This is a genomic window from Xanthomonas sp. MLO165 (genome assembly GCF_018831305.1).
GTDB lineage: Bacteria > Pseudomonadota > Gammaproteobacteria > Xanthomonadales > Xanthomonadaceae > Xanthomonas > Xanthomonas arboricola.
Window position 1 is genome coordinate 1089325 of the sequence record NZ_CP029263.1, and the last position, 227825, is coordinate 1317149.

202 protein-coding genes, 11 tRNA genes, 1 other RNA gene and 3 pseudogenes (2 of these 217 only partly in view) are annotated in these 227825 nt (G+C 65.5%); 160 read left to right on the forward strand and 57 right to left on the reverse strand.

Translation table 11 applies throughout. The features are described from left to right. The 35 genes from rpoC to DGN21_RS04830 all read left to right on the forward strand — a co-directional run. Positions 1–1641: the end of a DNA-directed RNA polymerase subunit beta' gene (gene rpoC, locus DGN21_RS04660; protein ID WP_126966317.1), read on the forward strand. It extends 2574 nt beyond the left edge of the window; the window shows 1641 of its 4215 coding nt (coding positions 2575–4215); its start codon lies beyond the left edge, outside the window; its stop codon occupies positions 1639–1641. Positions 1642–1862: 221 nt separating this feature from the next. After that, a complete protein-coding gene (gene rpsL, locus DGN21_RS04665) occupies positions 1863–2237 on the forward strand; it encodes a 30S ribosomal protein S12 (protein ID WP_002811712.1) in 375 nt (124 codons plus the stop codon). A 12-nt stretch (positions 2238–2249) separates the two neighbouring features. Continuing rightward, entirely contained in the window at positions 2250–2717 is a 468-nt protein-coding gene (gene rpsG / locus DGN21_RS04670; protein ID WP_005993356.1) for a 30S ribosomal protein S7, read from the forward strand. A gap of 137 nt (positions 2718–2854) precedes the next feature. Beyond that, positions 2855–4972, forward strand: coding sequence for an elongation factor G (gene fusA / locus DGN21_RS04675; protein WP_024938568.1), 2118 nt, complete (start codon positions 2855–2857; stop codon positions 4970–4972). 48 nt (positions 4973–5020) lie between these two features. Further along, entirely contained in the window at positions 5021–6211 is a 1191-nt protein-coding gene (gene tuf, locus DGN21_RS04680) for an elongation factor Tu (protein WP_215825135.1), read from the forward strand. Between the two features lie 466 nt (positions 6212–6677). Continuing rightward, entirely contained in the window at positions 6678–6989 is a 312-nt protein-coding gene (gene rpsJ, locus DGN21_RS04685; RefSeq protein WP_003486723.1) for a 30S ribosomal protein S10, read from the forward strand. A gap of 11 nt (positions 6990–7000) precedes the next feature. Continuing rightward, a complete protein-coding gene (rplC, locus tag DGN21_RS04690; RefSeq protein WP_005993363.1) occupies positions 7001–7651 on the forward strand; it encodes a 50S ribosomal protein L3 in 651 nt (216 codons plus the stop codon). Between the two features lie 12 nt (positions 7652–7663). Continuing rightward, a complete protein-coding gene (rplD, locus tag DGN21_RS04695) occupies positions 7664–8269 on the forward strand; it encodes a 50S ribosomal protein L4 (RefSeq protein WP_024938567.1) in 606 nt (201 codons plus the stop codon). Then, positions 8266–8565: a 50S ribosomal protein L23 gene (rplW, locus tag DGN21_RS04700; RefSeq protein WP_002811694.1), complete on the forward strand. Its 300-nt coding sequence runs from the start codon at positions 8266–8268 to the stop codon at positions 8563–8565. Before rplD ends, rplW begins: the two co-directional genes overlap by 4 nt. Positions 8566–8575: 10 nt before the next feature. Beyond that, complete coding sequence (rplB, locus tag DGN21_RS04705; RefSeq protein WP_003486715.1) at positions 8576–9403, forward strand: 50S ribosomal protein L2; 828 nt, start codon at positions 8576–8578, stop codon at positions 9401–9403. A 6-nt stretch (positions 9404–9409) separates the two neighbouring features. Then, on the forward strand, positions 9410–9679 hold the full coding sequence (gene rpsS, locus DGN21_RS04710) for a 30S ribosomal protein S19 (protein WP_005993369.1): 270 nt from the start codon (positions 9410–9412) through the stop codon (positions 9677–9679). A gap of 12 nt (positions 9680–9691) precedes the next feature. Then, the gene (rplV, locus tag DGN21_RS04715; RefSeq protein WP_002811686.1) at positions 9692–10027 is read left to right on the forward strand and encodes a 50S ribosomal protein L22; all 336 of its coding nucleotides are present in this window, start codon (positions 9692–9694) and stop codon (positions 10025–10027) included. 17 nt (positions 10028–10044) lie between these two features. Then, entirely contained in the window at positions 10045–10779 is a 735-nt protein-coding gene (gene rpsC / locus DGN21_RS04720) for a 30S ribosomal protein S3 (RefSeq protein WP_024938565.1), read from the forward strand. Between the two features lie 5 nt (positions 10780–10784). Continuing rightward, positions 10785–11198, forward strand: a complete 414-nt coding sequence (gene rplP, locus DGN21_RS04725; RefSeq protein ID WP_011036127.1) for a 50S ribosomal protein L16 — start codon at positions 10785–10787, stop codon at positions 11196–11198. After that, the gene (rpmC, locus tag DGN21_RS04730; RefSeq protein ID WP_006450638.1) at positions 11198–11383 is read left to right on the forward strand and encodes a 50S ribosomal protein L29; all 186 of its coding nucleotides are present in this window, start codon (positions 11198–11200) and stop codon (positions 11381–11383) included. The genes rplP and rpmC overlap by 1 nt, the downstream gene beginning before the upstream one ends. A gap of 11 nt (positions 11384–11394) precedes the next feature. After that, on the forward strand, positions 11395–11664 hold the full coding sequence (rpsQ, locus tag DGN21_RS04735) for a 30S ribosomal protein S17 (protein WP_016900663.1): 270 nt from the start codon (positions 11395–11397) through the stop codon (positions 11662–11664). Between the two features lie 14 nt (positions 11665–11678). Continuing rightward, a complete protein-coding gene (gene rplN / locus DGN21_RS04740) occupies positions 11679–12047 on the forward strand; it encodes a 50S ribosomal protein L14 (protein WP_003486699.1) in 369 nt (122 codons plus the stop codon). Between the two features lie 15 nt (positions 12048–12062). Then, positions 12063–12380: a 50S ribosomal protein L24 gene (rplX, locus tag DGN21_RS04745; protein ID WP_215825136.1), complete on the forward strand. Its 318-nt coding sequence runs from the start codon at positions 12063–12065 to the stop codon at positions 12378–12380. Positions 12381–12391: 11 nt separating this feature from the next. Then, the gene (gene rplE / locus DGN21_RS04750; RefSeq protein WP_010371090.1) at positions 12392–12934 is read left to right on the forward strand and encodes a 50S ribosomal protein L5; all 543 of its coding nucleotides are present in this window, start codon (positions 12392–12394) and stop codon (positions 12932–12934) included. A gap of 18 nt (positions 12935–12952) precedes the next feature. Beyond that, entirely contained in the window at positions 12953–13258 is a 306-nt protein-coding gene (gene rpsN, locus DGN21_RS04755) for a 30S ribosomal protein S14 (protein WP_005917137.1), read from the forward strand. A gap of 205 nt (positions 13259–13463) precedes the next feature. Beyond that, positions 13464–13862, forward strand: a complete 399-nt coding sequence (rpsH, locus tag DGN21_RS04760) for a 30S ribosomal protein S8 (RefSeq protein WP_010371096.1) — start codon at positions 13464–13466, stop codon at positions 13860–13862. Positions 13863–13877: 15 nt separating this feature from the next. Continuing rightward, positions 13878–14405 (forward strand): 50S ribosomal protein L6, encoded by a 528-nt coding sequence (rplF, locus tag DGN21_RS04765; RefSeq protein ID WP_024938564.1) that lies wholly within the window; start codon positions 13878–13880, stop codon positions 14403–14405. 88 nt (positions 14406–14493) lie between these two features. Continuing rightward, positions 14494–14853: a 50S ribosomal protein L18 gene (rplR, locus tag DGN21_RS04770; RefSeq protein WP_016900655.1), complete on the forward strand. Its 360-nt coding sequence runs from the start codon at positions 14494–14496 to the stop codon at positions 14851–14853. A 159-nt stretch (positions 14854–15012) separates the two neighbouring features. After that, the gene (gene rpsE / locus DGN21_RS04775) at positions 15013–15555 is read left to right on the forward strand and encodes a 30S ribosomal protein S5 (RefSeq protein WP_003486682.1); all 543 of its coding nucleotides are present in this window, start codon (positions 15013–15015) and stop codon (positions 15553–15555) included. After that, on the forward strand, positions 15548–15739 hold the full coding sequence (gene rpmD, locus DGN21_RS04780) for a 50S ribosomal protein L30 (RefSeq protein WP_024938563.1): 192 nt from the start codon (positions 15548–15550) through the stop codon (positions 15737–15739). The genes rpsE and rpmD overlap by 8 nt, the downstream gene beginning before the upstream one ends. Before the next feature lie 4 nt (positions 15740–15743). After that, on the forward strand, positions 15744–16187 hold the full coding sequence (rplO, locus tag DGN21_RS04785; RefSeq protein ID WP_016900650.1) for a 50S ribosomal protein L15: 444 nt from the start codon (positions 15744–15746) through the stop codon (positions 16185–16187). Between the two features lie 7 nt (positions 16188–16194). Continuing rightward, complete coding sequence (gene secY / locus DGN21_RS04790; RefSeq protein WP_160954698.1) at positions 16195–17562, forward strand: preprotein translocase subunit SecY; 1368 nt, start codon at positions 16195–16197, stop codon at positions 17560–17562. A gap of 332 nt (positions 17563–17894) precedes the next feature. Beyond that, complete coding sequence (rpsM, locus tag DGN21_RS04795; RefSeq protein ID WP_003486672.1) at positions 17895–18251, forward strand: 30S ribosomal protein S13; 357 nt, start codon at positions 17895–17897, stop codon at positions 18249–18251. 10 nt (positions 18252–18261) lie between these two features. Continuing rightward, positions 18262–18654: a 30S ribosomal protein S11 gene (gene rpsK, locus DGN21_RS04800; RefSeq protein ID WP_003486671.1), complete on the forward strand. Its 393-nt coding sequence runs from the start codon at positions 18262–18264 to the stop codon at positions 18652–18654. A gap of 15 nt (positions 18655–18669) precedes the next feature. Beyond that, positions 18670–19296 (forward strand): 30S ribosomal protein S4, encoded by a 627-nt coding sequence (rpsD, locus tag DGN21_RS04805; protein WP_024938562.1) that lies wholly within the window; start codon positions 18670–18672, stop codon positions 19294–19296. 53 nt (positions 19297–19349) lie between these two features. Next, positions 19350–20348: a DNA-directed RNA polymerase subunit alpha gene (gene rpoA, locus DGN21_RS04810; RefSeq protein WP_002811635.1), complete on the forward strand. Its 999-nt coding sequence runs from the start codon at positions 19350–19352 to the stop codon at positions 20346–20348. 180 nt (positions 20349–20528) lie between these two features. Then, complete coding sequence (gene rplQ / locus DGN21_RS04815; protein WP_003486665.1) at positions 20529–20912, forward strand: 50S ribosomal protein L17; 384 nt, start codon at positions 20529–20531, stop codon at positions 20910–20912. Between the two features lie 323 nt (positions 20913–21235). Next, complete coding sequence (locus DGN21_RS04820; protein WP_024938561.1) at positions 21236–21754, forward strand: disulfide bond formation protein B; 519 nt, start codon at positions 21236–21238, stop codon at positions 21752–21754. 48 nt (positions 21755–21802) lie between these two features. Beyond that, positions 21803–23194 carry a 3-deoxy-7-phosphoheptulonate synthase class II gene (locus DGN21_RS04825; protein WP_046345812.1) on the forward strand — a complete coding sequence of 464 codons (1392 nt, stop codon included), beginning with the start codon at positions 21803–21805 and terminating at the stop codon, positions 23192–23194. 85 nt (positions 23195–23279) lie between these two features. Continuing rightward, positions 23280–24407 carry a mechanosensitive ion channel family protein gene (locus DGN21_RS04830; RefSeq protein WP_039523792.1) on the forward strand — a complete coding sequence of 376 codons (1128 nt, stop codon included), beginning with the start codon at positions 23280–23282 and terminating at the stop codon, positions 24405–24407. Here the strand turns inward: DGN21_RS04830 and DGN21_RS04835 are convergent. The 3 genes from DGN21_RS04835 to typA form a co-directional block, all read right to left on the reverse strand. Continuing rightward, positions 24397–26001, reverse strand: coding sequence for an amidase (locus DGN21_RS04835; protein WP_184429026.1), 1605 nt, complete (start codon positions 25999–26001; stop codon positions 24397–24399). The genes DGN21_RS04830 and DGN21_RS04835 overlap by 11 nt on opposite strands. A 105-nt stretch (positions 26002–26106) precedes the next feature. Next, positions 26107–26526: a DUF2127 domain-containing protein gene (locus tag DGN21_RS04840; RefSeq protein ID WP_215825229.1), complete on the reverse strand. Its 420-nt coding sequence runs from the start codon at positions 26524–26526 to the stop codon at positions 26107–26109. Positions 26527–26596: 70 nt separating this feature from the next. After that, entirely contained in the window at positions 26597–28426 is a 1830-nt protein-coding gene (gene typA / locus DGN21_RS04845; protein ID WP_016904579.1) for a translational GTPase TypA, read from the reverse strand. A 217-nt stretch (positions 28427–28643) separates the two neighbouring features. Here typA and DGN21_RS04850 point away from each other — a divergent pair, with 217 nt between their 5' ends. Beyond that, entirely contained in the window at positions 28644–29138 is a 495-nt protein-coding gene (locus DGN21_RS04850; RefSeq protein WP_016904578.1) for a peptidylprolyl isomerase, read from the forward strand. A 117-nt stretch (positions 29139–29255) separates the two neighbouring features. Beyond that, positions 29256–30242, forward strand: a complete 987-nt coding sequence (locus DGN21_RS04855) for a malate dehydrogenase (protein ID WP_024938556.1) — start codon at positions 29256–29258, stop codon at positions 30240–30242. A gap of 80 nt (positions 30243–30322) precedes the next feature. On the opposite strand, the gene DGN21_RS04860 is transcribed toward DGN21_RS04855, so the two are convergent. From DGN21_RS04860 to DGN21_RS04885, 6 genes are all read right to left on the reverse strand, one after another. Then, complete coding sequence (locus tag DGN21_RS04860) at positions 30323–30937, reverse strand: glutathione binding-like protein (RefSeq protein WP_160954696.1); 615 nt, start codon at positions 30935–30937, stop codon at positions 30323–30325. 63 nt (positions 30938–31000) lie between these two features. Beyond that, a complete protein-coding gene (locus DGN21_RS04865) occupies positions 31001–31462 on the reverse strand; it encodes a cell wall hydrolase (protein ID WP_016905076.1) in 462 nt (153 codons plus the stop codon). Positions 31463–32204: 742 nt separating this feature from the next. Next, a complete protein-coding gene (locus DGN21_RS04870) occupies positions 32205–32672 on the reverse strand; it encodes a hypothetical protein (RefSeq protein ID WP_215825137.1) in 468 nt (155 codons plus the stop codon). Positions 32673–32684: 12 nt separating this feature from the next. Next, entirely contained in the window at positions 32685–33080 is a 396-nt protein-coding gene (locus tag DGN21_RS04875; protein WP_160954695.1) for a hypothetical protein, read from the reverse strand. Positions 33081–33245: 165 nt separating this feature from the next. Then, positions 33246–35285, reverse strand: coding sequence for an NADPH-dependent 2,4-dienoyl-CoA reductase (locus DGN21_RS04880; protein WP_160954694.1), 2040 nt, complete (start codon positions 35283–35285; stop codon positions 33246–33248). A gap of 544 nt (positions 35286–35829) precedes the next feature. Next, positions 35830–36852 (reverse strand): zinc-binding alcohol dehydrogenase family protein, encoded by a 1023-nt coding sequence (locus tag DGN21_RS04885; RefSeq protein WP_026064741.1) that lies wholly within the window; start codon positions 36850–36852, stop codon positions 35830–35832. 416 nt (positions 36853–37268) lie between these two features. On the opposite strand from DGN21_RS04885, the gene DGN21_RS04890 reads away from it, so the two are divergent. From DGN21_RS04890 to DGN21_RS04900, 3 genes are all read left to right on the forward strand, one after another. After that, positions 37269–38366 (forward strand): OmpA family protein, encoded by a 1098-nt coding sequence (locus DGN21_RS04890; protein WP_024938552.1) that lies wholly within the window; start codon positions 37269–37271, stop codon positions 38364–38366. A gap of 191 nt (positions 38367–38557) precedes the next feature. Further along, complete coding sequence (locus DGN21_RS04895) at positions 38558–39073, forward strand: hypothetical protein (RefSeq protein ID WP_024938551.1); 516 nt, start codon at positions 38558–38560, stop codon at positions 39071–39073. Positions 39074–39092: 19 nt separating this feature from the next. Next, on the forward strand, positions 39093–39944 hold the full coding sequence (locus DGN21_RS04900) for a pseudouridine synthase (protein WP_126965186.1): 852 nt from the start codon (positions 39093–39095) through the stop codon (positions 39942–39944). Here the strand turns inward: DGN21_RS04900 and DGN21_RS04905 are convergent. Further along, on the reverse strand, positions 39898–40287 hold the full coding sequence (locus DGN21_RS04905; RefSeq protein WP_024938549.1) for a hypothetical protein: 390 nt from the start codon (positions 40285–40287) through the stop codon (positions 39898–39900). The two genes, DGN21_RS04900 and DGN21_RS04905, sit on opposite strands and share 47 nt — an antisense overlap. Next, entirely contained in the window at positions 40287–41495 is a 1209-nt protein-coding gene (kbl, locus tag DGN21_RS04910) for a glycine C-acetyltransferase (protein WP_024938548.1), read from the reverse strand. Before kbl ends, DGN21_RS04905 begins: the two co-directional genes overlap by 1 nt. A gap of 89 nt (positions 41496–41584) precedes the next feature. Between kbl and DGN21_RS04915 the strand changes: the two genes are divergently transcribed. From DGN21_RS04915 to DGN21_RS04935, 5 genes are all read left to right on the forward strand, one after another. Next, on the forward strand, positions 41585–42685 hold the full coding sequence (locus DGN21_RS04915) for a sulfate ABC transporter substrate-binding protein (RefSeq protein ID WP_065031986.1): 1101 nt from the start codon (positions 41585–41587) through the stop codon (positions 42683–42685). A gap of 3 nt (positions 42686–42688) precedes the next feature. Beyond that, complete coding sequence (gene cysT / locus DGN21_RS04920; protein WP_046345821.1) at positions 42689–43549, forward strand: sulfate ABC transporter permease subunit CysT; 861 nt, start codon at positions 42689–42691, stop codon at positions 43547–43549. After that, a complete protein-coding gene (cysW, locus tag DGN21_RS04925; RefSeq protein WP_126965184.1) occupies positions 43546–44499 on the forward strand; it encodes a sulfate ABC transporter permease subunit CysW in 954 nt (317 codons plus the stop codon). The genes cysT and cysW overlap by 4 nt, the downstream gene beginning before the upstream one ends. A 7-nt stretch (positions 44500–44506) precedes the next feature. Then, positions 44507–45538, forward strand: coding sequence for a sulfate/molybdate ABC transporter ATP-binding protein (locus DGN21_RS04930; RefSeq protein WP_016902217.1), 1032 nt, complete (start codon positions 44507–44509; stop codon positions 45536–45538). Between the two features lie 300 nt (positions 45539–45838). Further along, a complete protein-coding gene (locus DGN21_RS04935; protein ID WP_184577006.1) occupies positions 45839–46555 on the forward strand; it encodes a TorF family putative porin in 717 nt (238 codons plus the stop codon). Positions 46556–47396: 841 nt separating this feature from the next. On the opposite strand, the gene tdh is transcribed toward DGN21_RS04935, so the two are convergent. After that, positions 47397–48431: an L-threonine 3-dehydrogenase gene (gene tdh, locus DGN21_RS04940; RefSeq protein WP_172454311.1), complete on the reverse strand. Its 1035-nt coding sequence runs from the start codon at positions 48429–48431 to the stop codon at positions 47397–47399. A 577-nt stretch (positions 48432–49008) separates the two neighbouring features. After that, on the reverse strand, positions 49009–51354 hold the full coding sequence (locus DGN21_RS04945) for a TonB-dependent receptor (protein ID WP_160954693.1): 2346 nt from the start codon (positions 51352–51354) through the stop codon (positions 49009–49011). A gap of 194 nt (positions 51355–51548) precedes the next feature. Between DGN21_RS04945 and DGN21_RS04950 the strand changes: the two genes are divergently transcribed. The 12 genes and pseudogenes from DGN21_RS04950 to DGN21_RS05005 all read left to right on the forward strand — a co-directional run bounded on the left by DGN21_RS04950 (position 51549) and on the right by DGN21_RS05005 (position 64290). Then, a complete protein-coding gene (locus DGN21_RS04950) occupies positions 51549–53630 on the forward strand; it encodes a phospholipase C, phosphocholine-specific (protein WP_126965181.1) in 2082 nt (693 codons plus the stop codon). A gap of 12 nt (positions 53631–53642) precedes the next feature. Continuing rightward, positions 53643–53791 (forward strand): annotated as a pseudogene (locus DGN21_RS04955) (S46 family peptidase); the annotation flags it as partial. A 134-nt stretch (positions 53792–53925) separates the two neighbouring features. Then, on the forward strand, positions 53926–54570 hold the full coding sequence (locus DGN21_RS04960; RefSeq protein WP_126965180.1) for a histidine phosphatase family protein: 645 nt from the start codon (positions 53926–53928) through the stop codon (positions 54568–54570). Positions 54571–54634: 64 nt separating this feature from the next. Beyond that, positions 54635–55195: a hypothetical protein gene (locus DGN21_RS04965; protein WP_126965179.1), complete on the forward strand. Its 561-nt coding sequence runs from the start codon at positions 54635–54637 to the stop codon at positions 55193–55195. A gap of 134 nt (positions 55196–55329) precedes the next feature. Then, positions 55330–55878, forward strand: coding sequence for a hypothetical protein (locus tag DGN21_RS04970; protein WP_126965178.1), 549 nt, complete (start codon positions 55330–55332; stop codon positions 55876–55878). Positions 55879–56130: 252 nt separating this feature from the next. Next, on the forward strand, positions 56131–57354 hold the full coding sequence (folC, locus tag DGN21_RS04975; protein WP_252374707.1) for a bifunctional tetrahydrofolate synthase/dihydrofolate synthase: 1224 nt from the start codon (positions 56131–56133) through the stop codon (positions 57352–57354). Positions 57355–57413: 59 nt separating this feature from the next. Then, complete coding sequence (locus DGN21_RS04980; RefSeq protein ID WP_126965176.1) at positions 57414–58487, forward strand: SPOR domain-containing protein; 1074 nt, start codon at positions 57414–57416, stop codon at positions 58485–58487. 224 nt (positions 58488–58711) lie between these two features. Further along, the gene (locus tag DGN21_RS04985; protein ID WP_016902227.1) at positions 58712–59458 is read left to right on the forward strand and encodes a CvpA family protein; all 747 of its coding nucleotides are present in this window, start codon (positions 58712–58714) and stop codon (positions 59456–59458) included. A 30-nt stretch (positions 59459–59488) separates the two neighbouring features. Then, positions 59489–60955, forward strand: coding sequence for an amidophosphoribosyltransferase (gene purF, locus DGN21_RS04990; RefSeq protein ID WP_016902228.1), 1467 nt, complete (start codon positions 59489–59491; stop codon positions 60953–60955). Positions 60956–61211: 256 nt separating this feature from the next. After that, a complete protein-coding gene (locus DGN21_RS04995; RefSeq protein WP_184428966.1) occupies positions 61212–62024 on the forward strand; it encodes a ferritin-like domain-containing protein in 813 nt (270 codons plus the stop codon). Positions 62025–62481: 457 nt separating this feature from the next. Next, entirely contained in the window at positions 62482–63735 is a 1254-nt protein-coding gene (locus tag DGN21_RS05000) for a zinc-dependent metalloprotease (RefSeq protein WP_184551507.1), read from the forward strand. 135 nt (positions 63736–63870) lie between these two features. After that, a complete protein-coding gene (locus DGN21_RS05005) occupies positions 63871–64290 on the forward strand; it encodes a hypothetical protein (RefSeq protein WP_024938411.1) in 420 nt (139 codons plus the stop codon). 248 nt (positions 64291–64538) lie between these two features. Here DGN21_RS05005 and lpxH read toward each other — a convergent pair whose 3' ends face one another. The 8 genes from lpxH to DGN21_RS05045 form a co-directional block, all read right to left on the reverse strand. Continuing rightward, entirely contained in the window at positions 64539–65282 is a 744-nt protein-coding gene (gene lpxH, locus DGN21_RS05010) for a UDP-2,3-diacylglucosamine diphosphatase (protein WP_016902232.1), read from the reverse strand. A gap of 170 nt (positions 65283–65452) precedes the next feature. After that, complete coding sequence (locus tag DGN21_RS05015; RefSeq protein WP_024938413.1) at positions 65453–65995, reverse strand: phosphatase PAP2 family protein; 543 nt, start codon at positions 65993–65995, stop codon at positions 65453–65455. Then, positions 65976–67112, reverse strand: a complete 1137-nt coding sequence (locus DGN21_RS05020; protein ID WP_184551508.1) for a glycosyltransferase family 1 protein — start codon at positions 67110–67112, stop codon at positions 65976–65978. The genes DGN21_RS05015 and DGN21_RS05020 overlap by 20 nt, the downstream gene beginning before the upstream one ends. Positions 67113–67328: 216 nt before the next feature. Further along, positions 67329–68849 (reverse strand): exopolyphosphatase, encoded by a 1521-nt coding sequence (ppx, locus tag DGN21_RS05025; protein WP_184551687.1) that lies wholly within the window; start codon positions 68847–68849, stop codon positions 67329–67331. 63 nt (positions 68850–68912) lie between these two features. Then, positions 68913–71015 carry a polyphosphate kinase 1 gene (ppk1, locus tag DGN21_RS05030; RefSeq protein WP_104590471.1) on the reverse strand — a complete coding sequence of 701 codons (2103 nt, stop codon included), beginning with the start codon at positions 71013–71015 and terminating at the stop codon, positions 68913–68915. Between the two features lie 122 nt (positions 71016–71137). Next, positions 71138–72466: a phosphate regulon sensor histidine kinase PhoR gene (phoR, locus tag DGN21_RS05035; protein ID WP_167762983.1), complete on the reverse strand. Its 1329-nt coding sequence runs from the start codon at positions 72464–72466 to the stop codon at positions 71138–71140. Between the two features lie 77 nt (positions 72467–72543). Next, positions 72544–73233: a phosphate regulon transcriptional regulator PhoB gene (gene phoB, locus DGN21_RS05040; protein ID WP_002806631.1), complete on the reverse strand. Its 690-nt coding sequence runs from the start codon at positions 73231–73233 to the stop codon at positions 72544–72546. 173 nt (positions 73234–73406) lie between these two features. Beyond that, positions 73407–75113 (reverse strand): M48 family metalloprotease, encoded by a 1707-nt coding sequence (locus tag DGN21_RS05045; RefSeq protein ID WP_081008497.1) that lies wholly within the window; start codon positions 75111–75113, stop codon positions 73407–73409. Between the two features lie 88 nt (positions 75114–75201). On the opposite strand from DGN21_RS05045, the gene grxC reads away from it, so the two are divergent. From grxC to DGN21_RS05060, 3 genes are all read left to right on the forward strand, one after another. Further along, positions 75202–75510: a glutaredoxin 3 gene (gene grxC, locus DGN21_RS05050; protein ID WP_016902239.1), complete on the forward strand. Its 309-nt coding sequence runs from the start codon at positions 75202–75204 to the stop codon at positions 75508–75510. After that, entirely contained in the window at positions 75507–75902 is a 396-nt protein-coding gene (locus DGN21_RS05055; protein WP_046345833.1) for a carboxymuconolactone decarboxylase family protein, read from the forward strand. The genes grxC and DGN21_RS05055 overlap by 4 nt, the downstream gene beginning before the upstream one ends. A gap of 348 nt (positions 75903–76250) precedes the next feature. Continuing rightward, positions 76251–77258, forward strand: coding sequence for an isocitrate dehydrogenase (locus tag DGN21_RS05060; protein ID WP_005998180.1), 1008 nt, complete (start codon positions 76251–76253; stop codon positions 77256–77258). Between the two features lie 114 nt (positions 77259–77372). Here the strand turns inward: DGN21_RS05060 and DGN21_RS05065 are convergent, their stop codons facing one another. Next, complete coding sequence (locus DGN21_RS05065) at positions 77373–78134, reverse strand: Bax inhibitor-1/YccA family protein (RefSeq protein ID WP_016902241.1); 762 nt, start codon at positions 78132–78134, stop codon at positions 77373–77375. 152 nt (positions 78135–78286) lie between these two features. Between DGN21_RS05065 and DGN21_RS05070 the strand changes: the two genes are divergently transcribed. The 5 genes from DGN21_RS05070 (at position 78287) to DGN21_RS05090 (ending at position 79410) form a co-directional block, all read left to right on the forward strand. Further along, positions 78287–78363 (forward strand) — tRNA-Pro (locus DGN21_RS05070). Between the two features lie 42 nt (positions 78364–78405). Next, positions 78406–78482, forward strand: a tRNA-Arg gene (locus DGN21_RS05075). A gap of 31 nt (positions 78483–78513) precedes the next feature. After that, positions 78514–78590: transfer RNA gene (locus tag DGN21_RS05080), tRNA-His, on the forward strand. 84 nt (positions 78591–78674) lie between these two features. Continuing rightward, positions 78675–78750, forward strand: a tRNA-Lys gene (locus DGN21_RS05085). Between the two features lie 213 nt (positions 78751–78963). Next, positions 78964–79410 (forward strand): hypothetical protein, encoded by a 447-nt coding sequence (locus DGN21_RS05090; protein WP_252374688.1) that lies wholly within the window; start codon positions 78964–78966, stop codon positions 79408–79410. A 124-nt stretch (positions 79411–79534) separates the two neighbouring features. On the opposite strand, the gene DGN21_RS05095 is transcribed toward DGN21_RS05090, so the two are convergent. Further along, entirely contained in the window at positions 79535–80830 is a 1296-nt protein-coding gene (locus DGN21_RS05095) for a PAS domain-containing sensor histidine kinase (RefSeq protein ID WP_184379674.1), read from the reverse strand. A 266-nt stretch (positions 80831–81096) separates the two neighbouring features. Here DGN21_RS05095 and DGN21_RS05100 point away from each other — a divergent pair. From DGN21_RS05100 to DGN21_RS05145, 10 genes are all read left to right on the forward strand, one after another. Next, a tRNA-Leu gene (locus tag DGN21_RS05100) sits at positions 81097–81181 on the forward strand. 201 nt (positions 81182–81382) lie between these two features. Beyond that, complete coding sequence (gene tig / locus DGN21_RS05105) at positions 81383–82675, forward strand: trigger factor (protein ID WP_184551510.1); 1293 nt, start codon at positions 81383–81385, stop codon at positions 82673–82675. A gap of 99 nt (positions 82676–82774) precedes the next feature. After that, entirely contained in the window at positions 82775–83401 is a 627-nt protein-coding gene (gene clpP, locus DGN21_RS05110; protein ID WP_002806026.1) for an ATP-dependent Clp endopeptidase proteolytic subunit ClpP, read from the forward strand. Between the two features lie 125 nt (positions 83402–83526). Further along, entirely contained in the window at positions 83527–84813 is a 1287-nt protein-coding gene (gene clpX / locus DGN21_RS05115) for an ATP-dependent Clp protease ATP-binding subunit ClpX (RefSeq protein ID WP_184551511.1), read from the forward strand. Between the two features lie 145 nt (positions 84814–84958). Further along, the gene (lon, locus tag DGN21_RS05120; protein WP_104553644.1) at positions 84959–87430 is read left to right on the forward strand and encodes an endopeptidase La; all 2472 of its coding nucleotides are present in this window, start codon (positions 84959–84961) and stop codon (positions 87428–87430) included. 214 nt (positions 87431–87644) lie between these two features. Further along, positions 87645–87917 (forward strand): HU family DNA-binding protein, encoded by a 273-nt coding sequence (locus DGN21_RS05125; RefSeq protein WP_024938423.1) that lies wholly within the window; start codon positions 87645–87647, stop codon positions 87915–87917. Positions 87918–87928: 11 nt separating this feature from the next. Further along, positions 87929–88003 (forward strand) — tRNA-Val (locus DGN21_RS05130). 28 nt (positions 88004–88031) lie between these two features. Further along, positions 88032–88108, forward strand: a tRNA-Asp gene (locus tag DGN21_RS05135). A 95-nt stretch (positions 88109–88203) separates the two neighbouring features. Further along, positions 88204–88280, forward strand: a tRNA-Asp gene (locus DGN21_RS05140). 165 nt (positions 88281–88445) lie between these two features. Then, a complete protein-coding gene (locus tag DGN21_RS05145) occupies positions 88446–90416 on the forward strand; it encodes a peptidyl-prolyl cis-trans isomerase (protein WP_104541544.1) in 1971 nt (656 codons plus the stop codon). A 644-nt stretch (positions 90417–91060) separates the two neighbouring features. Here DGN21_RS05145 and DGN21_RS05150 read toward each other — a convergent pair. Both DGN21_RS05150 and gloB read right to left on the reverse strand, forming a co-directional pair. Next, positions 91061–92245, reverse strand: a complete 1185-nt coding sequence (locus DGN21_RS05150; protein ID WP_104553645.1) for a lytic transglycosylase domain-containing protein — start codon at positions 92243–92245, stop codon at positions 91061–91063. Then, positions 92242–93009, reverse strand: a complete 768-nt coding sequence (gene gloB, locus DGN21_RS05155) for a hydroxyacylglutathione hydrolase (protein ID WP_102581886.1) — start codon at positions 93007–93009, stop codon at positions 92242–92244. The genes DGN21_RS05150 and gloB overlap by 4 nt, the downstream gene beginning before the upstream one ends. Positions 93010–93021: 12 nt before the next feature. Between gloB and DGN21_RS05160 the strand changes: the two genes are divergently transcribed. From DGN21_RS05160 to dnaQ, 3 genes are read left to right on the forward strand one after another with little or no spacing between them, the layout of a single operon-like run. Continuing rightward, complete coding sequence (locus DGN21_RS05160; RefSeq protein WP_024938427.1) at positions 93022–93678, forward strand: hypothetical protein; 657 nt, start codon at positions 93022–93024, stop codon at positions 93676–93678. A gap of 31 nt (positions 93679–93709) precedes the next feature. Continuing rightward, the gene (gene rnhA / locus DGN21_RS05165) at positions 93710–94162 is read left to right on the forward strand and encodes a ribonuclease HI (protein WP_024938428.1); all 453 of its coding nucleotides are present in this window, start codon (positions 93710–93712) and stop codon (positions 94160–94162) included. A 19-nt stretch (positions 94163–94181) separates the two neighbouring features. Further along, positions 94182–94916 carry a DNA polymerase III subunit epsilon gene (gene dnaQ / locus DGN21_RS05170; protein WP_024938429.1) on the forward strand — a complete coding sequence of 245 codons (735 nt, stop codon included), beginning with the start codon at positions 94182–94184 and terminating at the stop codon, positions 94914–94916. A gap of 597 nt (positions 94917–95513) precedes the next feature. Here dnaQ and DGN21_RS05175 read toward each other — a convergent pair. Beyond that, positions 95514–96218, reverse strand: a complete 705-nt coding sequence (locus DGN21_RS05175; RefSeq protein ID WP_024938430.1) for a PP2C family serine/threonine-protein phosphatase — start codon at positions 96216–96218, stop codon at positions 95514–95516. A 197-nt stretch (positions 96219–96415) separates the two neighbouring features. On the opposite strand from DGN21_RS05175, the gene DGN21_RS05180 reads away from it, so the two are divergent. Further along, positions 96416–96506 (forward strand) — tRNA-Ser (locus tag DGN21_RS05180). A 257-nt stretch (positions 96507–96763) separates the two neighbouring features. Then, positions 96764–97168 (forward strand): DUF6165 family protein, encoded by a 405-nt coding sequence (locus tag DGN21_RS05185; RefSeq protein WP_102252645.1) that lies wholly within the window; start codon positions 96764–96766, stop codon positions 97166–97168. Between the two features lie 237 nt (positions 97169–97405). On the opposite strand, the gene DGN21_RS05190 is transcribed toward DGN21_RS05185, so the two are convergent. Then, entirely contained in the window at positions 97406–98455 is a 1050-nt protein-coding gene (locus DGN21_RS05190) for a glycosyltransferase family 9 protein (protein WP_126965173.1), read from the reverse strand. Between the two features lie 20 nt (positions 98456–98475). Here DGN21_RS05190 and DGN21_RS05195 point away from each other — a divergent pair, with 20 nt between their 5' ends. The 6 genes from DGN21_RS05195 to DGN21_RS05220 all read left to right on the forward strand — a co-directional run bounded on the left by DGN21_RS05195 (position 98476) and on the right by DGN21_RS05220 (position 102267). Beyond that, the gene (locus tag DGN21_RS05195) at positions 98476–99225 is read left to right on the forward strand and encodes a 3-deoxy-D-manno-octulosonic acid kinase (RefSeq protein WP_024938433.1); all 750 of its coding nucleotides are present in this window, start codon (positions 98476–98478) and stop codon (positions 99223–99225) included. Then, positions 99225–99974 carry an MBL fold metallo-hydrolase gene (locus DGN21_RS05200; RefSeq protein WP_115043147.1) on the forward strand — a complete coding sequence of 250 codons (750 nt, stop codon included), beginning with the start codon at positions 99225–99227 and terminating at the stop codon, positions 99972–99974. The genes DGN21_RS05195 and DGN21_RS05200 overlap by 1 nt, the downstream gene beginning before the upstream one ends. After that, the gene (gene moaA / locus DGN21_RS05205; RefSeq protein ID WP_104568858.1) at positions 99974–101005 is read left to right on the forward strand and encodes a GTP 3',8-cyclase MoaA; all 1032 of its coding nucleotides are present in this window, start codon (positions 99974–99976) and stop codon (positions 101003–101005) included. Before DGN21_RS05200 ends, moaA begins: the two co-directional genes overlap by 1 nt. A 76-nt stretch (positions 101006–101081) precedes the next feature. Continuing rightward, the gene (gene moaC / locus DGN21_RS05210) at positions 101082–101579 is read left to right on the forward strand and encodes a cyclic pyranopterin monophosphate synthase MoaC (protein ID WP_024938436.1); all 498 of its coding nucleotides are present in this window, start codon (positions 101082–101084) and stop codon (positions 101577–101579) included. Continuing rightward, positions 101576–101821: a MoaD/ThiS family protein gene (locus tag DGN21_RS05215; protein ID WP_024938437.1), complete on the forward strand. Its 246-nt coding sequence runs from the start codon at positions 101576–101578 to the stop codon at positions 101819–101821. Before moaC ends, DGN21_RS05215 begins: the two co-directional genes overlap by 4 nt. Next, positions 101818–102267 carry a molybdenum cofactor biosynthesis protein MoaE gene (locus DGN21_RS05220; protein ID WP_160954650.1) on the forward strand — a complete coding sequence of 150 codons (450 nt, stop codon included), beginning with the start codon at positions 101818–101820 and terminating at the stop codon, positions 102265–102267. The genes DGN21_RS05215 and DGN21_RS05220 overlap by 4 nt, the downstream gene beginning before the upstream one ends. A 247-nt stretch (positions 102268–102514) precedes the next feature. On the opposite strand, the gene ffs is transcribed toward DGN21_RS05220, so the two are convergent. Both ffs and DGN21_RS05230 read right to left on the reverse strand, forming a co-directional pair. After that, an RNA gene (gene ffs, locus DGN21_RS05225) (signal recognition particle sRNA small type) lies at positions 102515–102611 on the reverse strand. Positions 102612–102680: 69 nt separating this feature from the next. Beyond that, a tRNA-Ser gene (locus DGN21_RS05230) sits at positions 102681–102773 on the reverse strand. 236 nt (positions 102774–103009) lie between these two features. Here DGN21_RS05230 and dnaX point away from each other — a divergent pair. The 4 genes from dnaX (at position 103010) to DGN21_RS05250 (ending at position 106524) form a co-directional block, all read left to right on the forward strand. Beyond that, positions 103010–105046: a DNA polymerase III subunit gamma/tau gene (dnaX, locus tag DGN21_RS05235; RefSeq protein ID WP_126965171.1), complete on the forward strand. Its 2037-nt coding sequence runs from the start codon at positions 103010–103012 to the stop codon at positions 105044–105046. A gap of 6 nt (positions 105047–105052) precedes the next feature. Continuing rightward, positions 105053–105373: a YbaB/EbfC family nucleoid-associated protein gene (locus DGN21_RS05240; RefSeq protein ID WP_005913896.1), complete on the forward strand. Its 321-nt coding sequence runs from the start codon at positions 105053–105055 to the stop codon at positions 105371–105373. Positions 105374–105473: 100 nt separating this feature from the next. Further along, positions 105474–106067 (forward strand): recombination mediator RecR, encoded by a 594-nt coding sequence (gene recR, locus DGN21_RS05245; protein ID WP_016902529.1) that lies wholly within the window; start codon positions 105474–105476, stop codon positions 106065–106067. Positions 106068–106173: 106 nt separating this feature from the next. Beyond that, positions 106174–106524 (forward strand): histidine triad nucleotide-binding protein, encoded by a 351-nt coding sequence (locus tag DGN21_RS05250; RefSeq protein WP_016902528.1) that lies wholly within the window; start codon positions 106174–106176, stop codon positions 106522–106524. 111 nt (positions 106525–106635) lie between these two features. Here the strand turns inward: DGN21_RS05250 and DGN21_RS05255 are convergent, their stop codons facing one another. The 4 genes from DGN21_RS05255 to DGN21_RS05270 are packed head-to-tail and all read right to left on the reverse strand — an operon-like array spanning position 106636 to position 111026. After that, positions 106636–107169, reverse strand: coding sequence for a Slp family lipoprotein (locus DGN21_RS05255; protein WP_016902527.1), 534 nt, complete (start codon positions 107167–107169; stop codon positions 106636–106638). Further along, positions 107166–109118 (reverse strand): DUF3488 and transglutaminase-like domain-containing protein, encoded by a 1953-nt coding sequence (locus tag DGN21_RS05260; RefSeq protein WP_126965170.1) that lies wholly within the window; start codon positions 109116–109118, stop codon positions 107166–107168. Before DGN21_RS05260 ends, DGN21_RS05255 begins: the two co-directional genes overlap by 4 nt. Then, positions 109111–110067, reverse strand: coding sequence for a DUF58 domain-containing protein (locus DGN21_RS05265; RefSeq protein WP_039515942.1), 957 nt, complete (start codon positions 110065–110067; stop codon positions 109111–109113). The genes DGN21_RS05260 and DGN21_RS05265 overlap by 8 nt, the downstream gene beginning before the upstream one ends. Positions 110068–110072: 5 nt before the next feature. Continuing rightward, the gene (locus tag DGN21_RS05270; protein WP_016902524.1) at positions 110073–111026 is read right to left on the reverse strand and encodes a MoxR family ATPase; all 954 of its coding nucleotides are present in this window, start codon (positions 111024–111026) and stop codon (positions 110073–110075) included. A 36-nt stretch (positions 111027–111062) separates the two neighbouring features. On the opposite strand from DGN21_RS05270, the gene DGN21_RS05275 reads away from it, so the two are divergent. The 3 genes from DGN21_RS05275 to DGN21_RS05285 are packed head-to-tail and all read left to right on the forward strand — an operon-like array spanning position 111063 to position 115740. Continuing rightward, positions 111063–112904: a glycosyltransferase family 39 protein gene (locus tag DGN21_RS05275; protein WP_160954649.1), complete on the forward strand. Its 1842-nt coding sequence runs from the start codon at positions 111063–111065 to the stop codon at positions 112902–112904. A gap of 8 nt (positions 112905–112912) precedes the next feature. Then, positions 112913–113908, forward strand: coding sequence for a glycosyltransferase (locus DGN21_RS05280; protein ID WP_160954648.1), 996 nt, complete (start codon positions 112913–112915; stop codon positions 113906–113908). Further along, complete coding sequence (locus DGN21_RS05285) at positions 113908–115740, forward strand: hypothetical protein (RefSeq protein ID WP_160954647.1); 1833 nt, start codon at positions 113908–113910, stop codon at positions 115738–115740. The genes DGN21_RS05280 and DGN21_RS05285 overlap by 1 nt, the downstream gene beginning before the upstream one ends. 122 nt (positions 115741–115862) lie before the next feature. Here the strand turns inward: DGN21_RS05285 and DGN21_RS05290 are convergent, their stop codons facing one another. After that, a complete protein-coding gene (locus DGN21_RS05290) occupies positions 115863–116438 on the reverse strand; it encodes a Maf family nucleotide pyrophosphatase (protein ID WP_054590838.1) in 576 nt (191 codons plus the stop codon). A gap of 110 nt (positions 116439–116548) precedes the next feature. Here DGN21_RS05290 and DGN21_RS05295 point away from each other — a divergent pair, with 110 nt between their 5' ends. The 14 genes from DGN21_RS05295 (at position 116549) to DGN21_RS05360 (ending at position 127822) form a co-directional block, all read left to right on the forward strand. Further along, complete coding sequence (locus tag DGN21_RS05295) at positions 116549–117058, forward strand: YceD family protein (protein WP_046341941.1); 510 nt, start codon at positions 116549–116551, stop codon at positions 117056–117058. Positions 117059–117155: 97 nt separating this feature from the next. Then, positions 117156–117350, forward strand: a complete 195-nt coding sequence (gene rpmF, locus DGN21_RS05300) for a 50S ribosomal protein L32 (protein WP_003483870.1) — start codon at positions 117156–117158, stop codon at positions 117348–117350. Positions 117351–117440: 90 nt separating this feature from the next. Further along, on the forward strand, positions 117441–118418 hold the full coding sequence (locus DGN21_RS05305) for a beta-ketoacyl-ACP synthase III (protein WP_024938452.1): 978 nt from the start codon (positions 117441–117443) through the stop codon (positions 118416–118418). Positions 118419–118478: 60 nt separating this feature from the next. After that, positions 118479–119261, forward strand: a complete 783-nt coding sequence (locus DGN21_RS05310; protein ID WP_160954646.1) for a serine/threonine protein phosphatase — start codon at positions 118479–118481, stop codon at positions 119259–119261. 104 nt (positions 119262–119365) lie between these two features. Next, positions 119366–120310, forward strand: a complete 945-nt coding sequence (gene fabD, locus DGN21_RS05315) for an ACP S-malonyltransferase (protein ID WP_126965167.1) — start codon at positions 119366–119368, stop codon at positions 120308–120310. Between the two features lie 82 nt (positions 120311–120392). Then, positions 120393–121136 carry a 3-oxoacyl-ACP reductase FabG gene (gene fabG, locus DGN21_RS05320; protein ID WP_016902515.1) on the forward strand — a complete coding sequence of 248 codons (744 nt, stop codon included), beginning with the start codon at positions 120393–120395 and terminating at the stop codon, positions 121134–121136. Positions 121137–121291: 155 nt separating this feature from the next. Continuing rightward, the gene (acpP, locus tag DGN21_RS05325; RefSeq protein ID WP_002814322.1) at positions 121292–121531 is read left to right on the forward strand and encodes an acyl carrier protein; all 240 of its coding nucleotides are present in this window, start codon (positions 121292–121294) and stop codon (positions 121529–121531) included. 141 nt (positions 121532–121672) lie between these two features. Continuing rightward, a complete protein-coding gene (fabF, locus tag DGN21_RS05330; RefSeq protein WP_024938455.1) occupies positions 121673–122908 on the forward strand; it encodes a beta-ketoacyl-ACP synthase II in 1236 nt (411 codons plus the stop codon). A 181-nt stretch (positions 122909–123089) separates the two neighbouring features. Beyond that, positions 123090–124445, forward strand: coding sequence for an aminodeoxychorismate synthase component I (locus tag DGN21_RS05335; protein ID WP_126965166.1), 1356 nt, complete (start codon positions 123090–123092; stop codon positions 124443–124445). A gap of 60 nt (positions 124446–124505) precedes the next feature. Next, on the forward strand, positions 124506–125570 hold the full coding sequence (mltG, locus tag DGN21_RS05340; RefSeq protein WP_039530796.1) for an endolytic transglycosylase MltG: 1065 nt from the start codon (positions 124506–124508) through the stop codon (positions 125568–125570). Then, complete coding sequence (locus DGN21_RS05345) at positions 125567–126526, forward strand: DNA polymerase III subunit delta' (protein WP_039523908.1); 960 nt, start codon at positions 125567–125569, stop codon at positions 126524–126526. The genes mltG and DGN21_RS05345 overlap by 4 nt, the downstream gene beginning before the upstream one ends. Beyond that, complete coding sequence (locus DGN21_RS05350) at positions 126523–126876, forward strand: PilZ domain-containing protein (protein WP_024938459.1); 354 nt, start codon at positions 126523–126525, stop codon at positions 126874–126876. The genes DGN21_RS05345 and DGN21_RS05350 overlap by 4 nt, the downstream gene beginning before the upstream one ends. 238 nt (positions 126877–127114) lie before the next feature. Beyond that, a tRNA-Val gene (locus tag DGN21_RS05355) sits at positions 127115–127189 on the forward strand. Between the two features lie 306 nt (positions 127190–127495). Next, positions 127496–127822 (forward strand): hypothetical protein, encoded by a 327-nt coding sequence (locus tag DGN21_RS05360; RefSeq protein WP_054590844.1) that lies wholly within the window; start codon positions 127496–127498, stop codon positions 127820–127822. Positions 127823–127850: 28 nt separating this feature from the next. Here DGN21_RS05360 and prpR read toward each other — a convergent pair whose 3' ends face one another. After that, positions 127851–129452, reverse strand: a complete 1602-nt coding sequence (prpR, locus tag DGN21_RS05365; protein ID WP_126965165.1) for a propionate catabolism operon regulatory protein PrpR — start codon at positions 129450–129452, stop codon at positions 127851–127853. 146 nt (positions 129453–129598) lie between these two features. Here prpR and prpB point away from each other — a divergent pair, with 146 nt between their 5' ends. From prpB to DGN21_RS05410, 9 genes are all read left to right on the forward strand, one after another. Next, positions 129599–130495 carry a methylisocitrate lyase gene (gene prpB, locus DGN21_RS05370; protein WP_126965164.1) on the forward strand — a complete coding sequence of 299 codons (897 nt, stop codon included), beginning with the start codon at positions 129599–129601 and terminating at the stop codon, positions 130493–130495. A 75-nt stretch (positions 130496–130570) separates the two neighbouring features. Continuing rightward, a complete protein-coding gene (gene prpC, locus DGN21_RS05375) occupies positions 130571–131725 on the forward strand; it encodes a 2-methylcitrate synthase (protein WP_102256895.1) in 1155 nt (384 codons plus the stop codon). Between the two features lie 201 nt (positions 131726–131926). Next, on the forward strand, positions 131927–134518 hold the full coding sequence (acnD, locus tag DGN21_RS05380) for a Fe/S-dependent 2-methylisocitrate dehydratase AcnD (RefSeq protein WP_126965162.1): 2592 nt from the start codon (positions 131927–131929) through the stop codon (positions 134516–134518). Positions 134519–134609: 91 nt separating this feature from the next. After that, the gene (locus DGN21_RS05385; protein ID WP_029220676.1) at positions 134610–134852 is read left to right on the forward strand and encodes a type II toxin-antitoxin system ParD family antitoxin; all 243 of its coding nucleotides are present in this window, start codon (positions 134610–134612) and stop codon (positions 134850–134852) included. Beyond that, entirely contained in the window at positions 134849–135166 is a 318-nt protein-coding gene (locus tag DGN21_RS05390) for a type II toxin-antitoxin system RelE/ParE family toxin (protein WP_016903136.1), read from the forward strand. Before DGN21_RS05385 ends, DGN21_RS05390 begins: the two co-directional genes overlap by 4 nt. Positions 135167–135259: 93 nt before the next feature. Beyond that, positions 135260–136459, forward strand: coding sequence for a 2-methylaconitate cis-trans isomerase PrpF (gene prpF, locus DGN21_RS05395; protein ID WP_102256898.1), 1200 nt, complete (start codon positions 135260–135262; stop codon positions 136457–136459). Between the two features lie 188 nt (positions 136460–136647). Beyond that, the gene (locus tag DGN21_RS05400; RefSeq protein ID WP_126965161.1) at positions 136648–138864 is read left to right on the forward strand and encodes a TonB-dependent receptor; all 2217 of its coding nucleotides are present in this window, start codon (positions 136648–136650) and stop codon (positions 138862–138864) included. A 106-nt stretch (positions 138865–138970) separates the two neighbouring features. After that, entirely contained in the window at positions 138971–139948 is a 978-nt protein-coding gene (locus DGN21_RS05405) for a nucleoside hydrolase (RefSeq protein ID WP_160954700.1), read from the forward strand. Between the two features lie 678 nt (positions 139949–140626). Continuing rightward, positions 140627–145528: an alpha-2-macroglobulin gene (locus DGN21_RS05410; RefSeq protein WP_184578366.1), complete on the forward strand. Its 4902-nt coding sequence runs from the start codon at positions 140627–140629 to the stop codon at positions 145526–145528. A gap of 306 nt (positions 145529–145834) precedes the next feature. On the opposite strand, the gene DGN21_RS20150 is transcribed toward DGN21_RS05410, so the two are convergent. Continuing rightward, positions 145835–146137 (reverse strand): hypothetical protein, encoded by a 303-nt coding sequence (locus DGN21_RS20150; protein ID WP_252374689.1) that lies wholly within the window; start codon positions 146135–146137, stop codon positions 145835–145837. On the opposite strand from DGN21_RS20150, the gene DGN21_RS05415 reads away from it, so the two are divergent. The 4 genes from DGN21_RS05415 to pbpC all read left to right on the forward strand — a co-directional run bounded on the left by DGN21_RS05415 (position 146019) and on the right by pbpC (position 153375). Further along, positions 146019–148829, forward strand: coding sequence for a TonB-dependent receptor (locus DGN21_RS05415; protein WP_345776756.1), 2811 nt, complete (start codon positions 146019–146021; stop codon positions 148827–148829). The genes DGN21_RS20150 and DGN21_RS05415 overlap by 119 nt on opposite strands. 158 nt (positions 148830–148987) lie before the next feature. Further along, positions 148988–149935 carry a glycerophosphodiester phosphodiesterase family protein gene (locus DGN21_RS05420; RefSeq protein WP_215825139.1) on the forward strand — a complete coding sequence of 316 codons (948 nt, stop codon included), beginning with the start codon at positions 148988–148990 and terminating at the stop codon, positions 149933–149935. A gap of 131 nt (positions 149936–150066) precedes the next feature. Next, a complete protein-coding gene (locus DGN21_RS05425; RefSeq protein WP_215825140.1) occupies positions 150067–150843 on the forward strand; it encodes a CPBP family glutamic-type intramembrane protease in 777 nt (258 codons plus the stop codon). Between the two features lie 111 nt (positions 150844–150954). Next, on the forward strand, positions 150955–153375 hold the full coding sequence (pbpC, locus tag DGN21_RS05430; RefSeq protein WP_252374690.1) for a penicillin-binding protein 1C: 2421 nt from the start codon (positions 150955–150957) through the stop codon (positions 153373–153375). Between the two features lie 266 nt (positions 153376–153641). On the opposite strand, the gene DGN21_RS05435 is transcribed toward pbpC, so the two are convergent. Continuing rightward, positions 153642–154202 (reverse strand): ferritin-like domain-containing protein, encoded by a 561-nt coding sequence (locus DGN21_RS05435; protein WP_024938597.1) that lies wholly within the window; start codon positions 154200–154202, stop codon positions 153642–153644. Positions 154203–154245: 43 nt separating this feature from the next. Then, on the reverse strand, positions 154246–154728 hold the full coding sequence (locus DGN21_RS05440; protein ID WP_016903926.1) for a peroxiredoxin: 483 nt from the start codon (positions 154726–154728) through the stop codon (positions 154246–154248). A 161-nt stretch (positions 154729–154889) separates the two neighbouring features. Between DGN21_RS05440 and DGN21_RS05445 the strand changes: the two genes are divergently transcribed. From DGN21_RS05445 to DGN21_RS05485, 9 genes are all read left to right on the forward strand, one after another. After that, positions 154890–155366 (forward strand): Hsp20/alpha crystallin family protein, encoded by a 477-nt coding sequence (locus tag DGN21_RS05445; protein ID WP_016903925.1) that lies wholly within the window; start codon positions 154890–154892, stop codon positions 155364–155366. A gap of 140 nt (positions 155367–155506) precedes the next feature. Beyond that, on the forward strand, positions 155507–156403 hold the full coding sequence (locus DGN21_RS05450) for a DnaJ C-terminal domain-containing protein (RefSeq protein ID WP_054590856.1): 897 nt from the start codon (positions 155507–155509) through the stop codon (positions 156401–156403). Between the two features lie 524 nt (positions 156404–156927). After that, a complete protein-coding gene (gene pilH / locus DGN21_RS05455; RefSeq protein WP_024938599.1) occupies positions 156928–157314 on the forward strand; it encodes a twitching motility response regulator PilH in 387 nt (128 codons plus the stop codon). A gap of 790 nt (positions 157315–158104) precedes the next feature. Further along, positions 158105–159244, forward strand: coding sequence for an FtsH protease activity modulator HflK (gene hflK / locus DGN21_RS05460; RefSeq protein WP_024938600.1), 1140 nt, complete (start codon positions 158105–158107; stop codon positions 159242–159244). After that, positions 159244–160107: a protease modulator HflC gene (locus DGN21_RS05465; protein WP_039523939.1), complete on the forward strand. Its 864-nt coding sequence runs from the start codon at positions 159244–159246 to the stop codon at positions 160105–160107. Before hflK ends, DGN21_RS05465 begins: the two co-directional genes overlap by 1 nt. Before the next feature lie 409 nt (positions 160108–160516). Further along, positions 160517–160981, forward strand: coding sequence for a transposase (locus tag DGN21_RS05470; protein ID WP_184578361.1), 465 nt, complete (start codon positions 160517–160519; stop codon positions 160979–160981). A gap of 338 nt (positions 160982–161319) precedes the next feature. Next, complete coding sequence (locus DGN21_RS05475) at positions 161320–161505, forward strand: DUF2065 family protein (protein WP_065046715.1); 186 nt, start codon at positions 161320–161322, stop codon at positions 161503–161505. Positions 161506–161931: 426 nt separating this feature from the next. Next, positions 161932–163224 carry an adenylosuccinate synthase gene (locus DGN21_RS05480; protein WP_024938603.1) on the forward strand — a complete coding sequence of 431 codons (1293 nt, stop codon included), beginning with the start codon at positions 161932–161934 and terminating at the stop codon, positions 163222–163224. Positions 163225–163399: 175 nt separating this feature from the next. Further along, positions 163400–166063 (forward strand): M1 family metallopeptidase, encoded by a 2664-nt coding sequence (locus DGN21_RS05485; RefSeq protein ID WP_126965154.1) that lies wholly within the window; start codon positions 163400–163402, stop codon positions 166061–166063. 9 nt (positions 166064–166072) lie between these two features. Here DGN21_RS05485 and DGN21_RS05490 read toward each other — a convergent pair whose 3' ends face one another. Beyond that, positions 166073–166225 (reverse strand): hypothetical protein, encoded by a 153-nt coding sequence (locus tag DGN21_RS05490; RefSeq protein ID WP_164738844.1) that lies wholly within the window; start codon positions 166223–166225, stop codon positions 166073–166075. A 64-nt stretch (positions 166226–166289) separates the two neighbouring features. On the opposite strand from DGN21_RS05490, the pseudogene DGN21_RS05495 reads away from it, so the two are divergent. After that, a pseudogene (locus DGN21_RS05495) lies at positions 166290–166581 on the forward strand (type II toxin-antitoxin system RelE/ParE family toxin). Between the two features lie 29 nt (positions 166582–166610). Continuing rightward, on the forward strand, positions 166611–166751 hold the full coding sequence (locus DGN21_RS05500; RefSeq protein WP_160954643.1) for a hypothetical protein: 141 nt from the start codon (positions 166611–166613) through the stop codon (positions 166749–166751). A gap of 5 nt (positions 166752–166756) precedes the next feature. Here the strand turns inward: DGN21_RS05500 and DGN21_RS05505 are convergent, their stop codons facing one another. The 3 genes from DGN21_RS05505 to bdcA form a co-directional block, all read right to left on the reverse strand. Further along, positions 166757–168082: an XVIPCD domain-containing protein gene (locus DGN21_RS05505; RefSeq protein ID WP_160954642.1), complete on the reverse strand. Its 1326-nt coding sequence runs from the start codon at positions 168080–168082 to the stop codon at positions 166757–166759. Between the two features lie 23 nt (positions 168083–168105). Further along, positions 168106–168969: a hypothetical protein gene (locus DGN21_RS05510; protein WP_126965152.1), complete on the reverse strand. Its 864-nt coding sequence runs from the start codon at positions 168967–168969 to the stop codon at positions 168106–168108. Positions 168970–169227: 258 nt separating this feature from the next. Beyond that, the gene (gene bdcA / locus DGN21_RS05515) at positions 169228–169941 is read right to left on the reverse strand and encodes an SDR family oxidoreductase (protein WP_014506929.1); all 714 of its coding nucleotides are present in this window, start codon (positions 169939–169941) and stop codon (positions 169228–169230) included. 70 nt (positions 169942–170011) lie between these two features. Between bdcA and DGN21_RS05520 the strand changes: the two genes are divergently transcribed. From DGN21_RS05520 to DGN21_RS05555, 8 genes and pseudogenes are all read left to right on the forward strand, one after another. Then, entirely contained in the window at positions 170012–170602 is a 591-nt protein-coding gene (locus DGN21_RS05520; protein WP_126965151.1) for a TetR/AcrR family transcriptional regulator, read from the forward strand. A 34-nt stretch (positions 170603–170636) separates the two neighbouring features. After that, a pseudogene (locus tag DGN21_RS05525) lies at positions 170637–170790 on the forward strand (type II toxin-antitoxin system RelE/ParE family toxin); the annotation flags it as partial. Between the two features lie 79 nt (positions 170791–170869). After that, a complete protein-coding gene (locus DGN21_RS05530; protein ID WP_126965150.1) occupies positions 170870–173251 on the forward strand; it encodes a DEAD/DEAH box helicase family protein in 2382 nt (793 codons plus the stop codon). Positions 173252–173314: 63 nt separating this feature from the next. Further along, complete coding sequence (locus tag DGN21_RS05535; RefSeq protein ID WP_184576915.1) at positions 173315–173950, forward strand: transcriptional regulator; 636 nt, start codon at positions 173315–173317, stop codon at positions 173948–173950. Beyond that, complete coding sequence (locus DGN21_RS05540) at positions 173950–174672, forward strand: hypothetical protein (RefSeq protein WP_215825232.1); 723 nt, start codon at positions 173950–173952, stop codon at positions 174670–174672. The genes DGN21_RS05535 and DGN21_RS05540 overlap by 1 nt, the downstream gene beginning before the upstream one ends. Positions 174673–174676: 4 nt before the next feature. Next, positions 174677–176146, forward strand: a complete 1470-nt coding sequence (locus tag DGN21_RS05545) for a class I SAM-dependent DNA methyltransferase (protein ID WP_215825141.1) — start codon at positions 174677–174679, stop codon at positions 176144–176146. Beyond that, positions 176143–178464: a restriction endonuclease subunit S gene (locus DGN21_RS05550; protein ID WP_215825142.1), complete on the forward strand. Its 2322-nt coding sequence runs from the start codon at positions 176143–176145 to the stop codon at positions 178462–178464. The genes DGN21_RS05545 and DGN21_RS05550 overlap by 4 nt, the downstream gene beginning before the upstream one ends. Positions 178465–178852: 388 nt before the next feature. Next, complete coding sequence (locus DGN21_RS05555; protein WP_215825143.1) at positions 178853–179119, forward strand: hypothetical protein; 267 nt, start codon at positions 178853–178855, stop codon at positions 179117–179119. A gap of 5 nt (positions 179120–179124) precedes the next feature. On the opposite strand, the gene DGN21_RS05560 is transcribed toward DGN21_RS05555, so the two are convergent. Continuing rightward, positions 179125–179754, reverse strand: coding sequence for a TetR/AcrR family transcriptional regulator (locus DGN21_RS05560; protein ID WP_005920554.1), 630 nt, complete (start codon positions 179752–179754; stop codon positions 179125–179127). A 173-nt stretch (positions 179755–179927) separates the two neighbouring features. On the opposite strand from DGN21_RS05560, the gene DGN21_RS05565 reads away from it, so the two are divergent. The 3 genes from DGN21_RS05565 to DGN21_RS05575 all read left to right on the forward strand — a co-directional run bounded on the left by DGN21_RS05565 (position 179928) and on the right by DGN21_RS05575 (position 183474). Continuing rightward, positions 179928–180716: a histidine phosphatase family protein gene (locus tag DGN21_RS05565; RefSeq protein ID WP_026064525.1), complete on the forward strand. Its 789-nt coding sequence runs from the start codon at positions 179928–179930 to the stop codon at positions 180714–180716. Further along, a complete protein-coding gene (locus DGN21_RS05570; RefSeq protein ID WP_184231232.1) occupies positions 180716–181585 on the forward strand; it encodes an NAD(P)H-hydrate dehydratase in 870 nt (289 codons plus the stop codon). The genes DGN21_RS05565 and DGN21_RS05570 overlap by 1 nt, the downstream gene beginning before the upstream one ends. 569 nt (positions 181586–182154) lie before the next feature. Beyond that, the gene (locus DGN21_RS05575) at positions 182155–183474 is read left to right on the forward strand and encodes a glycoside hydrolase family 30 protein (protein ID WP_252374691.1); all 1320 of its coding nucleotides are present in this window, start codon (positions 182155–182157) and stop codon (positions 183472–183474) included. Positions 183475–183749: 275 nt separating this feature from the next. On the opposite strand, the gene DGN21_RS05580 is transcribed toward DGN21_RS05575, so the two are convergent. Beyond that, on the reverse strand, positions 183750–184652 hold the full coding sequence (locus tag DGN21_RS05580) for an SDR family oxidoreductase (protein WP_215825144.1): 903 nt from the start codon (positions 184650–184652) through the stop codon (positions 183750–183752). A gap of 184 nt (positions 184653–184836) precedes the next feature. On the opposite strand from DGN21_RS05580, the gene DGN21_RS05585 reads away from it, so the two are divergent. Beyond that, positions 184837–185544 (forward strand): DUF429 domain-containing protein, encoded by a 708-nt coding sequence (locus tag DGN21_RS05585; protein ID WP_126965140.1) that lies wholly within the window; start codon positions 184837–184839, stop codon positions 185542–185544. Between the two features lies 1 nt (position 185545). On the opposite strand, the gene DGN21_RS05590 is transcribed toward DGN21_RS05585, so the two are convergent. Next, a complete protein-coding gene (locus DGN21_RS05590; RefSeq protein ID WP_215825145.1) occupies positions 185546–187900 on the reverse strand; it encodes a GH92 family glycosyl hydrolase in 2355 nt (784 codons plus the stop codon). Positions 187901–188210: 310 nt separating this feature from the next. On the opposite strand from DGN21_RS05590, the gene DGN21_RS05595 reads away from it, so the two are divergent. The 3 genes from DGN21_RS05595 to DGN21_RS05605 all read left to right on the forward strand — a co-directional run bounded on the left by DGN21_RS05595 (position 188211) and on the right by DGN21_RS05605 (position 191238). Further along, positions 188211–188849, forward strand: coding sequence for an alpha-ketoglutarate-dependent dioxygenase AlkB (locus tag DGN21_RS05595; protein WP_126965138.1), 639 nt, complete (start codon positions 188211–188213; stop codon positions 188847–188849). A 377-nt stretch (positions 188850–189226) separates the two neighbouring features. Beyond that, the gene (locus DGN21_RS05600; protein ID WP_039815453.1) at positions 189227–190936 is read left to right on the forward strand and encodes an FAD-dependent oxidoreductase; all 1710 of its coding nucleotides are present in this window, start codon (positions 189227–189229) and stop codon (positions 190934–190936) included. After that, complete coding sequence (locus DGN21_RS05605; protein ID WP_016904212.1) at positions 190933–191238, forward strand: UBP-type zinc finger domain-containing protein; 306 nt, start codon at positions 190933–190935, stop codon at positions 191236–191238. The genes DGN21_RS05600 and DGN21_RS05605 overlap by 4 nt, the downstream gene beginning before the upstream one ends. A 178-nt stretch (positions 191239–191416) precedes the next feature. On the opposite strand, the gene DGN21_RS05610 is transcribed toward DGN21_RS05605, so the two are convergent. After that, the gene (locus DGN21_RS05610) at positions 191417–192163 is read right to left on the reverse strand and encodes an EAL domain-containing protein (protein ID WP_024938629.1); all 747 of its coding nucleotides are present in this window, start codon (positions 192161–192163) and stop codon (positions 191417–191419) included. A gap of 148 nt (positions 192164–192311) precedes the next feature. On the opposite strand from DGN21_RS05610, the gene DGN21_RS05615 reads away from it, so the two are divergent. Both DGN21_RS05615 and DGN21_RS05620 read left to right on the forward strand, forming a co-directional pair. Then, complete coding sequence (locus tag DGN21_RS05615) at positions 192312–192950, forward strand: HD domain-containing protein (protein ID WP_016904210.1); 639 nt, start codon at positions 192312–192314, stop codon at positions 192948–192950. Between the two features lie 644 nt (positions 192951–193594). After that, the gene (locus DGN21_RS05620; RefSeq protein ID WP_184576893.1) at positions 193595–196147 is read left to right on the forward strand and encodes an excinuclease ABC subunit UvrA; all 2553 of its coding nucleotides are present in this window, start codon (positions 193595–193597) and stop codon (positions 196145–196147) included. A 519-nt stretch (positions 196148–196666) separates the two neighbouring features. Here the strand turns inward: DGN21_RS05620 and DGN21_RS05625 are convergent. Then, entirely contained in the window at positions 196667–198949 is a 2283-nt protein-coding gene (locus tag DGN21_RS05625; protein ID WP_215825146.1) for a glycoside hydrolase family 3 N-terminal domain-containing protein, read from the reverse strand. 173 nt (positions 198950–199122) lie between these two features. Between DGN21_RS05625 and DGN21_RS05630 the strand changes: the two genes are divergently transcribed. After that, complete coding sequence (locus DGN21_RS05630; protein WP_016904665.1) at positions 199123–199623, forward strand: YetF domain-containing protein; 501 nt, start codon at positions 199123–199125, stop codon at positions 199621–199623. Positions 199624–199717: 94 nt separating this feature from the next. On the opposite strand, the gene DGN21_RS05635 is transcribed toward DGN21_RS05630, so the two are convergent. From DGN21_RS05635 to DGN21_RS05655, 5 genes are read right to left on the reverse strand one after another with little or no spacing between them, the layout of a single operon-like run. After that, positions 199718–200881 (reverse strand): SGNH/GDSL hydrolase family protein, encoded by a 1164-nt coding sequence (locus DGN21_RS05635; protein WP_080995323.1) that lies wholly within the window; start codon positions 200879–200881, stop codon positions 199718–199720. 35 nt (positions 200882–200916) lie between these two features. Next, positions 200917–201669, reverse strand: a complete 753-nt coding sequence (locus DGN21_RS05640) for a glucose 1-dehydrogenase (RefSeq protein WP_024938633.1) — start codon at positions 201667–201669, stop codon at positions 200917–200919. Positions 201670–201719: 50 nt separating this feature from the next. Continuing rightward, complete coding sequence (locus tag DGN21_RS05645; protein WP_102254658.1) at positions 201720–203015, reverse strand: MFS transporter; 1296 nt, start codon at positions 203013–203015, stop codon at positions 201720–201722. Next, positions 203012–205255, reverse strand: coding sequence for an oligoalginate lyase (locus DGN21_RS05650; RefSeq protein WP_215825147.1), 2244 nt, complete (start codon positions 205253–205255; stop codon positions 203012–203014). The genes DGN21_RS05645 and DGN21_RS05650 overlap by 4 nt, the downstream gene beginning before the upstream one ends. Beyond that, a complete protein-coding gene (locus DGN21_RS05655) occupies positions 205252–207444 on the reverse strand; it encodes a polysaccharide lyase 6 family protein (RefSeq protein WP_252374692.1) in 2193 nt (730 codons plus the stop codon). Before DGN21_RS05655 ends, DGN21_RS05650 begins: the two co-directional genes overlap by 4 nt. 313 nt (positions 207445–207757) lie before the next feature. Between DGN21_RS05655 and DGN21_RS05660 the strand changes: the two genes are divergently transcribed. Both DGN21_RS05660 and DGN21_RS05665 read left to right on the forward strand, forming a co-directional pair. Then, positions 207758–210592, forward strand: a complete 2835-nt coding sequence (locus DGN21_RS05660) for a TonB-dependent receptor (protein WP_252374693.1) — start codon at positions 207758–207760, stop codon at positions 210590–210592. 61 nt (positions 210593–210653) lie between these two features. Beyond that, on the forward strand, positions 210654–211397 hold the full coding sequence (locus DGN21_RS05665) for an FCD domain-containing protein (protein WP_215825148.1): 744 nt from the start codon (positions 210654–210656) through the stop codon (positions 211395–211397). Positions 211398–211658: 261 nt separating this feature from the next. Here the strand turns inward: DGN21_RS05665 and DGN21_RS05670 are convergent, their stop codons facing one another. From DGN21_RS05670 to DGN21_RS05680, 3 genes are read right to left on the reverse strand one after another with little or no spacing between them, the layout of a single operon-like run. Further along, on the reverse strand, positions 211659–213956 hold the full coding sequence (locus DGN21_RS05670; protein WP_160955124.1) for a xanthine dehydrogenase family protein molybdopterin-binding subunit: 2298 nt from the start codon (positions 213954–213956) through the stop codon (positions 211659–211661). Continuing rightward, positions 213953–215041, reverse strand: coding sequence for a xanthine dehydrogenase family protein subunit M (locus DGN21_RS05675; RefSeq protein ID WP_024938640.1), 1089 nt, complete (start codon positions 215039–215041; stop codon positions 213953–213955). Before DGN21_RS05675 ends, DGN21_RS05670 begins: the two co-directional genes overlap by 4 nt. Beyond that, positions 215014–215589 carry a (2Fe-2S)-binding protein gene (locus tag DGN21_RS05680; RefSeq protein WP_024938641.1) on the reverse strand — a complete coding sequence of 192 codons (576 nt, stop codon included), beginning with the start codon at positions 215587–215589 and terminating at the stop codon, positions 215014–215016. The genes DGN21_RS05675 and DGN21_RS05680 overlap by 28 nt, the downstream gene beginning before the upstream one ends. Positions 215590–215837: 248 nt before the next feature. Here DGN21_RS05680 and DGN21_RS05685 point away from each other — a divergent pair, with 248 nt between their 5' ends. From DGN21_RS05685 to DGN21_RS05705, 5 genes are all read left to right on the forward strand, one after another. Then, positions 215838–216362, forward strand: a complete 525-nt coding sequence (locus DGN21_RS05685) for an RNA polymerase sigma factor (protein WP_024938642.1) — start codon at positions 215838–215840, stop codon at positions 216360–216362. 65 nt (positions 216363–216427) lie between these two features. After that, entirely contained in the window at positions 216428–217450 is a 1023-nt protein-coding gene (locus tag DGN21_RS05690) for a FecR domain-containing protein (RefSeq protein ID WP_237474998.1), read from the forward strand. 373 nt (positions 217451–217823) lie between these two features. Then, on the forward strand, positions 217824–220721 hold the full coding sequence (locus tag DGN21_RS05695) for a TonB-dependent receptor (RefSeq protein WP_065031905.1): 2898 nt from the start codon (positions 217824–217826) through the stop codon (positions 220719–220721). Positions 220722–220996: 275 nt separating this feature from the next. Beyond that, a complete protein-coding gene (locus DGN21_RS05700) occupies positions 220997–222313 on the forward strand; it encodes a histidine-type phosphatase (RefSeq protein WP_160955126.1) in 1317 nt (438 codons plus the stop codon). 109 nt (positions 222314–222422) lie between these two features. Continuing rightward, a complete protein-coding gene (locus DGN21_RS05705) occupies positions 222423–223727 on the forward strand; it encodes a jacalin-like lectin (protein WP_215825149.1) in 1305 nt (434 codons plus the stop codon). 87 nt (positions 223728–223814) lie between these two features. Here DGN21_RS05705 and DGN21_RS05710 read toward each other — a convergent pair whose 3' ends face one another. Both DGN21_RS05710 and DGN21_RS05715 read right to left on the reverse strand, forming a co-directional pair. Further along, positions 223815–224240, reverse strand: a complete 426-nt coding sequence (locus DGN21_RS05710) for a type II toxin-antitoxin system death-on-curing family toxin (RefSeq protein ID WP_065031903.1) — start codon at positions 224238–224240, stop codon at positions 223815–223817. A 9-nt stretch (positions 224241–224249) separates the two neighbouring features. Beyond that, positions 224250–224471, reverse strand: coding sequence for an AbrB/MazE/SpoVT family DNA-binding domain-containing protein (locus tag DGN21_RS05715; RefSeq protein ID WP_016903820.1), 222 nt, complete (start codon positions 224469–224471; stop codon positions 224250–224252). A 161-nt stretch (positions 224472–224632) separates the two neighbouring features. On the opposite strand from DGN21_RS05715, the gene lexA reads away from it, so the two are divergent. The 4 genes from lexA to DGN21_RS05735 all read left to right on the forward strand — a co-directional run. Continuing rightward, the gene (lexA, locus tag DGN21_RS05720; RefSeq protein ID WP_046341994.1) at positions 224633–225238 is read left to right on the forward strand and encodes a transcriptional repressor LexA; all 606 of its coding nucleotides are present in this window, start codon (positions 224633–224635) and stop codon (positions 225236–225238) included. 1 nt (position 225239) lies between these two features. Continuing rightward, positions 225240–225893: a translesion DNA synthesis-associated protein ImuA gene (gene imuA / locus DGN21_RS05725; RefSeq protein ID WP_024938648.1), complete on the forward strand. Its 654-nt coding sequence runs from the start codon at positions 225240–225242 to the stop codon at positions 225891–225893. 9 nt (positions 225894–225902) lie between these two features. After that, a complete protein-coding gene (locus tag DGN21_RS05730) occupies positions 225903–227321 on the forward strand; it encodes a DNA polymerase Y family protein (protein ID WP_215825150.1) in 1419 nt (472 codons plus the stop codon). A 156-nt stretch (positions 227322–227477) separates the two neighbouring features. Next, positions 227478–227825 carry the 5' end (the start) of an error-prone DNA polymerase gene (locus DGN21_RS05735; protein WP_215825151.1) on the forward strand. Its footprint extends 2904 nt past the window's final position, so 348 of the gene's 3252 nt are visible here — the first part of the coding sequence; it begins with the start codon at positions 227478–227480; the stop codon falls past the right edge of the window.

The window sequence follows — 227825 nt, forward strand, 5'->3', positions numbered from 1 at the left end:
GTCACCCGCAACACGCTGCTGGACGAAGCCTGGGTTGCCAAGCTGGAAGACGCCAGCGTGCAGTCGGTGAAGGTGCGTTCGACCATCAGCTGCGAGTCCTCGTTCGGCGTGTGCGCACGTTGCTACGGTCGCGATCTTGCACGCGGTCACCAGGTCAACATCGGTGAAGCGGTCGGCGTCATCGCCGCCCAGTCGATCGGCGAGCCGGGTACCCAGCTGACCATGCGTACGTTCCACATCGGTGGTGCGGCATCGCGTGCGGCGGCAGTGGACAACATCACCGTCAAGACCACCGGTTCGGTGAAGTTCAACAACCTCAAGTCGGTGGCGCACGCCAGCGGCGCGTTGGTCGCTGTCTCGCGTTCGGGCGAACTGTCCGTGCTCGACGGCCACGGCCGCGAGCGCGAGCGTTACAAGCTGCCGTACGGCGCCACCATCACCGCCAAGGACGGTGATGCGGTCAAGGCCGGACAGAGCGTGGCGAACTGGGATCCGCATAACCACCCGATCGTGTCGGAAGTGGCCGGCTTCATCCGCTTCATCGACTTCGTCGACGGCGTCACCGTCATCGAGAAGACCGACGAACTGACCGGTCTGGCCTCGCGCGAAATCACCGACCCGAAGCGTCGCGGTGCACATGCCAAGGAACTGCGCCCGATCGTGCGCATCGTCGATGGCAAGGGCAACGACCTGACGATCCCGAATACGGATCTGCCGGCCCAGTACCTGTTGCCGCCGCGCTCCATTGTCAACCTGCAGGACGGCGCCGCCGTCGGCGTGGGCGACGTGGTTGCCAAGATCCCGCAGGAAGCGTCCAAGACCCGCGACATCACCGGTGGTCTGCCGCGCGTTGCCGACCTGTTCGAAGCACGCAAGCCGAAGGATCCTGCGATCCTGGCCGAGCGCTCGGGCATCATCAGCTTCGGTAAGGACACCAAGGGCAAGCAGCGCCTGATCATCAAGGACACCGATGGGTCGGAACACGAAGAGCTGATCCCGAAGTACCGCCAGATCATCGTGTTCGAAGGCGAGCATGTGACCAAGGGCGAGACCGTGGTGGACGGCGAGCCGAGCCCGCAGGACATCCTGCGTCTGCTGGGTGTCGAGCCGCTGGCTGCGTACCTGGTCAAGGAAATCCAGGACGTGTACCGCCTGCAGGGCGTGAAGATCAACGACAAGCACATCGAGGTGATCACGCGCCAGATGCTGCGCAAGGTCGAGATCGTCGACCAGGGCACCAGCAAGTTCCTCAACGGCGAGCAGGTCGAGCGCCAGCGCGTCATCGAGGAAAATGTCCGCCTGGTCAAGCGCAACGAGCTGCCGGCCAAGTACGATCCGGTGCTGCTGGGTATCACCAAGGCCTCGCTGGCCACCGAGTCGTTCATCTCGGCGGCCTCGTTCCAGGAGACCACCCGCGTGTTGACCGAGGCTGCCGTGCGCGGCACCCGCGACAACCTGCGCGGTCTGAAGGAAAACGTGATCGTGGGTCGTCTGATCCCGGCCGGTACCGGCCTGGCGTATCACGCCGGACGTCGCAAGTCGTCGGGTCTGACCGACTCGGAAATGGAAACGCTGTCGGGCAAGCCGGCGGTGGCCGAACCGGTCGCAGCCGTGGCCGACGCTGGCGCGGACGAGGAGTAAGCGCTCCGACGGCGGTCGCAAGACCGCCGTAAGCCAAGCGAAAAGGAGGGCAGGAGGCCCTCCGTTTTCCGGCCTTGGATGGGCCAGCAGGGTTAGAATTCCGTGAAGTTGACGGAGTTTCGTCCTGCCAGCTATACTTCCCTGTCTCGGCGGGCCGTTTTTCGGCCTGCCTTTGTTTTCGTGCAAGGCCGTCTCGGCCTCTCAATCAGAAGAATCAACTGATGACGACGATCAATCAGCTGGTCCGCAAGCCTCGGCAAGCGACCACCTACAAGAGTGCCTCCCCGGCACTGGACAAGTGTCCGCAGCGCCGTGGCGTCTGCACACGCGTCTACACCACTACCCCGAAGAAGCCGAACTCGGCCCTGCGTAAGGTTGCCAAAGTGCGCCTGACGAACCAGGAAGAGGTCATCAGCTACATCGGTGGTGAAGGCCACAACCTGCAGGAGCACTCCGTGGTCCTGATTCGTGGTGGCCGCGTCAAGGATCTTCCCGGTGTGCGTTATCACACCGTCCGTGGTTCGCTGGACGCCGCCGGCGTCGCAAAGCGCCGTCAAGGTCGTTCCAAGTACGGCGCCAAGCGCCCGAAGAGCTAAGGAAACACTCCAATGTCCCGTAAAGGTTCTACTCCGCAGCGCACCGTCCTGCCTGATCCAAAGCATGGCAGCGAAACCATTGCCCGCTTCATCAATATGGTGATGCAAAGTGGCAAGAAGTCGGTTGCTGAGAAAATTGTCTATGGCGCGATGGACGTCATTGGCGAAAAGAATCCGAATGCCGTCGAGCTGGTGCAGAAAGCACTGGACAACGTGGCCCCGGCTGTCGAAGTTAAATCGCGTCGCGTCGGTGGTGCTACCTATCAGGTGCCCGTCGAAGTGCGCTCCTCCCGTCGCATGGCGCTGGCAATGCGCTGGTTGATCGACTCCGCGCGCAAGCGTGGCGAGAACACCATGCCGCGCAAGCTGGCTGCAGAACTGCTGGACGCCTCGGAAAGCCGCGGCGGCGCGATCAAGAAGCGCGAAGAGACGCACCGTATGGCGGAGGCGAACAAGGCGTTCGCACATTACCGCTGGTGACCTCGTGGGCCTTGGTAACGGGGCCCTTCAGCACCATCTGAGTGCTGTTTGCGACGCGTTACGCGTCGCATCCAATCCGAAGGCCGCCGAAAGGCGGCGTTCGGCCATCCGAAATCCAAGAAATTGAGAGGCTCCCCGTGGCCCGCACCACCCCTATCGAGCGTTACCGCAACTTCGGCATCATGGCCCACATCGATGCCGGCAAGACCACCACTTCCGAGCGCATCCTGTTCTACACCGGTGTCAGTCACAAGATCGGCGAAGTCCATGACGGCGCTGCAGTGATGGACTGGATGGAGCAGGAGCAGGAGCGTGGTATCACCATCACCTCCGCTGCGACCACCGCGTTCTGGTCGGGCATGGACAAGTCCATGCCGCAGCACCGCTTCAACATCATCGACACCCCCGGGCACGTTGACTTCACCATCGAAGTGGAGCGCTCCTTGCGCGTGCTCGACGGTGCGGTGTTCGTGTTGTGCGCCGTCGGTGGCGTGCAGCCGCAGTCCGAGACCGTGTGGCGTCAGGCCAACAAGTACTCGGTGCCGCGCATGGCCTTCGTCAACAAGATGGACCGTACCGGTGCCAACTTCGACAAGGTCGTCGAGCAGCTGAAGGCCCGTCTGGGTGCCTACGCTGTGCCGATGCAGGTGCCGATCGGCGCTGAAGACGGCTTCGAGGGCGTGGTCGACCTGCTCAAGATGAAGGCGATCCATTGGGATACCGCATCGCAGGGCACCACCTTCGAATACCGCGACATCCCGGCCGATCTGGTCGAGATCGCGACCGAGGCGCGTTCGTTCATGGTCGAGGCGGCTGCAGAAGCCAGCGAAGACCTGATGGACAAGTACCTCAACGAGGGCGACCTGAGCGAAGAAGAGATCCTGGTGGGTCTGCGCGAGCGCACCCTGAAGGTCGAAATCGTGCCGGTGTTCTGCGGTTCGGCGTTCAAGAACAAGGGCGTGCAGGCCATGCTCGACGGCGTCGTGCACCTGTTGCCGTCGCCGGCCGACCGTCCGCCGGTCCAGGGTATCGATGAGGACGAGAAGGAAGACACCCGTCCGGCCACCGATACCGCGCCGTTCTCGGCGTTGGCGTTCAAGATCATGACCGACCCGTTCGTGGGCTCGCTGACGTTCTTCCGTGTCTACTCGGGCACGTTGAACTCCGGCGACCAGGTCTACAACCCGGTCAAGTCGAAGAAAGAGCGCGTGGGCCGCATCCTGCAGATGCACTCCAACAATCGCGAAGAGATCAAGGAAGTGCGCGCTGGTGACATCGCCGCTGCCGTGGGTCTGAAGGACGTCACCACCGGCGACACGCTGTGTGCGCAGGACAAGGTCATCACCCTGGAGCGCATGGTGTTCCCGGAGCCGGTGATCTCGATGGCGGTGGAGCCCAAGACCAAGTCGGACCAGGAAAAGATGGGCATGGCCCTGGGCCGTCTGGCGCAGGAAGATCCCTCGTTCCGCGTCAAGACCGACGAGGAATCCGGCCAGACCATCATCTCGGGCATGGGCGAGTTGCACCTGGACATCATCGTTGACCGTATGCGTCGCGAGTTCAATGTCGAGGCCAACGTCGGCAAGCCGCAGGTGGCCTACCGCGAAACCATCCGCAAGTCCGACGTCAAGTCCGACTACAAGCACGCCAAGCAGTCCGGTGGTAAGGGTCAGTACGGTCACGTGGTGATCGAGCTGTCGCCGATGACCGAGGACGATCGCAAGAGCGACAACGTCAAGGACGATTTCCTCTTCATCAACGACATCACCGGCGGCATCATTCCGAAGGAATTCATCCCCTCGGTCGAAAAAGGTCTGCGCGAGACGATCACCAGTGGTCCGATCGCTGGCTTCCCGGTGGTGGGCGTGAAGGTCAAGCTGGTGTTCGGCTCGTACCACGACGTCGACTCCTCGGAAATGGCGTTCAAGCTGGCCGCGTCGATGGCGTTCAAGCAGGGCTTTGCGAAAGCCAGCCCGGTGTTGCTGGAGCCGATCATGAAGGTCGAAATCGTCAGCCCGGAGGATTACCTGGGTGACGTGATGGGCGACGTGAGCCGCCGTCGTGGCGTGTTGCAGGGTCAGGACGACAGCCCGTCGGGCAAGATCATCAACGCGATGATTCCGCTCGGTGAAATGTTCGGCTACGCGACCTCGCTGCGCTCGATGAGCCAGGGCCGCGCGACGTTCTCGATGGAATTCGACCACTACGAAGAGGCACCGGCCAACATCGCCGACGCCGTCACCAAGAAGGGCTGAGTTCGCTCAGCCGCTTCTCACAAATTTTTCAATTAGAGGTAGTTAGTCATGGCAAAAGCTAAATTTGAGCGCACCAAGCCGCACGTGAACGTCGGCACCATCGGTCACGTTGACCATGGCAAGACCACGTTGACAGCCGCGCTGACCAAGATCGGTGCTGAGCGTTTCGGTGGCGAGTTCAAGGCGTATGACGCGATCGACGCGGCGCCGGAAGAGAAGGCGCGCGGCATCACGATTTCGACCGCCCACGTCGAATACGAGTCCCCGACCCGTCACTACGCGCACGTCGATTGCCCCGGCCACGCCGACTACGTCAAGAACATGATCACCGGTGCGGCGCAGATGGACGGCGCGATCCTGGTGTGTTCGGCTGCTGACGGCCCGATGCCGCAGACCCGCGAGCACATCCTGCTCTCGCGTCAGGTTGGCGTGCCGCACATCGTGGTTTTCCTGAACAAGGCCGACATGGTCGACGACGCCGAGCTGCTCGAGCTGGTCGAGATGGAAGTGCGCGAGCTGCTCAGCAAGTACGACTTCCCGGGCGATGACACCCCGATCATCCACGGTTCGGCGCGTCTGGCGCTGGACGGCGACCAGAGCGAAATCGGCGTGCCGGCGATCCTGAAGCTGGTCGAGGCGCTGGATTCGTTCATTCCGGAGCCGACCCGCGACGTCGACCGTCCGTTCCTGATGCCGGTCGAAGACGTGTTCTCGATCTCCGGCCGCGGCACCGTGGTGACCGGTCGTATCGAGCGCGGCATCATCAAGGTTGGCGACGAAATCGAAATCGTCGGCATCCGCGACACCCAGAAGACCACCGTCACCGGCGTGGAAATGTTCCGCAAGCTGCTGGACCAGGGCCAGGCAGGCGACAACGCCGGTCTGCTGCTGCGCGGCACCAAGCGTGACGACGTCGAGCGCGGCCAGGTGCTGTGCAAGCCGGGTTCGATCAAGCCGCACACCGAGTTCGAAGCCGAAGTCTACGTGCTGTCCAAGGACGAGGGTGGTCGTCATACCCCGTTCTTCAAGGGCTACCGTCCGCAGTTCTACTTCCGCACCACCGACATCACTGGCGCCTGCCAGCTGCCGGAAGGCGTGGAGATGGTGATGCCGGGCGACAACGTGAAGATGGTCGTGACCCTGATCAACCCGGTCGCGATGGACGAAGGTCTGCGCTTCGCCATCCGTGAAGGCGGTCGTACCGTCGGCGCCGGCGTGGTTGCCAAGATCATCAAGTAAGTGTCTGCAATCCAGCGGCTTTAGTCGCTGGATCTGCAAGAAGGAGGGTCGGCGCAAGCCGGCCCTTTTTTTGTTCGCCAGGTCGGGTGGATGTGCTTGCGGGGGCGTATTGACAGACCAGGGCGCTTGCACAGGTAAAAGTCCATCGCTATAATGCGCGGCTCGGTGTCCCTGGGTAGGGCGCTGAGTTACAGCGAAAAGAACGGCAGGATGCCGCTCGTGTTCGCCAGACCGGGAAGGTCGCGTTGCATGGAGCACTCAACAACTCACATGTTGTTGACCGTGCTCTTGTTGCGCACTATACTTTTCCGTCTGGGCGGGCCGGTTTACCGGTCTGCCTCAGTTTTTGGGCGGAGGAAATGCCCTCGCCAGCAGGATGCGCGGCGATTTCATCTACGTCAGGAATATCGGGGCAGGTATCCCAGAGGCCTTGCCCGTCGCTCTTTTAACGAAGGAAGCTTCCGTCATGTCGGAACAAAAGATCCGGATTCGGTTGAAGGCGTTCGATCATCGTTTGATCGACCGTTCGGCCAGCGAGATCGTCGAAACGGCTAAGCGGACCGGCGCGCAAGTGCGTGGCCCGATCCCGTTGCCGACCAAGATCGAACGTTACACCATCCTCGTATCCCCGCATGCCGACAAGGATGCGCGTGACCAGTACGAAACCCGCACGCACAAGCGTGTGCTCGATATCGTCGACCCGAACGACAAGACCGTGGACGCGCTGATGAAGCTCGAACTCGCGGCTGGCGTCGACGTACAGATCAAGTTGACCTGAGGACTACGACCATGACGAAGAAATATTCGTTGGGCTTCGTGGGCCGCAAGGCTGGCATGAGCCGCGTCTTCACTGAAGACGGCCGCTCGGTGCCGGTTACGCTGATCGAAGCAACTCCGAACCGCATCGCGCAGATCAAGACCGTTGAAACCGACGGTTACAGCGCAGTGCAGATTACCGTTGGCGCGCGTCGCGCCGCACTGGTCAACAAGCCGGCCGCTGGTCACTTCGCCAAGGCGAAGGTGGAAGCGGGTCGCGGCTTGTGGGAATTCCGCGTTGAAGATGCGCAGCTCGGCGATTTCGCCGTCGGCGGCGAAATCAAGGCGGACATCTTCGAGGTCGGCCAGAAGGTCGACGTCCAGGGCGTCACCAAGGGTAAGGGTTTCCAGGGCACCATCAAGCGCTACAACTTCCGTATGGGCGATGCAACTCACGGTAACTCGCTGTCGCATCGCGCGCCGGGTTCGTTGGGTCAGCGCCAGACCCCGGGTCGCGTTTTCCCGGGTAAGAAGATGTCGGGCCACATGGGCGCCGTGCAGCAAAGCACGCAGAACCTGGAAGTGGTCAAGGTCGACGTCGAGCGTGGTCTGATTGCTATCCGCGGCGCCGTGCCTGGCGCAGCTGGTGGCGACGTGATCGTCCGTCCGGCGAGCAAGGCATAAGGAGAGATGACGATGGAACTCGTTATCACGGGTAGCAACAACAAGGTCTCGGTCTCCGATGCCGTGTTCGGTCGCGAATTCAGCGAAGATCTGGTTCACCAGGTCGTCGTCGCTTATCGCAATGCCGGCCGCGCTGGTACCAAGGCTCAGAAGACGCGTTCGGAAGTTGCGGGCACGACCAAGAAGTCGAAGAAGCAGAAGGGCGGCGGTGCGCGTCATGGCGCGCTGACGGCTCCGATCTTCATCGGCGGCGGCGTGACCTTTGCGGCCAAGCCGCGCAGCTTCGAACAGAAAGTCAACCGCAAGATGTACCGTGCGGCCATCTGCGCGATCTTCTCTGAGCTTAATCGCCAGGGTCGCCTGATGATCGTCGATGCGTTCGACGTCGAAACCACCAAGACCCAGGGTCTGATCGAGAAGCTGAAGGGACTGGACGTGGGCAAGCGCCCGCTGATCGTCACCGAGGAAGCGTCCGAGCACCTGTATCTGTCCGCCCGCAATCTGCCTTATGTGCAGGTGCGTGATGTGCAGGGTCTGGATCCGGTCGCTCTGGTCGGGGCCGATACGGTCGTGATCACCGCCGATGCGGTCAAGAAGGTCGAGGAGTGGCTGGCATGAGCAGCAACGAAAAAATCTTCAGCGTGCTGCGTGCTCCGCGAGTCTCCGAAAAGACCGCGCGCCTGCAGGAAATCTCCAACCAGTATGTCTTCGAAGTTTCGAACGAAGCCACCAAGGCCGATGTAAAGGCCGCGGTTGAGCAGCTGTTCGACGTCAAGGTCAAAGCAGTCAACGTGGTCAACGTCAAGGGCAAGAGCAAGTCCTTCCGTAACCGTGCTGGCAGCCGTGGCAATTGGCGCAAGGCGTACGTCCGCCTGGTTGATGGTCAGTCCATCGACGTAACGGCCAAGGCCTGAGGTCCATCCCATGCCATTGATGAAGTTCAAACCCACCTCTCCCGGCCGTCGTTCCGCCGTGCGCGTGGTCACCCCCGATCTGCACAAGGGCGCACCGCACGCGGCGCTGCTCGACTCGCAGAGCAAGTCCGGTGGTCGTAACCACCATGGCCGCATCACCGTGCGTCACGTCGGTGGTGGCCACAAGCAGCACTACCGCATCATCGACTTCAAGCGCAACAAGGAAGGTATTCCGGCGCGTGTGGAGCGGATCGAATACGATCCGAACCGTACCGCTCATATCGCCCTGCTGTGCTACGTCGACGGCGAGCGTCGCTACATCATCGCCCCCAAGGGCTTGAAGGCTGGCGATCAGGTCATTGCCGGTGCCAACGCACCGATCAAGACCGGCAATACGCTGCCGCTGCGCAACATCCCGGTCGGTACGACGGTTCACGGTATCGAGCTGAAGCCGGGTAAGGGCGCTCAGATCGCACGTGCTGCCGGTGCAGCCGTCCAGCTGGTCGCTCGCGAAGGCATCTATGCCACGCTGCGTCTGCGCTCGGGCGAAATGCGCAAGGTGCCGGTCGAGTGCCGCGCCACCATCGGCGAAGTCGGCAACGACGAGCACAACCTCGAGAAGCTGGGCAAGGCTGGCGCCAAGCGCTGGCGCGGTGTTCGTCCGACCGTTCGCGGTGCGGCCATGAACCCGGTCGATCACCCGCACGGTGGTGGTGAGGCCAAGGCTGGCCAGGGTAATCCGCATCCGGTCACCCCGTGGGGTGTTCCGACCAAGGGTTACAAGACGCGCAAGAACAAGCGCACCCAGCAATTCATCGTCCGCGATCGTAGGGGCTAATCGACCATGGCACGTTCACTTAAGAAGGGCCCGTTCGTCGATCACCACCTTGCAAAGAAGGTGGAGTCCGCTGCGGGTAGCAAGAAGCCGATCAAGACCTGGTCGCGCCGTTCGATGATCCTGCCGGAAATGGTAGGCATCACCATCGCCGTGCATAACGGCAAGAACCACATTCCGGTGCTCGTCAACGAGAATATGGTCGGCCACAAGCTCGGCGAATTTGCCGTCACCCGGACCTTCAAGGGTCACGGTGGCGACAAGAAGTCGAGCAGGTAAGGAGAGATGACGATGGAAGCGAAAGCAATCCTGCGCACCGCGCGCATCTCCCCGCAGAAGGCCCGTCTGGTCGCTGACCAGGTGCGTGGACTGTCCGCCGAACGTGCGGTCAATCTGCTGAAGTTCTCGGACAAGAAGGCTGCGCACCTGATCAAGAAGGTTGTGGAGTCGGCTATTGCCAATGCCGAGAACAATCAGGGCGCGGATGTCGACGAGCTGAAGGTCAAGACCATCATGGTTGATGAAGGTCCCTCCCTGAAGCGTTTCATGGCGCGGGCGAAAGGCCGCGGTACCCGCATCCTCAAGCGCACCAGTCACATCACTGTGATTGTCGGCGCCGCCAAGTAAGCGGAAAGGAAAAGACCATGGGTCATAAAGTTCATCCGACTGGAATTCGCCTTGGCATCGCCAAGGACTGGAATTCCAAGTGGTACGCAAGCAAGGCCGACTTCGCCGCCTACCTGGCAGCCGACCTGAAAGTGCGTGAAATGCTGCGCAAGAAGCTCGCGCAGGCAGGTATCAGCAAGATCTTGATCGAGCGCCCTGCCAAAACCGCCCGCGTGACGATCCACACCGCCCGTCCGGGCGTGGTGATCGGCAAGCGTGGCGAGGACATCGAAAAGCTGCGTAAGGAAGTGAGCGCGATGATGGGTGTTCCTGCCCACATCAACGTCACCGAAGTGCGCAAGCCGGAGCTGGATGCGCAGCTGGTCGCCGAGTCGATCGCGCAGCAGCTTGAGCGTCGCATCATGTTCCGCCGCGCAATGAAGCGCTCGGTCGGCAACGCGATGCGCTTGGGTGCCCTGGGCATCAAGGTCAATGTGGCTGGCCGCCTCAACGGTGCAGAAATCGCCCGTTCGGAGTGGTACCGCGAAGGCCGCGTGCCGCTGCACACGCTACGTGCCGACATCGATTACGGTTTTGCCGAGGCGTCCACGACGTACGGCATCATCGGCATCAAGGTCTGGATCTATAAGGGTGAGGTCTTCGACTTCTCCCAGGTTGGCCAGGAGAAGCAGGACGACAGCCCGCGCAACGATCGTAACGATCGCGGCGACCGTGGTGACCGTCCTTCGCGCCCGGCTCGTGAAGCGAGGTAACGGCAATGTTGCAACCCAAGCGAACCAAATATCGCAAGATGCACAAGGGCCGTAACGACGGCCTGGCATGGAGCGGAAACGCCGTCAGCTTCGGCGAGTACGGCCTCAAGGCAACCGCGCACGGTCAGCTGACCGCGCGTCAGATTGAAGCAGCACGTCGTACGATCAGCCGCCACGTCAAGAAGGGAGGCAAGATGTGGATTCGTGTGTTCCCCGACAAGCCGATCACCAAGAAGCCGATCGAAGTCCGCATGGGCTCCGGTAAGGGCAACGTGGAGTACTGGGTCGCGCAGATTCAGCCGGGCCGCATGATCTATGAAATCGAGGGTATTCCCGAGGATATCGCACGTGAGGCGTTCCGCCTTGCCGCCGCGAAATTGTCGGTGACCACCACTTTCGTGACCCGGACGGTGCGCTGATGGATATCAAACAACTCCGCGAGAAGTCGGCTGACGAACTGAAGGCCCACCTGACCGATCTGCGTAAGGAGCAGTTCTCGCTCCGTATGCAGCAGGTCACCGGCCAGCTGCCGAAGACCCACGATACCCGCCGGGTGCGCCGCGAGATTGCTCGCGTCAAGTACCTGCTCGGCAGCACCAAGTAAGGACGGCCGCGATGAGCGACAACAACGAAAAGCAAGCGCTGCGCACGGTCGAAGGCCGTGTCGTCAGCAACAAGATGGACAAGACGGTCACCGTGTTGGTGGAGCGCCAGGTCAAGCACCCGTTGTACGGTAAGTACATCAAGCGCTCGTCCAAGCTCCACGCACACGACGCCGACAATGCCTGCAACGAAGGCGATGTCGTGCGTGTGACCGAGATTGCTCCAATGTCCAAGACCAAGAACTGGCGGGTGGTCGAAATCGTCACCCGTTCGGCCGAATAAGGGAGATCTGAATCATGATCCAGATGCAGAGCTACCTCGATGTCGCCGACAATTCGGGTGCCAAGGAAGTGATGTGCATCAAGGTGCTGGGCGGCTCCAAGCGCCGTTACGCACACATTGGCGACATCATCAAGGTGACCGTCAAGGACGCCATTCCGCGCGGTAAGGTCAAGAAGGGCGAAGTCTACGACGCCGTCGTGGTGCGTACCCGCAAGGGTGTGCGCCGTCCCGACGGTTCGCTGATCCGCTTCGATGGCAACGCCGCTGTGCTGTTGAACAATAAGCAGGAGCCGATCGGGACCCGCATCTTCGGGCCGGTGACGCGCGAGCTGCGTTCCGAGAAGTTCATGAAGATCGTCTCGCTCGCTCCCGAAGTGCTGTGAGCGGAGGACATATACATGGCTAACCGTATCAAGAAGGGCGACCAGGTCGTCATCAACACCGGCAAGGACAAGGGTAAGCAGGGTGAAGTTGTGCGTGTGGATGGCGATCGCGTGATCGTCTCCAATGCCAACGTCATCAAGCGCCACACCAAGCCGAACCCGCAGGCGGGTATCGCCGGCGGCGTGGTCGAGCGTGAAGCGTCGATCCATATCTCCAACGTCAATATCGTCAACCCGGCAACGGGCAAGGGCGAGCGCGTTGGCTTCAAGGTGCTGGAGGATGGACGCAAATTGCGTGTGTTCCGCTCCAGCGGTGAGGCGCTCGACGCCTGAGGAATGCGATCATGAACACTCGTCTCGAAAAGTTTTACAAGGAAAACGTGGTTCCGGCCCTGATGAAGGAATTCGGCTACACCAATCCGATGGAAGTGCCGAAGCTGGTCAAGGTCACGCTCAACATGGGCGTGGGCGAGGCGGCTACCAACAAGAAGATTCTGGAAAATGCGGTCGCCGACATGTCCAAGATCTCCGGTCAGAAGCCGGTGGTCACCAAGTCGCGCGTTTCGGTCGCATCGTTCAAGATTCGTGACGGTTGGCCGATCGGCTGCAAGACCACGTTGCGTCGCGCCAAGATGTACGAGTTTCTGGATCGTCTGATCAACATCTCACTGCCGCGCGTGCGCGACTTCCGTGGTGTTTCGGGTCGCTCCTTTGACGGTCGTGGCAACTTCAACATGGGTGTGAAGGAACAGATCATCTTCCCGGAAATCGACTTCGACGCCGTCGACGCGATCCGCGGTATGGATATCGCCATCACCACCACCGCCAAGACGGATGCGGAAGCGAAGGCGCTGCTGGCAGCGTTCAAGTTCCCGTTCCGTAACTGACCGTCGAGGACATCCGAAATGGCAAAGACCTCCATGATCCACCGCGACATCAAGCGTGCAAAGCTGGCGAAGAAATTCGCCGGCAAGCGTGATGCGCTGAAGAAGATCCTCTCCAGCCAGGATGCGTCCTACGAAGAGAAGATCGACGCGTCGACCAAGTTGCAGAAGCTGCCGCGCGATTCGTCGCCGAGCCGCCACCGCAACCGTTGCGAGTTGTCCGGTCGTCCGCGCGGTGTCTACCGCAAGTTCGGTCTGGGTCGCAACATGCTGCGCAAAGCCACCATGAACGGCGACGTTCCGGGCCTGCGCAAGGCAAGTTGGTAACAGCATTGCCGGTCGCTCGCGGCCGGCTTGAGCAGGATGGTTCTGTTCAACATGGGAGTCCGACGCAAGTCGGGCTCTTTTGTCGTATACTTCCGCTTCTGTCTTGCCCGCACGGGCCTGGCATGGCGTAAAGGGTCCTGGCCCATCCCCAGGAAAACACAAGATTTTCGCGAAAGCGGATATCGGTGCACTCAAAGGTACTCATATGAGCATGACTGATCCCATCGCCGACCTGCTGGTACGCATCAAGAATGCGGCCGCGGTTGGTAAGCAGACGGTGAAATTGCCGTCGTCCAAGATCAAGGTCGCGATCGCCCAAGTCCTGAAGGACGAGGGTTACATCACCGACCTGCGCGTGACAGCGACCGAGAACAACAAGTCGGAGCTGGAAATCGTGCTGAAGTATTTCGAAGGCCGTCCGGTCATCGAGACCCTGAAGCGTTTCTCGCGCTCGGGTCTGCGCCAGTACCGCGGCAAGACCGAGCTGCCCAAGGTCCTGGGTGGCCTGGGTATCGCCATCATTTCCACGTCGAAGGGCATCATGACCGATGCGCAGGCTCGCGAAGCCGGCGTTGGTGGTGAAGTCCTGTGCTTCGTGGCCTAAGGGAAGGAATCGATCATGTCCCGTGTAGCCAAGAAGCCTGTCTCCCTTCCGAAGGGTGTTGAACTCAAGGTCCAGCCCGAGCTGGTCAGCGTCAAGGGCCCGAAGGGCACCCTGACCCTGCCGAAGCCGGTTGGCGTCGAAATCGCCGTTGACGGCGACGTTGCCACGCTGTCGGCCAACGAGCCGTCGCAGATCGCCATCACCGGCACCGTGCGCGCCATCCTTGCCAATATGGTCAAGGGCGTGTCCGAAGGCTTCGAGCGCAAGCTCGAGCTGGTGGGCGTCGGTTACCGTGCCGCCATGCAGGGCAAGGACCTGAGCCTGGCGCTCGGCTTCTCGCACCCGCTGGTGTTCGTGGCGCCGGAAGGCATCACGCTGTCGACCCCGACCCAGACCGAAATCGTGGTCCAGGGCGCCGACAAGCAGCGCGTCGGCGAAGTTGCCGCCAAGATTCGCGGTTTCCGTCCGCCGGAGCCCTACAAGGGCAAGGGTGTGAAGTACGCCGGTGAAGTCATCATTCGCAAGGAAGCCAAGAAGGCTTAATGGCGAGTCCCTCGCAAGAGCCCGCACATCCCTGTGCGGACTTTTGATAGGAGCGCGCTTTCCCTTCAGCTTCCGTAGGATAAATATCATGAGCATCAACAAGAACATCGCCCGTCTGCGTCGCGCAAAGTCCACCCGTTCGCACATCCGTGAACTGGGCGTCGCTCGCCTGTCGGTGCTGCGCACCGGCCAGCATCTGTATGCGCAGGTCTTCACCGCCGACGGCTCCAAGGTGATCGCTGCGGCGAACACCCTGCAGGCCGACGTCAAGGAAGGCCTGAAGAACGGCAAGAACAGCGATGCGGCCGTCAAGGTCGGCAAGCTGATCGCCGAGCGCGCCAAGGCTGCGGGCATCGAGAAGGTCGCATTCGACCGCTCGGGCTATCGCTACCATGGCCGTATCAAGGCGCTGGCCGACGCAGCTCGCGAAGGCGGCCTGCAGTTCTAAGCACTGCTGCGGATGTGGCCATCGGCCACATCCGCGTTACCGCCGGCAGGGGAGATGCCGGACCGTCCCGTTCTTTTGCAACGGTGCCGGGAACACAGCGTGACTTCACAACCATAAGCGGCTTCGAGCCGTACATACCCAATCAATCAAGGAATCAAGATGGCAGAAGAACGTGCACCGCGGGGTCGTGATCGCGACCGTAACCGCGAAGAGAAAGTCGACGATGGCATGATCGAAAAGCTGGTCGCGGTCAATCGCGTCAGCAAGACGGTCAAGGGCGGTCGCCAGTTCACCTTCACCGCGTTGACCGTGGTCGGCGATGGTCTGGGCAAGGTCGGTTTCGGTTATGGCAAGGCGCGCGAAGTACCGGTCGCCATCCAGAAGTCGATGGAGCAGGCGCGCAAGAACCTGGCCACTGTGGATCTGAACAACGGTACCTTGTGGCACGCCGTCAAGTCCGGCCACGGCGCAGCACGCGTCTACATGCAGCCGGCGTCGGAAGGTACGGGCGTCATCGCCGGCGGCGCCATGCGCGCCGTGCTGGAAGCGGTCGGCGTCAAGAACGTGCTGGCCAAGGCGGTTGGTTCGCGTAATCCGATCAACCTGGTCCGTGCAACCCTGAAGGGTCTGTCGGAAGTGCAGTCGCCGGCCCGTGTTGCGGCCAAGCGCGGCAAGAAGGTGGAGGAGCTCAACCATGGCTAAGGACACCAACAAGACCGTGAAGGTGCGCCTGGTGCGTGGCCTGCGTGGAACCCAATCGCGTCACCGCCTGTCGGTGCGTGCGTTGGGCCTGAATAAGCTCAACGATGTGCGTGAACTGAAGGACAGCCCGCAGGTTCGCGGTCTGATCAATACCGTTCACTACCTCGTCAAGGTTGAGGACTAATCCCATGACTTTGCATCTCAATGACCTCAAGCCCGCCGACGGCGCCCGTACCGAGCGCACCCGCGTCGGTCGCGGCATCGGTTCCGGTCTCGGCAAGACCTGCGGCCGCGGCCACAAGGGTTCGTTCGCTCGCAAGGGCGGCGGCAAGATCAAGGCCGGCTTCGAAGGCGGCCAGACGCCGATGCAGCGCCGTCTGCCGAAGATCGGCTTCCGTTCCAAGATGGCGCGTGACAGTGCCGAAGTGTTGTCCTACCAGCTGGACAAGCTGGAAGCCGGTGAGATCGACTTTGCAGCGCTGCGTGCGGCCAATCTGGTCCCGAGCCGCGCCAAGAAGGCGAAGATCGTGCTGAAGGGCGAGCTGAGCAAGAAGTTCGTGCTGAAGGGTGTCGCCGCAAGTGCGGGCGCCAAGGCAGCAATCGAAGCTGCCGGCGGCAGCGTAGAGGAGTAATCGGCAGATGGCGCAGGCTGGCATTGGTAACCTCGGTGGCGGGCTCGGCAGGTTCACGGAACTTCGCCAGCGGCTACTGTTCGTCCTCGGGGCATTGATCGTCTATCGCATCGGCTGCTATGTGCCGGTGCCTGGCGTGAATCCCGATGCCATGCTTTCGTTGATGCAGGCGCAGGGCGGCGGCATCGTGGACATGTTCAACATGTTCTCGGGCGGCGCCCTGCACCGTTTCAGTATTTTTGCGTTGAACGTGATGCCGTATATCTCGGCATCGATCGTGATCCAGTTGGCCACGCACATCTTTCCCGCCCTCAAGGCGATGCAGAAGGAAGGCGAATCCGGCCGACGCAAGATCACCCAGTATTCGCGCATCGGTGCGGTGTTGCTGGCGGTGGTGCAGGGCGGCAGTATCGCGCTGGCACTGCAGAACCAGACCGCACCTGGTGGCGCTCCGGTGGTGTACGCGCCGGGCATGGGCTTTGTGCTCACCGCAGTGATTGCGCTGACTGCCGGCACCATCTTCCTGATGTGGGTGGGCGAGCAGGTCACCGAGCGTGGCATCGGTAACGGCGTGTCGCTGATCATCTTTGCCGGCATCGTTGCAGGCCTTCCGTCGGCGGCGATCCAGACCGTCGAGGCCTTCCGCGAAGGCAATCTGAGCTTCATCTCGCTGCTGCTGATCGTCATCACCATTCTGGCGTTCACGCTGTTCGTGGTGTTCGTCGAGCGCGGGCAGCGGCGTATCACAGTCAATTACGCACGCCGCCAGGGCGGCCGCAATGCGTACATGAACCAGACCTCGTTCCTGCCGTTGAAGCTCAACATGGCAGGCGTGATTCCGCCGATCTTCGCCTCTAGCATCCTGGCCTTCCCGGCCACGCTGTCGATGTGGTCGGGTCAGGCGGCGTCTGGCAGCGGTGTGGGTTCGTGGCTGCAGAAGATCGCCAATGCGCTCGGGCCCGGCGAGCCGGTGCACATGCTGGTGTTCGCCGCACTGATCATCGGTTTCGCGTTCTTCTATACCGCGCTGGTGTTCAACTCGCAGGAAACCGCTGACAACCTCAAGAAGTCGGGCGCACTGATTCCCGGTATCCGTCCGGGCAAGGCGACGGCTGACTATGTGGACGGCGTGCTGACGCGCCTGACCGCAGCGGGTTCGTTGTACCTGGTGATCGTCTGCCTGCTGCCGGAAATCATGCGCACCCAGCTGGGCACCTCGTTCCACTTCGGTGGTACGTCGTTGCTGATCGCCGTGGTGGTGGTGATGGACTTCATCGCGCAGATCCAGGCCCATCTGATGTCGCATCAGTATGAGAGCCTGCTGAAGAAGGCCAACCTCAAGGGTGGCTCGCGCGGCGGTCTGGCGCGCAGTTAAGTGGTACACTAGATCTTCATTGCGTGAAGACGGCCTGGTTCCCGGGCCACGATCTTCCGATCAGAAGGGCGGCTCGCGCGACGTCTCGCGCGCGGGTGTGACGAGGTGGTCCTGTGCGGGAGTAGCACAGGCGATTCGGAGAAATTTTCTGGATCAACATCGTCCGGCGCCGGAGCGAGGGCACACTCCCCACGCCGGGTCCATGGAACTTTTGGTTCCACGGGCTTCAAAGCAATCCGAGGCCTTGCTACAATTCCGAGTTCACTTTTGATCCATCCTGCCGGATGGCGCCTGGGCGCTGTCGGGCCATCACTCAGTTGGAGAATCGCGTCATGGCGCGTATTGCAGGCGTCAACCTGCCAGCCCAGAAGCACGTCTGGGTCGGGTTGCAAAGCATCTACGGCATCGGCCGTACCCGTTCGAAGAAGCTCTGCGAATCCGCAGGCGTTACCTCGACCACGAAGATTCGTGATCTGTCCGAACCCGAAATCGAGCGCCTGCGCGCCGAGGTCGGCAAGTATGTCGTCGAAGGCGACCTGCGCCGCGAAATCGGTATCGCGATCAAGCGACTGATGGACCTGGGCTGCTATCGCGGTCTGCGTCATCGCCGTGGTCTCCCGCTGCGTGGTCAGCGCACCCGTACCAACGCCCGCACCCGCAAGGGTCCGCGCAAGGCGATCAGGAAGTAAGGGATAGATCATGGCAAAGCCAGCAGAAAAGAAAACGAAGAAGAAGATCAAGCGCGTCATCACTGACGGCGTCGCTCACGTCCACGCTTCGTTCAACAACACCATCGTCACCATCACCGATCGCCAGGGCAATGCACTGTCGTGGGCCACGTCCGGCGGCGCCGGCTTCCGTGGTTCGCGCAAGTCGACCCCGTTCGCTGCTCAGGTTGCCGCCGAAAAGGCTGGCCGCGCTGCGCTCGACTACGGCGTGAAGTCGCTGGAAGTGCGTATCAAGGGTCCGGGTCCGGGCCGTGAGTCGGCCGTGCGTTCGTTGAACAACGTGGGCTACAAGATCACCAACATCATCGACGTGACGCCAATCCCGCACAACGGGTGCCGTCCGCCGAAGAAGCGTCGCGTCTAAAGGGAGCGATAAGAAATGGCTCGTTATATCGGTCCTACCTGTAAGCTCGCCCGCCGCGAAGGCGTCGATCTTTCCCTCAAGAGCCCGGCGCGCGCGCTGGACTCCAAGTGCAAGCTTGAGCAGAAGCCCGGCCAACACGGCGCGGCTCGCAAAGGCAAGCTCTCCGACTATGCCACCCAGCTGCGCGAAAAGCAGAAGGTCAAGCGCATCTACGGTTTGCTGGAGCGTCAGTTCCGCAACTACTACAAGAAGGCCTCGACCAAGAAGGGCAACACCGGCGAGAACCTGCTGCAGTTGCTGGAAACCCGTCTGGACAACGTCTGCTACCGCATGGGCTTTGCCGTCACCCGTCCGGCCGCGCGCCAGCTGGTGTCGCACCGTGGCGTGTTGGTCAATGGCAAGTCGGTGAATCTGGCTTCGTACCAGATCAAGGCTGGCGATGCGATCACGCTGTCGGAAAAGGCACAGAAGCAGCTTCGCGTGCAGGAAGCCCTGACCGTGGCTGAGCAGCACGACATGACGCCGTCGTGGGTCGAAGTCGATTCGAAGAAGTTCAGCGGCGTGTTCAAGGCCGTTCCGGATCGCGCTGACCTGCCTTCGGATATCAACGAAGCGCTGATCGTCGAGTTGTATTCGAAGTAATTCACATTGGAGAGCCTCCGGCACCGCCGGAGGTTCGCAGGAGACCCCGCAACATGACGGTTACCGCCAACCAGGTTCTGCGCCCCCGTGGTCCGCAGATCGAACGTCTTACCGACAATCGCGCAAAGGTCGTGATCGAGCCCTTGGAGCGCGGTTACGGGCACACGCTGGGCAATGCCCTGCGTCGTGTGCTGTTGTCGTCGATCCCGGGTTTTGCGATCACCGAGGTCGAGATCGACGGCGTGCTGCACGAGTACACCACGGTCGAAGGGCTGCAGGAAGACGTGCTTGACGTCCTGCTCAACCTGAAAGACGTGGCGATTCGTATGCATAGTGGCGACAGCGCGACGCTGTCGTTGTCCAAGCAGGGTCCGGGCACGGTCACTGCGGCCGACATCAGGACCGATCACAACGTCGAGATCATCAACGGCGACCACGTGATCTGCCACCTGACCAAGGACACGGCGCTGAACATGCGCCTGAAGATCGAGCGTGGTTTCGGCTATCAGCCGGCTGCCGCGCGTCGTCGTCCGGACGAAGAGACCCGCACCATCGGTCGTCTGATGCTGGATGCGTCGTTCTCGCCGGTGCGTCGCGTTGCCTATGCCGTGGAAGCTGCGCGCGTTGAACAGCGCACCGACCTCGACAAGCTGGTGATCGATATCGAAACAAACGGCACGATCGATGCCGAGGAAGCCGTGCGCACCGCCGCCGACATCCTCAGCGATCAGCTGTCGGTGTTCGGCGATTTCACCCACCGCGATCGCGGTGCGGCCAAGCCGGCTGCCAGCGGCGTGGATCCGGTGCTGCTGCGCCCGATCGACGACCTCGAGCTGACCGTGCGTTCGGCCAACTGCCTGAAGGCCGAGAGCATCTACTACATCGGTGATCTGATCCAGAAGACCGAAGTGGAGCTGCTCAAGACCCCGAACCTCGGCAAGAAGTCGCTGACCGAAATCAAGGAAGTGCTGGCACAGCGCGGCCTTGCACTGGGCATGAAGCTGGAGAACTGGCCGCCGGCCGGTGTCGCCCAGCACGGCATGCTTGGTTAATGCATCACCGCATGGGCGTCTTCGGGCGCCCATGCTGTTTTTTTACATCGACGGGCCAAAGCCCGCGGTGACATCCGGTCAAAGGACGGCCGGCTCGGACCAACCGCAGTCCATTCAACAGCGCCAGGATGGCGACAGCGTCTCTCAAGCAGTCTCAACATTCCTTAGGAAATCACACTCATGCGTCACCAGAAATCCGGTCGTAAATTCAACCGCACCAGCGCGCACCGCGAAGCCATGTTCCGCAATATGGCCGCGTCGCTGTTCAAGCACGAGCTGATCAAGACCACCTTGCCGAAGGCCAAGGAACTGCGTCGCGTCGCCGAGCCGCTGATCACCATCGGCAAGGTCGATGGCGTTGCCAATCGTCGTCTGGCGTTCGCTCGCCTGCGCGACAAGGAAGCGGTGGGCAAGCTGTTCGTCGAACTGGGCCCGCGTTACGCGACCCGTCCCGGCGGCTACCTGCGCATCCTGAAGGCCGGCTTCCGTGCCGGTGACAATGCGCCGATGGCGTATGTCGAGCTGGTCGACCGTCCGGTCGTCGCCGAGGAAGTGGCCGAGTAATCGGTTCGCCCTTCGCAAAGATTCTCGAAAAGCCCGGCTAGCGCCGGGCTTTTTTATTGCCTGTGCCGGACCATGGCGGTCGGTCTTGGTATGGGTGTTTCGGCAACAGCGCAGCGATGTGCATGGCTCAACCAGGATCAAGCTCGCCGCCGCAAAGGCGGCCGTCTCCGGGCGGTGTCGAGGTCTGCAGACCGACACATGACTGGCGACATGCATGGCTGCACCGGGCCTGCTGCCAGGCGACCTGCCCGATGCAGGCATCCGTGGTCACCGCGGCAGCGATGGCTGATAATCGGGCATTCGATCCTAGGCAAGCGGTAGCGATGAATCCATTTCGTTGGGGTTTCCGGGCGCAGTTCTTGCTGGGCTTTCTTGCCTGCGCAGGATTGCTTGCCTATGCGATCTACGTACAGCTGCATCTTGGGCTGGAGCCATGCCCGCTATGCATCTTCCAGCGGATCGCGTTTGCGGCGCTGGCGCTGTTGTTTCTGCTGGGCGCGTTGCATGGGCCGCGCGCAGCGGGCACGCGCAAGCTCTATGGCGTGCTCAGCTTCATCGCTGCCGGCGTCGGCATGGGCATCGCGGCGCGGCATGTCTGGGTGCAGATCCGGCCCAAGGACATGATGTCCTCGTGCGGGCCGCCGTTGAGCTTCCTGAGCGAGACGATGGGGCCGTTCGAAGTGTTCCGCACCGTGCTGACCGGCACCGGCGACTGCGGCAATATCGATTGGCGCTTTCTGGGCCTGAGCATGCCGATGTGGAGCATGCTGTGGTTCGTGGGCCTGGCGCTGTGGGCGCTGTACGCCGGCTTCAGGCAGCGTGGTCCGCGCAAACTGTTCTGATCGTTTCGTTCCGGCGCTGGCCGGCGCCCGAGATTTCTGGAGTTCACGATGTCCGCTTCCCCTCATTCGTCCGTCAACCAGGCAGAGCAGTGGTCGCCGCAGAGCTGGCGGCAGCGTCCGGCGTTGCAGATGCCGGTCTACCCGGACGCCGTTGCGCTGGAACACACGCTGGGCGAGTTGCGGCAGCTGCCGCCGCTGGTGACCTCCTGGGAAATCTTTGCGCTCAAGCGCCAGCTGGCAGAAGCGCAGGAAGGCAAGCGCTTCCTGCTGCAGGGCGGCGATTGCGCCGAGAACTTCAGCGATTGCGAATCGGGCACGATCTCCAATCGCCTGAAGGTGCTGCTGCAAATGAGCCTGGTGCTGGTGCATGGCCTGCACCTGCCGGTGGTGCGGGTAGGGCGCTTTGCCGGGCAGTACGCCAAGCCGCGCTCGGCCGATACCGAAACCCGCGACGGGGTGACCTTGCCGAGCTACCGCGGCGATGTGATCAACGCGCCAGCCTTCACTGAAGCGGCGCGCGTGCCGGATCCGCAGCGCATGATCACCGCGCATTCGCGCTCGGCGATGACGATGAATTTCGTGCGCGCTCTGATCGACGGCGGCTTTGCCGACCTGCACCATCCCGAATACTGGAATCTGGACTGGGTGGGGTATTCGCCGCTGGCGGCGGACTACCAGAAGATGGTGGCATCGATCGGCGATGCGGTGCGCTTCATGGAGACCCTGTCCGGCGCGGAGGTCTACAACCTCAATCGCATCGACTTCTACACCTCGCACGAGGCGCTGTTGCTGCCGTACGAGGAAGGCCTGACCCGGCAGGTGCCGCGCCAGTGGGGCTGGTTCAACCTGAGCACCCATTACCCGTGGATCGGCATGCGCACCGCCGCGCTGGATGGCGCGCATGTGGAATACCTGCGTGGCGTGCGTAACCCGATCGCGATCAAGGTGGGGCCATCGGTGCAGCCGGATCAGCTGTTGCGTCTGATCGACGTGCTCAATCCCGAAGACGAACCCGGCCGCCTGAGCTTCATCCATCGCATGGGTGCGGCGCAGATCGCCGAGAAGTTGCCGCCGCTGCTGGAGGCGGTCAAGCGCGATGGACGTCGGGTGTTGTGGGTGTGCGATGCGATGCACGGCAATACCGAAAGCACCGGAAATGGCTATAAGACACGGCGTTTCGACAATATCCGCAGCGAGGTCGAGTTGTCCTTCGATCTGCATGCGGCCGCCGGGACGCGGCTGGGCGGGGTGCATCTGGAACTGACCGGCGAAGACGTCACCGAATGCACCGGTGGCGCGCGCGAGTTGACCGAGCGCGATCTGGAACGCGCTTACCGCTCCAGCGTGGATCCGCGCCTGAACTACGAGCAGTCGCTGGAAATCGCAATGGCGATCGTGCGCAAGCAACAGCAGGTGGCGTCGCAGCCGCTGGGCGCGTGATGTCACCGTACGCATGACGTGATGCTCATGCCGCGTGCGGCATGATGCTGCAGCCATCCCTCTTTCCCCCCACAGGAGGAACGGTTTGACTGCCGATTGGAACGTCATCCGCGAATACGCAATCCCGCTTGGTGCCGCGCTGCTGGCGGGCATCGTCACCTGGTCGCTGATGCTGTGGCTGTTTCGCCGCATGCAGGGCCGCGACTATCGCCGTGCACGCATCATTCGCGTGGTCACGCTGCCGGCTGCCTTCATCCTGCCGCTGCTGTTCTTGCGTATCGCCACGGAAGCAACGCCGCTGGAGGGCAAGGGACTCGCGGCACTGCAAAGTTTGCTACACGTGGGGATCGTCGGCTGCATCACCTGGCTGCTTGTACGCGCGGTAGCAGCCGGCGAGGCGGCAATTCTGCGCAGCAACCCGATCGAGGTGTCCGACAACCTCACCGCACGGCGCATCCAGACCCAGACACGCGTGCTGAGCCGGGTGGTCATGGGCGCGGTGATCCTGCTCGGCATCTCGGTGGTGCTGCTTGGCTTCGAGCAGGTACGCCAGATCGGCAAGACGCTGCTGGCCTCGGCCGGCATCATCGGCCTGGTGGCCGGCATCGCGGCCAAGCCGGTGTTCGGCAACCTGATCGCCGGTCTGCAGATCGCCCTGACCCAGCCGATCCGGCTGGACGATGTGGTGATCGTGGAAGGCGAATGGGGCCGCATCGAGGAGATCGGTAGCTCGTATGTGGTGGTGCGGATTTGGGACGAGCGGCGGATGGTGGTGCCGTTGACCTGGTGGATCGAGCACCCGTTCCAGAACTGGACGCGCAGCAGCGCCGACCTGCTCGGTACCGCATTCCTGTGGCTGGACTACCGCACCCCGATCGCGGCGGTGCGCGCCGAGCTGGAGCGCATTTGCAAGAGCGAGCCGCTGTGGGATGGACGCGTGTGCGTGACCCAGGTGACCGAAACCAGCGAGAGCACGATCCAGGTACGCCTGCTGGTGAGCGCGCGCAACTCCGGCGATGCGTTCGATCTGCGCTGCATCAGCCGCGAGCGCATGATCGACTTCCTGACCCGCGAGCACCCGTACGCACTGCCCAGGATTCGCGCCGAAATCGCCGCGCAGGAAAAGCCACCCCTGCGCGCCGCCGCGCCAATCGCCCAGGAGAGCGTGCGCTCGCCCGGTGCCGAAGACGGTGAGCCTGCGACTACGGTATAGCTGCAGGCGCGGCCGCCGGTGCGCTGGGCGCAGTCGGCGAGTAGCGGGGCGCAACACGCGCCTTGCTGCGTTGTTCGTAGGCGTAGGCCAGTTCGATCAGGCGCGGCTCGCTCCAGGCGCTGCCCATGAACAACAAGCCCAGCGGCAGGCCCTGGGTCTGTCCCATCGGCACGCTCAGGCTGGGATAACCGGCCACCGCGGCCGCACCATAGCCGGCTCCGGGAAAGGTGTCGCCCTTGACCAGGTCGGTGACCCAGGCAGCACCGGTGGTCGGCACGATCAGTGCGTCCAGGCGATTGGCCTGCAGCGCGGCGTCGATGCCGTCCGGCCCGGCCAGCCGTTTGGCAGTGGCGCGGGCTGTGAGATAGGCGGCATCGTTCAGTCCGGCCGCGGCCTGCGCTTGCTCGAACAGCTCCTGCCCGAAGTAGGGCATCTCGCGCTGCGCGTGGCTGCGATTGAAGGCGATCAATTGCTCCAGGCTCGACACCGGCGCGGCGTGGCTGCGCAGATACGCGTTCAGGCCGGCCTTGAATTCGACCAACAAGACCGTTTGCTCGGCGGCGTCCCACTGGCCCTCGGTCGCCAGGCTGGTTTCGATCACGGTGGCGCCAGCGGCGCGCAGGGTCTGCACCGCGCGTTGCAGCGTGGCGGCAATCGCCGGATCTTCGCGCAAGGGATTGCGCAGCAGGCCCAGGCGGGCGCCGCGCAGGCCATCGGGCCTGAGATGCGCCAGATAGTCCGGTGTGGACGTCGGTGCAGTGCGCGCCGCCGGATCCTGCGGGTCGGGTGCGGCAATCGCCTGCAGCACCGCCGCCGCATCGGCGACGCTGCGCGTCATCGGGCCGGCGGTGTCCTGGGAGGCCGAGATCGGAATGATGCCGTCGCGGCTGACCAGGCCCACGGTCGGTTTGAGCCCGACCAGGCCGTTCACCGAGGCCGGGCAGGTGATGCTGCCGTCGGTTTCGGTGCCGATGCCGACCGTGGCCAGGCTGGCGGCGATCGCCGCGCCGGTGCCGGCACTGGAGCCGCAGGGATTACGATCCAGGGCGTACGGATTGCGGGTCAGCCCGCCGCGTGCGCTCCAGCCGGAGCTGGACTTGGTGGAGCGGAAGTTGGCCCACTCGCTCAGGTTGGTCTTGCCCAGGATCACCGCGCCAGCGGCGCGCAGGCGCTGCACCAGAAACGCATCGCGGCCGGGCCTGAAATCGGCCAGTGCCAGCGAGCCGGCGCTGTTGACCATCGGCAGCGCATCGATGTTGTCCTTAAGCAGTACCGGAATGCCATGCAGGGGGCCGCGCACATGGCCGGCGCGGCGTTCGGCGTCCAATGCACGTGCGTCGGCTTCGGCCTGCGGGTTGAGTTCGATCACCGAATTGAGAGTGGGCCCGGCGCGATCGATGGTGGCGACACGCTGCAGGTATGCGCGGGTCAGATCCAGGCTGCTGGTCGTGCCGGATGCCATGCGTGCCTGCAGGCCGACGATGTCGGCGTCGATCAGATCGTCTTGCCTGGCAGTGGCTGCGTTGGCACCGGCCGGGGTCAGGCTTTCGGTATGCGCACAGCCGCACAGCGCAAGCAGCAGCGCGAAGGACAAGGTGGTGGATCGCATTGGCGGTGTTCCCCGGGGACTGTTCGCAGGCTAACGGCGCTGCGGCGGGGTGACAATGTGTATGACATGCCCGCAGACGGGCAGGGGGCCTCAGCGGCGCCGGCGTTTGATCAGATCGCGTGCCAGCACGCCGACCACGATCAGATTGATCGCCAGTACGCCCCAGGCGGTCCAGCCGGGATGGCGGACGATGGCGTAGATATCGAAAGGCAGGTAGATGGCCGCCGACAGGCAGCCCAGCAGCGACGCCCAGGCCTTGGCACGCCACAGACCCCATGCTTCCACCACGTGCAACAGGCCATAGGCCAGCATTGCGGCAGCGGCCAGATGGACGGCGTCGGGACTGATGGTCTTGAGCAACGACGGCAGTGCGCCGTGGTCGGGATCCAGGTTGAAGCGGCGGATCAGTGTGCCGACCGCGTTCTGCAGCGGGAGCGGGCCCAGAATTTCCAGGCCCGTCGCCGCCAACAGCGCAAGCGTCCCCTTGACCGCCTCTAGCAAGGCGATCACATGCAGCCCCGGATGCGCGCGCGGATCCGGGCTGTAGGGCGTGTTGCTCACGAAGATGGACGTCCCGTGTTTAGCCGGAACGGCCAGCGCGCTTGCGGTCGCTTTCGGTGAGGAACTTCTTGCGCAGGCGGATTTCCTTCGGGGTGACTTCGACCAGCTCGTCGTCCTCGATGAAATCCAGTGCCTGCTCCAGCGTGTACTTGATCGCCGGGGTCAGCTTGATCGCATCGTCCTTGCCCGAGGCGCGCATGTTGGTCAGCGGCTTGGTCTTGATCGCGTTGACGGTCAGGTCGTTGTCCTTGGAGTGGATACCGACCAGCTGACCTTCATACACGTTGTCGCCTTCGGCAGCGAACAGACGGCCACGCTCTTCCAACGGCCCCAGTGCATAGGCCGGGGTGGCGCCCGCTGCGTTGGCAATCATCACGCCGTTCTGGCGCTTGGCGATCGCGCCCTGTTCCTTCGGACCGTAATGGTCAAACACGTGGAACAGCAGGCCCGAGCCCTGGGTCAGGGTGCGGAACTCGTTCTGGAAGCCGATCAGGCCACGCGCCGGGATCATGTAATCCAGGCGCACGCGGCCCTTGCCGTCCGGCTCCATGTTCTTCAGCTGGCCCTTGCGGGTGCCCAGCTTTTCCATCACGCCGCCCTGGTGCTGTTCTTCGATGTCCACCACCAGCTGTTCGATCGGCTCCATCTGCTTGCCGTCGATTTCCTTGATGATGACTTCCGGGCGCGACACGGCCAGCTCGTAGCCTTCACGACGCATGTTCTCGATCAGCACCGACAGGTGCAGTTCGCCACGGCCGGAGACCAGGAACTTGTCGGCGTCGGAGCCTTCCTCGACCTTCAGTGCCACGTTGTGCACCTTCTCGCGGTCCAGACGGTCGCGCAGCTGGCGGCTGGTCAGGAACTTGCCACCGGACAGGTCCTTGTTGCCGGCGAACGGCGAGTTGTTGACCTGGAAGGTCATCGAGATGGTGGGCTCGTCCACGGTCAGCGCCGGCAGCGCTTCCGGTGCGTCGAGCGCACACACGGTGTCGGAAATGGTCAGCTCGGCCACGCCGGAGATGGCGACGATGTCGCCGGCCTCGGCGGTGTCCTGCTCGATGCGCTCCAGGCCGAGGAAGCCCAGCACCTGCAGCACCTTGCCCTGGCGCTTCTTGCCTTCGCGGTCGATCACGCTGACCGGCATGTTCTTCTTCAGCACGCCGCGCTGGATGCGGCCGATGCCGATCACGCCGACGAAGTTGTTGTAGTCCAGCTGGCTGATGCGCATCTGGAACGGGCCGTCCGGATCCACGTCCGGTGCCGACACATGCTGCATGATCGCTTCGTACAGCGGGGTCATGTCGCCGTCGCGCACGCTCGAATCCAGGCTGGCGTAGCCGTTCAGGGCGGAGGTGTAGACGATCGGGAAGTCCAGCTGCTCGTCGGTTGCGCCGAGCTTGTCGAACAGGTCAAACACCTGGTCGATGACCCAGTCCGGGCGTGCGCCGGGACGGTCGATCTTGTTGACCACCACGATCGGCTTGAAGCCCATCGCGAACGCCTTCTGGGTGACGAAGCGGGTCTGCGGCATCGGGCCGTCCATCGCATCGACCAGGATCAGCACCGAGTCCACCATCGACAGCACGCGCTCGACTTCGCCACCGAAGTCGGCGTGTCCCGGGGTGTCGACGATGTTGATGCGGTTGCCGTTCCAGGTGATGGCCGTGTTCTTGGCCAGGATCGTGATGCCACGCTCCTTTTCCTGATCGTTGCTGTCCATCACGCGCTCAGCCAGCACGGTGCGTTCGGACAGGGTGCCGGACTGCTTCAGCAGGCAGTCGACGAGGGTGGTCTTGCCATGGTCAACGTGCGCGACGATGGCGATATTGCGGAGTTTTTCGATAGACATGCGGAAAGGGCCCCTGTCTGGCGCCAGTCTTGAGATGAGGTAAGCCCGACATTATAGCGGTTTCGTTGCCGCACCGTTGCGTTCGGCCGCTGAGCGGTCCAAAACGCCCATTCAGCTAGCCCGGACACCCCGACGATGGTCCAACCTGCACGGCCGCCTGCACGGCCGGGTGTATTCTAATGGGCTGTCATACACCCTGAAACCTGCAAGGATTTCCATGTCCCTGATTGCCCATTTCGACACCACTCGCGGCCCGATCGTGGTCGAGCTGTTCGCCGACAAGGCCCCGCTGACCGTTGCCAACTTCGTCAACCTGGTCCAGCGCGGCTTCTACGATGGCCTGAGCTTCCACCGCGTCATCGCCGACTTCATGATCCAGGGCGGCTGCCCGGAAGGCTCCGGCCGCGGCGGCCCGGGCTACCGTTTCGAGGATGAAGCCAACAACGGCGTCGGCCACGAGCGCGGCGTGCTGTCCATGGCCAATGCCGGCCCCAACACCAACGGCAGCCAGTTCTTCATCACCCACACTGCCACCCCGTGGCTGGACGGCAAGCACACCGTGTTCGGCAAGGTCACCCAGGGCCTGGACGTGGTCGATGCCGTCGCCCAGGGCGATGTAATCAACAAGGTGACGATCGAAGGCGATACCGACGCCGTGTTGGCCGCCAAGGCCGACCGTGTCGCGGAGTGGAACAAGATCCTCGCCGCCTGATGTCTTTCCCCCGAACGGCCGCCCGGTGCGGCCGTTCGTCTGTCACTGCGCGCCGCCAGGCCCTGCGCCACGCCAGCGTGCACCTCCACCCATGTTTTTTAGCAGAGGAAACTCCCCATGAAAGCACCTGTTCGTGTTGCCGTGACCGGCGCTGCCGGCCAGATCGGCTATGCCCTGCTGTTCCGCATCGCCTCCGGCGAAATGCTGGGCAAGGATCAGCCGGTGATCCTGCAATTGCTGGAACTGTCCAATGAAAAGGCCCAGGCCGCGCTCAAGGGCGTGATCATGGAGCTGGAAGATTGCGCATTCCCGCTGCTGGCCGGCGTGGTCGGCACCGACGACGCCGAAGTGGCGTTCAAGGACATCGACGTCGCCCTGCTGGTCGGTGCGCGTCCGCGCGGCCCGGGCATGGAGCGCAAGGACCTGCTGCTGGAAAACGCCAAGATCTTCACCGCGCAGGGCGCGGCGTTGAACAAGGTCGCCAAGCGTGACGTCAAGGTGCTGGTGGTCGGTAACCCGGCTAACACCAATGCCTACATCGCGATGAAGTCGGCGCCGGATCTGAACCCGAAGAATTTCACCGCCATGCTGCGTCTGGACCACAACCGTGCGCTCAGCCAGCTGTCGCAGAAGCTCGGCAAGCCGGTCGGCGGCATCGAGAAGCTGGTGGTCTGGGGCAACCACAGCCCGACCATGTACCCGGACTACCGTTTCGCCACCGCCGATGGTGCGTCCATCGGCGATGCGATCAACGACCAGGAATGGAACGCGTCCACCTTCATCCCGACCGTGGGCAAGCGCGGCGCGGCGATCATCGAAGCGCGCGGCCTGTCCTCGGCTGCGTCGGCCGCCAATGCCGCCATCGATCACGTGCGTGACTGGGTGCTGGGCAGCAACGGCAAGTGGGTGACGATGGGCGTGCCGTCCGACGGCTCCTACGGCATTCCGGAAGGCGTGATCTTCGGCTTCCCGGTGACCACCGCCAACGGCGAGTACACCCTGGTCAAGGATCTTCCGATCGACGACTTCAGCCAGAAGTACATCGACAAGACCCTGGCCGAGCTGGAAGAAGAGCGCAGCGGCGTGTCGCATCTGCTGGGCTGAGTTTCTCGCCTTGCTGTTGTAACGAAAACGCCGGGCAATGCCCGGCGTTTTTTTATGTGGCGCTTGTGCGATGCCCCGGCTCAGGCCAGGCCTTCGGCCTGCAATGCGGCCTGCACATCGGCATCGTCCAGCATGCGCTGCACGAATGCATCTACCGCGCTCAGGCCACTGAGGTCCACGCCCACCTTCTGCGCCCATCGCAGCGTCACGAACAGATACGCATCGGCGCCGGTGTGGGTGTCGCCTGCCAGCCAGTTGCGTCCCTGCAGATGCGTGTCGACACGTTCGTACAAGCTGCGCAGCTTGCTGCGTGCGTCGTCATGGCTGCGCGCGATCAGCGCGTCGTCCTGCAGATAGGCGGTGCTGCCGAAGATCGGCTTGAAGGCCGGATGCACATCCGCATTGGCGAAGGCGATCCAGCGATTGATCTCTGCACGGCTGCGCGCGCTGCCATCGCCGGACAGACCGGTGAGCGGCGCGATGTCGGCGATGTAGTTGAGGATGGCGGCGTTCTGGGTCAGTGCCCAGTCGTCGACGACCAACAGCGGCACAGCACCGGCCGGGTTGAGGCGCAGATATTCGGGGGACTTCATCGTGGCGGCGTCAACCACCTGCAGATCAAAGGGCAGCCCCGACCAGCGCAGCACGATGTGATCTGCCAGCGAACATGCGCCCGGCTTGGTGTACAGCTTCATGAGAATTTCCGCACAAGAACGAAGACGCAAGCTTAGCGGCAACGCGTGAGTGCGTGGGCAGCGTCAGGATGCGGTGCGCGGGCGCAGCTTCTGTACGCGATAGAACGTGTGGTCGCCGATGGTGGCCACCTGGTAGGCATTACGCCAGCTCGGGCTTGCGATCGCGCTTGCGGCAAAGTGACTGGCGCCCGGCACGATTTCCTTGCGTTGCCCCACCGGCAGCGCCCAGTTGCGCTCTGCAGCCAGTGCCACATCCAGCGCCTTGTTCCAGGCATCGTCGTTTTTCAGCTGCGTTCCCGGAGCCACGATGGTGGGCGCGAACTGCTTGCGTGCAGTGACCACCTGACACATCGAGTCGCCCCACAAGCCGCTGTCCAGCCGACGCAACGCAACTTCGGCGACGGCTTGCTGGCCGCGCAAGGTCTGATCACGCGCTTCCAGGTACACGGTAGTGCTCAAGCACAACGAATCTGCAGCCGGCTGCGGCAACAACTGCGACAGCCAAAGTATCCAAACCAGTTTCATATAACTCCTTGCTCCGTATGGGCCGATCCGCAGAGCATCCAAGGTGGATGCACCAGTACAGAGGGCTTGGCGTCATGGGGAGGCGACCTGCCACGGGTCGCCAGGTCTCCGGCGAAAGAAGATCTACCGGAGGTGCCCGCCAAATGCGGCGGGTCAAAAAGTTGGCGCAAGGTAGGCGTCGATCACAGAATCGCGGCTGAATAGGCGGGGTTGACGGGTGTGATTGCTTGCTGCGTCTGCGGCTTGGTTCGATGACACCAGCGCGACGCATCCGTCGTGTGCGTCGCATCGCGCTGGCGACAGCGGATGCCGCAACGGATCTCGATACGGTGCGCGTGCGCTGTTGCGCCTGCGCAATGGCTCGAGACGTGCAATGCGTTGCACTTAGGCTACGCATGCAATGCCATCTGCAGTCTGCGCTACACGTCATCGTCACTGAGGGATGTGCTTGCGTATCGCCGCTTTCTACTGCAGCGGGGCTGTGTCGAGATGCGAACGCGGGGTGCATAAAGGAGCTTTCAGTGCATGGTGCTTGATGCTGTCCGGATCATGCATCGAGCGCTCGCATGTGCATCGTAGAACGCGGTGTTGTAATCACTACAGGAGGCGTCCGAAGTGCTCGATGCGCGTTGATGGTGGCGAGTGAACACGAAGCGCCACGACGGTATTGGCCCTCGCATCGCAGCACCAAGTCGCGCGCCAGGCTTGCATATCCATCGTGCACAAATGCGTCAGCGGAATTTTAGATGGCTTGTAGTGGCTGCGACGATATGCAGCCGAGATCGTCAAAATCATCGATCACGATTCCTTCGACGGTATCGGTGGCACAGCGGCGTTGGCCATGCGGCAATCGCAGTGCGCGCTTGCTAACGCTGTTGCTATTCGCAGTGCACATGTTCGAACGCATCAGGCGTGTTGAATCACACGCATCAAGTTCAACATGGTGCGAAACAATCTCATGCAGACATGCAGACATGCAGACATGCAGACGAGCAGACGAGCCGGTACGCAACTGCGCCGGATACGGTGCCAATTTGGTGAGCGTCAGCAATGCCAGGGCCAGTGCTGCGATGACCGCCAAGGGCAGCAACTGATCGCGCCGCCACTTCAGCGCAGCTAGTGGCGATGCAGTCGTGGCAGCCGTATGCGCGTAAGGCTGCAATGCATTGCGTAACCACCATGCCGACAGCACGGCAATACTGCTGACCAAAGCGACTACCCATCAACGCAGTCGACGCGGCGGCAGGCGTGCCGCCTTCAGAACCAGGCCGATCGCGGCGCTGACCAAGAGCGCGGACAGCCCGCTGCCGATCGGACGCAGCGCACTGACGCCGCGCGTGCCACGCCAGGACCAGTGGCCCAATCCCATCAAGGTGTTCTGTGCGACGTCGCCGACTGCATGAGCGGCGCGGAAGGGCAGGCTGAGCAGCGATACGCTGATCAGGCGGACATCGGCGGGATGTGGATGCGATGCAGCGATGTAGTCGGCATCGCGGGCATCCCGGTTTATCGCCGCGCTGCAGGAAAAAGAATGGACTGCGCTGCACCGATCAGCGGCGCTCACGGGGTTGGGCGCCAGGTCGATGGCAGCGTCAGCGCCTGCATCGATCCGGCGCATATGGATTCCGGCGCCGGCATCTCATGGGTGAACCGGTCATCGCTTCATCACCGCCACCACCGGCGTTGACGTTGCGCCAGCCCCGCTCCATGACGCTCGCAAAGAGGTTGGTGCGGGTGTCGCGCTCAGGCTGCTGTGGCGTTCAGCGCATTGCGGCAACGCGTGTTACAACTTCGCCGCCAGTCGGCAGGCCTGATCGATCGCACGCTTGGCGTCCAGTTCGGCGGCGACATCCGCACCGCCGATCAGATGCGGTTGCTGCCCGTTGGCCTGCAGCGCAGCCAGCAGGTCGCGGCGCGGCTCCTGCCCGGCGCAGACCACCACCGTGCCGACATCGAGCACTTGTTCGGCGCCGTCCACGCGGATCCGCAGCCCGGCGTCGTTCACGCCCAGATATTCCACGCCGCCCAGCATCTTGACGCCCTTGGCCTTGAGTGTGGCGCGGTGGATCCAGCCGGTGGTCTTGCCCAGGCGCGCGCCGGGTCTGCCGGGGCTGCGCTGCAGCAGCCAGACCTGGCGGGCCGGGCGCGCGGGTTGCGGCCTGGCCAATGCCCCAGCCGTTTCGAAGCTGGGGTCCACGCCCCATTCGGCCATCCAGCGTGCAGGGTCCAGCGACGGCGATGGCCCCGTGTGCACGAGAAATTCGCCGACATCGAAGCCAATCCCGCCGGCCCCGATGATCGCGACCTTGTCGGCAGCGACATGGCGGCCCAGCACCACGTCCAGATAGCTCACGACCATCGGGTGATCGGCGCCGGGGAAGTCCACCTTGCGCGGCTCGATGCCGGTGGCCAGCACAATCTCGTCGAAGTCTTTCAGGTCTGCCGCTTCGACCCGGGTATTCAGGCGCAGCTGCACCCCGGTCGCATCGATGCGGTGGCCGAAGTAGCGCAGCGTCTCGTTGAATTCTTCCTTGCCCGGGATGCGCCTGGCGACATTGAATTGCCCACCAATTGCATCGCCCGCATCGAACAAGGTGACGCGATGACCGCGCTCGGCGGCGACTGTCGCGCAAGCCAGACCGGCCGGGCCGGCACCGACCACCGCAATGCGCCTGGGGTTGGGGGTCGGTGCGTAGATCAGTTCGGTTTCGTGCGCTGCGCGCGGGTTGACCAGGCAGCTCGCCAGCTTGTTGTCGAACACATGATCCAGGCAGGCCTGATTGCAGGCGATGCAGGTATTGATGGCGTGCGACTGGCCGGTGCGTGCCTTGTTGGCCCACTGCGGGTCGGCCAGCAGCGGGCGCGCCAGCGACACCATGTCGGCGGCGCCGTCGGCCAGGATGCGCTCGGCCACTTCGGGCATGTTGATGCGGTTGGTGGCCACCACCGGAATACGCAGGTGCGGCTTGAGCTTGGCGGTCACACCGGCAAATGCGGCGCGCGGTACCGAGGTGGCGATGGTCGGGATGCGTGCCTCGTGCCAGCCGATACCGGAATTGATGATGGTCGCGCCCGCCGCTTCGATCGCCTGCGCCTGCGTCAGGATGTCCTGCCACTGGTTGCCGCCTTCGACCAGGTCCACCAGCGACAGCCGGTAGATGATGATGAAGTCTGGCCCGCACGCCTCGCGGATGCGTCGCACGATCTCCACCGCAAAGCGCATGCGCTTGGTCGCATCGCCACCCCAGGCATCGTTGCGCTGGTTGGTGCGCGCAGCGGTGAATTCGTTGATCAGATAGCCTTCCGATCCCATCACCTCCACGCCGTCGTAGCCGGCGTCGCGCGCCAGCCGCGCCGCACGCGCGTAAGCGGCGACCTGACGATCCACCGCACGTGCCGATAGCGCGCGTGGGGTGAACGGGTTGATCGGCGCCTTGAGCCTGGACGGTGCCACCGACAGGGGGTGATAGGCGTAGCGCCCGGCATGCAGCAGCTGCAGGCAGATCTTGGCGCCGTGCGCATGCACCGCCCGGGTGACCTGACGATGCGGGCGCACCTCCCACGGCCACGACAGCTTGCCGCCGAACGGCTTGAGCCAGCCCACCACGTTCGGCGAAAAGCCGCCGGTGACGATCAAGCCGACCCCGCCGGCAGCGCGCTCGGCGAAATACGCGGCCAGTTTGGGGAAATCGCGCGCCCGGTCTTCCAGACCGGTGTGCATCGAGCCCATCAGGACGCGGTTGCGCAATTTCGTGAAGCCCAGATCGAGCGGTGCGAACAGGTGCGGGTAGGACGAGACGGACGGGCCGGTGGCGGGCGACATGGTGTGGATACGCTGGCGTACGGAGTGCGCACGATGCAGGCAAACGGGCCTGGCGGCAAGTCTTGACCCGCCTGTACGGCGCAATCGGCGGTTTTGGAGGGGAGGGCGGTACGGTTGGCCTGCACATCGGGCCGTATCTCAGTGGAGGCGCCCATGTCTGCCAAGCGCAACCAATGGCGCGAAGAAGAAGCCCCTGCTGGCCCGCTGGCTGGCTGAGACTCGAGCCGCACTTGCCGACTTCTTGATCAGTGCTGTCAGCTGGGCGGCCGCGCTCCAGCGCCGCGCGGGTCGCGGGGGCGAGTCTCTGTCGAGCGGGGCCGATCCGCCCGCGCCGCTGCCGCGGAACAGATCGCCTCGCATTACAGGAAACGGCTCTGCGATCGGGCCTGCGCCCCAGCAGCGAGGCGGACCGCACGATCAGGGTGCCCTCCCGCCTTGCCGCTGGGTCACGTGCGCGCGCTGGGGCCGTGCTGCCTTCTTCCTCTCCGAGCCAACGGCCCGTGCCCGCTGCGGAAGCCGGACTCAAGCGGTAACGGCGATCACCTCACCAACCCGCCAGTACCAGCTTGCCGATCGTGCTGCCGCTTTCCAGCCGTCGGTGCGCCTCGCGCAATTGCTGCGCATTGATCGGCGACAGCGTTTCGGTATGGGTGGTGCGCAATTCGCCCGCATCGATCAAGCTGGCGGCACGGTTGAGGATGCGGTGTTGCTCGACCATGTCCTCGGTTGCGTAGCGGGCACGGGTGAACATCAGCTCCCAGTGGATGCCGATGCATTTGGCTTTGTAGGGATCGCCGATCGACAGCGGGCCGCGCGGCTCCACGATCAAGCCCACATGCCCCTGCGGTGCCAGGATCTCGCCCAGTTGCTCCCAGTAGCGGTCGGTGTCGGCCAGGTTGAGCGCGGCGTCCACGCTCTGCATTCCCAAGGCCTGCAACTGCGGCTGCAGCGGCTGGTGATGGTCGATCACATGCTGGGCGCCCATCTGCCGCACCCATTCGATGGTTTCCGGCCGCGAGGCGGTGGCGATCACGCTGAAACCGGCATGCCGCGCCAGCTGGATCGCGATCGAGCCCACGCCGCCCGCGCCACCGATGATCAACACGTGCTTGCCGCGATTGCGCGCGCCGTCGAAAGAGAACGGCATGCGCTGGAACAGCAGCTCCCAGGCGGTCAACGTGGTCAGCGGCAGGGCCGCGGCCTGGGCGAAGCTGAGTGAGGTGGGCTTGCAGCCGGCGATGCGCGCATCGACCAGCTGATATTGCGCATTGCTGCCCGGACGGCCGATGTCGCCCGCGTAATACACCTCGTCGCCGACCGCGAACGCGGTGACCTCGGGGCCTACCGCTTCGACGACGCCAGCCGCGTCGTAGCCCAGGATCTTCGGCGCATCCAGCGTCTGTGGCTTGGGTGCACGCACCTTGGTGTCGACCGGATTGACCGAGATCGCCTCGACGCGGACCAATAAGTCATACCCCGAAGGGGCCGACGGGGCCGGAAGTTCCATGTCAAGCAGTGCGGCGGGATCGTCGATCGGAAGATGACGGGTGATGACGACAGCTTTCATCGGGTCGCTCCATGTGGGGAGTTCAGGGTGCGTTGTGAAGCTGTCGCGCCGCAACCACCGACCCCACAATTCAGCTCGGACGGGGCCTGGCGTTCACCAATGTGGTTTTCGCATCACCGTGCAGCCCGCCGGAAAGGTGGATCCGCCAGCGTATTCAACTGGCTTAATTGGGCTGCGGTTCATGCAGGTCGGATGTGCAAACTGAGTGCGCGGTCCTTCCCTTCATGAAACTGTATACGTAGTATTGAAAGGGATCGCCGGCCCTGGTGATTGCTTTCACATGTTATATGACCGTTAACGCGATCTTCACTGAAGCCGGCTTAATCTGCGCCCCGATGGCTCTGGATGTGACGAGCATCTTTACCAAGAACAACGCCTCTATCGGTTTTATCTCCCAAAGAAGGAGCTGTATACACATGAACAAGAAAATTCTCACTGCCGCGTTGCTCGGCGGTCTGGCGGTTGCCCAGGCTGCTTCCGCGCAGGAGTTCGATGACCGTTGGTACCTGACCGGTAGCGCTGGCTTCAACTTCCAGGACAGCGATCGTCTGACCAATGATGCCCCGTTCGTCACCCTGGGTCTGGGCAAGTTCGTCAGCCCGAACTGGTCGATCGACGGCGAGCTGAACTATCAGAACCCGAACTTCGATGCCAACCAGGATCAGAACTGGAGCCAGTACGGCATCTCGTTCGACCTGCGTCGCCACTTCATCCAGGAAGGCCGCGGCTGGAACCCCTACCTGCTGTTCGGTCTGGGCTACCAGCGTTCGGAAGAAGAATTCGACGCGACCCCGAACCCGGTTTCGCCGGGCCAGCAGAAGGACGGCAACTTTGCCGCCAAGGCTGGTGTCGGTCTGCAGACCACCTTCGACAAGCGCGTCGCCGTGCGTGCCGAGTTGGCCTACCGCGCTGACTTCAACGACCAGAGCGTTGCTGCTCCGCAGGAAGACTGGTTCGGCGACGTGCTGGCTTCGGTCGGCGTCGTGATCCCGTTGGGACCGGCTCCGTCGACCGCTCCGCCGCCGGCTCCGGCTCCGGTTGCTCCGAGCTGCGCAGACCTGGATGACGACGGTGACGGCGTCAACAACTGCGACGACAAGTGCCCGGCCTCGCAGCCTGGCCAGACCATCGGTCCGGACGGTTGCCCGGTGCCTGTGTCGATCGATCTGAAGGGCGTGAACTTCGACTTCAACAAGTCGACCCTGCGTCCGGACGCCGTCTCGATCCTGAGCGAAGCGACCGAGATCCTGAAGCGTTACCCCGACCTGAAGGTTGAGGTTGCTGGTCACACCGACTCGAAGGGTACCGACGAGTACAACCAGAAGCTGTCCGAGCGTCGTGCGACCACCGTGTACGACTACCTGACCAAGAACGGCGTCGATGCGTCGCGTCTGGTTGGTCCGATCGGCTACGGCGAGAGCCGTCCGATTGCTCCGAACACCAACCCGGATGGTTCCGACAATCCGGAAGGCCGTGCGAAGAACCGTCGTACCGAGCTGAACGTCCAGAACTAATTGGACCGCTAGCTGTTGCATACAAAACCCGGCCTTGCGCCGGGTTTTGTCTTTGTGGGGACCGCAAAACCTGCGCCTGGACGGTGCAAATCCTGTCTGCGTTGCCATCCAGGCACGTTTCCGGTTGAAACGGCGTTCATCGCTGCCTACACTCGCCGCGTCAACACCACACTCATAATTGGAAGAACCCGATGCTGCGTACCGCTACGGCTGGATTGCTCTGTCTCGCCTTGATTCCCGCCGCCTACGCCGCTCCGAACTGCGCCGGCAGCACGGTGTCCCAGCCGCTGCCGTTGCCCGCCACCGTCATCGCGCCGGCGGCCGCCGAGTTCTACACCCGTAGCGTGCAGCTGGGCATGCCCACCGGCGTGCTGGCACAGCCTTACACCACCGAGCAGTCGGTGGACCGCGTGCTGCTGCGTCTGCGCGTGGAAGGCTGCCAGGATCTGGCCAAGGTCATTCCGCCCGGCGGCACCGTCAATCCGAACGATCCGGCCGCCTACAAGGCCACCACCGCGTTCGACAACACGCCGTGGCGCTTTGACATGAGCCAGAACGGCAAGCGCATGACCGCCGAAGAATTCGATGCCTGGATGAAGGCGCGCGGCGTGCGCGTGGTCAAGGCACGCCCGGTGGCTGCGCCGGCTCCGGCTGCTGCCGCAACCGCAACGCCTGCGGCCGACGCCAAGTCGGTCGAAAACAAGTAAGCAGCGCGGTCGGGACGGCATGACCCGGCGGCCTGCGCCGGCGACGTCCCGGCAGCGCACGCGTGGTCCGGCGGGCGCATCGCGCGCCTCCGGTACGACCACGGCGACCAGCGCGCCACGCCACGGGCTGGCGCGCGTGCTGTCCAAACTGGGCGTGTGTTCGCGTACCGAAGCGGCGCGCTGGGTCGCCGACGGGCGGGTCAGCGTGGCCGCGCGCGTAATACGCGATCCCGAATATCCGATCCGCGCTGATCAGCACTCCACCATCTGCGTCGACGGACAGCCATTGGCCGGCCCGGCGCGGTGCTACCTGATGCTCAACAAGCCGCGCGGCGTGGTCACCACCGCACGCGACGAGCAGGGCAGGGACACGGTGTATCGTTGCTTCGATGGCGCCGGCTTGCCGTGGATCGCCCCGGTCGGGCGCCTGGACAAGGCCAGCGAAGGCCTGCTGCTCTTCAGCAACGATCCGCAATGGGCCGCCACGGTGACCGACCCGATGACCGGGCCGGACAAGACCTATCACGTGCAGATTGATTGCCGCCCGAGCGCTGCGCAACTGGCGCAACTGCAGGCCGGCGTGGTCGATCCCGATCCGGACGGCGAGGGCGTACTGCTGCGCGCCAAGCGGGTCGGCGTGCTGCGCGAAGGCGAGCGCAATGCGTGGCTGGAGATCGTGCTGGACGAAGGCCGCAATCGGCAGATTCGCCGCTTGCTGGGCGCGGTGGAGATCGGCGTGCTGCGGCTGGTGCGGGTGGCGATCGGCTCGCTGGCGATGGGCGAGCTGGGCAAGGGTGCGTGGCGGATGCTCAGCCCAGCGGAAGTCAGTGCGCTGACGGCGGCTCCCGCCAGCGCGCCAGACGCGCGCTGAGCAAGGCGCTCACCACCTCGACGGCGCGGGCGTCGCCGGCACCGTTGGCATCGTGGCGTCGGCCCTTGGCATGATTGCAGCCGGCACAGGCCAGGGCGAGATTGCGCGCTGCATTGGCATCGTCGCCGACCAGCGCACACAGGGCCGCCGCCGCGCGACGGCCGAACCAGGCCTGCGGGACCACGTGTTCCAGCGTGGTGTGGCCGAGCGGTTCGCCATCGGCACGCAGTTGCAGGCGCCGACGGCAATGCAGGCAACGGGTTTCCCAGTTGCCATCCAACAGCTGCGCCTGGGTATCGGTCTGCGCCGCGAGCAGCAGCCGTTGGCGCAGCACCGAGCGCATCAGTGCTGGATGACGTCCAGTTCGCGGCCGATCTTGATGAACGCGTCGATCGCCTGATCCAGCTGCTCGCGGGTGTGCGCGGCGCTGATCTGGGTGCGGATACGCGCCTGGCCCTTGGGCACTACCGGGAAGAAGAAGCCGATCGCGTAGATGCCTTCTTCCAGCAGCCGCTCGGCGAATTTTTGCGCCAGCGGTGCGTCGTAGAGCATTACCGGGCTGATCGGGTGCACGCCGGGCTTGAGGTCGAAGCCGGCAGCGGTCATGCGCTCGCGGAAGTAGCGGGTGTTGTCGACCAGTTGCGTGCGCAGCTCGCCGGCGGCTTCCAGCATCTGGAAGGCCTTGATGCCGGCAGCCACTACATGCGGCGGCAGCGAGTTGGAAAACAGGTATGGGCGCGAGCGCTGGCGCAGCAGTTCGATGACTTCGCGCTTGGCGGTGGTGAAGCCGCCCAGGGCGCCGCCCATCGCCTTGCCCAGCGTGCCGGTGATGATGTCGATCCGGTCCAGCACGCCCTTGACCTCGGCCGAGCCGCGGCCGCTGGCGCCGAGAAAGCCGGTGGCATGGCATTCGTCGATATGCACCAGCGCGTTGTATTTGCGGGCGAGGGCGGTGATCTCGTCCAGCGGGGCGATGAAGCCGTCCATCGAGAACACGCCGTCGCTGGTGATCAGCTTGGTCTTGCAGCCGGCCGCATCGGCGGCCTGCAGCTGCGCTTCCAGATCGGCCATGTCGCAGTTGGCGTAGCGGAAGCGCTTGGCCTTGCACAGGCGCACGCCGTCGATGATGGAGGCGTGGTTGAGCGCATCGGAAATGATCGCGTCCGCTTCGCCGAGCAGCGGTTCGAACAGGCCGCCGTTGGCATCGAAACAGGCGGCGTAGAGGATGGTGTCCTCGGTGCCGAAGAAATCGGCGATGGTGCGCTCGAGCTGCTTGTGCAGGTCCTGGGTGCCACAGATGAAGCGCACCGAGGCCATGCCGAAGCCGTGCGTATCCAGCGCGTCCTTGGCGGCCTGGATGATGTCCGGGTGGTCGGCCAGGCCCAGATAGTTGTTGGCGCAGAAGTTGAGCACGCTGCGGCCATCGGCCAGGGTGATCCGCGCCGACTGCGGGCCGGTGATGATGCGCTCGGACTTGAACAGGCCCTGGGACTGGATGGTTTCCAGTTCGGCGGCGTAATGGGCAGTCAGCGCAGCGGGAGCGTTGGTCATGGCGGTCGCAGTGGCAAGAGACGCATGATTTTAACGATCACGGTGGCATACCACTACGTCATGCAAAATCGGCATAAGGTGCGGCCTTGATGTCATTTCACCGCCTGCGTGCCGCTGCGCAGCATGGCATGCTTGCTGTTCAGCTGCGCCCCAACGGTTTGGAGATTGCTGTGACCCACCCCCGCTTCCGTCTTATGGCGACCGTGTTGTGCAGCCTGCTGGTCCTGGCCGGCCCGGCAGGCGCGCGCGATATCGGCCTGCTCAATGTCAGTTACGACCCCACCCGCGAGTTCTATCGCGACTACAACAGCGCCTTCGCCGCGAACTGGAAGCAGCAGCATCCGCAGGACACCGTCACGGTGGAGACCTCGCATGGCGGCTCCGGCAAACAGGCAAGGGCGGTGATCGACGGCATCGAGGCCGATGTGGTCACGCTGGCGCTGGCCTACGACGTCGATGCGATCGCCGAGAAGGCCAAGCTGATTGACAGCGACTGGGAAAAGCGCCTGCCCGACAACAGCGCGCCGTACACCTCGACGATCGTGTTCCTGGTGCGCAAGGGTAACCCGAAGAACATCCACGATTGGCCGGACCTGCTGCGCTCCGGCGTGGCGGTGGTGACGCCCAACCCCAAGACCTCCGGTGGCGCGCGCTGGAATTACCTGGCCGCCTGGGCCTACGCCGACCATATCTTCAAGGGCGACCGCGAGCGCATCTTGCGCTACATGCAGGCGCTGTTCCGCAACGTGCCGGTGCTCGACACCGGTGCGCGCGGCGCCACCACCACGTTCGTGCAGCGTGGCATCGGCGATGTGCTGCTGGCCTGGGAAAATGAGGCGCTGCTGGCGCGCGAAGAATTGGGCAAGGACAAGTTCGAGATCGTGGTGCCCAAGCTGTCGATCCTGGCCGAGCCGTCGGTGGCGCTGGTCGACAAGAATGTCGACAAGCATGGCACCCGCGAGGTGGCCGAGGCCTATCTGCGTTACCTGTATGCGCCGGAAGGTCAGAAGTTGGCAGCCAAGCATTTCTATCGGCCGCGCCATCCGGAATTTGCCGACCCTGCCGACCTGGCACGGTTCCCGGACATCAAGCTGGTGACCATCCAGGACGCGTTCGGGTCGTGGGACAAGGCGCAGCAGGAACACTTCGCCGACGGTGGCGTGTTCGATCAGATCCAGGCAAAAAAGTAGGCGATGCCGATGTCGGTTGCACCCCACCCAGCGCCGTCACCGCGCAGACGCGTGATGCCGGGGCTGGGCTTGAGTCTTGGAATCACGCTGACCTGGCTGGGATTGATCGTGCTGATCCCGCTGCTGGGCATCTTCATCAAAACCAGCGGGTTGGGTTGGGACGGCCTGTGGCGGGTGTGGAGCGAGCCGCGCGTGCTGTCGGCGCTGCGGGTGAGCTTCGGCACCGCGTTCGCGGCCGGCGCCTTCAATGCGGTGATGGGCACCTGGGTGGCCTGGGTGTTCGTGCGCTACAACTTTCCAGGCAAGCGCCTGTTCGATGCGGTGATCGACCTGCCGTTCGCATTGCCGACCGCGGTGGCCGGCATCGCGCTGACCGCGTTGTACGGCGGCAACGGCTGGGTCGGGCGCTGGCTGGAGGCGATCGGCATCAAGGTGGCCTACACGCAGTTGGGCATCGTGCTGGCGCTGGTGTTCGTCGGGTTGCCGTTCGTGGTACGGGTGGTGCAGCCGGTGCTGGCCGAGAGCGAGCGCGAGCTGGAAGCGGCCGCGGCCACGCTGGGCGCATCGCGCTGGCAGACAGTGTGGCGGGTGGTGCTGCCTGGGCTCTGGCCGGCAGTCCTGACCGGGTTTGCGCTGGCCTTCGCGCGTGGTGTGGGTGAGTACGGCTCGGTGATCTTCATTGCCGGCAACCTGCCCAATTCGACCGAGATCGCGCCGCTGCTGATCACCATCCGGCTGGAGGAATTCGACTATGCCGGCGCCACCGCGATTGCCGCGGCGATGCTGCTGCTGTCGTTCGTGATCCTGCTGGTGGTCAATACGCTGCAGGCACGCCTGCTGCGCTATCAACGGAGGACTGCATGAACGATGCTGTTTCGCCGCTGCCTGCCATGTTGCACACCCGCCAGATGACCGAACAGGCCCGCCGCATCACCGACTCGGCCACCAACGAGCCGCGTTGGGTGCAGTGGTTGATGATTGCGGGGGCGCTGCTGTTCCTGCTGGCGTTCCTGCTGCTGCCGCTGGTGCTGGTGTTTGCCGAGGCGCTGCGCGGCGGCTGGGGGACCTTCCTGCGCGCGATCGTCGACCCGGATGCGTTGTCGGCGATCAAGCTGACCCTGATCGTCACTGCCGTCGTGCTGCCGCTGAACCTGGTGTTCGGCGTGGCGGCGGCGTGGGCGGTCAGCAAGCACCAATTCCCCGGCAAGCGCTTGCTGATCAGCCTGATCGACCTGCCGTTCTCGGTGTCGCCGGTGGTGGCGGGCCTGATCTTCGTACTCATTTTCGGCCGCAGCGGCTGGGCGTGGCCGTTGATCGACGAAGGCTGGCGACTGCAGTTGCCGTTTTTTGGCGAGTTGCTGATCCAGTTGCCGCGCATCGTGTTTGCGTTGCCCGGCATCGTGCTGGCGACGACCTTCGTCACCTTTCCTTTCATCGCGCGCGAGCTGATGCCGCTGATGGAGCAGCAGGGCAGCGATGAAGAACTGGCCGCCTTGAGCCTGGGCGCGAACGGCTGGCAGATGTTCTGGCGGGTGACCCTGCCGAACATCCGCTGGGGCCTGCTGTACGGCGTGTTGCTGTGCGCAGCGCGTGCGATGGGCGAATTTGGCGCGGTGTCGGTGGTGTCCGGGCATATCCGCGGGCGTACCAACACGCTGCCCCTGCATGTGGAAATTCTCTACAACGAATACGCCTACAGCGCCGCGTTCGCGTGTGCCTCGTTGCTGGCACTGACCGCGCTGCTGACGCTGGCGCTGAAGACGTACCTGGAATGGCGGCACGGCGATTCGCTCGCCGCCAACCACCGACATTGAGGTGAACATGGGCATCCGCATCCACCGCCTGCGCAAGCAGTTCGATACGTTCACCGCGCTGGACGACATCACCCTGGACGTGCGTCAGGGCGAGTTGCTGGCCTTGCTGGGGCCGTCCGGTTCGGGCAAGACCACCTTGCTGCGGATCATGGCCGGGCTGGAGCATGCCGATGGCGGGCAGGTGCTGTTCGGCGACGAAGACGCCACCCGCATGAGCGTGCAGTCGCGCCGGGTCGGCTTCGTGTTCCAGCACTACGCGCTGTTCAAGCATATGGACGTGTTCGAGAACATCGCGTTCGGCCTGCGGGTGCGACGCGGCAACGAGCGCTGGGCCGAAGCGCGTATCCGCGCACGGGTGGAGGAGCTGCTGGCGCTGGTGCAGTTGCAGGGCCTGGAGCAGCGCTATCCCACCCAGCTGTCCGGCGGCCAGCGGCAGCGTGTGGCCTTGGCGCGTGCATTGGCGATCGAGCCGCGCGTACTGTTGCTGGACGAGCCGTTCGGTGCGCTGGATGCGCAGGTGCGCCGCGATCTGCGCCGCTGGCTGCGCGAACTGCACGAGCGGACCGGCCTGACCACGGTGTTCGTCACCCATGACCAGGAAGAAGCGCTGGAGCTGGCCGACCGGGTGGCGATCCTCAACCGTGGCCGCATCGAGCAGCTCGACACGCCGGCGATGATCTACGACAAGCCGGCTTCGCCGTTCGTGTATTCGTTCGTGGGGGCGGTGAACCGTATTCCCGGCGTGCTGGCGCAAGGCCAGATCCAGGTTGCCGGGCATGCCTTGCCGGCAGCCAATGCCGCGCTGGCGGCCGGCCCGGTCGAGGTTTACGTGCGGCCGGAAGATCTGGTGCCGGACGACGCTGGCTGGCCGGCCACGGTGGCCTGGTCGCAGCGTAGCGGGGCGCGTCTGCGCCTGCGTGCAACGCTGGAGCCGGCAGGCAATGAGGTGGAGGTGGAGCTGCCGGCATCGGCGGGCAGCTTTCAGCCCGGGCAGCAGTTGCGGCTGGCCGCGCGGCATTACGGTGTGTTTCCGGTCTGATTTGGGCTGGCTGGCGCCAGCCGGGAATGGTGAATCGGGAATAGGGAATTGGAATTAGCGGTCGGCAGCGCTGCGCATTGCTGTTGCGAATCTCTAATCCCGAATCTCCACTCCCGGCCATCAAGATTCCGCGCGGGCGGTCGATGAGACAGAACGCTGATCAGCGTCGTCTGCGCTCAAGCGTGTGCGCTGGGTCAAGCGAGCGCGACGTGTATGTTGCGCTGCAATGACGGTTGGACTAAGAAGTCATGGCAGTCCCGCCTTGCGCAATCCGACCGCCCATCGTTCCAGGAGATGTCCATGAACCCGTCCTCGCTCGCGTGTTGTCTGTCGTTGCTGCTGCTCGGTGTGGTGCCGTTGGCACAGGCGCAGGATGAAGAAGCCCCCGCTTCTCCCTTCAGCGGCACCTTTGCGGTGACCAGCGACTATCTGTTCCGCGGTATTTCACAGACCAATGAAGAGCCCGCCTTCCAGGCCGGACTCACCTACAAGACGCCGTTCGGCCTGTACATCGGCACCTGGACGTCCAACGTCGACTACGGTGCCGGCGATCCGGATTGGGAAGTGGATGGCTTTGTCGGCTACAACACCGATCTGGGCACCAATTTCAATTTCGATGTGATGGTCAATCGTTACCAGTACCTGGGAGCGGGTGCGTCCAATTACGCCGAGTTGATCACCAAGACCACGTTTCTGAAAACCTATAGCCTCACCGTTGCCTACACCAACGATCTCTACGGCACCAAGACCGATGGCTACTACTACGCGCTGGATGCCAACTGGTCGCTGCCCTACGACTTCACCTTCGGCGCGCATGCGGGGCACAGTGTCTATACCTCCTCGCTGAGCCAGGTGGATCACGACTACAACGACTTTGGCGTGAATGTCGGCAAGGCCTTCGGTCCGCTGGGCCTGAGCGTTGGCTACTACGACACCAGCGAGGCGGCGGAATTCGGCTTCGGTCGGCAGAATTCGCAGAACCATCTGGTCGCGACTGCCACGGTCACCTGGCCGTGATGCCGTGATGGCAATCGCTTGAACAGCGGCTCTAACGACTCGGCCGTGCAGTGGTAGTGGTGAGGCGGTAACAAGAGTTGATGCCTGGGTTCTTCAGTGTCTAAATTTGAAGGACACCGAGGCTCAAATATCGTTTGTTTTGTCTTTGAGTGATGCATCGTGCGGATAGATCACTTGCGGAGCGGTTGATCTGCTGCCTGGCTGCAGGGCCCTTGCCCACCCACCATCGCGGGACACGCCGCAAGTACGTCCCTGTAGGCTCTTACGCGGCATCCATGCCGCGTAGGGTCCCGCGATGGTGAGCGGGCAAGGACCAGTCGAGATGGTCGGTCGTTGAAGCAGTCGCCGATGCGATAGCTCAATCGTAGAGCGGTTGATCTGCTGCCTGGCTGCAGGGCCCTTGCCCACCCACCATCGCGGGACACGCCGCAAGTACGTCCCTGTAGGCTCTTACGCGGCATCCATGCCGCGTAAGGTCCCGCGACGGTGAGCGGGCAAGGACCAGTCGAGATGGTCGGTGTGCACGGTAGGAGCAGTGCTTGGTGCGCGCTGTTCGACAATGGTGTGCAGGCTCAATATCCAATGTAGGTTGGGCGAAGCTTTTTCTCATGCGGTCACAGACTATTTCTCTGGTGCGGTGTCCTTGCCGGTTGCGGAACCCTTGGCGCCATGGATGGATGCCGCCAAGGCGCCTGCAGGGATGGATTCACCGCGTGTCCCGCGAGCGGCAAAGGCGCCGCGCCCTCAACCAGTGAGTTTGCCTGCTGCGTTGCCAGTGCTCTGAAGATGGACATGCAAAAGGCGCCTTGCGGCGCCTTTTGCGTTGAAGCGTATTGGCCGATCAGTTCCAGCTCAACACGACCTTGCCGGCCTTGCCTTCTTCCATCAGGTCGAAGCCCTTCTGGAAATCGTCGATCGGCAATTGGTGGGTCAGCACCTTGTGTAGCGGGAAACCCGACAACACCAGTTGCGTCATCTTGTACCAGGTCTCGTACATCTTGCGGCCGTAGATGCCCTGCACGGTGAGGCCCTTGAAGATGATCTTGTCCCAGTCGCAACCGGCGCCGCGCGGCATGATGCCGAGCATGGCGATCTTGCCGCCGTGGTACATGCAGTCGAGCATGTCGTTGAAGGCGCGCGGGTTGCCGCTCATTTCCAGGCCCACGTCGAAGCCTTCCATGTGCAGGTCGGCCATGACCTCCTTGAGCGAGGTCTTGGACACGTTGACCACGCGCGTGGCGCCCATGTCGGCCGCCAGCTTGAGGCGGAAGTCGTTGACGTCGGTGACCACCACGTTGCGCGCACCAATGTGCTTGCAGATGCCGGCGGCAATGATGCCGATCGGGCCGGCGCCGGTGATCAGCACGTCCTCGCCGATCACATCGAACTCCAGCGCACAGTGCGCAGCATTGCCGTAAGGATCAAAGAATGCGGCCAGCTCCGAGGGAATCTGGTCGGGGATCGGCCACAGGTTGCTGGCCGGCATCACCATGTACTCGGCGAAGGCGCCGTTGACATTGACGCCGATGCCGACCGTGTTGGGGCACAGGTGCGGGCGGCCGCCACGGCAGTTGCGGCAATGCCCACAGACGATGTGGCCTTCGGCCGACACGCGTTGGCCGACCTGGTAGCCGGTCACCGCCGAACCGAGCTCGGCCACGCGGCCGACGAACTCATGGCCGATGGTCAGGCCGGGCTTGATGGTGCGCTGGCTCCACTCGTCCCACAGGTAGATATGCAGGTCGGTGCCGCAGATCGCGGTCTTTTCCAGCTTGATCAGCACCTCGTTGGGGCCGGGGCTGGGGATGGCGACCTGTTCCAGCCAGATGCCCTTGTTTGCTTCGCGCTTGACCAGCGCCTTCATCGTCTGCGCCATCTGGCGGGACCTGCTGAGTGAAAGTAAGGCGGCGATTATATGCGGCGCGAGGTCGGAGCCATGCGGCGGTGCGGGAAGTGAGTGATGTCGGCTGACCCGGTTCATGGCGGGGTAGGGCCGGTGCCGCGCTTCTCCCCTCGGGAGAAGGTGCCCGGTAGGGGCGGATGATGGGGCGCCTCAGAGAGTTACAGTACATGCAATGACAAACGCGTCGCCACAGCCTTCAGTCGCCACAGCCTTCAGAAGTGACGCGCCGGGTGCTTCGCAGCGTACCCTCACCCCAACCCCTCTCCAGGCGGGAGAGGGGCTTTGATCTTGCTTCTCCCGTCGGGACATTGGCTTCTTTACGAGGCGAAGGTGGCGCAAAGCGCAGGATGAAGGGGCGCCTCAGAGATCTGTCGCCGCCTGCGATGGCAGGCGCGTCGCCACGCGTCGCCAGGGTGAATGATCGGCGTCACCCTCACCCTCAACGCTCCAGCTCCGCGCCCCTGCCCGCACCCGCGGCGGGACGCTCCAAAGCACGCGCGCCTGGGTGCGCAAGCCGTGTCTTCTCGCCCGAGGGGAAGGGCGAGAAGACTCAGAACTTCACATCCAGACTCATGAAGTACTGCCGCGGTGCGCCGACCACCATGGTCTGGTTGTAGCCATCGGGATCGGAGGCGACATAGCCGTTGGTGCCGGTGCTGGCGAAATAGCGCTTGTCGGTGAGGTTGGTGATGTTGAGCGCCAACGCCACATCGGCCACCCCGCCCATGCGACCGAAGTCGTAGCGCGCGCCGGCATTGAACAGCCAGTACGAGGGCACCTGCGAATCGTTGAGGAAGGTGATGTAGCGCTTGTCGACGTACTTGCCGTCCAGATCCAGGCGCAGGTTGCCGAGCTGGTAGCTGGCGCTGGAGGAGAACATCAACGCGGGGATACCGACCACGTCCTTGCCGGAGGTGGCGACCACGCCGTTGTTGAGGTAATCGTCCTGGTAGCGCGAGCGGTTCCACGACAGCGAGTTCAACCAGCTCAGGCCCTCCACCGGGCGCCACATCAAGGCCAGATCGGCACCCGCGCTATGCACGGCGCCGACGTTGCTCAGGATCGCCGCGCAGGTCTGCACGGCGGTACACGGCGAGGTGGTCAACAAGCGGTTGGAGAACTTGGTGAAATAGGCATCGGCCGACAGCTGGAACTGCGCATCCTGCACGCGGTAACCCACCTGCACGGTCTGTGATTCTTCCGGTTCCAGCGTGGAACGGCTGCGGTCGAACGCCGCCTGCGAGGTGCCGAACGGAGTGAAGCCGAACGCGGCGATGTTCTTGCTGTAGGAGGCGTACAGGTCCTGGCGCTCGTCCAGCTTGTAGTTCACGCCGACCTGCGGCAGGAAGTTGTCTTCGGCACGGATGCGGCCCTGTGCCAGTGCGGTGGTCGGCACCAGCGATTGCGCGCGCGTGGTGGTGCTGAGCGCCTTCGCGCCGTAGTTGAGGGTCAGCCGATCGTCGAGCAGGCGCACGGTGTCCTGCAGGTACAGCATGCGGGTCTGGGTGGTGTAGCGCTGCAGGAAATCGCGACGGAACGGGGTCTGCGCTTCATACACGTTGTACAGCGAGGTATAGCCTTCATTGCCGAGCGCGAAGTAGTTGCGCTGCTGCGTGGTGCGTGCGTTTTCCGCCCACAGGCCCACTTCCAGATCGTGGTTGCCCCACGCCCATTTCAAGGCGCTGGTGCCGCCGAAACGATCCAGCCCGTAGTCGGTGGTGCGCATTGACAGCGGCACCTGCGCAGAGGTGCGTACATACGGCGTCACCCACTGGCCTTCGCCACGATTGCCGTGGTAGTAGCCGGTGGCATCCAGGGTGGCGCCACCGAACACGAACGTGCCCGATAAACCGGCCAGGTTGTCGCGGCGCAGGCCGCCGCCGGCGTAGTAGCTAGCATCGAGCCAGCTGTAATCGTCGGGCAGCCCGGCCAGCGATTGCGGATAGCCGTTGGCCACGCCACTGGTGGCGCCGGTGTTCTGATACGCACGCGCCATCTGCACGGCGGTGGCCCAATCGGGCTGCAGGTAGTCGTAGTCCCAGCCCAGTGCGCGCTGGCTGGTCAACGACAGGTCCATGTAGTCGTATTCCTTGCGCCGCGAGGTGTCCAAGAACAGGCTCAGACGGTTGCCGTCGCCCCACTGGTAGACGGTCTTGAGGTTGGCCTGCTCGGACTGCTGGTCGCCGAAGCCCTTCCATTTGTCGGTGCTGGCATTGGCATAGGACAGGTATGCCGACAAGCCGTTGCGATCGCCGGTGTCGCCGCGCACGAAGGTGCGGCGCGTGGCATCGCTACCGACCGTCTGCACCAGGCGCAGGCCCGGCGTGCTCTGCGGGTCGGCCGAGTAAAACTGCATGGTGCCGCCAAGGTTGGTGTTGGACGCAGTGCCCAGCGCACCGGCGCCTTGCGCGATTTCCACCGAGCCGAGGTTTTCCGAAATGATGGCGCGGGTGATGTGCAGGCCGTTGGTGACGCCGTAGCTCATGTTGCCGAGCGGGATGCCATCGAGCGTGTAACCCAGCCGGCTCTGATCGAAGCCGTGCAGGGTGACCTGCGAGGACCACTCGTAGGTGCCGAACGGATCGGCCGACTGGAACTGCACGCCCGGCAGTTTTTCCACTGCCTTGAAGGCGCTGCTGCCCGGGGTCAGCTGCTCGATGTCCTGCCGACTGATGCGCTGGACCTGGCGGGTGCTGCCTTGCGACACCACGTTGATCGCATCCAGCTGGGTGGCGTTGGTGGCGGCATCGGCAACGCTGGCCGGGGCATCGGCTACCGGCGCATCTGCACCGGCAACCGGATCGGCCGCCGGTGTGGCAGCAGAGGCGATGGCGGGGAGCAGCGCGGCCAGGGCAAGCGCCAGCGGAGTGACATGAAAACGGCGAGCGGAAGTCATGGGGGAATCCTGTTCGAGCACGGCTGAGGGCAACGCGCGGTGCACGACCGGCGTTTCGCGACGCAGGGTGTCAACGACGTATGAAACATTGATGACGGTGGCTGTCGCAAAACTGTCGTGCTTGCCCGCTATACGTGTCGTACCCAGTCGCACTGTGCGGCGATGTGCACGTATTTCCTGCAGGTTCCGTAGCCATGACGTCCTCCCCCTCGCGCCGCGATTTCCTCAAGCGCGTCGCCGCGCTGACCGCCGCCGGCGCCATGCCGTCCTCGATCGGCCGCGCACTCGCGCTGCCGGCCAACACGCGCACCGGCACGCTGCGCGACATCGAACACGTGGTGATCCTGATGCAGGAAAACCGCTCCTTCGATCATTACTTCGGTGCGCTGCGCGGCGTGCGCGGCTTCGGCGATCCGCGTCCGTTGCAGCTACGCGACGGTCACCCGGTATGGAGCCAGCCGGCCGCCGATGGTCGTCGCCTGCTGCCGTTCGCCTTCGATTCGCAAGACACCTGCGCACCGTTGATCAAGAGCCTGGATCACTCGTGGAAAGCCGGCCACGGGCAGGACCCGGCGCGCTGGGCCGAGTACGACGCCTGGGTGCCGTACAAGGGCGAATTGACGATGGGATATTTCCAGCGTCACGACATCCCGTACTACCACGCACTGGCCGATGCGTTCACCATTTGCGATGGCTATTTCTGTTCGTTGCACGGGCCGACCAATCCCAATCGCATGTACCTGTTCACCGGCACCAGCGGCCCGAGCGTGGGCAATCTCGGCGCGCAGGCGGTGACCAATGCCGACGACGGCAACTGGACTGCCGACATGGCGCGCGACAAGCCCGGTTATGCGGCAATGGACTGGACCACCTATGCGCAGCGCCTGCAGGCCGCAGGCGTGGACTGGCGCGTGTACCAGGAGTACGACAACTTCGGCTGCAACTCGCTGGCGTATTTTTCGCACTACCGCGATCTGCACCCCGGCGACGAACGCTATCGACGTGCACGTGCCTACGTGCCCGGGTCCACTGCAGACAATGCCGCCACCACGCAGGCCGATCATCTGATCGCTGCAATCGCCGCCGACGTGCAGGCCGATCGCTTGCCGCAGGTGTCCTGGATCGTGCCGCCCACCGCGTACTGCGAGCATCCGGAAGCGCCGCCGGCCTATGGCGAATCGCTGGTGGCGCGCCTGATCGATGCGCTCACCGCCAATCCGCAGGTGTGGGCGAAGACCGCGCTGATCATCAACTACGACGAGAACGATGGCTTCTTCGATCACGTTCCCGCAGCGCTGCCGGCACTAGATGCGCGCATGGGGCGCAGCAATGTCGATACGCGCGGGGAGGTCTACGAAGGTGTGCCGATGGGGCTGGGCATCCGCGTGCCGATGCTGGTGATCTCGCCCTGGACGCGTGGCGGCTGGGTCAATTCGCAGGTGTTCGATCACACCTCGGTGCTGCGCTTGCTGGAACGCCGCTTCGGTGTGGCCGAACCCAACATCAGCCCGTGGCGTCGCGCGGTCAGTGGCGATCTGACCAGCGTGTTCGATTTCCGCAAGCCGGACGATTCGGCACTGCGCGCATTGCCGTCGGTCGACGACTACCGCGCGCGCACCGCCGCGGTGCGCAACAAGCCGCTACCGGTGCCGCCGGCCAAGGGCAGCATGCCGCGGCAGGAGCCGGGACAACGTCCGGCGCGCGCGTTGCCGTATGCCTTGCAGGTGCATGCGCGCGAGCAGGGCGACGGCGGCGTGCAGCTGCAGTTCGTCAACAGCGGCGCTGCGGCAGCCGCGTTCAACGTCTACACCAGCGCTGCGAGTGGCGGCCCGTGGTACTACACCGTGTTGCCCGGCACCCGCCTCGACGATGTGCCGGTCGGCGCTGCGCACAACGGTGCCTATGCGCTGAGCGTGCATGGACCCAATGGCTTCCTGCGCGAATTCGCCGGCGACCTCGCTGCGGCCGGGACGCAATCGGCTGCGCCATGGTTGGAGGCGCGGCAGGACGGCGAGGCGCTGGTGCTGGACATCGGCAATGCCGGGCAGCAGCCGTGCACGCTGCAACTGCGCGCGCTGGACTACGCAGACCCGACCGCGCGCTCGCTGCACCTGGCTGCAGGTCAGCGCCAGACCGTGCGTCTGGCGCTTGCTGCCAGCGATCACTGGTACGACGTGGTGCTGGAACAGCCGGGCGCGGCATTCCGCCGCCGCCTGGCCGGGCATCTGGAGACCGGCAGGCCCAGCCGCAGCGATCCGGCATTCGGGCGCGCCTGAGCTGGCGCCGGGGGCGCACCGGTGATGGACGCGCAGGGGAGGCGGGTTGTTCTGGCCTCGACGGCAACCCAGCGTCGGTGGGCTGCAACGGGATCTTCGATCCGGCGATGACCCGCACGGTCGCCGTGGATAGCCGGTATTTGCGCTGGGTCATGCCGGAGTCGCCCGGCATCGCAGCTGTTGCCGGAATTCGGCGTGTGCCGACGCGGGCGGCCGGCGCCGCAGCGGGAGGGGTTATCATGCGCTCCCGTTTCGCTGCGGCGAGCCGGCCCCTTCCCCAAGGAATCCCTCGCGCATGCGCATCCTGCTTGCCCGTCACGGCGAGACGCCGTGGAACGCCGAAGGCCGTTACCAGGGCCAGATCGATATCCCGCTGTCGCCGGTCGGCGAAGGCCAGGCCGCCGCCCTCGGCGCGCGTCTGCAATCGTTGGAGATCACCCGCGCGGTGGCATCGCCGCTGTCGCGTGCGCAGGCCACCGCCAGGCTGGCGCTGGGCAGCAACCGCGAAACCCTGCTGCAGACCGATGCAGACCTGCAGGAAATCGCCCACGGCGAATGGGAAGGCCTGCTGGCCAGCGAGATCAACGACAAGGATCCGGCACGTCTGCGCGCCTGGCGCGACGAGCCCGATACCGTGCTGATGCCCGGCGGCGAGTCCCTGCGGCAGGTGCTGGACCGCAGCTGGCGCGGCCTGGCGCGCGCGGCCGAAGGCCTGGGCGCGGCCGATACCTTGCTGGTGGTCGCGCACGATGCGGTCAACCGCGTGATCCTGTGCAAGATCCTGGGCCTGCCGCTGTCCCGGCTGTGGACCTTTCGCCAGGCACCGACCACGCTCAACCTGCTCGAAGGCGAGGACGTGGATCACCTGGAAGTGGTGCGGCTCAACGACTGCGCGCACCACACGCCGTTTTTTGGTGAAGCCAAGCATCGGGCGCTTTAGCAACACCAGGGTCAGTGTGTTGCTCAAGGATGGCGGCTAAGTCACTTACTCCGGTGTCTCAAGCATGAGAGATTTTGGTAATCGTTTTCGTGTTTTATTACTGTTTGTGACGCCGGTGGCGTTGCTTTTCTTCGCTAATTCTTTCAAGTTCCTTCCGCCGGCCAACGCCTTGATCGACCTCACCCTCGTGGTGTTAGGTTTCGCCGCGTTAACCCTGTTTGGCGTGCTGCTCTGGGCCAATGCCAGTGGCAGGCTCCAGCGTCAGTTGCAGCGAATCGGTATCGAACGCTGTATCTTTCGCTGGCTAATGTCCACGATGGTGATCGGGCTGGTGGTATGGGCGCTGGTCGTCAGGATTGTGCCGTGGGCATGGACCGAGGCATTCGGCAGCATGTATTCGGAACAAGTGCTCATACGCCCTGCGCATAAAAGCATGATGTGCCCTTACGGGCTCATGATCTACCCATTGCCTCATGGCGCACCAACGCGGCTTTGCACACGCGAGCACGATTTGATGAGCTTCCCGAATGGCGCGTTGAGTGTGGTCATTCAAGGCAAACGCTCATCTTTGGGTTCCACCGTGCACGGTTACTTTATCGTCGCACCGCAGGCAACGGCACCTTAGCCATGGCGAAGTGCTGCCTGTAACTGCGCTGCGTGCGATGAATTCGTCGCTTTTTATCGCGGATGAAGCTAGGGCTTGGCTATCATTGCGCTTTATTTGGCGCGCGGTCTAACGAGAAACTTGGGGGTGGTCCAGTGAAATCAAAGCTGTTTGCCTTGATGAAGGTGGCCTCTGCATTTCTTGTGATGGGCCTGATTCTGCTTGGCTTATTTGTCGATTTTGCCCCGTCAGAGTTCCTGCAAGGACGCTATTTGAAATGGCCATTTTTGATGGTCGGTATCGTGCTAACGGTATTGCTGCGCAAGCACAATCGGCGTCTTGGTCGACCAACAGATATCGAGGGGCAGGGACGCATTGCAAATGTCTTTATGTTCTTAGGGACACCAGTAATGCTGGGTTTCTTAACTTGGCTGCTGCTCGCAAAAACGGTGCCTTGGTTGCTGACGTTGGCCATTGGTAGGTCGTTTGAAGAAGCGTACGTCATGCAAACGTACTCTCAATCGAGCCGGCAATCTTGCGAGTATCGGTTGCGCGGTGGACCGATCGAGCATGCGTTTCCGGATTACCTCTGCATCAGTGAAAGCCTGTATCGTCGATATCCCGAGCAACGGATCGCAGTGACATTGAAAGGGCGGCGTTCAGTGCTGGGTTCACAGATAGCTGAGATCTACGGGCCGCAGTAAAGGACTCACTGCTATCCTTCATGCAGCGCCGCTGCTTACTGGTTCGGTCCACGCCCCAATACCCGGTCGATGACAGAGAGCAGACGTCAACGCTTACGATTCAGGAATGAAGTTCCGGCTCTATTGGTCCAAGACTTCATCAAGCGTGATAATGCTTGTCGCACGCAAGATTTCAGGTAGCAAGTGACAATTCCCGCCACCCTCTCCGACTGGCTCGCCTACATCGAGCAGCAGCATCCGCAGAACATCGCCATGGGCCTGGAGCGCGTGCGCGAGGTCGCTGCGCGGTTGCAGATTGAAGCGCCAGCCAGGCATGTCATTGTCGTAGGCGGCACCAATGGCAAAGGCTCCACCGTGGCCTTTATCGAGGCGATCGCGCAGGCCGCCGGCTGGAAGGTGGGCAGCTACACCTCGCCGCATCTGCTGCGCTACAACGAGCGCGTGCGCATCGACGGCAACGAGGCCGGCGACGCGCAACTGGTGGACGCCTTTGCCGCCGTCGAAGCGGCACGTGGCCAGACCGCACTGACGTATTTCGAATACGGCACGCTGGCGGCGCTGTGGCTGCTGCAGCGCTCCGGGCTGGACCTGGCGGTGCTGGAAATCGGCCTGGGCGGGCGCCTGGACGCGGTCAACATCATTGATTCGGATGTGGCGGTGATCACCACCGTGGATATCGACCACACCGATTGGCTGGGCGAGGACCGCGAGGCGATCGGCACCGAGAAGGCCGGCATCATCCGCGCCTGGAAGCCGGTGGTGCTGGGCGAAATCGACCCGCCATCGAGCGTGTTGCGGCGGGCCTACCAGTTGGGCGCCAATGCGATCCGCGCCGGCAGCGATTATTTCTTCGAGCCGATCGAGGCGCAGCACTCCGACGCGCCGCAGTGGCGCTGGCGCGATGTCGCGGTGACCCTGGAGCTGCCGATGCCGGCCTTGCAGGCGCCGGTGCAACTGGCCAACGCCGCTGCGGCGATCGCCGCGTTGCAGGCCTTGCCGGTGGAACTGCCCGATGCCGCCTGGGCGCAGGGCATTGCCAATGCACGGGTGGCCGGGCGCCTGCAGCGCAGCGACATCGATGGCGTGCAGGTGCTGCTGGATGTCGGCCACAACCCGCAGGCCGCGCGCGCGCTGGCCGATGCGCTGGGCGCGCAGGCGCACACCGGCACCACCCATGCGATCTACGCCGCATTGGCGGACAAGGATGTGCTGGGCGTGGTGGAGGCGGTGGGCGCGCAGGTCGACCATTGGGCCCTGGCCGGGCTGGACGGTGCGCGGGGGCAGTCGGCGCAGGCCTTGCAGGCCCGTCTGCAGGGCAGTGCCGCAGCGCAGGCGGCCTGCCACGGCGATGTGGCGGGCGCACTGCGCGCGGTCCTGGCGCAGGCCTCACCGGGCGATCGGGTGCTGGTGTTCGGCTCGTTTCATACCGTTGCCGACGCCCTAAGCGCACTTCGTTCAGTCCACCCGGGTCGGTAGCCCGGCTGCGGCCTTATAATCGCCGCGGCACCCCGCCACGCCGCCTCTCGTCTCTCTACGTGGATACTGCTCTGAAACAGCGACTGATTGGCGCCATCGTTCTGGTGGCGCTTGCCGTGATCTTCCTGCCGATGCTGGTCAAGGGCCCTGCGCCGTCGAGCGGCGTGGCCGATGTGCCGCTGGAGGCGCCTGCCGCACCGGCCAATGGCGAGTTCGAAACCCGCGAATTGCCGCTGGTCACCCCGGGCGATGCGCCTGCCGGTGGCGCGCTGGGCATGCGCGGCGCCGGCTCGGCGCCGGCTGCGGTGCAGGACAACCCGGACGCGGCCGATCTGGCCAACCCGTCCAGCGCGCCGTCGGCGCCTGAGGTGGCGGCCGGCAACTACGCGGTCAACTTCGGCGCCTACGCCACCAGCGCCGACGCCGACGCGGTGCTGGCGCGGCTCAAGCAGGCGCAGCTGCCCGGCTTCAGCGAAAAGACCCAGATCAACGGCCGCCCGGCCTGGCGCGTGCGCGTGGGGCCGTATGTCGACCAGGCGCAGGCCGAATCGGCGCGCCTGCAGGCGGTAAAGGTGCGCAGCGACGTCAACGCCCAGGTGGTGACGCTGGATGCCAACGCCGCCGCGCCAGCGCCTGCAGCCAGCACACCGACGCCGGCACCGGCCCCGGCCGCAAAACCCAGCAGCAGCGTGGCCGCCGCCAGCACCGCCGCACCGACCAAGACCGAAAGCCTGCCGCCAGAGCCGGCCAAGCCGGTGGCCGCCGCGCCCAAGCCGGCCGAAGCGCCCAAGCCCGCTCCGGCCAAGCCGGAGGTGGCGAAAACGGAGCCGGCCAAGCCCGAGCCGACCAAGCCGGTCGTCGCGGCGCCCGCCGCGCCGGCAGCGCCTGCGGCCAGTTCGGTCGGCTTTGCGGTGCAGCTGGGCGCCTTCGGGCGCGCCGAAGACGCCGACGCCTTGCGCGACCGCGTGCGCGCCGCCGGTTTCAGTGCCTTCGTCGAACAGGTGCGGACCGACAAGGGCGCGCTCAACCGCGTGCGGGTCGGCCCGGTGGCCAACCGTGGCGATGCCGAGCAGTTGCGTGCGCAGGTGGCGGCCAAGGTCGGCATTTCCGGCATGGTGCGTCCGCATCCGTAAACGACTGCGCCGCCAACCGGCGGGCGCGGTACATGCCGGAGATCGGCATGACGGTTGGTTCGCTACGCGCAGTGCGGCTCGTCCGCAGCCCGCCCGATCGCCGCTTGCGTGGTATCGCCAGCGGCGAGCGGATTTCCTGATCGCCTCACACCCATGGAGGGGAGCGCAATGAACACCGAGCCAGGTTGGACCAGCGGCGCACGCGCCGCGCGGAGAAGTGGGCAATGATCGACATGGTGCTGGGCGTCATCATCCTGGTGTCGGCCCTGTTGGGCCTGCTGCGCGGGTTTGTCGCCATCGTGGTCGGCACGCTGTCGTGGTTGCTGGCCGGCTGGGCGACATTCCAGTTCGGCGGCCCGGCTGCACGCTGGATCGCCGACGGCAAGCATCCGTCGGCCACCGAATCGTTTGGCGGCTACGCGATGGTGTTCGTCGGCGTGCTGATCACCGTGGCGGTGATCGGCATGGTGATCCGTGCCGGGGTGGATGCGGTGCGCCTGGGCGGGATGGACCGCATGCTCGGGTTCGGCCTGGGGCTGGTGCGCGGCGGTTTTCTGGCCAGCGTGCTGGTGCTGCTGATGAGCTTCACGCCGCTGCCGCGCGAGCCGTCCTGGCGCCAGTCGATGCTGATGCCGATGCTGTCGCCGGGCGCGAGCTGGATGCGGGCGCAACTGCCGGCCTGGCGGATGCCGTCGATGGACATGCCATCAATGGAACTCGGCAACTTGCCAACGGAGTTGGGGAAGTTGCCCTCGGCAGGCGATAATACGGACCTGGGCAAGGCGCTGTCCGGGTCCGGTCTGAGCGACACCATCACGCGTGCGCTTGGGCAACCCGGCAAAGCCGCCAGCGACGGACGCGATCCGGCGCAGGCGATGCCGGCCAATATCGATCCGGCGCAGGTTCGCGGCGGAGAAAGCGACCCGGCTCGGGTCGAGTCCCAAGGCCAGGCACGGCCCCCTTCACAGTAACGGCGCAAGCCGTAGCGGAGAACGCGCACCATGTGTGGCATCGTCGGTATTGTCGGCAACCAGAACGTCGCCGGGCAGCTCTATGACGGCCTGACCGTCCTGCAGCATCGTGGGCAGGACGCCGCAGGCATCGCCACCGCAGACGGCACGCGCCTGCGTGTGCAAAAGGCCAACGGGCTGGTACGCGACGTCTTCGACGAAAAGAAGATGGCAGTGCTGGAAGGCCGGGTCGGCATCGCGCATTGCCGCTACCCGACCGCAGGCTCGGAAGGCATGGACGAGGCGCAGCCGTTCTACGTCAACTCGCCCTACGGTATCGCGCTGGCGCACAACGGCAACCTGATCAACACCGAGGCCTTGCGCCAGCAGGTGTTCGAAGCCGACCGCCGCAACATCAACACCGATTCGGACAGCGAAGTGCTGCTGAACGTGTTCGCCTACGAGCTGGACGCGCAGCGCATGCTGACCCCGGAAGCGGCGATCCGCGCGGTGGCCGGCGTGCATCGCCGTTGCAAGGGCGGCTATGCGGTGGTCAGCGTGGTGCTGGGCCTGGGCCTGGTGGCCTTCCGCGACCCGCATGGCATCCGTCCGCTGGTGCTGGGCAAGCGCGAGCATGCCGAAGGCACCGAATACATCGTTTCCTCCGAATCGGCCGCGCTGGACATCCTCGGCTACCAGCGCGTGCGCGACGTGCGCCCCGGCGAGGCGATGGTGATCACCGCGCGCGGCGAGCTGTTTTCGGAAGTCTGCGCTGCGCCAACCGTCAACGCGCCGTGCATCTTCGAGTACGTGTACTTCGCGCGTCCCGACTCGATGATCGACAACATCTCGGTGCACAAGGCGCGCATGCGCATGGGCCTGAAGCTGGGCGAGAAGATCCTGCGGCTGCGCCCGGACCACGATATCGACACCATCATCCCGATCCCGGACACCTCGCGCGATGTGGCGCTGGAGATGTCCAACGTGCTCGGGGTGAAGTACCGCGAGGGCTTCGTCAAGAATCGCTACGTGGGCCGGACCTTCATCATGCCGGGGCAGGGCGAGCGGCAGAAATCGGTGCGGCGCAAGCTCAATCCGATCCACCTGGAGTTCCGCAACCGCGTGGTGCTGCTGGTCGACGATTCGATCGTGCGCGGCACCACCAGCCGGCAGATCGTGCAGATGGCGCGCGATGCCGGTGCGCGCAAGGTGTATCTGGCCTCGGCCGCGCCGCCGGTGCGTTACCCCAATATCTACGGCATCGACATGCCGGCGGCCGAAGAACTCATCGCGCATGGCCGCAGCGAGCTGGAAATCCAGGAATTTTTGGGCTGCGACTGGCTGATCTACCAGGATCTGGAAGACCTGGAAGTGGCCGTGCGCGAAGGCAACCCTGACATCCAGCAGTTCGATTCCTCGTGCTTCAACGGCGAGTACATCACCGGCATCGAACCGGGCTATTTCGAACGCATCCAGCAATTGCGCTCGGACGATGCCAAGAAGCGTCGCCGCGCGTGAGGCAGTGCGGTAGCGCTGCAGCTCGGCACTACCCAGACATGGCCTAGAACCGCTGTGCCTCGCAGGAGTACCTGCGTGGCGATCGCGTGATTTGGCTACTGCCGATCGACAGGCGGGTGCGCTGAGCAGGTTCGGCAGTGGCGCCAGCTGCTGGTTGCTCCCAGACCGCACCTGCGACGGCTGCGTAGGGGTCTCGATCGCCGCTGCAGATCGAAGCGCCAGTTGTCGATCTGGCGGCTACCGCAACGACGGAGTGATGGACACGATGGATCTTCTGCAAGCCGCACATGCCTGCCTGCAAGCGGCCGATCCGCTGGAGAAGGTCGCGTTGACGCAGCGACATGCGGCCGCGTTCCGCGCCGGTGCGTTGCCGTTGCCACCGCCGCAGGCGGCGCCTCCGGAGCCGATCCGCATGCCTGGCCGACCTGCAAGGCCGGTGCTGGTGCATCCGCGCGAGGTGCCGCGGCGCGGGCTGGGCAACCCGGAAGGCCGCGCCGCCTTTATCCACGCCATCGCGCATATCGAGCTCAACGCCATCGACCTGGCCTGGGATGCGGTGTATCGCTTCCGTGGGTTGCCGGCGGCGTTCTATGCCGACTGGGTTGGCGTGGCCGACGACGAATCGCGCCACTTCATGCTGCTGCGCGCGCGATTGCATGCGCACGACCACGACTACGGCGACTTCGCCGCGCACAACGGCCTGTGGGAAATGTGCGAGAAAACCGCACATGACGGCCTGGCACGCATGGCGCTGGTGCCGCGCGTGCTGGAAGCGCGCGGGCTGGATGTGACACCGGCGATGATCGTCAAGCTGCGCTCGCTCGGCGATACCGCCACTGCCGAGGTGCTGGACACCATCCTGCGCGAAGAGGTGGCGCATGTGGCGGCCGGCTCGCGCTGGTACCGCTGGTATTGCGCGCAGGCCGGCATCGAGCCGCGCGCGCGCTTCAAGGCGCTGCTGCACGAGTACGCCGGTGGTTACCTGCATGGCCCGTTCAATCTGCAGGCGCGGCTGCTTGCCGGCTTCGATGAGGACGAACTGGCCGATCTGGTGGAGCAGGCCGGCTGAGCGGCCGGTGGTGAATGCGTGGGCGGGCTGCAGTGCGCGATCTGTTGATCGCCATTTGCGGAGCAGATATCGAGTTGGCTCGCACCGACGCCACGCTGGGTGAGGCGCCTTGCAGCCTCGCTCATGAAGTACCGAGCGCATTGCGCGGCAGAGCGATCGCAGCGCACTGGGGCGATGCGCATCGCATCCCTTCGTCGTGACGTCGTGCCCCGCGCCGGCTACCGCCAAACGCGACAGGCCACCTGCGCGGTAACGCGCCTTCGATCACCGGACTGTGCGCTGCGTCCTGCCGCGCAGCTGCCGGAATCGCATCCATTCAACGGCAGACATCACAAAACCGTAATTTTCTTTTGTAACAACTTGCAATCGGCACGGCCCGGCGCGCCTTAATGGCGTCCCGGGGGCAGGGGCCCGGTGTTTCACATCCGTTGCTTCCATGTCTAAGGAGAGAGAGACGATGAAGTCGAAGTCGATGTGCACCACGGTGGGTCTGATCGCCATGTGTCTGGCCGGTTCGGCCGCCGCTGCCGGCAAGCCGCTGTATCAATCCGGCCCTGCGCTGAGCCGCAGCGCGAGCGCCACCGCCACTGCCGAACCCTCGTTGCAGCGCCTGCTCAGCGCACCGTCCACCGCCAACGCGCAGGTGGTCCAGCTCAACGCCGGTGCCGTCACCGCCTCGGAAAAACTGCTGGAACTGCAGCTGGACGGCCAGACCGTCACCGCCACCCAGGCCAAGGTCGATGCGTTGGAAGGCGGCGATAGCGTGTGGTACGGCAATCTCGGCCCGCGCGCCGGCACCCGTGCCCGCACGCTGTCGGGTGTGGATCCGCTGAACTCGGCCATCCTGGTACGCAGCGGCGATACCGTCACCGGCACCATCCGCTACGCCGGCAAGCTGTATCGGCTGCGGCCGCTCGCCGATGGCCGCCACGTGCTGGTGCAGGTGGAAGAAAGCCGCCTGCCGCAGGAACACCCTGCCGAATACAGCCTGCTGCCGAAGATCGACATGCCCAGCGACGGGCGCGTCACTGCGGCCGCCGCATCGTCGGGCAGCCCGGCGACCATCCGCGTGCTGGTAGTGGCCACCAATCAGGCGGTGACCGCCTACGGCGGCAACATGCAGTCGCTGGTGCAACTGGCAGTGGCCGAGGCCAACCAGGGCTACATCAACAGCAATGTCGGCATCACCTTGCAACTGGCGCGTTACGAGACCACCAGCTACAGCGAAACCGGCAATTTCACCACCGACCTGCAGCGCTTCCGCGTAACCAACGACGGTTACATGGACAGCATCCACACCAGCCGCAACACCTACACCGCCGATGTGGGCGTGATCGTGTTGAACAACAGCAGCTACTGCGGCCTGGCATCGGGCATCGGCTCCACCGCAGCGACCGCGTTTGCCTCGGTGTACTGGGATTGCGCCACCGGCTATTACAGCTTCGCGCATGAAATCGGCCATCTGCAGAGCGCCCGGCACGACGCCACCAATGACCCGAGCACCTCGCCGTATGCCTACGGGCACGGTTATCGCTACGGCAACACCTGGCGCACCATCATGGCCTACGACTGCAGCAGCAGCTGCCCGCGCCTGAACTACTGGTCCAACCCCAACATCAGCTACAACGGCGTGCCCATGGGCAACGCCAGCACCGCCGACAATCAGCGCGTGCTGGTCAACACCAAGGCCACCATCGCCGGCTTCCGCTGAGTATCAAGCCGATCGTTCCGTCGTCGCGCCCGGCACGCAGGTGCCGGGCCTTTGCCGCTACTCGCAGGCGCAGTGATCGCGCAGACTAGAGGCACTGCCGGCAGCTGCCGGCCTGTCCTGCGGAGCGGAGCACCCATGTCCAAGTCCCTGCGTTATGCGGCGCTGTGCCTGGTCGCGCTGGCAGTTGCCGGCTGCAAACAGCAACCTGCCGACCCGGCCCCTGCGCCACCCAAACCGGCGGTGTCCGCGCCGGCAGCCACGACCGGCAACGATGCCCGCGCCCGCGCGCTGGATGTGCTGGAAACCCGCCTGCAGAACGACCATTTCTATCCGGACAACTGCATCAGCATCGTCGACGAAGACGACGCTGAGCCCGCAGCGGATGCGTTCGACTTTGCAGTGCGCGAGCGGCATGGCAACGAGTGCCCCGGCGACCCGCAGACCAACCCGGTGCGCGATCGTTTCCGCGTGCAGGCCGATGGCACGGTGCTCTGGTACGACATAGTCAACGCCGACTTTGTCGACTACGCCGAACACGCGCGCAGCATGCAGTGATGCGTCTGGAGACTGCATGGACCGTGCGGTTGCGTATCAGCAGGCTGGCGCGATCAGGCGTGCCGACAGCGCGTCGACGCATCTATCTGCATTCCAGTACGGATGAGCAGCACACCGAGCGTGCGCAGGCCTGAGTTCGAAACCACGGCGCTCGCCTCCATGTGCCCATCGCGGTCTGTCGCTTGCAAAAGGGTTCCGGGCGAGCGGCCTGCGCCGAGCTGGCCGCTCGCTACTTGCTGTCAGCCACGTTAAAGCGGCAACTGCTCCAGCGACACGCCGTCGGCATCCACATGCAACACCGAGCCTTGTTCGTACCAGTCGCCCAGCACGATGCGCGTGCAGGTCTGGCCGCCGGCCTGCAGGGTGTGGATTGCAGGGCGATGGGTGTGACCATGGATCAGGCGATCCAGGCCATACCGCACGAAGGTGGCCTCCACCTCGGCCGGGGTGACATCGGTGACGGTCTCGAAGCGCGATTGGTCGCCCTGCTTGAGTTCTGCATGACGCGCCTGGCTGGCAGCGCGTGCCTGCTGCGCGAAGGCCACCCGCGCGGCCAGCGGCTGCGCCAGGAACTGCGCCTGAAAGACCGGATCGCGCGTCTGCGCACGGAACGCCTGGTAGGCGGTGTCGTCGGTGCACAGCAGATCGCCATGCATCAGCAAGGTCGGGTGTCCGTACAAATCGACCACGGTGGGGTCGGGCAGGATGCGGAAGCCCGCACGTTGCGCGTACGCCTCGCCAACCAGGAAGTCGCGGTTGCCCGGCATGAAGAACACCGGCACGCCGCTATCGGCCACCGCATGCAGCGCCACGGCCACCGCATCGGCAGCGGTCGATGGCGTGTCATCGCCGATCCAGGCTTCGAACAGATCGCCAAGGATGTAGAGCGCGTCGCTACCGGGCACCTGCGTGCGCAGGAAGTCCAGAAACAGCTCGGTGATCGCCGGCCGGGCCGGATCCAGATGCAGGTCGGAAATGAACAGGGTCGTCATCGCGCCATTGTACGGCGGGAGCGCGGGACGGGAATCGGGAATCGGGAATCGGGAATCGGGAATCGGTGGAGCGTTGCATCGCGGAGCGAGTGCCGGGTGAACGGCTGGCTGCGGCAACGAGAGGATCGCTGGCCTGGTCGGGCCAACGCAGCGATGACAGGGCTTGCTCCTTACCCCAACAACACCGGCAATCCCCACAGCGACAGGCTGGCCAGCAGCACGCCGATCGCAGTGGCAGCGAGGACATCGCTGGGATAGTGCAGGCCCAGCACCACGCGCGACAGCGCCACGCCGGCCGAGAACGGCACCAGCAGGGGCGCCAGCCATGGGTAGTAGGCCAGTGCCACGATGCTGAAGGACACCGCATGCAAGGTGTGGCCGGACGGAAAACTGAACTCGTCCAGCGGCGCCACCCAGGCGCGGATGCGCACGTCGGCCGCGTACGGGCGTGGCCGACGCGTCCAGCGCTTGAGCGATTTGTACAAGGTCAGCGCGAGCACGCCGGTGGCGGCCATGTGCGCAGATGCGCGCACGCCGTCCATGCCGTCGAGCAGCACCAGCAAACCCATCAGGCTGTACCAGAACACCCCATCGCCGAGCCGGCTGATGGTGGCGAATGCGCGCCGCACCGGGTGGCGCCGGCACCAGTGGTTGGCGCGCCGGCACCAGCGCGCTTCGTGACCGCGCAGAAGTTCAAGCCGCGTTGCCGACATAACGCCCCCGTGCCGCAGTGATGCTCATCAGCAAGGCCTCGAAGTCGGAGACCACGTTGTCCGGATGCAGTTTCTTCATCGCCTGTGCGGCCGCCGCACCCTGGCGCTGGCGCATCGCATCGTCGTCGGTGAGTGCGACGGCCGCCTGGATGAACGCCTCGTCGTTCTCCACTGCCGCACCGCTGTGGCCGCTGCGCAGATACTCGCGTGCGGCGCCGTAGTCGAAGGCCACGGTGGCCACACCACTGGCCATCGCCTCCAGGGTCACGTTGCCGAAGGTCTCGCTGCGGCTAGGGAACAGGAACAGATCGCCGCTGGCGAAGTGGCGCGCCAGCGCCTCGCCGCGCTGGATGCCGCAGAAGATGAAGTCCGGATTCTCGTGCGCGATTTTTTCGCGTGCCGGGCCATCGCCCACCCAGACGAAGCGCGCCTTCGGGCGGATCTGCTGCAGCTTGCGGAAGGCGCGAATCGCCAGCGGCAGATTCTTTTCGTTGGCGATGCGTCCGACATAGATCGCGGCGAAGCCTTCGCCCTCGATGCCCCATTCGGCACGCAGGGCCGGATCGCGCCGGGCCGGATCGAACTGCTGGCTGTCCACCGCGCGTGCCAGCAACTGCACGCGCTGGAAGCCGCCGTCGCGCAGGAACTGCTGCAGCTCGCGCGTGGGTACCAGGGTGGCCTCGGCCTGATTGTGGAAGCGGCGCATCCAGCGCAGCGCAGTGCCCTGCAGCCAGGCGGCACCGTAGTCGGGCAGGTACTCGTCAAAGCGGGTATGGAAGCCGGTGGCGACCGGAATGCCGAGCCGGCGTGCGGCACGCATCGCCGACCAGCCCAACGGGCCTTCCGTGGCCACATAGACCGCATCCGGTTGCGTGATTTGCCAATGACGAACGAGACGTTGGGTTGCCGGCAGCCCGAATTTCAGGCCCGGGTAGCGCGGCAGCGATGCGCCGCGCACCAGCAGGGCGGTGGCCGCATCGGTATCGCCGCTCTGCCGTGGACGCACCACGTCCACCTGGTGTCCGCGTGCGCGCAGGCCGGTTTCCAGCCCGTGCACGGTCAGCGCAACACCGTTGACTTCGGGGGGATAGGTTTCGGTAACGATCGCGTAGCGCATGCCCGTTCTCCGGTTTTCGCTAGCTTCCGGGAGGGCGATGGCATGGATGTTGCGCGCATAAGTCGCGGCGGTGACAAGTGCGACGGGATTAGGAATTCGGGATTAGAGATTCGCAAAAGCGGTCTTCACGCATCTGGGCGAACACGCGATACATCACGTGCCGCGGTCAACGAATCCCGAATCCCGAATCCCAAATCCCGCCTGAGGCCGCAGGCCTCAGGTCACAAACGGTTTGAACGCGATCCCCAGCCCGGCCATGCTCTCGACTTCGCCGATCAGGTCGGCGCGCAGCAGCGGGCGCGAGTCGATCCAGCTTTGCGACAGGATCAATGACAGGCGGGTGTCATCGGCGGTGAGTTCCAGGGTCGGAATCGGGTCCGATTCGTGTGCGCGGTGCAGCAGTACCGCCAGCCGCAGCAGCGCGGCCTTGCGCCGGGTTGGCAGCAGCAGGCGGTCCGGCAGCGCATCGAACGCGGTCTTGGGCACGTTGCGCCGGTGCGTGCGCACCAGCGATGCCAACACCTGCTGCTCCTGCCGCGAGAAACCGGCGATGTCCGAGTGCTCCAGGATGTAGCTGCCGTGCACGTGATACTGGCTGTGCGCGATGATCAGGCCCAGCTCGTGCAGGCGCGCAGCACGGCGCAACACCTGCGCGTCGTCGCCATCCAGCTGCCAGGATTCGCAGACCTGGTCGAACAGCCGGCAGGCCGTGGCTTCCACGCGCTGCGCCTGCACTTCGTCGATGCCGTAGCGTTGCACCAGCGAGGCCACCGAGCTGTCGCGCGGGTCGTTCTCGCCGCCGCGGCCGAGCATGTCGTAGAGGATGCCTTCGCGCATCGCCGCCTTGCTGACCATCAGCTTCTCCAGCCCCAGGGCCTGGAACGCCGCTTCCAGCACCAGGATGCCGCCAGCGATGATCGGCCGGCGTTCGGTGGCCAGGCCGGGCAACTGGATGTCCTCGATACGCTTGGCCTTGAGCAGTTCATCGCGCAGCGCCGGCAGCGCCTCGGCGGTGATTGCGCCCTTGGTGAGCTTCATCGCCGCACAGATCTCGCCGATGGCCTTGTGCGTGCCGGACGAGCCGATCGCCTCGTGCCAGCCCAGCGCCTTGTACTGATTGGCGAACTGCTGGAATTCGGCGCCGATCTCGGTCAGCGCATCCTTCCATTTCTTCTTCGACAGCTTGCCGCCGGGAAAGAAGCGGCGCGTGCTGGCGATGCAGCCGGCCTGCAGCGATTCGCGTTCCAGGGTCTGGAACCCGCGGCCGATGATGAACTCGGTCGAGCCGCCGCCGATGTCGATCACCAGCCGGCGTTGATCGGGTTTGGGCGGCTGCGCATGCGCAACGCCGAGATAGATCAGGCGCGCTTCCTCGCGTCCGCTGACGACTTCGATCGCATGCCCGAGCGCGGTTTCGGCCGGCATCAGGAACGCCTGCGGCGAGCGCAGCTGACGCACCGTGTTGGTGGCCAGCGCGCGTACGCGCAACGACGGCACTTCCCGGATGCGCTGGCCAAAGCGCGCCAGGCATTCGAGCGCGCGCTGGCGCGCTTCGTTGGAGATGCCACCCTTGCCATCCAGGCCGTCGGCCATGCGCACGGTTTCGCGCAGGCGATCGACCACGCGCAGCTGACCCATCAGGTAGCGCGCAATGACCATGTGGAAGCTGTTGGATCCTAAGTCGATGGCGGCGAGGAAATCGCCATCGCGCAGGGGCGGGATCGTGGGGGAGGGCATTGGCATGGGCGCATGGTAGCCGATGGGCCGTTGGCCCCGTGAGGGGCCAAGCCCGCGCCGCTTTCAGATCCGCTCGAGCAAGGTCATCTGCGCCGAATGGGCAGGCTCGCCAGGGCCCGGGATGCGCTTGTGATAGACGCCGTCAGCATCCAGTTCCCAGGCGTTGACGTTGTCGTCCAGGTAGTTCTGCAGCACTTCGCGGTAGACGCGCTTGGCCAGATCCGGGTCCAGGATCGGGAAGCAGGTCTCCACGCGCCGCAGCAGGTTGCGCTCCAGCCAATCGGCGCTGGCGCAATACAACTCTGCCGCGCCATCGTTGCCGAACCAGTACACGCGGCTATGTTCCAGAAAACGCCCCACGATCGAGCGCACGCGGATATTGTCGGACACGCCGGGCACGCCCGGGCGCAGCGTGCAGGCGCCGCGCACGATCAGGTCGATCTGCACACCGGCTTGCGAGGCGGTATACAGCGCACGCACGACCTGCGGCTCGTTGAGGGCATTCATCTTGGCGATGATGCGGCCCGGGCGGCCGTTGCGGGCCAGCCGCGTTTCGCGCTCGATCCGCTTCAGCACGCCGGCGTGCAGGGTGAAGGGCGACTGCAGCAACTGCTCCAGCTTCATGCGCGGGGCCAGCCCGGACAACTGCTGGAACAGCATGTGCACGTCGTTGCCGATTTCCACATCCGCGGTGATCAGGCTGATGTCGGTGTACAGGCGTGCGGTACCGCTGTGGTAGTTGCCGGTGCCCAGATGCACATAGCGTTTGAGCTTGCGTCCCTCGCGGCGCACGATCAGCAGCATCTTGGCGTGCGTCTTGAAGCCGACCACGCCGTACACCACCTGCACACCGGCTTCCTGCAGCTTGTCGGCCAGGCCCAGGTTGGCCTCTTCGTCGAAGCGCGCGCGCAGCTCCACCACCACGGTGACGTCCTTGCCGTTGCGCGCGGCCAGGATCAGCGCATCGACGATCAGCGAGTCCTTGCCGGTGCGGTACAGCGTCTGCTTGATCGCCAGCACGTTCGGGTCGACCGCGGCCTGGCGGATCACGTCCAGCACCGCGGTGAACGCATCGAAGGGGTGATGCAGCAGCACATCGCCCTTGCTGACGATCTCGAAGATGCCGTCGTTGTCGCGCAGGGTGCGCGGATTGAACAACGGATACTTCAGTTCGGGGCGCTGCACCAGATCGTAGACCTGGGTAACGCGGCTCAGGTTGACCGGCCCGACGATGCGGTACACCGCGTTTTCGTTCAGGCCGAAGTTCTGCAGCAGGGTGCGCATGATCGGCGCCGGGCAGTCGTGCGCGATCTCCAGGCGCACCGCCGGGCGATAGCCACGGGTGACCAGCTCGTCGCGCAAGGCCAGCGCCAGGTTCTCGACCTCTTCCTCGTCCACCACCAGCTCGGAGTTGCGGGTGACGCGGAACTGATACGAGCCCTTGACCTGCATGCCGGGGAACAGCTCGTCGACGAACTCGGACAGCACCGAGGACAGGAACACGAAGCTCTGCGCGCCCTCCGGCGACAGGCTCGCCGGCAGCTGGATGATGCGCGGCAACGAGCGCGGCGCACGCACGATGGCCAGATGACCGGCGCGCCCGAATGCGTCCTGGCCCTCCAGCACCACCACGATGTTCAAGGTCTTGTTGAGGATCTTCGGAAACGGATGCGCCGGGTCCAGCCCCAGCGGCGACAGCACCGGCATGATCTCGTTGCGGAAGTACGCCCGCAGCCAGCGCTTCTGACGCGAGGTCCAGGCCGTGCGGCTGAGCACGGCCACGCCGGCATCTTCCATCGCCGGGCGCAGCACTTCATTCCACGCGTGGTACTGCTGTTCGACCAGCTTGGCGGCGCGGTCGTGCACCGCGTTGAGGATGGCGGTCGGGCTCAGGCCATCCGGCGCCGGCGGCAGGCCGAACTCCTGCGCATGCCGCACGGTGGCGGCGCGGATCTCGAAGAATTCATCCAGGTTGGTGCAGGAAATGCACAGGAACCGCAGCCGTTCCAGCAATGGCACCTGCTCGTCCAACGCCTGTGCCAGCACCCGGAAATTGAAGTCCAGTTGCGACAGTTCCCGGTTGATGTACAGCGCCGGATCGCGCAACGGATCGGTGGCGATGTCCTCGGAAGGTGTGACGTCGTGCAGTTCTTTGGCGTGGCCCATTGGAATCGGTCATCAAGACGGAGATGGTGTGCGGCGTGGCAGCGCGCCAGAGGCAGCGCAGGCGATGTAGCGCGTCGTGCGCGCGTGCATCGCACCGCGGTGCGGCGCGCACCTCTTACATATCACGCCGAACGTGACAGTGGCAGGGACTGATCGCGCTGCACGACGCGCGCAGCGACAAAATGGCATGAGAATTCGCTCCCGCGTCCGACTTCGCTTTCGATTTCCAGACGCGCCTGGTGCAGTCCCAGGATGTGCTTGACGATCGACAGTCCCAGCCCGGTGCCGCCACTCTCGCGCGAGCGGCTGCTGGAGACGCGATAGAAGCGCTCGGTGATGCGCGGCAGATGCGAGGCGGGAATGCCGTAGCCGGTGTCGCGCACCGCCAGGGCCGCGCCATCGCCTTCGCGCACGAAGCGGATCGTCACCGTGCCGCCGCCGGGCGTGTAGCGCACCGCGTTGGTGACCAGGTTGGAGAAGGCGCTATGCAGTTCCTTGTTGGAGCCGAGCAGGTCCACGCCGGCCTCGTCGAACACCTCCACGGTGTGGCGGCCCTGGCTGTGCGCTTCGGCCTCGCGCCGCAGCGTCGACAGCATCGGCGCCATCGCCACGTGTTCCTCGCCGAGTTCTTCCTGCGATTCCAGCCGCGACAGCGTCAGCAGGTCTTCGACCAGTTGCGCCATGCGCTGCGACTGCTTGCGCATCTCGGCCAGCATCGGGCCCGAATCGGGAAAGTCTTCCGGGTCGAGCATGTCCAGATAGCCGTGCACCACCGTCAATGGCGTACGCAGCTCGTGCGAGACGTTGGCCACGAAGTCGCGGCGCACCTGCTCCAGCCGCAGCAGCTTGCTGACATCGCGCGCCACCAGCAGCCAGTAATCGTCCGAGTAGGGGATCAGGCGCAGATTCAGGCGCAGGTCCGGATCCACCGGCGAGGCGGCGTCGAGCATGGGCTCGGCGTTGCGGCCGGCGGCCAGCCAGTGCGCCAGCGGCAACGGCTGCAACCGCTCCACCACCGACACGCCCATGTCGCCCGGATGATGCAGCCCCAGCAGTCCGCCCGCGGCCCGGTTGAACCACTGCACGCGCTGGCTGTTGCGATCCACCACCACCACCGCATCCGGCAGCGCCTGCGCGGCGGCGCGGTAGGTGCGCAGCATCTCGATCAGGCGACGCTTGCGCGCGCGCATTTCGGCCTGGCTGCGATAGAGCAGGCGATCCAGCTCGTTCCAGGCGCCGATCCCGGCGGCGGGCTCGGCACGCTGGCGCGCGGTCAGGCGCTGCAGCACCTGGCGCAGCCGCCAGTAATGCCAGGCCAGCACCCCCAGCGCGGTCAGCGTCAACGCCATCCACACATGCTCGATCAGCACGCCGACCAGCACGGCAGCGCCCAGAAACAGCGCGAGAGTGCCGAGCGTCTTGAGCCAGGCGGAACGGATATGTTGAGGCATGGAAGGCGTTACCACGGAGCGTCAGGTGGGCGTGCGAGCCAGCCCAGCGGCAGGGCCGGCCGGCTGTGCGGCAAGCACTAGGTTGCCGAAGAGAAACGGTAGCCCGAGCCACGCACGGTCTGCACCATGTTTTCCAGGCCGAACGGTTCCAGCGTCTTGCGCAGGCGGCGGATATGCACGTCGATGGTGCGCTCTTCCACATACACGCTGCCGCCCCAGACATGATCCAGCAGCTGGGTGCGGGTATACACGCGCTCGGGATGTGTCATGAAAAAGTGCAGCAGGCGGTATTCGGTCGGGCCGATCGGCACCGGCGCATCGCCGGCGAACACCCGGTGCGCGGCGCCGTCGATGCGCAGGCGGCCCACCGCCACGCTGCCGTCCTCGTCGTCCTCGCGGGTGCGGCGCATCACCGCGCGGATGCGCGCCAGCAGCTCGCGCGCCGAGAACGGCTTGACCACGTAATCGTCGACCCCGGCTTCCAGGCCACCGACGCGGTCGTTCTCTTCGCCGCGCGCGGTTAGCATGATGATCGGAATCTCGCGGGTCAGCTGTTCCTTGCGCCAGCGCCGTGCCAGATCCAGCCCGCTGGTGCCTGGCAACATCCAGTCCAGCAGGATCAGGTCCGGTACGCGGTCGGCGATGGCGGTCTGCGCCTCGCGGGCATCGCCGGCATGGATGGGTTCGAACTCGCCTTTGCGCAGCGCGAACGCCACCATGTCGCGGATCGCGGGTTCGTCGTCGACGATCAGAATGCGTTTTTGCACGCGGGGCTTACCGTCTGGCTTTGGTTGATCGCCAGTAGACTACGGTTTTGTGACTCTAATGTGACATGCCTGACGACAGCCGCCGCGGCCGAAGCGGCCTGTGCCGCTGGCAGGCGCGGTGCTGAACCCGTCGACCCACGCCCGAATGACCATTGTGCCAACCGTCACATGCGCTAGCGCGTCGACAGATCCGGGTCGCGGATGCCTTGCCGGCGCAGCTCCAGCACGGTCGGCGTGATCGCTGCGATGCGTGCATCCACCCGCGCCCGTGTCACATAGTCGAGATCTTTCTTCTTCAGCGCTTCCAGCTGGATCAGCGCCTGTTCCGGGCGTCCGTTCAAGTACGCAGCTTCGGCATAGGCCTCGCTGGCGCGCAGGTGGTCGCCGGACAGCTCGCAGGCGCGCGCGTAGGTCTGTTGCAACAGGGGATCTTCGCTGCTGCGATGCAGGAGCGGCTCCAGCACCTGACGCGCGCGCTGGCCGGACTCCTTGCTGGCCTGCTCGTTGAGCGCGCCGGCATAGGTCAGCGCCACCGCGCGGTTGTTCGGCAGTTGCTTGAGCAGCGCGTCGAAACGCGCATTGGCCACCTCGCGCTGGCCCACCCGCGCCTGCGCCTCGCTCAGCCCCAGCGTCAGCCACAGGTTGTCGGGGTGCGTTTCCAGCAGACTGGTCAGTTCGGCCACCGGTTCACTGGGCCGGCCGCCGCTGTTGCGCAGGCGTGCCAGCGCCAGCCCGTAGCGCTGCGCATCGGTCAGGCCGTGCTTGGCACTGCGGCGCAGGGTCTCGTATTCGCGGATAGCCGCATCCGGCGTGGTGGCGCTGAGCACGCGCAGGCGTTCCTTGGCCCAGTCGAAGTTTTGCTGGTCGCCGCTGCGGCTCAGCGCATCCACCGGCAGCCGCAGCGCATATGGCAGCAGCGCGTTGCCGTTGCGGCTCAGCGGTTCGGACAGCGACGGGTCGGCCGGGTCCACCCGTTCCTGGCGCGTGCCGCCCGGCACCGAGGTGGTCAGCACCACGGTGTTCTTCTTCATCTGCTCGGCGCGCGCCTTGGCCTCGCTGATGCGGGTGACCGTGACCGGGTGGGTTTGCAGAAAGTCCGGTGCGCTGTAGCCGCCTTCGTTGGCGCGCATCGCCACCGACATGCGCTCGAAGAAGCCGGCCATTGCATCCACGTCGTAGCCGCTGCGCACCAGCGTGCGGATGCCTAGCCGGTCGGCCTCGGATTCGTTGGAGCGGGTGTAGTCGATCTGGCGCTGCTGCATCAGCCCCATCGCACTGGTGATGCCGGCCATGGTGGCATCGCCCTTGGAATTGCCGCCGGCCTGTTGCGCGGCGACCACCGCTGCCAGCATGCCGAGCAGGATCGGGATCTGGTCGCGCTGCGCCCGTTCCACCCCGCGCAGCACATGCTGCTGGGTGACGTGGGCGATTTCGTGCGACAGCACCGCGGCCACCTCGTCCTCGCGCTCGGCGGTCAACACCAGCCCGGCATTGACCGCGATATAGCCGCCCAGCGTGGCGAAGGCGTTGATCTGGCGGTCGCGCAGCATGAAAAACGTAAACGGCTGCTGCGGCTGGTCGCTGTTGGCGCCGAGCCGGGTGCCCATGGTCTGCAGCCAGTCGGTGATCAGCGGGTCGTCCAGCACGTAGTCGTAATTGCGCAACTCGGCCAGCATCATCTTGCCGTACTCGGCCTGGCGCGCCGGGGTCAGCAGCTCGCCGGCAGACGAGCCGATGTCGGGCAGGCGGTTTTCCTGCGCGGGTGCCACCCCGATGGCAACGGCCAGCGTGAGGGCGGTGGCGAGCGGTAGCAGGCGCAAGTGGAACTCCCAGGTGGTGCGCGGAGCATGCGGGCAGCACGGCGCGATGGCGTGAATCATCGGTTAATCCACAGTGTTGCGGTGACGACATGGAAATTCCAGTCGCCCGGTACCATTGTCAGACCTCAGACCAACCACGGAGTTTCCCGTGAGCCAAGACACCAACGTGCAGGATGCGGCCAGCGGCCCGCAGATCACCCTGTATTCCTCCGCGATCTGCCCGTACTGCGTGGCGGCCAAGAACTTCCTCAAGAGCAAGGGCCGGACCTGGACCGAGGTGCGCATCGACCTGGACCCGGCCGAGCGCAACAAGATGGTTGCGCTGGCCAAGCGCACCAGCGTGCCGCAGATCTTCGTCGGCGACGTCCATGTGGGCGGCTACGACGACATGATGGCGATGCACCGGGCCGGCAAGCTCGAGCCCTTGCTGGCCGGCAACACAGGCGGCCAGGCATGAGCGAGACCGGCAGCGGCAGCGACGATCGGCTGCGCGAGTTCACCGAATTCCGCCAGCGCATGAACCAGCGCATCCTGGCCGAGCCGAACCAGGTGGTGCGCCGGTTCTTCGCGCTGGACACCCAGACCTACCAGGCGGGCGCGCTGGACGTGAAGACCAAGGAACTGCTCGGCCTGGTCGCATCGATGGTGCTGCGCTGCGACGACTGCATCAGCTACCACGTCGCCCAGTGCAAGGAGGCTGGTGTGACCCGCGAGGAATTCTTCGAAACCTTCTCGGTCGGCCTGGTGGTCGGCGGCTCCATCGTCATCCCGCATCTGCGGCGCGCGGTGGACTTCCTCGACCAGCTCGACGGCGGCGCCCCGGCACCGGAGCAGCACGCGCACGGGTGATTGGGGTGGGAGTGGGGAGTGGTAATTCGGGATTCGTAACGGCGGGCGAGGGCACGTGCCGCCTGTTGTTGGCGGCTTTGCGTTGGGGTGGTCCGATTTGGGCACCGGCCGCTGGCTGGGACGGCAGGTGCTTTCAGGCAGCTGCACCGAGGTTGTGCCTGCAGGCGGTGGTACGCGCGGCCATTCGCTGCACGGAATGGCCGCCGTGCGCATCTGGGGGCTCTTAGACCAAGGTCGGTTTGGGCGCCTTCACCGGCATCGGGCATAATTGCCTGTGAAACCTCCTTGCGCCGCTCTGCCGGATATTGCGGCTGGCGCTCCCCCCTTCAAGTTCGGAAACCCAACGTTATGACGCAGACAATCACGGTCATCCGCGGCGACGGTATCGGCCCGGAGATCATGGATGCCACGCTGTTCGTGCTCGACGCGCTGCAGGCTGGCCTGACCTACGAGTACGCCGACGCTGGCCTGGTCGCGCTGGAAAAGCACGGCGATCTGCTGCCCGAGTCCACCCTGGCCTCGATCACCAAGAACAAGGTGGCCCTGAAAAGCCCGCTGACCACCCCGGTCGGCGAGGGCTTCAGCTCGATCAACGTCGCCATGCGTCGCAAGTTCGACCTGTACGCCAACGTGCGTCCGGCCAAGTCGTTCCCCAACACCAAGTCGCGTTTCGCCGATGGCGTGGACCTGATCACGGTGCGTGAGAACACCGAAGGCGCCTACCTGAGCGAAGGCCAGACCGTGTCCGAGGACGGCGAGACCGCGTTCTCCGGCGCCCGCGTCACCCGCAAGGGCTCCGAGCGCATTGTGCGCTACGCCTTCGACCTGGCGCGCGCCACCGGCCGCAAGAAGGTCACCGCGGTGCACAAGGCCAACATCATCAAGTCGACCTCGGGCCTGTTCCTGAAGGTGGCACGCGATGTGGCCACGCAGTACCCGGAAATCGAATTCCAGGAAATGATCGTCGACAACACCTGCATGCAGCTGGTGATGCGTCCTGAGCAGTTCGACATCATCGTGACCACCAACCTGTTCGGCGACATCATCTCCGACCTGTGCGCCGGTCTGGTCGGCGGCCTGGGCCTGGCCCCGGGCGCCAACATCGGTGTGGACGCGGCGATCTTCGAAGCCGTGCACGGCTCGGCGCCGGACATCGCAGGGCAGGGCAAGGCCAACCCGTGCGCGCTGCTGCTGGGTGCTGCGCAGATGCTGGACCACATCGGTCAGCCGCAGAACGCCGAGCGCCTGCGCGAAGCGATCGTGGCCACCCTGGAAGCCAAGGATTCGCTGACCCCCGACCTGGGCGGCACCGGCAACACCATGGGCTTCGCCAAGGCCATCGCCAGCCGCCTCTGAGCGACACGGCGACAGCAAAAAAAAGGGCGCCCAGGCGCCCTTTTTTTTGCGTTGAGTCCAGGGATTTGGGGGGTCGCTCTTACGAATCCCCAATCCCGACGCTCGATTCCCCGCTCAATTCCGCGACTGCAACTTCGACAGCAAGCGCAGGAACTCGATGTACAGCCACACCAGCGTCACCATCAGGCCGAACGCGCCATACCACTCCATGTGCTTGGGAGCGCCCTGTTCGACACCGCTTTCGATGAAGTCGAAGTCCAGCACCAGGTTCAGTGCAGCCACCACCACCACGAACAGGCTGAAGCCGATGCCGATCAGGCCAGAGTCGTGGATGAAAGGGATGCGCACGCCGAACAGGCCCAGCACGATGGTCGCCAGATACACCAGCGCAATGCCGCCGGTGGCTGCCACCACGCCCAGCTTGAAGTTCTCGGTGGCCTTGATCATGCCGCTGCGATAGGCAAACAGCAGCGCGAACATGGTGCCGAAGGTCAGCAGGACCGCCTGGAACACGATGCCGTTGAAACGCGCCTCGTAGACTGCCGAGATCGCGCCCAGGAAGAAGCCTTCCACCAGCGCGTACAGCGGCGCGGTGACCGGGGCCCAGGTCGGCTTGAAGCTGGTCGCCAGCGCGAACACCAGCCCGCCGATCGCGCCGGCGATCATGTACAGCCGCGCGGCAGGCAACGGAGCGCCATCGGCCCCGATCGACTGCGACCAGGCGAAGGCGGCGGTGACCACCGCCATCAGCAACAGCAGGCCGGTCTTGTTGACGGTGCCGTTGAGCGTCATCGCCTGACCATCGCGGGTGACTACCGAGCCGGAGCCGAGGTCGAGGAAGGTGGATTCCCGAAGGGCGGGATTGCCGCTACGCATGCGTGTTCTCCATGAAATGTAGATGCCTGCCGACTTGGCGAGCGATGCCGCGAGGATACCGGATCGTCCGATTTACACAGAGTGATTGACAGCAAGGCCAATCATTCCCAAAATAGCCGACCTTTCCAGCCTTCGGGATTGAAAGGTCCCGCCGGGGTATAGCGCAGTCTGGTAGCGCGCCTGCTTTGGGAGCAGGATGTCGGGGGTTCGAATCCCTCTACCCCGACCATTCCGAGCTCTTGACGGCGTGGGAATGCGAAGTTCGGTCCGGGCGCCCGTAGCTCAACCGGATAGAGCACCGGCCTTCTAAGCCGGCGGTTACAGGTTCGAGTCCTGTCGGGCGCGCCATCGGCGGTGCGGTAGGAAGTAGGTTTCAGTGGTGGCTGTAGCTCAGCTGGTTAGAGTACTGGATTGTGATTCCAGATGTCGGGGGTTCGAGTCCCCTCAGCCACCCCACTGATTGCAGGAAAAGTTGGACCCGATGCATCGCGGGGTGTTGCAACGACGCAAAAACGCGCATACAATGTGCGACCAGTTTCAGGGCCGTTAGCTCAGTTGGTAGAGCAGTTGACTCTTAATCAATAGGTCCAAGGTTCGAATCCTTGACGGCCCACCAAACAAAAGCACTTAGGCATCCGCCTAGGTGCTTTTCTTTTTGTGCTGAGGAAAAGATGACGCAAGGAATCGGCTGCAGCTTCGCTGTCGTCTCGGTCGGCGGCCGCAGCAGCGCAGTGCCGATCTCGGCCGGGCACGATGTCTGGCCTGCGTCAGGTGCGCAATCGCCACCGGTCGTCGCCGCCCGGTCGAGCGAGCGCACATGAGGGCTGCTGTGTCCGGAGCATTGCGGCATTCGATCCTGGGCCAGGTTGGCGTCTTCGCGATCGTCGGTCCTCCGCTCGGCGGGCTGCTGGGCCTGGTGCTGTTGACCCGGTTCGACCTGCTGACCGCGTTGTTGATCGTTGCCTGGTCCTACGGCCTGGTGTTGCCGGTCATTGCCTGCGCCGCGGCGGGATGGCTGTGTGCGCGCATCTGTGCCTGGCGGTACCGTGGGCGCCGGCCCAACCTGCTGGTCCACGTTGGCATCGGTGCGTTGAGCGGTCTGCTCTCGACCGGGGTGATCGTGCTGCTGCTGGCGATCATCGGCGGCTGGTCGATGATGTCCGACCGCACGGTCATGCTGACGCTGCTGCAGTGTGGTCTGGCGGCAGGTGGCGCCTGCGCCGTGCTTGTCTGGCTGATGTGGTCGCGCCTGGCAGTGTCGCCTCGCGCGAGGTGACGGGCCGCCAGGCAACGTCCATCGGCACACGCAGGAAGAGGTTCTTTGCTGCCCTGGATGGCGCTGACGCCCCGAAGCGATGCGCTACGCCGGATCGGCGATGGGCAACTGCAGCCGTGGTCGCTTACGGCGCTGCGGCGGGCGCGGGCGCCGCGCTCTGCTGCATGCGTGGGAACGCCAGCGTAAAGCATGCGCCCTGGCCGGGGGCCGATGTCACTTCGACAAAGCCACCTGCCTGACGGACCGCGCTGTACACCTGCGCCAGCCCCAGGCCCGCGCCTTTGTCGGCATCCTTGGTGGTGAAATACGCTTCGAACAGGTGCGCCTGCACGTGCGCATCCATGCCATGCCCGTTGTCGGCCACGGCGATGGTGACGTAGCGCCCGGCCGGCCTGGCCAGGCTGGCCTGTTCTTCAGCGACCACGGCGTCGCCGGTCTCCACGCGAATGACGCCGCCACCCTGGCAGGCATCGCGGGAGTTGATCACCAGGTTCAAGATGGCGCGTTCCACCGTATGGCGATCGACCATTGCGCAGCATCCACCTTCGGTGGTGCGCAGCTGCAATTGCAGATCCGCGCCGACCACCTGTTCGAGCAGGGGGCCGAGCTGTTCGGTCAAGGCAGCCAGGTCCACCGATTCCGGGCTGTACGGATATTGCCGCGAAAACCCGACCAGGCGCTGTGCCATGACCGAGCCATGTTGAAGCGCCGCGTCAGCAACGCTCAACAGCTTGGCATCGTGCGCATCGATCCTGGCGCGCTGTACCACCAGTTCGATGGCCGAGGTTGCCGCCTGCAGCACGTTGTTCAAATCGTGCACCACGCCGGCCAGTAGTTGTCCTACCGCTTCGCCCTTTTGCGCCTGCTCGGAAATCTTTTCGGCAGCGCTCTGTGCGGCGCGCGCAATGTCCAGATCGCCTTCGATGCGCTCTTGCAGGTCGCGCAGGTTGTGCAGTTCGCTCGACAGCGAATGTTCGCGCGCGCGCGCCAGGCGCAGCACGCCGCTGGAAAACGCGCGCTCTGCGGCCAGGGTCGAATCCAGTGTGCGAAACGCGGTCTCCAGCGCGCGGCGGTCGGAAATGTTCCTGCTCACCGCCAGGATTGCTTCGACCTTGCCAAGCGCATCGAACAGCGGGCTGGTGACGACCTGCCAGATCTGGCGCACGCCGGCGAAGTTCACGCCGGCGGCCTCGAATTCCTGGATCGAACCGGCACGGGAGCCGGCGATGGCCGCATCCACCAGCCCGGCTGCCTCCGCTGGCCACAGGTCGCGCCACTTCCGCGCGATCAGTTGATCCTGATGACTGGCGCCAAGCTCGGTCAGGCCATTGACGTTGATGGCCGTAATCCGCCCATCGAGGTCGATCTCCTTGATGCAGTCGCGGGACAGGGCCACGATCTGCCGATACCGATCTCTCATCGCGATGACTGCCTCTACTGGTGTTAACGAAATTTTAGCGAACCTAGGCTTTACCCAGCGCTAGCGGGGCGGAAGGTACGCCGCCAGGGCGGGTGGCATGATGAATGCATTTACCTTTAGTGTGTCGGATTCAGGGCCTCCTTGCATCGTGCTGCCCGTGCGGGCGGCAGGGACGCAAGCCGGCTCCTGTTTCTACCAGCCGCATCGCCCTCGCGATGCTTTTTCTTTCCCGGCATCCCTGCAACAATGGCCGGGCTGGCAGCATCGCGAAAGTGGCGGAATTGGTAGACGCACCAGATTTAGGTTCTGACGCCGCAAGGCGTGGGGGTTCGAGTCCCCCCTTTCGCACCAATGCAGTGCGGCCGTGCGTGTTCCGGCCGCTTCCCGCCGCAGGCCTGGGGGCGTTCCATTGCGCGGCGCAGTGACGCGTATTCCGCTGGCAGCGGCCGCCGTTATCGGCGAAACTACAAGGCTCGGCGGCTTTCTCGCCATCCGTCAACCCGCATCTTCCATCTCGTGCCGACGCTTGTGCAGTCGGTGGCAGGAGTCAACATGCAAGCATCGATCGAATCCACCGGCAATCTGGAACGCCGCCTGACCTTCACCCTGCCGCAGGAGCGCCTGGAGACGCATGTCGGTGGCCGCCTGCGCGAACTTGCGCGGACCACGCGCATCAAGGGTTTCCGCCCGGGCAAGGTACCCACCAAGGTCATCGAGCAGCGCTTCGGTCAGCAGGTGCGTGCCGAGGCGATGGAAGGCCTGCTGCGTGAGACCTTCGATTCGGCAGTGCGCGAGCATTCGCTGCGTCTGGCCGGCAACCCGCGTATCGATCAGGGCGAGAGCGATTTCGACTTCGTCGCCACCTTCGAAGTGGTGCCGGATTTCGGCGATATCGACGTGGCCAAGCTGTCGGTGGTGCGTCATACCGCCGAAGTGACCGATGCCGACATCGATCAGATGATTGAGAACCTGCGTCTGCAGCGCCGCACCTGGAACCCGGTCGAGCGCGGCGCGCAGGTCGGTGATCTGGTAGCGCTGGAGACCTGGTCGCAGGCCGGCGACGAGCGTCTGCCCGCCGAAGGCGTGGAAACCGGCAGCAGCGTGCTGGGCTCGGGCGTGATGTTCGACCAGATCGAAAAGGGCCTGGAAGGCCTGGCCAAGGGCGAAGACAAGACCCTGACCATCGACTTCCCGGCCGAGTGGCGCGTGCCGCAGCTGGCCGGCAAGACCGTGCAGGTGCACGTCAAGGCGGTCGAGGTCTCCGAGCCGGTGCTGCCGGTGGTGGACAAGGAGTTCATCAAGAGCTTCGGCGTGAAGAGTGGCGATGTCGAGCAGTTCCGCGCCGACATCCGCACCAACCTGGAGCGCGAGCTCAAGGGCGCGCTGATGAACCGCCTGCGTCGCGAAGTGGGCGAGCAGCTGATCGCCGCCTATGCGCACGTGGAAATGCCGCCGCGCCTGGTCGAGAACGAAGCCCGTTCGATGCTGGCGCAGCAGGTCGAGCAGGTCCGCCGCAGCGGCCGCAACCCGGGCGAGATTCCGGCCGATGCCCACCAGGGTTTCATGGACGCGGCTGCCAAGCGCGTGCTGGTCGGTCTGCTGGTAGGCGAGGTGGCCCGTCGCAACGAGCTGCGCCTGGAATCCAAGCGCGTCAGCGAAACGCTGCGTCTGATCGCCTCGACCTACGAAGAGCCGGAGCAGGTCATTGAGATGTACCGCAACGACCCCCAACTGATGAGTGGACTGCAGAGCCGTGTCATGGAAGAGCAGGTGATCGACTGGATCGCCGAGCGCGCCCAGCACACCGAGCAGTCGCTGTCGTTCCAGGACGCCATTCGGGTCTAAGGTAAGCGACCGCGTGACACCAACCCGCATCCCCGATGGCTGGGATGCGGATGTCAAACCCGGGCATCGGCGCAAGCCGCTGCCACTACAGGAAGACTGATGAGCATTGTGACCAAAGCCCTGAACCTGGTGCCGATGGTGGTCGAACAGACCAGCCGCGGCGAGCGTGCGTATGACATCTACTCGCGTCTGCTGAAGGAGCGTCTGATCTTCCTGGTCGGTCCGATCGACGACCACATGGCCAACGTGATCGTGGCCCAGCTGCTGTTCCTGGAAGCGGACAACCCGGAAAAGGACATCAGCATCTACATCAATTCGCCCGGCGGCGTGGTCACCGCCGGCATGGCGATCTACGACACCATGCAGTACATCAAGCCGGACGTGAGCACCATCTGCGTCGGCCAGGCCGCCTCGATGGGCGCGCTGTTGCTGGCATCGGGTGCGGCCGGCAAGCGCTATGCGCTGCCGAACTCGCGCGTGATGATCCACCAGCCGCTGGGCGGCTTCCAGGGCCAGGCCACTGATATCGACATCCATGCGCGTGAGATCCTGACCCTGCGTTCGCGTCTGAATGAGATCCTGGCCAAGCACACCGGCCAATCCCTGGAGACGATTGCGCGCGATACCGAGCGCGACAACTTCAAGAGTGCGGTCGATGCGCAGGCCTATGGCCTGGTTGACCAGGTGCTGGAACGCCGTCCGGAAGAGTCGATCCAGCCGTCTTGATCGCCAGATTGCTGAAATTGCAGGAAAAACCGGCAGGGTCGGGCTGGGCGGATGTCCTCCCGACCCTGTGCTATTCTCGAAATCGAACCCCCGTGCATCGGGTGGGGTAACTGGGTAACAGAAGCATGAGCGAAGACCGCCAAGGTCGTTCCGGCGACAGCAACAAGATTCTCTACTGCTCGTTCTGCGGTAAGAGTCAGCATGAAGTCCGCAAGCTGATTGCCGGTCCCAGCGTATTCATCTGCGATGAGTGCGTTGAGCTGTGCAACGACATCATCCGCGAGGAACTCGAAGAGAAGGCGCAGTCGGCACGCTCCAGTCTGCCCAAGCCGCGCGAGATTCTCGAGGTGCTGGATCAATACGTGATCGGGCAGTTGCGCGCCAAGCGCACGCTCGCCGTGGCGGTGTACAACCACTACAAGCGTATCGAGAGCCGCAGCAAGAACGATGACGTCGAGCTGGCGAAATCCAACATCCTGCTGGTCGGTCCGACCGGCTCGGGCAAGACGCTGCTGGCCGAAACGCTGGCGCGCCTGCTCAATGTGCCGTTCACGATCGCCGATGCCACCACGCTGACCGAAGCCGGCTATGTCGGTGAGGACGTGGAAAACATCATCCAGAAGCTGCTGCAGAAGTGCGATTACGACGTCGAGAAGGCCCAGCAGGGCATCGTCTACATCGACGAAATCGACAAGATCTCGCGCAAGAGCGAGAACCCGTCGATTACCCGCGACGTGTCCGGCGAAGGCGTTCAGCAGGCGCTGCTGAAGCTGATCGAAGGCACGGTGGCTTCGGTGCCGCCGCAGGGCGGTCGCAAGCATCCGCAGCAGGAATTCCTGCAGGTCGACACCAAGAACATCCTGTTCATCTGCGGCGGCGCGTTCGCCGGGCTGGACAAGGTGATCCAGCAGCGTTCCAACGATGCCGGCGGCATCGGCTTCGGTGCCAAGGTCAAGAGCAGTGAGCGCAAGCAGGAAGTCGGCAAGATCCTTGCCGAGGTCGAGCCGGAAGATCTGATCAAGTTTGGCCTGATCCCCGAGTTCGTCGGCCGCCTGCCGGTGGTCGCCACGCTCGAGGAACTGGACGAGCCGGCACTGATCAAGATCCTGACCGAGCCCAAGAACGCCATCACCAAGCAGTTCAAGAAGCTGTTCGACATGGAAGGTGTGGAGCTGGAATTCCGCCCCGATGCGCTGTCGGCGATCGCCAAGAAGGCGCTCAAGCGCAAGACCGGCGCGCGTGGTCTGCGCACCATCGTCGAATCGGTGCTGCTGGACACGATGTACGAGCTGCCCTCGCAGGAAAATGTCAGCAAGGTGGTGGTGGACGAGTCGGTGATCGAGCACAAATCCGACCCGTATCTGATCTACCAGGCGCAACCGGCGCCGGCCAAGGCCGCGTCCGGCGACTGAGGCCTGGATGCCGTCGCGCCGGGCCCCGGCCTCGCTCGCGGATAAAGGGTTTCCGAACGCTACTTGCAACACCTGGCCGATGGCCCCATAACGGGGCCATCGGCTTTTTTTACGCCCCAAAACCCCCATTCCTGCGGAGCGCCCCATGGCCCAGTCCCAACCAGAAGTTCTCGATCTGCCGGTGTTGCCGCTGCGCGACGTGGTGGTGTTTCCGCACATGGTGATTCCACTGTTCGTCGGCCGTGACAAGTCGATGCGCGCGCTGGAAAAAGCCATGGAGGCGGACAAGCGCATCCTGCTGGTTGCGCAGAAGTCGGCCGAAACCGACGACCCGACCGCCAGCGACCTCTATACCGTCGGCACGCTCGCGCAGGTGCTGCAGCTGCTCAAGTTGCCCGACGGCACCATCAAGGTGCTGGTCGAAGGTCTGTCGCGGGTCACCGTCGACAAGGTCGTCGAGCTGGATGGCGCACTGCAGGGCCAGGGCATCGAGATCGAAGCCAGCGACGCGCGTGAGCCGCGCGAGGTGGAGGCCATCGCACGTTCGCTGATGTCGCTGTTCGAGCAGTACGTCAAGACCAACCGCAAGCTGCCGCCGGAGCTGCTGCAGACCCTGGCCGGCATCGACGAGCCGGGCCGTCTGGCCGACACCATCGCCGCGCACATTGGCGTGCGCCTTGCCGACAAGCAGCGCCTGCTGGAAATCACCGAGATCGGTGAGCGGCTGGAGCTGCTGGTCGGGCTGGTGGACGGCGAAATCGACGTGCAGCAGCTGGAAAAGCGCATCCGCGGCCGCGTCAAGTCGCAGATGGAAAAGAGCCAGCGCGAGTACTACCTCAACGAGCAGATGAAGGCGATCCAGAAGGAGCTGGGCGATTTGGACGATGCGCCGGGCGAGCTGGAGGAGCTGGCGCGCAAGATCGCCGAGGCGGGCATGCCCAAGCCGGTCGAGACCAAGGCCAAGGCCGAGCTCAACAAGCTCAAGCAGATGTCGCCGATGTCCGCCGAGGCGGCCGTGGTGCGCAACTATCTGGACTGGCTGCTGGGCGTGCCGTGGAAGAAGCGCACCAAGGTCCGCAAGGACCTGAAGGTCGCGGAGGACACCCTGGACGCCGATCACTACGGACTGGACAAGGTCAAGGAACGCATCCTCGAGTATCTGGCGGTGCAGTCGCGCGTGAAGCAGATGAAGGGGCCGATTCTGTGCCTGGTCGGGCCGCCGGGCGTGGGCAAGACCTCGCTCGGGCAATCGATCGCCAAGGCGACAAACCGCAAGTTTGTGCGCATGAGCCTGGGCGGTATCCGCGATGAGGCCGAGATCCGTGGCCATCGCCGGACCTATGTCGGTTCGATGCCCGGCCGCCTGGTGCAGAACCTCAACAAGGTCGGCAGCAAGAATCCGCTGTTCCTGTTGGACGAGATCGACAAGATGTCGATGGACTTCCGCGGCGACCCGTCCTCGGCGCTGCTGGAGGTGCTCGACCCCGAGCAGAACAACTCCTTCAACGACCATTATCTGGAAGTGGACCTGGACCTGTCGGAGGTGATGTTCGTCGCCACCTCCAACTCGCTCAACATTCCCGGTCCGTTGCTGGATCGCATGGAAGTCATCCGCATCCCCGGCTACACCGAGGATGAGAAGCTCAACATCGCCATGCGTTACCTGGTGCCCAAGCAGATCAAGGCCAACGGCCTGAAGCCGGAAGAGATCGAGATCGGCAGCGATGCGATCCAGGACATCGTGCGTTACTACACGCGCGAATCGGGCGTGCGTAACCTTGAGCGCGAAGTGGCCAAGATTTGCCGCAAGGTGGTCAAGGAGATCGCGCTTGCCGGCCCGCAGCCGGATGCCAAGAAGGTGGTCGCCAAGAAGGGCAAGCCCAAGGCCCTGGTCACGGTCAACGCGAAGAATCTCGACAAGTATCTGGGCGTGCGTCGCTTCGATTTCGGCCGTGCCGAAGAAGAGAACGAAATCGGCCTGGTCACCGGTCTGGCCTGGACCGAAGTCGGCGGCGAGCTGCTGCAGGTCGAGTCCACGCTGGTGCCGGGCAAGGGCAACCTGATCCTGACCGGTCAGCTCGGCAACGTCATGAAGGAATCGGCATCGGCCGCCTTGTCGGTGGTGCGTTCGCGCGCCGAGCGACTCGGCATCGACGTGGATTTCCTGCAGAAGCAGGACGTGCACGTGCATGTGCCCGATGGCGCGACACCGAAGGATGGCCCGAGCGCCGGTATCGCGATGGTGACCTCGCTGGTGTCGGTGTTGACCAAGGTGCCGATCCGCGCCGATGTGGCGATGACCGGCGAGATCACCTTGCGTGGTCGCGTGTCGGCGATTGGCGGCCTGAAGGAGAAGTTGTTGGCAGCGTTGCGCGGTGGCATCCGCACCGTGCTGATCCCCGACGAGAACCGCAAGGATCTTGCTGACATCCCGGCCAACGTCACGCGCGATCTGAAGATCGTGCCGGTCAAGTGGATCGACGAAGTGCTGGATCTCGCGTTGGAACGTCCGTTGGCACCGAAGAAGGTGGGCAAGGAAAAGGCCCGCAAGACGGCTTCGCGGGTTGCGGTCCGCGGCAAGTCGCGCACTACTCCCGGTACCCGCGTCAAGCACTAAAACCGCTTGTCTAAACCCAGGCAAAACAAGCCAAAACCCGCGTCGTTATTGGGTTTTGGCTTGCGTGCGGTTGGGGGCGCTGGTATAAATGCACGACTCGTGGGCGCGGCAAATTGTGATGCGTCATGCGATACCACTTGTGTCGGGTTCTTCGCTAACGGCAAGAGCGCCGATTGTCGATTCCGCGGCATCTGCCGCAAAGGGAGTTTCAAGAATGAATAAAACCGAATTGATCGATGGCGTTGCCGCTGCCGCTGACATCTCCAAGGCTGAGGCCGGCCGTGCTGTTGACGCGGTTGTGAGCGAAATCACCAAGGCGCTGAAGAAGGGCGATGCCGTCACACTCGTCGGCTTCGGCACCTTCCAGGTCCGCGCGCGCGCTGAGCGTACCGGCCGCAATCCGAAGACCGGCGACAGCATCAAGATCGCTGCTTCGAAGAATCCTGCATTCAAGGCTGGCAAAGCCCTGAAGGATGCAGTAAACTAATCGACTCGCTAGGGTGCTTAGCTCAGCGGTAGAGCGTCTCCCTTACACGGAGAGGGTCGGGGGTTCGAAACCCTCAGCACCCACCATTAAGCACCAGGCAAATGTTTTAAGCGCGGAGCGGTAGTTCAGCTGGTTAGAATGCTGGCCTGTCACGCCGGAGGTCGCGGGTTCGAGTCCCGTCCGCTCCGCCAGTTCTACCGAAGCCCCTGAGCGATTGGGGGCTTCGTTTTCTCCACCGGATTCGCATTGCGGAAATGGTGGAGAAGCAGCAGTCCAAGTTTAAAGCGGAGCGGTAGTTCAGCTGGTTAGAATGCTGGCCTGTCACGCCGGAGGTCGCGGGTTCGAGTCCCGTCCGCTCCGCCAGTTATACAAAGCCCTCGGCTCCGTGCCGGGGGCTTTTTTTTGGCCGCTATGGCGGCAATTTCGCTCCGAAAGCCATGTCGGATCCGGTGCGGTGCGGGGTTGGGCTGGGTGCCCGGCGTCAGGCGCGTTACACTGCGCGGCTCGCCCACAGGCCGTGATTTGCCAATGCTGCAGAAACTTCGCGACAAGACGTCAGGCTGGATCGCTACCGCCATCCTGGGGTTGCTGATGATTCCGTTCCTGTTCGTCATCGACAACAGCTACCTCGGCGGCATTGGCGCCAATAATGTGGCCAAGGTGCAGGCACCGCCGACATGGTGGAAATCGGCACCGTCGTGGTGGCCGGTCTCGCTGCTGTGGCAGCACCATGAAATCAGTACGCAGGATTTCCGCGCCCGCTTCGAGCAGGCGCGCATGCAGGAGCGGCAGCGCCAGGGCGAGAATTTCGATCCGCGCACGTTCGAATCCCGCGAAAACAAATTGCAGGTGCTCGACCAGTTGGTCGACGAGCAAGTCGTGCGTCTGGGTGCCGAAGATGCCGGCATCGTGATCGGCGATGCGACGGTGCGCGATTACATCGCCGGCATTCAGGCATTCCAGGTCGACGGCAAATTCAGTCCCGACCAGTACCGCGCTGCACTTGCGCAGGGCACGCCGCCGCGCACGCCGGCGCAGTTCGATGCGTTGGTGCGCGACAGCCTGCAGCAGTCGGTGATTCCGCAGGCGATTGCCGAGTCTGGCTTTGCCACCAAGGCCGAGTTCGAGCGCTTGCTCAAGCTGATGGGCGAAACGCGCGACGTGCAGCTGGCCATGCTGCCGCCACCGGCCGCCGATACGGCGCCGGTCAGCGATGCACAGATCAAGCAGTGGTACGACGGGCATACCCAGGATTTCCGTCAGCCGGAGACGGTGACGATCGAGTATGTCGAACTCGATGCCGCCAAGTTGCCGCCGGCAACCGCCGCTGACGAGGCGACGCTGCGCAAGCGCTATGACGAAGAGAAGGCGCGTTTTGTCGAGCCGGACCAGCGTCTGGCGTCGCACATCCTGATCACCGCCGGTAGCGATCCTGCCGCGCAGAAAGCCGCCGAGGAGAAAGCGGCCAAGCTGGCTGCGGAAGCCAAGCAGCCCGGCGCCGATTTTGCCGCGTTGGCCAAAGCCAATTCGCAAGACCCTGGTTCCAAGGGCGCTGGTGGCGATCTTGGCTGGGTCGAGAAGGGCACGATGGTCAAGCCGTTTGAAGATGCCTTGTTCTCGATGAAGGCTGGCGAGGTGGTCGGCCCGATCAAGAGCGAGTTCGGTTACCACGTGATCCAGCTGCGCGAGGTCAAGGGCGGCCAGGGCAAGTCGTTCGAGCAGGTGCGCGATCAGCTCGCCGCCGAGCAGCTCAAGGCCGATGCCGACAAGGCATTTACGGATGTGAGCGGCAGGCTGGTGGATCAGGTCTACAAGAATCCCACCGCGCTGGAGCCGGCAGCCAAGCAGGTCGGTCTGCCGGTGCAGACACTGGGTCCGTTCTCGCGCGCCGATGCGAGCGGTATTGCGGCCAATCCGGCGGTGCTGCGTTCGGCATTCTCCGAAACGCTGGTGCAGGACGGCACGGTGAGCGATCCGATCACCATCGGTCCGAACCACAGCGTGGTGTTGCGTGTGACCAACCACACCGCCGAGGCGGCCCTGCCGTTGGACAAGGTGCGCGAGAAGGTGATCGCCGCCGTCCGCGCGGACCGCACCGAGAAGGCCGCCGCAGCGGCTGCCGACGCGTTGCTGGCACGTGTGCAGAAAGGCGAGACCCTGCAGGCGCTGGCCGCCAGCGAGAAGTTGCAGGTGCAGCCGATCCCGGGCTTGCCGCGCACCGCGCCGATTCCGACGCCGGCGGCAAACCGCGCCATCTTCAGCGCGCCGCGTCCGACCGACGGCAAGCCGTCGGTGGGCAAGGTGGAGCTGGATGGCGGGCGCTTTGCGGTGTTTGTCATCAGCAAGGCGACCCCGGGCGACCTGAAGCAGATGCCGGCCGAGCAGCAGACCATGCTGCGCGAGCAGCTGAGCCAGATCGACGGCAACAATGCGGCGCAGGCGTACGTCAAGGAAATGCGCAAGCGCTACAAGATCCAGATCGAAGAGGCGCAGCTGTAACCGCTGCTGTTCGACTGGTGGAGAAAGAGCCCGGGGAACCGGGCTTTTTCTTTGGCCGATGCCGTCGTGGGCAGGTGCCAGCGTTCGTGTGGAGTATCCCGCCGCTGGCGCTGCGGCGAGTCTGTGGTTGCGTGGACCAGGCACTGCGATGGCCCGCCGCAACTGATCTGGCGTCGTGCGCATTGCCATCCGTTTGGGATAGGTCTGCCGGGGTTGCGGATTTCGCGCGTCAGGATTGCAGGCGTGCGGTTGCGAAGACGTGCGTCATTCAACGTGCTGATCTGCCGGGCCAATCTGCCAGGCCAGAAAAGCCAGCGTCGGGTTGCGCGTTTGGTGCGCCTACGGGTGGCTGCCTGTCGGTTGGCGGCAGATGCTGCAAGCGCGCTCAATCAACTGCGATGTCGGTCGGCTTGCAACGATAGCGGGCCAATCGGCTGCGAGTACGCCCGTTTCCGATTCCACCCGTGTCCGATTCCATACGGCGTCGCTAGCAGCGCACGCAAAAGGTAAGTGTCAGGCGCTCTCTTCGCAGCCGACCTACGCCTGCGCAGCGCGGCGCTCAACTTCCCCGTGCAAGGTCGACGAGAAGCATGCCGCTGTAGCGTCAGCGGCGCAGGAACGGCGCCGGAGGCAGGCGGCTTAGGTCAGGGTGTGTCTTCGAACGACAACACCATGCCGGGCTTCAGCACGGCACGCTTGTCCAGGCCATTGCTGGTCAGCAGTGTCGTGACTGTCACGCCATAGCGGCGTGCGATGGCCCAGGCGGATTCGCCGTTGCGGACCGTATGCGTGGTGCGCGCCTGTGGCCTGGAGGCATCCGTCGTCGCGGCGGCAACGACCGTGGGGGCGGCAGCGCTGTTGTCCGCAGTGCTGCCCGTGTCGGCAGATGCGACCACGGCACCTGTCGCACCTGGCTGCGCAGGTGCGATCGGGGCGAGCACATGCACGCCCCGCGGTGCGGCGCGCGCGCTGGCCAGCGCCGGATTCAACCGGGCCAGCAGCTGCGGCTCGATGTCGCGTTGTCCCGCAAAGGCGTTGAGACTGGTGCCGGCCGGCAATGCATGTTCGGTGAGTACCGGTACCGGGCGGTCGAGCGAGGTCAGCAGATTGCCCTGCTGCTGCGCATGGTCCAGCACACAGGCGAGCGCGTGCAGCTTTTCCACGTACTCGTAGGTGACCTTGGACATGCCGGGCAATTCGGACGGGCGAGCGTTCTGCGCGTTCATGCCGGCCGTGCGCATGGCCTGCAGCACGCGATACTCGCCCGCGTTGTAGGCCATCAGCGCCAGGCGCCAATCGCCGCCGAACATGCCATACAGCGTCTTGAGATAACGCACCGCAGCGGTGGTGGAGTCCACTGCCGAGAGGCGTCCGTCGTATTGCGCGCCAACCGGCACATGGTGGTTGCGCGCAGTGGTAGCGATGAACTGCCAGAGGCCGGCGGGGCCACTGCCGTTGCGGGCGCCCGGGCGATAACCGCTCTCGACGAACGGAATTAGCGCAAATTCGGTCGGCATGTCGGCTTCGCGCAATTCATCGACCACGTAGCCGAATAGCGGCAAGACATCCTGTGCGTCGTCTGCCAGACGGGCCGGCGCGCGCGAAAAATGTTGTTCCCAGCGGGTGTCGCTATGTTCGCTGTCGCAGCCAGGATCGGCGCGACCGTCCAGGAACGACGAAAAGATCTCCCGACCGTTGCGCACCTGGGGTGTGGCGGTCTGGGCGATCGAGCTCTCTGCGGGTTTGGAGCGGCTTGCGTCGTTGGACGATGCGGCTGCGGGTGCGACGACCGCCGATGCGGTCAGCACTGCCAGAAGCAGGCGCCTCATGCGCGAAATTCGTCTTTCCAGCGCCGAAGTTCGGCGAAAACGTCAACTTCAGAGGAAATTGCCCCACCTGCGCGAGATGCCACCGCAGCGCGGATTTCGGGACTGCTGGTGCGTAAGAACGGATTGGTGGCCAGTTCACTCTTGAGCGAAATCGGCAGGGTAGGACGGGCTGCATGACGCATGGCCTGGGCTTCCTGTTGACGGCGCTGCAAGGCAGCGTTGGTGGGATCGACGTGCAGCGCAAAGGCCGCATTGGCCAAGGTGTATTCATGGCCGCAACACACGAGTGTTTCGCCAGGCAGGGAGGCCAGGCGCTGCAACGCGTCGAACATCTGAGGAGCGGTACCTTCGAACATCCGCCCACAGCCTAGGCTGAACAGGGTATCACCGCTGAACAGATGGCGGTCAGTGACGAAGGCGATATGGCTGCGGGTATGGCCGGGCACTTCCAGCACATCGAAGCTGTTTCCAAGCAGGCTCAAGCGATCACCCTGGCCCACGCGGTGGGCATCTGCCGGGATGCGTTCGTCGGCCGGACCGTACAGCGCAAGGTCCGGCCAACGCTGCTGCAGCGCTGCCACGCCGCCAATGTGGTCGGCATGGTGGTGGGTCAGCAGGACCGCACTGGGGCTGAAGCCTTCGCGCTCTGCGGCGGCGAACACCGGCTCGGCCTGGCCCGGGTCGACGATGACTGCGCGGCCATCGCTGGCGACCAGCGCCCAGATGTAGTTGTCGTCGAATGCGGGCAGGGCGGTCAGTCGCATAGAATTGGGACCATGCCTGCCACGCCATTCTCCCGTCAAGCTGGCGTCTCATCCTGGTTTGAAACAGGTGCAGGGCGCAGCCTGCTCCTGCTGGAGCGCAAATTGGCGCTTGCGGCGTTGCAAACGCGTCCCTCGCAGCCCTGGTTGTGGCTGACGCCGACGCCCGAGCTGCCGCCGCGCGAGCTGCTGCAGGGGCGCGGGCTGCGGCTGACTCGCAGCGCTGGCCGCTTTGCGGGAGATGCGCGTTGCGCCATGCCGTTTCCGTTGCCGACCGAAAGCCTGCAGGCCATCGTGGTGCAGCATGCGGTGGTGGGCGGCGCGGCGGAATTCCTGGCCGAATGCGAGCGGTTGCTGATGCCGGGCGGGCGGCTATGGCTGTTCACGCTCAATCCGCTGAGCCCGTACCGCTTTCGCTGGGCGCGGCGCGGTCCGGTGGCGCTGCGGCCGGATCGCTGGCGGCTGCTGGCGCAGCGTGCGGGGCTGCAATGCGTGGAGACCGAGCGCTACCTGGGGCCGATCTGGCGCACCGGGCGTGGCGTTACCGGCACCGATCGCGCACCCTGGCGCGCGGTGTATCTGCTCGAAGTGGAAAAGCGCGCCGCCGCTTCGATCGGGCCGACCCCGATCGCGATGCCCTCGCGCTGGCCGCAGCCTGTAGCCACGATCTGACGACCGACCACTTTCCAAACACCAGAAGCTGATGAAATCCATTGAAGTGCATACCGACGGCTCCTGCCTCGGCAATCCTGGGCCGGGCGGTTGGGCGGCCCTGTTGCGTTACAACGGCCGCGAGAAGGAATTGTCCGGCGGCGAAGCCACATCCACCAACAACCGCATGGAGTTGATGGCGGCAATCATGGCGCTGGAAACGCTCACCGAGCCATGCCAGATCGTGCTGCATACCGACTCGCAATACGTGCGCCAGGGCATCACCGAGTGGATGTCCGGCTGGGTGCGCCGCGGTTGGAAAACCGCTGGCGGCGACCCGGTCAAGAACCGTGAACTGTGGGAGCGCCTGCATGCGGCCACGCAACGCCACAGCATCGATTGGCGCTGGGTGAAAGGCCACAATGGTGACCCGGACAACGAGCGCGTCGACGTACTCGCCCGCAATCAGGCCATCGCCCAGCGCGGCGGCAGCGCAACCGCGTAAGCAATCAGCAAGAGGATTCATGCGTCAGATCATTCTCGATACCGAAACCACCGGCCTGGAATGGCGCAAGGGCAACCGCGTCGTCGAAATCGGTGCGGTGGAGCTGCTGGAGCGGCGCCCGAGCGGCAACAACTTCCATCGCTACCTGAAGCCCGATTGCGATTTCGAACCGGGTGCGCAGGAAGTGACCGGGTTGACCCTGGAGTTCCTGGCCGACAAGCCGCTGTTTGCCGATGTGGTCGAGGAGTTCCTGGCCTACATCGACGGCGCGGAGCTGATCATCCACAACGCCGCGTTCGATCTGGGCTTCCTGGACAACGAGCTGTCGCTGCTGGGCGACAACTACGGCCGTATCGTCGAGCGCGCCACCGTGGTGGATACCCTGATGATGGCGCGCGAGCGCTATCCGGGGCAGCGCAACTCGCTGGATGCCTTGTGCAAGCGCCTGGGCGTGGACAACTCGCATCGCCAGTTGCATGGCGCCTTGCTCGATGCGCAGATCCTGGCCGATGTATATATCGCTCTGACCTCGGGCCAGGAAGAGATCGGCTTTGCCAGCGCCGATACCGGCCAGCGCAGCGAGCATGGCGAGGGCATGATCACCTTCGATCCGGCGTTGCTGTTGCCGCGCGCGCGAGTGGTGGTGACCGCGTCGGAGTCGCAGGCGCACGAGGCGCGTCTGGCATACCTGCGCAAGAAGGCCGGGCGCGCGCTGTGGGATGCGCCGGTTGAAGAGGTGGCTGCTGCCGGGTAGTGCGGCTTTCGGCAAGGGGTGTCCGGCTGTCGCGCGGGGCGGCGATGTGGTGGGAGTGCAGTGCGTAGTTGGTGCCCGGCGAGGCTGCGAATTGCGCGCCCGGAGTGGCTACCGCGCGGGTTCGATGCCCGAGCTTGGCCCTGCCAACAAAGCGATGTCTCTCTGGTCTAGTGCGGAGCGGGATGATGTTGCTCTTCGCTGCAGGCCGGTGATCTGCGGCTTGGCTGCAGGGCCCTTGCCCGCCCACCATCGCGGGACACGCCGCAAGTACGTCCGTGTAGGCTCTTACGCGGCATCCATGCCGCGTAAGGTCCCGCGACGGTGGGCGGGCAAGGACTTGTCGAGATGGTCGGTGTGCATGGTATTCAACTAGGCAGCCGACTCACGCTCTGGTGCAGTGCTCTCGACGCCTCCGGGATCCTTGGCGGCCTGGATGCCGCCAGGGAGTCTTCAGGGCTAGATTGACGGCGTGGTCCGCAGGCGGTGAGGACATCGCGCCCTCGACCGACCAAGCGTTTGTCTGCATCCAACCATATGCGGCCAACGAAATTCTGCGCTGACCGCCAGCGGGCGCTCGCTAGGTCTTGTTGGCCGCTTTCAGTAGCTGCGCACCAGGATCGCAGTGATGTTGTCCGAGCCACCGCCATCGAGTGCGGCGGCGACCAGGCATTCGACACATTCCTGCGCGCTGCAATCGGCCTGCGACAGGGTCGCGGCGATCGCGGCATCGTCGACTTCTTCGGTGAGACCGTCGCTGCACAGCAGCAGTTGCATGCCGGATTTGAGCTCGCCCTGCATGGTGGCGACATTGAGGTGGACCGGATCGGTGACGCCCAGCGCCTGGGTCACCACGTTGCGATGCGGATGCGCGCGCGCCTGTTCGCTGGTCAGCGTGCCCTGGGCGATCAGTTCCTGCACATAGCTATGGTCCTGGCTCAGCTGCGCCAGCCGGCCGTCGCGCCACAGATATGCGCGGCTGTCGCCGACCCAGGCCACTTCGAAGCGCTGGCCCAGCACGCGCGCGGCGACGACCGTGGTGCCCATCGGCAAGGTGTCGTTGCAGCGGCGCGAGGTCTTGATGATCTCTTCGTCGGCGATGCGTACCGCCTGGGCCAGCGGGGTGCCGGCGCGCACCTCGCGCACGATGGTTTCGCGCGCCAGGGCGCTGGCCACTTCGCCACAGGCATGCCCACCCATGCCATCGGCCACCAGCCACAGCCCCAGCTCGCTGTCGCCGTAGTACGTGTCCTCGTTGAGGTCACGGCGCAGGCCGACATGGGTAAGGTGTCCGAATTCGAGCATGGGGGCGGGTCGCCAAGGAAGGAGGTGCGTGACCATCATCGCGGCGCGGCCGGCCCGCAGCAACACGCCGATCGCCGGTGCCGCAGGGCGGGTTCACGCCCGGACCTTCGATCGTGCCGGCGATGCCGGCCCGGGCCGCTTGTGGCTGGGCGCCGGTGCCCGTATGATGCACGGCCCCGGGACACTGGGGACCATCTGGAGAGGTGGCAGAGCGGTTGAATGTACCTGACTCGAAATCAGGCAGGCGTTTATAGCGCCTCGGGGGTTCGAATCCCCCCCTCTCCGCCAGATTGAGGCGAGCAGTTGTGCCAGTGCCGCGTGAGTTTCGCCGGCGGCATTGGGGGGTGAGAAGCCCCGGGTTCGACAGACAGCAGCGCTGTCTGCACGGCGAAGCCGCCCGCAGGGCGAAGGCACGGAGTGCCGAGTGAATCCCCCTCTCTCCGCCAGATTCGCATCAGCCCCCGCAAGGGGGCTTTTGTTTATGTGTCGCCGCCGCGCGCTGCTGCGCTGGCTACAATCCGCCCGATATCCGTTGGAGGCCTGTCATGTCCGAGATCCTGGTGCCCGTGTCCTTTGGTGAGCTGCTCGACAAGATCGCGATCCTGCAGATCAAGTCCGAGCGCATGAGCGACCCCGTCAAGTTGGCCAACGTGCGCAGCGAGCTGTCCGCGCTGGAGACCAGCTGGATGGCGCATCCGGCCGCCGGTCACGACATCGTGCGTCTGCGTGCTGCGCTCAAGGCCGTCAACGAGCGGCTATGGGTGATCGAGGACGACATCCGGCTCAAGGAGCAGGCGCAGACCTTCGACGACGGCTTCGTGCAGCTGGCGCGAAGCGTCTATATCGAAAACGACGAACGTGCGCGCATCAAGAAAGAGATCAACCTGGCGCTGGGTTCGTCGTACGTGGAAGAGAAGTCGTATCAGGACTACCGCGCTAGCGGTGTCTGAGAGCCGCTGGTTGCAGGTCTGCGTAACCGATACACGTGGTGGTCGGTGGGTGTGCGGCGCTTTCTGGTGCGCCGCCACACTTCGAGTCGGCCGGCACCGCGGTGATTGGCTGCCGCGCGCGTGAGCCGGCGGTGTTTGGCTCCTGCTTCCCGGCTGTCCTGGGCGTCTGCACCGCGGCGCAGCGCGCAGCTGCGCAACGATTGAACGCCTGTTCGAGCGACGATCCGACGCCGATTCTCAGCGCGGATGATCGCTGCGATAACGCTCGAATGCGGCGATCGCATCGTCCACGGTGATCAGCGCCATCACCTCGTCGAACTCGATCTTGGTGCCCCATTTCAGCTGGTCGGCCGGCTTGCCCAGGTATTTGCGGGCGGCCGCGTCGTAACGGTCTACGCAATAGCGCACGTCCGAGTAAGGGCCGCTGCGCAGCGGGTTGCTGGCCGCATGCAGGCCGAGCACCTTGGTGCCCATCGCGTTGGCGATGTGCATCGGCCCGGAATCGGGGGTGACCACCAGCTCTGCGCGGGCGAGCAGGGCGGGGAGTTGTTTGAGCGTGTCCTTGCCGACCAGGTCCAGCAACGGCGTGCGCGCGGCTGCGACGATGGCATCGGCGGTGCTGCGTTCCAGCTCGCTACGGCCACCGCACAGCACGACCCGCCAGCCTTGCGCTGCAGCGTGGTCGGCCAGCGCGGCATGGCGGTCGGGATACCAGTTGCGGCGTGCGTGGCTGGAGCACGGCGAAATCATCAGCACCGGGCGGCCATCGTCGTCCCATTGCGCGCGTGCCCAGCGATGCGCCTCGTCGGGAACCGGCAAGTCCCAGCGCACCTGGGTCTGGGTCAGGCCGAGTGGCTGCGCGAAGCTGCCGATGGCGTCGAGCACGTGGATGCCGGGGCGGTCGGCGATGCGCTCGTTGACGAACAGGCCGTGCAGGTCCTTGGAACGGCTGCGGTCATAGCCGATCCGCCGCTGCGCCGGTACGAAGGCCGACAGCACATTGGCGCGCAAGGCCACCTGCATCTGCAGCAGCGCATCGAAGCGACCCAATGGCGCCAGCGAGCGGCGGAGCGCGCGCATGCCGGCCACGCCGGTGCGCTTGTCGTAGGCATGGAACTGCACGCCGGGCAGGCCGTCGAGCAATTTCAGCCCGGCCTTGTCGATGATCCAATGCAGCTGGCTTGCCGGAAACCCCGCCTGCAAGGTGCGCACCAGCGGCACCACGTGGGTGACGTCACCCAGGGCGGACAGGCGCAGCAGGCATAACGAGGCGGGCGTAGAAGCCATGGTGTTGTTAGACTCGATAGATGGTTTCTTTCGACGCCACTGAAGCGCTGGCGCCGTACCGCGAAGGCCGCGGCTATGGCGCCATTCTGTTCGACCGCGAACGGCTGCGGCAAGCCGATGCCGGGCTGTTTTCGCCGCAACGCTGGGGCGACAGGGCACGGCCGGTCGACGAAGGCGGGCGGGGTGGGGCGTGGTTCGTGGATGCGCCGTTCGGTCACAGCGTGTTGCGGCAGTACCTGCGCGGCGGCATGGCCGCGCGCGTGAGCCGCGATCACTATCTGTGGAAGGGCGCCGGGCGCACGCGCAGCTTTGCCGAGTTCCGGCTGATGCGCGAACTGCTCAAGCGCAAGTTGCCGGTGCCGCGCCCGTTGGCGGCTTGCTACTTGCGCGAGGGGCTGAGTTATCGCGCTGCATTGTTGATGGAACGCCTGGAGAACGTGCGCTCGCTCGCCGATCATGCGCAGGTCGCCGGGCGTGGGGCGCCGTGGGAAGAAACCGGGCGGCTGATCGCGCGCTTTCATCGCGCCGGCCTGGATCATGCCGATCTCAACGCGCACAACATCCTGTTCGATGCCGGCGGGCATGGTTGGTTGATCGATTTCGACCGCGGCGTATTGCGCATTCCGGCCACGCGCTGGCGCGAACGCAATCTCAAGCGCCTGCATCGCTCGCTGCTGAAGTTGCGCGGCAACCGCAGCCGCGAAGAGGTCGACAAGGATTACGAGCGCCTGCATCGCGCGTACGAGCTGGCCTGGGGCCGGGGCTACTGATGAACTGGGCGTTGCGGGTACAAGGGGTCGGCAATGCGTCGGCGGTGGCGCTCGGTTCGCCGATGGCCACCATCGAGCGCGCCGGCGCGCCGTGGCTGACCATCGATTGCGGCAGCGAAGGACTGACTGCCTACCAGGCCCAGTACGGTCATCTGCCGCAGGCGGTCTTCATCACCCATGTGCACCTGGACCACGTCGGCGGGCTGGAACGGCTGTTCGTGGACAGCTATTTCTCCCAACGCCGCGGCCGCACGCGCCTGTACGTGCCGGCGCCGGTGGTGCCGTTGCTGCAGCGGCGGATCGCCGACTACCCGAACGTGCTGGCCGAGGGCGGCGCGAACTTCTGGGATGCCTTCCAGCTGGTGCCGGTCGGCGACGCGTTCTGGCACGACGGGGTGCGGCTGGAAGTGTTCCCGGCGCGCCACCACTGGCCGGAGACCGCCTACGGGCTGCGGCTGAAGGGGGCGCTGGTCTGGAGTGGCGACACCCGGCCGATCCCGGAAATGCTGGCCCGTTATGCCGACGACAGCGAGCTCATCGCGCATGACTGCGGCGTTCACGGCAACCCGTCGCATACTGGGGTGGACGATTTGGAGCGGGAGTACCCGCAGGACCTGTTGAGCCGCATGCTGCTGTACCACTACGCCAGCGACGCCGACGGCGACGTGCTCCGCGCACGCGGCCATCGCGTGGCCGTGCCTGGTCAACATCTGTCGCTGGCGGAGCCGACTGCCGCCATGGTGCCCTGATGGGCGCCCTGCTGTTGCCGAACCTGGCCGCCGCGCCGATGCAGGACCGCTATGGCCGGCCGCTACGCGACCTGCGTCTGTCGGTCATCGAGGCCTGCAATTTCCGCTGCGGTTACTGCATGCCGGCCGATCGCGTGCCCGACGACTACGGATTCGATGCGCAGCAGCGCCTGAGTTTCGATCAGCTGGAAACGCTGGTGCGTGCCTTCGTCTCGGTCGGCGTCACCAAGGTGCGCCTGACCGGTGGCGAGCCACTGTTGCGTCGCGATCTGCCCAGCCTGATTGCGCGCCTGACCACGATCGAGGGCATCGAGGATCTGGCGCTGACCACCAACGGCACCTTGCTCGCGCGTCAGGCGGTGGCGCTGCGCCAGGCCGGGCTGCGCCGGATTACCGTCAGCATGGACGCGCTGGATCCGGAGCTGTTCAGACGCATGAGTGGCAACCGTGGCGAGATCGCGCAGGTGCTGGCCGGTATCGCCGCTGCCGAGCAGGCCGGCTTCCAGCGCCTGAAGATCAACTGCGTGGTGCAGCGTGGCGTCAACGAAGATCAGGTGCTGCCCCTGGTGGAGCACTTCCGTGGCAGCGGCCATGTGCTGCGCTTCATCGAGTTCATGGATGTGGGCAGTTGCAATGGCTGGACCGCCGATGCGGTGGTGACTTCGGCGCAACTGCACGCGCGCATCCACGCGCGCTGGCCATTGCTGCCGCTGGATGCCAATTACACCGGCGAAGTGGCGCAGCGGCATGCATTTGCCGATGGCGCCGGCGAGGTGGGCTTTGTCAGTTCGGTCAGCGTGCCGTTCTGCGGCGATTGCCAGCGCGCACGCGTGTCGGCCGACGGGCAGTTGTACACCTGCCTGTTCGCCAGCCAGGGCCATGACCTCAAGCCGGCCCTGGCCGAGGGCGAGCATGGATTGTCCGAGCATCTACGTGCGCGCTGGAGCATACGTGGCGACCGCTACAGCGAGGTGCGCGCATCGACACCGCGCCGTGGCAAGCCGGTGGAGATGTTCCTGATCGGCGGGTAAGGCACTGCTGTTCCATCCAGGCGCCCCGTTCACCGAGAATGTCGCATCCTGAGCGCCTGTCATCGTGTCGTTTCCCATGCCTGCAAAATCCCGTTCCGCACGCCTGACCCACCTGGACGATTCCGGACTGCCCACGATGGTGGATGTCTCGGACAAGGCGGTCACCGCGCGCAGCGCCACCGCGCAAAGCCGGGTGCGTTTTCCGGCCGCCGTCGCCGCGCAGTTGCGCGCCAACGGCTTGCGCAGCGCCAAGGGCGGCATCGTGGAGACCGCTGTGATCGCCGGCACCATGGCGGTCAAACGCACGCACGAGTTGATTCCCTTCTGCCATCCGTTGCCGATCGACGCGTGTCGGTTCGAGATCGACTGGGCGGGCGAGCAGCTGCTGGACATCCGTTGCACGGTGCGCTGCGTGCATCGCACCGGTGTGGAAATGGAAGCGCTCACCGGCGCCAGCGTGGCGGCCCTGACGGTCTACGACATGTGCAAGGCGTTGTCGCACAGCATGAGCATCGGCCCGACCAGGCTGGTGTCCAAGCGCGGTGGCAAGCGCGATATCGGAGCAAGCCAATGAGCACGACAGTGACAGTGCTGTATTTCGCCAGCCTGCGTGAGGCAGCGGGCATTGCCAGCGAGCAGGTGCAATCGCAGGCGCAGGACCTGCGCGCGCTCTATGCCGAACTCGATACGCGCCATGGCCTGCGCTGGACACCGGCGCAGCTGCGCGTGGCGGTGGATGGCGCGTTCGCGCGCTGGGAGGACGGCGTGCGCGATGGCAGTGAAATCGTGTTTATTCCGCCGGTGTCGGGAGGTTGAGCATGAGCGAGCAGACTTCCGCCCTCTTTGCGCTTTCCGAGGTGCCTTTGCCGGTCGACAGCTTGCGCGCTACGCTGGAACACCCGCATGCCGGCGCATTCGCCAGTTTCGAAGGCTGGGTACGCAATCACAATGAGGGCCGCAGCGTGGCCGGGCTGCGCTATGAGGCCTACGCCGCACTGGCGCAGGCCGAAGGCCAGCGCGTCCTCGACGAGGCAATGGGTCGGTTTGCCATCGTCAACGCCTACTGCGTGCACCGCGTGGGCGAGCTGAGCATCGGCGACATGGCGGTATGGGTCGGCGTCAGCGCGGCGCATCGCGGCGCCGCATTCGATGCCTGCCGCTTCATCATCGACGAGGTCAAGGCGCGCGTGCCGATCTGGAAGCACGAACATTACCTGGAAGGCGATGCCGGCTGGCTGCATCCGGAATCGCAGACGCAGTAGTGCGCTCGCAGGCCACGCGCTGCGGGAACATCAAGAGATCAGGTTGGTGTTCCGCCGGTTGAGCGCGCCGGAAAGCGCCTGACGCTGCGCGTATTTCCGAGCCGTCGCCACGGCGCTGCAAATCACTGGCCAGCTTTGAGCATGGCCGCAAAGTGCCGCGTCGCAGTGGCGGCTGCACACCGTCTGCATTACGCGCCGAGTGCGTGCGGCATCTGTCGATGCGCCATCAGTCTGGGTTGGGGTGGTGTCCCCGCCGGTTGACCTCGGCGCCCGCATCAATCGATACCGTTGCTGCCTTCCGGCCCTGGCGGGATTTTCGATCTAGCGTCGCGAGGGACCGACGGGGCCACCATAAGACGTGGGTCACTGGCGTGACCCTGGATCCATGCAATCGTGTTGCTGGATCATGAAACTGGCGGAGAGAGGGGGATTCGAACCCCCGAAGCGCGGTTTAGACGCTTACACACTTTCCAGGCGTGCTCCTTCAACCACTCGGACACCTCTCCGTACCTGCCGTGCGACCGGGTCGTCGGCAGGAGCGGGATTCTAGCCGCCGCGGGCGCCATTAACAAGGTAAAGGATCTGCCGGTCGGGCGTGACGGTGCCAGCGCAGGCGTCTGGCCGGCCACCGACGTTGTCCGGCAGTCCTCCGGTGGGTGGCGACGCCGGGGCGCCACGGCCGCTGAACGATCCACTTGACGTGCCGTGGCACAATATCGGTTCAGAGGAAGCTGGTTGCCCGATGTCTTATCTTGTTCTCGCCCGCAAGTGGCGCCCGAAGCGTTTTGCCGAACTCGTAGGCCAGGAACACGTGGTCCGCGCGCTCAGTAACGCGCTCGACAGTGGGCGTGTGCACCACGCATTTCTGTTCACCGGCACCCGCGGCGTGGGCAAGACCACGATTGCGCGCATTTTCGCCAAATCGCTGAACTGCGAGACCGGCACCAGTGCCGATCCGTGCGGCCAGTGCCCGGCCTGCCTGGATATCGACGCCGGCCGCTACATCGACCTGCTGGAAATCGACGCCGCGTCCAACACCGGCGTGGACGATGTGCGCGAGGTGATCGAGAACGCCCAGTACATGCCCTCGCGCGGCAAGTTCAAGGTCTATCTGATCGACGAAGTGCACATGCTCTCCAAGGCCGCGTTCAATGCGCTGCTGAAGACGCTGGAAGAGCCGCCCGAGCACGTGAAGTTCCTGCTGGCCACCACCGACCCGCAGAAGCTGCCGGTGACCGTGCTGTCGCGCTGCCTGCAGTTCAATCTCAAGCGGCTGGACGAGGACCAGATCCAGGGCCAGATGACCCGGATCCTGGCCGCCGAGCAGATCGAATCGGATCCATCGGCGATCGTGCAGCTGTCCAAGGCCGCCGACGGCTCGCTGCGCGACGGTCTGTCGCTGCTCGACCAGGCCATTGCCTATGCCGGCGGCGCGCTGCGCGAGGACGTGGTGCGCACCATGCTCGGCACGGTCGATCGCACCCAGGTCGGCGCGATGCTGCAGTCGCTGGCCGACGGCGATGGCGCGCGCCTGATGCAGGTGGTCGCCGCGCTGGCCGAGTTCTCGCCCGACTGGAGCGGCGTGCTGGAGGCGCTGGCCGAGGCCTTGCACCGCATCCAGGTGCAGCAGTTGGTGCCGTCGGTGGCATTCGTCGGCGATGGCATCGACCCGACCGCCTATGCCGCGCAGCTGCGGCCGGAAGTGGTGCAGCTGTGGTACCAGATGGCGCTCAATGGCCGTCGCGATCTGTATCTGGCGCCGAGTCCGCGCGCCGGTTTCGAGATGGCGGTGCTGCGCATGCTGGCCTTCCGCCCAGCGGCGGCAGTGCCGGCTGGCGGCAGCGACGATGGACGTGGTGCCAGCGCCGGCGGTCATGCGCGTTCTGCGGCAACTGGCGTGCAGGCCGCCGCGCCGGTGGCAGCCGCACCAGCACCCGCAGCGGTGGCGAAACCGGCCGACCTGGAGGCCGCGCCTGCTGCCGTGGCTGCGGTCGCCGCGCCGGCGCCGGTCGCTGCTGCGCCCGCGCCTGTCGTGGTGCTGCCCGCTGCGCAAGCATCGACCGATAGCCGCCCATCGACAGCTCCCACGCGCAGCGACGACACGCCGCCCTGGGCAATGGACGATGCGCCGGTGCGCGCCAACGCTGCCCCCGTCGCTGCGGCGACGCCCGTGCTGGCGCCGGAAGCGGCAATGGCGCCACCCGCAGCAGCCGCTGCGACGCAGCCGGCTGCGGTCGCGCCCGAAGCTGCGGTGGCAGTTGCCGTAGCGGCTGAGGTACCTGCACCTGCAGCGGCGATGATGTCGATGCCATCGGTTGCCGCACCCTCCGTATCGGTACCGGCACCGGCACAGACAACCGATCCATCGCCCCTGCTCGACAACGGCCATATCGCCGACGCCGAGCAATGGCTGGATCTGGTCACCCGCAGCGGCTTGAACGGCCCCTCGCGACAGCTCGCCGCCAATGCGGCCTTCATCGGCCATCGCGACGGCGTGTTGCGCCTGGCGCTGGCACCGGGCTTCGAATATCTCAATTCCGAGCGTTCCATCGCCAACCTTGCGCAGGCACTCGCGCCCGAGTTGGGAAATACGCCGCGCATCGTCATCGAGACCGGCAACGCCGATGTCGAGACCCTGCACGAGCGGGCCAGCCGCCAGAAAGGCGAGCGCCAGAGCGCGGCCGAAACAGCGTTCATGAACGACCCGAACGTGCAGCAGCTGATTCAGCAGCAAGGCGCGCGGGTCGTCCCCGATTCCATCCGCCCTTACGACGAGTAACGACACATGCGTGGGAACATTGCCCAATTGATGCAGCAGGCGCAGAAGATGCAGGAAAACCTGCAGCGCGCCCAGGAAGAACTGGCCAAGCTGGAAGTCACCGGCACCGCCGGCGGCGGCATGGTCAGCGTGACGCTGACCGGCGCCAAGGAGTGCCGCAAGGTCCGCATCGACCCGAGCATCCTCTCCGACCAGGAAATGGCCGAGGACCTGATCGCCGCCGCCTTCAACGACGCCTCCAACAAGATCGACGCCGAATCCAAGGACCGCATGGGCTCGGCCACTGCCGGCATGCAGCTGCCGCCGGGCATGAAGTTGCCGTTCTGAGCGAGGGGATTCGGGAGTCGGGATTGGGGATTGGCTGGAAGCGAGATCCGCTTCTGCATTTGCGAATCCCAAATCTCCAATTCCCAATCCCGGCCACCCAATGTCCTCTCTTCTCGAACAACTGATCGAGGCCTTCCGGGTATTGCCGGGTGTGGGCCAGAAATCGGCCCAGCGCATGGCCTACCACGTGCTCGAACGCGAGCGCGAGGGGGGCCGCCGCCTGGCTGCGGCGCTGGCCAATGCGGTGGAAAAGGTTGGCCATTGCGTGCAATGCCGCGACTTCACCGAGGCGGAGATCTGCGCGATCTGTGCCAGCAGTAGCCGCGACCGGCAGCAGCTGTGCGTGGTGGAATCGCCGGCCGATCGTTTGGCGATCGAACACGCCACCGGCTACCGCGGGCTGTACTTCATCCTGCAGGGCCGGCTGTCGCCGCTGGACGGCATCGGCCCGCGCGAGCTGGGCCTGGACCGGCTCGGCGAGCGTCTGGCCACCGGCGAGGTCACCGAAATGATCATCGCCACCAATGCCACCGTGGAAGGCGAGGCAACCGCGCATTACCTGGCCCAGCTTGCCCGCCAGCATGCGGTGCGCCCGAGCCGGCTCGCGCAGGGCATGCCGTTGGGCGGCGAGCTGGAATACGTCGATCGCGGCACCTTGTCGCATGCCTTTGGCACCCGGGGTGAGGTGCTTTGAGGGCGGGGATTGGGGAGTTGGGATTGGGGATTCGTAGAAGCGAAAAGCGGAGGCATGCGCGGTAAGCTCTTGCCAATCCCTAATGACCGATCCCCAATCCCCATCCATGACCGACACCATCTTCGGCAAGATCATTCGTCGCGAAATCCCGGCCAACATCGTCTATGAAGACGACGAGGTGCTGGGCTTTCAGGACATTGCACCGCAGGCGCCGGTGCATGTGCTGTTCATTCCCAAGCAGCATGCGATTCCCACGCTGGACGATGTGCCGCCGGAGCAGGCGCTGTTGGTGGGCAGGCTCGCACTCGCTGCAGCGTCGTATGCACGCGAGCAGGGGCTGGCGCAGGACGGCTATCGCATCGTGATGAACTGCCGCGAGCATGCCGGCCAGACGGTGTTCCACATCCATCTGCATCTGCTGGCCGGCGCGCCGCTGGGACGGTTCGGCACGCCCTGACCTGGTTACACGATCGAGCGCATCAGCGCCTGTTCGAGCAGCCGTATCGCATAAACAAAAACGCCGCTCCCTGCGAGCGGCGTTTTTGCGTGTCACTGACTCAGCGGTCGATTACCACCAGCCGCGGCCCCAGCCCCAGCCGCCGCCCCAGCGCGGGCCCCACGGGTCGCCCCACGGGCCGTACGGGTAGGCCGGCACCACATCCACCTCGCGCACGACCGGCCACAGGTAGACCACGTCGGCATTCACCTTTGGCAGCTTGTAGTCGTACTCGCCGATCTTGGTGGTTTCGTAGCCTTCGATCTTGCCGATGAAGGTCACTTCGCGGCCGGGCTCGAACACGGCCGGGTCGTAGAAGCCCGAGCGGCAAGCCAGGAAGCGGCCATCGCTGGCGTCCACGGCGTTGCGGTCCGGACGGCCACTGGCATTGAGCGGACGCGAGATCAGCTCGAAGCAGGTCTGGCCCTGCCCGGGCTTGGTCTGGATGATCTTGCCGCCCCAGCGCACCGACGTGCCGACCTGGGCGCTGGCGGTGGAATCGCTCGGACTGACCGTAGGGAACTGACCCTGCAGCGGCTTGGGCGCGGTGGCGCAGGCGGCGAGCCCGAGCGCGGCGACAATGGGAAGAAGAAAGCGGGTACTCATGAGGAAGCTCCGGTTCGCGGGCGATGCTGCTGCAGATCTTTGAGGAGTGAGGCGCTGTCCGAATCAGCGCCAGCGTAGCGCGCGGCAGCGAAACGTTGGCTGAGTGCCAACAATGCCGGATTCGGGTGTGAACGGGCGACACGTTGCGCCCAGGCGATGGCCGGTTCGTGCGGTTCGCGGGCCAGGCCGAGCTTGTCGTAGCGGCGGCCCAGGCGATGCCAGGCGCGCAGCAGCGGGTCGCGTTCACGCTCGCCGCGCGCCAGCAGCCAACCCATCCACGCCAGCGCGCTGACCGCAAACACGCCGAAGACGGCGGCCAGCTGCGAGCTGTCCAGGCGATCGATGCCGAAGGGTTGCAGCAGCCGTTGCTGGCGGTCGGCGTCGAAGGACAGCACCAGATCGTTCCAGCCGCGGCGCAGCAGGTCGCTGACCTGGCCCAGGCTGGCCCACATGCCGAGCTGGGCGAAATTGTCGCCCGCGCCGACCTGCACGCGGTCTTCCAGCGTGTCGTAGATGCGTTCCGGCGCCACTGCGGCGGTGGGGTCCACCCGCACCCAGCCGCGCCCGGCCAGCCAGACTTCGGTCCAGGCATGCGCATCCATGCGCCGCACCACCCAGTAATTGCCGAAGCCGTTGTAGGTGCCGCCGGCATACCCGGTGACCACGCGCGCCGGGATGCCGGCCGCGCGCATCAGCACCACGAACGAAGAGCTGAAGTGCTCGCAGAACCCGGCCTTCTGCTGGAACAGGAATTCGTCGACGCTGTTGCGGCCGAGCAGTGGGGTATCCAGGGTGTAGGCGAAGTCGCGGGTGATCCACTGCAGCGCGCGCTGCACCACGGCATCGTCGTTGCTGCCGGCTTCCGCGCGCCATTGCCGTGCCAGCGCGAGCGTGCGTGGATTGAAGCCCGGCGGCAGGGCGAGGGCGCGCTTGCGCAACTGGTCGGGCAGGTCGGTGTCGAAGCGTGCCGGTGGCGCCGATTGCAGCTCCCAGCGGGTCAACGCACTCAATGGCCGCTGCGCGAACAGTTCGTAGTCGGGTGACAGCTCGGCATTGGCCACCGCCTGCGTGGGCAGGTCCAACGACACCAGCTGGCGACGATCGGTGGGCTCGTAGTCCAGGCGATAGCGATAGCGCTGAGGCCCGGCGGTGACCGAGGCGGGTTGGCCGCGGCCGGTCCAGCGCGCGCGCTGCCAGGTCCGGCCATCGAAGTCCCACATCACCGGCCCGCGCCAGTAGCGTTGTTGCGGTGGTGGCGCGTTGCCGGTGAACTGCACGCGCAGCGCCGGGCTGTCGTCGGCCATCAGGTCGATCCATTCGCCCGGCGACATGTTGTCCGACAGGCCGGGCCGCGACAGCGCGCGCTCGGGCACGCCCCACAGCGGCGAGCTCAGGCGCGGCAGCAGCCAGAACGTGGCCAGGGCCAGCGGCACGCCGATGGCGACCAGCTTGCCGATGCCGCGCAACTGCATCCGCAGCGCAGGCGTGGCGGTGCGGTGTTCCTCGTCGGCCAGCCGCTGCATGCTCAGCAGCGCGCTCACCACCGCCAGCAGCGCCAGCCCCATCGTCGCCGGCCCCTGGTCGAGCAGAAACGCCGCGAACGGGGCGAACAACGCAAAGCCGAGCAGGCTGCGCGCATCGCGCAAGGTGCGCAGCTCGGAGGCCTTGATCGCCAGCATCGCGGCCAGCACCGCGCAGCCGGTGTCGCGGCCGAAGCGCATGCCGATCTGCCAATACACCGCGCCCAGCATTGCCACCACCAGCAACAGCCGCACCGGTGCCATCACGGTGCCGCGCCAGCTCAGCACCCCGACCAGCACGGCGGCCACGGCAATGGTGCCGGCGAGCAGGCCGGGCAGCTGCAACAGCAACGGCGCCAGCGCCAGCCAGCTGGTGACCAGCACCCAGGCGCGACTGGCCTGGGTGATCGGGACGGACGGCTCAGTCATGGGGAAGCAGGGCCAGGGCGCGCAGACACAGGTGATGGTGGGCCGGACCTTGTGCAGGCCCCAGCGGCGGTTGGCCCGGCAATAGCAAGCGGTAGCGCCGCCCGTCGCGCTCGGCCAGGTTGACCCAGCGGGCAAGCCGCGCGATGCGGCGCTCGTACGGCAACGCGTTGAGCGTGCGCCAGTCCAGCGTGACTTCGATGCCCAGCGGCTGCTCGTATTCGCGCACCAGCAGGCTGTCGCGGCGTGCCGAGTGCTTCCAGGAAATCGTGCGTGGCGCATCGCCGGCGCGATACGGGCGCAGTTGGTGCAGCTCCTCGCCTTGCGGGTGCAGGCGGGTCTGGTTGGGCGAACCGGCGCCCTCGGGCAATGCCGGCCCTTGTTCCTCGGGCCTGGGATAGGCCAGCAGCGGTGTCTCCGGCCAGACCCACGACCAGGCGCGCACCAACCCCAGTGGCTGGGTGCTGGACAGGCGGATGCGTTCGATGTCCTGCCAGCCGCGCCGCTCGGTGGGCACCGGCAGGTCGACCTCGGCCATGTCGTGCTCGAGCAACGCACAGAAGCCGCTGCTATCCAGGTGATCCAGGCGCAGCCCACGCCGTGCGCGGCTATCGCGACGTGCCAGCGACACCCGCATGCGCAACGGTTCGCCGGCAACCACCGGTTCGGCCGACACCGCCTCGACGCGCAGTGCCGACAACTGCAGGTGCGCCATGATGCTGCTGGCAATCCCGGCGGTGGCCAGCAGCAGCGCCAGCAGCAGGGCCGGGTTGTTGTTGTAGTTCAAGGCGCCCAGCAGCATCGCCAGCAGCAAGGCGGTGACAAACAGCCCGAAGCGCGTCGGCAGCACGTAGATACGCCGCCGATCCAGCACGATCGGCAAGGCCTCCGCGCCCCGCGGACGCGCCAGCAGGCTGAGTCGGCGACCGATGCCGCGCACGTGCGCACGCACCTGGGTCAGTCCACCGGCACGCTGTGCAGCAGCGCCTTGGCCAGCGCCGGCCCGGACGAGGATTCGGCCTCCGGCACCAGCCGGTGCCCGGCCACCGCCACGAACAACGCCTGCACGTCTTCCGGCAGCACGTGCTCGCGCCCGAGCAGCAGCGCGTAGGCCTTGGCCGCGCGCAGCAGCGCGATGCCGGCACGCGGCGACAGCCCCACGCGCACTCCGGCGTGCTGGCGGCTGCGCAGCAGCAAGGCCTGCACATAGCCGATCAGCGCATCGCTGGTATGGATCTGGCCCACCACCGTGCGCAGCGCCACCACGTCGGCGTCGCTGAGCTGCGGTGCGGCCTGGGCGATCAGTTCGCGCCGATCCACGCCCGACAGCAACGCGCGCTCGGCGTCGGCGCTGGGATAGCCCAGGCTGAGCCGCAGCAGGAAGCGATCCAGTTGCGAGTCCGGCAGCGGAAAGGTGCCGGACAGGTCGACCGGGTTCTGCGTGGCGATCACGAAGAACGGCTCCGGCAACGCATGGGTGACGCCGTCGAGCGTGACCTGCTGTTCGGCCATGGCCTCCAGCAGCGAGCTTTGCGTACGCGGCGGCGCGCGGTTGATTTCGTCGGCCAGCAGCACGTTGGTGAACACCGGGCCGGGATGGAACTGGAACTGGCGCGAGGCGGCGTCGTAGACCGATACGCCCAGCACGTCTGCCGGCAGCAGGTCGGAGGTGAACTGCACGCGCTGGAAGCCCAGCCCCAGGCTGGAGGCCATCGCGTGGGCGAGGGTGGTCTTGCCCAGGCCGGGCAGGTCTTCGATCAGCAGATGGCCGCCGGACAGCAGTGCCACGAACGCCAGGCGCACTTCCTGCGCCTTGCCCAGCAGCAGCGAATTGACCTGGTCCTGTGCGCGCCGCAGCGATTGGCGCAGCGCATCGGTTAGCATTTCCGTGGAACGCAGCGGTGTCGACATCACAATTCCGTAGGTGGAAGAAGAGTGCACAGGGCAATGCAAGGGGACCAACGCGCACATCGCACCTTCGTGATCCTGTGGACACTGGCGACGGCCGTCAAGCTGTTGATCGCCGCGCGGCTGCCGCTGTTCGTCGACGAGGCGTTCTACTGGCAGGAAGGCCAGCATCTGGCCGCCGCGTATTCGGATCTGCCGGGCATGACCGCCTGGCTGGCGCGGCTGGGCGTGGAACTGGGCGGGCATCATCTACTGGCCCTGCGCCTGCCGTTTCTGGCCATTGCCGCGCTGATTCCCTGGTTGATCGCGCATATCGCCACGCGCTGGTTCGGCTCCACGCTGGGCTGGCAGGCCGGCAGCCTGACCCTGCTGATGCCGCTGTCGGCCACGCTCGGCATCCTGGCGGTGCCGGATGTGCCGATGGCGCTGGCGGCGGTGCTGTGCATGGATGCCGGCGCGCGGCTGCTGCGCGAGGTCGATGCCACCAGTGCGCTCGAGCTCGCCATCGGCCTGGTGATCGGCGCGCTCAGTCATTACCGCTTTGCCGGGGTGATCGGGGTGGGCTGCATCGCGCTGCTGTGCATTCCGCAGGGGCGCGCGGTCATGCGCGACCCGCGCATCTGGATGGCGCTGACGGTGGGCGCGGTGAGCTGGCTGCCGCTGCTGTTCTGGAATACCGAGCATGACGAGGCCGGGCTGCGCTTCCAGCTGGTCGACCGGCATCCATGGCGCTTTCAGATCACCGGGCTGTGGTTCTTGCTGATACAGGCGGTGCTGGTGACCCCGCTGCTGGCCTGGGCGATGCTCAAGGTCGGCCTGGCCGGCACGCGCGCCGGTGGCGGTTCGCGTGCGCAGTGGCGGTATTTCGGCCTGCTGGGCGGGATTTCGACCGTGGCGATCTTCGTGCTCGGCTTCTTCAGCGATGCCGAGCGGATCAGCTTCCACTGGCCGCTGCCGGGCTACCTGGCCTTGCTGGTGGCGGTGCCGGTGATCCTGATGCGTTGGCCGCATACGCTGCGTCGCGCGGCCTGGGCGATTGCGCTGCTCGGCACCCTGGGTGCGTACGGCTATTACCTGGCCGTGTCGGTGCCGTCGATTCGCGCGCATGCGGCCGGCGAAAAATACTATCCGCGCAACTTTGCCGGGTGGAAGGACCTGGCGCGCGCGGTCAAGCTCCGGCTCGCGCAGATGCCGCCGGGCACGCGCGTGCTGGCGGAAAACTTCAAGGTCGGTGCCGAGCTGGGCTTTCAACTGCACGATGCCAACGTGGAAGTGCTGCGCGCGGAGTTGAACGACAAGCACGGACGCAGTGCGCAGCTGCAGCAGTGGGGGCTGCTCAGCGATGGCACGCGCGCCGGGCCGCGGCTGCTGGTGCTCTCGCCCAGCGATCAGCGTTATCGCGACCTGTTGAAGCGCTATCACGACATCTGCGAGATGGTCGGGCCGCTGCCGCCGCCCACGGTTGTGTCCACCGATCACGGCTACCAGCGCTTCCTGCTTTTCGCGCTGCCGGCGCAACGCCAGCCCGGGCCGTGCATCGCCCCGGCGATGGCCTGGATCGACACGCCGCTGCCGGACGTGCGCGTGTCCGGGCAGGTACAGGTGCGCGGCTGGGCATTCAAGGACGGCGTCGGGCTGTCGCAGGTGGAACTGCTGCTGGACGGGCGCCCGGTCGCGCAGGCCGAGTACGGCACGCCGCTGGATGTGCGCCCGTACTGGAAGATCTCCACCGACCCGCAGCACCCCAACGTCGGTTTCAACGCCACCTTCGACACGCATGCGCTGCCGCCGGGCACGCATTGGCTGGGACTGCGCCTGCATGGCCACGACGGCAGTGTCGAGGACTGGTGGGAACAGCCCATCACCGTTTCCGCACCTTAGATCACGCAATGACCGACGCCATGACTGTTGTCCCTCCCGTGCCTGTGCCCGGGATCCGAATCGCCGTGCTGGTGCCCTGCCATAACGAGGCGGCGACGGTCGCCTCGGTGGTCACTGCGTTTGCCGCTGCCTTGCCGGGCGCGGCGATCCATGTGCTGGACAACAATTCCAGCGATGCCACCGCGACGATCGCCGCAGCGGCCGGCGCGCAGGTGTGCCGCGTGGCGCTGCAGGGCAAGGGCAATGTGGTGCGGCGTGGATTTGCCGATGTGGAAGCGGACATCTATGTGCTGGTCGATGGCGATGCCACTTACGACGCGGCCGCCGCACCGGCGCTGGTGCGCAAGCTGATCGACGAAGGCCTGGACATGGTGGTCGGCGCGCGCCGCGATCAGCAGCAGGCTGCGTATCGGCCCGGTCATCGCGTCGGCAACGTGTTGCTGACGCGGTGCGCGGGGCTGCTGTTCGGACGCAGTTTCGATGACATGCTGTCCGGCTATCGGGTGTTCTCGCGGCGCTACGTCAAATCCTTCGCTGCGCATGCGCAGGGATTCGAAACCGAAACCGAACTGGCCGTGCACGCATTGCAGTTGCGCATGCCGGTGGCCGAGGTCGAAACCGCCTACGGTGTGCGCCCGGAGGGCTCGCAAAGCAAATTGAATACTTGGCGCGATGGCTGGCGCATCCTCACCACCATCGCCAAGTTGTTCAAGGCCGAGCGGCCGTTGTTGTTCTTCTCCATCGGCTTTGTGCTTAGCGCCACGTTGTCGATCGTGCTGGCGATTCCGTTGTTCGAAACCTATTTCCAGACCGGGCTGGTGCCGCGGTTTCCCACGGCGATCCTGTGCGTGGCGCTGATGCTGCTGGGTTTCCTGTTGCTGGCGTGCGGGCTGATCCTGGATACGGTCACGCGCGGACGCGTCGAGGCCAAGCATCTGGCGTATCTGGCCGAGCCGGGCGTCGCCACTGTTGTCGCTGCGCGTGCACCTGGAGCCGCCCGCTGATGGCAGCCATCGCGACATCGACGCCGGTGGGCCGGCGACAGCGGCTGTTGGGCTGGGCCGATCGCCATTTCGGCTTTCATTCACCACGCCAGATCGCCGCGGCGGTGACGGCGGTCGTGCTGCTGGGTGCGCTGCTCTCGCTTGGGCTTGGCCAGGACGCCAACTGGGACCTGCGCAACTACCACCTCTATATCGGCGATGCCTGGGCGCACGACCGGCTGGGCGTGGATCTGGCGCCGGCGCAGATGCAGAGTTACTTCAGCCCATTGCTCGATGTCCTGCATGCCTGGCTGATGCTGCAGCTTCCCGGGCCGGTGGCCGGGCTGCTGCTGGGCGGCTTGCATGCGCTGGTGTTCGTTCCGGTGGCGGCAGTGGCATGGCGCGTATTGGCCGGGCAAACGTGGCGCGCGCAGGGGGCACCGCTGCTTGCAGTGGCCGGCATGTGCAGCGCGGTGTTTCTGTCCGAGCTCGGCGGCACCATGGGCGACACCGCCAGCGCGATCCCGGTGCTGGCGGCGCTGGCGCTGGTGTTGTCGGCGCAGGCGCGGGCGCGGCAGGGCGCGCATGCGGTGCATCGATGGGCCATCGCCGGCGCACTGATCGGCCTGGCCGTCTCGCTCAAGCTCACCAATGCGCTCTACGCGTTGGCGCTGGTGCCGGCGGTCCTGTGCGATGGCGGGCGCCTGCGCTCCCGCGTGCTGGGCCTTGGTGTGCTTTCCGGCGTTGCGGCGCTGGTGTCGGTGCTGGTGGCCGGGCCCTGGTATTGGCAGGTCTGGCAACACCTGGGCAATCCGCTGTTTCCGCAGTTCAACGGAGTCTTCAAATCGCCGCTGGCGCAGCCGGTGTCGATCGCCGACGTACGGTGGTTGCCGCGCAATCTCGGCGAGCAGTTGATCTGGCCGCTGCTGTTTACCTTCAAGCCGCAGCGCATCGGCGATCTCGGTCTGGTGCAGGCCGGTTGGGCGGTGCTGTATGCGGTGACGCTGGTCGCTGCAGGGCGCGGGTTGCTGCGTCGGCCCGTGCGACAGGTCGGGCTGGATCGCTCGGCCGTGGTCCTGCTGGTGTTCTTCGGCGTTGCGTACGCGCTGTGGCAGGCCATTTTCAGCATTCATCGCTATCTGGTGGTGCTGGAGCTGCTTGCGCCGCTAGTGCTCTGGATCGTGAGCCGGCACGCATTTGCTGCACGCGCCGATCGCAAGGCGGCCTGGTTGATCGGGCTATGTGCCCTGGTCGCGGTGGTCGGGTGGAAGGATTGGGGGCATGAAGCCTGGGCGCGCGACAGCTTCCAGGTGCAGCAACCGGCGATGGGCGAACCTGCCGCCTCCACGGTGTTGCTGGTTGGCGACGAGCCGCAATCCTGGCGGGTGCCGCTGCTTCCGCGGCAGGCGCGTTATATCGGTGTGGCGACGAATATCGCCGAGACCGACCAGTACCGGCAGCGCGTGCGCACGCTGATTGCCGAGCGGCCGCAGCTCTACGCCATGCTGGGCGCGGCGCGCGACAAGCAGCAGCTGCGGATCGACCGGATGAATCGCTGGGCGCAGCAACTGGGCTGGAGCGTGCAACCGCAATGCACGCGCCTACGCTGGTTGATCGCGCGCGGACTGCGTGCCGAACTGGATGCATCGCAGCCGGGCCGCTGCGTGCTCAACATTGCCAAGGGTAGGGCGCTGGACATCGCCGCCGCCGACCGTGCGGTGCGCGAGGCCGCGCAGCAGCGCCTGGCCGCGTACGGGCTGACGCTGGACCCTGCGCGTTGCCGCACGCTGTCCTCGCGCGTGGGGCAGGCTGATTATCCGTATCAGTTCTGTGAGTTGACTCGGCCCGGTTAGGGCTGCGTGCCTGGGTGCAGGGATTGGGGGTTGGGGATTCGAGATTCGAGATCGGGGAGTTTTGCTCGTGCCCGATCTTTTCCGTGCGTGCGCGGCCTTCACTCCTGGTCGCACGGCAATTCTTACGGAATCTCGAACCCCGCCTGGCGCAGCAGCCGTGCCAGCGCGATCAGCGGCAGACCGACCAGGGCAGTGGGGTCCTGCGAGCGAATGGCGTCGAACAGGCTGATCCCGAAGCCCTCGCACTTGAAGCTGCCGGCGCAATCCAGCGCTGGCTCGGCGGCCAGGTAGCGGTCGATTTCGGCGGGCATCAGCGGGCGCAGCTGCACCTCGGTCAGGTCCAGCGCGTGCGCAGTGCGGCCAGGGCCGACCAGGCTCACAGCCGTATGGAAGCGCACCACGCGGCCGGACATCGCGGTCAGCTGCGCATGCGCCCGCTCCAGCGTGCCTGGTTTGCCCAGGGCCAGGCCATCCAGGTCGGCGACCTGGTCCGAACCGATCACCCAGGCGTCGGGCGCCTGCGCAGCCACCGCTGCTGCCTTTTCGGCAGCCAGCCGGCTTGCCAGCGCGTCCGGGCGCTCCCCAGGCTGCGCCTGCTCGTCGACCTCCGGCCGGGCGGTGCTGAACTCCAGGCGCAGCCGGCCGAGCAGCTCGCGTCGATAGACAGAGGTTGAGGCAAGAATCAGGCGTGGCATCATGGGGCGCTGCACAGGACGGGCAGGGAAGTCTGCCAGCGTTGGCACCTTGCGAGGCGTGTGAATAGGGGTATTTGACAGGGCGTCGGCGGGTCTTTAACATTCTGCGGCTTATGTCCGCGAACGTACCCGAAATGCTGGATGCTTGGCGGATGGTCGTAGCGCGCAGGCGCTTCGATGGCCGCATCCCGCTCTCTGCGATGACCCGCCTGCAAGGGAGCTTGGTCGATACCGAGGGCGAGTGTGTCTATTCGCTCCAATTCGATCATGACGACCTGTTGAAGGTCGCCTATGTCGAACTCAGTGTCGATGTCGAGCTTCCGCTGGCCTGCCAGCGCAGCCTGCAGCGTTTTCTGTATCCGGTGCAAATCAGACAGCGTCTTGGTTTGATCCGTGACGAAGCCGACGAAGCTGCGTTGCCGGCCGAGTACGAGGCCTTGCTGGTGCCGGAAGATGGCATGCTGCGGGCCGCGGATCTGGTCGAGGACGAACTGGTCCTGTCGATACCGGTGGTGCCGATGGCGCCGGGTAGCGAAGCCGTCGAGGCCGAGTGGGTTCCGACCCAGGAAGAGCAAGACAAGGCCAGTCCGTTCGCGGCGCTGGCAGCGTTCAAAAAACAGTAACCGCCGCTGTGAAGGGCGGAAAGACAGGTCGGCGCGGGCGTGAAGCGTCCTGTTCGACTCGACAGACAAGTTATCGAACTTAAGTTGGAGCAATCCCATGGCTGTGCAGAAATCCCGAGTTACCCCGTCGCGTCGCGGCCAGCGTCGTTCGCACGATGCCCTGACCGCCAAGCAGCTGTCGACCGATCCGACCAGCGGCGAGATCCATCTGCGCCACCACATCACCGCTGACGGTTACTACCGTGGCAAGAAGGTGATTGCGACCAAGTCGTCGGCCGTCCAAGAAGATTGATTCGTGGCACCCGGCGCGTTCGACGCTGCCGGGTGACCCTCGCTTCTTCCGGAGCCGCCGACCACCGCGGCTCTTGCAACAGGGAACAGTATGAGCAAGCGGATCTATTCCAGGATCGCGGGCACGGGTAGTTATTTGCCCGAAAAGGTGTTGACCAACGACGACATGTCCAAGATCGTCGACACCAGCGATGAATGGATCTTCTCGCGCACTGGTATCCGTGAGCGTCACATCGTCGCCGACGACCAGACCACCAGCGACCTGGCGTATTTCGCCTCGCTGAAGGCGATGGAAGCGGCCGGCGTCACCGCCGACGAGCTCGATCTGATCGTCGTCGGCACCACCACTCCGGACCTGATCTTCCCGTCCACTGCCTGCCTGTTGCAGGCGCGGTTGGGCAATGTCGGGTGTGGCGCGATGGACGTCAACGCCGCCTGCTCGGGCTTTGTCTATGCGCTCAGCGTGGCCGACAAGTTCGTGCGCAGCGGCGATGCCAAGACCGTGCTGGTGGTGGGCGCCGAAACCCTGACCCGCATCGTCGACTGGACCGACCGCACCACCTGCGTGCTGTTCGGCGATGGCGCTGGCGCGGTCGTGCTCAAGGCCGACGAAGACACCGGCATCCTCAGCACCCATCTGCATGCCGATGGCAGCAAGAAAGAGCTGCTGTGGGATCCGGTCGGCGTGTCGGTGGGCTTCGGCGAAGGCAAGAACGGCGGCGGCGCGTTGCTGATGAAGGGCAACGACGTGTTCAAGTACGCGGTCAAGGCGCTGGATTCGGTGGTCGACGAGACCCTGGCCGCCAATGGCTACGACAAACACGACCTGGACTGGTTGATTCCGCACCAGGCCAACCTGCGCATCATCGAAGCCACCGCCAAGCGGCTGGATCTGCCGATGGAGCAGGTGGTCGTCACCGTGGATCGCCACGGCAATACCTCCTCGGCCTCGGTGCCGCTGGCACTGGACGAAGCGGTCCGCTCCGGCCGCGTGCAGCGGGGTCAATTGCTGCTGCTGGAAGCGTTCGGTGGTGGATTTACCTGGGGCTCGGCGCTGCTGCGCTACTGAGTTCCGCAGGCAGCGCCGCGTCCGCCGGCGATGCCTGACAGCGTCAGGGACGGACCCGTTATGGCAGAACCCATCGTCATCGCCGGACAGCGCGTCTGGCTGAAGCAGTACCGCCGCGACAGCCGGGCGGTCTCGCTCGGAGCACTCAACTTCGTCGCCCGCCGCTGGGGCCTGGACGCCTTGCGCCCACCGCCGCACCGTGGCGGCGATGCCGCGCGCGATCTGGAAGCGCGCCGGCTCGGCGAACTGCAGGCGCAGGCGGTGAATGTGCCGCGCGTGGTCGGTTGCGGGCAGGCAGCCCTGGTGCTCAGCGACAACGGCCGTTCCTTTGCCAGCTGCCTGCGCGAGGCCGACGCGCCCGAGCGCGACCGCCTGATCGCGCTGGCGGTGGCGGCCATTGCCGCTGCCCATCGCGATGGCGCGTATTTCGGCCAGCCGCTTCCGCGCAACATGACCTTCGACGGGCAGGCGGTCGGCTTCATCGATTTCGAAGAAGATCCGCTGGAAGTGATGGACCTGGCCCAGGCCCAGGCGCGCGACTGGCTGGTGTTCGGCTACGGCGTGGCCAAGTATTACCGCGGCCGCCGCGAGGTGCTGCAGCGGTTGATGACGGGCGCCTTCGATGCGGCCGGCCCGGCGGTGGCGGCGCATGCGCACGTGGTGACCGGGCGCCTGCAGCGGTTTGCGCAGCTCACCGGTCGCCTGGGGCGCTCGGCCAGGGCGCTGGCGCGCGCCATCCTGGCCATCCACGCGGCGACCTCCCTGGCCGTGGTGCTGGTACTGGTGATGTGCGTGGACTGGCTCGCCGATGGCGAAATGGACCTGCTCAACGCCTTGCTGTAAGTGTGCCGGCGGTCGCGCCGGACGGGCCTTGCATACGCGGCAGTACAGACGCCGGGGCGATTTCGCACGTATCATCCCGGCTCGATTTTTGTAGGCAGCAACGCGTGACCGAATCCACTCTCGCCTTCGTGTTCCCCGGCCAGGGCTCGCAGTCCCTGGGCATGCTGGCCGAACTGTCCGAGCTGCATCCGCAGATCCGCGAAACCTTCGCCGAAGCCTCCGAAGGCGCCGGCGTCGACCTGTGGGCGCTGTCCCAGGGCGGCCCGGAAGAGATGCTCAACCGCACCGAGTACACCCAGCCGGCCTTGCTGGCCGCCGGCGTGGCGGTGTGGCGGCTGTGGAATGCGCAGCGCGGGCAGCGCCCGGCGGTCCTGGCCGGGCACAGCCTGGGCGAATACACCGCGCTGGTCGCGGCCGGCGCCCTGTCGCTGCACGACGGCGCGCACCTGGTGCGGCTGCGCGGCCAGTTCATGCAGGCCGCCGCGCCGGCCGGTGTCGGTGCGATGGCGGCGGTGCTGGGCGCCGAGGATGCGCTGGTGCTGGAGGTCTGTGCCGAGGCGGCCGGCAGCCAGGTGGTGGTGCCGGCCAATTTCAACTCGCCCGGTCAGATCGTGATCGGCGGCGATGCGGCGGCGGTGGATCGCGCGCTGGCCCTGCTGGCCGAGCGCGGCGTGCGCAAGGCGGTCAAGCTGGCGGTGAGCGTGCCCTCGCATACCCCGTTGATGCGCGATGCCGCCAACCAGCTCGCCGAAGCGATGGCCGGACTGAGCTGGCACGCGCCGCAGACTCCGGTGGTGCAGAACGTCGATGCGCGCGTGCACACCGGCAGCGATGCGATCCGCCAGGCGCTGGCCGAGCAGCTGTACCTGCCGGTGCAGTGGACCGGCTGCGTGCAGGCGCTGGCCGCCCAGGGCATCACCCGGATCGCCGAATGCGGCCCCGGCAAGGTGCTGAGCGGGCTGATCAAGCGCATCGACAAGAGCCTGGACGCCCGTCCGCTGGCCACGCCTGCCGATTACGCCGGCGCGCTCGAGGCGTGGACGCACTGATTCGACGCACCTGCCGGCGCTGCCGGCAGCCCTCACCGTTCGCGGCTGCGGTCGCGAGCTCCCCACTCGAGGAACAGCATTCATGAGCAAGCCTCTGCAGGGCGAGATCGCCCTCGTCACCGGTGCCAGTCGCGGCATCGGCGCGGCCATCGCCGATACGCTGGCCGCCCAGGGCGCCACCGTGATCGGCACCGCGACCTCGGCCTCCGGCGCTGCGGCGATCGGCGCGCGCCTGGCTGCCCAGGGCGGCCACGGCCGCGAGCTCAACGTCACCGACGCTGCGGCGGTCGATGGCCTGATCGATGCGATCGGCAAGGAGTTCGGCGCGATCTCGATCCTGGTCAACAACGCCGGCATCACCCGCGACAACCTGTTGATGCGGATGAAGGACGACGACTGGCAGGCGATCATCGACACCAACCTGACCAGCGTGTTCCGCACCTCCAAGGCAGTGATGCGCGGCATGATGAAGGCGCGCAAGGGCCGCATCGTCAACATCGCCTCGGTGGTGGGCGTGACCGGCAACCCCGGCCAGACCAACTACGCCGCGGCCAAGGCCGGCATCATCGCGTTCTCCAAGTCGCTGGCCAAGGAAATCGGCTCGCGCGGGGTCACCGTGAATGTGGTGGCGCCCGGCTTCATCGATACCGACATGACCAAGGCGCTGCCGGAGGAGGCCAAGGCCGCCCTGCTGCAGCAGATCGCGCTCGGGCATCTGGGCGCGCCGGAAGACATCGCCAACGCGGTGGCATTCCTGGCCGGCCCGAGCGCCGGTTACATCACCGGTGAGACCCTGCACGTCAACGGCGGCATGTACATGCCGTGAGCGTGCGGCGCCGGGAGGCGCTAAGTGGCTGATCGGCCGGGACTTGTGATGCAATGCAAGGCTCGGTCGCTTCCACTACACTATCCAACGCGGCCATCGCAGCCCGATGGCGTTTTTTTCGTACCACCACTACTCCATCTGGAGCGATATCCCCAATGAGCACCATCGAAGAACGCGTCAAGAAAATCGTCGTCGAACAACTCGGCGTCAAGGAAGAGGAAGTCACCACCAGCGCATCGTTCGTCGATGACCTGGGTGCCGACTCGCTGGACACCGTCGAGCTGGTGATGGCGCTGGAAGAAGAGTTCGAGTGCGAGATCCCGGACGAAGAGGCTGAGAAGATCACCTCGGTCCAGCAGGCGATCGACTACGTCAAGGCTCACGTCAAGAGCTGATGCGTTGTTCCTGACCGCGGTGGCGTGCGTCAAGCCGCTGCTGCGTCAGACATTCCATGGGGCCGCTGATGCGGCCCTGTGTTTTTCAAGCGTCATCCGCAAACTGCAAGCACCGTCCGTTCCGTGGTGAGGAGATCTGCAATGAGTCGTCGTGTTGTCGTTACCGGCATGGGCATGGTGTCGCCGCTGGGCAATGATCTGGCCACCAGCTGGGATGGAATCATCCACGGGCGCTCAGGCATCGGCCCGATCACGCAGATCGATGCCTCGCAGTTCACCACCAAGATCGCCGGCGAGATCAAGAATTTCGACCCCACGCTTTTTGTGTCCGCCAAGGACGTCAAGAAGATGGATTCGTTCATCCATTACGGTGTCGGTGCCTCGTTCATGGCGCTGGACGACTCCGGCCTGGAAATCGACGAAAGCAATGCCGAACGCGTTGGCGCCATTCTCGGCTCCGGCATCGGCGGGCTGCTCGGTATCGAAGAGCAGACCATCAAATTCCATGAGGGCGGCGCGCGAAAGATTTCGCCGTTCTATGTGCCCAGCACCATCATCAACATGCTGCCGGGCCAGGTCAGCCTGATCAAGGGCCTGAAAGGCCCGACCTTCTCGGCCGTATCGGCCTGCGCCACCTCCAACCATTCGATCGGCACCGCGATGCGCATGATCCAGCATGGCGACGCCGATGTGATGCTGGCCGGCGGCGCCGAGCGCGGCTCCTCGCCGAGTTCGGTGGGCGGCTTCTGCGCGATGAAGGCCATGTCCACCCGCAACGACGACCCGACCGGCGCCTCGCGTCCGTGGGACAAGCAGCGCGATGGCTTCGTGCTGGGCGACGGTGCCGGCGTGCTGGTGCTGGAAGAGTACGAACACGCCAAGGCGCGTGGCGCACGCATCTATGCAGAACTGGTCGGCTTTGGCGCCAGCTCCGACGCCTTCCACATGACTGCACCCAGCGAAGACGGTGAGGGTGCGGCGCGCAGCATGGCCGCGGCGATGCGCGATGCCAAGCTCAATCCCGAGCAGATCGGCTACCTCAACGCGCACGGCACCTCCACGCCGCTGGGCGATCTGGCCGAAACCCTGGCGATGAAGCGCGCGCTGGGCGACCACGCCTACAAGACCATGGTCAGCTCGACCAAGTCGATGACCGGCCACCTGCTCGGCGCGGCCGGCGGCGTGGAAGCGATCTTCTCGGTGATGGCGCTGCATACCGGCATCATTCCGCCGACCATCAATCTGGAAGAGCCCAGCGAAGGCTGCGACCTGGATTACGTGCCGAACGTGGCGCGCGAGGTGCAGGTGGATGCGGTGATGTCCAACGGCTTCGGCTTTGGCGGCACCAACGGCACGCTGGTGTTCAAGCGCGTCTGACGTCCCGGCGTTGGTGTACCGCGAACAATGCTTCGCGGTACACGCCGCACGCAGGTTACGGCGGTCGGGCAGGGCGCGTGTACGCGGCCGAACGTCGCTCCGCGAGCTGATCCTTCTCTTCATGTGTGCCCTGCCTCTCTCGCAGGGCGGCGCCTCTTAGCACCCCACGCCCAACCGGCCGATGACGCTCACCAGACCCCTGCACGCCGACATCGACCTGCTGGCGCTGCATCGGCTGGCGCCGCAGCGGTATCCGGCACTGCTCGAATCCACCGCCTCCGGCACCGCGCACGGTCGCTGGGATGTGCTGCTGCTTGCAGACGGCGCACGCCTGCGGCTGGATGCCGATGGGCGCACGCGCGACGGCGATGGACGCGTGCTGGACGGCGGCTTTCTGCAGGCATTGGATGCGGCCTGGCAGGCCGAGCGCGTGCCGCACGATGCGACCAGCCCCTGGCCGTTTCGCGGCGGCTGGGCGGTATTGCTGGACTACGAACTGGCCGCGCAGGTCGAACCGATTCTGCAGTTGCCCACGCGCAGCGATGGCCTGCCGAGCGCACTGGCCTTGCGTGCGCCTGCCGCGGTGCTGCGCGACCGGGTACAAGGCCGCTGCATCGCGCTGGCCGAGCCGGGCCGCGAGGATCTGCTGACCCGCATCGTCGAGGACATCGCCGCCTGCGCCGCATTGCCACCATTGCCCGGCTGGGTCGGGCCGCTGGCTGTCGATGAGGACGCGCCGGAGCGCTTCACCGCTGCAGTGGAGCGCGTGCTCGATTATCTGCGCGCCGGCGATGTGTTCCAGGCCAATATCTCGCGCGCCTGGCATGCGAGGTTCGCCGCGGCGGTCGATCCGGCGGCGTTGCATGCGCGCCTGCGCGCGGCCAATCCCGCCCCGTTTGCCGGCCTGTTCGTCGCGGCAGGACGCGCGGTGGTGAGTTCCTCGCCGGAGCGGCTGGTGTCGGTGCAGGGCGATGTGGTGCAGACGCGCCCGATCGCCGGCACGCGCGCCCGCTTTGTTGGCGACGACGATGCCGCGCGCATCCGCGAGCTGGTCGGCCATCCGAAGGAGCGCGCCGAGCACGTCATGCTGATCGACCTGGAGCGCAACGACCTGGGACGCATCTGCGCGCCCGGCACGGTGGAGGTGGACGAGCTGATGGGCGTGGAAAGCTACGCGCACGTGCACCACATCGTCAGCAATGTACGCGGCCGTCTGCGCGCCGACGTCACTCCGGGCGAGGCGATCGCCGCGGTGTTTCCCGGCGGCACCATCACCGGTTGCCCGAAGGTGCGCTGCATGCAGATCATCGCCGAGCTCGAACGCACCGCGCGGGGCGCCTACACCGGCGCATTCGGCTGGCTCAATCGCGACGGCGACATGGATCTGAATATCCTGATCCGCACCGCCGAGGTGGCCGGGGAGCAGGTGCATTTCCGCACCGGCGCCGGGATCGTGGTGGATTCGGACCCGCAGCGCGAACTGGACGAGACCCGCGCCAAGGCGCGCGGCGTGCTGCGCGCCTTCGACCAGGCATGAGCGCTTCAACGGGACATCACCGGCGCGCGGTATCCTGCGCGGCGCTGGGGCAATGACGAGGTGCGTGTGGCGGTGACTGGCAAACGTGGATGTCTGGCTGTGCTGGGCACGGCCCTGTTGCTCGTGGCGCTGCTGGCGATTGCGGGGCTGGTGGCGTGGCGGCATTACCTGCACTTTGCCGACACACCGGTGAGCGCGAGCGCGCCCAGTGTGGTGATCGCGCCCGGCGATTCGCTCAAGGCCACGTTGCGCAAGTTGCGCGCCGCCGGCGTGGCGCAGGGCACCGATCTGGAATGGCAGTTGCTCGCGCGCCAGGTCGATGCGGCCGGCAAGCTCAAGGTGGGCGAATACGCGCTGGCGCCGGCCCTGTCGCCGCGCGAGCTGCTCGAACGCATGCGCCAGGGCCGGGTGATCCAGTACCGCTTCACCATCGTGGAAGGCTGGAACTTCCGCCAGCTGCGCGCCGCGATCGCCACCGCCACGCCGCTGCAGCAATCCATCGCTGCGCTGGACGATGCGGCGTTGATGGCGCGGCTGGGGTTCGCCAACCAACACCCGGAAGGGCGCTTCCTGCCGGAAACCTATCTCTACCAGCGCGGCGACAGCGATCTGGACGTGCTCAAGCGTGCCCACCTGGCCATGGACAAGGCGCTGGCGCAGGCCTGGGAGCAGCGTGCGCCGGATCTGCCGCTCGGCTCGCCGGAACAGGCCTTGATCCTGGCCTCGATCATCGAAAAGGAAACCGCGCTGGGCTCGGAGCGCCCGTTGATTGCCGGCGTGTTCCTGCGCCGCCTGCAGCTGGGCATGAAGCTGCAGACCGACCCCACCGTGATCTACGGCATCGGCAGCAGTTACGACGGCAATATCCGCCGCCGCGACCTGACCACCGATACGCCGTACAACACCTACACGCGTACCGGCCTGACCCCGACGCCGATCGCCATGCCCGGCCGTGAGGCCTTGCTGGCGGCGGTGCGTCCGGCGCCGGGGAACGCCCTGTACTTCGTGGCGGTCGGCGATGGCACCGGCGCGCATGCGTTCTCGGCCACCCTGGCCGAACATAATGCCGCGGTGGCGCGTTACCTGCAGCGCCGTCGCCTGCCGCAACCGGAGTCCACTCCATGACCACTGCGTTTTCACCCTGGCAGCAGCGCGCCTACGACCAGACGCTGGCGGCACTGGACGCCGGCCGGCTCGGGCACGGCCTGCTGATCTGCGGGCCGGATGGTCTGGGCAAGCGTGCGGTGGCGCTGGCGCTGGCCGAGCATGTGCTGGCCAGTTCGCCGGACCCGGCGCTGGCGCAGCGCAGCCGGCAGCTGATCGCCGCCGGAACCCACCCGGACCTGCAGCTGATCTCGTTCATTCCCAACCGCACCGGCGACAAGCTGCGCACCGAGATCGTGATCGAGCAGGTACGCGAGATTTCGCAAAAGCTCTCGCTGACCCCGCAGTACGGCATCGCCCAGATCGTGATCGTCGACCCGGCCGATGCGATCAATCGCGCTGCCTGCAACGCCTTGCTCAAGACGCTGGAAGAACCCTCGCCGGGGCGCTACCTGTGGTTGATCAGCGCGCAGCCGGCGCGCCTGCCGGCGACCATCCGCAGCCGCTGCCAGCGCCTGGAATTCAAGCTGCCGCCCGCACACGAGGCGCTGGCCTGGCTGCTGTCGCAAGGTGTCGACGAGCGGGCTGCACAGGAAGCGCTGGATGCCGCACGCGGTCATCCGGGGCTTGCGGCGCAGTGGCTGCGCGAGGATGGCCTGGCGGTGCGCCGCGCGGTGGCGCAGGACCTGGAGCAGATCGCCGCCGGGCGCGCCAGCGCAGTGGATATCGCGCAGCGCTGGACCAACGACGGCCAGGCCGACCAACGTCTGCGCCACGCGGCAGACCTTGCGCTGGCACAGGCATCGGCCGGCTTGACCGATCCGTCCCGGTTGCACAAGCTGGCGACCTGGTTCGACGCCGCCAATCGCACCCGCGACCTGCTGCGCACCACCGTCCGCGCCGATCTGGCGGTGACGGAATTGTTGCTGGCCTGGCGCGAGGGAGAGCGTCCGGCACGTTCTAGGGGAACTCGATGAGTGCAATGAATGCACGCCAGGGCATCTTGTCGCTGGCGTTGAAGGACAAGCCGGCGCTCTACAGCGCCTACATGCCGTTCGTGAAAGGCGGCGGCATCTTCGTGCCCACGCCCAAGCGCTACATGCTCGGCGACGAAGTCTTCCTGCTGCTGACCCTGCCTGACTCCAGCGAGCGCCTGCCGGTGGCCGGCAAGGTGGTCTGGACCACTCCGGCCGGCGCGCAGGGCAACCGCGCCGCCGGCATCGGCGTGCAGTTCCCGGACGGCCCGGAAGGCGAAGGCGTGCGCAACAAGATCGAGATGTTGCTGGCGGGCCTGACCACATCGGACAAGCCGACGCATACGATGTGAGGCGGGTGCGTGTGCGTGTGCGTGTGCGCGTGATCGCAGTCGTGTTGGACGCGGGCCATCGAAGCTGCGTATCGGGCGTTTGAACGGCGCCGAATCGAACGCCGCGTCATCGCTGCCAGCTAGCGCGAATGCCGCGCCCGGTCACCGGAACGCGGCGTTTTCGACCGCATCATCATCGCAGTGGATGAACCTGTTGACGATCGCCGCAGCTGCCCTATAATGTGCGGCTCGCGTCATCGGGCGGTTAGCTCAGCGGTAGAGCATTGCCTTCACACGGCAAGGGTCACAAGTTCGAACCTTGTACCGCCCACCATCGAAACCCAACAGCAGCAAGGGTTTCAGCGCGAGAAGAAGAGCCGGCCATGGGCCGGCTTTTTTGTTGTCCTGCAGTGTCCTGCAAAGCCTGGGCATCTGGCTCGGTTGAAGTGCTGGTATGGACGTGGCCGATGCCGTCGAATCGTCGTTGTCGCCGACATCCGTGCGAGTCGAGTGAATGGCCTGTTGATTCAGTGATTTGTTCAAGTCGCTGACAGCCGTGTTCATCCGGTTGTGCCTGCTTGTTGCAGGCTCGGGAACGAATCGCCATCCTGCAATCCCCCGCGTTGAAGAAGGAGTGGCGATGAAGGCGCTGCTTGGAAGTGCTCTGGTTGCAATGATGCTGCTGGCGGGCTGCGCCCGTGACGTGGGCGAGCAGTACGTGGGCAAGTGGGTCAACATGAGGTCGGAGAAGAACGTGCTCAGCATCGAGCACAACGGCGAGAGCTTCATCATTCGCGACACCACGCCGGAGCTGCTGGGCGGTGGCGTCAAGACCAGGAATCATCCGGCGATCTTGAACAAGGGCGTGCTGCAGGTATCCAACGCCGATGGCACGGTCAACTACGCGATCGACCAGGCGACCGGGCACCTGAGCACGGGCGATACCGAATACACGCGGGTCAAGTGATCGCTGCGCGCTCGCCCGCAGGTGCATCTCAAGCAGGCGATGCCGACGCGTGCGCCTGCATCCAGCGCCACAACGTCGTGCGCGAGACGCCGAGCGCCTGGGCGGCGAGGGCGCGATTGCCGTTTGCGCGATCGAGCGCGGCGCGGACCGCTGCGGCAGTGAGTTGCATGCGCGAGGTTGCAAGATCGCTGTGTTCGGGGGCCGCCACGCTGTCGCCAATGCGCATGTCGAACAGCTCGGGTGCCCAGCTTCGCAATTGATCCAGGCCCAGGCTGTCGTGCGGTTGGGCCTTCCAGTGGATGCACAGGCGTTCGACCAGGTTGCGTAGTTCGCGCACGTTGCCCGGCCAGGTGTGCTGTTGCAGCCGCTGCAGCGCTGCTGGAGACAATGGCGACGGCAGCGCGCCGAGTTGCTGGAAGTAATGTGCCAGCAACAAGGCGATCTCGTGGGGGCGATGACGCAGCGGCGGCAGGGCGATGCGTAACGCCGCCAGGCGATAAAAAAGGTCGCGGCGGAAGCGCCCCTGTTCGACCAGGGCCTGCAATGGCTGCAGGCTGGCGGCGATGACGCGTACGTCGACGGAAACCGGCAGTGTGGCGCCGACACGCAGCACTTCGCGCTCTTCCAGCACGCGCAACAGGCGTGTCTGCAGCGGCATCGGCAGTTCGCCGATCTCGTCGAGAAACAGCGTGCCGTCCTGCGCGGCTTCGATCAGGCCGACATGGCCGCCGCGGCGTGCGCCGGTAAAGGCGCCGTCGCTGTAGCCGAACAATTCCGCTTCCAGCAGCGATTCGCTGATGGCGCCGCAGTTGACGGCGACGAAACGGCCGCGTCGTCGGCTGCCGGCATGCAACTGGCGCGCGACCAGTTCCTTGCCGGTGCCGGTCTCGCCGCTGATCAATATGGTGCCCGGATGCGGGGCGTACAGCTGCACCAGCTCGCGCACCTGCGCGATTGCGGCGTCTTCGCCAAGCAATGCGTCGGTGCGCCGCACCCGGCGCGTGCCGGTGCGGCTGCCGCCGCGCTCGTTGCCGGGTGCGGTACCCAGCGCGATGGCGTGCTCGAGCGCCAGGCGGACCGAATCTGCCGAATACAGCAGCACGCCGGGCAGGCCAGCCTGCTCGGCGAAATCGATCGCCATGCCGGTGCCGACGATGACCTGGATGCCGCTGGCGCGCAGGTCGGCAATGCAGTCGCGCGCGTCTTCGGCGGTGACGAAGCGGCGGTGCTCGATGTCGAGGTCAAAGCTGTCCTGGAAGGCGCGGAACGAGGGCACGTCGGTGGCATGGGTGACCACGCCGATGCGCGGTGCGATGCGGCGTGCGCGCGCCAGCGCTTCCATCAGATCGAACCCGGTGGCCTGGATCGGCGCCAGTGGCAGTGCGAGCCGGCTACGCAGATAGGCGGCATTGGAGCCGCCGGCGACCAGTATGTCGCAGCGCTCGCGGCGCAGGCGCTGGCCGATGACCTCCACCGCCTCGGCAAAACCGAGGTTGACCTGCTCGATGCGCGCGCGCTGGTCGAACTCGGGGATGACGTCGGCCAGCAGGCCGGTCAGGCGAGAGACGCTGACGGTCCAGATGACCGGTGGAGAGGGCTCCATCGGCTCGGTAAACCTGGGGCTGCGCATCGTTGGTGCCACGTTGCAAGGATGTTGCATGCTGCTCGTTGCGTTGCAGGTTTGCAACATGTATGTCGTTCTGGCCAAATCGAATCAATGACTTGGCGTTGGCATGCCATTTGCGCCTAATCCCGTATCCCAACCCTGGAATCGCCATGACGTCCTCACCCACCGCTTCCGCCGGCACGCGCTTCCGCGCTGCGCTGGCTGCCGAATCGCCGCTGCAGGTGATCGGCGCGATCAATGCCAACCATGCGCTGCTGGCGCAGCGTGCCGGCTACCAGGCCATCTACCTGTCTGGCGGTGGTGTGGCGGCCGGTTCGCTGGGGCTGCCGGACCTGGGCATCAATACGCTGGAAGACGTGCTGATCGACGTGCGCCGCATCACCGATGTCTGCGAGCTGCCGCTGCTGGTGGACGTGGACACCGGCTTCGGGCCGAGCGCGTTCAACATCGAGCGCACCATCAAGTCGCTGATCAAGGCGGGCGCAGCCGGCTGCCATATCGAGGACCAGGTCGGCGCCAAGCGTTGCGGGCATCGTCCGGGCAAGGAGATCGTCAGCCAGGCCGAGATGGTCGACCGGGTCAAGGCGGCAGCCGATGCCAAGACCGATGCGGCGTTCTTCCTGATTGCGCGCACCGATGCGATCCAGATGGAAGGCGTGGATGCGGCGATCGAGCGCGCGATCGCCTGCGTGGAAGCCGGTGCCGACGGCATCTTTGCCGAAGCCGCGTACGACCTGGACACCTACAAGCGTTTTGTCGATGCAGTGGGCGTGCCGGTGCTGGCCAACATCACCGAATTTGGCAAGACACCGCTGTTCACGCGTGACCAGCTTGCGCAGGCCGGTGTGGCGATCCAGCTGTTTCCGCTGTCGGCATTCCGCGCGGCCAACAAGGCGGCCGAGGCGGTCTATACCGCGATTCGGCGCGACGGCCATCAGCAGGCCGTGCTGGAAACCATGCAGACGCGCGAAGAGCTGTACGAGCGCATCGGCTACCACGGCTACGAGCAGCGCCTGGACGCGTTGTTTGCACGCAAAGGCGCATGATCGTGCCTTGCTGCGTGCAGGTTCCGCAACTTCATCCGTGACACCGCAACACGACACCGTTTGGGAGCGCATCGCATGAACGACACCGTCAATCCCGGCTTTAAGCCGAAGAAATCCGTCGCACTGTCCGGCACTGCTGCAGGCAACACCGCGCTGTGCACGGTGGGCCGCAGCGGCAACGATCTGCATTACCGTGGCTACGACATCCTGGATCTGGCCACCACCAGCGAGTTCGAGGAAATTGCCTATCTGCTGGTGCACGGCAAGCTGCCCAACGACGGCGAACTGCGCGGTTACAAGGCCAAGCTGCGCTCGCTGCGCGGCGTGCCGGCGGCAGTGAAAACCGCACTGGAGCAACTGCCGCCGTCGGCGCATCCGATGGATGTGATGCGCACCGGGGTGTCGGTGCTGGGCTGCCTGCAGCCGGAAAAAGACGATCACAATCATCCCGGCGCGCGCGATATCGCCGACAAGCTGATGGCCTCGCTGGGCTCGATGCTGCTGTACTGGTACCACTACAGTCACAACGGCAAGCGCATCGAGGTGGAAACCGACGACGACTCGATCGGCGGGCACTTCCTGCATCTGCTGCACGGGTTCGCGCCGAAGGACTCATGGGTGCGTGCGATGCATACCAGCCTGATCCTGTACGCCGAACACGAGTTCAATGCGTCCACGTTTGCAAGCCGGGTGATCGCCGGCACCGGCAGCGACATGTACAGCGCCATCGCCGGCGGCATCGGCGCGTTGCGCGGGCCCAAGCACGGCGGCGCCAACGAAGTGGCCTTCGAGGTGCAGAAGCGCTACGACACCCCGGACGAGGCCGAGGCCGACATCAAGGCGCGTGTTGAACGCAAGGAAGTGGTGATCGGCTTCGGGCACCCGGTCTACACCGTGTCCGATCCGCGCAACAAGGTGATCAAGGACGTGGCGCGCGAACTCTCCGACGAGCAGGGCAGCCGCAAGATGTACGACATCGCCGAGCGCCTGGAGACGGTGATGTGGGACATCAAGAAGATGTTCCCCAACCTGGATTGGTTCAGTGCGGTCAGCTACCACATGATGGGCGTGCCGACGGCGATGTTTACGCCGCTGTTCGTGCTGGCGCGTACCGCTGGGTGGAGCGCGCACATCATCGAGCAGCGCATGGACGGCAAGATCATTCGTCCCTCGGCCAATTACACCGGCCCGGAAGATCAGGTCTTCGTACCGCTGGATCAACGCTCCTGAGGACGCGCCAGCGGTTGGCTTGATCCGCCACGATCGCCTTCATCCAACGAAGGCGATCAGACGATGGCAGCCGCAACGAGAGATGGCAGTCCCCCCGCACGCCTGAAATCCTGAATCCGATTCCCGATTCCCGAATCCCGAATCCCGAATCCCGAATCCCGAATCCCGAAATACCCCCCGCCCGCTTCGATATCGCCAGCCATGAATAGCCAGTACCGCAAGCCCTTGCCGGGCACCTCGTTGGACTACTTCGATGCACGCGCCGCCGTGGATGCGCTGCAACCCGGCGCCTATGCAACGCTGCCGTACACCGCACGTGTGCATGCGGAGAATCTGGTGCGGCGCGCCGAACCGCAGATGCTGGAGGCGTACCTGCGCCAGCTGATCGAGCGCAGGCGCGACCTGGATTTTCCATGGTTTCCGGCGCGGGTGGTCTGTCACGACATCCTGGGCCAGACCGCGCTGGTCGACCTGGCCGGGCTGCGCGATGCGATCGCCGAGCAGGGTGGCGACCCGGCGCAGGTCAACCCGGTGGTGCCGGTGCAGTTGATCGTCGATCACTCGCTGGCGGTGGAATACGCCGGTTTCGACAAGCAGGCCTTCGCCAAGAATCGCAGCGTGGAAGATCGGCGCAACGCCGACCGCTTCCACTTCATCGAGTGGACCAAGCGCGCATTCGAAAACATGGAAGTGATTCCGCCGGGCAACGGGATCATGCATCAGATCAATCTGGAGAAGATGTCGCCAGTGATCTATACGCTCGATGGCGTGGCGTTCCCCGATACCTGCGTAGGCACCGACAGCCACACCCCGCATGTGGATGCGCTGGGTGTGATCGCGGTGGGCGTGGGCGGGCTGGAAGCGGAAAACGTGATGCTGGGGCGCGCCTCGTGGATGCGGCTGCCCGACATCATCGGTGTGGAACTGCTGGGCCGGCCGGCGCCCGGCATTACCGCCACCGACATCGTGCTGGCCCTGACCGAGTTCCTGCGGCAGCAACGTGTGGTCGGTGCCTATCTGGAGTTCTACGGGGCCGGCGCCAGCGCGCTGACCATCGGCGATCGCGCGACCATCTCCAACATGACGCCGGAGTTCGGTGCCACTGCGGCGATGTTCTATATCGACCAGCAGACGTTGGATTACCTGCGCCTGACCGGGCGCGAGGACGCACAGATCGCCTTGGTGGAGACCTACGCACGCCACACCGGCCTGTGGGCGGATGACCTGGTCACAGCGCAGTACGAGCGTGTGCTGCAGTTCGACCTGTCGAGCGTGGTGCGCAACATGGCCGGGCCATCCAATCCGCACAAACGCGTGGCCACCAGCGAGCTGGCCGAGCGCGGCATTGCCGGCGTCTGGGATGCCGTGCCGGGCCAGATGCCCGATGGCGCGGTGATCATCGCGGCAATCACCTCCTGCACCAATACCTCCAACCCACGCAATGTCATTGCCGCGGGCTTGCTGGCGCGCAATGCGAATGCACGCGGATTGACGCGCAAACCCTGGGTGAAAAGTTCGCTGGCGCCGGGTTCCAAGGCGGTGCAGTTGTACCTGGAAGAGGCCGGGTTGCTGGGCGAACTGGAACAACTGGGTTTCGGCATCGTCGCGTTTGCCTGCACCACCTGTAATGGCATGAGCGGTGCGCTGGACCCTGCGATCCAGCAGGAGATCATCGACCGCGATCTGTATGCCACCGCGGTGTTGTCGGGTAACCGCAATTTCGACGGGCGCATCCATCCGTATGCGAAGCAGGCGTTTCTGGCATCGCCGCCGTTGGTGATCGCCTATGCCATCGCCGGCACGGTGCGCTTCGATATCGAAAAGGATGTGCTGGGCATCGATGCCGATGGCGTGGCGGTGACGCTCAAGGACCTATGGCCGAGCGATACGGAGATCGATGCGGTGGTGGCGCGCAGCGTCAAGCCGGAGCACTTCCGCAGCGTCTACGACCCGATGTTCAAGCGCAGCGCGGGGCAGGGCATCCGCGTCAGTCCGTTGTACGACTGGCGACCGGCCAGCACCTACATCCGGCGCCCGCCGTACTGGGAAGGCGCGCTCGCCGGTGCACGCAGTTTGCAGGGCCTGCGCCCGTTGGCGGTGCTGGGCGACAACATCACCACCGACCATCTGTCGCCGTCGAATGCGATCCTGGCCGGCAGCGCGGCAGGCGAATACCTGGCGCAGATGGGCGTGCCGGAGGAAGACTTCAATTCCTACGCCACCCATCGCGGCGATCACCTCACCGCGCAGCGCGCCACCTTCGCCAACCCCAAGCTGGTCAACGAAATGGCGGTGATCGATGGACAGGTCACCGCCGGTTCGCTGGCGCGGCTGGAACCGGAAGGGCAGGTACTGCGCATGTGGGAGGCGATCGAAACCTACATGATGCGCAAGCAGCCGCTGATCATCATTGCCGGTGCCGATTACGGTCAGGGCTCCTCACGCGACTGGGCCGCCAAGGGCGTGCGTCTGGCTGGGGTGGAGGTGATCGTGGCCGAAGGCTTCGAGCGGATCCACCGCACCAACCTGATCGGCATGGGCGTGTTGCCGCTGGAGTTCAAGCCGGGCACCGACCGCAAGACGCTGGGCATCGATGGCAGCGAAACCTTCGACGTGGTCGGCGAGCGCACGCCGGGCGCCACGCTGACGCTGTCGATCCATCGGCGCAACGGCGAGCAGGTGCAGGTGCCGGTCATCTGCCGCCTGGATACCGCCGAGGAAGTGTCCATCTACGAGGCGGGCGGCGTGCTGCAACGGTTTGCGCAGGATTTTCTTGAGGCCTCGGCAGCCTGATGGCGTCGACGCCCGAGGACGCCAGGTCGTCCGCTTGCACCCACCCGTGCAGGCGCGCACACTTTGGCAATCTTTGCCATCAGGAGGTCGCATGGCCACGATGAATATCTCTTTGCCCGACGAGCTCAAGCAGTTCGTCGATCAGCAAGTTCAGGAGCACGCCTACGGTTCCAGCAGCGAGTACCTGCGCGAACTGATCCGCAAGCAACGTGATGTGGAACAGCTGCGTGGGTTGCTGCTAGATGGGGCCAACTCCGGGCCGGCCGTGGCAACGGAGCCTGATTTCTTCGACAAGATGCGTGAGCGCGCGCAGGCACGCGCTGCCAGCAAGTGAAGCCGGCGCGCTGGCGCCCATTGGCGCTGCGTGACGTCGACGAAGCCGCTGCGTGGTATGGCGAACAAGCCGGGCTCGCGCTGGAACTGGCGTTTGCCGACGCGCTGGAGTCGGCGGTCAAGATGCTGATGCAGCACCCGGGTGTCGGTTCCAGCCGACATGCGGTGCTGTTGAAGCTGCAGGACCTGCGGGTGTGGCCACTCAAGGGATTTCCCTATTTGATTTTCTACATCGAACGCGACACGGACATCGTCATCTGGCGTGTGCTGCAGATGCAGCGCGACATTCCTGCGTGGATGAGCGGCGACGCCTGAGCGGTTCGACGCGAGTTTTGCCTCAACTCTCCGGCAGCGCCGCAGTCAGTGCGTCTTCGCTGTGATCACGATTAACCGAGATAGACCAAGCCCATGACCCCGCTCCCCCAACTCCGCATCCCGGCCACCTACATGCGTGGCGGCACCAGCAAGGGCGTGTTCTTTCGCCTGCAGGATCTACCCGCTGCCGCGCAGCAGCCCGGGCCTGCGCGCGATGCGTTGTTGCTGCGGGTGGTCGGCAGCCCCGATCCGTATGGCAAGCAGATCGATGGCATGGGTGGGGCGACCTCCAGCACCAGCAAGAGCGTGATCGTGTCGGCCAGCACGCGTGCCGGGCACGATGTGGACTACCTGTTCGGGCAGGTGTCCATCGACAGCGCGTTCGTGGACTGGAGCGGCAACTGCGGCAACCTGTCGGCGGCGGTGGGGCCGTTTGCGATCGCCAATGGCCTGGTCGATGCCGCGCGGGTGCCGCGCGATGGCGTGGCGACGGTGCGGATCTGGCAGGCCAATATCGGCAAGACCATCGTGGCGCATGTACCGATGACCGATGGCCAGGTGCAGGAAACCGGCGACTTCGAACTGGATGGGGTGACCTTTCCTGCCGCCGAAGTGCAGCTGGAATTTCTCGACCCGGCCGACGATGCCGAAGGCGAGGGCGGGGCGATGTTCCCCACCGGCCAGCTGATCGATCAGCTGGAGATTCCCGGCCTGGGCACGATCGCCGCAACGCTGATCAATGCCGGCATCCCGACCATCTTCGTCAACGCGCGCGACCTGGGCTATACCGGTACGGAGCTGCAGGAAGCGATCAATGGCGACCCGCGTGCATTGACGATGTTCGAGACCCTGCGTGCGCACGGCGCGGTGCGGATGGGCTTGATTGCGAAGGTGGAAGACGCAGCGACGCGGCAGCACACGCCGAAGGTGGCGTTCGTGGCGCCGCCGGCCGATTACACCGCCTCCAGCGGCAAACCGGTGCACGCTGCCGAGCTCGATCTGCTGGTGCGCGCGATGTCGATGGGCAAGTTGCATCACGCCATGATGGGCACCGCCGCGGTGGCGATCGGCACCGCGGCCGCCGTGCCCGGCACCCTGGTCAATCTGGCAGCGGGCGGCGCGGCGCGTTCTGCGGTGCGCTTCGGACATCCCTCCGGAACCTTGCGCGTCGGCGCCGAGGCGCAACTGGTGGACGGCCAGTGGCAGGTGACCAAGGCGCTGATGAGCCGCAGTGCGCGGGTGCTGATGGAAGGCTGGGTGCGGGTGCCGGTCGACGCCGCCGGGGTCGGCTGATCGCCCGCTGAGACCGGGCAGGCCCCAACGCACAAATTGCATGCGCGTGTTGCATTAATTCGAACGCCTTTTCGAATTCGGAAAACTTTTTCGCACGCGCTCTGCCAAATTTGTGTAAATCGTGTTAATTCTGTTGCAACGCGGCATGCAGATCAGGCCGCTCCGCCAACCGAATTCGGAGTCTTCCCATGTCCGCCAGCCGGTCGCTCAAGATCAGCGCGCTCGCCGTTGCCGTTGCTTCCCTTCTCCCGCTTCATGCCGCTGCCCAGCAGGCGCCCGGCGACGACGGTGTCGTGCGCCTGGACGCGGTCAAGGTCACGGTCGAGCGCCGCTCGGAAGATTCCAAGGACGTACCGGTCTCGGCATCGGTGCTGCGTCCGGAATTCCTGGATGCCATCTCCACCAGCGGCTCGGATATCCGCGTGCTCGCGGGCAAGGCGCCCAGCCTCAACATCGAGTCGTCCAACGGCCGTGTATTCCCGCGCGTGTACATCCGCGGCTACGGCAACACCGACTTCAACACCTATGCCTCGCAGCCGGTGTCGCTGATCTATGACGACGTGGTGCAGGAAAACGCATTCCTGAAGGGCTTCCCGATCTTCGATCTGGAAGGCCTGGAAGTGCTGCGCGGCCCGCAGGGCACGCTGTTCGGCCGCAACACGCCGGCCGGCGTGGTCAAGTTCAACTCGGTCAAGCCGGCCATCGGCGCCAATGACGGCTACGCCAGCCTGTCCTACGGCACCTACGGCACCATGACCCTGGAAAGCGGCCTGAGCATCGCCATGGGCGACCATTGGGCGGCGCGTCTGTCCACGCTGGGCCAGCGCCGCGACGACTGGGTGGAAAACCGCGATGGCCGCGATCTGGAAGGCTATACCGACTCGGCCGTGCGCCTGCAGCTGCTGTACCAGGCCAGCGACGATTTCAGCGCCTTGTTCAACGCGCATGCGCGTCACCTGGACGGCACCGCGCGGCTGTTCCGCGCCAACATCATCCAGCCCGGCACCAACCAGCTGGTGGACGGCTTCGACGAAGAGAAGTCCTTCATCGACGGCGCCAACAACCAGGAACTGCAGACCTACGGCGGCAGCGCCAATCTGACCTGGGACCTGGGCGACATCGCGCTGCACTCGATCACCGCCTACGAAGGCATCGGCAAGTACTACAGCCGCGGCGATATCGACGGCGGCTTCGGCGCGGTGTTCGCACCGCCGTCCGGCCCGGGCGTGATTCCGTTCCCGGTGGAAACCGCCGGCGGCATCAAGAGCCTGGACCAGTACAGCCAGGAACTGCGTGCCGAATCGCAATACGAAGGCCCGCTCAACTGGCAGGCCGGCCTGTACTACTTCCACGACGATGTGGAAGGCGAAAACTACACCTACAACACCTTCAGCGGCGGCGATCTGGCCAGCTACCAGCTGACCCGCCAGCGTAACACCTCGTGGGCGGCGTTCGGCTCGTTGAACTATGCGGCCACCGATCGCCTGAACCTGCGCGCCGGCATCCGCTATACCTACGACAAGAAGACCTTCGACGTGCTGGCGCTGGACCGCGTCACGCTGGTCGAGCCGTCCAGCGGCGAGACCGACAACTCCAAGGTCACCGGCGATCTGGCGGCCACCTTCGCCATCAACGACGACGTCAACGTGTACGCCCGTGCCGCACGCGGTTTCCGCGGCGCCAGCTTCGGCGTGCCTTCGGGCACCGCGCCGCTGACCGTGGCCGAGCCGGAGACGGTGGATTCGTTCGAGATCGGCGTCAAGTCCGACCTGTTCGACAACCGCGCGCGTCTGAGCTTTGACATCTACGATTTCCGCGTCAAGAACCAGCAGCTCACCGCAGTGGGCGGCGTCTCCAACGACGTGCGCCTGCTCAACGCCGACAAGACCAAGGCGCGCGGCGCCGAGTTCGACTTCGAAGCGCTGCTCACCCAGAACCTGCGCGTCACCGCCGGCGGCGCCTACAACTGGACCCGCATCGACGACCCGACCCTGTCGGTGGGCGTGTGCCGCACCTGCACCGTGACCGACCCGCTCAATGCGGCCGGCAATGCCATCATCGACGGCAACGACCTGCCGCAGGCTGCCAAGTGGATGGCCAACGCCACCCTGCGTTACGGCATCCCGATGGGCAACGACGGCGAGCTGTTCTTCTACACCGACTGGTCCTACCGCAGCGAAGTGAATTTCTTCCTGTACGACTCCAAGGAGTTCACCGGCCAGCCGCTGGTCGAGGGCGGCGCCAAGATCGGCTACAACTGGGGCGCGGGCGCGTACGAGTTGTCGGTGTTCTGCCGCAACTGCACCAACCAGATCCGCGTGACCGGTGCGATCGACTTCAACAACCTCACCGGCTTCATCAACGACCCGCGCATCGTCGGTGCGCAGTTCCGCGCCAACTTCTGATCGGCGTCGTGGTGTAGCACTATCGAACCGCCGGCCAACATGCCGGCGGTTTTTTTATGGTCGCAGGAGTGGATGCATGCAGCGGAGATGGCGAAACATGTGGTGGATGCTGGGGCTATGGTGTGCGTCGGCAGTGGCATGGGCGCAGACGCCTGCCGCCACCGCGGCGCAGCCGGCGCCAACGCCCAGGTCGGCGTCCCCCGAGTTGCTGGTGGTCTCCACCGATATCGGCGACGACATCGACGATGCGTTTGCGCTCGGGCTGTTGCTGCGTAGCCCGCAGCTGCATGTGCTGGGCATCGCATCGGCCTGGGGCGACACCAGCATGCGTGCGCAGTTGCTGCAGCGCCTGTTGCAGCAGGCCGGGCGCAGCGAGATTCCGTTGGCGGTGGGCGCACGCACCACCAGCGCGATCCCCTTCAGCCAGGCGCGCTGGGCCGCCAGGGGACAGTTGCCCGGCAAGCTGCCGGATGCGGCGGCGATGATCCTGCAGCAGGCGCGCCTGCACCCTGGCAAGGTGACCTTGCTGGTATTGGGGCCGATGACCGACGCCGCAGCGGCGCAGCAGCGCGACCCGGCCGGCTTTGCCAAGCTCAAGCGTATCGTGGCGATGGGCGGGTCGGTACGCGTCGGCTACGGCAAGTCGGCCTATCGTCCGGCCAGCGCGCCGGCGCCGGAGTACAACATCCTGGCCGATGTGCCGGCGGCGCAGCGGGTGTTCGCGGCCGGCGTGCCGATCGTGTTGCTGCCCTTGGACGCCACCCAGATCACGCTGGAAGAACCCGAGCGCATCGCCTTGTTTGCACATGGCGATGGGCTCACCGATGCGCTCACCCAGCTGTATTACCAGTGGCGCAATACCGACCAGCCCTGGGCCAGCGCCACGCCGACCTTGTTCGACGCAGTGCCGGTGGCCTGGCTGCTGCGCCCCGATCTGTGCCCGACCACGCCGCTGCATCTGGACGTCGATGCGCAGGGCTACACCCGCGAAGGCGCAGGCACGCCGAACGTGCAGGCCTGCCTGCGTGCGGACAAGCCGGCGTTGATCGACCTGTACATGCGTACGGTGCTGCAGTTGCGCTAGGAGTGGCTATCAAGATGTGGTGAGCGCCGGCTTGGTGGCGAGCGCAGTGGTTTTATTGGCCGTACTTTGGGATGCAGTCAAAAGCCTGGTTGGTCGTGTGCGCGGTGCCCTCACCGCTCGCGGGACACGCCGCAAGTACGTCCTTGTAGGCTTGGTGGCGGCATCCATGCCGCCACACGGTCCCGCAATCGGCGAGGACACCGCACCAGAAAATGCGTCGGTTGCTTGGTTGAACGCCTGCTTGTTGCTCTGCTTGTGATGGAACGTTTGTTCGACGCACCATCCTCCGAACAATGCACGCCATGCCCTGTGCGCGCCCCTGCACACCGACCATCTCGACTGGTCCTTGCCCGCCCACCGTCGCGGGCTCTTACGCGGCATGGATGCCGCGTAAGAGCCTACATGGACGTACTTGCGGCGTGTCCTGCGATGGTGGGCGGGCAAGGGCCCCGCAGCCAAGCCGCAACTCAGCGGCCTGCCATGGGCCGGTGTCAAACCATTGCGCTCACCACTGGTCGGGCGCGCCGGTGCAATCGCAGCGCTGGCCCGGTGGCGCGTCATCGCCGCCCATCGGCAAGTCCTTGCATCGCCCCATACCACCATCGTTGACGTGAACGGCATCGCTATACTTGCGTCCTCAGTCATGGGGTAGTGCGAATGGACAGCCGGGAATCAGGGATGACGTGGTCGGGCACGCGGCGCATGTTGCTGTGGGTGGTCTTGCTGGGCGTGGCGATCGGCGCGGTGGCGTGCAAGCGCAACGAAAGCGGCCAGCTGCCTGCCGCCAGTGGCGAGGCGATCAAGGCCGACAAGCAGGCCATCACCGGTTTCGCGCTGGCGCGCGCCTATCCCGACCAGACCAGCGACGGCCTGTCGCTGGCGCTGGAATTCTCGCGGCCGTTGGTGGGGACGCAGGACTTCGATGCGCTGGTGCGTTTCGAGGAAAAAGTCGGCACCGGCGACAGCAGCTGGACGCTGTCCGACGACGGCAAGACGCTGCGCTACCCGTACGTGGAAGCGGCCAAGGACTACACCGTCCTGGTCGACGCCAACCTGCTGGCCGCCGATGGCAGCCGCCTGGGAAAGCCGCTCAAGCAGAAGGTCTACACCGGCGCGCTCAAGCCAGTGGCCGGGTTCGCTTCACAAGGCAGCGTGCTGCCGGCACGCGAGAGCCGCGGTCTGCCGGTGGTGTCGGTCAACGTACCGGAAGTGGACGTGGAGTTCCTGCGCGTGCGCGAGAAGTCGCTGCCCGCGTTCTTCCAGCAGTTCCAGCGCGGCGGTCGTCGCGGCAGCTGGGAGCTGGAGAGCGAATATAACGACAAGCAGCCGTTGTCCAAGCTGGCCGACCCGGTCTACGTCAATCGTTTCATTCTCGGCGGCAAGCAGAACGAGCGCGTGCTGACCTACCTGCCCACGCAGGACATCAAGGAACTGCAGGAGCCGGGCCTGTATTTTGCGGTGATGAAGCGTGCCGGCAGTTTCGACAATGGTTTCGACACCGCGTTCTTCACCGTCAGCGACATCGGCCTGCACACGCGCGCCTACAAGGACAAGCTGTTCGTGCACACCGCCTCGCTGCAGAGCGGCGAGCCGATCAAAAACGTGGAAGTGCGCGTCCTCGATGCCAAGGGCGAGCTGTTCCTCAAGGGTGCCACCGACGGCAACGGCAATGCGCTGCTCAACTACACGCTCGATGCCGGCCACGTGCTGGTGGCGCGCAGCAAGACCGATATCTCGGTGCTGCCGTTCAACCAGCCGGCGCTGGATTTGAGCGAATTCGCAGTGGCCGGGCGCGAGAGCGCCTGGTTCGACGTGTTCGCCTGGGCCGGCCGCGACCTGTATCGCCCTGGCGAGACCATGCGCGTGTCGGCGATCCTGCGCGACAACGACGGCAAGCCGACCAAGCCGCAGCCGGTGTTCCTGCGCCTCAAGCAGCCGGACGGCAAGACCTTCCGCGAGACCAAGCTGCAGCCGGGTGAGCAGGGCTATTTCGAGTTCAGCCAGCAGATTCCGGCCGATGCGCCGACCGGCCGCTGGCAGGTGGAATTCCGCACCGATCCGGCCAGCAAGGACGCCGTGCAGGGGATGACCGTGCGCGTGGAAGAGTTCCTGCCCGAGCGCATGAAGCTGGATCTGGACAGCACCCAAAAGACCCTGAGCCCCGGCCAGCCGTTCACGCTGGTCGCCAATGCCGCATACCTGTACGGCGCGCCGGCCGACGGTAACCGTTTCACCGCCAAGCTTGCGGTCAGCGTCGAGCAGCATCCGCTCGAGTCCTTGCCGGGCTGGTTCTTCGGCGACCCCACGCTGGAGCTGCCGCGCGACGCCAAGGACGTGATCGACACCGAGTTCGGCAGCGATGGCGTATTGCGCGAAGACATCGCGCTGCCTGCCGAAGCCAAGCCGGTCAGCACGATTGCGGCGGTGGTCTCGGGCAGCGTATACGAGACCGGCGGGCGCACCGTCACCCGCAGCGTCAAGCGCGTGCTGTGGCCGGCCAAGGCGCTGGTCGGCGTGCGTCCCCTGTTCGACGACAAGGACGGCACCGACGCCAACGGCACCGCGCGCTTCGAAATCACCCGCGTGGATGCCGATGGCAAGCCGCAACCGGCCAAGGGCCTGAAGGCCACGCTGGTGCGCGAGCTGCGCGACTACCACTGGAACTACACCGACGACCACTGGGATTACGACTTCACCCGCCGCTTCGAGAACAAGGACACGCGCACGCTCGACATCGCCGGCGGCAACGCCAAGCTCGAGGTCCCGGTGGAGTGGGGCGAGTACCGCCTGGATGTGTTCGACCCGTCCACCGGGCTGACCACGCGCTACCCGTTCCGTGCCGGCTGGAGCTGGAACGACGAAAACCGCGGCCTGGACGCGCGCCCGGACAAGGTCAAGCTGGCCTTGGACAAGACCGCCTATCGTGCCGGCGACACGCTCACCGTCACGCTGACCCCGCCGCATGCCGGCAAGGGCGTGCTGCTGGTGGAAAGCGACAAGCTGCTGTACGTGCAGGACATCGACGTCAAGCCGGGCAGCAGCTTCGAAATTCCGGTGACCGACGCGTGGGAACGCCACGATGTCTACGTCACCGCGTTGGTGTTCCGCGGCGGCAGTGCGCCGAGCAAGATCACCCCGGCGCGCGCGGTGGGCGTGGCGTATGTACCGATGGACCGCAAGGCGCGACGCGTGGCGGTGGGCCTGGCCGCGCCCAAGCAGATGCGCCCCGAGCAGGCGTTGCCGGTGACGGTGAGCGTGCCCGAGCTGGCCGGCAAGGCGGCGCACGTGACCATCTCGGCGGTGGACGTGGGCATCCTCAACATCACCCGCTTCCCGGTGCCCGATGCCAACGCGCAGTTCTTCGCGCAGCGTCGTCTGGGCACCGATGCCTACGACATCTACGGCCGCGTGATCGAGAGCTTCGAAGGCGCCAGCGGCAAGCTCAAGTTCGGCGGCGACATGGCGCTGGAAGCCTTGCCGCAGGCCAAGCGCCCGACCGCGCGCGTGCAGACCGTGGACCTGTTCTCCGGCTCGGTGAAGCTCGATGCCAAGGGCGATGCGCGCGTGCAACTGCCGGTGCCGGATTTCAACGGCACGCTGCGGGTGTCGGCGTTGGTGTATTCGGATACGCGGTTCGGCAACCACGCGGTGGAAACCGTGGTGCGTGCCCCGATCCTGGCCGAGGCCAGCATGCCGCGCGTGATGGCGCCGGGCGACCGCAGCACGGTGACGCTGGATGTGCAGAACTTCACCGGCAAGCCGGGCGAGTTCAATGTGCGCGTGGACGGGATCGGCCCGCTGGCCATCGCCGAGGCGGCGCGCAGCGTCAAGCTCGGTGTGGATGCCAAGCAGACGCTGAGCTTCCCGCTGAGCGCCACCGAAGGCTATAGCGTGGCCAAGGTGCGCGTGCGTGTGGACGGCAACGGCTTCAAGGCCGACCGCAGCTACGACCTGCCGGTGCGTGCCGGCTGGCCGCAGGTGTTGCGTGCGCAGACGCGCGTGCTCGATCCGCTGGCGCCGATCACCCTGGACAGTGGCTTTGCCGATGGCCTGATGGCCGGCTCGGTGACCGCGCGCATGGTGGTCAGCCCGCTGCCGCCGATTCCCTTCGCCAGCGCCCTGCAGGGTGCGTTGGACTATCCGTATGGCTGCGCCGAGCAGACCACCAGCAAGGGTTACGCCGCGCTCTTGCTCGACGATGCCACCGCCAGGGCACTGGGCACCAAGGGGCTGGAGGCGGCCAAGCGCCGCGAGCGCATGGAAGGCGCATTCGGTCGCCTGGCCTCGATGCAGATCGCCAGCGGGCATTTTTCGATGTGGGGCGACGACGGTTACGTCAATCCGGGCCTGACCCCGTACATCGCCGAGTTCCTGCTCGACGCCAAGGACGCCGGTTTTGCGGTGCCCGACAACGTGCTGCAGAAGGCGCTCAATCGGCTCAGCGAGGACCTGCTGTCCGGTGGCAACGAGTTCTACGGGCAGGACCGCCGCGATAGCCTGAAGTTCGCCAACCAGGCCTGGTCCGGCTATGTGTTGGCACGCGTCAACCGCGCCCCGCTGGGCACGCTGCGCGCGTTGTACGACAACCAGCGCGACAAGGCATTGACCGGCTTGTCGCTGGTGCATCTGGGCGCGGCATTGTCGCTGCAGGGCGACACCAAGCGTGGGCAGGCGGCAATCAAGGCGGGTTTTGCCAAGGACAGCAGCGAGCGGCCGCCGTACTTCGCCGATTACGGCAGCGCGATCCGCGACGATGCCTTGATGATGGCGCTGCTGCACGAGCGTGGCTTGTCCAAGCCCGAGTACGACACCCGCGCAGTGGCATTGGGCCGCGCGCTGGATGCACGCCGCGCCACCGGCTGGCTGTGGCTGAGCACGCAGGAGCAGGTGGCGCTGGCGCGCTTGGGCAAGGCCTTGATGGTCGGGCAGGGCAAGCAGGTGTCCGGCACCTTGACTGTTGGCGGCGAGACGCAGGAGATTGCGCCGGCACGCCTGTTCGGGCGCAGTTTCGACAGCGCCGCCCTGGCGCGCGGCGTGCAGTTCGCACCGCAGGGCGAGGCACCTATGTACGCCAGCCTGGAAGTGGCCGGCATCCCGCGCAGCGCACCGGAGCCGGACACGCGCAACCTCAGCGTGGAGCGCAGCTGGTACACCACCGACGGCAAACCGTGGACCCCGCGTGCATTGAAGGAAGGCGAAGCGCTGATCGTGCGCGTCACCATCACCGCCAACAGCGACATGCCGGACGCGCTGCTGACCGACCTGCTGCCGGCCGGCCTGGAGATCGAGAACTTCAATCTCGGCGATGCCAAGCAATGGGCCGATGTGGTGGTGGACGGCATCGGCATCAGCGAGCGTTCCAGCGCCGCCGACGTCAAGCACGAAGAGTTCCGCGACGACCGCTATGTGGCCGCGCTGGCGCTGTCCTCGGGCAGCAAGGCGCAGTTGTATTACCTGGTGCGCGCAGTCACCCCGGGCACCTACACGGTGCCGCCATCGTTGGTGGAAGACATGTACCGCCCGGAGCTGCGCGGCGTGGGGCGCAGCACGCCAGCGACGATGACGGTGGTGCAGCCGTAGGATGGCGTTGAAGTTTCTGGTGTAGGGGCATGCTCCTATGCCAGAAGCCTCCCCTCATCCCAACCCCTCTCCCGCAGGCGGGAGAGGGGCTCAACCGCCGCACTGCGATCAGATGCGTTCCTTCTCCCGCGTGCTGGGGAAGGCGCCCGAAGGGCGGATGGGGGGCATTTGAAGCCCCGTACCGAAGAATTTTGCCGGTCGCCGGTTGCCTGCTTCGCAGGCCGCGACATCGTTGCGCACTGTCTTTTCGATGCGATGCGCGCGACACGCAAGGGTCATTTTCAGTGGCTACGGTGGGGTGCTTTCTCACAGGCGTGGCGCCCTTGCTGCGCGATCTCGGGACTCCATGCAGCGCTCTGATGTGTACCGTTCGCACCTGTCTGTTCTTGCCATCGCCATCACCGCCTGTTGTTCGGGCGTGCAGGCGCAGGCCTTCGACTCTTCCAACGCGGTAGCGCAGACCTCGTCGGCTGCAATGCCTGCAGACGCAGTGGGGACCATATCCACTGCGGTAACGCCCGCCGCAGCATGCAATTCGTCGTCGCCAGTCGCCAAAGCCTCGACTGATGCCGCATCCGCCAGCTCCGGCGTGCAGACATTGGATGCCATGCAGGTCACCGGCGTGCGCCGTGCCAATGCCGCTGCGGTGGAAAGCAAGCGCGCGGCAACCAATATCACCGATGTGATCAGCGCCACCGATGTGCGCGCCTTGCCCGACAGCACCATCGTCGAAGCGCTGCGCCGCGTGCCCGGCCTGTCGGTATTGCCGGCCACCGACAACGAGCATCCGCGCGACGAGGCCGCCACACCGGTACTGCGCGGCCTGGGCCCGTCCTACAACAACGTCACCATCGATGGGCTGACCATTGCCTCGCCCGGCACGCCGAACGGCACGCTCGGCTCGATTACCCGCGGCGTGCGTCTGGACCTGCTGCCGGCGTCGATGGTCAGCGAGTTGCAGGTGGTCAAGACCTTCACGCCCGACCTAGACCCCAACGCAACGGGCGGGGCGATCAACCTCAAGACACGCAGCGCCTTCGAAAACGGCGGCAAGCCCTTCTTCAGTGCCGAAGCGGCGCTCGGCCACGCCAACGATGTCGGCAAGCCGCGCGACCAGGACGACCCCGGCTACCGCTTGAACGCCACCGGCAGCCGCACCTTCGGCAGCGAGCAGCAGTACGGGGTCACCCTGTCGGCCAACTACCAGACGCTGAGCAGCTACACCGAAACCCATATGACCACCGACACGGTGCATTACGGGTTCTACGACAACAACGGCGAGCTGCAGACCGGTGCCAATCTCGGCAATGGCTGGGCGGTGCCGCAGCAGGACAAGTACTGGTACGTGCAGAACCAGCGCGACCGCTATGGCGTCACCGGCAAGTTCGAAGTGCATCCCAGTGCCGCACTGGAAGCCTATGCAACGGCCGGCTACTACTATTTCAAGGACAACATGGAGCGCAACGAGGTCATCATCGACCCGCGCAACCGTGGCCAGGTGTTCAATCAGACTGCCAGCTCCGGCAGCTATCCCGGCGGCGATATCGAGGTGGGTTACTCGAACCAGATCGTCACCACACGTACCAAGGTCGCGCAGCTGGGCACGATCTGGCGGCCCACCGATCGGCAACAGTTCTCCGCGCGCGGCGCGTGGTCGGATGCGACCTACGACGAGCCGATCCGCATGATCAAGTACGCCACCGGCATCACCCGCGCCGCAGCGGTACCGGTGGGCCAGACCGGCAGCGGTGTGACCATCAATGCCACGCCCAACTACGCATTCAATTACGACACCTCTGGCTTCGATCAGCGCTTCGGGGTGTCGCCGCAGGCCTACAACGACCTGGGCAACTACAGCCTGTCGTACTGGCGCCCGGACTACAAACGCACCGCGGCCGATCGCATCCTCACCGGCCGGCTGGATTACGGTTTCAACCAGGGCGAGAGCGATCAGGGGATCGGCTTTGCCGCGGGCGTGTCGTACACCACCGACAAACCGTCCTACGACATCTATCGCGTCGAGTATCAGCCCAATACCAGTGCGCCGGCATTCGGCCTGGCCGATGTGGCGGGCACCGGCCGGGCACCGATGCGCTACGCCGGCCTGAACCTGATTACCATCGATCCTGACAAGGCCAATCGTGCATTGGCTGCAACGCCGTTGAGCGCGTTCAACAGCACCGACCAGCAGGCCTTCAGCAATCAGGACAACTTCACCCATACCGAAAAGACCTTCGGCAGCTATGGCCTGGTCAGCTATCGCAGCGAGCGTTTCAATGTGCAGGGCGGTCTGCATTTCGACAGCACCAGTCTCGATACGGTCGGCCGCCAGCGGCAGCTGGATGCCGCGACCAACCGCTATGTGTATGTCGATAACCCGACCAGTGCCGATTACCACTATCTGCTGCCCTCGGCCATCATGACCTACCACCTGACCGATGCACTGGACCTGCGCGCCGGCGCAAGCCGTACGCTCGGCCGCCCGCCATACGATGCGTATGCGGCGCGCACCTCGATCGGCTTCGTCAACACGGCCGATGCCGGCAACCCGAATGCGCAAGGCGTCACCGTCACCATCGGCAACCCGGACATCAAACCGCGTGTGTCCAACAACCTGGACCTGTCGCTGGAATGGCGCCTGCCCGGCGATTTCGACGCGTTCGCGTCCACGGCCGTGTTCGACAAGCGCATCCAGGACGAGATCTTTACGCTTTCGCGCACCGACAGCTTCACGTTCGACGGCACCACCTACGCCAACGCGTTGATCAGCACGCCGGCCAATGCCGCCAAGGCGCGTATCCGCGGAGTGGAGTTCAACGGCATCGTCAACACCCTGGCGCCGATCGCGCCGTGGCTGAGTGGGGTCGGTTTCAGTGCAAATTTTGCGGTGCTCGATGGCAGCCTGGATGTGCCCTACAGCGTTGGCAGCGGCATCAATGTGAGCCAGCGCGAGCGCAAGCTCGACAACCTGGTCGGCCAGCCCGACTACACCGCCAACGCCACGCTGTTCTACAACACCGGCGGGCTGGAGCTGCGCGCGGCCTACAATCGCCAGGGCAAGGCCTTGCGTGCCATCGTCAGCAATATCGATTGGCAGGACCTGTATTGGTCGCCGCGTTCGCAGCTGGATTTCACCGCGACCTATGCGATCAGCAAACAGCTCAGCCTGATCGGCCAGGTCAGCAACCTCACCCATAGCCGCATCACCAGTGTGACCGGCCCTGGGCAGAACCTGCTCAAGGACAGTTATTCGGTGCCTACGACTTATTGGTTCGGCTTGCGCTTTACGCCGACGTTCTAGGCGCGGCGAAGCTGGCATGACGAGCAGAGCCCAGGTAGGTGCGTGCAGTGCGTGGAAATCCAGATGTGCACCTGGCAGATGCCATGCCGTGTGCCGACCGCGCTCACCTGACGGTAGCGCAGTGGTTCTGTTAATCCCTTCATAGTGGAGTTGTTTCGATGAGCTTACGTACTGCCGCCACCGTCGCGGCCATGCTGTGCGCGGCACTGGCCACCCATGCGAGCGCGGCGCCCACCGGCGTGGCCGCAATCCAGGCCCGGCTGACCAATCCTGACGGCGGCATCGTGGTGGTGGCCCATCGCGGTTGCCACGCGCCGGCGCCTGATCATGGTTTCAAGGACAGCGCACCGGAGAACTCGCTGGCCGCGCTGGATCGCTGCATCGCTATCGGTGCCGACGTGATGGAGACCGATGTGCGGCGCGCCGCCGACGGCACACTGGTGATGCTGCACGACGCCACCGTGGACCGCACCACCGACGGCACCGGCAAGCTGTCCGAGCTGACCTTGGCCGACCTGCAAAAATTGCGGCTGCGCAGCGACGAAGGTGGCGCGCAGGCACCGCTGACCGATCAACGCGTGGTCACGCTCGAGCAGATGCTGGCCAGGTCCAAGGGCCACATCCTGCTCAACCTGGACGTCAAGGATGCGATCTACGTGCAGGTGGTCGATGCGGTTGCCCGTGCCGGCATGCAGCACCAGGTGATCGTCAAGGCCGAAGCCGGCATCGCCACGCCGCCCCTGGCGGCGATGCTGCCGTTCGACAAGGTGTATTTCTTCCCGATCCTGATCAACGCCCATGGCACTGCCGACCTGGCCGCGATCGCCACTGCGCAGACACGCAACGCGCATCCGGTCGCGTTCGAGCTGCCCAAGATGACAGCAGCGCAATTGCCCGCGTTGGTTGCAGTGAGCAAGGCACATAACGTGCGGCTGATGGTCAACTCGCTGTGGGACGGCTTCATCGCCGGCTACGGCGGCGACGCCGATGCCGAGCGCGATCCTGACAAGGTGTGGGGCCGCCTGTACCGCGAAGGCGTGTCGATCATCCAGACCGATGCGCCGGAAGCCTTGCTGCGCTATCGCGCGTCGCTGGAGCAGCGGTGAGCGTCGCGTTGCATCACCGCATGCAGCTGGCCTGCGACGGGAGCGGATGTCGTCGCGCAATGTGATCCGTGGAACTGCGGCGGCGATGTTGCCGTTATAGTCAGCGTTCGTTTGCACGCAAGGACGTCTGCATGCCGCTCGATACATCCCTGCGCCGACTCACGCCGCATGTCGTCTGGTTGTTGGTGCTGCTGGTCGCGCTGCAGGTGCGTGATGTGGCCAAGGCCCTTGGTTTTCCAATCCCGAAAATTCCGGTGCCTTACGGCGGTGGGATTCTCGACAATCTGCTCAGCGTAGTGGTCGTGCTCGTCGCAGCGGCGTTGCTGCGTCCTGGCATGCCAGACGAGCTCGCGGCGCGTCTGGGGTTGCGTTGGAACGGCTTACGCGGCCCGGCGCTGACGTTGCTGGCCACACTGCCGTGTTGGCTGGGGCTGTGGGCGCAGTCCAGCTCGGTCGGTACCGACGATCTGCTTGGCCTGCTCTGGTTGGCGCTGCTGTTTCCGCTAGCGGAAGAAATCGTGTTTCGCGGTTTCGGTTTCGTCTTTGCCTGCCGTGCGCTGGCCTGGCGTCCGGCAATCGCCGCGCTGGTGCAGGCGGTTGTGTTTGGCGGTGTGCATTGGCTCGGGGCCGGCGGTGGAGGTGGCGAGGCGTTGTTGATCTTCGCCATTACCGGTATCGGTGCGCTGCTGTTTGCCATCGTGGACGCGCAGGATGGCTACACGATCTGGAGCGGCTGGGTGTTGCATGTCTCGCTCAACGCGGCCTGGACGGTCTTTGCGGTCTCCGATTCGGCCGCCAGCGGCTGGCTCGGCATTGCGTTGCGCCTGTCTGCGGTATTCCTGGCGATGGGGTTGCTGCGGCTGTTTGTAAGGCCGCGTCGCTCGCCGCACGTGGACGTGGTGGGCTAGCGCACCAGTCGTCGCGCAAGCAGGAGCGTGCAGTCACGTTGATCGCTCAACGCCGCAGCTTGCCGCGCGCGATGGTGGCCGAAATGCGTTTTGCCCTGCATCCTTGGCAGGATGGATGAGCAGCAGCACGCGCAGGCAAGGATCGACCAGACGCAGGAACGCGTCGCTGGCAAGGAGGGTGTTGCCCGGCGTGGCCGGCGCTGGTTGACGGGGCTACGCTGGAGCGCCGTGGCCCTGTTGTCTGCGGTGTTGCTGCTGGACCTGGCCTTCCCACTGCCACTGCCCAGATCACGGGACACCTCCACGCTGGTGGTGGCACGCGATGGCACGCCGCTGCGCGCGTTCGCCGACCGCAACGGGGTGTGGCGTTATCCGGCCAGCCCGCAGAGTGTGTCGCCGCTGTATCTGCAGGCGCTGCTCAATTACGAGGACCGCTGGTTCTGGCGCCATCCCGGGGTCAATCCGTGGGGCCTGCTGCGTGCCGGCGGGCAATGGATCGGGCAGGGGCGCATCGTCTCCGGCGGTTCGACGCTGACCATGCAGGTGGCGCGCATCCTCGACCCGCATACGCGCACGCCGTGGGGCAAGGCCAAGCAGCTGCTGCGCGCGCTGCAGCTGGAAGCGCACCTGAGCAAGCGCGAGATTCTGACGCTGTATCTGGAGCGCGCGCCCTATGGCGGCACCATCGAAGGCGTGGAAGCGGCCAGCTGGGCGTACCTGGGCAAGCCAGCCAAGGCCTTGTCGCAGGCCGAAGCTGCGTTGCTGGCGGTGTTGCCGCAATCGCCCAGCCGCCTGCGCCCGGATCGCCATCCCGAGGCCGCGCAACGTGCGCGCGACAAGGTGCTCGATCGCATGGTGGAGCTGGGCGTGTGGTCGCGCGCGCAGGTGGACGATGCGCGGATCGAGCCGGTGGTGACGCGCTCGCTCAAACCGCCGTTGCATGCGGCGCTGCTCGCGCAGCGGTTGCACAGCGCGCAACCGCGCGCGCCACGCATCGTGACCACGCTGGATGTGGAGCTGCAGCGCACCCTGGAAGAACGCGTCACGACATACTTTTCGCAGCTGCCCGAGCGCACCTCCGCGGCATTGCTGGTGGTGGACAACGCCACCATGGAAGCGCGCGCATACGTGGGCTCGGCCAGCTTCGGCGATCGCAAGCGGCTGGGGCATGTGGACATGGTGCAGGCCTGGCGCTCGCCCGGTTCCACGCTCAAACCGTTCCTGTATGGCATGGCGTTGGACGATGGGTTGATCCACTCCGAAAGCCTGTTGGTGGATGCGCCGCAGAGTTTTGGCAGCTACCGGCCCGGCAATTTCGATGCGGCCTTCAATGGGCCGGTGAGCGCGGCGACGGCGTTGCGGTTGTCGCTGAACGTGCCGGCGGTGGACCTGCTCGACCGGATCGGCCCGGCGCGGTTTGCTGCGCGGCTGTCCAATGCCGGGATCGAGCTGCGCTTTGCGCACGGCAGCGTGCCCAATCTGGCGTTGATCCTGGGTGGCACAGGCGCGCAATTGCAGGAACTGGTCGGCGCATTTGCGGCACTCAATCGCGGCGGCATCGCCGGGCGCGTGCGCTATACGCCGGACGATCCGCGCATCGAACGCCGGCTGATGTCGCCGGGCGCGGCCTGGATCGTGCGCGAGATCCTGCAAAGCAATCCGCGCCCCGGGTACGGCAGCGGCACCTTCGACACCGCCACGCGCCCGGGCGTGGCCTGGAAGACCGGCACCAGCTACGGCTACCGCGATGCCTGGGCGATCGGCGGCACGCGCCGTTACACGGTCGGGGTGTGGGTGGGGCGTCCGGACGGTACGCCGCTGCCGGGCCAGTACGGCGCCGTCACCGCACTGCCGCTGATGTTCGAAGTCATCGATGCCTTGCCGCGCAGCGCCGGCGATAGCGCGCCGGTGCCGATGCCAGCCACCGTGCAGGCGCTGGATATCTGCTGGCCGCTCGGCGGCGCCGCCGATCAGACACCACCGGCACAATGCGCACGCCGCGCCGACGCCTACGTGCTCGATGGCGCAGTGCCGCCCACCTTTGCCGAGCGCGACGCACGGCTATGGCAAAGCGGGCAGCTGCATTTCGATGTGGATGCGCGCAGTGGCCAGCGGCTGTCGCAGGAGTGCAGCCAGGCGCATGAACGCGTGCCGCATGCACTGGCGCGCTGGCCGGCATTGGTCTCACCCTGGCTCAGCACCGCCGAGCGCAATGCTGCGCAACTGCCGCCACTTGCGGCGGACTGTCTGCCGGATGGGCGCATGACCGGTGGCGGCGTGCTGCGTATCGACGGGCTGAGCGATCGCGCCACGCTGGCGCGTGCCAACGCCACCTCGCGTCCGGTGCGCCTGCAACTGCGTGCCCTGGGCAGCGACGCGCGCATCGACTGGCTGCTGGATGGCCGCTGGATCGCACAGACCAACGGACGCCAGGGATTTCAGCGCGAATTTGCCGAGGTCGGCACGCATACGCTCACCGCAATGGCCAGCGATGGTGCCTGGACGCAGCTGCGCTTTCGCGTATTGCGCTGACCGCGCACGTGCTGCGCCCGACCAGTGCAAACACCCGTAGGAGCGCACCTGGGCGCGATGGGGCGTTATCGGGAATGCCACGTCGCGGCCGGGTGCGCTCCTACGGCAGCAGGCAACCACACACCATCCTGCGGCATAGAAAACAGACAGGGCGCTCGAGGCGCCCTGTCTGCTTAAATCATCGAGTCGATTTCAACTTTCAACTTCAGTGTGAATGTCGATGCCGATCATCGATCACAACACATCGCTCCGTTGCAAGACTCAGCTCACTCGCCGATCCAGCCTTCCAGCAGGTCGGCGAACTCGTCGGCATGCTCTTCTTCCTGGGCCAGGATGTCTTCCAGGATGCGCTTGGTGGTGGTGTCCTTGTCGCCGATGAAATCGATCATCTCGCGGTAGCTATCGATGGCGATGCGCTCGGCGATCAGGTTTTCCTTGACCATGTCGCGCAGGTCGCTGCCTTCCTTGTATTCGGCATGCGAGCGCTTGGTCAGCGTGTCCGGGTTGAGGTCCGGTTCGCCGCCCAGCTGCACGATGCGCTCGGCGAGCCTGTGCGCGTGCGCCTGTTCCTGCTGCGCATGCTCCAGGAACTCGCCCTTGACCGCGTCGGCAAGCATGCCCTTGGCCATGAAATAGTGGCGGTAATACCGCAGGGTGCACACGTATTCGGTGGCCAGTGCGGTGTTGAGCAGCTCGATCACCGCCTCGCGGTCGGCGTGGTAGCTCTCGGTGATGGCACCGTCTTCGATGCTCTGGCGTGCGCGGCTGCGCAAGGTGGCGGTATCGGTGATGCCGTCGGGGAGTTGCTTGGCTGGCTGGTTAGACATGGCTGGCCGGTTTCCTTCTGAGTGGTTGGGGGGAATCAATGCATCAATCGGGCAGGTGCTGCAGTACGTAATCGGCGGCGGACACCTTGAATTCGCCGGGTTCTTCGACGAACAAGGCCTTGACCACGGCGTCGTCGGCATACAGTGCGTAGCGGCGCGAGCGCAGGCCCATGCCCGAGCCGCTGGCGTCGATCTCCAGGCCCAGTGCGCGGGCCAGTTCGGCGTTGCCGTCGGGCAGCAGGTGCAGGCCGTCGGGGATCAGCTGGCTGCGGCCCCAGGCCTGCATCACGAACGGGTCGTTGACCGCGGTGCACAGCACCTCGATGCCGCGTTTGCGGAATGCGTCGAAGTGCTCCACATAGCCCGGCAGGTGCTTGGCCGAGCAGGTCGGGGTAAAGGCGCCCGGCACTGCGAACAGCAGCACCTTGCGGCCGGCGAACAGGCTGTGGGTATCGACCGCCTCGATGCCCTCGCGCAGGCGCTTGAGCACGACTTCGGGAATGCGGTCACCAACGTGGATGGTCATGGGGCGGGCTCCTGCGGCTGAACGAAGTCTAGAAAGGGGCGAGGGAAAAGCGCGTCAACGCGCTTGAAATCCGCAGCGGCACGCCTATCTGACGCACATGGCCGGCGCAACGGCGCACGCCGCGGCAGCCGGCCCCTCACCCAACCTTTTGGAGGCTCGCAATGAACATCGTTCGTTATCCCCAGTGGCCCACCCATGCGCTGCAAAACGAGATCAAGCACGTGTTCGACCGTTTCTTCGAGCAGAACGGCGACACCGACGAATCGGCGGTGGTGACCGCGCAGTGGGTGCCGCGCGTGGACATCAAGGAAGAGGCCAACCACTTCGTGCTGTATGCCGACCTACCGGGCATCGACCCCGGCCAGATCGAGGTGCAGATGGACAAGGGCATCCTGTCGATCAAGGGCGAGCGCAAGGGCGAGTCCAGCACCGAGACCGAGCGCTTCTCGCGCATCGAGCGCCGCTACGGCAGCTTCCACCGCCGCTTCGCGCTGCCCGACAGTGCCGACCCCGACGGCATCACCGCGACCGGGCACAACGGTGTGCTGGAAATCCGCATCCCCAAGCGCCCGGCGGCCACCCCGCGCCGCATCCAGGTCGGTAACGGCCAGGACCCGGCCGGCAATACGGTGCAGTAAGGCAGCAAAACCTGGAGCGGAGCGGCATGCTTCGCTTCCCGGCGGCAACCGCACCGTAGAATAGGTGCGGTTGCCCGCCCGGCTGCGATATGACTGGCTCGTGGCCTCGGCTGCGGGCCGTTTTTTTCAGAGGTGATTAGATGGAATTCAAGGATTACTACGCAACGCTGGGCGTGGAGCCCAGCGCGGGCGATGCGGAGATCAAGACCGCCTACCGCCGGCTGGCGCGCAAGTACCACCCCGACGTCAGCAAGGAGGCCGGCGCCGAAGACAAGTTCAAGGCGATCAACGAAGCCTACGAGGCGCTGCGCGACCCGGCCAAGCGCAAGGCCTACGACCAGCTCAAGGCGCAGGGCTTCCGCCCGGGCGACGAGTTCCAGGCCCCGCCCAGCTACGGCGGTGGGCAGGGCTACGACTACGAGGAAGTGTTCGGCAACGGCGGCGCCGGTGGCGGCTTCAGCGATTTCTTCGAAAGCCTGTTCGCCGGCCAGCGCGGCGGCCGTCCGCGTGGTCCGGGCGCCGGCCCTGGTGCAGGCGCGGGTCCGCAGGCGCGCGGCGACACCCGCGCCAAGCTGGCAGTGCCGTTGGAAGCGGTGTATGCGGGCGACAGCGTGCGCATCACCATCAACGGCAAGCAGCTGGATGTGCGCGTGCCCAAGGGCGTGCAGCCTGGTCAGGTGATCCGCCTGAGCGGGCAGGGCAATGGCGGCGGCAACCTGCTGCTGGAGATCGAATACGCCGCGCACCCGCAGTTCGAAGTGGACGGGCGCAACATCCTGTACACCCTGCAGGTCATGCCCTGGCAGGCGGCACTGGGTACCACCATCAGCGTGCCGACCCTGGGCGGGTCGGTGGAGTTGAAGGTGCCGGCCGACTCGGACGCCGGGCGCAAGCTGCGCCTGCGCGGCCGCGGCCTGCCAGGCACCACGCCGGGCGACCAGATCGTGGAGCTGGAAATCCTGGCCCCGGCCCCCACCGACGATGCGCAGAAAAAGGCCTACCGCAACCTGGCCAAGGCGTTCGGCGAATCGGTGTAGGCCGCGCGGGGTCGACGCGGGGATGAGGTGAGGGTTCGGCAGGCAGGTGGTGTGCCAGTGAACGTCGATCTGCGGCGTTGAATCGCCGCCGTCCCCTCATCCGGCGCTTTGCGCCACCTTCTCCCGGTGGGAGAAGGGAGCAGCCGACATTTTCGAGGGAGGGATCGCGGTGGGGGGCGGCGGACGAGCGGTGCACCGTCAGCGTCGATCTGCGGCATTGGATCTCTGCCGTCCCCTCATCCGGCGCTTTGCGCCACCTTCTCCCGATGGGAGAAGGGAGCAATCGCCTTTCCTGTGGTGAGGGATCAGGGGAAGGCAGCATGCACGCGATGCAACGGTGAACGACCTTCTGCAACGTTGTTGAATCCAGTTGCCCCCTGTGCAACGTAGTACGCGTTGACCAGGGCAACCGCAACGCGCCACCGGATCGCACGTCGCAACAGCATCGCCGGGCGCACCGCCTGGCCCAGCTACCGAAAGCGCGGCCGGCGCACTACACTCGCCGCGCACACTAGGGGAAACACATGGCACGCATTCTGATCGTCGACGACTCGCCGTCGCAGCTGCTGGGGATTCAGCGCATCGTCGAGAAGCTGGGGCACGAAACCATCACCGCAACCGATGGTGCCGCCGGCGTGGAAGCGGCCAAGTCCTCGTTGCCGGATCTGGTGCTGATGGATGTGGTGATGCCCAACCTCAACGGCTTCCAGGCCACGCGCACGCTCAAGCGCGAGCCGACCACTCAGCACATCCCGGTGATCCTGGTGACCACCAAGGACCAGGACACCGATCGCATGTGGGGCATGCGCCAGGGCGCACGCGCCTACATCACCAAGCCGTTTTCCGAAGACGAGTTGCTGGAAGTGATGGAGCGCGTGTTCAACCAGAAAGACGAACCGCCGACCGTCTAAGCGCGTCGACGAGGTGCGACCGGGGCGCAGGTTCGCTCCGCAGTGCGACAAGCCGGCGCTGACAGCGGCTGGCGCGATCGACGAAGGCATGCGCATGGGGCCGCGTTCGACCGCGTCGGGCAGTGCCACTCGCCACCCGGGGCTGATGCCACCACCAACTGCGCGACCTTGCCATCTGCACGTGGGTGCTCTCTGGCCAACGGTTGCATTCCGCCCGATCGCCCGCGGGCGGCAGGTTGCTTGCATGCAGGTCCGGTCGTGTTGCTTGCCAGGCCACGCGCGTCTGATGCATGTCGGCCTCCAGGCGCGGCACTACGGCGCGACATGCGCAAGGCGGCCCGACGGCGAGCGCGCTTCCGGCGCACGCGCATCAACAACTGACTGGCAGCGCATCCGTTGCGCAGCCTGGCCGTGGTCCTGCTTGATCCAGCTTCGCCCGGGGTGGAATCGCTAGACCGGCAGGCGCCGCGCGCCCGCGCGCATCACGCGGTCACCGGCAGCAACGCGCATCGAAGGCCGCTCGCCTCCGGCCTTGCCTGCTCCCAACGCCAAGGTCATCACATGCGCGCCTTTCCGGCCCCCGGGACCGCGTCGACACGCGCCTGGACCGGACCGGGCCCTGCCGTCGCCCGATGCGTCGCCGCCCGATCCACCCCAGCGGCTAAACCGGGATGCGTCAATCGGGGCCTTTCAAAACGGTCGGTCTGCCCCATCTAGTAGAATCATCGAATCACACAACACGGCGGCACTGCGGGACTGGCCCGCACAGCCCCTCGATCATGGAGCGTGCATGGCCTGGAACACACCCGGCAACAAGGGCGGAGACGGCCCGGACCCCAACCGTCGCAGGTCCTGGGGCCCGCGCGGTGGTGGCAACGGTGGTGGCTGGGGCAATCTGCCCGCCCCGTTGAAGGAGCTGTTCGATGGCGGCGTGGGGCGCTGGATTCTGGTCGCGGTGGTGCTGATGGTGCTGTTCTCCAGCTTCCAGCTCATCGGCGAGCAGCAGCGTGGCGTGGTGCTGCGCTTCGGCCAGTTCTCGCGCATCCTGCAGCCCGGCCCGAACTTCAAGCTGCCCTGGCCCGTCGAGTCGGTGCGCAAGGTCAACGCCACCGAGATCAAGACCTTCAGCAACCAGGTGCCGGTGCTGACCCGCGACGAGAACATCGTCAACGTCTCGCTCAACGTGCAGTACCAGATCAGCGACCCGCGCAAGTACCTGTTCGGTTCGCGCAATGCTGACCTGGTGCTGGAGCAGGCCGCGCAAAGCGCCGTGCGTGAGCAGGTGGGTCGTTCCGACCTCAATACCGTGCTCAACAATCGCGGCCCGCTGGCCATCGCCTCCAAGGACCGCCTGCAGGCGGCACTGGATGCCTACAACACGGGTCTGTCCGTCACCGGTGTGACCCTGCCGGACGCGCGTCCGCCGGAAGAAGTGAAGCCGGCCTTCGACGAGGTCAACGGCGCCCAGCAGGTGCGCGAGCGCCTGATCAACGAGGCCCAGGCCTACGCCGCCAAGGTGGTGCCCGAGGCACGCGGCCAGGGTGCGCGCACCCGGACCGGCGCCGAAGGCTACAAGCAGGCGGTGATCTCCAAGGCCGAGGGCGACGCCGATCGCTTCACGCTGTTGCAGGAGCAGTACGCCAACGCCCCCGAGGTCACGCGCAAGCGCCTGTGGCTGGAAACCGTGCAGAAGGTGCTGTCGGAGAACCGCAAGGTGATCGGCAGCGATGGCCGCCAGGTCATCTATGTGCCGCTGCCGGCCGACGCCAGCAAGTCCGCCAGCAACAGCGGCACTGCGGGCAACGGCAGCATGCCGTCGATGGTGCCGCAGGATGTGCTGTTGAATCCGCCGCAAACCAGTGGTGGCAGCGAGGGCATCCGCAATCCGGAGCGCGGCCCGCGCCCGACCGGCCGTGAGGGAACCGAATAATGAAGAATTCGCTAGTCATCGGCCTGATCGTCGCCGTGTTGCTGACCCTGATGGGCTCGGTGTTCGTGGTGCGCGAGGACCAGACCGCCATGGTGCTCAACCTGGGCCGCGTGGTGCGAGCCGACCTCAAGCCCGGCCTGCACTTCAAGATCCCGGTGGTGGAGTCGGTGCGCGTGTTCGATCGCCGCTTCCAGGTGCTGGACACCGCCCCGGCCCGCTACTTCACCGCCGAGCAGAAAGACGTCAGCGTGGACTTCTTCGCCATCGGCTATATCTCCGATGTGCGGGCGTTCTATCGCGCCACCGGTGGTGAGGAGTCAGTCGCCAATTCGCGCCTGGCCCCGATCATCACCGATTCGCTGCGTAACCAGATCAACTCGCGCACCCTGCAGCAGCTGGTCTCCGGCGACCGCAGCGAGTTGATCGCCAACCAGCTCAAGGGCATCAACGGCGCGATCAAGGGCCTGGGCATGCAGATCACCGACCTGCGCATCAAGCAGATCGACCTGCCGACCGACAGCCAGGTGATCACCGACGTCTACGAGCGCATGCGCGCCCAGCGCAAGCAGGAAGCCAGCAAGCTGCGCGCCGAAGGCGAGGAGCAGGCCCTGACCATCCGCGCCCAGGCCGACCGCGAGTCCACCGTGATCGTGGCCGACGCCGAGCGCGATGCGCAGAAGCTGCGCGGCGAAGGGGATGCCGACGCCGCCCGCATCTACGGCCAGGCCGGTGCCAAGGATCCGTCGTTCTACGCGTTCTATCGCAGCCTGGAGGCGTACCGCGGCTCCATGACCGACGGCAACGGCGTGGTGGTGCTGGACAAGAACGACCCGTTCCTGCAGTACCTCAAGAGCGATCGTTGATCGCTCTGCGCTGAATCGACAACGCCCGCGGAATGCGGGCGTTGTCGTATGTGCCTCTCGCTGCCGCGCCCCACCGTAGGAGCGCACCCGGGCGCGACGGGCATGCCCGGTAAGGCGATCGCGCCCAGGTGCGCTCCTACGCAGGGCGCGCGTCGGCCAATGGATCGGGCGCATGGCGCTTCGTGCACTGTGATGCTGATGGGTATGTCGGAAATCCGCGGCTGCCTGGAGCGTCTCTCCCGTCGTGTTGACCAGACTCGGCCCGGTAGGAGCGCACCCGGGCGCGACGGGCCTTACCGGCGGACCCCGCTGATTGCCGTTGATAGTCAGTCGCCATATGGATTCCCCCTAGCGCAGAACGCGGCAACCGCCGATATCCAGCGTGGTCCAAGGCCGCCAGCATCGCGCCATGGCCAACACCAACTCTCCAGGGCATCGCGCGCTGCGCTGCGGCAGGCAGTCTTCGCCTAACAGCGTTTACCTGCTGACCACCACGACATGGCAGCGTCGTGCCGTGTTCGCAGATTTTCTGCTTGCAGCAACCGCCTGCCGGGCATTCACCGCAGCAACGCCTTGCGATGCCAGGCTGCTGGCCTGGGTGTTGATGCCGGATCATGCACATTGGCTGTTGCAGCTGGGGAGCGTCACCGCGTTGGCCGACGCCGTGTCCCGGATGAAAGCGTGCGCAGCGCGTTCGGTGAACGATCAGCGGCAGCATCACGCACCGGTCTGGAGCCGCAGCTACCACGACCACGCGTTGCGCAAAGACGACGACCTGCACGCAGCCGCGCGTTACCTCATCGCCAATCCGCTCCGGGCCGGGCTGGTCACCCACGTCGGTGATTATCCGTTCTGGGACGCAATCTGGCTCTGAGCGTCGAGCCGCCAGCAGGCCTAGTGCATGCCCACCGTTTGCCGCGCGCCGCCGCGTAGGAGCGCACCTGGGCGCGACCGGCTTTATCGGGAATGCCTGTCGCGCCCGGGTGCGCTCCTACGGGGTGGGTTTGTCGGGGGTTGCCTGTCGTGGATCGGGCGATGGTGCTTTGGGCGGTCTGCAGGTTTGACTAGGCTCGCCACGTTGCCGCGTAGGAGCGCACCTGGGCGCGACCGGCGTTACCGGGAATGCCTGTCGCGCCCGGGTGCGCTCCTACGCGGGGCGCGTGGAGGGTGCTGACGCGGCACACTGCAGTTCCCCACGTCCTGGTGTTGCTGATGCATGAATTTCTGTCCGCGTTATGCCTGATCGCCGTCATCGAAGGCCTGCTGCTGTTTGCCGCGCCCACCGCCTGGAAGCGCATGGTCGAGCAACTGTTCAGTCTGCCCACCGCGCAACTGCGTGCGATTGGTGGTGTGACGCTGGTGCTGGGCGCGATTGCACTGTGGATCGTGCGTCACTGAGTGGGTGGTCCATTCCGACCGCAACGGGCAGCGTAGGAGCGCACCTGGGCGCGACGGCTTTACCGGCAATGCCGGTCGCGCCCTGGTGCGCTCCTACGAGCCATTGGGATTGTCGCGACGGGATCTCCCGGGCTAGGGGCCGGCAGCGCTCGGAGCACCGCGCAACCGACGGCCAGCCGCAATCTGACCCGCCCCCGATCCGCCGTCCGCCAGGGGTAGTGCACGTCACCGGAAACCCGGATAATGCACAAAAGCCGGCCGGGCACGCTCACACAGGGCACCTCGTTCGGCTTTTTCCGTGTCAGGGCTTCACGCGCCGCTGCAACGCTCCCCGATGGAGCCGCGCGCCAGGCGGCGCCGCCAGCCGTGAACCGGTCCCATCCCGCGGCCCCGATGGCCGCAGCAAAACTCAGGAGTTCACCCGTCATGGGTCAGTCAGTTGTCGTGCTCGGTGCCCAGTGGGGCGATGAAGGCAAAGGCAAGATCGTCGATCTGCTTACCGAAGAGATCGGTGCGGTGGTCCGCTTCCAGGGTGGCCACAATGCCGGCCACACGCTCGTCATCAACGGCAAGAAGACCGTCTTGCATCTGATTCCGTCCGGCATCCTGCGCGACGACGCGCTGTGCCTGATCGGCAATGGCGTGGTGATCTCCCCGGCCGCGCTGATCAAGGAAATCAGCGAGCTGGAAGGTGCCGGCGTGGAAGTGCGCTCGCGCTTGAAGATCTCCCCGGCCGCGCCGTTGATCATGCCGTACCACATCGCCCTGGATCAGGCGCGCGAGAAGGCCGCCGGCGGCAAGGCCATCGGCACCACCGGCCGCGGTATCGGCCCGGCGTACGAAGACAAGGTCGCCCGCCGCGGTATCCGCATCGCCGACCTGCATTACCCGCCGCAGCTGGAAGAGCTGCTGCGCACCGCGCTGGATTACCACAACTTCGTGCTGACCAAGTACCTGGGCGTGGAAGCGGTGGACTTCCAGAAGACCTTCGACGAAGCGCTGGCCTTCGGCGACTACGTGCAGCCGATGAAGTCGGACGTGGCCGGCATCCTGCACGATCTGCGCAAGCAGGGTAAGCGCGTGCTGTTCGAAGGCGCACAGGGCGCGTTGCTGGACATCGACCACGGCACCTATCCGTACGTCACCAGCTCCAACACCACCGTCGGCGGCGCACTGGCCGGCACCGGCGTGGGCGCCGATGCGATCGACTACGTGCTGGGCATCGCCAAGGCCTATGCCACGCGCGTGGGCGGCGGCCCGTTCCCGACCGAGCTGGACGACGAAGTGGGCCAGGGCATCCGCGACCGCGGTGCCGAGTACGGTGCTTCCACCGGCCGCCCGCGCCGCTGCGGCTGGATGGACATCGTCGCGCTCAAGCGTGCGGTGGCCATCAACGGCATCTCCGGGCTGTGCATCACCAAGCTCGACGTGCTCGACGGCATGGAAAAGCTCAAGGTCTGCATCGCCTACGAATACCGCGGCAAGCGTACCGAATACGCCCCGCTGGACGCGCAGGGCTGGGAAGAGTGCACCCCGGTGTACCTGGAGTTCCCGGGCTGGACCGAAAACACCCACGGCATCACCGAGTGGGACAAGCTGCCGGTGGCCGCGCGTGCCTACCTGCGCGCGCTGGAAGAACTGGCCGGCTGCCCGATCTCGATCGTCTCCACCGGCCCGGATCGTGACCACACGATGGTGCTGCAGGATCCGTTCGCCTGATCGGCTGACGCCAGACGCGGCATCGTCCAACGGCCCGGCTTGTCCGGGCCGTTGGCATTTGAGGATTGCTGAGATTTGCCATGACTTCCGGCGGTGCCTGCGCGCACTGTTCCGGCGGATCATCCGCGGCCTGGCGCCGCTTGCCTGCCCACTTCGCCCATATCGAGAATTTCCCATGCGTCTTCCCCTGGTGACCGCCATCGCACTGGCCCTGGTCGGTACAAGTCCGGCTGCCTGCGTGCTCGCCGCCGCGCCCGCACCGCCGAGCGCCGCCGCCTCGTCCATCACCACCCAGTTGCCGCGCACGGCCAAGCCCACGCATTACGCGGTGGAGATCACGCCGCACGCGGACAAGATGACATTCGACGGCAAGGTGGCCATCGATATCAGCGTGCTGCAGGCCACCGACCGCATCGTGTTGCAGGCGGCCAACCTGAGCTTGGCGCGCGGCACGCTCACGCAAAAAGGCGGCAAGCCGCAAGCTGCCAAGGTCAGCACCGATGCCGAGGCGCAGACCGCCACGTTCGCGTTCGACAAGCCGCTGGCAGTGGGCGAGTACGTGCTGTCCATCGACTACAGCGGCGTGATCAACACGCAGGCCAACGGCTTGTTCGCGCTGGATTACACCACCGCGCAAGGTGCGCGCCGCGCGTTGTTCACCCAGTTCGAAAACTCCGATGCGCGCCGCTTCATTCCCTCCTGGGACGAGCCCAACTTCAAGGCCACCTTCGACCTGGCGATCAATGCGCCGGCCGGGCAGATGGCGGTGAGCAACATGCCGGTGGCCTCGTCCAAGCCGGGCGCAAACGGGCGCACCCGCATCGCGTTCCAGACCTCGCCCAAGATGTCCACATACCTGCTGTTCGTCAGCGTGGGCGATTTCGAGCGTGCCACCGTCACCGCCGACAACGGCACCGAGATCGGCGTGATCGCGCAGAAGGGCAAGGTGGACCAGGCGCAGTTCGCGCTGGAATCCGGCCGCGACGTGCTGCACGAATACAACGCCTACTTCGGCATCCCGTACCCGCTGCCCAAGCTGGACAACATCGCCGCGCCCGGGCGCAGCCAGTTCTTCAGCGCCATGGAAAACTGGGGCGCGATCTTCACCTTCGAATACTCGTTGTTGCTGGATCCGGCGGTGGCCAACATCGACACCAAGCAAGGCGTGTTCACCGTCGCCGCGCATGAGATTGCGCACCAGTGGTTCGGCAACCTGGTGACCATGGCGTGGTGGGACGACCTGTGGCTCAACGAAGGCTTCGCCAACTGGATGGAGGCGCGCACCACGGCAAAACTGCATCCGGAATGGGATATCGACAAGACCGGCCCGGCGCTGAAGAGCCGCGCGGCGATGCGGCGCGATGCGTATGCGACCACCCACCCGGTGGTGCAGCACGTGGCCACCGTGGAGCAGGCCAGCCAGGCCTTCGACGCCATCACCTACCAGAAGGGCGAGGCGGTGATTGCCATGCTGGAAGACTACGTCGGCTCCGATCGCTGGCGCACCGGTGTGCGCAGCTACATCAAGCAACATCAGTACGGCAACGCGGTGACCGACCAGTTGTGGCAGCAGATCGACGCGGTGGCCCCGGGCAAGCAATTCACCCAGGTGGCGCACGACTTCACGCTGCAGCCGGGCGTGCCGTTGATCAAGGCCAGTAGCCGCTGCGTCGGCGGCCAGACCGCGGTGACGCTGGAGCAGGGCGAGTTCACGCTGGACCGCCCCGACAAGCAGCCGTTGCGCTGGCATGTGCCGGTGGTCCTGCGCAGCGGCAATGGCGCGCCGGTGCGCGTGCTGGTAGATGGCACCGCGCAGGTGCAGGTGCCCGGCTGCGACGCACCGGTGGTGGTCAATGCCGGGCAAAAGGGCTACTTCCGCACCTGGTATGCGCCCGCGCAGTTCAAGGCGCTGACCACCAGGTTTGCCGCGCTACCGGTGGTGGACCAGGTGGGCGTGTTGAACGACACCAACGCACTGGCCGGTGCCGGCGTGCAGGCGCAGGCCGACGTGCTGAATCTCACCGCCCAGGTGGCGGCAGGCGCATCGCCTGATGTCTGGGACATGGTGGCCAGCATCTACGACGATGTGGATGGCAGCTTCGAGCGCGACCCGGCTGCGCGCGCCACGTGGCGTGCCTATGCCGTACCGCGGCTGTCGGCCGAATTCGCAACGCTGGGTTGGGACAAGCGCGATGGCGATTCGGCGCAGATCCAGCAGTTGCGTACCCGCCTGATCGCCACCCTCAGCGACATGGGCGATGCCGCCGTGATCGCCGAGGCACGCCGGCGCTTTGCCGCCTTCCAGGCCAACCCCGCCTCGCTGTCGCCGGAGCTGCGCGACAGCGTGTTGGGCGCGGTTGCGCACAATGCCGATGCAGCCACCTGGGACGCCTTGCATGCCTTGGCCAGGCAGGAAACCTCGTCGATGGTGCGCGACACCTATTACGACTTCCTCTCCATGCCCAACGACGAGGTGCTGGCCAGGCGCGCGCTGGAACTGGCGTTGACAGCCGAGCCGGGCGCCACCACCGGTGCGAGCATGATCGACCGGGTCGCTTCCCGGCACCCGGAGCTTGCCTTCGACTTCGCGGTGGCGCATCGCACGCAGGTGGACACCCTGGTGGATTCCACCTCGCGCGCCCGCTACTACCCCGGCCTGGGCATGGACTCGGCCGAGCTTGCCACCGCCGACCGGATCAAGGCCTATGCCGAGCAGTACATCGCACCCACCTCGCGGCAGGCCGCAGACAATGCCGTCAACACGATCCAGACGCGGGTGAAGCTGCGGGCGGCATCGCTGCCGCAGATCAAGGCATGGTTGAAGGCGCGCAAGCGCTGAGCGTTGCGGTCATCGCAGCACAGGAAACAGCCCGGCCTTGCCGGGCTTTTTCTTTGCCGCGCCGGCAGTCACCTGGAGGTGGGGAGCGAGGCCGCCGAGCAGCGTGATGCCGGCATTGTGGCGTCCGGGAAGACCATCGCCTGGGACGACATGTGTGGCCATCTGGAAAAGCGCATGGCCGGCGAGCCGGCAAAGCGTCCCACGGCTCGCAAACTAGCCCGGTAGCATGGTGCGTATCGCGCTGGCACCGGAGGTTGCACAGGATCTTGAGCGGATCTTCGACCAGCTCCAGCGCCATGAGGCCGCACATGTCGCAGCACGCCTGCACGAGGTCATTGCGGCAATCGATGTGCTGGAAACCAATCCGCTGATCGGCCGGCCGGCGGCGGCAGGTGCGAACTGGTGATCGGTCACGGCGCGCACGGCGATCTGGCGCTGTACTGCATGTCGCGCAGATCGGCACGGTGTTTGTGCTGGCCGTTCGCTCGCAACGTGAGGCGGGCTTTGCGGGGCCGTGATATCGGCAGTTCCCTGATCGCTGTAGCCGGTGTCCCTGTTATTCGATGCACTGCCACCCGAGCCGCACAAGCCGGTGCTGGAGATCGTCGCGCGCCACGCCGACGTTGCCAACCGGTATCGCCTGCACGCCATTGCCCAGAAGCCGCCGCAATGCTCGCCACCCGCCTAGCGCCGTTATCCCATGCGCATCGACGCACTCTCACGCTGCCGGGTATCCATCTCCTGCTGCTGGCTCTGCGCCAACGCCTGCTGGCGATCGGTGCTGGCGACTTCCAGTCGCTGCAGCGACTGCTCCACCGGCGTCTGCACGGCCATGTCGGTCGACATATGGGCGCGCAGGTGCGCCGGGTTGTTCAACTCGCCCTGCACCACAAACACATTGCGGCCAGCCGGGCTGTCGGTCGTCTGTTGGCTCAGCACCACGTGGTCGGCCCGGTCCAGGTTGTTCTGGCGGGCGAGAGTCATCACGCTGGCGATGAGGCGCTCGCTGTTCTCGTCCGGTGTGCGTCCGGCTTGCGCATCGATCGCGTTCACGCCTGCGCGCACCTGCTGCAGCAATGCGTAGTCCCGGTGCTCAGGGCCGATATCGGCGAGTTTGGTGGGCGGCTGCATCCGATCGGGCAGCCCGTCGACCGATGCCGTGAGCGGGCTGCGGGTAATGGAGCGATGCGGATCGTCTTCGTGGAACTGCGTGGCTTTCTGCTGCCGTTCCAGGCGGACGGCGCGGGCATCGTCGAGTTCGGCGATACGGCCGGGATTTGTTTCTTCGCGCATGGAAAGATGCCCACCGCCTGCGCTGACGTTCACCCATTTCTGCTCTTTTTCAAAGTACATCGCGTAGAAGCTGTTGCTGCCGATGACGTTGGGGTCGACGGCGGAGCGGCCTTCCAGCATCTGGATCGCTTCGGTGGTGCCGAGCTTGGCCAGGTACTGGCTGCCGGCCGCCAGTCCCATCTGCGCAAAGGTCTCGTAGCCCGTGTTGTTGATACGGGTGGCGCCGGCGTACTCGTTGTCGAGCATGTTGGTCCAGATCTGTTCCAGCTTCTGGGGGCCACTTTTTTCCAGCGCCGCTTGCAGGAGGACGCGAGGCGTCCAGCAGTTGGGGTCGAGCTCATGGTCCAGGAAGGCTTGATCGTGTGCCCGCATGACATCAGCACCAGGCAAATTCTGCGCTAGATCCGGACGGTGTTCGCTCATCCAGTATTGCCTGGCTTCAAGATCCTTTTTGAGCAGGGTTTGCCCAAACGCTTCCCACTGCCTCTCGCTCAGGTTCGCGTTGGCAAAGTGAGAGCCGTTATCGTGCTGTGTCCTGGCATAATTCTGTGCGTAATTATTTGCAACCTGGCCGGGCAAGCTATCGTTACGCACCACGCCCAGCGCCAGCGTCCCGTAGCCATCTGCACCATCTAGCTGCGAAAGATAATTCCAGTACAGCTCGCGGTTGCCCGCGTCCGCATAGCTGGAAAGAATCTTGAGGTCCTGCTCATTCAATCCGCTCATGTCCTGCTCCTTATCGTCGCCGATCACCTGACTTTGGTGCCGGCCAGTACGGTCCTTACCGCGTCCTCCATGCGTTTCCAGTCCTTCAAGAATGCGCGCTTATAGTTCAGGGTGATAGAAAGCTTGTTCTCGATATCAGAGAAGTAGTGGACACAACTTGCAGCAACAGCGCCTTTTTCGTGTACTACTTCAGCTCCCTCCAGCCGCACACCGTCTCCACGAAATTTGGTGCTGTCGCACTTGATGAAGGTGGTGAGGCCGCCGCTTGAGTCACGGGCGACGTACCAGTCATCTTCGTAGGCAGGGTTGCGAATCGGCGGTTTCCCGTAGTGGTCTTCGTACTCTTTCGAATACGCCAGCATTTTCGCTTCGTCGATTGCGTAGGGCGTTAGGTCCAACGTGTCCTGCTGGGCAAGGCGGAGATCGAGGCGCTGCCTCGGATCTCGACGTTCCACTGAATTGGCCTCGGTAATCGCATCATTGGAAGAGTGTCGCTCTAATGATGTCTCGATAGGAGCCCGGTCGATGTAATTGATTCGAACTGAGATCTCCTTTCGGAAATCATTCGTACGCGGGTTGGCCCGTGCCCCGGGCGGGGTGGGGGTCATGTCTGGCCACTCGATGACCAGCGTGACGCCTTCGCCCGGCCATGGTGCGATCTGGCTGTCCAGATAGTTGGCGGGGATGCGGAAGGTGTTCGGCCCCAGCTTTACGTCAACCGGCGCGTCCGAATAGGTGTGCCCGTTGATGGTGCGGCCTGTGGTAACGGTGCCTGACATGGGGGAAGTCCTTTTTTGTTCGGGTGATGGCGTCCGTGCACAGGCACTGCCGGTGACGGCGATGGCGAGTGCAAGGGCCAGGCACCGGCCGGATGACATCATGTGCATTGGTCAATCCATTGCAGGGTTCGCCGCAACTATAGGCAACTTGGGATCAGCGCGACAGCAAGGGCCAAGCCTGCGATTGTCCGTGCCATGCGCCGCATGACATGGGAATGCGATCACGCTCTGCCGGAAGGAAAGGCGCGTGGATCAAAACACGGGCGGTGCAACGGCAGCTCGCCACGTGTGCTGAAGAAGGGCGTTTGCTGCCCTTGACCACACTAAGTGTCGAGCTGCAGCGTGGTCAACGCCGCCGCCGCCACCTCATGCCCCAAACGCACCATCGATCGTATGCATCGCCCCGGTGACAAAGCTCGCTTCCGGGCCGGCCAGCCAGGCCACCATGCCGGCCACTTCGTCGGCACGGCCGTGGCGTTTGATCGCCATGAAGCTGTGCATCAGGTCTTTCATCGGCCCGTTTTCCGGGTTGGCGTCGGTATCGATCGGGCCCGGTTGCACCACGTTGATGGTGATGCCACGCGGCCCGAAGTCGCGCGCCAGCCCGCGCGCCAGCCCTTGCAGCGCGGATTTGCTCAGCGCGTAGGACGCCATGCCGGGCAGCGGCATGCGGTCGCCGTTGACCGAGCCAATCACGATGATCCGCCCGCCGGGCGGCATCTGCCGCGCGGCCTCCACGGCGGCGTGGTAGGGCGCGTGCACGTTGATGCGGAACAGCCGGTCCACCGCGTCCGGATCCTGGTCCAGGGCATCGCCGAACAAGGCGATGCCGGAGTTGACCACCAGCACATCCAGCGGCCCGCTGCGGCGCACCGTGTCGATGACCGCATCGCGGTCGGCACTGTCGGCCAGCACCGCGGTACTGCCGGTGTCACCGGCCAGGCGCTGCGCCGCCTCGGCAGAGCCGGCATAGGTGAACGTCACCCGCGCGCCCTCGGCCACAAAGCGCCGCACGATGGCGGCCCCAATGCCCCGGCTGCCACCGAGCACCAATACCGACTTGTCTTTGAATGCTGACATGCATCACCTCGCAATTAATGTAGCGAGTAATACATAATAGATTTCGCTTGCCGTCAAGAGTTTTGTAACTATGACTACAGAAAACCCCCGGGCCCGCGGCCGGCCGCGGGCGTTCGACCCGGACCAAGCGGTCGCCACCGCGCAGCAGCTGTTCCATGCGCGCGGCTACGACGCACTGAGCGTGGCCGACCTCACCCAGGCACTGGGCATCAATCCGCCCAGTTTCTACGCCGCCTTCGGCAGCAAGGCCGGCCTGTACGCGCGCATCCTCGACCGCTACGCGCAGACCGGGGCCATCCCGTTGCCACAGATCCTGGACACCGCCCGCCCGCTGGCCGACGCACTGGCCGACGTACTGGAGCAGGCCGCCCGCTGCTACGCCGCAGACCCCGCCGCCACCGGCTGCCTGGTGCTGGAAGGCACGCGCAGCAACGACGCGCAGGCGCGCGAGGCCGCCTGCGGTTTTCATGTCGCCGCCCAGGAGTTGATCCGCTCCCACATCGCCAAGCAGTGCCCGCACGACGCAGACCGGCTGGCGGATTTCGTCAGCACCACCATGGCCGGGCTGTCCGCCAGCGCCCGGCATGGGCAGAGCCTAGAGCGTCTGCTGACGAGTGCGCGCTTGGCGGGGGAGGCGCTTCGGGTGGCGCTGCGCGGCTAGGCAGCGTGAGAGTGGGCAGAAGGCTTTCGATGGTATGAGCTACCGCAAGCGGGGCTGGCGGATCCCGTTCTTGTGCGAGTTGATGATTGGTTTCAGTGCCAGTGGCTACGTGCTGCTGTTTGAGGTTGCAAGCGATCAGGTCGTCACCGTTGGCGATCAGGCATTGGCGTGAAGACGACTATCATTAGGCGGCGAGTCAATCGATCAGTGGCGTCTGTGCCTGGGGCGCATCGCCAATGACGGGAAGGTGGAGACACAGGGGATTGAATGGACAAGTCGTCGTTAACCGAGCGCGATATCTGCACGAAATTCATCATTCCGTCGATCGTCGCTGCGGGCTGGGATCTGGATCTCCAGGTGCGCGAAGAGGTCGCTTTTACCAAGGGGCGTGTCGTCGTTCGCGGCAAGCTGCACAGCCGAGGGTTGGCGCGTCGTGCCGACTTCGTGCTGTACCACCGCGCCAATCTTCCTTTGGCCGTGATTGAGGCAAAGGACAACAAGCATACCGTTGGTTCCGGCATGCAACAGGCGCTGGGATATGCAGATGCGCTGGATGTTCCGTTTGTGTTCTCAAGCAATGGCGACGGATTCCTTTTCCACGATAGAACCGCAACCGGCGACAAGGTCGAATCCGAACTGACGTTGGATCAGTTTCCCTCGCCAGAGGAACTGTGGCGTCGCTATTGCCTCTGGAAGGGGCTTGGTGAGGACGCGCGACAGGTGGTCGAGTCCCCGTACTACGATGATGGCAGCAGTCGCTCGCCGCGCTACTACCAGATCAATGCGATCAATCGAACGATCGAAGCTGTGGCCAATGGTCAAAACCGCATCCTGCTGGTGATGGCCACCGGAACCGGCAAAACCTATACCGCTTTCCAGATCATCTGGCGGCTTTGGAAGTCGCGCCAGAAGAAGCGCATCCTGTTCCTGGCTGATCGCAACATCTTGGTCGATCAGACAAAAAACAACGATTTCAAGCCGTTCGGTACGGCGATGACCAAGATCACCAAGCGCCAGATCGATACGTCTTACGAAATCTACCTGTCCCTGTACCAGGCGGTGACCGGCGTAGAGGACGTCAAGAACATCTACAAGCAGTTCTCTCGGGAATTCTTTGACCTTGTCGTCATCGATGAATGCCATCGTGGCAGCGCGGCTGAGGATTCTGCGTGGCGGGAGATCCTGGAGTATTTCTCTGGTGCCACGCATATCGGCCTGACCGCAACGCCAAAGGAGACCAAGGAAGTCTCCAGCAGTACTTACTTTGGAGAGCCCGTCTACAGCTACACGCTGAAGCAGGGCATTGATGATGGCTTCCTGGCACCGTACAAAGTGGTGCGCATCGACTTCGATGTCGATCTGCAGGGCTGGCGGCCACCTAAAGGGATGCGCGACAAAAACGGCGAGTTGATCGAAGATCGTATCTACAACCTGCGGGATATGGATCGCCAGCTTGTCGTCGAAGCGCGGACATATCTGGTCGCGCAAAAAGTCACCGAATTCCTCACTGCCACCGGTCCATTCCAGAAGACCATTGTTTTCTGTGACGACATCGATCACGCCGAGCGTATGCGCCAGGCCCTGGTGAATCTCAATCCGCAGCGTGTTGCGGAAAATCGCAAGTACGTCATGCGCATCACCGGCGATGACAACGAGGGAAAGGCCGAGCTCGACAATTTCATCAATCCGGAAATGCGCTACCCCGTCATCGCCACCACCAGCAAGCTGATGACGACCGGCGTTGACGCGCAAACCTGCAAGCTCATCGTGCTGGACCAGCACATCAGGTCAATGACCGAGTTCAAGCAGATCATCGGTCGCGGGACGCGCATCAATGAGTACTACGGCAAGTACTGGTTCACCATCATGGATTTCAAGAAGGCAACCGAACTGTTCGCTGATCCATCATTCGATGGAGACCCGGAGGTGATCTACAACCCATCGCCCAATGACAGTCCGGTACCGCCTGAGATCGGGGGCGGCGAGGGTGGCGACGGCGGTGTGGTCGGTGATCCTCCAGATGGCGGTGATGACGTCACCACCGGGGGTGAAGGTGGGCCGAAGCGCATCAAATACGTCATCGACAAATTGCCGGTATCGGTCGTGGCCGAGCGCGTCCTGTATTACGGATCCGATGGCAAGCTCATCACCGAGTCGCTGCGCGATTACACCCGTGAGCGCGTCCTGCGCCAGTTCGCATCGCTTGATGACTTCTTGCGGCGCTGGAGCGATGCGCAGCAGAAGAAGGCCATCATCGATGAGCTGGCCACACAGGGCGTGTTATGGGAAGAGCTTGCCGGCGAGGTCGAGAAGAAACTGGGCCAGTCGCTCGATCCGTTCGACCTAATCTGTCACGTGGCCTTTGATCAACCGCCGCTGTCGCGCAGGGAGCGGGCGGAGGGTGTGCGCAAGCGCAATTACTTCGCCAGGTATCAGGGCAAGGCGCGGCAGGTACTCGAAGGCTTGTTGGACAAGTACGCCGACACCGGGGTGGAGCACATCGAGGACATCAGGATCCTGCAGCTTGAACCGTTTCGTACCCTTGGAGCACCGATCGAACTTGTGGCGGCCTTTGGCGGCAAGACGAACTACCAGCGGGCCATCCTGGACCTGGAAAGCCAGCTATACAGCAGTGCGGACGTTGCCTGACCTGTTTTCCATGGTATTCTTGTCCTTTGTTTCAGGACGGGGGACGGCGCCTTTCCGTTACTCATGAAAAGTCAAGACATCCTGCTCTTGCTGAAGCTGGTCAGCCTCGAGCGCCAGCAATCGGTCCCTGTAGGCGGCGAGAAAGCAGCGCTCGGCATTCCCGATGACTGGCGCGGCTGGGCCATGTCGGCGGCTCAGGAGGATAGGGGGGCGAGCGGCTTGGCCGAAGATGCGTTCTCCGTACGCGGCCTTGAGGAGTCCACCGGCATCAGCAAATCGGAAGTCAGTCAGGCGCTCCGGCGTTGCGCGGACGTGGGATTGGTCCTGGCCGAGCGCGGCAGTGGCATCCCGCGCGCCAACACGCGCGCCCTGCTGGGCTTTGTGATGAACGGGCTGAAGTATGTGTTCCCGGCGCGCCCGGGCCCGATCGTCCGAGGCATTCCCACGGCACACGCCGCGCCGGTGCTGGTCGATCGCCTGTTGTCCGCAGGCGAACACATCTACGTCTGGGAGGACGGCTACGGCAGCGAGCAGGGCCAGCGCGTGGAGCCGCTCTACAAGAGCGTGCCGCGTGCCGTACGTCGCGATGCGGAGCTGTACGCCATGCTGGCGCTGGTGGACGCGATCCGGCTGGGGCGTGAGCGTGAGTCGGCGCTTGCCGGCAGTGTGCTGACCCAATACCTGCGGGAAGTGCCGTGATGGGCACGCCTGGAAACTGGAATATCCAGCAGCACATGCTGGCACGCGTGGCCGAAGCGCTTGGGCCGGATCTGCTGCCGGAAGTCGCCTTCGTTGGCGGCTGCACCACCGGTCTGCTGATGACAGACTCGGTAAGCCGGGAAGCTGTTCGCTTTACCGAAGACGTCGACTTGATCGTGCACGTCATGGGCTTGGGCAGTTGGTACCGCCTGCAGCAGTTACTGGCCGGTAAGGGCTTTCGCACCTCGCCCAACGACGACGTCGTCTGCCGTACCCGCTTGCGCGATCAACATGCCAGCGAGCTGATCGTCGATTTCATGCCCGATGACGCTGCCGTCCTCGGATTCAGCAATCGATGGTACGCCGATGCGCTGCGTGAGGCGTACGATCACGCACTGCCGACAGGTGTGACGATCCGCGTGGTCGCTCCAGCCTACTTTCTGGGCACCAAGCTGGAGGCCTACCGGGGGCGCGGCAACCGTGATCCATTGGCCAGCCGGGATATCGAGGACATCCTCAATGTCGTGGATGGCCGCGCCAGCCTGTGCGATGAGGTCGCGCAGGCGTCCACGGCATTGCAATTGGATATCGCGCAGGGGATCGCCGAACTCCTGCGCCACCGCGACTTCAACTATGCCGTTCAGGCCACTTCCAACAACAACCGCCAGCGAGAGGAGTTGATCTTCACGCGGCTGGACGCACTTGCATCATTCAACAGGTAACACGATGTCGATCAGCAGTACCATCAAATCCATCCAGGACATCATGCGCAAGGACTCCGGCGTCGACGGAGACGCCCAGCGCATCGGCCAGCTGGTATGGATGTTGTTCCTCAAGATTCTCGATGACCGTGAGCAGGAATGGGAGCTCATCCACGAGGACTACCGTTCGCCGTTGCCGCAGCGGCTGCGTTGGCGCAATTGGGCGTCCGATCCGGAAGGGATCACCGGTGATGAGCTGAAGAACTTCATCGATATCGACCTGTTTCCCGAGCTGCGCGATCTGACGCCGCGCCACAGCAAGCCGCTGGGCTTCGTCGTGCGCGATGTGTTCCAGGACGCCTACAACTACATGAAGTCCGGGCAGCTGATCCGCCAGGTGCTCAACAAGATCCAGAGCGGTGTGGACTTCAACAAGGCGCAGGAGCGCCATGCGTTCGGCGACATGTACGAGCAGCTGCTGCGCGACCTGCAGAGCGCCGGCAACGCAGGCGAGTTCTACACGCCGCGCCCGGTGACCGAGTTCATGGTACGCATGGTCGACCCCAAGCTGCATGAAAAGCTCATGGACCCGGCCTGTGGCACCGGCGGCTTCCTCACCTGCGCCATCGAGCACAAGCGCCAGCGCTATGTGCGCACCGCCGAGGACGAGGCCATCCTGCAGGCCAGCATCTTCGGGGTGGAGAAGAAGCCGCTGCCGCACCTGCTGGCCACCACCAACATGGTGCTGCACGGCATCGAAGTGCCCAGCCAGATCAAGCACGACAACACCCTGGCGCGCCCGCTGATCAGCTGGGGACCGGGCGAGCGGGTCGACTGCATCGTCGCCAATCCACCGTTTGGCGGCATGGAAGAAGACGGCATCGAAAGCAACTTCCCCGCCGCCTTCCGCACCCGCGAAACCGCGGACCTGTTCCTGGTGCTGATCATGCATCTGCTCAAGGACGGTGGCCGCGCCGCCGTGGTGCTGCCCGATGGCTTCCTGTTCGGTGAAGGCATCAAGAGCCGCATCAAGGAAAAGCTGCTCACCGAGTGCAACCTGCACACCATCGTTCGCCTGCCCAATGGCGTGTTCAGCCCCTACACCGGCATTAAGACCAACCTGCTGTTCTTCACCAAGGGCACGCCCACCAAGGACGTGTGGTTCTACGAGCACCAGTACCCGGCCGGTTACAAGAGCTACTCCAAGACCAAGCCCATGCGCGTCGAGGAGTTCGCCGTTGAGGAAGCCTGGTGGGGCAGCGAGGCCGATGGCTTTACGGCACGGCAGGAAAACGAATTCGCCTGGAAGGTCAGCTTCGACGAGCTGCAACGCCGCAACTTGAACCTCGACAGCAAGAACCCCCACGTTGGCGAGCAGATAAGTCACGACCCGGACGAGTTGCTGCGCAACTACGCCGCCCTGCAAGGCGAGATTGGTGAGCTGCGTGACCAGCTCAAGGCGGTGCTGGCCGAAGCGCTGGAGCACCGGGTATGACGGCGCTGCTTACCGACAATCTGCCGCTGCTGGCGGGCGCGCCCAATGGCATCAAGAAGCTGCGCGAGCTGATTCTGGAACTGGCGGTGCGCGGCAAGCTGGTGCCGCAATATCCGAGTGATGAGCCGGCCAGTGAGTTGCTTAAGCAGATTGCCGAGGAGAAGGCGCGGTTGGTGGCAGCGGGAAAGAATAAGGAGCAGAAGGCTCTGGCTGAGATTGGTGGGGATGGCGAACCGTTTGAACTACCAGCAGGTTGGAAGTGGGGGACATTAGCGCAAGTAGCATTTATCAACCCCCGCAATGCTGCGCCGGATTCACTTAAAGTCTCGTTTGTGCCTATGACGTTTATTGGTACACGCTTCGATGATCAGCATGCGCAAGAGTCTCGTCTATGGGGGGAAGTGAAAAACGGATTTACCCATTTTGCAGAGGGCGATATTGGTGTGGCGAAAATCACACCTTGCTTTGAAAATAGCAAGGCATGCGTATTTTCGAATCTCGTGAATGGACTGGGAGCTGGGACTACCGAGTTGCACATTGTTCGACCTATCGGCGGAACACTTGATCCACGATTTGTGCTGGCCTATCTGAAGTCGCCGCAATTCTTGCTTGTTGGCGAAACCAAGATGACAGGGACTGCAGGCCAGAAACGGTTGCCAAAAGACTTTGTTGAGACAAATCCGTTTCCACTTCCACCGCTCCTCGAACAGCACCGCATCGTCGCCAAAGTCGATGAGCTGATGGCCCTGTGCGACCGGCTGGACGCCCGGCAGGCCGATGCCGACAGCGCCCATGCCCAACTGGTGCAGGCGCTGCTGGACAGCCTGACGCAGGCCTGCGATGCCGAGGACTTTGCGCAAAGCTGGCAGCGGCTGGCCGAGCACTTCCACACGCTGTTCACCACCGAACCCAGCATCGACGCTCTCAAGCAAACCCTGCTGCAACTGGCGGTGATGGGCAAGCTGGTGCCGCAATATCCTAACGATGAATCGGCTAGTGAGTTTTTGAAGCGGATTGCCGAGGAAAAGGCGCGGTTGGTATTAGAGGGAAGGATTAAGAGGCAGAGCCCGTTGGCTGATGTTGCTGAAGAGGAAAAGCTGTTTGCTTTGCCGAGTAGTTGGGTCTGGGTTCGCTTAGAAGGAATTGCGCAAGTCGGAACAGGGGCAACGCCTATGCGGACAAACCCAAAGTACTTCGATCCTGCAACCGTTAACTGGCTAACTAGCGGCGAAACATCGCAAGATTTCATTCGCGTGACAGAGCAAAAGGTTTCTTCTCTAGCTCTTACAGAAACAAATTTAACGGTATATCCCCCTCATACCTTGATTATTGCTATGTATGGCCAGGGTAAAACTCGTGGGCAGATATCAGAGCTGCTGATTGATGCCTGTACAAATCAGGCATGCGCAGCTATTCAGCTTTTTGACCCCAATCCGTCTCATCGTCGTTATGTGAAGCACTTCTTTGTAAAGAGTTATGACGATCTTCGCATGCTCGCTGCTGGTGGAGCACAGCCAAATCTCAATCTCGGAAAAATCAAAGATTCCGTGATTCCCCTTCCTCCACTAGCCGAGCAACACCGCATCGTCGCTAAAGTCGATCAACTGATGGCGCTTTGTGATCAGCTCAAATCCCGCCTCAGCGAAGCTCGTCAAGTAAATGAGCATTTGGCTAATGCATTGATTGGCCAAGCCTTGAATAACGAGAAGAAATCACGCGCCGAGACTGTTGACTTCAGTGCTTACCTGATTTCAAAGCTCGCGCCACGACGCACCTTTGGGCGTGTGGCACACATGAAGTTGCTGTTCTTGGCGGATTCCCATCTGGGCTTGGGTTTGATGGATGGATATCGTCGCCATGCTGCGGGTCCGCTCGATACGACGATTTATAGAGTGGAGGAGCGTGCCGCTCAAGAAGGGCTGTATTCGACCTCGATCGAGGTGCTCAAATCGGGGCAGGAAAAGGTCTCCTATCACATCGGGGCGAACATCAGTCGCTCTGTCGAAACAGCAGCTTCCGCAATCGGTTCTGCTCAGAAGGAGTTGGATCGTCTTATCGCGCTATTTGAGGGGCGTAAGACGGACGATCTGGAGGCTGTCGCAACGCTATACGCGGTCTGGAACGACGCGCTTGCCGGGGGGCTTCATCCCAATGACGAGTGGTTGATCAGCGAGTTTCGCGGCAACTGGCATGAGGCGAAGGAGCGCTTCACGCCGGACATCTTAGGTAAGTGGCTTGGTTGGATGCGCGATAATGGACTTGTCCCGACGGGTAACAGTGCGGTGACGAAGTCACAGGCAGCTTTCTTGTTCAATTGAATCTGCAGTGTGCGGGATACGGGCTGATGGCAACGAGTCGGTTGAGCTCCGACGGGGAAACCTCGTTGCCGCTGGTCAATGATACGTTTTCCAGCTCACAGCGGCGTTCGTTATCCATGCTTGACGTAGAAATTTTTCGGTAGCAATCTTTCTGCACGGAGCCTCGAAACTCCGCTTACAGCGGTACCCACCTCCGACAAACCGGTGGGTTTTTTTGTGCCTGCAACTTTGTGGGCGCAACCGACGTGATGCTCTGCGTCGGGAGGGCGGCTAATACAACACCCGCAAGGGGAATACGCCCGCCGGCTGTAAGCGGTTTCGAGCCTCCCGACTTCCCGTCCGTCGCCTTGCGGCGGGCGGGCTGATTCCATGGAATGAGGAGCAGGCCATGTCGGACGTTGTACGAGATGCGCAGTCACACCCGGGCTACTACCTGGCAGAAGACGCGCAATACCGCTTGCAGCAATTGCGCGACCACATGCGCTTTCTGGCGCGTTTGGCGCAGCCGCGCACGCAGGCCGAAGAGCAGGCGAGGCAGCCGGCCATCTGCATGGATGAGTTGGCGTTTTGTCTGGAGCTGCTTGCCGATCAGATGACCCATGCGCTGAAGCAGGTGCAGTGGCCGGCGAGTCTGGAAGAATCAGGCGGAAAGTAGCGCTCTTACACCGGCGCAGACTTCAAAATCCCCGACAGACTCTCGCGCAGGATCAGCTGCAAATGCATGCGGTTGAGTTCCATGCCGCTGGTCATCACGCTGTGCAGGCCGCCGCACATGGCGGCGACGGCGAAGACGCGGGCCTGGAATTCCTGTTCGCTGCTGGCCGGGTCGGCGTGGCCGCGCAGCAGGCGCTTGAGCAGGGCACTGAGGTGTTCGATCAGCGATGCGCTCTGCCGGCGCATGAAGGCGGCCAGCACCGGGTCGCGCAGGGTGGCCAGGTGCAGTTCCAGGTCGATGCGGGTGCGCTTGATGTTGATTTCCTGCAGCAGCCATTCTTCGAGCAGGCCGGCGATGAAATCCACTACGTGCACATTGGCTGGGCGCTCCACCAGCCACATTTGGCGGATGGCGCGCATGTAGTTGCGCTCGAGCAATGCGCGCACCAGCGCGTCCTTGTCTTCGAAACGTTGCAGCAGGCTGCCGCAGCTGACCTTGGCGCGCTCGGCGATCAGTTCGAAGCTGGTGGCACTCAGGCCGATGACGTCGATGCACTGCTCGGTGGCATCCAGCACCTCTTCCAGCAGCAGTTCTTCGCGCTCTTTTGCCGTGCGCAGCAACAGGACGTTGGACATGGGCAGCAGGGTGTCGGGGGGCTGCAGTATAGCGGCGCGGCGTTACCCATCCGTTGCGTTCGCTTGTTGCCGTGCCATCAGTCATGCATGCGTGTGCGTATTGAAACACCGGTCACAGATGCGCTGGTCGACCATGTTTTCACGGCGGCTGTGCGACACGTGAGGTCGACGTTGTGCAGGAGAAGCATGTGAGTGAGAACAGTGCGGTAGCCGGTGTCTCGGCGCAGTGGCCGGCGCGGTTGTGGGTGGTGCGGCATGGGCAAAGCGCGGGCAACGTGGCGCGCGATGTGGCCGAGTCCAACGGCTCGGCCTTGATCGACCTGGAGCACCGCGATGCGGATGTGCCGTTGTCGGCGCTGGGCGAGCGCCAGGCCGAGGCGCTGGGAGCGTGGATGGCCGGTTTGCCCGAGCACGAGCGGCCGACGCTGATCCTGAGTTCCACCTACGTGCGGGCGCGCCAGACCGCCGCTGCGGTGGCGCGTGCGCTGGGGCAGCCGGCCGAGTCGGTCAGCGTGGACGAGCGTTTGCGCGAGAAGGAGTTCGGCGTGCTCGACCGCTACACCACGGCCGGCATTCTTGCGACCTTTCCGGAGCTGGCCGAGCAGCGCAAGCTGGTGGGCAAGTTCTACTTTCGCCCGCCCGGTGGCGAGAGCTGGTGCGATGTGATCTTTCGCCTGCGCGGGGTGGTGGGCGACCTGCAGCGCAACCATGTGGGCGCGCGGGTGCTGATCGTGGGGCATCAGGTGATCGTCAATTGCTTCCGCTACCTGATCGAGCGGATGGACGAGGCCACCATCCTGGGTATCGACCGCGAAGGCGATGTGCCCAATTGCGGTGTCACCGAATACGCGGCTGCGGCCGATGGGCAATCGCTGGAGTTGCTGCGTACCAAGTTCGTGCCGCCAGAGCTGGCCGACGAGCCGGTGACCACCGAGTCCGACCGCCCGGCCGGGGCGCGCTGATGGCCACCCCGCGCGTGCGCATGCTCACTGCCGCCGCCTTGCGGGCGATGCCGTTGCCGGCCCCGGGTGGAGACAAGGAGCAGCGCGGACGCGTGTTGATCGTGGGTGGCTCGATGCGTGTGCCGGGTGCGGTGCTGCTGGCCGGCGAGGCGGCGCTGCGCACTGGTGCGGGCAAGCTGCAGATCGCCACGGCGGCCAGTGTGGCGCCGGGCATGGCCTTGGCGGTACCGGAGGCGCTGGTACTGGGGTTGGCGCAGAACGGGCAGGGCGAGATCGTGCGCGGGCATCGCGCGCTGGACGGGGCAATGGCGGCCTGCGATGCGGCAGTGATCGGGCCGGGGATGGCGTCGTCGGCCACCACCACGGCGATGGTCAGGCGCGCCGCCGAGCAGGCGGTGTGCACCTTGGTGCTGGATGCCGGCGCGCTGTCGCGTGGCCTGCGGGCGCCGATCGGGCGGCCATTCGTATTGACGCCGCATGCGGGCGAGATGGCGACCCTGGCCGGCGACGACAAGGCGGCGGTGGAAGCGGCGCCGGGCGCGTACGCGCTGAAGTTTGCGCAGAAGCTGCGCAGCGTGGTGATCGTCAAGGGCGCGGACAGTTTTATTGCCGGCCCGGATGGAGTGGTGTGGATGCATCGCGGGGGCGCGTCCGGGTTGGGTACGTCCGGGTCTGGCGATGTGCTGGCGGGATTGATTGCCGGGTTTGCCGCGCGCGGCTGCGATGCGTTGACCGCTGCGTTATGGGGCGTGTTTGTGCATGCGGCGGCGGGCAGGCAGTTGGCCAGGCGGATTGGGCCGGTGGGGTTTTTGGCGCGCGAACTTGGGTTGGAAGTGCCTGGGATTTTGGATCGGTTGGCACGCCGCTGATCAATGCTCGTCGCGTTGATGCCGCGCGCAGACCAGAAGCCCCTCTCCAGCGGGAGAGGGGCTGGGGTGAAGGTGCGTTTGCTGAAGGCGTGGGGCTGTCTTTCCAGTTGGGGTTTAGGTTGTTGCCTTGATTGCAGGGGGCGGGTTGCACTCTTGGCAGACGTACCCTCATCCGACCCTTCGGGCCACCTTCTCCCGAGGGGAGAAGGGAGTGTCCGATGGTGGAAAGGTGCATGGTTGCGCTCGTTTGTTGCGCGATGTTGCGCCGCGTTGGTCGGTTAGGCTTGGTCACCAACCTGGGAGGGTGCACGGTGAAGCGAGCGATTGCGTGGTCAATGGTCGGGGTTCTGGGAGTTTGGGGTGCTGCGACTGAAACGGTGTTGGCATCTGTATCTGCAGCAGCAACAGCAACAGCAACGCCGATTCCGATGCAGGCATCGACGGCATCGTCTGCATCCACGCCCGCATCGAAGACGGTAGAAGCTGCAGTTACGGATGCTACTGCTCCGCCAGCAGCACTCGCCGGCGCACTACGCGTTTACACCTCCGCCCAAGGCGCAACGCAGCAGATGCGTGTCAGCACTGTCGATGCGCCCAGGGCCGGACATGCGTTGACCGAGAAGGAGAACTCCATCTTCGTCAATCCGCAGCGGCGCTTCCAGGAGGTGCTGGGCATCGGCGGGGCGATCACCGATGCCAGTGCCGAGACCTTCGCCAGACTGCCCAAGCCCGCGCAGCGCGCATTGCTCACTGCCTACTACGACCCGCAAAAGGGCATCGGCTATACGCTGGCGCGCACCACCATCCACAGCTCGGATTTCAGCAGCGGCAGCTACAGCTACATCAAGGAAGGCGATGCGGCGCTGAAGAGCTTTTCGGTCAGGCATGATCAGCGTTATCGCATCCCGATGCTGCGCCAGGCCATTGCGGCGGCCGGCGGCAAGTTGACGACATTTGCCAGCCCGTGGAGCGCGCCGGCCTTCATGAAAGACAGCAACAACATGCTCAAGGGCGGCAAGTTGCTACCCGCGTATGCGCAGGCCTGGGCCACCTACTACACGCGTTTTATTGCGGCCTACGAAAAGGCCGGCATCCCGATCTGGGGCATCAGCCTGCAGAACGAGCCGATGGCGGTGCAGACCTGGGAGTCGATGGTGTTTTCCGCCGAGGAAGAGCGCGACTTTTTGAAGAACCACCTCGGTCCGACGATGGAGCAGGCCGGCTATGGCGACCGCAAGATCATCGTGTGGGACCACAACCGCGACATGATGCTGCACCGCGCGCATGTGATCTTCGACGATCCGGAAGCGGCGAAATACGCGTGGGGCATGGGCTTCCACTGGTACGAGACCTGGGCCGGGTTCGCCCCGATGGTGGAGAACGTCGCAGCCGTGGCACAGGCGTACCCGGACAAGCCGCTACTGCTGACCGAAGCAGCGGTGGAAAAGTTCGACCCGGCAAAGTTGCAGTACTGGCCCAATGGCGAGCGCTATGGCACCGCCATCATCAACGACCTCAATCACGGCGCGGTGGGTTGGACCGACTGGAACATTCTGCTCGACCAGCACGGCGGGCCGAACCACGTGGGCAATTACTGCTTTGCGCCGGTGCATGCCGACACGCGCACCGGCGAGGTGATCTACACGCCGAGCTATTGGTATATCGGTCACTTTTCCAAGTTCATCCGCCCCGGTGCGCGGCGGGTGAGCGCGGCCAGCAGCCGCAGCAATCTGGCAACGACGTCCTTTCTCAACACCGATGGCAGCCTGGCCACTGTGGTGATGAATGCCAGCGATGTGGCGATCCGTTACAACCTGTACGTGGGCGAGGCATCGAGTGAATTGGAGATTCCGGCGCATGCGATCCAGACGGTGGTGATGACGCAATAAGCGCAGGCCGTGGGCGGAGCGTTGGTGGGGTTGCGTACCCTCATCCGCCCTTGGGGCACCTTCTCCCGGCGGGAGAAGGGGAGCTTTTGCAATGATCGAAGACGTCTTTGCGTAGCTAGTCGAACTACCTTGCGGTTCGGTGGTGCTGATGCATCAGCATTCGAGACTGCCGCCAATACCAAAAACGCCATTGAAGAAAACCCCGCCGACCGCTGCGCATGCAGCGATCGGCGGGGTTCTGGTGGCGTGACGTTGGAAGTGCGCTTTAAGCTAACTCAGGACAGCAGCAACCCACCGGTGGCACCAAACACTTCGCCGGTCACATAGCTGGATTCCTGCGAGGCCAGGATCACGTACAGCGGCGCCATCTCCACCGGCTGGCCGGCACGCTTGAGCGGGGTTTCCGAGCCGAACTCGGGAATCTTTTCCGGTGGCTGGCCACCGCTGGGTTGCAGCGGGGTCCACACCGGGCCGGGGGCGACGGCGTTGACGCGGATGCCCTTCTCGGCGACTTGCTGGGCCAGGCCCTTGGTGAAGTTGACGATGGCCGCTTTGGTGGACGCGTAGTCCAGCAGCGTCGGCGAGGGCTGATAGGACTGGATCGAGCCGGTGTTGATGATGGATGCGCCCGGCGGCAGGTGCGGGATGGCCGCCTTGCACAGCCAGAACATCGCGTACACGTTGGTCTTGTAGGTGGCGTCGAACTGCTCGGTGGTGATGTCGGCGATGTCTTTTATCGCGGTCTGCTTGCCGGCGATATTGACCAGCAGATCCAGCCCGTCAAGCTCCTTGACCGCACGTGCCACCAGTTCATTGCAGAAGGTCTCTTCCTTCAGGTCGCCGGGAATGCTGATGGCTTTGCGGCCTTCGGCCTCGATCAACTTCACCACCTCCGCAGCGTCCTGTTCTTCTTCCGGCAGGTAGTTCAGCACGATGTCCGCGCCTTCGCGCGCATAGGCGATCGCAGTAGCGCGGCCAATGCCCGAGTCGGCGCCGGTGATCAGCGCCTTGCGTCCCTTCAGGCGGCCGAAGCCCTGGTAGCTCTGCTCGCCGTGGTCGGCCTTGGGCTGCAATGCATGGATGGTGCCCGGCGCTTCCTGGGTCTGCTCGGGGAACTTGGGCTGCGGAAACTGGGTGAGCGGGTTCTGCATTTCGTACTGGTTCTTGGTGCTGGACATGCGCTGGCTCCTGCAGTGGGGGATGGCAGTGCCGCAGCGTGCTGCGGCCGATGCGGAGCAGTCTGGAAACCACGGCGATGCGTGCGGGTGAACGAATGTTGTGCATGATGTGAACGCGCCACGCAGATGGCGCGCGTGCGGTGCTGCTGCGCCGTGCACGCAGGCCACGACCGGGAGGACCGCAATGCAGTGTGTAGGAATCGATGGCGCCGGCAGCGGCTGGCTGGCGGTGTGGCAGGCCGGCGATGGATTGCAGTTTGCCGGCTACCCCACGGTGGCCGCGGTGGCTAGCGCATTGGGGGACGTTGCTGTGCTGGGCGTGGATATCCCCATCGGTCTGAGCGAGCACGCGCCCCGCGCTGCGGATGTGCAGGCGCGGCGTTTTGTGGGTGGGCGCCGCGCATGCAGCATCTTTGCCGCGCCATTGCGCGGCATGCTGCATGCACCCACGCAGGTGGACGCGTCTGCGTTGCATCGGGTGCTGGACCACGACGGGCAGCGTGGCTTTGGCGTGCAGTCGTTTGCGCTGCTGTCGAAGATTCGCGCCTGGGACGATGCCTTGCGCGCCGATCCGGCGTGGGCGGAGCGCGTGTTCGAAGTACACCCGGAAGTGTCGTTCGCCGTGCTAGCCGGCGGGCACGGCCTGGCGGCGGGCAAGAAGAGCAGTGCAGGCCACCAACAGCGCGCCGCCTTGCTGGGCCAGTGCTATGGCGCCAGGCAGGTGGCCGCGTTGCTGGAGCGCGTGCCGAGTGCGCTGGCCAAGCCGGACGATGTGCTGGATGCCCTGGCGGCCTGCTGGAGCGCGCAGCGCATTGCCGCGGGCACCGCCGGCAGCCTGCCGGCGGTGGTGGAGCGCGACGCCTGCGGGCTACGCATGGGCATTCACTACTGACTCAGCGCGTCTGCGTCGACATCGAATACGGCCGCTGCGCCGGATCGGTGGCCCATTGCGTGTTCGGCGTGGCCTGCATGCGGAAGCGCAACTCGCCGCCGGCCTGGATTTCTTCATGCGTGAGGTAGGCGCGGGTCAGCGGCTGGCCGTTGAGGGTGACGCTGCCGACGTAGCTGCGCGCCTTGCTCAGGCCATCGGCAATCACGCTGAAGCGCTTGCCATTGGGCAGCTTGAGCGTGGCGCGCGGCAGGAACGGGCGGCCGATGATGTACTGGTTGCTGCCCGGTGCCACCGGATAGAAACCCAGCGTGGTGAACACGTACCAGGCCGACATCTGGCCGAGGTCGTCGTTGCCGGCCAGGCCCTCTGGGCCGGCGTGGTACTGGGTGTCCATGATCTGGGTCAGCCGTGCCTGGGTGCGCCAGGGCTGGCCGGCGTAGGCGTACAGGTAGGCGACATGGTGGCTGGGCTCGTTGCCGTGCGCATACCAGCCGATCAGGCCGGTGATGTCTTCCATGTGCGCGAACACCTTTGGGTCGACCTTGGCATCGAACACCGCATCCAGGCGCGCCAGCAGCTTGTCGTCGCCGCCATGCGCGGCGGCAAGCCCGGCGACGTCCTGTGGCACATACCAGGAGTATTGCCAGGCATTGCCTTCGGTGTAATCGCTGCCGTAGCCGCTAGTGGATGGATCGAATGGTTCGCGGAAGTTGCCGGCACGGGTACGCGCGCGCATGTAGCCAGTGGCCGGGTCGAAGGCGTGCTTCCAGTTGCCGGCGCGCTTGCTGAATTCTGCGGCGATGGCGGGCTTGCCGAGCTTGTCGGCCATGCGCGCGATGGTCCAGTCGTCGAAGGCGTATTCCAGCGTCTTGGAGGCGGCTTCGCTTTCTTCGTCGATGGGCACGTAGCCCAGCTCGCGGTACTGCGCGATGCCGTCGTAGGGGCCGTAGTTGGCGCTGGCGACCATGGCATCGAGCGCTTCGTCGGCATCGAAGCCGCCGATGCCTTTCATGTAGGCGTCGGCAATCACCGGCACGGCGTGGTAGCCAATCATGCACCAGGTTTCCAGGCCGTGGAACGCCCAGACGGGCAGGATGCCGTAGGCGCTCTCGCGGCGCGAGGCGAGCAAGGAATTGACCATGTCGCTGCTGCGTTGCGGCGGCTGCACCAGGGTCAGCAGCGGATGCAGGGCGCGGTAGGTGTCCCAGAGCGAGAAGGTGGAATAGTTGGTCCAGCCACGCGCCTGATGCACGGCGTTGTCCGGCCCGCGGTACTGGCTATCGCTGTCCATGAACAGGGTGGGGCCGAGCAGGGTGTGATACAGCGCGGTGTAGAGCTGGGTGCGCTGTTGCGGCGTGCCTTGCGCATCGATCGCCGACAGCGCCTGTGTCCACTGCGCGCGGGCCTCGGCGCGCACGCGGTCGAAATCGAAATCGGGCACTTCCGCGTCGAGATTGGCGATGGCGCCGGCCTCGCTGACCGGCGACAGTGCAACCTTGACCACCAGCGGCGTGCCATCGTTGGCGACGTCGAACACGCCGACCAGCTGCCGGCCTTCGATCTGTGCACGCTGCGCGGGGTTCTTCTCGCCCGGCGGCGGAAAGCCCTTGTACGGGACGTCCTGCTCGGTGTCGTGCAATTGGGTGGCGGTGAGCGGGCGGGAGAAGCGCATGGCGAAGTACAGCTGGCGGCCGGGTGCCCAGCCGCGGGTTTCGCGAAAGCCGGTCACGGTGCCATCGCCGCGTACGCGCAGCCGCGACCACTGCACCTTGCCGGGGTAGTCGTAAAGGCTGGTGCGCAGGTCCACCAGTACATGCGCCGGCGTGCCCTTGGGGAAGGTGTAGCGATGCACACCCACGCGCGCACTGGCGGTGAGTTCGGCGCGGATGTTGCGGTCTTTCAAGGTCACCGCGTAATAGCCGGGCTGCGCCTGCTCGCTGGCATGGTCGAACTGCGCGGTATAGCCGCTGCCCGGTGTAGCGACATCGCCGCGTTCGAGTTTGACCTGGCCGGTCTGCGGCATCAGCAGCACATCGCCCAGGTCCGAATGCCCGGAGCCGGAAAAGTGCGTGTGCGAGAAGCCGACAATCGTGGTGTCGCCATGCCGGTAACCGGCGGCCCAGCCATAGGCCTCCTTGCGCGGCTTGATCTGCGTGTCCGGGCTCAGCTGCACCATGCCGAACGGCAGCGTGGCACCGGGATAGGTGTGGCCTTCGCCACCGGTGCCGATCAACGGGTCGACCGCGCTGAAGCCCGCGTCGTCCCCACGTGGCGCCGCGCTGCCGGCAAAGCTGACGCAGGCGGCAAGCAGCGCCAGCCAACGCAGGGGAGAGAAGGCGATTGAGCGATGCTGCATGCGAACGGTTCCAGGCGGATGCAGCGCCGGACCGTAGCACAGCTGTCGGGCCTGATCGCATGACATCCATGCCTGCATCGTTGAGCTCGCTAACCGGTGCGCGGCGGGCGGCGGTGATGCCTGCGGCTGTCTTTGAGAGGTTGCCGGCGCTGCGCGCAGGAGACAGCGGATGCGCAGATCCGTCGCCTTTCTGCACGGAACGAGCGCAATGCCAGCAGCTGCGAGAGAGCGTGCGAATGCGGGGCCTCGGCTGCGGGCAATCGCAACGGCAGGCTGCTGAAATCGCGCAAACCGTCCGCATATCACCCGGATGGATCTGTTCGATACTCCCACCGCGCCCGTGCAGCTGCTGCACGATACGCAGGGCGGCGTGCGCTACTGGCCGCAGCTGCTGGCGCCTGCCGTGGCGCAGCAGTGCTTTGCCGCATTGCGCCAGGCGACCGACTGGCGCAGCCAGCGCCGCGAGATGTATGACCGTGTGGTGGAGGTGCCGCGGCTGCTGGCATCGTATCGGCTGGACGCACCGCTGCCGCCCGGGCTGCCGCTGCAGGCGCTGCTCGATGCGGTGCAGGCCGTGTTGCCCGCGCCGTACAACGCGGTAGGCCTGAATCTGTATCGCGATGGCCGCGACAGCGTGGCGATGCATCACGACAAGCTGCAGACGTTGCTGGCGCCGCATCCGATCGCATTGGTGTCGCTGGGCGCGACGCGGCGGATGCAGCTGCGCGCAAAGGACGGCAATACGCGTGCGATCGGTGTGGAACTGGCGCCCGGCAGCCTGCTGGCGATGAGCCATGCCTCGCAACTGAGCCACGAGCACGGCATCGCCAAGACCGCACGTGCGGTGGGCGAGCGCATCAGCGTGGTGTTTCGCGTGCGCCCGGCCGAGCGCATGGCCGCCGGCCAGCACGGGCCGCACTGGGAGCCGGTACAACCGGAGCGTGGCTGACAAGCGTGGTGTGGCTTCGTCGGCACGGTGCGGAGCAAGCCGGAGTCTCCCGGGCAACAGGAGCGACGGGATCACACGAGTGCCGCGTACCGGCTGCGGGCCCAGTGCCGTGTTCGCTTGACGGCCAGCGCAGCAGCTACGTCGGCCACCTTCTGCGCGTACGGTTGCGGTTGATTGTGCCGGTCACCGCTGGTGAGCGTGCGGTACCGCTGGCAGCCGCGTGAGGTGTTTTGCCTGTGCAAACACCGCACTGGTGCGCGCGCCGGTGCTGCTCGTGCATGCGCTCTGTCGCGCACGGCATGGCCCGTTCGGGTGATTGCCATCACCCTCACGGCTGGCCATGCTTGCATGTACTCCCCCCTCAGCGTCGCCACTCCATGTCCCTGGCCGATACCCGCCACCATCAGATGTTTCCCGAGCTGGACTCGGGCCAATTGGCGATCACGCGGCGGTTTGCCAGCGGGCCGGCGCAGCGTTTCGATGCGGGCGAGCTCGTCTTCGACGTGGGTGATGCGCACGCGCCGGTGTGGGTGGTGCTGGAAGGCGCCATCGAAGTGGTGCGTCGCGACGGGTTGGGCAACGAAAAGCCGATCACCTTGCAGACGCCCGGCCAGTTCACCGGCGAGGTCAGCCAGCTGGCCGGGCGCGCCTCACTCGCCGGTGGGCGTGCCGGGCCGCAGGGCTGCCTGGCGCTGCCGTTCGACACCGCGCATCTGCGCGCGCTGATGATCAGCTCGGCCGAAGTGGGCGAGGTGGTGATGCGTGCGTTGATCCTGCGCCGCGTCGGCCTGATCGAAGGCGATGCCTCGGGCTCGGTATTGATCGGCGAGCCGGACGATCCGCATCTGACCCGGTTGCAGGGCTTTCTCACCCGCAACGGTTACCCGAACACGGTGATCGATGCCTCCGACGAGGAAGGCCGCGCGTTGGTGCAGCGCTTCGGCATCCAGGAGCAGGAACTGCCGGTGATGGTGTGCCCGAGCGGGCGGGTGCTGCGCCAGCCCAGCGATGCCGAAGCGGCGCATTGCCTGGGCATGACGCCGGACATCGACCCGGACAAGCGCTACGACGTGGCCATCGTCGGCGCCGGCCCGGCCGGTCTGGCGACGGCGGTGTATGCGGCCTCCGAAGGCCTGTCGGTGCTGGTGCTGGACCAGCGCGCCATCGGCGGCCAGGCCGGCGCCTCGGCACGCATCGAAAACTATCTGGGCTTTCCCACCGGCATTTCCGGCCAGGCGCTGGCCGGGCGCGCCTATAACCAGGCGCTGAAATTCGGTGCCGAGCTGGCGATTCCGATCGAGGCCGGCACGCTGGAATGCGGGCGCGACGACGGTGCGCTGAAGCTGGATCTGGCCGACGGCAAGCAGCTGCTGGCCAGCACCGTGGTGGTCGCCTCCGGGGCGCGTTACCGGCGCCCGGAGATCGACGGGCTGGAGCGTTTCGAAGGCCATGGCGTCTCGTACTGGGCCTCGCCGGTGGAAGCGCGGCTGTGCGAGGGCGGCGTGGTGGCGCTGGTGGGCGGCGGCAATTCCGCCGGTCAGGCCGTGGCGTTTCTGGCACCGCGGGTGAAGGAACTGCACCTGATCATTCGCGGCGAAGGGCTGGAATCGTCGATGTCGCAATACCTGATCGACCGCATCGCCGTGCTGCCGAACGTGCAGCTGCATACCGGCACCGAAGTGTCCGCGCTGGAAGGCGACCCGGAGCGCGGCCTGCAGGCGGCGGTGTTGCGCACGCGCGCCGATGGGCAGACCACGCGGGTGGAATTGCGACACCTGTTCCTGTTCGTCGGCGCCGACCCCAACACCGGCTGGCTGCAGCAGTGCGTGGAGACCGATGCGCGTGGCTTCGTCGTCACCGGCAACGCACGCGGCGATGGCGTGCCGGCCTGTCTACCGCTGGAAACCAATCGCCCCGGCGTGTTCGCCATCGGTGATGTGCGGGCCGGCTCGGTCAAGCGCGTGGCCGCAGCGGTGGGCGAGGGCGCGGCGGTCGTCGCGCAGATCCATCAATACCTGGCACACCAGGCCAACCCGGTGCCGGCATCCGAACTTGTCAGTGCCTCACAGGAGTCCACCACCTCATGAGCGATCAGTGCACACATACCGCGCAGATCAGCGAGGTCACGCCCAGCGCACGTGGCTGCGAAGACTGCCTGGCCATCGACAGCACCTGGGTGCATCTGCGCCTGTGCCGCAGCTGCGGCCACGTGGGGTGCTGCGATGATTCGCCGCACAAGCACGCCACGGCGCACTATCACGCCACAAGCCACCCCATCATCGAAGGCTACGACCCGCCCGAAGGCTGGGGCTGGTGCTATGTGGACGAGGTGGAAGTGGAGTTGCCGGACCAGACGCCGCAGCTGGGGCCGATACCGCGGTATGTGTGAGGCGGCGCGGTTGGTTGGCGGGGTGGGGATGGGGCTGGGCGCCGCTGGGAATCGGGATTGGGGAATCGGGAATCGTAAAAGCGGCTTGCGTGCTGTTTGATTTGGTCGGGCGGGGATTTTGTGTGGGGCGATGGCAAGTCTGCTAAGGGAGGCGGTTCGCTTGTTTCGTGGCGCCCACTTACTCCGGCCAGTGCACCTGCGGTAGCTCGCCGATCGTTGGGCGGGCGAACAGATAGCCTTGCTGCAGGTGAATGCCCATGTCGCGCAGGGTGCGGTATTCGTCCGGGTGCTCGATGCCTTCGGCAATGACGGCGATGCCGAGTTCCTCGCACATGCGGGTGGTGTGGCGGACGATGGCCTGGCGGCTGCGGTCGGCGTCGATGCCGCGCACCAGGGCGATGTCCAGCTTGAGCAGGTCCGGCTGGAAATCGGCCAGCAGGCCGAGGCCGGAATAGCCGGCGCCGAAGTCGTCGATGGCGGTCTTCAGGCCGCGCGCCTGGTAGGTGCGCATGATGTCGAGCAGATGCGCCGGCTCGGCCAGGTGTTCCTGTTCGCTGACCTCGAAGATGATGGCGTCCAGCGGCCAGCCGTACTGCGCAGTGGCCGAGAGCGTGGCGCGCAAACAGTGTTCGGGGTTGTAGACCGCGTTGGGCATGAAGTTGATTGACAACAGGGCCGGCAGCGCGATCTGCGCGGCGCATTCGATCGCCTTGATGCGGCAGGCCTGGTCGAAGGCGTAGCGGTTGCGCTCATCCACGGCGGCCAGGATGCTGCCGGCCGATTCGCCGTTGACGCCGCGCACCAGCGCCTCACCGGCGTAGATGCTGCGGGTGGACACGTCCACGATCGGCTGGAACGCCATGGTGATGGCGGTGGGAAAGTCCTGGCCGTCGCGGCAGGCGTTGCAAACGGGGAGCGTGGGCATGGCTGAGCAATCGTGCGGCGTGGAGGTAGCCTAGCGGTATCGGCCGCAACAGCGCGTCATTGAGTCTGCACACGCATCCTCGCGCCATCCTCACCTGGGGCGTCACCGGGCTCGGCGATAATGCGCCATTCCCCGCATCGGACGCCCCATGACCGCTCTCACCGAACGTTACGCCCTGGCCGTGGATTACGCGCGCATTGCCCATGCCGGGCAGGTACGCAAGGGCACGCAGATTCCGTATCTGAGCCACTTGCTGGGCGTGTCCACGCTGGTGCTGGAATGCGGCGGCGACGAAGAGCAGGCCATCGCCGGGCTGCTGCATGATGTGGTGGAAGACTGCGGCGGCGGTCATGAGGCCTCGATCCGCGCGCAGTTCGGCGATGCGGTGGCCGACATCGTGATGGCGTGCACCGATGCCACTGCCGAAGACAAGGCCGAGGTGGACAACACCGCCAGCGCGCGCAAACGCGACTGGCGCGAGCGCAAGCTGGCCTACCTGGAGCACCTGCGCAACACGCCCGAGCGCGCCTTGCTGGTGTCCGGCTGCGACAAGCTCTATAACGCGCGCACCATCGTGCAGGACCTGGAAAACCCGGACGTGGGCCAGGACATCTTCAACGTATTCACCGCCGGGCGCGCCGGCACGTTGTGGTACTACGGTGAGCTTGAGGAGATCTTCCGCACGCGTGGCGCGGCGACTGCACGGCTGTTCAGTGGTGTGGTGGCGCGCATGCAGGCGCTGGCGGAGACCGGCGAGCAGCCGGTGCCGGCGCACGCGCTGGGGTGAATGTGTTGTAGAGCGGCTGATTTGTGAGTTGGCTGCGGGGCCCTTGCCCGCCCACCGTCGCGGGACACGCCGCAAGTACGTCCGTGTAGGCTCTTACGCGGCATCCATGCCGCGTAAGGTCCCGCGACGGTGGGCGGGCAAGGACCTGTCGAGATGGCCGGTGTGTGTGGTTTTCGATAAGGCAACCGACTGACTTTCTGGTGAGGTGTTCTCGCCGCGCTCTTGACGCTGTGGGTTTGCTGCAGGGCCCTTGCCCGCCCACCCTCGCAGGACACGCCGCAAGTACGTCCATGTAGGCTCTTACGCGGCATCCATGCCGCGTAAGGTCCCGCGACGGTGGGCGGACAAGGACCAGTTGAGTTGGCCGGCGCGCATGGTTTTCAACAAAGCAGCCGGCAACTGTCTTGTGCGGTGTCCTCGCCGCTTGCAGGACCGTGTGGCGGCATGGATGCCGCCATCGAGCCCCTGGGATGGTTTACGGCATAGCCCGCGAGCGGTGAGGGCACCGCGCCTTCGACCGATGCATTCCAGGGTGATCAGCGGGTTGCTTGATTGAAGCACCGCAGGACTCGCTGTCAACACTGACACCGGCTGTATGCGGCACGCGGTAGGCTGGCGCATTGTCGAATGTCGGTGTGTCACTCATGTCCAGCGCAGCGTCGTCTTCCTCCGGCCTGGTGCGCGTGCGCGGTGCGCGCGAGCACAACCTCAAGAACGTGGACGTGGACATCCCGCGCGATGCGCTGGTGGTGTTCACCGGGGTGTCCGGCTCGGGCAAGTCGTCGCTGGCGTTCGGTACCGTGTTTGCCGAAGCGCAGCGGCGTTACCTGGATTCGATCTCGCCGTATGCGCGGCGCCTGATCGACCAGGTCGGCGTGCCGGAAGTGGATTCCATCGAAGGCCTGCCGCCGGCGGTGGCCTTGCAGCAGGCGCGCGGCGCGCCGAGTGCGCGCTCGTCGGTGGGTAGCGTCACCACCATCTCCAACTCCCTGCGCATGCTGTATTCGCGTGCGGGCAGCTACCCGCCGGGGCAGGACATCATCTACGCCGACGGCTTTTCGCCCAATACCCCGGCCGGTGCCTGCCCTACTTGCCATGGTCTGGGGCGTATCTACGATGCGACCGAGGCGACCATGGTGCTGGATCCCACGTTGAGCATCCGCGATCGCGCGGTTGCCGCCTGGCCCGGTGCCTGGCATGGCCAGAACCAGCGCGACATCCTCACCACGCTGGGCCACGACGTTGACCTGCCGTGGCACAAGCTGCCGAAGAAGACCCGCGACTGGATCCTCTACACCGACGAGCAACCGGTGGTGCCGGTGTACGCCGGCTACAGCCTGGACGAGGCCAGGCGCGCGCTGCGCCGCAAGGAAGAGCCCAGCTACATGGGCACCTTCACCAGCGCGCGGCGCTATGTGCTGCACACCTTTGCCACCACGCAGAGCGCGCAGATGAAAAAGCGCGTGGCGCAGTACCTGATCAGCACGCAGTGCCCGCAGTGCGACGGCAAGCGGCTGCGGCGCGAGGCGCTGTCGGTGACCTTCGCCGGCCTGGATATCGGCGAGCTGTCGCGGAGGCCGCTGGACGAGGTGGCCGACCTGCTGCGCCCGGCTGCGGAAGGTGCCGGTGGCAAGCGGACGCGCAACGACAGGCGCAAGCAGGCCGACACGCATCCCGAGCAGGCGATTGCCGCGCAACGCATCGCCGCCGACCTGCGCGCGCGGATCGAGGTGGTGCAGGCGCTGGGCCTGGGTTATCTCAGCCTGGAGCGCAGCACGCCGACGCTGTCGCCGGGCGAGCTGCAACGGCTGCGGCTGGCCACGCAGATCCGCTCGCAGTTGTTCGGCGTGGTGTATGTGATGGACGAGCCATCGGCGGGCCTGCATCCGGCCGATGCGCAGGCCTTGCTGGGCGCGCTGGATCAGCTCAAGGCCGCCGGCAATTCGGTATTCGTGGTCGAACACGAGGTGGATGTGATCCGCCACGCCGACTGGATCGTCGACGTCGGCCCGGCTGCCGGCGTGCACGGCGGGCAGGTGCTGTACAGCGGCCCGCCCGCGGGGCTGGAGCAGGTGGAGGCCTCGTCCACGCGGCGTTACCTGTTCGGCACCCCGCCGCAGGTGCACAGCCATGCGCGTGCGGCCACCGGTTGGCTGCAGTTGCGCGGCATCACCCGCAACAATGTGCGCGAGCTGGATGTGGACCTGCCGCTGGGGGTATTCACCACCGTGACCGGTGTGTCCGGCTCGGGCAAGTCGTCGCTGGTGAGCCAGGCATTGGTGGAACTGCTGGCCGCCCATCTTGGACAAACCCAGGCAGAGGAAGACGAAGCGCTGGACCCGCTGGAGCGCGGCACGCAGGTGCCGCTGGGTGGTGCGATCGTCGGCGGGCTCGACCAGGTGCGCCGCCTGGTGCGGGTGGACCAGAAACCGATCGGCCGCACGCCACGCTCCAATCTGGCCACCTACACCGGCCTGTTCGATCCGGTGCGCAAGTTGTTCGCCGCCACACCCGCCGCGCGCCGCCGCCGTTATGACCCGGGGCAGTTTTCGTTCAACGTCGCCAAGGGCCGCTGCGCCACCTGCGAGGGCGAGGGCTCGGTGCATGTGGAATTGCTGTTCATGCCCAGCGTGTACGCGCCATGCCCCAGCTGCCACGGCGCGCGCTACAACACCAAGACCCTGGAGATCGCGCTGCGGGGTCACAACATCGCGCAGGTGTTGGCGATGACCGTGGACCAGGCCGCCAGCTTCTTTGCCGACGACCCCAGCGTGCTGCGCCCGTTGCAGGTATTGCGCGAAGTGGGGCTGGGCTATCTGCGGCTCGGCCAGCCGGCCACCGAGCTGTCCGGCGGCGAGGCGCAGCGCATCAAGCTGGCCACCGAGCTGCAACGCGCGCAGCGGCGCGACACCGTGTACGTGCTGGACGAGCCGACTACCGGCCTGCATCCGGCCGATGTGGATACCTTGATGCTTCAGCTGCAAGGCCTGGTGGAGGCTGGCAATACGGTGATCGTGGTCGAGCACGACATGCGCGTGGCCGCCAGCAGCGACTGGGTGCTGGACATGGGCCCGGGCGCGGGCGGCGCGGGTGGCGCTGTCGTGGCGGCGGGTGCGCCGGAGGCGGTTGCGCGGCAGCGTGGCAGCCGCACTGCGCCGTTCCTTGCAGAGGTGTTGCGCGGAAATAAGATCGGCTGACAAACCTTTCGAAGGTTGTAGCGATTGCGTCAACGTGTTGCCCAGACGCGCCTTCGATGACGCGTGAATCGATGTCGGCATGGCAGCGAGTTGCTCGCGTCGAAGAACGCTAATCAGACCGCACTGCGTCTCCATCGCATCGCATTGCAGGGCACGGCACGGCATCACTGCTCCTAACCACGCACACCGACCAACCCGACGGGTCCTTGCCCACCCACCGTCGCGGGACCTTACGCGGCATGGATGCCGCGTAAGAGCCTACAAGGACGTACTTGCGGCGTGTCCCGCGAGGGTAGGCGGGCAAGGACCCCACAGCAAACCCGCAGATCGTCCGCTGCAAACCGAGGCACACGCACCGTCCAATCCCCCCTCAAGACCCAGTTCCCTCTCAATGCGACCGAGAGCGTGAGCGCAATAGGGATGTGTTCCCGAGCCAACCTGGGCGCGATGCCCTCTGCGTGAGCGGGATACGCCGCATATCCATCCCCTGAGCTGAGCCATTCCGATTGCGACTGGCGCTCAGCCCATCAATTCAAAACTCGCAGACACGCCCTCGGCCTCTGCAGAGGGCGCCACCCAGAGATCGAATACGCCAGGCTCTACCGTCGGCTTCAATGCCTGGCCGATAAACAGCAGGTCCTCACGGCGCAGCACGAACTCCACCACCGCGCTGCCGCCCGCCGGCACCGCCAGCTTGCGGAAGTCCTTCAGCTCGCGCACCGGGCGGGTGATGCTGGCGCTGCGGTCGCGGATGTAGAGCTGCGCCACTTCTTCGGCATCGCGCGTGCCGCGGTTGTGGATGCGCGCGCTGATGCGCAGGCTGCCGGCCGCCGCCATGCGTGCATCGCTCAAGCGCAGTTCGCCGTATTCGATGCGGCCATAGGTCAGGCCGTGCCCGAACGGAAACAACGCGGCATTGGGCGCGGTGCGGTAGCGGGTCTTGAACGGTTGCAAGGCATCCGGGCGCGGGTCGGCACGGCCGCTGGGCTTGTGCGCATAGCTATAGGGCACCTGCCCGGCGGTGTGCGGAAAACTCACCGGCAGGCGCCCGGACGGACCGTGCGCGCCGAACAGGATGTCCGCCAGCGCGGCGCCCGATGCCGAGCCCAGGAACCAGCCGACCAGGATCGCCGGCGCCTTGAGCACCGGGCCATCAATCACCAGCGCACGGCCGTTGCTGAGCACCACCACCACCGGCGTGCCGGTGGCTGCCACCGCAGCCAGCAGCGCTTGCTGCACGGCGGGAATGACGATCTCGCTGCGCGATTGCGCTTCGCCGGAGTAGCGCATCGGCTCGCCGATCGCCAGCACCGCCACATCCGCGGACGCCGCTGCGGTGACGGCCGCCTGCACGCCGCCGGGCAGGCCATGTTCGAAGTCGCAGCCTTCCACCACCTGCAGGCCGTCCGGGTTGCCCAGCCGCGCGCGCACTGCGGTGGCCAGGTCGTTGCCGCTGTCGTCGCCGCCGAACAGCGTCCACGGGCCGGCGCTGTCGGTCCAGTTGCGTGCCATCGGCCCGATCAGCGCGATGCGTTGCCCCTGCGTCTTCAGTGGCAGCAGCTCGCCATCGTTCTTGAGCAGCACGATGGATTTGCGCGCCGCCTCGCGCGCCAGTGCCAGGCTGTCCGGGCGCCGCTGCCGCGCCTGTGCGCGTGCCGGCACGATGCGCAGGAACGGATTGTCGAACAATCCAAGCTCGGCCTTGAATTGCAGCACGCGCCGCACCGAGGCATCCAGCTGCGCCATCGTCACCTCGCCGGCGGCCACCAGCGCCGGCAGATGCTGCAGGTACAGCCCGCTCTGCATGCTGATGTCCACACCGGCCAGGAACGCCAGCCTGGTCGCCTCGCGCGCATCGCTGGCAAACCCGTGCCCGATCAATTCCAGATCGCCGGTGTAGTCGGACACCACCAGGCCGCGGTAGTCCCACTCGCCGCGCAATACCTCGCCCAGCAACCAGCGATTGGCGGTGGCAGGGATGCCGGCGATCTCGTTGAAGGCCACCATCGTGGTCACTGCGCCGGCATCGAAGGCAGCCTGGAACGGTGGGAAATAGACCTCGCGCAGGCTGCGCTCGGAGATGTCGACGGTGTTGTAGTCCAGCCCGGCCTCGGCGGCCCCATAGGCCGCGAAATGCTTGGGGCAGGCTGCAAGTGCATCGGCATGATCCAGGCCCTCGCCCTGGAAGCCGCGCACGCGGGCCTGCGCAAAACGCCGGCCGAGCAGCACGTCTTCGCCACTGCCTTCCACGCCGCGCCCCCAGCGCGCATCGCGCGCGATGTCCACCATCGGCGCGAAGGTCCAGTCGATGCCGACCGCACTGGCCTCCAGTGCGGCCGCACGCGCGGTGCGTTGCGCCAGCGCCGGCTCGAAGCTGGCGGCCTCGGCCAGCGGCACCGGAAACACCGTGGTGAACCCGTGGATCACATCGGCGGCAAACAGCAGCGGAATCTTCAGGCGGCTCTGCAGCGCGGCCTGTTGCAGTTGCTGATGCCACAGCACATTGGAGCCATTGAAGATGCCGCCCACCCGCCCGGCACGCGCGGCGGCAAGCTGGCCCTCGGCTGTGGGCACGGTATTGATCGGATTGGCCGCCGCGGCGGCATCGGTCTGCTGCGCCGAACCGGACAGCGTCAGCTGCCCGGCTTTTTCCTCCACGCTCATGCGCGCGATCAACGCATCGATAAAGGCCGGCGCCGCGGCCGCACGGCGCGGCAGCGCAACTCCCAGCGGTACCTGTGCCAACACTGCTGCCGAGGCGGTGCCCAGCAGCAACCCGCGACGCGTGATCCCTTTCCGCATGCCCGCCATCCCCGTCTGTCCAGGCCAGACGCTAACGGATCGCCAGCGAAAAGCCGTGATGCGCTGCACGATGGGTGCCGGGCGGGCGGACTCGGCAACGATGGCGACAGCACGGCGCCTTCACCGTTTCCGCACTAGCGTGCGCCATCGATCAACGGCGGTCAGGACACACGATGCTGGACGTGGAAACACGCGTGCGCTTTTACGAAATGATGCACCTGGACATGCCGTGGTGGGAGTTCGTGCTGCGTGCGGTAGCGGTCTATACCGTGGTCCTGCTGTTGACGCGCATGACCGGCAAGCGCGCGCTGGGCCAATCCACGCCGTTCGACGTGCTGCTCATCGTGCTGCTGGGAACCGCTGTGCAGAACTCGTTGATCGGCAAGGACGTCTCGCTGCTGGGCGGCATGATCCTGGCGGCCACCTTGCTGGTGTTGAACTGGCTGGTGGGCATGGCCACCGCGCGCAGCCGGCGGATCGATACCTGGGTGCAGGGCACCCCGGCGCTGCTGGCGCGTGGCGGTGAGATCTACTGGAAGGAACTGGTCCGCCACAACGTCAGCTATGCCGATTTCGAAGTGGCAAAACGCAAGGCCGATTGCCGCGACGATGCCGATATCGACATGGCGATCCTGGAGACCTCCGGAGAGATCAGCATCCTGAAAAAGCGCTAGCGCGCCGGCAGGCCGGCGTGCATGCCGGCGGTGCCGCCGCACCAGCGTGGCAGCCCGCCTGGCGCATGTGCGCCACGGCGTGGCGACCGGCGGCTCAGCGGGCCTTGCAGAACAACGACAGGTCCACCGACTCGGCCATGCGCTGGTAACCGGCATCGTTGGGATGCAGGAAGTCGCGGGTCAGCGCGGCGGGTAGCCACTCCGGCCTGGCCGGGTCGCGCAACGCGGCGTCGAAGTCGATCACCGCATCGAATGCCTGACCGTCGCGGATGAAGCCGTTGAGCGTCTGGCGCGTGGCTGCCGCCACCGGTTCGTAGCGGTCGGAGTTGCCGAACGGGGTCAGCGTGGCGCCGATCACCGCGATGCCGTGCTGCTGCAGCCGGGTCACGATCTGGCGATATCCCAGCACCATGTCGGCGGCATTGCGGCCGGCAATCGCATCCGGCGGACCGCTGTGGCGGATGTCGTTGATGCCTTCGAACAGGATCACCTGGTCCACGCCGGGCAGTGCCAGCACGTCGCGATCCAGCCGCGCCAGCGCGCTGGGGCTGCGGCCGTCGTCGAGCAGCTTGTTGCCGCTGATGCCGGCGTTGAGCACCACCACGCTGCCGGGGCAACGCTGCTCCAGCCGCCTGGCCAGCAGGGCCGGCCAATCGCCATTGGCGCCGCGTGTGGCGGTGGCGCCTTCGGTGATGGAATCGCCCAGCGCCACCACCACCGTCTGGCGTGGATGCGGTGGTTGCACGTAAAGGGCGGAGATGACGTTCTGGCGATACGCCAACGCCTTGCTGTCCGGCACCTCGGCCTGGCCCTTGACCACCCGCACCGCCGTGCGGCGTACCGCCGGCCGCGCCGGCGTTGGGAAATACAGGCTGACCGCCACCTCGCCCAATGCCGGTGCACGCAGCGGCACCGGGTCGCTGAGCAGCACGCCACCGGGCGGCACGGTCACGCTGGCGCGCCCGTCAAAGCGCAGCGGTTGCGCGTCCCCGCCGCCGCCGAGCAGGCGCGCGGTGCCCGCAGCGATGGTCAGCGGTGCGGTGCCCAGCTCGTTGCTGATGCGCACGCGCAGGGCCACTGCCGCGCTGCCCAGGCGCATGTCCTGGCGCACCGTTTCATCGGCAAATTGCAGCGGCGTGTCGGCACCGCCGTCGAGCCGGTCCGGGGTTGCCGAAGCGATCCAGGCCGGCACCCAGCGGGGTGCCGGGTGCGCCGTGGCCGGGCCTGCCAGCACCACACTCAGTGTCGCAGTCATCATCCATCGCCAGCGCATGCGCAGGACTCCTTTGTCGGTCAGGAAAAGAACACGCCGCCGTTGACGTCCAGGTTGGCGCCATTGATGAAGCTGGCCGCATCCGAGGCCAGGTACAACGCCGCATCGGCGGCTTCCTCCGGGCGGCCTTCGCGCCGCAGCGGGGTGGCATTGGCGACGAAGGCACGCACTTCCGGCTTGGTGAAGTCGTCGTGGAAGCGGGTGGAGATCATGCCGCAGCACAATGCGTTGACGCGGATGCCGCGCGGGCCCAGTTCCTTGGCCATCGCACGCGAGAAGGTCATCACCGCCGCCTTGGCGGTGGCGTAGATGGCCGCGCCCGGCCCGCCGCCATCGCGCCCGGCAAGCGAGGCGAAATTGACGATCGCGCCGCCTTCGCGCATATGCGGCGCCACCGCCTGGGTGGTCAGGTAGACCGATTTGAGGTTGAGGTCCATCACCTGATGGAAGAAGGCCTCGTCGATGTCGGCCAGCGGCTTGCGCGCCAGCATGCCGCCGGCCACGTTGATCAGCACGTCGATGTGCTGGCCGAAGGCGGTGCGCGTGGCGGTCAGCAGGCCGGCCACGGCGGTGGCATCGGTGACGTCGGCGCGGTGCAGGATGCCCTGGCCGCCGGCAGCCTGCAGCTGTGCCAGCGTGTCGCGCGCGCTGGCGTCGTCGTTGGCGTAGTTGATGCAGACCTTGGCGCCGGCCGCGGCCAGCTTGAGCGAGATGGCGCGGCCGATATCGCGGCCACCGCCGGTGACGATGGCGACCTTGTCGTGGAAGTGCATGCGGGTGTGTCCTGTTGGTGTGGGGAAAGCGGGGTAGGCAGCGGGCACGCTCAGGTGCCCGCCGCGTCGAGTCGGTGGATGCGGCCGGTGACCAGCCACAGCGCGGCCAGCGAGGCCGGCACCAGCGCGGCGACCAGAATGAACATCGGTGCGTATGACGTTGCGGTCATCACCGGAACCAGCCAGGTGGTGATCAAGGTGCCGGCCACCGCGGCCATGCCGCCGATGCCGGCCAGCGAGCCGACCGATTTACCGGCGAACAGATCGCCGGGCAGGGTCTGGATATTGCCGATGGCGATCTGGAAGCCGAACAGCACGGCGGCAATCGTCAGCACCGCCATGCGCGGGTCGGCGGCCTGCACGGCGCCCAGCAGCGCCGGCGCCATGATGGCCCCGCCCAGGGTGATGGTCCATTTGCGCGCGCGGTCCACGCTCCAGCCGGCCGCGATCAGGCGCCCGGACAGCCAGCCGCCGCACAGGCTGCCCAGCATCGCACCGACGAACGGCACCCAGGCGAATGCGCCGATCTGCTTGATGTCGAAGTGGAAGGTCTCGGCCAGGTAGATTGGCAGCCACGACACGAACAGCCACCAGATCGGGTCCAGGAAGAACCGCGCCAGCACGATCCCCCAGCTTTGCCGGTGTGACATCAGCTGGCGCAGCGTGGGCAGGTAGGCCGGCGGCGGCGCGCTGCCGGCGTCGGGCGCATCCAGGATCAACGCACGCTCGGCCGCGTCGACCCAGGGATGCCGGTCCGGCCCGGCGCGGTAGATCACCAGCCACGGCAGCAACCACAGCATGCCCAGCACGCCGATCAGCACGAACGTGCCCTTCCAGCCGAACGACAGGAACAGCAGCGCGATCAGCGGCGCCGAGACGATCGCGCCGATGGAGGCGCCGGCATTGAAGATGCCCTGCGCCAACGCACGCTCGCGCGCGGGAAACCATTCCGCATTGGCCTTGACCGCGCCCGGCCAGGCGCCGGCTTCGCTGATGCCCAGCAGCGCGCGCACCACCGAGAACGCCATGATGGAGTGCGTGACCGCATGCAGCGCGATGGAGATCGACCACACCGCGATGGACAGGGCAAAGCCGAGCCGGGTGCCGATGATGTCGAACAGCCGCCCGAACACGAACTGCCCGGCGGCATAGAACAGCATGAAGATGGTGACCAGCAGCGCGTAGTCTTCCTTGGTGGCGCCGATGTCGCGCGAGATCGCCGGCCACATCACCGCCAGCGCGTTGCGGTCGATGTAGTTGATCACCGTGGCCACCGCGATCAGCGCCACGATCAGCCAGCGCACCGCCGAGCGCTTGCCCGCGGGGCGCGTGCGGGCGGTGCTCATTGCGCACCTGCAGTGCGATCGAAGCGCGCGTAGCCGCCGCGCCAGCTGTAGCGCTGACCGGCGGCCTGCACCTGGTGGCTGCGTTGTGCATCGGCGTCGTCGGCCACCGCCAGCGCGATGCGCTGGCCGCCGACCAGGGTGAGCACGATCACCTCGGCATCGTCGCCGCGCACGCGCTCGATGGCGCGGATGCGGCTATTGGCGCCGTGCACGTATTCGGCGGTGCCGTTGTATTCGCCATGCGGTTCCAGCACGCCGAAGAAGCTGACATTGGCCTGCCCATCGACGCGCTGGATCAGCGCCGGTTCGCGGCGCAGGTTGAAGTTCGGGTCGTTGGCTCCGCTCTCCACCAGCAGGGCACGCGCCGGCGCGCTGCTGCCGAAGCGGTAGCTGTAGAAGCGGCCGGCGAGCAGCCAGCTCAGGCTGCGCGTGTCGGTGCTCGCACCGCTGGAGGCGTCCACCCACAGGTGCTGATAGCCGTTGGCCTTGCCCAGCACCGGGCGTTGCGTCAGTGCGCGCTCTGCGGTGAAGCCGACCTGCATGATCTGCCCGTTGAAATGCAGCGGCAGGTCGTAACGTGCCGGAGCGCTGGCGTTGACGCGCAGCAGGTCGACCACCACCGGCAGGCGCAGCTGCGGGTGCGACAGCAGCGCCTGGGTGCGGGTGAAGCTGACCCCGTCGTAGGCCTGCTGCATGCGCGCCGACACGATCTGGGTGTCGGCAGTGCTGGCGAACAGCAGCTGCGTCGGCGCGTGTTGCTCGCCCACCTTCCAGTTGCCGTTGAAGTGGCTGGTCTCGTTCACCACCAGCGTGTTGTGCGCAACGGTCTGCTTGGCCCAGCTGGTGTTTTCCGGCAGATAGATGCCGCCGGCCTTGGCTTCCACATTCAGGAAACGCGCCGCGCCGTAGTCGGTGACCACGCGCTGGCCGTTGTCGTAGAACAGCCAGTTCAACTTGTCGAAGTGGCCGTGGCCCATGCCTTGCGAAGTGTTCTTCATCACCAGCGTCTGGCCGTCTTCGCCGCCGCTACGCAGGATCGCCAGCGCGCCCTGGTCGCCCTGTGCGCCATCACGCAGCAACACGCTGCCGAAGGCGAACGGTTGGGCGCGGCCTTGCGCGAGCGCGGTGGCCACGGCCAGGCCTTCGGGGGTGAGCAGCACGCGGCGCTGGCGTTGCGCGATGGGCAGCAGCTGCGCGTCGTGGGTCTGCGCGTAGGCGATGCCGATGCCGGCCACCAGTTCTTCGGTGTCCAGGCCCTTGTCGAGGATGGCGTCGTTGATTGGGAAGAAATAACCGCCGTAGCTGCTCTGCACCAGGCTGTTTACGGCCTTGAGCAGCACGCCGTCGCGGCGCTGGAAGATGTGCTGCTGCGGCTGGTTGCGCTCGATCGCGTTGGCGAACAGCACGAACGGCGCCAGGGCATAGCGTTGGTAGTACGGGCCTTCGGCGTAGTAGCCGTCCGGCGAGAACAGCTGGTCCACCTGCGCCAGGAAGCCGGCCTTGCCATCGCGCCTGCTGCCGCGCAGTGCCTTGTCCACCAGCGCCTGATCGCGCAGCACATAACCGGTCATGCCGACCGCAGCCACCGCCCAGGTGGCGTGGTTGTGGATCTTGTCGAAGTTGTCGGCGCTTTCGTCGCACAGGAAGTGCGCCATGCGCGCGAACACGTCGCGGTCGATGGTGGCGCGGTCCTGCGCGCTGAGCGTGTCGCGGATGGCGTCGTAGCCCTGGCTTGCGTAGACCAGCCACACCGAGTCGTTCAAGGACTGCCAGAACAGCCGCCCCGGCACCTGGCCGCGCCCGGCCGGGTGTGCGCCCAGCGTGGGATACAGGCGCGCGTAGGCCAGCAGCACGTCGCGCGCATAGTCGGCATAGGCGCGATCGCCGGTGAGCCGGTACAGCGCGCCGGCGGCCTGGATGGCCTGGTAGTTGCGTTTGTGCTGCTCGTGGCTGGCGCCGCCGCCGGGATCGCTGGGCACCGGCACGTCCACCCCGGCGCGCATCGCCGCGCGCACGCTGGCTTCTGCGCGTGCCTGTTCGCGGGCGAACACCGGCAGCCTGGCGCCGGCGCTGGCCATCTCACGCCATTGCTGGGCGGTGACCAGTACTGGCGCGGCGTCGGTGGCGCGCGGTTGCGGCTGCGCCGATTGTTCGGCCGCGGGTGACGGGGCGGCGCTGCAGGGTAGGGCGCTGCCGGCGCCGACCAGGACCAGCAGCAACAGGCGGGTGGAACGGGTCATAGCAGGGGCTCCGCTGCGTCGGCGTGCAAGGCCGGGGTGCCGACGAACTGGTTGCCGCTGGCGATGAGGTGAGGTGTGCCGGTGGTGTGCTGCGCCAGGATCGCGGCGCTGTCGGCGAAGCGGTTATTGCGCAGCGCAATGCGCTGCACGCCATGCAGGCGCAGCGACGCACCTGTGTTGCGGCCGACCTGCGTGAAGTGCGAGTCGCTCACCTGCAGCACCGGGCCGAAGGTGCTTTCGTCGCGGCCGCCGCGATACAGGTCCAGCACCGGCCCGGCGACGCGGTGGAACTGCGACTGCTGCACCGTCACCTGTTCGACGTTGTAGGTGCCGCGGTCGTCGGTCTCGGCGTGCGCGGACAGCACGCTGCCGGAGACGTCCTCGACCAGCAGCCGGTCCAGCAGGATGTTGTCGGCCAGGCTGCCCTTGCCGAGTGCGATCACGTCGAAGCCGGGTTGCGCGTCCAGATGATGCAGGTGCGTGTCGCGCAAGGTGAGCTGGTACTGCGCCACCGCTGTGCCGGGTGCGGTGCGGATCACCGCATTGCCCGGCTGCGCGGGTGCGGCGCGGCCATCGATCTCGAGCCGGGCCAGGTGGAGCGAGCCGCCGGGCGCGATCTGGAACAGCGCCGGCTGCGAAAAGCGGATGCGCGCGCGGCCGCGTTGCGGGCCTTCCAGCGTCAGCGGCCGGTCCACGTCGAGGATGTTATCGACCTGGTAGCGGCCTGCGTCCAGTTGCAGGCGGTCGCCGGGGCCGGCCTGCGCCACGGCGTCGGTCAGGCTGGACTGCCCCGGCCGCACGCGGGTGCGGCGGCCGCTGTCGGCGACTGCCTGCGCTGCCTGCTTGGGGTACCAGCTCACGCCCACCTGTGCGCGCGCGATGTAGCTCAGCGCCGGGTCGGCGCCGACGCCAGTGGCGTTGTCGGCGACCAGCAAGCCGGTGCTGGCGCGGGTCATCGTCACCTGGCGGCTGTTGACGCCGCCGGGCAGGCGGGTGGAGGCCAGCGGGCTTTGCAGGTTGCTGGTGAAGGCAATGCCGGACAGATCGCCCAGCACGCGCACCGGGTCGCTGGCGGCCACGATCAGGTTGCCGGCAAAGCGGCTGTTGATCGGCGCGGCGGTGCGCTCGGCATCCATGCCGGCACCGAAGTACAGCTGGTTGACGGTCACGAAGGTGTTGCGCTCGATGCGCGCCTGGTCCACCTGCACGTAGCGGTTGGCGGGCGAGTTGGGCACCCCGTACATGATGCTCAGCGCCGACGAATAGCCGTCGCCGGCCAGGTTTTCCAGGTAGTTGTGGCGCACGGTCTGCTTGCGGTTGATCACGCGGATGCCGCCGGTGTTGGCCTTGCCGTCGCCGAAGAACACATTGCGCTCGACCAGGTTGCCATCGCCATGCCGCAGCACCAGCGCGCCGCGCGATTGCTTGAACACATTGCCACGGTAGGTGTTGCCGCCGGACTTGTTGGAGACCACCTCCACCTCGCCGTCGCAGCCTTCGAACCAGTTGTTGTCCACCACCGAGTTGGAGGCGCTGTCGGCATCGCTGCTGGTGCCGATGCGTAGCGTCTCGCCGCCATTGGCACCCAGGTTGGGGCGTGGCCCGAACCAGTTGTGGTCGATGCGATGGCGATTGTCCAGGCCCTGGGTGGCGTCGCGCACCACCACCAGCGTGGGGCCGGCATTGGTCTTGCCGACCAGCTGGTTGTGGTCGAAGCGGTTGTCGCTGTCGTACAGCGCCACCCAGTTGTCCGAGTCGCTACGGGTGGGCTTGCTGAAACCATCCACCACCACGCCGGTGATGCGGCTGTTGCGCGCGCGTTCCTTGCTGGAGATGCGGTACGACAGCACCGCATCGCCGGGGCTATGGCCGTCGCGGAACACCAGGTCCGACACCACCAGGTAGGTGCCGGCCATGTGCAGGTCGGAGGTGCCGCTGATGATCACCTTGCCCGGCGTTTGCGCGGTGAGGGTGATTGGCTGCTCGGCAGTGCCTTGCCCGCGCAGCACGATGGCGAAATCCCGCCACTGCCCATCGGCCAGCACGATGCGATCGCCGGCACGCAGCGCGGCCGCCGCCACCGCGTACTCGCTCTGGTCGTGCACCAGGTACGAGGTGGCCTGGGCCGAGCCGACCCAGGCGGGCGCACACAGCAGCAACAGGCAGGCAAGGGAGACGGGGGATCGCATCGGGATGCTCCTGGACGCTGGCGCGTCGGTGATGGCCGAGGGTAACAGTGCAAACTGGTTCGTCAACCAAAACGATAGTCCAGTTGGTCTGTATTGAAGCCTGCGATCGGCTCGATGTCATGCTGCAATTGCACAAAATAATCCACATAACTGGCCTAGTCAGGTGGCTCGTTCGATAAATCGCAGAAATTGTTGACTTGGCGTTGATCCGCGTGGAGTCTCCACCTCGCTCGGTCTCGAGCATCCTTTGGGAGGAGGAATTGTGCGGTATCTGAAACTAGTCCAATCGCGTAGACCAATTATTCGAAATGCCATGGGCCAGGCGCTGCTGACTGCCGTTGCACTGGCAAGCGCGCAGGCAGCCCTGGCTCAGCAGGGCGATGCTGCCCGGCAGGCACCGGAGCAAGCGCCCACCACGCTGGACCAGATCAAGGTCACCGGCATCCGCAGCTCGATCCAGTCGTCCATCGACAGCAAGCGCGAGCAGACGGTGGTGGCCGACGTGCTGTCGGCCGAGGACATCGGCGACCTGCCGGCGCTGTCGATCGGCGAGGCGATCGAGACCATCACCGGTGCGGCCACGCACCGCGAAAAGGGCGGCGCGTCGGAGATCTCCATCCGGGGCCTGGGGCCGTTCCTGGGCTCGGCCACCTTCAATGGGCGCGAGGCCAGCAACGGCAGCGGCGACCGTTCGGTGAACTTCAACCAGTTCCCCTCCGAACTCATCAACACCGTGGCGATCTACAAGACCCAGCGCGCCGACTTCGTCGAAGGTGGCATCGCCGGCACGGTCAACATGCAGACCGTGCGGCCGCTGGAATTCGGCAAGCGCCGCGTGCAACTGGACGGGCGGGCGACCTATGCCGATGGCGACAGCAAGTTGCGCGATGCCGATGGCGTGGGTTGGCGCGGCACCGTCAGCTACCTGGACCAGTTCGATCTGCGCGGTGCCGGCAAGCTGGGGGTCTCGCTCGGCCTGCAGCGGCTGGAGGGCACCAACCCGGAAGAGGTGATGAGCAGCAGCTCCACCTGGACGGCCTGCAACGCCAACGAGGTGGTGGGCGCCAGCCGCAACTGCACCGCCGTGACCCCGGCGCAGGTGCAGGCGGGGACGCCGTATTACCTGGCGCCCGGCAGCCGCGTGTACCGCCAGATCAGCGAGCACGATCAACGCGACGCGGCCTTCGCCGCGCTGCAATGGCGGCCCTTCGACGGCCTGGAGGTGGGCCTGGATTACCAGGATTCGCAGCGTACCGTGACTGAAGACCGCGCCGAGCTCAATTTTTCCGAGACCCTGCGCAACCTCAACAACCGCCAGGTGGGCGACAACGGCGCCTTGCTCGGCCATACCGGCAGCAGCACGGTGGAATCCTCCACCGACTACAAGGTGCGCGACGAGCAGTACCGCGGTGGCGGGCTACGCGTGGAATGGCGCCCGAACGCGGCCTGGATGCTGTCCACCGACCTGTCGTATTCGCGCACCGAGCGCAGCGAGATCGACCGCCTGATGCGGCTGCGCTCCAATGCCACCGACATCAACGGCAACCGCGTGCCCGGGATCAACGGGCAACGCGTGGACTACACCTACACCTATGCCGGCGATGTGCCGGGGATCGTGGTCGATCCCGCGTTCGACCTGAACAACCCGGACAATTTCAGTGCCGCTGCGCGCGCGCGGCGCGACGAGTTGCGCCGCGAGCACACCATCCGGGCCTGGCGCTTCGATGGCGCCTTCACCCCGGAGAGCGGGCTGCTCACCTCCATCAAGGGCGGCGTGCGCCTGTCCGAGGCGACCTACCGCGACCTGGACGACCGCGTCGAACGCAACGTCACCGATCCGGCCACGATCCGCGCCGCCAACCTGGCCTGCCGGCAACCGTTCCCGCAGGAGGATTTCCTCTCCAGCGCCAGCGGCAACACCATCCAGCAGTGGGCCACCTTCGACAGCCGCTGTCTGTTCAGCGCCATCACCGGCGTGGACGACACCGGCCGCAATGCCGACCCGCGCGGCACCGCCGACTCCGACGTGGAAGAAAAGACCCGCGCGTTGTATGTGATGGGCGAATTCGCCAGCACGCTGTTCGGGCTGCCGCTGGACGGCAACCTGGGCGTGCGCTGGGTGCGCACCGATGTCAGCTCGGTGGGGTTGCGCGGCGAGCTGGACGTGGTCGACAACCCCGACGGCACCATCCAGCTGGTGGAAACCGGGCGCTTCGCCGCGCAGACGGTGCGCGCATCCAACCGCGTGTTCCTGCCCAGCTTCAACGCCAACATCGGCCTCACCGAGCAGACCCAGCTGCGCGTCGGGCTGTACCGGGCCATGGCGCGCCCGGATCTGGTCGCACTGTCTGCCGGGCGCACCTTCATCCTGGAACCGGGGACCGAATTCACTACCGTCGGCGAGGCGATCGGCAGCATCACCGCCACCGGCAACCCGCGCACGCAGCCGCTGCTGTCGTCCAATGCGGACGTGTCGCTGGAGTGGTATCCCAATGCCGACTCCCTGCTCAGCGCCGCGGTGTACTACAAGCAGTTCACCGGTGGCGCGGTGCCCACGGTGGTGGACGAGCGCTTCGTCATCGACGGCACCGCGGTGGTGGTGCCGGTGGTGCAGGACGTCACCACCCGGCAAAAGAGCGATCTCACCGGGCTGGAGTTGACCGGCACCCACCGCTTCTCCTACCTGCCGGCGCCGTTCGACGGCCTGGGCGTCAAGCTGAGCTACAACTACGCCGATTCCAACTACAAGACCCAGGATCTGCGCCTGGGCGACCAGATCGACCCGGCAACCGGCCTGGTGAGCAGCGGCATCGTCGCGCCGGCCAATATCTTCGGCCTGTCGCGGCACGTGTTCTCCGGCCAGCTGTATTACGCCATCGGCGCGGTCGACCTGCAGGCCATCTACAAGTATCGCTCCGAGTATTTCCAGAAGTTCGTCGGCGCCCCGGCGCAGAACCGCTACGTGCGCGACAGCGGCACCCTGGACCTGCGTGCCAGCTACCGCGTCAATGCGCAGCTGTCGGTGTCGTTGGAGGCTTCCAACCTGACCAACGAGCCGCGGATCTCCGACATGCCGGTGCCCGGCAGCTTCCGTGAGTACAACACTTACGGGCGACGTTATTATTTGGGGGTGCGCTACCGGTTCTAGCGTCGCCCACCTGTCCGGCACCCGTGTGCCGGGCCGATCACCCTGAGGGTTTGAGTCGCCGATGTCCGAAAACCGCCTGTACCACTCCGTTGCCGCCAAGATCCGCGCGCTGATCGACACGGGCGAATTCCCGGTCGGCTCGCGCCTGCCGGGCGAGCGCGAGTTGGCCGAGCGCTTCGGCGTCAGTCGCGTCACCGTGCGCGAGGCCGAAATCGCGCTGGAAGCGCAGGGCCGCATCGTGATCAAGATCGGCTCGGGCGTGTACGTCAAGCCACGCCTGGCGTCGGACGAGGGCGCGTTGCCGGATGTCAGCGCGTTCGAGCTGACTGCCGCGCGCGCGGTGATCGAGGCGGAGGCGGCCGCATTGGCCGCCAGCCACATCACCGATGCGGAGCTGGATGAGTTGAACGGCATGATCCAGGCGCTGTCCGCACCGGGGCTCAGCGATGCGGCCGCTGCCGACTACGACCGCGCCTTCCACCTGGCGATCGCGCGGATTAGTGGCAACCCGGTGGTGGCGCACTGCGTGCAGCTGATCTGGCGCATGCGCAACGAATTGCCGCGCGTACGCGAGGTGTATGCGCGGGTCTGCCACGACGACGTCGCCACCCGCGTGGACGAACACACCGCCATCCTGCAGGCCCTGCAGCAACGCGACCCCATGGCGGCACGCACGGCCATGCGCAACCACTTCCAGCGTCTGTTCGAATCCATGCTGGAAGCGACCGAGAACGATGCACTGGCGGAGATCCGCCGCCGCACCCAGCAGGACCGCGCGCATTTTCTGGCGGCCACGCGCACCTGAGTGCATGTGATGGTTTGTTGGACGCGCTGCGTCGACCACCAGCGGCACTTTCGTGCCGCTGACGCTGGAGCCTCCAAAAAACACATCCACTAATCAGCTGGACGCGCCGTCTGCGCCGGTTCGGCACCACCGACACGCGGCTGATCTGAGTGTCGCGCCTGCGGTCGTCGCGGACGCTGCAGCGACAACACGCTGCAGGCGCGTCCGCCCTCAGGCAGATCGCTCTACCTGATAGGGCGTAGGCACCTGCAAGTGCAGGTCTCAGTCCGCCATCACCTTGTCCGGCGTCATCGGGGTGCTGCGGATGCGCTTGCCGGTGGCATGGAAGATCGCATTGCAGATCGCCGCCGAAACACCGACCAGGCCGATTTCGCCCACGCCTTTTGCGCCCAGGCTGCTGACGATGCGGTCGTCCTCGTCGGCGAAGATCACATCGATGTCGTGGATGTCGGCATTGGCCGAGACGTGATACATCGCAAAATCGTGATTCATGAAACGACCGAAGCGATGATCGGACTGGGTGTGTTCGTGCAGCGCCTGGCCGATGCCCCAGACCACGCCGCCGACGATCTGGCTGCGCGCGGTGATCGGGTTGAGGATGCGCCCGGCTGCAACCGCGCTGACCACGCGGGTGACGCGGACCGTGCCCAGCTCTTCATCCACCCGCACTTCCACAAACACCGCGCCGTGGGTGGCACGGGTGTACTTGCGTTGCTTGAGCACATTGGGCAGCAGCAGGAACTTGTCTTCGATCTGTTCCAGTTCTGCTGCACGCAACAATTCGGTCAAGGCAATGGTGGTGCCGGCATCGGCGCGCAAGGCCAGCGTGCCGTCGGCAAACACCACCTCGTCCAGCTTGGCCTTGCCAAAGCGCGAGTTCGGCAACGCCTGCGCCAGGCGCAGCAACCGTGCGCGCAGCTTCGCGCACACGCCATCCACCGCCGAGCCCACCGTGGTCACATGCGACGAGCCGCCTTCGATCGGTGCGACCGGCAGAGTCGAATCGCCGAGTTGGAAAGTGACCTGTTCCAGCGGCAGGCCCAGTGCTTCGGCCGCGATCATCGCCATCACCGTATAGGTGCCGGTGCCGATATCGCTGGCTGCGCTGCTCACCACCAGCCGGCCATCGGCGTGCAGCACCGCATGCGCGCGCGCAAACATCTGCATCGCATCCCATTGACCGGTGGCCATGCCCCAGCCGACCCACTCGTTGCCTTCCTTGCGTGCACGCGGCTGCAGCGGACGCTGCGCCCAGCCGAAGCGTTCGGCACCTTGCTGGTAGCACGCGCGCAGCGCCTTGGTGGAGTAGGGCTTGTCGTCGGCCGGGTTGACCTCGGCATAGTTCTTCAGGCGCAGCGCCAGCGGATCCATGCCCAGCTCATAGGACAGCTCGTCCATCGCCACTTCCAGCGCATGCACGCCGTGTGCGGCGCCGGGTGCGCGCATGTCCATCGGGCTGAACTGGTCCAGGCTCACCAGGTTGTAGCCCAGATGCACGTTGTCGCAGGCATACAGCTGCCCGCTCCAGTTGACCACCACCTCGACGTAATCCTCGATGCGCGATGTCTCGGCAATGGCCTCGTGCCAGATCGCACGCAAGCTGCCGTCGCGGTCGGCGCCGAGCTTGAGCCGCTGCAATGTCTCCGGGCGATGGCCGAAAGTGAACATCTGTTGCCGCGTCAGCACCACGCGCACCGAGCGGTCCAGCAGGATCGACGCCATCACCGCCAGCGGCAACTGATACTGCGGGCGCAGCCCGGAACCGAAGGCACCGCCCACGTACGGATTGCGCACGGTGACCTTGCGCTTGCTCAGGCCGAACACATGTGAGACATACCAGCGGCTGTTCTGCGAGCCCTGGGTCTTGTCGTAGATGGTGAAGTGGCCATCGGCATCGCGGATCACGGTGGAGGCGAACAGCTCCATCGGATTGTGGTGCTCCACGCCGCTGTAGTAGTCGGCCTGCACCTGGACAGCGGCATTGGCAAAGGCGGTGTCCGGCTCGCCCTTGTCCTTGGGCGGCGGCGAGAAACCAGCCTTCATGGCCTTGGGCTTGTGCGCGCGGTCCAGGTTGGTCATCAGGTTGGTGTCGTGCGGGTCCTGCAGCAGTTCCACCTCCACCAGGTGGGCCGCGTGGCGCGCCGCTTCAAAAGTGTCGGCCACCACCAGGGCGATTGGCTGGCCGCTGTACAGGATCTTGTTGTCGTACAGGGGCCGGAACGGCGAACCGGCCGGTGCGGTCATGTCCTTGTAGAACACATCCATGCCGCGCATATGCGGGCGGTTCTCATGGGTGACGATCTCCAGCACGCCCGGCACCGCACGCGCGGCATCAAGATGGAAGGCGACGATCTCGCCCTTGGCGATGCTGCTGTTGACCACCACACCATAGGCCAGATCCGCCACCGGCCATTCGGCGGCATAACGTGCCTGGCCGGTGACCTTGGCACGCCCGTCGATGCGGGTGACGCCGGTGCCGGTGGGGCGATAGCCGGTGCCGCTGTCGGCAACCGGCGGGATCAGGTCGTTGTCGGGTAGATCGGTGCTGCGTGCGTTCATGGCGCTTCCTCCAGCGCGCTGGTTCGCCCGCGGTTGTCGATGGTGCCCTCGCGGGCGACGTCCAGGGCACGCACGATCGCGCGGCGTGCCAGCGGCAGCTTGAAGGCATTGTTGCCTTGCGGTTGCGCACCCTGCAGCAAGGCATCGGCCAGGCTGCCGAAGCTCTCGGCCGTGGCCGGTTTGCCCACCAGCTGCGCTTCGGCGTCGGGGTTGCGCCAGGGCTTGTGCGCCACGCCGCCCAGGGCCACGCGCACCTCACGGATGCTGCCGTCCTCGGCCAGGTCCAGCGCCGCCGCCACCGACACCAGCGCGAATGCATACGACAGGCGCTCGCGGATCTTCAGGTAGGCGCTATGCGCGACGAAGCGCTGTGCATCGGGCAGGTCGATATGCACGATCAACTCGTCCGGGGCCAGGGTGCTGTCCAGCTCCGGGTGCTCGCCGGGCAGGCGGTGGAACTGCGCGAACGGGATGTCGCGCTCCCCGTTGGGGCCTTGCACGTGCACCACTGCGTCCAGCGCAGCCAGCGCGACGCACATGTCCGACGGGTGCGTGGCAATGCACTGCGCGCTGGCGCCGAGGATGGCGTTATAGGTGGTGAGCCCGCCGATCGCCGAGCAGCCGGTGCCGGGTGCGCGCTTGTTGCACGGGGTGGCGTGGTCGTAGAAGTACAGGCAGCGGGTGCGCTGCAGCAGGTTGCCGCCGTTGCTGGCCATGTTGCGGATCTGTGGCGAGGCGCCGGCCAGGATCGCCGCGCTCAGCAAGGGGTACTGCGTCTCCACGTCCGGGTGATAGGCGGTGTCGGCATTGCGTGCGAGTGCGCCCAGGCGCAGGCCGCCTTCGGGGAGCGCACTGATGCTGTCCAGCGGCAGGCGATTGATATCGACCAGGCTGCCCGGCCGCATCAATTGCAGCTTCATCAAGTCGGTGAGATTGGTGCCGCCGGCGATCAGGCGCACCGGGGCTTCGGCGGGCACCGGGTGCGGGTCGCTGCCGCGCACCGACAGGGCAGTCAGCGCCGCATCGACGCTGTCCGCGCGCGTATAGGTGAGCGGAATCATGCCGGCACCGTCCCTGGCGTCCACGGTGTGGCGGCGCTCTCGCTGCTGTCGCTGGGCTTGCCCATGACCTGCATCACCGCATCGGTGATTTGCGGGTAGGCACCGCAGCGGCACAGATTGCCGCTCATCAACTCGCGCACCTGGTCGCGGTCGTGCGCCTTGCCTTCATTGATCAGGCCCACTGCCGAGCATAACTGCCCGGGCGTGCAATAGCCGCACTGGAAGGCATCGTTCTCGATGAAGGCACGCTGCAGCGGATGCAGCTGTTCGCCCTCGGCCAGGCCTTCGACGGTGGTGATCTCGGCGCCGTCCTGCATGACCGCAAGCGTCAGGCAGCTGTTGATGCGGCGCCCATCGACCAGCACCGTGCAGGCGCCGCATTGGCCGTGGTCGCAGCCTTTCTTGGTGCCGGTGAGGTCGAGCCGGTCGCGCAATAGATCGAGCAGGCTGACCCAGGCTTCGAGCTGCAATTGGTAAGGCTGGCCATTGATGCGCAGGTTGACCGGGTAGGTCGGCGCAGCAGTGGCGGTGGCCGGCGCCAGATGCGTGGCAGTGGCGGGTGTGGCATTCATGCGAACCCCGTGGCGATGGCTGAGAGGAGGACCCTCACCTTGATGCCTGCGTGGTCAAGGTGTGGTGTAGGTGAGTGAGGTCTCTTTCACGCGTGCGTGAAGCCTGAGCGTGGTCATGCGCGGAACATGGCGGCGTTGCTGCGCATGACATCGCTTGATCGCAGGCCGGTGCCAATCGTCGGTGCGTCATCGTGGTGTCACCTGCATTGGCCAGGCTAGCCGGCCCAGCGCACAGGGGAACGCGCCGCATGAAAGCCAACGCCACCCGCGCCTGGACGCAGGTGTTCACCCAGCACGGATCGGTGCTGCGTGGCTTTTTCGTGCGTCGCGGCGCCAACGAGGATGCTGAAGACCTGGTGCAGGAAACCTATCTGCGGCTATTGCGTGCGCATCAGGATCAGGGCGAGGCGATCGCCAATCCCGAGGCGTATCTGTACACGGTGGCGCTGAACCTGGCGCGCGAGCAGGCCGCGCGACGCAAGCAGGCGCCACTGCGCATCGACGAGATGGAACAGTTTTCGCAGTTGCTGGCCGCAGGCGACGACGTGGAAGACGCCGCGCACCGGCAGCAGCGCCAGCAACGCCTGCAGGCCCTGCTGGCCACGTTGCCGGAGCGCACCTGCGCGGTATTGGTGATGCAGTACCGCGACGGGCTCAGTTACAAGCAGATCGCCGAGCGCATGGGGGTGTCTGCGCATATGGTCAAGAAGCATGTGGTGCGTGGCTTGTCGGCCTGCCGACGGGCGGTTGCCGACAGCGGGGACAGCTGGTGAGCAAGCCGGTGTTACCGAGCCGCAGCGTTGTCGGTGAAGCCGCGCACTGGCACGCGCTGCAACGCATGCAGGCGCTGGATGCGACGCAACAGGCCGGCTTTCTGCAATGGCTGACCGCATCGCCGCTGCATGTACGCGAATACATGGCGGTGCTGCGTGTGGCCGGCGATCTGGGCGATGCCATACGTGGCATGGACCTGGACGTGGATGCCCTGCTTGCTGCCGACCGGCGCAAGACTGCCGATGCCGCGCCGCCCAACGTGATCGCGCTGCCGCTGCGGTCACAAGTTCAGCCAGCACCGCAACCCGCTGCCCGGCCGCGCCGCAGCGAAGGCCAACCCAATGCACGCATGCGCAGCTGGCGCATGGGCCTGGCCGCGGCGCTGTGCGGCGTGGCGATCCTGACCGGCTGGGCCTGGCCACGCACGCAGACCTACGCCACTGCGCACGGCGAGCAGCGCAGCGTGCAGTTGGCCGACCGCAGCGTGGTGCATTTGAATGGGCAAAGCAGCCTGCGTGCCACCATGACGCCGTGGAGCCGCCACCTGCAGCTGCTGCGTGGCCAGGCCAGCTTCGTGGTCGCGCCGGATCGGCGCCCGTTGCAGGTGCATGCAGGCCATCTGCGTGTCGAGGATATCGGCACCACCTTCAATATCGCCCTGTATCAACACCAGGCACGCATCGAGGTCGCCGAGGGCCGTGTCCATGTCTGGCGCGACGCGCGCGATGGGCAGCCGATGCTCGCCGACCTGGGAGCGGGGCAGAGCGCACGGATCGATGCGGCCACCGGCAAGATCGAACTGGCCAGCGAAGAGGTGGCCGCCATGCATGCCTGGCGGCAGCGGCGCATCGTGTTCCGCGACGCGCCGCTGGCCACAGTGGCCGAAGACTTCAATCGCCTCAACCGCACGCGTTTGTCGATCGACGATGCTGCCGCCGGTGCGCTGCGGCTCACCGGTAATCTGCGCGGTGACGATCTTGCCGCGCTGCGTGCCTTCCTGGATGGCCAGCCGAACCTGCGCGTGGTCAGCGCGCCGGGGATGCTGCGCGTGAGCAGCCGGCCTGCGCCGGGAACGGCGACGCGATAGCCACGGCGCTGCACGACGCCGTAATGCGTGCAGCGCGTGCGCATGCCGCATCGCGCGCGTAGCCCACATGCATTGATCCTGCGCGCAGTGGATGGGGTTGCCGATGCCATTGCGCCGCGTGCATGCCGATGGCCGTCTGCGGCTGCGTCCACGCACATGCAAGACCTCACGTCCTCGTGCACGCAAGGCGCAGCGCGATGCAGATGCCGTGCGTCGTGCCCGCACCGTTCGGTGCCTGCGCAGATGTCACAGAAAATTCATCAAAAAACGGTGCCCGATCGTCGCTGTCGATGCTCGTAGTCCAGGTACAACGCAGCATTCCCCGCGTGGCGGGTGGTGTTGCGCATTGCTTCCTCCCCTACTGGATTTCACGATGCGCCGTACGTTGTTTCTTTCGATCGCTCTCGCCCTGCATGCCGGTACCGCTGGCGCCCAGACGGCTGCTGCCACCGTCGCGGTCGATGCGATTCCGGCCCAGCCCCTGGCGCGCGCGCTCAATGCGCTGTCGCGCCAGACCGGGCTGCAGTTTGTCTATGCCGCCGGCGTGGCCGGCAACCCGCAGACCCGCGCCACCGCGGCCGGCGTCGCACCCGAGCAGGCCCTGCAGCAATTGCTCGACGGTACCGGCCTGCGCTACCGCTATCTCGATGCGACCACGGTGACGATCGAAACCGCCGAGCCGGCGCCCGGCCTGCCGCCAGCGGCTCCGGCAACGGCCGCGGTCGCCACGGCACCGGTGCCGCGTGCAGACGCGCCGGTGCAGGAACTGGACAGCATCCAGGTGCTCGGCAGTTACGCCGGCAGCCTCAGCGCCGCGTTGCGCCAGAAACGCTACGCCGACAGCGTGGTGGATGTGATCGCCGCCGAAGACATCGGCAAGCTGCCCGCGCAGAACGTGGCCGAGGCGCTACAGCGCGTGCCGGGCGTGTCGATCGTGCGCGACCGCGGCGAAGGCGTGTACGTGCGCGTGCGCGGCCTGGGCCCGAATTTCCAGGTCACCACGCTCAACGGCCAGACCATGGCGGTCAACGAGAACGTGCGCACCTCCGGCCAGACCGGGCGGCAATTCCGCTACGACACGCTGCCGGCCGAACTGGTCTCCGGGCTGGACGTGATCAAGAGCCCCACCGCCGACCTGGACGAAGGCGCCATCGGCGGCATTGTCAACGTGCGTACATTCCGCCCGCTGGAGCTGGGCAAGACACTGACCAACGTATCGCTGGAATCCAGCCAGGCCCAGCGCACCCAGGCTAACGATCCGCGCGTCTCCGGGCTGTTCAACTGGGTCAATGCCGAGGGTACCTTCGGCATGCTGATTTCCGGCGCGTATGCGCAACGCACGCTGCGCCAGGACCGCGTCAACGAGGTGAGCTGGGACTATTACCGCAACGGCGTGCCGGGTGTGCCCGGTGCCAATTATGTGCCGACCGGCCTGCGCCCGACGCTGGAACTGGAAGAGCGCGAGCGCACCGGCGTGGCGGCCTCGCTGCAATGGAAGCCCAGCGCGGCGTGGGAGACCAACCTGGATCTGCTCTACGCCAGGCAGACCGTGCATTACGACGAATACAGCATGGGCGTGGGCTTCGACAGCCTGGCCAAGCTGAGCAATCTGCGGGTGGAAAATGGCGGTATCACCGGCTTCGATTATCGCAACGGCCAGGTGCAGATCTCGCGCGAGACCTCCGGTATCACCGACGACAACCGCAGCGCACGCCTGTCCAGCACCTGGAGCGGCGACCAGTGGACACTGGGCGCAGTGGCGTTCCACTCGCAGGCGCACAGCTACGACTCCGACCCGATCCGGCGCACCCGTCTGCGCAGCGGCACCAACCTGTCGATGCGCGTGGACATGCCGCAAGCCGACGGCGACAACGTACCGGACTGGAGCTTCACCAACGGCTTCGATCCGACCAACCCGGCCACCGTGGCAGGGCGCCGGCTGGAATGGCGCGAGATCGATGCGCGCGACAAGGAAGACGCGCTGCAGTTCGATGCCAGGCGCACACTCGACGGCAGCTTCTTTCGCGACTTCAAGGTGGGCGCCAAGTACCGCCAGCGCTCGCGCACCTACGATCGCGCCGACCTGCTGCTCAACAGCATTGCCGGGGTACGTTTCCCGGGCAGCTATTTCACCGCGTTGCCGGTGGGCGACATGCTGTCGGACGCCAACGGCAACCTGCCGCGGCAATGGCTGGCGCCGATCGAATCCGCGTTCTGGGGCAATTGGCCGACCAGCGCCGATCTGAGCAACACGCCCAACAGCGCCGACCTGCAGAATTCCTACGAGGTGCAGGAAAAGATCGCCTCGGCGTACGCGATGAGCAACTTCGCCACCCAGCTGGCGGGCCGCGAGCTGCGCGGTAATGTCGGCGCGCGCGTGGTGCGCACCGAGCAGGCCACCGATGGCCATGCCGATGTCAACGGCAGCGCACAGCCGGTGCATTTCGAGCGCAGCTATACCAATGTGCTGCCTTCGTTCAACGCGGCCTGGGATGTGCGCGAGGACATGGTGCTGCGGACTTCCGCGGCCAAGGTGATCACGCGCCCGGACCTTACCGATCTGTCGTCCAAGCTGACCTTCAATTCCAGTGGCGAACGCCTCACCGCCAGCGGCGGCAACCCAGCGCTGCAGCCCTTCGAAGCGTGGCAGTACGACCTGACCTTCGAGTGGTACATCGACGGCACCTCGGCACTGACCGGCGGTCTGTTCTACAAGGACATCTCCAGCTTCATCCAGACCCAGATGTCCAACCTGGTCTACCAAGGCCAGACCTATCTGCTGTCGTCCAAGACCAACGGCAGCAAGGCGATGGTGCAAGGCGCGGAAGTGGCGTATCAGCAGGTCTTCAGCGGCCTGCCGTCGCCGCTGGACGGCCTGGGCATGCAGCTCAACTACACCTGGACCGACAGCAAGGCGACCTATCACGACGGCACCGGCAGCTTCACCGACAGCCTGGAAGGCGTGGCCAGGAACACCTACAACGCCGTGCTGTTTTACGAGAAGGGGCCGTTGATGGCGCGCGTCAGCTACAGCTGGAGCGACGACATCCTCAACGCGGTGGGTACCGCCAATGTGGCCACGCTCAACAGCGACCGGTTCGGCAGCCTGGATGCCAATGTCGCCTACAAGGTCAACGACACGCTCTCGGTATTCGTCAACGCGATCAATCTCACCGGCGAAGTGCAGCGCCAGTTCGTTGGCGATCACTTGTTCGGCGGCTATACCGACTACGGCCGCACCTGGTCGCTGGGGTTGCGCGCGCGCTTTTGACAAGGGCTGGAGACCTGACGGGCAGTTGCCAGCGACGTGCGGTGTGCATCGGGGGCGCTGCGCTTGCGGGTGACATACCGCCATGAAGGCCTTGCGACGAGCGCAGCCGTCGTGATCGCCGATCCAGTCTGTTGGCGGCAGCCAATGCCGCCACCGGGCGCCTTGCTGCAAGGCGCCATCTGCAAGGGCCATGACTTCGGCTGTGGCGCTGTTGCCAGCGGCACATCGCCGCGTATCGCGGTGTGCAGCACCTGCATCACGTGTTGAGACCACTCATGTCATTACTGCTTCGTAGCTGTATCGGTTTTTTTGTCTTGATCGTGGCCGGCCTGGCTACGCCGGTAGCGCCTGCCGCCGCCACGTCGGAGACGCTTGAGAAAGTCGTCATCCTCAAGCGCCACGGCGTGCGTGCGGCGATGTCCAGCCCGGAGCAACTGGGTCGCTATTCCGCACGTCCCTGGCCACGCTTCGATGTGCCGGCCGGCCACCTGACCGCAAACGGTGCGCGTCTGGAGGCATTATTCGGTGCCTACTACCGCGCCCGTTACACGCCGCTGGGTCTGTTCGATGGCGATGGCTGCGCCAATGTCTACTACTGGGCCAATCGCACCCAGCGCACCATCGCCTCGGCGCGTGCGTTGGCAAGCACGCTCACCCCGGGGTGTACGAACACGGTGCACCACGTGGCCGATGACGCGTCCGATCCACTGTTTGACGGCGCGCCGGCATTGCGACAACCCGCTGCGGCGGCGTTGATGCGCGCGGCCATTGCCGGCCGCGTCGGTGGCGATGTGGTCGCCTGGAATGCGGCGCAACGCGATGCGATCGACAGCTTGCAGCAACTGTTGCTGCAATGCGCGCAGCGGCCGTGCCTGACCCAGGCCGGTGCCGGCAAGCAACGCCTGGATGCGGTGCCCGCAGGCATGGGCGCTGCCCACGACGGAATCGCCGGTGTCCAAGGCCCGGCACCGGCAGCCTCCGGCATCAGCGAAAGCCTGTTGATGGGCTGGGCCGACGGCCAGGACTTTGCCGCGTTGGGATGGCAAGGCGTGGACGAAGCCAGTCTGCTGCGCGCGTTCGCACCGCATCAGGCCGAGTTCGCGCTGCGCCTGCGTGCGCCGACGGTGGCGCGCATGGCCAGTACGCCGCTGGCGGCGCGGCTGCTGGCGACATTGCAGCAAGGCAGCGTTGCCAGTGGCAATCGCAATCCATCGCACACAACGCCGATCGGTGGCGATGCACGGCTGGTGGTGCTGTCCGGTCACGACGGCACGCTGACCTTGCTGGCCGGCATGTTCGATCTGCATTGGCAATTGCCTGGTTACCAACCCGACCAGACCGTGCCTGGCGGCGCCTTGGTCTTCGAGCGCTGGCGGCGTGCCGATGGGCAGCGGGTGATCCGCCTGCGCTACACCGCGCAGACGCTGGCGCAACTGCGCGAACGGCGCGCACTGACACTGCAGGCGCCGCCGCCGTCATCGCCGGTGTTCATTCCCGGCTGCAGCAGCGCCACCCCGGAGTACGACTGCCCGCTACCAGCCCTGGCGACATTGATCGACGCCGCGATCGACCCGCATTACCTGAGCGAATGACGCCGCGCGCGCCGGCCGCGGTCGGCGCGCGTGGTTGCATCGGCGCATCGGCGCCGTTTCCCTGGCCACCGTGCCAGCCGCTGTTTCTCATCACTGCAAGAGGCGATTTATGCTCCACCAGCGACGTACTCTCGTCAGTCTCGGAATCACTTTCGGTCTTGCCTGCGCAGACATCGCCCAGGCGCAAACGGACGTCGGCGTACTCGACGTACTGACCTACAACGTCGCCGGCCTGCCCGAAGGCCTGTCCAGCGGAACGCCGGCCACCAACACCGCACTGCTCGCACCGAAACTGGCGCCTTACGGGCTGGTCAACGTGCAGGAAGACTTCAACTACCACGCCACGCTGTACGCCGGCGACGCGCATCCCTACCGCACTGCCACCAGTGGCGGTGCCGCGTTCGGCGACGGCCTCAACACGCTCAGCAACTATCCCTTCAACGACTTCACCCGGGTCAAGTGGAACCAGTGCAACGGCACCGACTGCCTGACCCCGAAGGGTTTCAGTTACATGCGCGTGCGCCTGGCAGACGGCGTGTTACTGGACGTCTACAACGCGCACCCCAATGCCGGGGTCGAAGCGGGCGACCTGTCCGCACGTCGCGCCAATATCGGCCAACTCTCGCAGTTCATCCAGACCTGGTCGGCCGGCAATGCGGTGCTGGTGATGATGGATTCCAATACGCGCTACACCCGCAGCGACGACAACATCCGCGAGTTGATCGCCTCCAACGGTTTGACCGATCCGTGGGTGGAGCTGATCAAGGGCGCAGCACCGGCGGCCGGCGCCGCACCGCTGTTGTGCGGCACGCCGCCCACCAATAGCTGCGAAGTGGTCGACAAGATCCTGTACCGCGATGCGCCGCAATTGACCCTGGTGGCCAACCGTTACCAGCTCGATGGCGGCGGCTTCTATGACAGCGCCGGCAAGCCGCTGTCCGACCACTACCCGCTGCATGCGCAATTCGGATGGGCCGTGGGCGACCGATTGCGCACCAGCGACCAGTTCGGTGGTCCGCATGGCGTTCCGTTCAACGATCTGGCCGGCAACCCGGGCGTGCGTCCGCTCAGTGGCGTGACCCTGCGCGGCGGTGCACGCCTGGATGGCGTCGGCGTGATCCTGGACAGCGGCAAGCTGCTCGCGCATGGCGGCAGCGGCGGGCAGGCGACCACACTGTCGCTGGGTGCCAACGAAACGCTGTCCTCGGCCACCTTCACCGTGGGAAAGTACAACGACCGCACCCGCCTGTTCTCACTGAGCCTGCGTACCAACAAAGGCCGCAGCGTGCAGGTGGGCAGCCCGACCAGCGAGAGCTACACGCTGAGCGCTCCCAGCGGCTGGCACATCGCCGGTTTCACTGGCCGCGCGGGTGAGGAGATCGACAAGCTGGGGGTGGTGTATGCGAAGGACTAGGCGCTGACGCTGTTTTTCAGTGACAGCGGCAGGGCAGCGATGCGCGCCATGGATGGCTGCTGCACTGTAGGCTTGCCGGGCTACCAGTCACTCATATGACGGCGCCGATTCGTGCACGCGATCTGGATGCCGCAAGCGCAGGCGTGAGCGCAACCACGCGGCGCAGGCCGCTTCATCGAGTGAGCCATCGGCCAGGCCGATGTAGAAACCGTAGAGTTCCAGATCATCGGCGGCCAAGGTCGCTCCGTTGAGCACGATGAAGGTTTCGCAAGCGACGGCGGCAGTGCGCTTGTTGCCGTCGACAAACGGATGGTTGCGGCCCAATCCGTAGGCAAGACTGGCGGCAAGCGCAGCCAGGTCCGGTGGCGGCTCGCCGTAGGACAGCAGTTGCTTTGGTCTGGCAAGTGCCGAGTCGAGCAGGGCGTCGTCGCGCACGCCGCTGCCGCCGCCGTGTTCGGCCAGCTGGCGATCGTGGATGGCCAGGACAAGTGGCCGCTCGATCCAGACGATCATGGTCGAGCCTTATTGCGCCAGCTTGTGCAGCAACGCGCGGCGGTTGCGCATCACCTGCTCGGCCACATCCATCTGCGCGGCCAGGGTCGGGTCGAACGCGGTCAGCTTGATGCCGTCGGGCGTTTCCAGTGCATAGAGTTCGTCGCCCTTGCCCAGGCGCAGGCGGGCGAGCAGTTCCTTGGGCAGGATGACGCCAGCGGAATTGCCGATGGAGGTGATCTTGAGCTTCATGGTCGACGCCCTCGTTAGTACGTAAGTTATAACTCCGTCTCCAGCCGATCACAAGCCCGTCCTGGCTGAAGCGGCTCAGCAACCTGCATGGGCCGATCTCGCCTGCTGCGACCGACAGGTGTACAAATGTACACCTTGTCCCGGCCGGCCGTTGCACTCCCATGGAATCTCTCTCCCCCAAGCGTCAGGCGGTGCTGGCTTTCCTGCAGGAGCAGGCCCGTGCAGGGGTATCCCCCAGCCTGGCCGAGATTGCGCAGGCGTTCGGGTTCGCCTCGCGCAATGCCGCGCAAAAGCACGTGCAGGCGCTGGCCGAGGCCGGGTTGATCGAGCTGTTGCCCAATCAGAAGCGTGGCATCCGCATGCCGGGCGGGGCCGCGCGCGATGCCTTGCTGGCCTTGCCGGTGCTGGGCCGGGTGGCGGCCGGTGTGCCGATCGGGGCGGATATCGGCCTGGACCGGCAGTTGTGGCTGGACCGCACGCTGTTCTCCTTGCGCCCGGACTATCTGCTGCAGGTGCAAGGCGATTCGATGATCGACGACGGCATCCTGGACGGCGATCTGGTCGGCGTGCATCGCAGCAGCGAGGCGCGCGATGGGCAGATCGTGGTGGCGCGGGTGGATGGCGAAATCACCATCAAGCGGCTGGAGCGCGGTGCCGAACGCATCCGCCTGTTGCCGCGCAACCGCGCGCATGCGCCGATCGTGGTGGCGGCCGATGCCGACTTCGCGATCGAAGGACTGTACTGCGGTCTGATCCGGCAGGGTTGAGATGAGCCAGGAGCCCGCGCGCATCAGGCAGGACGGCAACGCGGCAGTCGCGCTGCCGCTGGACGCCCTGCTGGCCGCGCGCACGGTGTGGCGAGCGGGTCGTGGCACCGCCATCGCCCATGGCGGTGAATCCACCGGGCATGCGGCGCTGGATGCGCTGCTACCCGATGGCGGCTGGCCGCGGCGGGCACTGACCGAGTTGCTGCTGCCCGCGCACGGCGTGGGCGAAATCGCCTTGTTGCTGCCCACGCTGGCGCGCATGACTGGCGCCAGCAGCCGGGTGGTGCTGGTGGCGCCGCCGTTCATTCCCTATGCGCCGGCCTGGCAGGCGGGCGGGGTGGTGCTGGAACATCTGGAAGTGGTGCAGGCCGAGCCGCGCGATGCCTTGTGGGCGTTCGAGCAATGCCTGCGCAGTGGCGCATGCGCGGCAGTGCTGGGCTGGCCGCAGACCGGCGATGCACGCGCATTGCGGCGGCTGCAGGTCGCCGCCGACAGCGGCAACTGCTGCGCGTTCGCGTTGCGCGATCGCAAGCATGCGGTCAATGCATCGCCGGCGGCGTTACGGCTGGAATTCCTGCCCGAGCGCGATGCCTGGCAGGTACGCAAGTGCCGCGGCGGGCAGGTCCCGTCGCAGCCGTTGCGGCTGGCGCATTGAGGCGCGCGCATGTTGTGGGCCTGCATCTTGCTGCCGCAGCTGGCGCTGGACGCCGTCCTCCGGCGTCTGGAAGATCCGGACGCACCGCTGGCGTTGGTGGAAGGGCCGGCGCAGTTGCGCAGCCTGCACTCGGTCAATGCAGCGGCGTCCGCCGCCGGACTGAAAGCCGGCATGCGGCTGTCGGCGGCGCATGCGCTGATGTCCCATGTACGCACCATCGATTACGAGGCCCAGGCTGAGGCGCGCACGCAGCGGTTTCTCGCGGCGTGGGCGTACCGGCACAGTTCGTTGGTGAGCCAGCAATGGTCGCGTGCCATCGTGCTGGAGGCCGGTGCCAGTTTTCGGTTGTTCGGTCCATGGCCGCGTTTCGAGCGCCGCCTGCGCGATGAACTGCAGGCCTTGGGCTTCCGGCACCGGCTTGCACTGGCACCTACGCCGCGCGCCGCGCGCGTGCTGGCCGGTTTGCGCGATGGCATGGTGGTGACCCAGTTGCCGGCCTTGCACGCCACGCTGGACAAGGTGCCGGTACGCCGCGCCGCGTTGCCGGGCGATGCCGGCGAGCGCCTGCAACACATGGGCGTGCGCACGCTGGCGGCGGTGCGCGCGTTGCCGCGCGATGGGCTGCGCCGGCGGTTCGGCGCGGGCCTGCTCGAGCATCTGGACCGCCTCTACGGCCAGGTCGACGACCCCCTGGAGTGCTACGCGCCACCGGACCACTTCGACCAGCGTGTGGAGCTCGGCTACGAGGTGGAAATGCATCCGGCGCTGCTGTTCCCGCTGCGGCGCCTGATCGGCGATCTGTGCACCTACCTGTCCATCCGCGACGGCGGCGTGCAACGGTTCCTGCTGCGGCTGGAACACGAGGAAGGCGTCACCGATGTCGAGATCGGCTTGCTGACGCCGGAGCGCGCGCCGACGCTGTTGTTCGAGCTTGCGCGTAACCGGCTGGAGCGGGTGGAGATCCCACGCCCGGTGGTGGCGATGCGCCTGCTGGCGCGGCAGCTGCCACCGTTCGTGCCGGCCATGCGCGATCTGTTCGATCAACGTGCGCAGCAATCGGTGGAGTGGCCGCAGCTGCGCGAGCGCCTGCGCGCGCGGCTGGGCGATGAGGCGGTGTACCGCGTACTGCCGGCCGACGACCCGCGCCCGGAACGTGCCTGGCGGCGCGCCATCGGCGATGCGGTGCGCGACGTTGCGGCGCCGCCGCGTCCGCCGCGTCCGACCTGGCTGTTGCCGCAGCCGGTGCCCCTGCACGAAACGCAGCTGCGCATCATCTCCGGCCCGGAGCGGCTGGAAAGCGGCTGGTGGGACGACGACGAGGCGCGCCGCGATTACTACGTGGTGGAAACCGCGCGCGGCCGGCGTGGCTGGGCGTTCGCCGCTCCTGGCCGTGTCGATGGCTGGATGCTGCACGGGTGGTTCGCATGATCGGTTGCGTGCCCTTGCAGCAGCCGAGCGTTGCCTGCGGGGCTGGTCATCGCAGCGGTGCCGCACGCGTCCGAGGCCACGTAGCGAAGAAGCAAACACAACGTGTCGATCTGCAGCGCATGTGTGGCGGCAGCGCGATGTCGAAGAGGTGCGCGCATGAGCTGGGATGATGCCGTCGACGGCGTGGACCGCGATACGCCCGGTGGGCGCATGCCGCGCGCCTGGACGGTCGCCGCGCGGTTGCGCGCGGCAAACGACGACATCGCCCATGCCATGGTCGCCGATGGGTTGCCTGCCTATGCCGAGCTGCACTGCCTGTCGGATTTTTCGTTCCTGCGCGGCGCCTCCAGCGCCGAACAATTGTTCATGCGCGCGCAACACTGCGGCTACAGCGCCCTGGCGATCACCGACGAGTGCTCGCTGGCCGGCATCGTGCGCGGCCTGGAAGCCTCGCGCGCCACCGGCGTGCGCCTGATCGTCGGCAGCGAATTCACCCTGGTTGAT

What these genes read in the sequence shown, in the direction of transcription:
- secY (WP_160954698.1), top strand. Translation starts at nt 16,195, where the DNA reads ATGGCGCAGGCTGGCATTGGTAACCTCGGTGGCGGGCTCGGCAGGTTC.
- DGN21_RS05480 (WP_024938603.1), top strand. Translation starts at nt 161,932, where the DNA reads ATGGGTCAGTCAGTTGTCGTGCTCGGTGCCCAGTGGGGCGATGAAGGC.
- prpF (WP_102256898.1), top strand. Translation starts at nt 135,260, where the DNA reads ATGACCCCGCTCCCCCAACTCCGCATCCCGGCCACCTACATGCGTGGC.
- DGN21_RS04945 (WP_160954693.1), bottom strand. Translation starts at nt 51,354, where the DNA reads ATGACTTCCGCTCGCCGTTTTCATGTCACTCCGCTGGCGCTTGCCCTG.
- DGN21_RS05705 (WP_215825149.1), top strand. Translation starts at nt 222,423, where the DNA reads ATGCTCCACCAGCGACGTACTCTCGTCAGTCTCGGAATCACTTTCGGT.
- DGN21_RS05520 (WP_126965151.1), top strand. Translation starts at nt 170,012, where the DNA reads ATGACTACAGAAAACCCCCGGGCCCGCGGCCGGCCGCGGGCGTTCGAC.
- DGN21_RS05305 (WP_024938452.1), top strand. Translation starts at nt 117,441, where the DNA reads ATGAGCAAGCGGATCTATTCCAGGATCGCGGGCACGGGTAGTTATTTG.
- DGN21_RS04905 (WP_024938549.1), bottom strand. Translation starts at nt 40,287, where the DNA reads ATGCGCTCGGTGCTGCGCCAACGGCTGCTGCTCGCGGCGCAGACCGAT.
- DGN21_RS05410 (WP_184578366.1), top strand. Translation starts at nt 140,627, where the DNA reads ATGACGTGGTCGGGCACGCGGCGCATGTTGCTGTGGGTGGTCTTGCTG.
- tig (WP_184551510.1), top strand. Translation starts at nt 81,383, where the DNA reads ATGCAAGCATCGATCGAATCCACCGGCAATCTGGAACGCCGCCTGACC.
- DGN21_RS05275 (WP_160954649.1), top strand. Translation starts at nt 111,063, where the DNA reads ATGCAAGGGGACCAACGCGCACATCGCACCTTCGTGATCCTGTGGACA.
- DGN21_RS05505 (WP_160954642.1), bottom strand. Translation starts at nt 168,082, where the DNA reads ATGAGCGGATTGAATGAGCAGGACCTCAAGATTCTTTCCAGCTATGCG.
- tdh (WP_172454311.1), bottom strand. Translation starts at nt 48,431, where the DNA reads ATGGCGCAGACGATGAAGGCGCTGGTCAAGCGCGAAGCAAACAAGGGC.
- DGN21_RS05650 (WP_215825147.1), bottom strand. Translation starts at nt 205,255, where the DNA reads ATGACCCGTTCCACCCGCCTGTTGCTGCTGGTCCTGGTCGGCGCCGGC.
- DGN21_RS05630 (WP_016904665.1), top strand. Translation starts at nt 199,123, where the DNA reads ATGCTGGACGTGGAAACACGCGTGCGCTTTTACGAAATGATGCACCTG.
- rpsH (WP_010371096.1), top strand. Translation starts at nt 13,464, where the DNA reads ATGAGCATGACTGATCCCATCGCCGACCTGCTGGTACGCATCAAGAAT.
- rplO (WP_016900650.1), top strand. Translation starts at nt 15,744, where the DNA reads ATGACTTTGCATCTCAATGACCTCAAGCCCGCCGACGGCGCCCGTACC.
- DGN21_RS04850 (WP_016904578.1), top strand. Translation starts at nt 28,644, where the DNA reads ATGTCCCTGATTGCCCATTTCGACACCACTCGCGGCCCGATCGTGGTC.
- DGN21_RS05160 (WP_024938427.1), top strand. Translation starts at nt 93,022, where the DNA reads ATGCCTGCCACGCCATTCTCCCGTCAAGCTGGCGTCTCATCCTGGTTT.
- DGN21_RS05045 (WP_081008497.1), bottom strand. Translation starts at nt 75,113, where the DNA reads ATGATTCACGCCATCGCGCCGTGCTGCCCGCATGCTCCGCGCACCACC.
- bdcA (WP_014506929.1), bottom strand. Translation starts at nt 169,941, where the DNA reads ATGTCAGCATTCAAAGACAAGTCGGTATTGGTGCTCGGTGGCAGCCGG.
- DGN21_RS04960 (WP_126965180.1), top strand. Translation starts at nt 53,926, where the DNA reads ATGCGCATCCTGCTTGCCCGTCACGGCGAGACGCCGTGGAACGCCGAA.
- DGN21_RS05645 (WP_102254658.1), bottom strand. Translation starts at nt 203,015, where the DNA reads ATGAGCACCGCCCGCACGCGCCCCGCGGGCAAGCGCTCGGCGGTGCGC.
- prpB (WP_126965164.1), top strand. Translation starts at nt 129,599, where the DNA reads ATGACGTCCTCACCCACCGCTTCCGCCGGCACGCGCTTCCGCGCTGCG.
- DGN21_RS04865 (WP_016905076.1), bottom strand. Translation starts at nt 31,462, where the DNA reads ATGAAACTGGTTTGGATACTTTGGCTGTCGCAGTTGTTGCCGCAGCCG.
- DGN21_RS05590 (WP_215825145.1), bottom strand. Translation starts at nt 187,900, where the DNA reads ATGCAGCATCGCTCAATCGCCTTCTCTCCCCTGCGTTGGCTGGCGCTG.
- DGN21_RS05125 (WP_024938423.1), top strand. Translation starts at nt 87,645, where the DNA reads ATGAATAAAACCGAATTGATCGATGGCGTTGCCGCTGCCGCTGACATC.
- DGN21_RS05425 (WP_215825140.1), top strand. Translation starts at nt 150,067, where the DNA reads ATGCCGCTCGATACATCCCTGCGCCGACTCACGCCGCATGTCGTCTGG.
- DGN21_RS05195 (WP_024938433.1), top strand. Translation starts at nt 98,476, where the DNA reads ATGGTTTCTTTCGACGCCACTGAAGCGCTGGCGCCGTACCGCGAAGGC.
- ppx (WP_184551687.1), bottom strand. Translation starts at nt 68,849, where the DNA reads ATGCCCTCCCCCACGATCCCGCCCCTGCGCGATGGCGATTTCCTCGCC.
- DGN21_RS05295 (WP_046341941.1), top strand. Translation starts at nt 116,549, where the DNA reads ATGTCCGCGAACGTACCCGAAATGCTGGATGCTTGGCGGATGGTCGTA.
- DGN21_RS05550 (WP_215825142.1), top strand. Translation starts at nt 176,143, where the DNA reads ATGACGGCGCTGCTTACCGACAATCTGCCGCTGCTGGCGGGCGCGCCC.
- dnaX (WP_126965171.1), top strand. Translation starts at nt 103,010, where the DNA reads ATGTCTTATCTTGTTCTCGCCCGCAAGTGGCGCCCGAAGCGTTTTGCC.
- DGN21_RS05055 (WP_046345833.1), top strand. Translation starts at nt 75,507, where the DNA reads ATGAGCGAGACCGGCAGCGGCAGCGACGATCGGCTGCGCGAGTTCACC.
- DGN21_RS05065 (WP_016902241.1), bottom strand. Translation starts at nt 78,134, where the DNA reads ATGCGTAGCGGCAATCCCGCCCTTCGGGAATCCACCTTCCTCGACCTC.
- rplD (WP_024938567.1), top strand. Translation starts at nt 7,664, where the DNA reads ATGGAACTCGTTATCACGGGTAGCAACAACAAGGTCTCGGTCTCCGAT.
- DGN21_RS05510 (WP_126965152.1), bottom strand. Translation starts at nt 168,969, where the DNA reads ATGCACATGATGTCATCCGGCCGGTGCCTGGCCCTTGCACTCGCCATC.
- DGN21_RS05450 (WP_054590856.1), top strand. Translation starts at nt 155,507, where the DNA reads ATGGAATTCAAGGATTACTACGCAACGCTGGGCGTGGAGCCCAGCGCG.
- DGN21_RS05475 (WP_065046715.1), top strand. Translation starts at nt 161,320, where the DNA reads ATGCATGAATTTCTGTCCGCGTTATGCCTGATCGCCGTCATCGAAGGC.
- DGN21_RS05250 (WP_016902528.1), top strand. Translation starts at nt 106,174, where the DNA reads ATGACCGACACCATCTTCGGCAAGATCATTCGTCGCGAAATCCCGGCC.
- DGN21_RS05680 (WP_024938641.1), bottom strand. Translation starts at nt 215,589, where the DNA reads ATGAATGCCACACCCGCCACTGCCACGCATCTGGCGCCGGCCACCGCC.
- clpX (WP_184551511.1), top strand. Translation starts at nt 83,527, where the DNA reads ATGAGCGAAGACCGCCAAGGTCGTTCCGGCGACAGCAACAAGATTCTC.
- DGN21_RS04965 (WP_126965179.1), top strand. Translation starts at nt 54,635, where the DNA reads ATGAGAGATTTTGGTAATCGTTTTCGTGTTTTATTACTGTTTGTGACG.
- DGN21_RS05000 (WP_184551507.1), top strand. Translation starts at nt 62,482, where the DNA reads ATGAAGTCGAAGTCGATGTGCACCACGGTGGGTCTGATCGCCATGTGT.
- DGN21_RS05445 (WP_016903925.1), top strand. Translation starts at nt 154,890, where the DNA reads ATGAACATCGTTCGTTATCCCCAGTGGCCCACCCATGCGCTGCAAAAC.
- DGN21_RS05535 (WP_184576915.1), top strand. Translation starts at nt 173,315, where the DNA reads ATGAAAAGTCAAGACATCCTGCTCTTGCTGAAGCTGGTCAGCCTCGAG.
- DGN21_RS05005 (WP_024938411.1), top strand. Translation starts at nt 63,871, where the DNA reads ATGTCCAAGTCCCTGCGTTATGCGGCGCTGTGCCTGGTCGCGCTGGCA.
- DGN21_RS05690 (WP_237474998.1), top strand. Translation starts at nt 216,428, where the DNA reads ATGCAGGCGCTGGATGCGACGCAACAGGCCGGCTTTCTGCAATGGCTG.
- DGN21_RS04930 (WP_016902217.1), top strand. Translation starts at nt 44,507, where the DNA reads ATGGGCATCCGCATCCACCGCCTGCGCAAGCAGTTCGATACGTTCACC.
- typA (WP_016904579.1), bottom strand. Translation starts at nt 28,426, where the DNA reads ATGTCTATCGAAAAACTCCGCAATATCGCCATCGTCGCGCACGTTGAC.
- prpR (WP_126965165.1), bottom strand. Translation starts at nt 129,452, where the DNA reads ATGCGCAGCCCCAGGTTTACCGAGCCGATGGAGCCCTCTCCACCGGTC.
- acnD (WP_126965162.1), top strand. Translation starts at nt 131,927, where the DNA reads ATGAATAGCCAGTACCGCAAGCCCTTGCCGGGCACCTCGTTGGACTAC.
- DGN21_RS05255 (WP_016902527.1), bottom strand. Translation starts at nt 107,169, where the DNA reads ATGAGTACCCGCTTTCTTCTTCCCATTGTCGCCGCGCTCGGGCTCGCC.
- DGN21_RS05700 (WP_160955126.1), top strand. Translation starts at nt 220,997, where the DNA reads ATGTCATTACTGCTTCGTAGCTGTATCGGTTTTTTTGTCTTGATCGTG.
- DGN21_RS05290 (WP_054590838.1), bottom strand. Translation starts at nt 116,438, where the DNA reads ATGATGCCACGCCTGATTCTTGCCTCAACCTCTGTCTATCGACGCGAG.
- DGN21_RS05400 (WP_126965161.1), top strand. Translation starts at nt 136,648, where the DNA reads ATGTCCGCCAGCCGGTCGCTCAAGATCAGCGCGCTCGCCGTTGCCGTT.
- DGN21_RS04855 (WP_024938556.1), top strand. Translation starts at nt 29,256, where the DNA reads ATGAAAGCACCTGTTCGTGTTGCCGTGACCGGCGCTGCCGGCCAGATC.
- DGN21_RS05095 (WP_184379674.1), bottom strand. Translation starts at nt 80,830, where the DNA reads ATGAGAGATCGGTATCGGCAGATCGTGGCCCTGTCCCGCGACTGCATC.
- rplE (WP_010371090.1), top strand. Translation starts at nt 12,392, where the DNA reads ATGAACACTCGTCTCGAAAAGTTTTACAAGGAAAACGTGGTTCCGGCC.
- folC (WP_252374707.1), top strand. Translation starts at nt 56,131, where the DNA reads ATGGGCCTGGAGCGCGTGCGCGAGGTCGCTGCGCGGTTGCAGATTGAA.
- rpsC (WP_024938565.1), top strand. Translation starts at nt 10,045, where the DNA reads ATGGGTCATAAAGTTCATCCGACTGGAATTCGCCTTGGCATCGCCAAG.
- DGN21_RS05060 (WP_005998180.1), top strand. Translation starts at nt 76,251, where the DNA reads ATGACGCAGACAATCACGGTCATCCGCGGCGACGGTATCGGCCCGGAG.
- rplN (WP_003486699.1), top strand. Translation starts at nt 11,679, where the DNA reads ATGATCCAGATGCAGAGCTACCTCGATGTCGCCGACAATTCGGGTGCC.
- DGN21_RS04820 (WP_024938561.1), top strand. Translation starts at nt 21,236, where the DNA reads ATGAATCCATTTCGTTGGGGTTTCCGGGCGCAGTTCTTGCTGGGCTTT.
- fabG (WP_016902515.1), top strand. Translation starts at nt 120,393, where the DNA reads ATGAGCAAGCCTCTGCAGGGCGAGATCGCCCTCGTCACCGGTGCCAGT.
- DGN21_RS04950 (WP_126965181.1), top strand. Translation starts at nt 51,549, where the DNA reads ATGACGTCCTCCCCCTCGCGCCGCGATTTCCTCAAGCGCGTCGCCGCG.
- DGN21_RS05560 (WP_005920554.1), bottom strand. Translation starts at nt 179,754, where the DNA reads ATGTCCAACGTCCTGTTGCTGCGCACGGCAAAAGAGCGCGAAGAACTG.
- DGN21_RS05600 (WP_039815453.1), top strand. Translation starts at nt 189,227, where the DNA reads ATGTCCCTGGCCGATACCCGCCACCATCAGATGTTTCCCGAGCTGGAC.
- rplB (WP_003486715.1), top strand. Translation starts at nt 8,576, where the DNA reads ATGCCATTGATGAAGTTCAAACCCACCTCTCCCGGCCGTCGTTCCGCC.
- DGN21_RS05665 (WP_215825148.1), top strand. Translation starts at nt 210,654, where the DNA reads ATGTCCGAAAACCGCCTGTACCACTCCGTTGCCGCCAAGATCCGCGCG.
- DGN21_RS05175 (WP_024938430.1), bottom strand. Translation starts at nt 96,218, where the DNA reads ATGCTCGAATTCGGACACCTTACCCATGTCGGCCTGCGCCGTGACCTC.
- DGN21_RS04895 (WP_024938551.1), top strand. Translation starts at nt 38,558, where the DNA reads ATGCTGCGTACCGCTACGGCTGGATTGCTCTGTCTCGCCTTGATTCCC.
- DGN21_RS05545 (WP_215825141.1), top strand. Translation starts at nt 174,677, where the DNA reads ATGTCGATCAGCAGTACCATCAAATCCATCCAGGACATCATGCGCAAG.
- DGN21_RS05555 (WP_215825143.1), top strand. Translation starts at nt 178,853, where the DNA reads ATGTCGGACGTTGTACGAGATGCGCAGTCACACCCGGGCTACTACCTG.
- DGN21_RS04900 (WP_126965186.1), top strand. Translation starts at nt 39,093, where the DNA reads ATGACCCGGCGGCCTGCGCCGGCGACGTCCCGGCAGCGCACGCGTGGT.
- lon (WP_104553644.1), top strand. Translation starts at nt 84,959, where the DNA reads ATGGCCCAGTCCCAACCAGAAGTTCTCGATCTGCCGGTGTTGCCGCTG.
- tuf (WP_215825135.1), top strand. Translation starts at nt 5,021, where the DNA reads ATGGCAAAAGCTAAATTTGAGCGCACCAAGCCGCACGTGAACGTCGGC.
- ppk1 (WP_104590471.1), bottom strand. Translation starts at nt 71,015, where the DNA reads ATGGGCCACGCCAAAGAACTGCACGACGTCACACCTTCCGAGGACATC.
- DGN21_RS05345 (WP_039523908.1), top strand. Translation starts at nt 125,567, where the DNA reads ATGACCACTGCGTTTTCACCCTGGCAGCAGCGCGCCTACGACCAGACG.
- rplR (WP_016900655.1), top strand. Translation starts at nt 14,494, where the DNA reads ATGAGCATCAACAAGAACATCGCCCGTCTGCGTCGCGCAAAGTCCACC.
- DGN21_RS05710 (WP_065031903.1), bottom strand. Translation starts at nt 224,240, where the DNA reads ATGATCGTCTGGATCGAGCGGCCACTTGTCCTGGCCATCCACGATCGC.
- DGN21_RS05575 (WP_252374691.1), top strand. Translation starts at nt 182,155, where the DNA reads ATGCGTGTCAGCACTGTCGATGCGCCCAGGGCCGGACATGCGTTGACC.
- DGN21_RS05270 (WP_016902524.1), bottom strand. Translation starts at nt 111,026, where the DNA reads ATGTCGACACCGCTGCGTTCCACGGAAATGCTAACCGATGCGCTGCGC.
- cysT (WP_046345821.1), top strand. Translation starts at nt 42,689, where the DNA reads ATGCCGATGTCGGTTGCACCCCACCCAGCGCCGTCACCGCGCAGACGC.
- DGN21_RS05470 (WP_184578361.1), top strand. Translation starts at nt 160,517, where the DNA reads ATGGCCAACACCAACTCTCCAGGGCATCGCGCGCTGCGCTGCGGCAGG.
- DGN21_RS05635 (WP_080995323.1), bottom strand. Translation starts at nt 200,881, where the DNA reads ATGATGACTGCGACACTGAGTGTGGTGCTGGCAGGCCCGGCCACGGCG.
- DGN21_RS05440 (WP_016903926.1), bottom strand. Translation starts at nt 154,728, where the DNA reads ATGACCATCCACGTTGGTGACCGCATTCCCGAAGTCGTGCTCAAGCGC.
- DGN21_RS05620 (WP_184576893.1), top strand. Translation starts at nt 193,595, where the DNA reads ATGTCCAGCGCAGCGTCGTCTTCCTCCGGCCTGGTGCGCGTGCGCGGT.
- DGN21_RS05640 (WP_024938633.1), bottom strand. Translation starts at nt 201,669, where the DNA reads ATGCACTTCCACGACAAGGTCGCCATCGTCACCGGCGGTGGCCGCGAT.
- DGN21_RS05660 (WP_252374693.1), top strand. Translation starts at nt 207,758, where the DNA reads ATGGGCCAGGCGCTGCTGACTGCCGTTGCACTGGCAAGCGCGCAGGCA.
- rplQ (WP_003486665.1), top strand. Translation starts at nt 20,529, where the DNA reads ATGCGTCACCAGAAATCCGGTCGTAAATTCAACCGCACCAGCGCGCAC.
- DGN21_RS05015 (WP_024938413.1), bottom strand. Translation starts at nt 65,995, where the DNA reads ATGTCGGCAACGCGGCTTGAACTTCTGCGCGGTCACGAAGCGCGCTGG.
- rpsS (WP_005993369.1), top strand. Translation starts at nt 9,410, where the DNA reads ATGGCACGTTCACTTAAGAAGGGCCCGTTCGTCGATCACCACCTTGCA.
- cysW (WP_126965184.1), top strand. Translation starts at nt 43,546, where the DNA reads ATGAACGATGCTGTTTCGCCGCTGCCTGCCATGTTGCACACCCGCCAG.
- DGN21_RS05625 (WP_215825146.1), bottom strand. Translation starts at nt 198,949, where the DNA reads ATGCGGAAAGGGATCACGCGTCGCGGGTTGCTGCTGGGCACCGCCTCG.
- DGN21_RS05670 (WP_160955124.1), bottom strand. Translation starts at nt 213,956, where the DNA reads ATGAACGCACGCAGCACCGATCTACCCGACAACGACCTGATCCCGCCG.
- DGN21_RS05580 (WP_215825144.1), bottom strand. Translation starts at nt 184,652, where the DNA reads ATGTCCAGCACCAAGAACCAGTACGAAATGCAGAACCCGCTCACCCAG.
- DGN21_RS05310 (WP_160954646.1), top strand. Translation starts at nt 118,479, where the DNA reads ATGGCAGAACCCATCGTCATCGCCGGACAGCGCGTCTGGCTGAAGCAG.
- rpsL (WP_002811712.1), top strand. Translation starts at nt 1,863, where the DNA reads ATGACGACGATCAATCAGCTGGTCCGCAAGCCTCGGCAAGCGACCACC.
- DGN21_RS05020 (WP_184551508.1), bottom strand. Translation starts at nt 67,112, where the DNA reads ATGCGCTACGCGATCGTTACCGAAACCTATCCCCCCGAAGTCAACGGT.
- rplV (WP_002811686.1), top strand. Translation starts at nt 9,692, where the DNA reads ATGGAAGCGAAAGCAATCCTGCGCACCGCGCGCATCTCCCCGCAGAAG.
- rplP (WP_011036127.1), top strand. Translation starts at nt 10,785, where the DNA reads ATGTTGCAACCCAAGCGAACCAAATATCGCAAGATGCACAAGGGCCGT.
- DGN21_RS05335 (WP_126965166.1), top strand. Translation starts at nt 123,090, where the DNA reads ATGACGCTCACCAGACCCCTGCACGCCGACATCGACCTGCTGGCGCTG.
- DGN21_RS05610 (WP_024938629.1), bottom strand. Translation starts at nt 192,163, where the DNA reads ATGCCCACGCTCCCCGTTTGCAACGCCTGCCGCGACGGCCAGGACTTT.
- DGN21_RS05730 (WP_215825150.1), top strand. Translation starts at nt 225,903, where the DNA reads ATGTTGTGGGCCTGCATCTTGCTGCCGCAGCTGGCGCTGGACGCCGTC.
- lexA (WP_046341994.1), top strand. Translation starts at nt 224,633, where the DNA reads ATGGAATCTCTCTCCCCCAAGCGTCAGGCGGTGCTGGCTTTCCTGCAG.
- lpxH (WP_016902232.1), bottom strand. Translation starts at nt 65,282, where the DNA reads ATGACGACCCTGTTCATTTCCGACCTGCATCTGGATCCGGCCCGGCCG.
- pilH (WP_024938599.1), top strand. Translation starts at nt 156,928, where the DNA reads ATGGCACGCATTCTGATCGTCGACGACTCGCCGTCGCAGCTGCTGGGG.
- rpsN (WP_005917137.1), top strand. Translation starts at nt 12,953, where the DNA reads ATGGCAAAGACCTCCATGATCCACCGCGACATCAAGCGTGCAAAGCTG.
- moaC (WP_024938436.1), top strand. Translation starts at nt 101,082, where the DNA reads ATGCCTGCAAAATCCCGTTCCGCACGCCTGACCCACCTGGACGATTCC.
- DGN21_RS04825 (WP_046345812.1), top strand. Translation starts at nt 21,803, where the DNA reads ATGTCCGCTTCCCCTCATTCGTCCGTCAACCAGGCAGAGCAGTGGTCG.
- rpsQ (WP_016900663.1), top strand. Translation starts at nt 11,395, where the DNA reads ATGAGCGACAACAACGAAAAGCAAGCGCTGCGCACGGTCGAAGGCCGT.
- recR (WP_016902529.1), top strand. Translation starts at nt 105,474, where the DNA reads ATGTCCTCTCTTCTCGAACAACTGATCGAGGCCTTCCGGGTATTGCCG.
- DGN21_RS05655 (WP_252374692.1), bottom strand. Translation starts at nt 207,444, where the DNA reads ATGCGATCCCCCGTCTCCCTTGCCTGCCTGTTGCTGCTGTGTGCGCCC.
- DGN21_RS05605 (WP_016904212.1), top strand. Translation starts at nt 190,933, where the DNA reads ATGAGCGATCAGTGCACACATACCGCGCAGATCAGCGAGGTCACGCCC.
- rpmF (WP_003483870.1), top strand. Translation starts at nt 117,156, where the DNA reads ATGGCTGTGCAGAAATCCCGAGTTACCCCGTCGCGTCGCGGCCAGCGT.
- DGN21_RS05420 (WP_215825139.1), top strand. Translation starts at nt 148,988, where the DNA reads ATGAGCTTACGTACTGCCGCCACCGTCGCGGCCATGCTGTGCGCGGCA.
- DGN21_RS05485 (WP_126965154.1), top strand. Translation starts at nt 163,400, where the DNA reads ATGCGTCTTCCCCTGGTGACCGCCATCGCACTGGCCCTGGTCGGTACA.
- DGN21_RS05215 (WP_024938437.1), top strand. Translation starts at nt 101,576, where the DNA reads ATGAGCACGACAGTGACAGTGCTGTATTTCGCCAGCCTGCGTGAGGCA.
- gloB (WP_102581886.1), bottom strand. Translation starts at nt 93,009, where the DNA reads ATGCGACTGACCGCCCTGCCCGCATTCGACGACAACTACATCTGGGCG.
- DGN21_RS05145 (WP_104541544.1), top strand. Translation starts at nt 88,446, where the DNA reads ATGCTGCAGAAACTTCGCGACAAGACGTCAGGCTGGATCGCTACCGCC.
- DGN21_RS05595 (WP_126965138.1), top strand. Translation starts at nt 188,211, where the DNA reads ATGGATCTGTTCGATACTCCCACCGCGCCCGTGCAGCTGCTGCACGAT.
- DGN21_RS05150 (WP_104553645.1), bottom strand. Translation starts at nt 92,245, where the DNA reads ATGAGGCGCCTGCTTCTGGCAGTGCTGACCGCATCGGCGGTCGTCGCA.
- DGN21_RS05260 (WP_126965170.1), bottom strand. Translation starts at nt 109,118, where the DNA reads ATGACTGAGCCGTCCGTCCCGATCACCCAGGCCAGTCGCGCCTGGGTG.
- kbl (WP_024938548.1), bottom strand. Translation starts at nt 41,495, where the DNA reads ATGACCAACGCTCCCGCTGCGCTGACTGCCCATTACGCCGCCGAACTG.
- DGN21_RS04995 (WP_184428966.1), top strand. Translation starts at nt 61,212, where the DNA reads ATGGACACGATGGATCTTCTGCAAGCCGCACATGCCTGCCTGCAAGCG.
- DGN21_RS04860 (WP_160954696.1), bottom strand. Translation starts at nt 30,937, where the DNA reads ATGAAGCTGTACACCAAGCCGGGCGCATGTTCGCTGGCAGATCACATC.
- DGN21_RS05715 (WP_016903820.1), bottom strand. Translation starts at nt 224,471, where the DNA reads ATGAAGCTCAAGATCACCTCCATCGGCAATTCCGCTGGCGTCATCCTG.
- rpsJ (WP_003486723.1), top strand. Translation starts at nt 6,678, where the DNA reads ATGTCGGAACAAAAGATCCGGATTCGGTTGAAGGCGTTCGATCATCGT.
- rpsK (WP_003486671.1), top strand. Translation starts at nt 18,262, where the DNA reads ATGGCAAAGCCAGCAGAAAAGAAAACGAAGAAGAAGATCAAGCGCGTC.
- purF (WP_016902228.1), top strand. Translation starts at nt 59,489, where the DNA reads ATGTGTGGCATCGTCGGTATTGTCGGCAACCAGAACGTCGCCGGGCAG.
- DGN21_RS04890 (WP_024938552.1), top strand. Translation starts at nt 37,269, where the DNA reads ATGAACAAGAAAATTCTCACTGCCGCGTTGCTCGGCGGTCTGGCGGTT.
- rpsE (WP_003486682.1), top strand. Translation starts at nt 15,013, where the DNA reads ATGGCAGAAGAACGTGCACCGCGGGGTCGTGATCGCGACCGTAACCGC.
- hflK (WP_024938600.1), top strand. Translation starts at nt 158,105, where the DNA reads ATGGCCTGGAACACACCCGGCAACAAGGGCGGAGACGGCCCGGACCCC.
- imuA (WP_024938648.1), top strand. Translation starts at nt 225,240, where the DNA reads ATGAGCCAGGAGCCCGCGCGCATCAGGCAGGACGGCAACGCGGCAGTC.
- DGN21_RS04915 (WP_065031986.1), top strand. Translation starts at nt 41,585, where the DNA reads ATGTCATTTCACCGCCTGCGTGCCGCTGCGCAGCATGGCATGCTTGCT.
- rplX (WP_215825136.1), top strand. Translation starts at nt 12,063, where the DNA reads ATGGCTAACCGTATCAAGAAGGGCGACCAGGTCGTCATCAACACCGGC.
- moaA (WP_104568858.1), top strand. Translation starts at nt 99,974, where the DNA reads ATGGGCGCCCTGCTGTTGCCGAACCTGGCCGCCGCGCCGATGCAGGAC.
- DGN21_RS05530 (WP_126965150.1), top strand. Translation starts at nt 170,870, where the DNA reads ATGGACAAGTCGTCGTTAACCGAGCGCGATATCTGCACGAAATTCATC.
- DGN21_RS05350 (WP_024938459.1), top strand. Translation starts at nt 126,523, where the DNA reads ATGAGTGCAATGAATGCACGCCAGGGCATCTTGTCGCTGGCGTTGAAG.
- DGN21_RS20150 (WP_252374689.1), bottom strand. Translation starts at nt 146,137, where the DNA reads ATGGCATCCAATGTCTGCACGCCGGAGCTGGCGGATGCGGCATCAGTC.
- DGN21_RS05185 (WP_102252645.1), top strand. Translation starts at nt 96,764, where the DNA reads ATGTCCGAGATCCTGGTGCCCGTGTCCTTTGGTGAGCTGCTCGACAAG.
- DGN21_RS05240 (WP_005913896.1), top strand. Translation starts at nt 105,053, where the DNA reads ATGCGTGGGAACATTGCCCAATTGATGCAGCAGGCGCAGAAGATGCAG.
- DGN21_RS05435 (WP_024938597.1), bottom strand. Translation starts at nt 154,202, where the DNA reads ATGTCTAACCAGCCAGCCAAGCAACTCCCCGACGGCATCACCGATACC.
- DGN21_RS04880 (WP_160954694.1), bottom strand. Translation starts at nt 35,285, where the DNA reads ATGTCGCCCGCCACCGGCCCGTCCGTCTCGTCCTACCCGCACCTGTTC.
- rnhA (WP_024938428.1), top strand. Translation starts at nt 93,710, where the DNA reads ATGAAATCCATTGAAGTGCATACCGACGGCTCCTGCCTCGGCAATCCT.
- rpmD (WP_024938563.1), top strand. Translation starts at nt 15,548, where the DNA reads ATGGCTAAGGACACCAACAAGACCGTGAAGGTGCGCCTGGTGCGTGGC.
- clpP (WP_002806026.1), top strand. Translation starts at nt 82,775, where the DNA reads ATGAGCATTGTGACCAAAGCCCTGAACCTGGTGCCGATGGTGGTCGAA.
- DGN21_RS05465 (WP_039523939.1), top strand. Translation starts at nt 159,244, where the DNA reads ATGAAGAATTCGCTAGTCATCGGCCTGATCGTCGCCGTGTTGCTGACC.
- DGN21_RS05685 (WP_024938642.1), top strand. Translation starts at nt 215,838, where the DNA reads ATGAAAGCCAACGCCACCCGCGCCTGGACGCAGGTGTTCACCCAGCAC.
- DGN21_RS05695 (WP_065031905.1), top strand. Translation starts at nt 217,824, where the DNA reads ATGCGCCGTACGTTGTTTCTTTCGATCGCTCTCGCCCTGCATGCCGGT.
- rpsG (WP_005993356.1), top strand. Translation starts at nt 2,250, where the DNA reads ATGTCCCGTAAAGGTTCTACTCCGCAGCGCACCGTCCTGCCTGATCCA.
- rpoA (WP_002811635.1), top strand. Translation starts at nt 19,350, where the DNA reads ATGACGGTTACCGCCAACCAGGTTCTGCGCCCCCGTGGTCCGCAGATC.
- DGN21_RS05540 (WP_215825232.1), top strand. Translation starts at nt 173,950, where the DNA reads ATGGGCACGCCTGGAAACTGGAATATCCAGCAGCACATGCTGGCACGC.
- DGN21_RS04875 (WP_160954695.1), bottom strand. Translation starts at nt 33,080, where the DNA reads ATGCGCCGGATCGATGCAGGCGCTGACGCTGCCATCGACCTGGCGCCC.
- fabF (WP_024938455.1), top strand. Translation starts at nt 121,673, where the DNA reads ATGAGTCGTCGTGTTGTCGTTACCGGCATGGGCATGGTGTCGCCGCTG.
- rpsD (WP_024938562.1), top strand. Translation starts at nt 18,670, where the DNA reads ATGGCTCGTTATATCGGTCCTACCTGTAAGCTCGCCCGCCGCGAAGGC.
- DGN21_RS04985 (WP_016902227.1), top strand. Translation starts at nt 58,712, where the DNA reads ATGATCGACATGGTGCTGGGCGTCATCATCCTGGTGTCGGCCCTGTTG.
- DGN21_RS04935 (WP_184577006.1), top strand. Translation starts at nt 45,839, where the DNA reads ATGAACCCGTCCTCGCTCGCGTGTTGTCTGTCGTTGCTGCTGCTCGGT.
- DGN21_RS05570 (WP_184231232.1), top strand. Translation starts at nt 180,716, where the DNA reads ATGGCCACCCCGCGCGTGCGCATGCTCACTGCCGCCGCCTTGCGGGCG.
- rplW (WP_002811694.1), top strand. Translation starts at nt 8,266, where the DNA reads ATGAGCAGCAACGAAAAAATCTTCAGCGTGCTGCGTGCTCCGCGAGTC.
- phoR (WP_167762983.1), bottom strand. Translation starts at nt 72,466, where the DNA reads ATGCCTCAACATATCCGTTCCGCCTGGCTCAAGACGCTCGGCACTCTC.
- DGN21_RS05285 (WP_160954647.1), top strand. Translation starts at nt 113,908, where the DNA reads ATGGCAGCCATCGCGACATCGACGCCGGTGGGCCGGCGACAGCGGCTG.
- acpP (WP_002814322.1), top strand. Translation starts at nt 121,292, where the DNA reads ATGAGCACCATCGAAGAACGCGTCAAGAAAATCGTCGTCGAACAACTC.
- rplF (WP_024938564.1), top strand. Translation starts at nt 13,878, where the DNA reads ATGTCCCGTGTAGCCAAGAAGCCTGTCTCCCTTCCGAAGGGTGTTGAA.
- DGN21_RS05490 (WP_164738844.1), bottom strand. Translation starts at nt 166,225, where the DNA reads ATGGCCACACATGTCGTCCCAGGCGATGGTCTTCCCGGACGCCACAAT.
- rpsM (WP_003486672.1), top strand. Translation starts at nt 17,895, where the DNA reads ATGGCGCGTATTGCAGGCGTCAACCTGCCAGCCCAGAAGCACGTCTGG.
- DGN21_RS05190 (WP_126965173.1), bottom strand. Translation starts at nt 98,455, where the DNA reads ATGGCTTCTACGCCCGCCTCGTTATGCCTGCTGCGCCTGTCCGCCCTG.
- rpmC (WP_006450638.1), top strand. Translation starts at nt 11,198, where the DNA reads ATGGATATCAAACAACTCCGCGAGAAGTCGGCTGACGAACTGAAGGCC.
- DGN21_RS05280 (WP_160954648.1), top strand. Translation starts at nt 112,913, where the DNA reads ATGACCGACGCCATGACTGTTGTCCCTCCCGTGCCTGTGCCCGGGATC.
- DGN21_RS04885 (WP_026064741.1), bottom strand. Translation starts at nt 36,852, where the DNA reads ATGAAAGCTGTCGTCATCACCCGTCATCTTCCGATCGACGATCCCGCC.
- dnaQ (WP_024938429.1), top strand. Translation starts at nt 94,182, where the DNA reads ATGCGTCAGATCATTCTCGATACCGAAACCACCGGCCTGGAATGGCGC.
- DGN21_RS05585 (WP_126965140.1), top strand. Translation starts at nt 184,837, where the DNA reads ATGCAGTGTGTAGGAATCGATGGCGCCGGCAGCGGCTGGCTGGCGGTG.
- DGN21_RS05360 (WP_054590844.1), top strand. Translation starts at nt 127,496, where the DNA reads ATGAAGGCGCTGCTTGGAAGTGCTCTGGTTGCAATGATGCTGCTGGCG.
- pbpC (WP_252374690.1), top strand. Translation starts at nt 150,955, where the DNA reads ATGGATGAGCAGCAGCACGCGCAGGCAAGGATCGACCAGACGCAGGAA.
- DGN21_RS05615 (WP_016904210.1), top strand. Translation starts at nt 192,312, where the DNA reads ATGACCGCTCTCACCGAACGTTACGCCCTGGCCGTGGATTACGCGCGC.
- DGN21_RS05405 (WP_160954700.1), top strand. Translation starts at nt 138,971, where the DNA reads ATGCTGGGGCTATGGTGTGCGTCGGCAGTGGCATGGGCGCAGACGCCT.
- prpC (WP_102256895.1), top strand. Translation starts at nt 130,571, where the DNA reads ATGAACGACACCGTCAATCCCGGCTTTAAGCCGAAGAAATCCGTCGCA.
- rplC (WP_005993363.1), top strand. Translation starts at nt 7,001, where the DNA reads ATGACGAAGAAATATTCGTTGGGCTTCGTGGGCCGCAAGGCTGGCATG.
- DGN21_RS05200 (WP_115043147.1), top strand. Translation starts at nt 99,225, where the DNA reads ATGAACTGGGCGTTGCGGGTACAAGGGGTCGGCAATGCGTCGGCGGTG.
- DGN21_RS05385 (WP_029220676.1), top strand. Translation starts at nt 134,610, where the DNA reads ATGGCCACGATGAATATCTCTTTGCCCGACGAGCTCAAGCAGTTCGTC.